Below are 230,686 nucleotides of genomic sequence, written 5' to 3'. Positions count from 1 at the left end.
TTGACGGCAGGGTCGACGCCCTTCTTCTCGAGGACGTCCTTGCGGTAGAAGGTCGTGTCCGTGATGATCTCGCCCGGGAACGGCAGGGCGTAGAGCTTGTCGTTGAAGACGCCGAACCGCCAGGCCGCCGTGGGGATGTTGGCGAGGTTGGGGTAGTCCTTGACCTTGTCGCCCGAGAGGTAGGGCGTCAGGTCCTCGAACAGGTTGGGGACGATCTCCGAGCCGAAGCGGGGAGGCATGTTCCAGGTGGGGACGCAGACCCAGTCCGGCAGGTCCTTGGCGGAGGCCAGGACGGTGGCGAGCTTGTCGCCGTAGGTGTTGCCGTCGGAGATCTGGAAGCTGATGTTCGAGCCGAGCATGCCGTTGACGGCGTCGTAGTACTGGTTGCCCTTGGCGGGGGGGATCGTGCCCCACAGCGGCGTCATGGCCGTGAAGGTCTTGCCGGAGCCCGGGGGCGTCTTGACCGACTGCACGAACGAGGCCGGGATCTTCGAGAAGCCGGGCGTCGAGCCGTTCACGCTCGGGAAGTCGGGCTTCACGTACTCGACCGGGTAGTAGTTGGGCAGGTTGCCCGCCGACACCGTGGCCTGGGCGGACGGCGCCGTGCTGCCGCCTCCCTCGGAGGTGCAGGCGGACAGGAGCGACGGGACGCCGACGACGGCGGCACCTGCGGCGATCATGCCGAGGAAGCCGCGGCGGCCGATCTCGAAGTCGCTCACGCGGCGGGGGCGCGTGGTGGAGCTGTTCATTACGTCCTCACTCCTTTATGCGGACGGACCCCTGCGCTGGGTGCGCAGCGGCGGGGCGCGATGCCTGCCGATCGCCGATCTCCATCGAGCGGACGGCCCACGAACCGTGATGCACGTCATCGAAGCGGTTCGATGATGGACCCTAGCGTCGGCGTCCTGCGGGCGCAACCACCGAGCACGGGACGAGACCGGTCCGTGACCGAATTGGCGGGATCACGCACCATCCGGCACCGGAGGCGAACGGACGATGTGGCAGGATCGCGGCGGCCGGGCCGGCCGCGCGAGACGCGGCGATAGCATCGAAACGGTTCGATGTGACCGACCCGCACGACGACCTCGACGAGGAGTGAGCACCCGTGTCCGACCCCCGCACGCCGACGAACGCGACAGCTTCGGCACCCGCCGACGCCCCCTACCGCGACGCCACCCGCCCGGTCGCCGAACGCGCCGCCGACCTGCTCGCACGACTGACGGACGCCGAGAAGGTCGCGATGCTGCACCAGCACGCGCCGGCAGTCGAACGGCTGGGGCTGGCGCCGTTCCACACCGGCGCCGAGGTGCTGCACGGCGTCTCCTGGCTCGGCGAGGCGACCTCGTTCCCGCAGCCCGTCGGCCTGGGCGCGACGTGGGACCCGGACCTGCTCGCACGCGTCGGCGAGGTGGTGGGGGTCGAGCTGCGGGCCAAGCACACGGCCGACCCGTCGGTGTCGCTCAACGTCTGGGCCCCCGTCGTCAACCCGCTGCGACACCCCGCCTGGGGCCGCACCGAGGAGGGGTACAGCGAGGACCCGTGGGTCACCGCCGAGCTGGCGACCGCCTACGCACGAGGCCTGCGCGGCGACCACCCCCGCTACTGGCGCACCGTCCCCACCCTCAAGCACGCGTTCGGGTACTCCAACGAGACGGACCGTGCGGTGACGAGCTCCCAGCTGCGGCCGCGCGTGCTGCACGAGTACGAGCTCCCCGCCTTCCTGGGCCCGATCGAGGCGGGCGTGGCAGGCGCAGTCATGGCGTCGTACAACCTCGTCAACGGCCGGCCCGCACACCTGAGCGGCGATCTGCTCGACCTGCTGCGGGCCGCGACCGACGGCTCGCTCATGATCGTCTCCGACGCCGCAGCCCCCGGCTTCGTCGTCGACCTGCAGCGCTTCTACGGCGAGCATGTCGAGTCCCACGCCGCGATGCTGCGCGCCGGCATCGACTCGTTCACGGACAACGACGCGAACGCCGCGCCGACGATCGCGCGGGTCGCCGCGGCCCTCGATCGCGGCCTGCTCGACCAGGCCGTCGTCGACCGAGCGGTGCTGCGCCAGCTCGAGCTGCGGATCGCGACCGGCGAGCTGGACCCCGAGCTGGACCCGTTCGTCGTCGGCGCCGACGCGATCGACCTGCCCGAGCACCGCGCCCTGGCCCGCGAGGCGGTCGCCGCCTCCGTCGTCGTGCTGGAGAACGGCGGTGCGCTGCCCGTCGCGCCGAGCGCCCGTGTCGCCGTCGTCGGACCGCTCGCCGACCGCGTCCTGCACGACTGGTACTCGGGCACTCCCCCGTACCTCGTCGGGCTCGGCACCGCGCTGGCCGGCCGCGTCGCGGACGTCACCGTCGCCGACGGCGGCGACCGGGTCACGCTGCGCGCGGCGAGCACGGGTGCCCTGGTCCGCGTCAGCGGGCCCACGCACGCGCTGACGGCTGACGGCCGCCACGACGCCGACCCCGCGGCGCAGCACGATCTGACCGACTGGGGCGACCTGTCTTGGACCCTGCGCCCCGCCTCGACGGGACTGCTGTGGACCGGCGGTGCGTGGGTGGTCCGCGCCGACTCCACGCGTGTGGGCGGCTGGGTGGCGCAGGAGACGTTCCGCCGACACACGCACGACGACGGCACGGTGTCCTGGCAGCACGCCGGGTCCGGGAAGTGGCTGCGGGTGCAGCACGACGAGGCCGGCACGCTCGTCGCCGACGGTGCGGTGCTCGCCGACGCCGAGCGGTTCACGCTCGAGGTCGTGCGTGACGGCCGGGCCGAGGTCCGCGCGGCGGCCGAGGCGGCCGACGTCGTCCTCGTCGCCGTCGGCAACGACCCGCACGTCGGCGGCCGCGAGACGCAGGACCGGCCTTCGCTCGAGCTGCCCGACGGCATGCTCGCGACGTGGGAGGCGACGGCCGGCGCCGTCGCGCGGGTGCTCGTCGTCGTCTCGTCCTACCCGTACGCGCTGCCGGCCGACCTGGGCGCCGACGCGGTCGTGTGGACCTCGCACGGCGGGCAGGAGCTGGGCAACGGGCTGGCCGACGTGCTGCTCGGCGACGCCGAGCCGCGCGGACACCTCACCCAGGCCTGGCCGGCGTCGCCCGACGAGGTCGGCGACCTGTTCGACTACGACGTCATCGCCGGCGGCCTGACCAGCCGGTACGCGCACCACGCCCCCCGGTACGCGCTCGGGCACGGGCTCACGTACTCCGCGGTCGCGTACGGGGACGTCGCGTCGGTGCCCTCGATCACGGCCGACGACGCCGAGGTCGAGGTGCGCGTCGAGGTCCGCAACGACGGGGATCGCCCCGCCCACGAGCTCGTGCAGGTGTACGCCCAGGCGCCCGCGCACCGGTTGCCGTTCGGCCGCCCCCTCGTCGGCCACGCGCGCGCCGTGCTCGCACCGGGCACGACGACGACGGTCACGGTCCCGGTCGCTGTGAAACGCCTGGCCACGTGGGACGTCACGCGCGACCGGCTCGTCGTCGAGCCCGGGACCTACGAGCTGGTCGTCGGGCCGTCGTCCGCGGTCGCGGCCGGGACCGTCCCGCTCGAGGTGGTCGGTGAGCCCGTGCCGCCGCGCGACTGGGCCGGTCCCGTCCGCGCGGTCGACGCCGACGAGCTCGACGACGTCGAGATCTCCGCGGCGACCCGCGAGCGCGGCGACGCGTTGCAGGTCGCGCGCCGCCGGTCGCAGGGATCGGCGACGTACCGCGACGGCGACCTGCGGGGCGTCCGACGATTCTCCGCGTCTGTCAGCCGGACGCATGACGGCGCGGCGGGGATCCGCGTCGACGTGCTCGACGCGGGCGCTTGGCACACCCTCGCCGAGCTCGACGTCCCTGCGACGGACGACCGCTACGCGTGGGTCCCTGTCACGGCCGACGTCGTCGACCTCCCCGACCACGGCGACGTGCGCGTCACGCTGACCGGCGCCGCGCGCCTGCGGGAGGTGCGGCTCGAGCGGTGAGGTCGGGCGGGGCTGACAGCCGGTCCCGGCCGGCCGTCAGCCCACCAGGTTCCAGCGGTGGCCGAACGGGTCGACGAGCCACGCGCTCAGTCCCGCGGGACCCGGCGACGGCGGGCGGTCGGACATCGCGCCCGCGGCGAGCGCCGCGGCGTAGACCCGCTCGACGTCGTCGACCTGCAGGACGACTCCGACCGTCGAGCACCCGGCCGTGCGCGGCGAGACGGCACCCAGCTCGGGCACCTCGTCGGAGACGAAGACGGGCGCACCCGCCACGGTCAGCGAGGCGAACCCGATACGTCCGTCGGGCTCGTCGTAGCGCTCGCCGACGGTGGCGCCGAAGGCCGCGGCGTAGAACTCGAGGGCCGCGGCTGCGTCGTGGGCGGTGAGATACGGGATGGCGGTCACGGCTCCTCCTCGAGCACGTTGGGGCGTCCGGCCATCGTGGCACCAGGCCGCCGTGCTGTCGATGCGGTTCGAGGGCGGCCCGTCGTGAACTTGCGGCCGGGGGTTGACGAGCCACGGGATATGAGCCATATTCGCTCGTTGAAGCGCTTCGATGACGTGGCGCCCTGGCAGTGAGGCGAGGACATGTTCGACGTGAACGGGTCGGAGTTCTGGATCCTTCTCGTCGTCGCCGTCGTCGTCATCGGCCCCGCGAGGCTGCCGGGGTACGTGGCCCAGGTCAAGCAGTGGGCCGTGCACGCACGGACCCTCGTGCAGGACCTGCGCGGCCGCGTCGAGAGCGAGCTCGGCGCCGACGCCGGTGTCGACTGGGCCGCCCTCGACCCCCGCACGTACGACCCCCGACGCATCGTCCGCGACGCCCTCGCCGACGACGCACCCGCGAGCACGCGCCCATCTCTCGAACCGCAGTCTCCCGCACCGCGGTTCTCTCCCGCACCGCAGTTCTCTCCCGCACCGCAGTCCCCTCCCGCACCGCAGTCCCCTCCCGCACCATCCCTCACCCCGGTCGCCGACATCCCCGTCGCGGCCACCCCGTCCCCTGAGCAAGGAGCACACCGTGCTGCGTAACCTCTCCGCCTGGCACCTTCTCGTCGTCGCCGGCATCGTCGTCCTGCTGTTCGGGTCCAACAAGCTGCCCGACTTCGCGCGCGGCGTGGGCCAGTCGCTCAAGATCCTGAAGTCCGAGGTCAAGGACCTGGCCGACGACGGCAAGCCCTCGCCCGTCGCCCCGATCGCGCCGGTCGAGCCCGTCGTCGCGGAGGCTGCTGCGGCGCCCGCCCCGTACGTGGCGGCCACCGAGGCACCCGCTCTCACCAAGCCCGCCGCCTGATGCTCCTGTGACCGCGACCGCCGACGGCGCCCGCGTCGACGCGCCCCACAAGCGCGCCGGCGCGGTCCCGCTGAGTGCCCATCTGCGCGAGCTCCGGCGCCGCGGTGGCTGGGCCGCGCTCGGCCTGCTCGTCGGCGCGGTCGCGGGCTGGTTCCTCTACACGCCCGTCTTCCAGGCGCTGCAGGAGCCGCTGCTCGATGTCGCCCGGGCCCGCCACGACGTCGTCGCTCTCAACTTCGCGGGGCTGGCGACCGCGTTCGACATGCGGATCAAGGTCTCGCTCTTCCTGGCCCTCCTGCTGTCGAGCCCGTGGTGGCTGTACCAGCTCTGGGCCTTCGTCACGCCGGGCCTGACCCGCAACGAACGCCGCTACGCGTTCGGCTTCCTGGGTGCGGCGGTGCCGCTGTTCCTGGGTGGCGTCGCGCTGGCCTGGTGGGCGCTGCCCAACGCGGTGCGGCTGCTGACCGAGTTCACGCCCGACGGCGCGTCCAACCTCATCGACGTCCAGACGTATCTGGTGTTCGTGATGCGGCTGGCCCTCGCGTTCGGGATCGCGTTCCTGCTCCCCGTCCTGATGACGGCGCTCAACTTCACGCGCCTGGTGCGCGGGTCGACGTGGTTGCGCGGCTGGCGCTGGGCCGTCCTGCTCACGTTCGTCTTCGCGGCCGTCATGACACCGACGCCGGACGCCATCACGATGCTCGCCGTGGCCGGACCGATGTCGGCGCTGTATTTCCTCGCCGTGGGCGTCTGCCTGCTGCACGACCGCCGGCTCGCCGCGCGCCGCGCGCTGGAGCTCGAGTCGCTCGACGACGACGCGGCGATCGGTCGCTGACCGCTCAGGCGACCCAGGCGCCCGCACGCATCACGCGCTGGGGTGCGAGGTCGCTGCTCACGACGACGACGTCCGCACGCCGGCCCGCGACCAGGGCACCCAGGTCGTGGCGTCCGAGCACCTCGGCCGGCGTCGTCGCGGCGGAGCGCACCGCGTCCACGATCGGCACGCCGGCACCGACCACGTGTCGCACCACGTCGAGCAGGTGCGCGACCCCTCCGGCGATCGCACCCGCGCTGCCGTCGGGCTCGACGATCCGAGCAACCCCGCCCGCGACACGCACCGCCATGGGCCCCAGGCGGTAGTCGCCGTCGTCCATCCCGGCCGCCGCCATCGCGTCCGTGACCAGCGCGATCGAGCCGGCGCTCAGCAGATCGAACACCGCGCGCACGGTTCCGTCGGCGAGGTGCGTGCCGTCCGCGACGAGCTCGACGACGAGCTCGCCGCGCCCGGCCGCCGCCAGGCACGCCGCGATCGGGCCGGGGTCGCGGTGGTGGATGGGGCGCATCCCGTTGAACAGGTGGGTCGCGGTGAGGCGTCCGCTGCGCGCGGCATCGTGCGTCGCGAGCAGGTCGAAGCCGCGGTCGACGGCCGCGTCCACCTGCTCGGCGCTCGCGTCGGTGTGCCCGATCGACGGGACGGCACCCGCGGCGACCAGCGCCGCGAGGACGTCGTCGTCGCCGTCCGCCACCCCCTCGACCTCCGGCGCGATCGTCATGGTGGCCAGGTGGCCGCGCGCCGCGGCCGCGACGTCCCGGACCAGGTGCGCGTCGCCGACCAGCATGTCGTCGGGGTTCTGGGCGCCGCAGCGTGCGCCGGACAGGAACGGCCCCTCGAGGTGGATCGCCGCGATCACACCCGCGTCCGCAGCGTCGGCAAGCAGAGCTGTCCGGGCCAGCAGGATGTCACGCGGGGCGGTGACCAGGGAGGCCACCAGCGACGTCGTGCCGTGCCGCAGGTGCTCGTCCGCGGCCGTCCGCACGGCTGCCTCGTCCGTCGCGTCGGGGAAGCTCGCACCCCCGCCGCCGTGGTCGTGCAGGTCCACGAGGCCAGGGAGCAGAGTGCTGCCCGTCGGCTCCGGGACCTGGGCGCCCCACCCCGCGGGCACGTCGTGCGGCGCACCCACCCACACGATCATCGAGCCCTCGACGACGACGACCGCGTCGTCGAGCACGTCGTGCGGGGTGACCACCCGGCCACGCAGAATCGTCGACACGACCTCGCTCACGTCACTCACGTTGACATTGTTGCCCAGCGCCGCGGGTCTTCGAGCCATCGGACGCGCACCGTCACGCAGATCAGGCGGTCTGGGTCCAGCCCCCCAGACCTCACCCGACGACGATGGTCCACTTCCCGTCGGACTGGATCGTGAACACCGAAGGCCCGGCCTTGACCGGCACCTTGCCCTTGTAGCTCCCGATCTCGTTCACCAACAGTCCCAGATCGAACACGTCGCCGGTGTACTGCTGGACCACGAAGTTGGACTCTCCCTTGTTCGTCACCGCGGCATTTCCGGCGTCTCCGCCGTAGAGCGCGACGACGTCGCCCTCGCCCTTCTTCGGGAGCATCGGGGCTGCCGACAACGGCTTGATCTTCAAGGACCACGCCCCGTCCGCCTTGATCTGCAGCCGCACGCCGTCACCGAGCGCCTGCAGACCATAGGCCGTGGTGCCGGCGTAGCTTCCGACGACGTTGACGAGCAGCTCGCCCGTCGACTGGTTGTCCGAGTCCAGCACCGCGAGAGCGAAGTTCGCCGTGCCCTTGTGCGTCGCCGTCACGAGCCCGGCCGTCGCACCCTTGGGCAGGACGACGACGTCGTCACCGGTCCCCTTCTTCGAGACGGCGCCGAACGTGCCGTACTGGTCATCCGCCCACGCCTGGACGTCCGCGCCCTGAGCCGGTTCGCTCGCTGCGTCCTCCGACGTGGGCTCGGCCGCGGGTGCCGAGCTGGGTTCGGTACCAGGCTCGGCGTCCGGTGCGGCCGACGTGACCCCGTCGTCGGGGTCGTCCACCACCACTTCGGACGACGAGCTGCCCGACGTCGAGCCGCCTGCTGCGACCCCGGTGATCGCACCCGTGACTCCGCCGATCAGCACGAGCACGCCGGTGACGATCCACGCCACCTTCTTGTGCTGGTCGTAACCGGCGAGACGCCTTCCCTCCTTGTCCCGTTGCGCACCCGCGAGCACCAGGATCAGGTCGATGAGCCACCACAGCCCGCACCCACCGAAGGTGACGAGCTTGAGCAACCCTGTGCCGACCTTGCCAAGGTAGAAGCGGTCGACGCCGAAGTAGCCCAGGAACCACGCGAAGAGCCACGTCGCAACGAAGGACTTCTCGCCCACCGGCGCACCGCCGGGCCCCGGCGGATAGCCGGTTGCCCCCGGCGGATATCCGCCTGCGGGCGGGTAGCCGCCGCCTGCGGGCGGGTAGCCACCCGACGGCGGTATGGCTCCTGACGGCGTTGTCGCGTCATTCGGATCAGATGGCAGGCTCGACATTGTTTCCCCCTGGTGTCGCGTCCGACGCCGATGCCACCGGCGCCTGAGAGCGACATTAGCGACACACCGCCACGCCGGACAGGTCGCTACGCACTCGCCGCCCTAGGCGAGGTCGCCCAACCTGGGCGTGGGCACCGACGCACGGCGCCGATGAGCCCAGCCGGTCCACCAGCGGGCACCCCCGGCGCCAACGGCACCCTCGAGCAGCGCCCAGCCCGCGACCGGTCCTAGCCGATCGGGACTCACCCACGCGACGATCACGCCCGCGAGCACCGCGCCGACGAGGGCGAGTGCCAGGACGTGCACCCACTCCCGGTGCACCGACCGCAGGAGGTGCGAGGTGAGCAGGCCGGCGGGGAACCCGACGAGGGCGACCGGCACCGCGGCGACGGCGACCACCACGGCGACGAGGCCAAGCGGGTAGAGGCCTTCCTCGTGCAACGCCTCCGGCAGCGACGCCGCGGCCGCGACCCCGAGGTTGCCGACCGCCAGGACGACGAAGCAGCGCAGGCACAGCGCCGCGATCGCGGCGGGCCCCCGAATCGCTGGGTCGGGGGCTGGGGCCTGCGGATCCACGGCGGATCAGAAGAGGCGCGAGTCGACGTCGTCGACGCCGCGCATCGCCTCGTAGTCGAGAACCAGGCATCCGATGCCGCGGTCCGTCGCCAGAACGCGCGCCTGCGGCTTGATCTCCTGGGCCGCGAAGATGCCGCGCACCGGGGCCAGGAGCGGGTCGCGGTTGAGCAGCTCGAGGTACCGAGTGAGCTGCTCGACGCCGTCGATGTCGCCACGGCGCTTGATCTCGATGGCGATCGTGCCGCCCGCTGCGTCGCGCGCAAGGATGTCGACCGGGCCGATGGCCGTCGGGAACTCGCGCCGCACGAGCGTGTGCCCCGCGCCGACCAGCGTGATCTGCGCAGCCAGCAGCTCCTGCAGGTGCGCCTCGACACCGTCCTTGACCAGACCGGGGTCGACCCCCAGCTCGTGCGCCGAGTCGTGCTGCACGTCGTAGAGGTCGATCACCAGGCGGTCGTCGGACTTCTGGTGCTGGACGGTCCACACCGCGGTGACGCCGGCCGCGCGCTGCTCGTCGTCGGGCTCCGACACCGCGAGCGTGCACGGCGGGCTCATCCAGTTCAGCGGCTTGTAGGACCCGCCGTCGGAGTGCAGCAGGACGCTGCCGTCCGCCTTGACCACCAGCAGCCGGGTGGCGCGGGGCAGATGGGCGTTGAGGCGACCGCTGTAGCGTGCGGCGCAGGACGCGACGACCAGGCGCACGGGCTCAGATCACCGAGTCGATCCGGGACGGTGTGGCCTCGATCCACGAGGTGAGGCCCGCGTACGCCTCGCGCGTCATCATCAGGTAGAACTCCGGGGATCCCACCGCGCGGCACGTCACGGCGACCATGCCCGAGCCCGCGTCGGTGCGCTCGACGACCGTCAGGCCGCGGCGCTTCCAACGACGACCCGGCCGCGGGGCGAGCGACCAGTGCCGCCACCAGTACAGGTGCTCGGCGCCGTACTGGGCGAGCCCGCCGCTCCACGGGCCGGTCGTGGACCGGCCGAGCGCGCAGCGGAACGAGCCGACCCGGTGCGCGAGCGTGCGGGTCCGTGAGTACCAGAGCCCGGCAGCCACGAGCGCGACGACCAGCACACCGATGAGCGCGATCGTGACGAGCGTGGGCACCGCGCGGACGACCTCAGTGCCCGGCGCGGGACGTCGTCGGCTCGACGACCTCGTCCACGACGATGGTGGCCTGGTTGGCGTCGAAGGAGAGGAAGCCGCCGTCCACGGTCCAGCGCAGGACCTCACCGCCCTCGGGCGGGTAGACGCGGATCTCGCCCGGCTTGAGCACCGTCAGCACGGGCTGGTGGCCGGCCAGGATGCCCATCTCACCGTCGCCGGCGGGCGCGATGACCTGACGGGCGGTGCCCGACCAGATCTTGCCGTCGGTAGCGACGAGGTCGACCTCGAGCGTTGCCACGGTTCCTCCTAGGTTGCTGTGCGACGCCCCTGCAGGGCGTCATCGGGTGCCTGACGGGCGCGCTGCGCCGGACGCTCGGTCCGGCGCAGCGCCGCGGATCAGACCCCGTACTCCTTCTGGATGCGGGCCCAGTTGGCCTCGAGGTCCTCGAGCCCGCCGATGTTGAAGAACGCCTGCTCGGCGATGTGGTCGAACTCGCCGGCGGCGATCTTCTTGAACGCCTCGACCGTCTCGGCCACGGGGACCGTGGAGCCCTCGACACCCGTGAACTTCTCGGCCATGTACGTGTTCTGCGAGAGGAACTGCTGGATGCGGCGGGCGCGAGCCACGACCGTCTTGTCCTCCTCCGACAGCTCGTCGACACCGAGGATCGCGATGATGTCCTGGAGCTCCTTGTTGCGCTGCAGGATCGACTTGACCTGCGTCGCCACGTCGTAGTGCTCCTGGCCCACGTAGCGGGGGTCGAGGATGCGGCTGGTCGACGTCAGCGGGTCCACGGCCGGGTACAGACCACGGCTCGCGATCTCACGGCTGAGCTCCGTGGTGGCGTCGAGGTGCGCGAACGTGGTCGCCGGGGCCGGGTCGGTGTAGTCGTCGGCCGGGACGTAGATCGCCTGGAGCGAGGTGATCGAGTGACCACGCGTCGAGGTGATGCGCTCCTGGAGCAGACCCATCTCGTCGGCCAGGTTGGGCTGGTAACCGACGGCCGACGGCATGCGGCCGAGCAGCGTGGAGACCTCGGAACCGGCCTGCGTGAACCGGAAGATGTTGTCGATGAAGAGCAGCACGTCCTGCTTCTGCACGTCGCGGAAGTACTCCGCCATCGTCAGGGCGGACAGGGCGACGCGCAGACGCGTGCCCGGCGGCTCGTCCATCTGGCCGAAGACGAGGGCCGTCTTGTCGAAGACGCCCGCCTCCTCCATCTCGACGATGAGGTCGTTGCCCTCACGGGTACGCTCGCCGACACCGGCGAACACCGACACACCACCGTGGTTCTGGGCGACGCGCTGGATCATCTCCTGGATGAGGACGGTCTTGCCGACACCGGCACCGCCGAACAGGCCGATCTTCCCGCCGGTCACGTACGGGGTCAGCAGGTCGATGACCTTGATGCCCGTCTCGAACATCTGCGTCTTCGACTCGAGCTGGTCGAACGCCGGGGGCTTGCGGTGGATGGGCCAGCGCTCAGTGACCTCGAACTGCTCGCCCTCCTTGAGGTTGAGCACGTCACCGGTCACGTTGAACACGTGGCCCTTGGTGATGTCGCCGACGGGGACCGAGATGGCCGCACCCGTGTCGGTGACCTGGGCCCCGCGGACCAGGCCGTCGGTCGGCTTCAGCGCGATGGCGCGCACGAGCGAGTCACCGAGGTGCTGGGCGACCTCGAGCGTCATCGTGAAGGAGCTCTCGCCCTCGCCCTGGGTGGACAGGTCGATGTCGACCGTCAGGGCGTTGTAGAGCTCGGGGAGCTGGTCCGCCGGGAACTCGATGTCCACGATCGGGCCGATGACGCGGGCGACCCGTCCCACGCCGGGCGTGCCGGCGGTGGCGGCCGTCTCGTCGACGGTGGTGGCGGTCATGTCTGGCCTCGCTTCGTTGGTGGGTCTCGCGAATGGGTAGGGGTCAGGAGGCGGACGCGAGCGCATCGGCGCCCGAGACGATCTCGCTGATCTCCTGGGTGATCTCGCCCTGACGGGCCTGGTTGGCCAGTCGGGTGTACATGCGGATGAGGTCCTCGGCGTTCTCCGTGGCCGTGTGCATGGCCCGCTGGCGCGCGGCCAGCTCGGAGGCCGCAGCCTGGAGCAGGCACGCGTAGATGCGGCTGCGGACGTACCGCGGGAGCAGGGCGTCGAGGACGACGGCCGGCTCCGGCTCGAACTCGTACAGCGGCAGCGTCTCGGCGTCGTCGGGCGGCGTGACGCCCTCGACGACCTCGAGCGGCAGCAGCCGGATCACGCGCGGGTTCTGCGTGACCATGTTGACGAAGTGCGTGTACACGACGTGCACCTCGGCGATGCCGCCCTCGTCGGCCGGCGCCCGGAACGCGTCCAGCAGAGCCTCGGCGATCTCTCCGGCGACCTCGGTGCTCGGCGCGTCCGAGTGTCCCTGCCACTGCCCCGCGAGCTCACGCCCACGGAACGAGTAGAAAGACACCGCACGGCGGCCCGAGACGTACAGCGAGACGGTCTTGCCCTCGCGCTCGAGGCGCTCGATGAGCCGCTCCGTCTCCCGGATCACGCTCGCCGAGTAGGCGCCCGCCATGCCGCGGTCCGAGGCGATCAGCAGCACGGCGACACGCTTCGTGTCCGTGCGCTCCACCAGGAACGGGTGCGTCACGTTGGAGTGCGTCGCGACTGCCGACACCGCCCGCGTGATGGCGCGGGAGTACGGCGCAGCCATGCTCACCCGGTCGCGCGCCTTCCCGATGCGCGAAGCCGCGATGAGCTCCTGCGCCCGGAACATCTTCTTGAGCGACTGGGTGGACTTGATGCGCTGCTTGTAGACGCGCTGCAGACCGGCCATGGATCAGGCCTTCTTCTGACGGACGATCTGCTCCTGCTCGACGTCCACGTCCTCGCCGTCCGCCTCGCCGCCGACCAACGGGTCGCCGTCGAACTTCAGGAAGCCCTCGCGCACCGTCTTGACGGCGTCGCCGAGCGCCTGCTCGGTGTCCTCGCCCAGCTTGCCGGTGTCCGCGATGACGGACAGGACGTCGGTGTTGCGACGCAGGTGGTCGAGCAGCTCCGACTCGAAGCGGCGCACGTCCTGCACCGGGACGTCGTCCAGGTGACCCTTGGTGCCGGCCCAGATCGAGGCGACCTGCTCCTCCACCGCGAACGGGCTGTACTGCCCCTGCTTGAGCAGCTCGGTCAGGCGGGCACCGCGGGCGAGCTGCGCGCGGCTGGTGGCGTCCAGGTCGGACGCGAACATCGCGAACGCCTCGAGCGAGCGGAACTGCGCCAGGTCGAGCTTCAACGTGCCGGAGACCTGCTTCATCGCCTTGACCTGCGCGGCACCACCGACGCGGGACACCGAGATGCCGACGTCGACGGCGGGGCGCTGGTCGGCGTTGAACAGGTCCGACTGCAGGAAGATCTGGCCGTCGGTGATGGAGATGACGTTGGTCGGGATGTACGCCGAGACGTCGTTGGCCTTGGTCTCGATGACCGGCAGACCGGTCATCGAGCCCGCGCCCAGCTCGTCGGACAGCTTGGCGCAACGCTCCAGCAGACGGGAGTGCAGGTAGAAGACGTCACCGGGGTACGCCTCGCGGCCCGGCGGGCGGCGCAGCAGCAGCGACACGGCGCGGTAGGCCTCGGCCTGCTTCGACAGGTCGTCGAAGACGATCAGGACGTGCTTGCCCTGGTACATCCAGTGCTGGCCGATGGCCGAGCCGGTGTAGGGCGCGAGGTACTTGAAGCCGGCCGGGTCGGACGCCGGGGCCGCGACGATCGTCGTGTACTCCAGGGCGCCGGCCTCCTCGAGCGCTCCGCGGACCGCAGCGATCGTGGAGCCCTTCTGGCCGATGGCGACGTAGATGCAGCGGACCTGCTTGCTCGGGTCGCCCGTCTCCCAGTTGGCCTTCTGGTTGATGATCGTGTCGATCGCGATGGCCGTCTTGCCGGTCTGGCGGTCGCCGATGATGAGCTGCCGCTGGCCGCGACCGATCGGGATCATCGAGTCGATGGCCTTGAGGCCGGTCTGCAGCGGCTCGTGGACCGACTTGCGGGCCATGACGCCGGGCGCCTGGAGCTCGAGTGCGCGGCGGCCGTCGGTCTCGATCTCGCCCAGTCCGTCGATCGGCTCGCCCAGCGGGTCGACGACGCGACCGAGGTAGCCGTCACCGACGGCGACCGACAGGACCTCGCCCGTGCGGCGGACCTCCTGGCCCTCCTCGATGCCGGTGAACTCGCCGAGCACGACGACGCCGATCTCGCGCACGTCGAGGTTCAGCGCCAGACCGAGCGTGCCGTCCTCGAAGCGCAGCAGCTCGTTGGCCATCGCGCCGGGAAGACCCTCGACCTGCGCGATGCCGTCGCCGGACAGCGTGACGCGGCCCACCTCTTCCGAGACGACTCCGCTCGGCTCGTAGGACTTCACGAAGCTGTCCAGCGCGGCCCGGATCTCCTCCGGCCGGATCGTCAGCTCAGCCATTGCTCTTCTCCTCGTCAATCGCACGCTCTGCGTGCGGTCTCACATGCTGTGGGTGCGCACCGGGGGCGGCGCGCAGGGTCACGCTGGTCAGCTGGCCACTCGTCGCCGGGCGTCCGCCAGGCGGGCGAGCACCGTCGAGTCGACGACATTCGGGCCCACCTGGATGCGCAGGCCACCGAGCACCTGTGCGTCATGGATCTCGTTGATCTGCACCTCGCGGCCGTAGGCCCGCTCGAGGATCGATCCCAGTCTCTCGCGCTGCGCCTCGGTCAGGGGCGCCGCAGCCGTCACGGTCGCCACCTGGCGGCGACGCCGCTCCGCGATCAGGTCGCCTGCGTGCCCGAGCGTGGCGACGTAGCGCCGCCCGCGCGGGGCTGCCGCAGCACGGCGAGCGATCGCGTCGGTGACCGGGTCGGCACGGCCCGCGAGGATCTTGTCCACCAGCGACGCGCGGGCAGATCCCGGGATCCGGTCGTCGAAGAGCGTCTGGCGGACCTCACGCTCGCCCACCAGACCACGACCGAGCATGAAGAGCTCGTTCTCGACCCGGTCGAGCGCCGCGCGGTTCTCGGCGTCGGCGAGCCACGCGTTGAAGGCCAGGCGCTCGACGGCATCCGCGAGGTCGCTGTCGGCGGACCAGCGCGAGCCGACCAGGCCCTGCACCGTCGTGATGGTCTCGGGCTCGGCGCCCGCGAGGATCTGCGCGACCACCGCGCCCTTGGGCTCCGCCGGGACCGACGGGTCCGCGAGGGTCCGGCGCAACGAGCCGGAGTGGTCCAGCGCGTCGACGACAGCCATCAGCTGCTCGCCGAGCACCGAGGCCTTGGCGCCGGCGGCGCGCAGGACCTGCTCGAAGCGGTCCTCCGCGGCATCCAGCGACGCCCGACTCGTCCCACGCATCAGTTCCCCTTACCTGCGTCCGCAGCGGTGGTGCTCGCCTCGAGGTCGTCCAGGAAGCGCTCGACGACACGCGACCGGCGCGCCTCGTCCTCGAGCGACTCGCCGACGATCTTCGACGCCAGCTCCGTGGCCAGCGTGCCGACCTCGGAGCGGAGCTGCACGCTCGCCTGCTGACGCTCAGCGTCGATCTGACGCTGGGCGTTCTCGACGATGCGCGCGGCCTCAGCCTGAGCACGGGTGCGCGACTCGGCCACGATCGCCGATGCCTCGCCACGAGCCTCCTCGCGGATGCGAGCGGCCTCGGTCCGGGCGTCCTGCAGCTGCTTCTGGTACTCGACCAGCGCGGCCTCGGCCTCCGCCTGCACGGTCTCCGCCTTGGCGAGCCCGCCCTCGACCAGCTCCGTGCGCTCGTCGAGCACGGCCTGGATCTTGGGGAGCGCGTACTTCAGGAAGAAGAAGGCGAGAACGACGACGATGACCAGCGACCAGACGATGTCGTAGGTCTCCGGCAGCAGCGGGTTCGGCGTCTCGGCCTCGTCCGCTGCGGTGATGAGGCCGGTGACCGCGGTCCCGATCACTTGAAGATGAACGGGGTCACGAGACCGAGCAGGCCGAACACCTCGATGAAGGCGAGGCCGATGAACATGGTCGAACGCAGCTGACCCGACATCTCGGGCTGGCGCGCCATGCTCTCGATCGTCTTGCCGAACAGGATGCCCAGACCGATGCCGGGGCCGATGGCGGCGAGGCCGTAGCCGATGACCGCGAGGTTGCCGCTGATGTCCACTGGTGTGGTTCCTTTCATCTGCGCGCCGCTCGGCGCGTCCGGGGTGGGGCGGCTGGTCGCGAGCTCGGACCGGCCGGATTCAGTTGGATGCCTGTCAGTGCTCGGGCTCGAGCGCCATCTGCAGGTAGACGGCCGTCAGGATGGCGAACACGTACGCCTGCAGGGCCGCGACGAACACCTCGAGGAGGTAGAACGCGAACCCTCCGGCGAGCGTCACGACACCGAGCGGCTTGAGGCCACCCGCTGCGTGGAAGAAGAGGAACGACGTCGCCGAGAAGCACAGGGCGAGCAGCAGGTGCCCGGCCATCATGTTGGCGAACAGTCGGATGGTCAGCGTGGCGGGGCGCAGCAGGAAGACCTGCAGGAACTCGACCGGCGTCAGCACGATGTAGACGAACTTCGGGACGCCCGGGGGGAAGAGCTGCCCCTTGAGGAAGCCGCCCACGCCCAGCGACCGCACCGCGTCGATGAGGTAGAGCGCGAAGACCCAGAGCGCGAAGATCAGCGGCAGGCCGATGACCGACGTGCCGGCGATGTTCAGGAACGGCACGACACCGGTGATGTTCAGGAAGAAGATCGAGAACAGGATGGTCGTGATGACCGGCGCGTACTTCTTGCCGAGCTTCTCGCCCAGGATCTCGTCGGCGATGCCCTTGCGGGCGAAGTTCATGACCATCTCGATGACGACCTGCCCGCGGCCCGGCACGAGCTTGGCGCGCTTGGCGACGACGGTCATGACGATGATCAGCGCGGCCGTCGCGATGAACCGGACGATCATGACCCGGTTGATCTCGAAGGGGGTGCCCTCGAAGAGGACGGCCGGCGGGAAGAAGTCCGCGAGAGACGGCGCGTGAAAACTGCTGTCATCCGCGGCGAGCGGCAGGATCGTCGCAAGGCTGGACAGGGCGGTCTCCAAAGTTCGATGCGCGGTGCCGCCTCAGCGCGGGCACACTCAGCGCGGGTCGGCCGTCGTGGTTGGAGGAAGCCTAACCTATGAAACGGCGGGTCCCGACCCGTCGACAGGCTCACCTGTCGGTCCCTGGGTGGGCTTCGGCTCGATGTAGGGGATGCGCCCACGCTGCACGGCACGCAGGTCCAGCACCGCTGAGCCCAGGACCCCGGCGAACAGCACCAGGCCCAGCACCATCCGGTTGTAGAAGTCGAACCGGCTGAGCACGGCGAGCGCGATGAACACCACGACGATCTTGCCCAACCATGCGCCCATGATGACCGCCGTGGTGTGCGCCGGCGTGGTGTTCACGGTCCGCAGCACCGACACGACGGTGGTGCCCGAGAAGATCAGCGCCAGGCCGACGCCGATCAGCGCACCCCAGACACCCGGCCAGCCCGCGGTCAGAGCACCGATCCCGACTCCGAGCACCAGCAGGATGCCGAGCATCACCAGCATGTCGCGCAGGGCGCGCCGGAAGGCGTCCGCGGCGGCGGCCTCGGACAGTGGGGCTGGGCTTGCGGTGCTCATCGGACGTTCTCCGGTGTCTTCGGTGCGGGCACGGGGGGCGGTGTGCGGTCAGGGCGTCGTCGGCCGCGCAACGGTCCGAGCGTCGCGAGCAGGGCCAGGGTCACGCCGACGACGAGGGCCCACGCGACGACGGTCGTCGAGAACGTGACCAGGGCCGCGACCCCGAACGCGATCACCGCGGTCCAGACGTACATGATGACCACGGCGCGACGGTGCGAGTGGCCCAGGCCCAGCAGGCGGTGGTGCAGGTGCATGCGGTCGGGGTGGAACGGCGACTTGCCCGCGCCGACGCGTCGCACCATCGCGAGCGCCATGTCGAGCAGCGGCAGCAGCAGCACCGCGAACGGCAGGAGCATGGGCAGGAACGCCGGGAACGACGCGCGCTCGGAGACGGACTCCGGGTCGATCTGCCCGGTCACCACGACGGCTGCGGCGGAGAACACGAAGCCCAGCAGCATGGCACCCGAGTCGCCCATGAAGATCTTGGCCGGGTAGACGTTGTGCGGCAGGAACCCGACGCACGACCCCACGAGCACCGCCAGCACCAGGGTCGCGAGGCTCGCGTAGCTCGAGCTCGTGTCCTTGGTGAGCAGGTAGGAGTAGAGCAGGAACGCCGACCCGCCGATGGCCAGCACGCCGGCGGCAAGCCCGTCGAGGCCGTCGACGAAGTTCACGGCGTTCATCGCGATGACGACGGTCAGGACCGTGATGAACGTCCACATCCGCGTGGAGCCCACGGTGACGCCGCCGATCGGCAGCTGGTAGAGCTGGACGCCCTGCCAGGCGAGGAACCCCGCGGCCAGCACCTGTCCCATGAGCTTGGTCAGCCAGTCGAGGTCCCAGATGTCGTCGGCCACGCCCAGCGCGCACACCAGCGCGCCCCCACCCACGATGCCCACGAGCGGGCGCGGGTTGTCGTAGACGGCGGACAGGAACGGCAGCTTGCTGGCCATCCCGATCGCCACGGCCATCCCGGCGAAGATCGCCATCCCACCCAGGCGCGGCGTGGGGATGACGTGCACGTCGCGGTCACGCACGGCCGTGATCGCCCCCCACCGCAGCGCGCACCACCGGGCCAGCGGCGTCGCCAGGAAGGAGACCGCGGCCGCGATGAGCAGGACGAGCAGGTAGACCCTCACCGGGAGGCGCCCACGATCGGCGCGACCTCGCGCAGCTCCTCGAGGCTGATGGCACCCGCGCGCACGAGGCGCAGGGTCGACGTCGTCGCGTCGACGATGCTGGAGGCGACCTGGCCAGGCGTCGGGCCCGCGTCCAGGTAGACCGTCACGGACTCGCCGAGCTGGTCGACCGCCTCGCCCGCGGTCAGCGCGGCGGGCGAGCCGGACAGGTTGGCCGACGAGACCGCGAGAGGCCCGGTCCGGCGCAGCAGCGCGCGCGCGGTGTCGTGGTCGGGAACCCGCAGTGCGACGGTGCCGTGGGTCTCGCCCAGGTCCCACGCGAGCGACGGCTGTGCCGCGACGATGATCGTCAGGCCGCCGGGCCAGAAGGCGTCTGCGAGCGCGAGCGCCGCGTCGGAGACGTCGGTGGCCAGACCCGCCATGGTCCCCACCTCGGGGATCAGCACGGGCGGCGGCATCTGCCGGCCGCGGCCCTTCGCGTCGAGCAGCGCCTGCACGGCCTGCGGCGCGAACGCGTCGGCCGCGATGCCGTACACGGTGTCGGTGGGAGTCACGACCAGGCCGCCGCGCGCGATCGCGTTGACGGCCTCGTCGATCGCGGGACCCCAGCTCGTCGGGTCGCCTGCGGGTCGGATGCGCTCGTTCACGGCTGCGAGTCTTCCACGCCCGGGGCCTCGTTCCGACGCGCGACGAGCATCCGCGGGCGACCCGTCAGGTCGGGCCTGCTCTCGACCTGCGTGAACGCACCCGTCAGCTCTGCGGCCGCGCGCGCCTGCGCGTCCTGGACCTCGGCGTGCTCCATGACCAGCAGGCCGCCGGGCCGCAGCAGCCGGACCGCGGCTGCGATCACCGCACGCGGCACGTCGAGCCCGTCACTTCCGCCGCCGTACAGCGCCAGATCGGGGTCGTGGTCGCGCACCTCGGGGTCCACCGGCACCGCGTCGGGCGGGATGTAGGGCGGGTTGGAGACGACGACGTCGACGCGCCCGTCGAGCTCGGAGAGCAGCGCCCGGTCGCGGACGTCGCCCTCCAGCACGACGACGTCCGCGCCCGCTGCCGCCGCGTTCCTGCTGGTCAACGCCACGGCGGCGGGCGACGCGTCGACCGACGTCACGCGCGCTCCGCGCACCTCGGTCGCAACGGCCAGGCCGATTCCGCCGGCACCGCAGCACAGGTCGACGACGACCGGTGCCTCGATCGTGGTCGCCTCGTCGATCGCGGCCTGCGCGACGACCTCGGTCTCCGGCCGGGGCACGAACACACCCGGCTCGACGGCCATCGTCAGGTACCGGAACGTCGTCGCGCCGGTGATGTGCTGCAACGGCTCGCGCAGGCGGCGACGCTCGACGAGCGCGGCGTACGTCGTCGCGAAGCCCTCGGGTGCCGGGGGCGCCATGACCAGCTCGAGACGGTCCAGCCCCAGCGCGAACGCAGCCAGCTCGAGCGCATCGACCCGCGGCGACCCGACCCCGGCCTCGGCCAGCACCCCCGCGGCCCCCTCGACGAGCTCACGCACCCCGATCGCGTCGGTGTCGCTCACCGGTCGCTCACTGGTCCGCCGCGGCAGCGAGGCGCGCGGCCTCGTCGGCGTCGATCGCGGACTGCACGACCGGCTGCAGGTCGCCGGCCAGGACCGCGTCGAGGTTGTACGCCTTGTAGCCCGTGCGGTGGTCGGCGATCCGGTTCTCGGGGAAGTTGTAGGTGCGGATGCGCTCGGACCGGTCGACCGTGCGGACCTGCGAGCGACGCGCCTCGCTGGCGGCGGCGGCAGCCTCCTCCTGGCGCGCGGCCAGGAGCCGGGCGCGCAGCACACGCATCGCCTGCTCGCGGTTCTGCAGCTGCGACTTCTCGTTCTGCATCGAGACGACGATGCCCGTCGGGACGTGCGTGATGCGGACCGCGGAGTCGGTCGTGTTGACCGACTGACCGCCCGGGCCCGACGAGCGGTACACGTCGATGCGCAGGTCGTTCGGGTCGATCTCGACCTCACCCTCGTCGTCCGCCTCCGGGAAGACGAGCACGCCGGCGGCCGAGGTGTGGATGCGGCCCTGCGACTCCGTGACGGGCACCCGCTGCACGCGGTGCACGCCGCCCTCGTACTTCAGGTGCGCCCACACCCCGTCCTCGGGGGCGGTCGCGCCACGCGCCTTGACCGCGAGCTGCACGTCCTTGTAGCCACCCAGGTCGGACTCGGTGGCCTCGAGGAGCTGCGTCGCCCACCCCATCCGCTCGGCGTACCGGGTGTACATGCGCAGCAGGTCGGCGGCGAACAGCGCCGACTCCTCGCCGCCCTCGCCGGCCTTGACCTCGAGGATCACGTCGCGGGCGTCGTCGGGGTCGCGCGGGATGAGCACCTCGCGCAGCCGCGCCGCGGCCTCGTCGGCCGCCGCCTGCAGCTGCGGGAGCTCGGCCGCGAACGCCGGGTCCTCGGCGAGCTCGGCGGCGGCCTCGGCGTCGTCGGACGCGGCCTGCCAGCTCTTGTAGGCCGCGGCGATCCGGCCCAGCTCGGCGTACCGCCGGCCCAGGGTGCGCGCGCGGCCCGCGTCCGCGTGGACCGCCGGGTCGGCCAGCTGCGCCTCGATCTCGGCATGCTCGGCGAGCAACGGCTCCGCTGCGGCGAACGCGTCGCTCACGGTCATCTCCAGGGGATCGAGCGGCCGGGGACGGGGTGCCCCCGGAAAAGACACAGCGCCGGCGCCCGCGCGGACACTGCCATGGAGGGCAGTCGTCCGCGCCGGACACCGGCGCTGTGGTGGTGCTAGGCCTTCTTGCCGTAGCGGGCCTCGAAGCGGGCGACGCGGCCGCCGGTGTCGAGGATCTTCTGCTTGCCCGTGTAGAACGGGTGGCAGGCGCTGCAGACGTCGGCGTGGATCTTGCCGCTCGTCACGGTGGAGCGGGTGACGAAGGTGTTCCCGCAGGTACAGGTGACCTCGGTGGCCACGTACTCGGGGTGGATGTCAGACTTCACAAGGATCTCCTCGTTCGGGTGTCTCCGGGTCCCGCACGTGACTCGCGCAGGTGAACCGCAGACCAGCGGAACATTCTGCCAGAACCGAGCCCAGGCCCGAAATCTTCCCGCGGCACCGGTTCTCGCCCCGTCGGCGGGCTACCCGTCCCCTTACGATGACGCGGGCGAGGCCTTGCCCGCCCCGACCGCCGAGCCGATGGAGGACCCTTGCCGCGCACGCTGGTCGTGACGAACGACTTCCCGACGAGGCAGGGCGGCATCGAGGCGTTCGTCGCGGCGCTGTGCGACCGGTTCCCCGCCGGCGAGGTGGTCGTCTACACGTCGTCGATGCCGGGCGACACGGCCTACGACGCCACGCTCCCCTACCCGGTGATCCGCGACCGGCGGTCGATGCTGCTGCCCACCCGCCGGGTGCGGCGTGCCGTCGTCGCCGCGTTCGGGGAGCACGGGTGCGACCGGGTGCTGTTCGGTGCCTCCGCGCCCCTGGGGCTGCTCGCGCCGGCGCTGCGCGAGGCCGGCGCGGAGCGCATCGTCGCCATCACCCACGGGCACGAGGTGTGGTGGGCACGCGTGCCGGTCATGCGGTCGCTGCTGCGGCGGATCGGTGACTCGGTTGACGTCCTGACCTACATCTCCGGCTGGTGCCGTGACCAGATCGGTCGCGCCCTGTCCGAGACGGGCCGTTCCCGCCAGCAGCGGCTGGCTCCCGGCGTCGACTCGCAGCGCTTCTACCCGGGCTGCGGAGGCGACGCGGTGCGCGCCGAGCTCGGGATCGGCGACGCGCCCCTCGTCGTGTGCGCGGCCCGCCTCGTCGCCCGCAAGGGCCAGGACCAGCTCATCGCGGCGTGGCCCGCCGTGCAGCGCGCGGTGCCCGGTGCGCGTCTGCTGATCGTCGGCGACGGCAAGCACCGCGGCGCGCTCGAGAAGGCGGTGGCCGAGCGCGGGCTCGGTGAAGCCGTGACGTTCACCGGCCCGGTGACCTGGGCGAACATCCCGCCTTACTTCGACGCCGCGGACGTGTTCGCGATGCCATCCCGCACCCGTCTTGCTGGTCTCGAGCCCGAGGGCCTGGGGATCGTCTTCCTCGAGGCGGCCTCGTGCGGCAAGCCCGTGATCGTCGGCCGGTCGGGCGGCGCCCCGGACGCGGTCGACGACGGCGTCACCGGCTTCGTCGTCGACCCGACGTCGCCCGACGAGATCGCGGCGCGCATCGTCGAGCTGCTCACCGACCCGGACAAGGCCCGCGCCATGGGCGAGGCCGGTCGCGCCCGCGCGCAGGCCGACTGGCAGTGGGACGACATCGCCGCCCACTGCCGCGACTACCTGGACGCGTCGCGGCCCTGATCCGGTGGACGCGGTTCAGGCCTGCGGCGGCAAGCTCCTCGCGCAGGCGGTCCCGAGCTCGACCCAGTGCGCCAGCTCGTCGTCGTCGTCGAGCACCGCGGCGTCCACGCGCAGCCAGCCGCGCATCTCGCGGCCGCGCATCTCCATCGGAGCGGCGCCGGGTTCAGCCAGGTGCTCCGCCGTACGCTCCGGCAGGACACGGACCATCAGGCCGCCCTGACCGCTGACCGCCACGCCCATGTGTCCTGCGACGAGGAACGCGAGCCCGCCGAACATCCGTTTCTCCGTGACCTCGGGCTGGTCTGCGAGCAGAGGTCGCACGCGTTCCGCCAACGCCTCGTCGTACATCTGGCCACCCCCGTCGTCGTCCGTGTCTCGAGCATCCCACCGACCCCCGACACGCGCGGACGACCGCCGGACGCAGAGGTGCACGCGCGTCTCATCGGGCAGCCGCGGGGCGCGGCTATCCGGCGCCGCCGGCCTCCAGGAACGGCTGGTACATCAACCGGCCTTCGTTGATCGCGAGCAGCTCGTCGCCCACCTCGTTTCCCGCGAGGTCGAGCACCCGGCGCCGCAGCACGTTGCGCCGAGTGAAGACCCCGGGCAGGTCGTTGGTCATCAGGTGTGCGGCCTCGTACACCTGGTAGGTGTTCGACGGCGGTCGATCACTGGTCCACGCCCCGACCAGGTCCGTCCCGTCGACGGCCAGCGACAACCGGAAGGTCGCGGCCGTCCGGTTCTCGATCTGCAGGTCCAGCACGGGCCAGGAGCACGTCGCGCCGCTGCCGAACGGCTGCGTGCGGCCGTTGTCCGGGAAGACGTCGTAGGTGTGCCGCCAGCGCTCGACCACGCTCAGCGGAGAGTGCACGGTCATCCAGTACAGCAGGTTGGTCATCTGGCACATCCCGCCGCCGACGGCCCCGTCGACCTGCCCCTGGCGCAGGACGAGACCGTCCTTGAAACCGCGCCGGTAGCTCGGCCTGCCGACGAGCCGCCAGAACGACATCCGCTGCCCGGGCCGCAGCACGCCGCCGTCCAGCCGCTCGGCGGCGATCGCGAGGTTCACCGCCTTGTTCTCCTGCAACCGACGGTCCACCCCCGCCAGCTCGCGGAAGATCGGCGAGCGGTGGGCAGCGACGTGATGCTCGAAGTCGTCGGCCGCACGGTCCAGCCGCGGCTCGACGCCGGCCCGCCGCCACTGCCACTCCCGACGCAACCGTCGGACGGCCGGTCCGAACGACTCTCGGGCGCGCTCGCGCACACCGTCGGGAATTCTCGACGTGCCGTCCGCCGTCGTGCCCACCCCGGCCCCGATTCCCCTGCCGGGTTACCCCGGAGCCTGCGTGGTCACCGATCGATGACCACGCCGCCAACATAGCGCGACGGCGAGGGCGATGTGGGGCATCGCATCGACGAACCGACCGAACGACGACGGCCCCACGCTCCCGACGAGGGAGGCGGGGCCGTCGCGAGTCGCGAGCCGGTCAGATCGTCTTGCCGGCGTTCTCCTCGCCCCAGCTGCCGGGCGTGGTCTTCTGCACCTGGAGCAGGAACTCGACGTTCGACTTGGTGTCGCGCAGCTTGCCGAGCAGCAGCTCGATGGCCTGCTGCTGGTCGAGGGCGCCCATCACGCGACGGAGCTTGTAGATGATCTTCAGCTCGTCGTTGGCGAGCAGCACCTCCTCGCGGCGGGTGCTGGAGGCGTTGATGTCGACCGCCGGGAAGATGCGCTTGTCCGCGAGCTGGCGGGACAGGCGCAGCTCCATGTTCCCGGTCCCCTTGAACTCCTCGAAGATGACCTCGTCCATCTTGGAGCCGGTCTCGACCAGCGCCGAGGCCAGGATGGTCAGCGAGCCGCCGTTCTCGATGTTGCGGGCCGCACCGAAGAACCGCTTGGGCGGGTAGAGCGCCGAGGCGTCGACACCACCCGACAGGATGCGACCGGACGCCGGGGCGGCCAGGTTGTAGGCGCGCGACAGGCGGGTCAGCGAGTCGAGCAGCACGACGACGTCCTGGCCCAGCTCGACCAGGCGCTTGGCCCGCTCGATGGCCAGCTCGGCGACGATCGTGTGGTCCGAGGCGGGGCGGTCGAAGGTCGAGGCGATGACCTCGCCCTTGACCGTCCGCTCCATGTCCGTGACCTCCTCGGGGCGCTCGTCGACGAGCACGACCATGAGGTGGACCTCGGGGTTGTTGGTGGTGATGGCGTTGGCGATCTGCTGCATGATGATCGTCTTGCCGGCCTTGGGCGGGGCGACGATGAGGCCGCGCTGACCCTTGCCGATGGGCGCCACGATGTCGATCACGCGCGGCGTCAGTCGGGTCGCCTCGGGGTTCTCGAGGCGCAGCCGCTCCTGCGGGTACAGGGGCGTGAGCTTGGTGAACTCCGGGCGGTTGCGCGCCTCGTCGGGGCTCAGCCCGTTGACCGTGTCGAGCCGCACCAGCGCGTTGACCTTGCTGGGGCGGTTGCCCTGCGGCAGCGGCTCACCCTCGCGGGGCTGACGGACGGCACCGGTGATCGCGTCGCCGCGGCGCAGGCCCGACTTCTTGACCTGGTTGAGCGAGACGTAGACGTCGCCCGGGCCGGGCAGGTAGCCCGACGTGCGCACGAACGCGTAGCTCTCGAGGATGTCGAGGATGCCGGCGACGGGCAGCAGCACGTCGTCGTCACTGATCTCGATCTCGTCGAGCCCGGCCAGGTCCGGGGCACCCGTGCGGCCGCGGCCGCGCTTGCGGTCCCGGTCGCGGTAGCGGTCGCGCGAGCGACGACGACGGCCGCCACCCTCGTCGTCCAGGTCACCCTGCGGCTGGTTGCCCTGCGCGCCCTGGTTCGCCTGGGTGTTCTGCTGGGGCTGGGCCTGGCGGTTGCCCGCCTGACCACCCTGCCGCTCGCCCGGGCCGTTCTGGGCCTGGCGGTTCTGCTGACGGTTGCCGTCCTGGGCCGCGCGCTGGCCGTCGGTCTGCTCGTCGCCCTGCGGGGCGCCCGTGCTGCGGCCGGCGCGGCGCGAGCGCCGCTCACCCGTCACTGCGCCGACGGCGTCCGCCGCGCGGGCGGCCCGGTCGTCGACCTCGGAGCGCGGCTCGGTGTGGCCGAGCTTGGCGTCGAGCGCGGCCTCGAGGCCGGCGAGGGCGTCGGGCTGGCGCTGCGTGTCCTGCTGGCGCTGCGCGGCGGGCGCGTCCGCCTGCTGCGCGTCGGCGGCAGGCTCGGCGGCGACGGGCGCGGCGGAGCGCGTCGCACGGCGGCGGGTCGGCGCGGCCTCGGGCGCGCCGGCGACCGCGACGGTGCGCTCGCGGCGCGTGTCGAGCGCCTGGGCGCGGCCTGCGCCGCGGGCGGCCGAGATGGCCTCGACCAGATCGCTCTTGCGCATCTTGGAGGTGCCCTTGACGCCGAGGCCGGCGGCCATGGCCTGGAGCTCGGGCAGTCGCAGCGCCGAGATGGATCCGCCGGTCGCATTCACGGCGGGATCGATGGTGTCTGTCACGAAGGACCTTTCCCCTCGTCCTGGGCCGGCATCCGCTTCCCGGATGGACGGCCTGTGCCCCGTCAGATGATCGGAGCAGAGATGGAAGCCGCACGTGCGGCGGACGACGACGTCCGTGACGTCTTGCGCACGAGGGCTGGATTGTTCCCGACTGGTCGGCTCTCGCAGGAGTCCGGCCGACAGGCGGCGCGGCGACCGGAGCAAACTGTCCGGGGAACGCGCCGATATTACCACTGTCGGCCCAGGCACCCGTTCGCCTGAAGGGGTGCGCGGGAGTTCACCCGCCCGGGGTGACCCGCACGCCCTCGGTGTCGACGGGCAGCGGCAGCACGCGCCAGCCGCCGAGGGTCGGCCCGAAGGCGGTCGCGATCGCCGCGTCCGCATCCGTACCGTCGGCGGTGCGTCGGGCCAGGGCGAGCACCGTGGGGCCCGCACCCGAGACGACCGCGGCGACGCCTGCGGCGCGCAGCGCGTCGACGAGCGCGAGCGAGTGCGGCATCACCCGCCGGCGGTACTCCTGGTGCAGGCGGTCGGCGGTCGCGTCGAGCAGCAGGTCGGGCCGACGACCGAGCGCCTCGACCAGCAGCGCCGCGCGACCCGCCTGGAAGGCGGCGTCGGCGTGCGGGACGGTCGAGGGCAGGACCCCCCGGGCCGACGACGTGGACAGGCGGTTGGCGGGCACGATCGCCACCGGTGCGACGTCCGGGTGGACGGCGAGCGGTGCGACCCCGACCCCGGCAGCCGTGCTCCACGCGACCGTGGCGCCCCCGTGGATCGCGGGGGCCGCGTTGTCGGGGTGCCCTTCCATCTGCGTGGCCAGCGCGAGCGCGACGTCGTCGGACAGCGCCTCGGGCTCGGAGACGAGCCCGCGCGCGGCGGCGATGCCCGCGACGACCGCGGCGGCCGACGAGCCGAGCCCGCGACCGTGCGGGATGCGGTTGTGGCAGACGAGGTGGACGCCCGACTGCGGCGCGCCGACATGGTCGAGTGCGGTCCGCAACGCCTGGACCACCAGGTGCCGCTCGTCGTCGGGCACCTCCCCGCCGCCCTCGCCCGTGACCTCGACGACCACCTCCGGCGATCCGAGGGCACGCACCTCGACGTCGTCGTGCAGACCGAGCGCGAGCCCGAGCGCGTCGAAGCCCGGCCCCAGGTTCGCGCTGGTCGCCGGGACGCGCACGCGGACCCGGTCCGCACGCAGGCGCACGGCGTCAGTCCAGACCGAGCGCGGCGGCGATGGAGACGACGTCCGCGCTGATCCGCACGGGCTTCACCTCGTCGCCGTCCGCGTTGCGCAGCGCCCACTGCGGGTCCTTGAGCCCGTGACCCGTGACCGTGATGACGATGCGCGCACCGGCGGGGACGCGGCCCGCCTCGGACATCTTGATCAGGCCCGCGACGCCGGCCGCGGAGGCGGGCTCGACGAACACGCCGACCTCGGCCGACAGGATGCGGTGCGCGGCCAGGATCTGCTCGTCCGTGACGGCGTCGATGACGCCCCCCGACGCGTCGCGGGCCTCCTCGGCCTGCTTCCACGACGCCGGGTTGCCGATGCGGATGGCGGTGGCGATCGTCTCCGGCTCGTCGACCGGGAATCCCCGCACGATGGGCGCGGCACCCGCGGCCTGGAAGCCCCACACCGTGGGCGTCCTGGTGGCGAGACCGACCTCCGCGTACTCGCGGAAACCCTTCCAGTACGCCGTGATGTTGCCCGCGTTGCCGACGGGGAGCATGAAGATGTCCGGAGCGTCGCCGAGCGCGTCGACGATCTCGAACGCACCCGTCTTCTGGCCCTCGATGCGGTCGGGGTTCACCGAATTCACGAGCTCGACGGGGTACGCCTCCGCGAGCTTGCGGGCCGCGACCAGGCAGTCGTCGAAGTTGCCGTCGACCTGGAGCAACGTGGCGCCGTGGGCGATGGCCTGGCTCAGCTTGCCCATCGCGATCTTGCCGTCCGGCACCAGAACCGCGCAGACCATGCCGGCGCGCGTGGCGTAGGCGGCGGCCGACGCGGACGTGTTGCCCGTCGACGCGCAGACGACGGCCTTGGCGCCGTGCGCGGCGGCGGCCGACATCGCGGCCGTCATCCCGCGGTCCTTGAACGACCCGGTCGGGTTCATGCCCTCGACCTTGACGTACACGTCGGCCCCGACCCGGTCGGACAACGCGGGCGCGGGGACCAGCGGCGTGCCGCCCTCCCCCAACGTCACCGTGTGGGTCTTGAGGTGCTCCGGCAGGTGATCGGCGTACTCGGCGATGACGCCGCGCCACTGGTGGGCCATCAGGCTCCCTCGACTCGCAGGACGGACACGACGGCACGCACGACGTCCAGGCCGGAGATGGCCTCGACCGTTCCGGAGAGCGCGCGCTCGCTCGCGGTGTGCGTGGTGATGAGCAGGAGCGCGACGTGGTCGTCGGGCACCGCGCTCTGGCGGACGGACTCGATGGACACCCCGTGCTCGGCCAGGACGGCGGCGACCTGCGCCAGCACGCCGGGCTGGTCGCGCACCTCGAGGCGCACCTGGTAGCGGGTGCGGGCGCTGTCCGCCGGCAGCACGGGCAGGTCGGCGTACGACGACTCGACCGGGCCCCGGCCGCCGAGCACACGGTGCCGCGCCACGGACACGACGTCGCCCAGCACGGCCGACGCCGTGGGCGCGCCGCCCGCGCCGCGGCCGTAGAACATGAGCTCGCCGGCGGCCTCGGCCTCGACGAACACCGCGTTGAACGCGCCGCGCACGCCCGCGAGCGGGTGGTCGCTCGGCACGAGCGCGGGGTGCACGCGCACCTGGATGCCCTCGGTGCCGTCGTCGGCCGTGTTGCGCTCGGCGATGGCCAGGAGCTTGAGCGTGCGACCCGTGCTGGCGGCCCACGCGACGTCGTCGGCCGTCAGACCGGTGATGCCCTCGCGGTGCACGTCGTCGATCGACACGCGCGTGTGGAACGCGAGCGACGCGAGGATCGCGGCCTTCGCCGCGGCGTCGTAGCCCTCGACGTCGGCCGTCGGGTCCGCCTCGGCGTACCCGAGCGCCTGCGCCTCCTTGACGGCCTGGTCCAGGTCCAGCCCGTCCGTGGCCATCTTGTCGAGCACGTAGTTGGTGGTGCCGTTGACGATGCCCAGCACGCGCTGGACCCGGTCCCCGGCGAGCGACTCGCGCACGGGCCGCACGATCGGGATGGCGCCCGCGACGGCGGCCTCGAAGTAGAGGTCCACGCCCGCGGCGTCCGCGGCCGCGTAGAGAGTGGGACCATCCGCAGCGAGCAGTGCCTTGTTGGCGGTGACCACGGACGCGCCGTGCTCGATGGCCCGCAGGATCAGGGTGCGCGCCGGCTCGATGCCGCCCATCACCTCGACCACGACGTCGGCCCGCGTCACGAGCTCGTCGGCGTCCTGCGTCAGGAGCGCCGGGTCCACGCCCTCGCGCTCGGCCGTCGTGTCCCGCACGGCGATCCCGACCAGCTCCAGGCGCGCGCCGACCCGCGCCGCGAGGTCGTCGGCCTGCTCCGTCAGCAGACGTGCCACCTGCGTCCCGACAACACCGCACCCGAGCAGGGCGACGCGCAGACTGCCGGACTGATGGGGCACGACGAGACCTCCGCGAAGGAATGGGGAACGACTGAGCACAGGATAGGGGCGGCCGACGACACGCAGCCGCCGTGTCCGCCCCTGGGGACGGGACGACGAAGCGGGGCGGCCCGGATGACCCGGACCGCCCCGCCTCGATCAGACGACGCTCAGGAGAGCGTGATGGTGCGCGTGACCGACTTCGAGGACTTCACGTCCTTCGTGCCGGCGTACTTCACGGTCACCTTGTACGTCCCGTAGGACAGACGCGGCAGCGTGATGGTCGCCTTGCCCGCCTTGATCGTCGCCGACTTCACCAGGGTCTTGGCACCCTTGGCGGTGGGGTCGAGGACGAGCTGGACCTTGCCGGTCTCCTTGACGCCGGGAGCGTAGACGCTCACGGCGACGCGACGCTTGGAGATCAGCTTGTACGACGTCTTGGACGTCGCCTTGGCGACCTTGAAGGTGCCGCTGGTCTTCGACGAGGCGATCTGCGACGTGCCGAGGTAGACCACCGACAGCTTGTGCGTGCCGACCTTGAGCGTCTTCGGCAGGGCGATGACCGCCGCGCCGTAGTGCAGGTTGACGCGCTTCAGCACGGTCTTGCCCTCACGGACCTCGACCTTGCCGGTCGCGTTCAGCCCGTTCGACGCCGCGACGACGACCTGCATCGTCGTGGACTTGCCGAACGTGCCCGTCGTCGGCGCGTCGACGAGAACCTCGGAGACCGCCTTCGCGACGACGACCTTGGCCGTCGTCACCGAGCTCTTCACGGTCTTCGACGAGGACGTGAACGCCACCGTGACCGTGTGCGTGCCCGCAGACAGCGCGGGGAGCTTGACGCTCGCCTTGCCCGACTTCAGCGTGGCCGTGCCGAGCGTCTTGCCACCCGCCGTGACCTTGATCGTGCCGGTCGCAGAGGCTCCCGGCGCGATGACCTGGACGGGGAGCGAGCTCGACGTGTTGACCGAGGTCGCCACGTCAGGAGCGAACACGTACGACGAGTACACCGTCACCGGCGGGACCGGCTTGGCGGAGACGACGACCGTCGCATCGGCACTCGCCGAGTTGACCGAGGCGGTGCCGGCGTAGAAGACCGCCAGGTGGTGCGTGCCGACAGCGAGCACGTCGAGCGTGAGCGTCACAACTCCGTCCACCAGCGAACCGCTACCGACGACCTTGGTGCCGTCCTGGACGGTGACCGGACCGGTCACATTGGCCACGCCCGGGGCGATGACGACGACAGGAAGCGCATAGTGGCTGCCCTCCTGGACCGCACCGCCCACGGCGGAGACGTACGCCTCGTACTTCTTCACCGTGACGTTCACCGTCGCGCTCGAGGAGTACACGGCATCGGAGCCCGAGTAGTTGACGGTGACCGACTGAGTTCCGAGCGGCACCGACGCCGGCACAGTCAGCGTCGCGACGCCGTCGACCACCGGCACCGGCGCACCCCAACCGGCGACCGAGACAGTCCCGCCCGTGGCGTCGTCGCCGCTCACGTGGACCGTCAGCGAAGCAGACTGCCCGACGAACGTGGTGACGTCGGCGGCCGAGACCGACGACGCCGTGGGCTCAGCGAAGGTGACAGTGTTGCAGCCGTAGCTGAGCGACGAGATGACCCCGTCACCCTTGACGCCGGAACCCAGCGAATAACCAATCGCCACGATGCGGGCGTGGACGCCTGCCTTCTCGAGGTTCTCCGACCACTGCGCGAGCGTGCCGTGGTTGTCCGAACCGAAGCCACCCGAGTGGGACGGTGCGGCGTTCTTGAGCGCATCGGCGTACCAGGAGCTGCTCGGCAGCCACCAGTCGTTGCCGTACGACGCGGGCTCGCCGACGAGGTAGCCGTCAGTCTTCCCGTCGCCGTTCACGTCGAGCGCGAGCTGGTAGCCCGGCTGCGCCTTCGAACCGGTCCACTCGAGGCTCGGCTCGCCGACCTCGCGAAGAGAGGCGTCGACAGGCATGTAGAGCGCCGCCTTGTCCGTCGAGGAGTCGCCCTCGGTCCAGACGTGCAGACCGTCGCCCTCGATGACGTTGTGGCCGGTGGCACGCGTGTCGCTCGCCCAGTCCGTCAGCCGGTGCACGACCTGCGTGTCCGTCGCGGAGCAGCTGAAGTTGCCGAAGCTGAAGGTGGTGTCACCCACGGTCATCGAGTGGATCGTGGCGTCGCCGACCGCCCCCGAGCCGAGCGAGTAGCCGATCTCGGTGGTGACGGCGTCCGGGAAGGCTCGCTTCCAGTCAGCCAGGCTGCCCTGGAGCTGGCGGTACGCCGGCTCGTTGGCGTTCCTCGGCGTCGAGGACGAGTTCTTCGCGAAGTCGCTCGCGTTGCCCAACCACCAGAAGTCGAAGTTGTCCTCCTTGACGAGGTAGCCGTCGAAGGCACCGTCGTCGTCGAGGTCGACCCCGATCTGCTTGCCCGGCTGAGAGCCCGAGTTCGGCGTCACGTCCCAGCTCGGGTCGCCGATCAGGTCCAGGTCACGGACGTACGGCAGGTAGCCGGCCGACTTGTCGGTGCTGGGGCTTACGCCGGCGAGCGGAGCTGTCGTCCAGACCCGCAGACCGTCGTTCTGAAGTGCGTAGTGGCCGGTCGCACGGGTGTCCGTGGTCTTCCAGCTCTCGATCGTCCGCTCGGTCGTGTGGACGTCGGTGGTCTCGTCCGTAGCGTTGTCGACCTTGTAGCCGAGGTTCGAGATGAGGAAGCCGTGACCCTCGGTGTCGGGAGCAGCGTCGACCGAGCTCCAGCCGATGCCGTTCGCGCTAGGGACGCTCCGCGACGCGCGGAAGAGCAGCGAGTTGATCGTGCCGGGCGTCGCGTCAGGAGACGCCTCGAGCCGGTACTGCTCGTAGGTGCCGACGACGCCGACCAGGGCACCGTCCACGTAGACGGAGAGGCGGTCCTGGCCGTTGACCACGAAGTGGTGGCGGAGGCGGATGTCGTGAGACACGGTCGGGTCGACCGAAGCCAGAGTCTTGCTGTACCAGCCGGACTCCTCCTCGGTGCTCGTGCCGAGCTCCGACCAGATCGCGCCGATCTCAAGCTTCTGCGTCGCCGGGTTGTGGTACAGCACGAACGAACCGCCCTGGCGCGAGCCGTTGCCGTCGTCGGGCGCGATCTCGAGGCGAAGCCCGGGCTGGAAGCCACCCGTCTCGGATGCGACCGTGAAGTGCGCGTCGAACTCGTCGTACGCAGCACCCGAACCGGGCTCGCCGGCTGCCTCGTCGACGCGAGGGCTCACGAGCTGGGTGATGTTGCCGGACGTGGTCGCGTTGGACAGACGCAGGGCATCGCCCTCGACACCGAAGTCCGACGTGCCGTTCTTGATCCACCCGTGGGCGGCGTCGAGCGCGTAGTCGCCGTCGACATCGACGTTGACGCTGGTGTTGCCGGCACCAGTCACGGCGCTGGCGGGGATCGCGGTGAGCGCCGTCGCACCGAGTGCGGCGACGACGGTTCCGGCGACAGCTGTCGCGCGGCGGCGACCGGTGGCCGCTCGGGGGTTCTGCATGTGGGGAGGCCTCTCCAGGTGGGACCAAGGTCTTCGATGTATTGCGCCGAGCAACCTAGGTGCACCGACCTGGAGTACGTCGGGCGATTTGAACGACCTGTGAGGATAAGCCGCGTGTGATCTTCGTCACATATCCGCAGATGGATTGTGGAATTCGGAGGAGGGGGTCACTAACGGACACCAGGCCAGGCCGTCAGCGACGACGACGAGGGTGATCTTGAGCTGGAGAACGTTTTAGGTCTCACGATGCGGATGGCCTCTTTGCCGGCATCTCCTCACCGCCGCACGGGTGAAACCACAAAGCGGGGCGGCCCGGAGCGCTCCGGACCGCCCCGCTCGGGCAACCGACCGTCAGTGAGACGGTCAGCGCTGCCGTGACCCGATCAGTTGTCGAGGTCGACGACCTGGACGGGGATCGTCGCGGCAGGGACGCAGAGCGCCCACACCTTCAGCGTGCTGGTGTACTCGCCGTTGCCCAGGACGATCCAGCCATCGAGCCGGTCCGCCTTCGGCTTGCCCGTGTCCCAGTCCATCCGGCCGGGGAACGACGACGTGATCGCGAAGCCGTCATCCTGGGTCTCCACGTCACCCGCCTGCACGCCGCCCGCGATGGCGACGTACTTCTTCGACGTGGCGTCGTCGTCAGCGCACGCCACGGTGGCCGAACCGCCGCCGCCGTTCTTGAAGTTCTCGACACGGTAGATGGCACCGGTCAGACCACTGTCACCCTTGTCGCCCTTGGCGCCCGGGGCCCCAGGGGTGCCCTTGTCGCCCTTGGCGCCGGTCTTGCCGGTCGCCCCCGGCTTGCCGTCCTTGCCGTCCTCGCCGGCCTTCGAGGCGATGTAGGCCTTGGTCGACTTCGACAGGTCGGACGTGCCGACCGAGCCGTTGATGAGCTCCGACGCGCCGACCGAGCTAGCGCCGAGGTCGGCCTTGGTGATCGACCCGTCCTTGATGTCCGCGCCCGTGAAGAACGTCTTGGCGTTGGCGACGCCGCCACCGGCGACGACGAGGCCGGCAACGAGTCCGGTACCGATGACCGCAGACGCGATCTTGCTCTTGACCTGCATGGTGATGCTCCTTGTCCTGTGGCGGCCCGACCGGCTCCTCCGTCGGAGCAAGGCCATCGACCACGTCGTCTCAACGTTGCGTGGAGCAACCTAGAGGCGGTCCACAGATTCCTCCCAGGCCGATTTGGGCGACCTGCGAGGAAAGGTGCAGTGTGACCTGCATCACATCGACCTCGCCGCCGTGGGCATTCCGGTGAGCGCGGGCGCTAACGGACAGCGAGCGCGCCTTCCGGGTCGGATGAGGCGGGTGAAGTTCCGGCGGCGGACGAGCGCCGGTCTCGCCATGCGGGCAGTGCGAAAGCCCCGATGACGACGATCACGACAAGTGCCGCGAGCACCCACGGCACAGCCCAGCCGGTCGCGGCGGCGGAGACGGCGGGGACGGGACGGCCACCGATGCCGACCCCCTCGGCGAGCACCTGGACGTCGGCGGACACGCGCACCGTGGGCCAGACGCCCGGCACCTCGACCTGCCGGACCAGGGCGCTGCCGGGCAGCAGCTCGGGCAGCGCACCTCCGGCCGGTGCCGTCCGGAGCATCCCGCCCGGGCCCGAGACGCGCACCTGGTCGGTCCCGGTGACGCGGGTGTTGCCGGTGTTGGTCACCGTGTACGTGACGGTCGCGGAACCGCCCGCGAAGGGGTTGGCGGTGCCGTGGTAGGTCACGGAGGCCGCGCTCACGGTCACCGCGGGGTCCAGCTCGCCCGCGACGCGGATGTGCATGCGGGAGCCGAGGCGGCTGTCGAGCGCGACCGGTGCACCGCCCGCGTCGGAGACGTAGGAGGTCACGACGCCGCCGGAGTGGTCGCCCGGTGTCGCGTCGTCGGGCACGGAGACCGTGAACGGGACCGTCGTCGACCCACCGCCGGGTACCTCGACGGTGTCGTCCTCGAGGGCCACCCACGTCCCCACGTCGACCGACGGCTGACCAGCCGGGAGCAGGTCGAGCTGGCCCGACGACGTCGTCAGGGCGTCCGCCGCGTAGATCCTCAGGGTCAGCGGGTCGCTGCCCAGGTTCGTCACGACGATCCCGTCGCGGATGACGTCACCGGGCTCCGCGTCGTAGACGAAGTTGGGCCGGTCGTCGCCCTGCTTGCCGCCCGCGGGCGCGACACCCCAGGTCAGCTGCCCGTCGTCGGCGGCCGACGCGGGTACGGCGACGACCCAGGCGCCGACGAGCAGGCTGAGCACGGTCAGCGTGATGGCCCTCGGACGGGTCACGTCGGTTTCCTCTCGTTCGCACCGGTGACCCGGACCCCAGGCGAGGTCCGGGCCACCGGCAGTGGTGCGTCGTGTCAGCTGAGCGCGGTGAGCGTCAGCGTGGCGGTGTAGCTGCCGGGAGCGGCGTCGGCCGGGGCGACCAGGTTGAGGTCGGCCCCCACGGTGACGTCACCGAGGGCGTGGCCCGTGGCGCCGGAGACGAGCGTGCTCGTCGTCCGCAGACCCGCCGTGGCGGACGTCCCGGGCGCGACGACCGTGCCGGCCACCGCACCCACGGTGTTGGCCGTGAGCTTGGGCGTCCAACCGAGCGCCTGGCCACCGAACGAGTGCGACCCGTCCGCGGTGGTGAAGTTGCCGATCTGGCCGGCGATCGAGAACGCCGGCGCGTTCTCCCGGGTGTCCTTGACCTGGATGGTCGGCAGCGCGCCCGTGGCCGTGAAGCCGTTGGTGGTGGCCGCCGCGGTACCGAGGCTGACCGCACCCGAGCCGCTGATGGTCCAGGAGAAGACTCCGGGCTCCGGCTCGGGGTCGGTGGACCCCTCCGGCACGTCGACGCCCACGCTGATGTCACCGGCGAAGGAGATCGGCACGAAGATCTCCTGGCCTGCGTTGGCGGCAGCGCCCCCTGCGGCGTAGACGTAGATGCCGTAGCGGCCCGAGGTCGCGGTCGACGCCTTGACGTCGAGCGTGGCCGTGAAGGAGCCGTCGTCGGACATCGTGACGAGGGCCGGGGCCTGGCTCGGGTAGTCCGTGCCGACCTGCGTGAACGACGGCTCGGGCAGTGCCCACTTCTGGCTCGTGACCGCACGCGCACCCGACGCGGCGCCGGCGGACGGACGCCAGACGTCGGCGAACCGGCCGAACGTGACGTAGACGCCGGTGGGCTTGCCGTTGGCGACCGGCGGGCGACCCGTGGCGAGGTTGGCCTGCGGGTCGAAACCGGTGCCCGTGACGGTGACCGACTCGGTGCCGGCCGGGTCGAAGCCGCTGACCTTGGAGACCGTGATCTTCGGGTCCCAGGCGACGGGGGCCGCGTCGAGGTCGGCGCTGACGGAGAAGTCGTCGAGCGCGTCGCCCGCGTTGAGGAAGCCCTGCAGCGCGGCCGATCCGGCGGCGCTGAGCTTGACGCCCGTGCCGGAGACGGTGACCGAGTCGCCGTCCACGTCGACGTCGGCCGTCGTGACCGTGCCGATCTTGACGTCGTCGCCGCCGTACGTCCCGGGTGTGTAGCCGAGGGCCGCGCCGTTCTCCGGGATGACGACCGACAGGTCGCCCTCGAGCGACGCGACACCGTCCGCGACGACGACCGCGACATCCTTGACCGTCACCGTGAAGGCGTGGGAGGGGAAGGCGTAGACGACCGAGCCGGCGGTCTGGATACGCAGGTCGTCAGCCGACTCGACCGAGCCACCGGACGCGGGGAACAGGTAGGGCAGCGTCTCGTTGGGCGTCGACGTGCTGGCCGCCCAGGCGGGGGTGCCGGACGTGTCGAACGTGGCGGGTGCGCCGACCGTGATGCGCTGGCCCACGGCCACGGCGCCGACCGGCGGCAGGGCCGCGATCTGCTGGCCCACGTAGTTGCGGAAGCTGGAGCGGAAGCCCCAGTGCAGGTCACCGCTGCTCGCGGTCACCTCCCGCCCGTCGGCTGCGGTGGCCGGGGCGGCGGCCGTCAGGGCGACGGCTGCGACGAGCGCGGCTACGCCCGTACCGGCGACCGCACGCGCGGCCCATCCGGTTCGTGTCTTCACGAGGTTCGTCCTTTCGTCGTGGACGCACGGCGAGTGCAGGGTGAGAGCCCCGAGGTCCGTACTGAGGTTAGCCTTGCCTAATCAAGAATCGCAATCGCCCGTCCGGGTCACAACCACGGCACGACGAGCCAGCCCCTGGCGAAGCCGGCCGCGGCGACCGTCCCGACCACCGCCACGAACCCCAGCGAGCCGAGCAGCAACGGGTCCCGGTCCCCCAGCCAGCCGCCCACGTGCTGCGCCACCGGGATGAGCGGGGTCGCGGCCAGCACCGTCGACGCGGCGGTCGCGGCGAACGACCCGCCCGGCGACGTGGGCAGCGGTGTGCCCGTCCCCGGCAGCGGCGCACCCGTGCCCGGACCGCCCGAGGCCGGGCCTCCCCCGCCCGGCGTGGGCGGGGCCCCGGAGGATGTCGGGTCGTTGCCCGGATCGTCGGCCGGGGGCGTCGTGACCGCGTTCGTCGGCTGCGGGCTCGGCGCGGCCGTCGCGCCCGGTCCGGGAGCCGGCGGCGCGACGGGGTCGTCGGCGTCGAAGCTCACCGTCACCGGCAGCGCGACCTTGAACCGATCACGCTCACCGCCGCTCGTGTACCAGTACGACGACTGCCCGGTCTCGACCTGGAACGCGACGAAGTCCGCCGGGAACGACCCCCAGTACGCCGCGTTCGCGGACGTCCTGGCCGCCTGGGCCGACGAGCCGCGCACACCCACGTATTCCGGCGTCACGACGAAGCCCGTCGCGCCCAGCTCGACGTGGGCGAAGCGCGCGAGCGTGATGGTCCGCGCCTCGAGTGGCAACCAGCGCGACGCATCCTCGCGGTCGGCGGCGTACCCCGACCCCGTGGCGGTCAGGGTGCCGACGCCGTCGACGACCGTCAGGACCGGGTCGGTCGCCGACCAGTACGTCAGGCCGCCGTACATGACGACCGTGAACGAGCCCTTCCACGCGATCCGCGCGCTCCGCTCGCCCTGGTCGACGTAGCCGCCGCCCGCGTCGATCACCACCTCGCTCTCGGTGGTCGTGGACGTGGCCGACGACGTCACGGTCGCCCCGGTGCGGTCCTGGCACCTCGTGTCCCAGGTGGCGACTCGCATGCGTCCGTCCGCGCCCGGCTTCTCGACGCGCACGTCGGCCGCCGTCGCCCGGTACAGCCCGTCGGCCTTCGTCCACGCCCGTGAGCTGCCCGCGTCGCCCGCGGCGCCCGCGGACAGGAAGTTGCAGCCGAACGCGTGCGCGCCGCTGCTCGACTCGGCGTTCAGACCCCAGCGCAGCTGCGCGTCGGACACGGCCAGACGGCCCGCCGCCGGGATCTCGACCTGGACCGAGACCGAGTCGTCGGCCAGCGCGGCGGGCACGGCCGCAGCCGCCCCGACGAGCGCGATGCCGACCGCCGCGAACGCCCGCAGACCACGCACCCGGCCGAGCCGTCGGTCGCGCCTCATGCCGTCGCCCCGGGCCTCGGCGTCGTCGGCCGACGTCGCCGCCGCCGTCGTCGGGCGGACGTGAAGGAGGCGACGACGAAGGCGAGGAGCAGCAGCGCGACGACGCCGACCACGACCGCCCAGGGCGACGAGCTCGACACCGGCTGCGTGCTCGCGTTCGCGGCGGCCGCCGCGGAGACGGGGTCGGCGATCGCCGTGAACTCCACGGCGGCGCTGCGACCCGAGGCGGCCCCGTCGAGCGTGAACGCCTGCGTGCCGGGGCGCAGGTCCGCGGGGAGCTGGACCACGCCGGCCACCTCGCCCTGCGCGCCGGCGGTCAGGGGCCCGACGGCCGCCAGGCCTGCACCCAGCGTGCCGACCACCTGCTCGCCCGGTTGGAACCCCTGGCCCGTGAACGACAGGACGCGGCCGACCACCACCTGGTCCTGCGAGACGCCCAGCGTGGCGGGTACGTCGGGTGCTGCGGCGGCCGACGACGACGGGCTGGGCTGCGCGCCCGGCGACGCTGCACCGGTCGGCGCGTCGCCCGACCCGCCGCCCGCGCCCGCGCCCGTTCCCGCGCTCGTGCCCGCAGCGCTCGGCGCGCCTTTCGTCGGCGCCGCCTGCGCACCGCTCGTCGCGTCTTTCGTCGTCGTGAACCGCACGCGCGTGAACGTCTCGTTGTTCTTGTTCGTCACGCCGTGTGCGCCGATCGTCAGGACGCCGCAGGTCAGCTCGCGGCAGTCGACGGTGCGGACCTTGCCGGAACGGTCCGCCGCCTGGAACGTGGGGCCGGGGATGACGAGCGTGGTCTTCCATGAACCGGACGCGGAGATCTCGCCGCCGTTCGCGGAGCTCTCCGTGGACGAGCCGGGGAACGCGACGAACCTCTGGAAGCCCTGGTTGTCCTTGGACTCGGAGTCCGGCACGTAGAGGTAGTCGTCACCGGTCACGCCGCCCCGGCTGGGACGCCACGAGCCGCTCGACGGGTCGTCGACCCACCCGAAGAACACGTAGATGCCGCCGAACCCGCCCTTGACCGACTGGAAGCCGCTGCCACGGACCGTCACGGTGGTCGAGTAGGTGCTGTCCGCGATCGCGGAGCCGGCCTTGCTGGTCACGGTCACGCGGGCTGCAGCGGACGCGGGCGCGGCGGGCAGGACGACGGCCGCGACGAGCGCGAGGCCGAGCAGCGCGGCGAGGCGCCTCATCGGGACTCCTTCCCGGCCGCGACGGGCCGGCGTGCGGGGGTACGCACCGGCAGGACGACGAGCTCGTCGCTGCCGGGGCGGGTGAAGACGTCGACGGGGTGCTGGTAGACGTCGCTGACCAGCGCGGACGTCAAGACGTCCACGGGCGGGCCGTCGCCGCGCACCCGGCCGTCCGCGAGCACGACGACGCGGTCGGCGTAGGCGGCGGCCAGGGTCAGGTCGTGCAGCACGACGACGACCGCCGCGCCCGCCCGCGCGCGGTCGCGCGACTCGACCAGGAGCGCCTCCTGGTGACGGATGTCGAGGGCGGCCGTCGGCTCGTCGAGCAGCAGGACGCCGGGCTCCTGCGCGAGCGCGCGGGCGAACGACGTGCGCGCCTTCTCACCGCCGGACAACGTCGGGTACGTGCGCGCCGCGAGGTGCGTGACGTCGGCCGTCGCGAGGGCGGCGCCGACGACGCGGTCGTCGTCGTCCTCCGCGTCCGTCCCACGCCACGGCGCTCGCCCCATGGCCACCACGTCACGCACCGGGAACGGGAACGAGAGCCGGTTCTCCTGCAGCAGCACCGCGCGACGGCGGGCGAGCTCGTCGAGCCGGATGGCACGCACGTCGAGCGCGTCGAGGCGCACGTCGCCCGTGTCGGGCACCGTGTCCCCCGCCAGGACCGAGAGCAGCGTGGACTTGCCGGCGCCGTTGGGCCCGACGAGCGCGAGCACCTGCCCGGCGTGCACGTCGACGTCGACACCGTCGAGGATCGTCGTCGGCCCGTACGCCACGCGCACGCCGCGGGCCTGCAGGACGGCGCTCATGCCCAGCCCCCCGCGCTGCGTCGCGTGCGGCGGATGAGCCAGAAGAAGAAGGGACCGCCCACCAGCGCGGTCAGCATGCCGATCGGCAGGTCGGCGTAGGGCACGGCGGTGCGGGCGACCAGGTCGGCGGCCAGCAGCAGGACCGCTCCGCCCAGCGCGCTGGCCGGGATCAGGACGCTGTGGCCCGGGCCCACGGCCATCCGGACCAGGTGCGGCACGACGAGCCCGACGAAGGCGATGATGCCGCAGAACGCCACGGCGCCCGCGGTGAGCAGCGCGACCAGCACGATGCAGACCACCCGCAGCCGCTCGACGTCGACGCCGAGGTGGCGGGCCGACCGTTCGCCGAGCGCCAGCAGGTCCAGGCGCCGGGCGACCAGCACGGCGCCGGCGATGCCGACGGCGACGATCGGCGCGACCACCGCGACGTACGGCCAGCGCGTGCCGTTGAGGCTCCCGAGCTGCCAGAACACGATCTGCTCGCGCTCCTGGGTGTCGCCCAGGAAGGTCAGCAGGGCGAGCGCCGCGCCGGCCACCGCGTTGACCGCGACGCCGGTCAGCACGAGGGTCACCACCTCGGTGCGGCCGTTCTCGCGCGCCGTCGCGTAGACGAGGATCGTCGTGAGCAGCCCACCGACGAACGCCGTCGCGGCCACCGTCCACGGCCCCAGGAACGTCAGCCCGAACACGATCACCGAGCACGCACCGACGGCCGCACCGGAGCTGACGCCCACCACGCCGGGGTCGGCGAGCGGGTTGCCGAACACGCCCTGCATGAGCGCGCCGCCCGTCGCCAGAGCCGCGCCGACCAGCAACGCCATCGCGACGCGCGGGAACCGGATGGTCCACAGCGCCGCGTCGCCGTTGGGGTGCGCGGGCACGGGGCCGACCTCGAGACCCAGGTGGTGCAGCAGCGAGCCGACCACCTCGGCCGGTGGCACGGACAGCTGGCCCATCCCGGCCGAGATCACGGCGAGGACCAGCAGCGCAGCCGACAGCCCGACGAAGAGCGCGGGGACGCGGCGGCTTCGGGTGGGCGCTGCCGCGGACGGGCTCGTCGTCGGCGTCGGTGCTGCGGTCGTCGTCGGCGTCACGAGGCGGCCGACTCGTCCGGCGCGTAGAGCGCCACCGCGAGCGCGTCGAGGACGTCGGCCGTCGTCGGGCCGAAGCTCATCACCTGCGTGTCGTCCATGTCGACGATGCGGCGGTTCTCCCCCGCGGGCGTGTTCGCCACGGCGGGCAGCCGCTCGAGCAGGCCGTCGACGCCGCCCACCGACTCGAGTCCCTTGGTCATCATGAGGATGACGTCCGGCGCGGCCTTGACCAGGCCCTCGTCGTTGATCGGCTTCATGCCGTCCCAGCCGATCTCGGAGGCGACGTCGATCCCGCCGACGGCGTCGATGAGGGCGTCGGCGCCCGATCCCTTGCCGAACATGTAGTAGACGCCCGCCTGGCCACGTGCGTAGAGGAAGACGATCCGCAGCTTGTCGGCCGTCTCCGTGGGCGCGACGGCTGCGATCTGGGCGATCTTCTCGTCGACCTGCTTCTCCGTGCGCTGGGCCAGCTTCTCGCCCTCGTCGGGCACCCCCAGCGCGTCCGAGACCTGCCGGATCAGCGCGCCGACGTTGTCGGTGCCGCGGTGGGAGTCGACGACGACCACCGGGATGCCGGCGTCGCGCATCTGCAGGATCACGTCCCACGGGCCCAGGCTCGTGTCGGTGATGATCACGGTGGGCGCGAGCTCCAGGATCGACTCGCCGGACAGCTCGTGACCGCTGGGGGTGACCAGCGGCTTGTCGGCGATCTCCGGGTAAGCCGACGACGTGTCGCGGCCGACGACATGGTCGCCGAGGCCCAGCTCGTAGACGATCCGGGACGTCGAGCCGTAGATGTCGAGGGCCAGGATGCGGCTGGTGTCCGTGACGGTGACGGTCGTGCCCTGCGCGTCGGTGACGGTCGCGGGCAGCGTCGGCGTCGGGTCGTCGGCCACGGGCCTCAGCGCGCTGTCGGCGACGACCGCGCTCGACGGACCGGAGACCGCACGCGGGTCCGCGACCGGCTGCGTGTCAGCCAGTCGGACGCCCCCCTCGGCGCTCGCCGCCCCCGTCGCGGCCGCACCGCCGCCGCACGCCGTGAGCGTGAGTGCCAGCGCAGCCGCAGAGGCCAGCGCGGTCGCACGACGGACGAACCGCCCCTGGATGGTCCCCTGGCGCGCGCGCATCCCTCGGCCACTCCTCGTCGTCCGGGCCCGGAAGATGACCGGGCGACAAAGGAGACCCTAACTTACGTAAGCCTTACCTCAGAACTGCCCGTCCGTGGGGCGCCGATCACACCCCCGGAAAGCGACAACGCTCTGCGAATGTCGCGCTGCGGCGAACATTCGCAGAGCGTTGACGAGGACCGGGGCGTCAGCCCTCGTCGAGGGCCAGCAGGTCCGCGATCGTCTCGCGGCGGATCAGCACGCGGGACCCGCCGTCGCGGACCGCGACCACCGGCGGGCGCGGGACCTGGTTGTAGTTGGACGCCATCGAGCGCCCGTACGCACCCGTGGCCGCCACCGCCAGCAGGTCGCCCGCGCGCACGTCGCCGGGGAGCTGGACCTCGTGGACGACGATGTCGCCGCTCTCGCAGTGCTTGCCGACGACGCGGGCCAGCACGGGCTCGGCGTCGGACAGCCGCCCGACGATCTCCGCGTGGTAGGCCGCTCCGTAGAGCGCGGGCCGGATGTTGTCGCTCATCCCGCCGTCCACGGAGACGTAGGTGCGCGTGCGCCCGTCGTCGATCCGCACCGGCTTGACCGTGCCGACGGTGTACAGCGTCAGGCCGGCGGGGCCGACGATCGCGCGGCCGGGCTCGATGGAGAAGCGCGGCAGCGGCGTGCCGACGTCGGCCGCGCTGGCCGCGACCGAGGCCGCGACGTCCTTGGCGATCCGGTCCGGGTCGAGGGCGACCTCCCCCGGCAGGTACGCGATGCCGTAGCCGCCGCCCAGGTCCACCTCGTCGACGAGAACGCCGGTGCGCTCCGCGAGCGCGGCCCGCAGCTCGAGCACCGCGCGCGCCGCGACCTCGAACCCGCTGGGGTCCAGGATCTGCGACCCGATGTGCGAGTGGATGCCCAGCAGGTGCAGCTCGGGCCGCGCCAGCACGGCGAGCAGCCCGCGCATCGCAGGACTGTCACCTCCTGCGTCCGAGGAAGTGGCTGCTGCAGCGACCACTTGCTCGGACGCTGCGGGAGTGGGGGCGATGGAGAGGCCGAACTTCTGGTCCTCGTGGGCCGTGGAGATGTACTCGTGCCCGCCCGCGTGCACGCCCGTCGTCACGCGGACCATGACCGGCGCGACGACGCCGCGCGCCCCCGCCAGGTCCGCCACGCGCTCGATCTCGACGAGCGAGTCGACGATGATCCGGCCGACACCGGCGTCGAGCGCGGTGACGATCTCGTCGTCGGACTTGTTGTTGCCGTGCAGGCCGATGTGCGCGCCCGGCACGCCCGCGCGCAGCGCGATCGCGAGCTCGCCGCCCGACGCCGTGTCGACGCGCAGGCCCTCGTCGTGCACCCAGCGCGCGACGGCCAGCGACAGGAACGCCTTGCCGGCGTAGTACACGTCGACGCCCGCGCCGATCTCGGCGAACGCCGTCTCGAACGCGCGCCGGTACGCCGACGCCCGCCCGCGCAGGTCGCCCTCGTCGAGCACGTACGCCGGCGTGCCGTGCTGAGCCGCGAGGTCCGCGACCGGGACACCGGCCACGGACGCGACGCCCGCACCGTCCCGGGCGACCCCCGTGGACCAGGGCTCGCCGGGGATCGTCGTCGTCACATCCGCTCCGGCGCGGACACACCCAGCAGCGCGAGGCCGTTGGCGAGCACCTGGCGCGTGGCGTCGTTGAGCCACAGGCGCGTGCGGTGCACGTCGCTGACCTCCTCGTCTCCGAACGGCGTGACCCGGCGCTGGTCGTACCACTTGTGGTACGCGCCGGCCAGCTCCTCGAGGTAGCGCGCGACGCGGTGCGGCTCGCGCAGGTCCGCCGCCTGGGCGACGATCCGCGGCAGCTCGGCGATCTGGCCCAGCAGCACGGCCTCGGACGGGTGGTCGAGCAGGGCGGCGTCGAAGCCGTCCTCGCGGCGCACGCCCGCGTCGGCCGCGTTGCGCGCCACGTTGACCGTGCGCGCATGGGCGTACTGCACGTAGAAGACGGGGTTCTCGTTGGTGGCCTTGGCCAGCAGGTCGAGGTCCAGGTCGATCTGGGAGTCGGTCGACGAGCGCGACAGCGCGTAGCGGGCCGCGTCCACGCCCACGGCGTCGACCAGGTCGTCCATGCTGACGACGGTCCCCGCGCGCTTCGACATCCGCACGGGCTGGCCGTCCTTGACCAGGTTGACCAGCTGACCGATCAGCAGCTCGAGGTTGACGTGCGGGGTGTCCCCGAACGCCGCGCAGACCGCCATCATGCGGCCCACGTACCCGTGGTGGTCGGCGCCCAGCATGATGAAGACGCGGTCGAAGCCGCGCTCGCGCTTGTCCAGGTAGTAGGCGATGTCGCCCGCGATGTAGGCGGCCTCGCCGTCCGACTTGATGATGACGCGGTCCTTGTCGTCGCCGAAGTCGGTGGTGCGCAGCCACGTCGCACCTTCGGCCTCGAAGATGTGGCCGAGCTCCCGCAGCCGGTCGATGGCCCGGTCCACCGCGCCCGACTCGTGCAGCGAGTCCTCGTGGAAGTAGACGTCGAAGTCGACGCCGAACTCGTGCAGCGAGGACTTGACCTCGGCGAACATGAGCTCGACGCCGCGGGCCCGGAACGCCTCGGTGGCCTCGTCGTCGGGCAGCGTGCGCGGGTCCGGCTCGCCGGCCGCGACGGCGTCACCGATCACCTGCTCGGCGATCTCGGTGATGTACTCGCCGCCGTAGCCGTCCTCGGGCGCGGGACGGCCCTGGGCGCGGGCGACGAGCGAGCGCGCGAACCGGTCGATCTGCGCGCCGTGGTCGTTGAAGTAGTACTCGCGCGTGACGTCGGCGCCGGACGCGGTCAGGACGCGCGCCAGGCTGTCGCCGACGGCCGCCCAGCGCACGCCGCCGATGTGCAGCGGGCCCGTGGGGTTGGCGGAGACGAACTCGAGGTTGACCTTGACGCCGGCCAGCGAGTCGCCGCGGCCGTAGGCCTCGCCGGCCTCGACGACGGAGCGCGCGAGCTCGCCGGCCGCGGCTGCGTCGAGGCGGATGTTGAGGAAGCCAGGGCCCGCGACGTCGACGGACGCGACGCCCGACGTCGCCGTGAGGCGCGTGGCGAGCGTCTCGGCGAACGCGCGCGGGTTGGTGCCCGCCTTCTTCGCGAGCTGCAGCGCGACGTTGGTGGCCCAGTCGCCGTGCTCGCGCTGGCGCGGTCGCTCCAGGTGGACCGTCGCGGGGACGTCCGCGGGGTCGAGGGCGAAGGTGCCGTCGTCGACGGCCTGCGTCAGGGCGGCCGTGATGGCCTGGGCGAGCTGCTCGGGGGTCACCCGGGGAGTTTACCGGGGACGTCGGCCGCGTCAGCGCGTTCATCCACGGCCGGCTCCGGCCCGATCATCGTCGGCCGGCAGGCGAACCAGGCCGCGACCAGCAGCACCCCGAGGCACGCCAGCAGCACGCCGATCGGCGCGTGCCAGCCGCCCGTCGCCTCGTAGAGCACGCCGATCCCGATGGGACCGAGCCCCGCCACGACGTACCCCGTCCCCTGCACCATCCCGGACAGCGCCACCGCCGTGGCCGGCGTGGTGCTGCGCAGACCCAGCAGCGCCAACAGCATCGGGAACGACGACGGGCCGATGCCCAGCAGCACCATCCACACCGCCGTGCCGTGCGCGGGTGCCGCCCACAGGCCCGCGTAGCCGACGGCCCAGCAGGCGACGAACGCGACGACGACCGGGTACGGGTTGCGCATCCGCTGCGCGAGCACCGGGGCGAACAAGGACATGGGGGCGCCGAGCACCGCGAAGACGGCGAGCCATCGCCCGCCCTCGTCGGCCGGGAGCCCGGCGTCCGCCAGGAGCGTGGGCAGCCACGCGAACCCGACGTACGTGCCCAGCGCGTTCATCGCGAACATGACGACCATCGCCCAGGCCTGCCGCGAGCGCCAGACGACCCGGACCTCGCCGCCGCTCGTCTCGCCGAGCGCCGCGGGGCCGTGCGGGGCGGGCGCCCGGCGCAGGATGGTCGCCAACCGTGCTCGCGCGGCAGCGGACCGGACGATGACGACGACCCACGGCACCGCCGCGACGAGCCCGACGACCGCCCAGACGCCCACCGCGACACGCCAGCTGGTGGCCCGCGCGAGCGGCAGCGCGAACAGCGGGGGCACGGCCGTGCTGATGGACAACGCGACCGAGTACGCGCCCGTCACCGCCCCGATGCGGTCCGGGAAGTACCGCTTGACCAGCGGCGGAAGCAGCACGTTGCCCATGCCCATCCCGGCCAGCGCGATCATCGACCAGGCGAGGAAAGCCTGCGGCCCGTGGGTCGTGGCGCGCACCACCTCGCCGACCGCGGAGATCAGCAGCGCCGCCACCATCGCCGGCTCGAGGCCGATCTTCCGCGCGAGCGGCGTGGCCAGGGAGCCGAACACCGCGAACGACAGCACCGGGACGGTGCCCAGCAGGCCCACCTGCGTGGGCGAGAAGTCGATGTCCTGGCGGACGACGTCGATGATCGGCGAGACCGCCGCGACCGCGATGCGCAGGTTGAGGCCGACGAGCACCACACCGACCAGCACCACGATCCGACCCCGCCAGGGTGCGGGCGCGGCTGACTGCACGGGTGACTCCTGGACGTGATCGTGGACTGGGTCTGGCGGACCCGTGACCTGCCGGTGTTGACTGCACGGCATGCCTGGACAGCGAGCCTAACCCGCATGCCCCGACGCACCGGTCTGATCGATTCGACCGTCGAGCGCCTGCGCGCCAACATCACCAGCGGCCACTGGCCCGTCGGCACGCGCATCCCGCCCGAGCCCGCGCTCGTCGAGCAGCTCGGCGCCGGCCGCAACACGGTGCGCGAGGCCGTGCAGTCACTCGTGCACGCCGGCCTGCTGGAACGCCGCCAGGGATCGGGCACCTACGTGCTGTCGACGTCCGAGGCCGCGGTCTCGATGAGCCGCCAGATCGCCGACGCCGGCCAGCGCGAGGTCGTCGAGGTGCGTCGTGCGCTCGAGATCGAGGCCGCCCGCCTCGCGGCTCGTCGGCGGACGCCCGCCGACGTCGCCACGCTGCGCGAGCGCCGCGACGAGCGCTCCGCGGCGTACCTCGCCGGCGAGATCGACGCGATGGTTGCCACCGACCTGGCCCTGCACCGCGCGATCGTCCGCTCCGCCGGCAACCCCGTGCTGATGTCGCTGTACGAGAACCTCATCGACGCGATCGGCGCGAACATCCGGTTCAACTTCGTCACCGACGTGCACGGCCACGACTCCCACGACGGTCTCGTCGACGCCATCGTCGCCGGCAACGCCGACAGCGCCGCCCGCGAGACGTCCCTGTACCTGTCCGCGCTGCTGGGCGAGACGAAGACTGCTGGTAGTCTCGACGCCGCACCGCTCGCCGGTGCCCCGCGCCTGTAGCTCAGTGGATAGAGCGTCTGCCTCCGGAGCAGAAGGTCGAAGGTTCGAATCCTTTCAGGCGCACCGTGTGATGTCTCAGCACATCCGCAGGACGTGACAGAGGGCGGCGAGCGGGCCACACTCTCCGCTCGTGGCCATCATCACCGGCGGCATCATCGAAGAGTGGGGTCCAGCCAAGTCCGCGCTCCTGGCCGTCATGCGCGAGGTGCGGCAGTTCGCGCCTCGGACCGACGACAACGACTACGCCGTCGACATCGCCTTCAGGTCCTGGCACAACTTCCGCGAACCCGAGTTCACCGGCGTGCAGCCAGGCATGATCGGACGCAAGCAGCGCCGTTTCGTCGTCTGGCACTCGGTTCCGCAGGGACTCGACACGAAGGAGTCCGTCCGGAGCTGGCTGGCCACAGCCCTGACGGACACCGCACGCCTGACTCGAGACCTCCTGCCGTCGAAGGCAGGTGCCTACCCGGCAGAGGACCTCGCGAGCGAGCTCGACGCGCTGCGAGTCTCGCTGGCCGCGGTGGCCTAGCTGCTCCTCGGGGCACGATGGAGCCGACGTCGCCGCGTTGCTCTCCCGAGGTCACGAGGCTTCGACGAAGAAGCCGCCCTCGCCGAAGGTCGCCATGAGGAGCCCGGCCTCCGGCATGTCGAGTGCGGCGCATCCTCGCGTGATCATGTGCTCTCCCGTGCCTGCCGGTCGCAGCTGGCAGATCAGCGTGGGGCCCGGCGGTGCGGCGAGCCGAAAGCGCCCGCGCTCGTCGACCGGCGCCACGACAGCCTCGACGCCGGACAGCGTGGAATCGTCGATCGGGATCTCGACGTGGCCCAGATCACCAGGTTCACCCGCTAGCCCTCCGCCGCGCCAGAGACCGTCGGCGTCGGCCAGGGGCAGGGCGGCGATCCAGCCGCCGTCGATCGCGACGTCCCGCAGCCCGGTGTCGTCGACCGCGACCAGGCGGCCCGCGATCCCGTCCCCGGCCGGTGCTGCGGAGCAGGCACCGAGAACGAGCACGACCGCGGTCCCGAGTGCCTGGCGGAGGCTCAACACCGCTGTCGCCCTCCCTTCGCCAGAGCCACCGTAGCCGCGCTCGCGTCGAGATCGACGTCGAGGTGGCTCGATTCACCCGAGCACCGTGTCCCGCGATACGGACAGGGCTTGTCCCACCGATCCAGTCGGGTATTAAATTCCGACCGTTCTGATCGGATACCTCGGAATACCCCGAGCCCCGACCTTCACGAGGAGTCACCTGACCATGAAGTCCACCCTCCGCCGGGCGCTGTCCGGCACGCCGTCCCGAGTCGCCGCCGTTGCCGTCGCCGCGTCCCTGGCGATGGCCGGGTGCTCCTCGGACACCAAGGACGACGCGTCCAGCACCGCCGGCGCCGGGTCCGGCAAGGCCATCGACCTCGTCGGCTTCGCCGTCATCCAGTCCGCCTACGAGGACCTGGGCAAGGGCTTCGCCCAGACCGACGCCGGCAAGGGCACATCGATCAAGGGCTCCTACGGCGCCAGCGGCGCGCAGAGCCGCGCCGTGATCGCCGGGCAGAAGGCCGACGTCGTCGCGCTGTCGCTCACGCCCGACGTGAACAACATCGTCGACGCCGGGCTCGTCGCCAAGGACTGGGCCGGGGACGCGAACAAGGGCATCGTCTCCGATTCCGTCGTCGTGCTGGCCGTCCGCAAGGGCAACCCCAAGGGCATCAAGAGCTGGGACGACATCATCAAGCCCGGCGTCGGCATCGTGACCGCGGACCCGGGGACCTCCGGCTCGGCCAAGTGGAACCTGCTGGCCGCCTACTCGCAGGCGCTGGGCGCGAACAACGACAAGGCGGCGGCCGAGGACTACCTCGGCAAGTTCGTCAAGAACGTCGTGAGCTGGAACGACTCGGGCCGCACCGCTACCGACGCGTTCGTCAAGGGCACCGGCGACGTGCTGATCTCGTACGAGAACGAGGCCATCGCGGCCCGCGCGTCGGGCGTCGACCTGGACTACGTCGTCCCGGACACGACGTTCCTCATCGAGAACCCGGCGGCCGTCACGACAACCGCCTCGCAGCAGGCCAAGGACTTCCTCGACTACGTCCGCAGCGACGCCGGCCAGCAGGTCCTGATCTCGCACGGCTTCCGCTCCGTCAGCGGCGTGAAGCCCAACGGTGACGTCCAGGGCGCCAACGACCCGGCGAACCCGTTCCCGACGCCCACCAAGGTGTACACGGTCGACGAGCTGGGCGGCTGGAGCACCGTGAACGACGAGCTGTTCGACAAGGAGAACGGCCTCGTCACGAAGCTGCGCGGCTGATGACTCTGCTCTCCGAGCTCGACCGGGTGACGCCCCCTCCCGCACGGAGGGGGCGTCGCCCCGGCGCGGTCACCGGCGGTGCCGGGCTGGGCCTGGGCGTGGGCGTGCTGTGGCTGACGCTGCTGGTGCTGCTGCCCATCGCGGCCATCGTCTCGACGGCGTTCGACGACGGGATCGCCGGCTTCTGGGACGCCATCACCGACCCCGAGGCACGCTCGGCCATCACGTTCACGATCGGCGCCGCGGCGCTGGTGACCGTGGTCAACGCCGTGATGGGCACGCTCATCGCGTGGGTGCTGGTGCGCGACTCGTTCCCCGGCAAGCGCGTGGTCGAGGTCATCATCGACATCCCGTTCGCGCTCCCGACGATCGTCGCGGGGCTCGTCCTCATCACCCTGTACGGGCCCAGCGGGCCGTTCGGGATCAACCTGGTCGGCACGCGCGCCGGAGTCGTGCTCGCGCTGCTGTTCGTCACGCTGCCGTTCGTCGTGCGGTCCGTGCAGCCCGTGCTGATCGATGCCGACCGCGAGGTCGAGCAGGCAGCCGCGTCCCTGGGCGCGTCCGGTTTCACCACCTTCCGCCGCGTCATCCTGCCGACGGTCCTGCCGGCCGTCGTCTCCGGCGCCGGGCTCAGCTTCGCCCGCGCGCTCGGCGAGTTCGGGTCCGTCATCCTCATCTCCGCCAACCTGATCGGGAAGACCCAGGTGTCCTCGTCCTACATCCTCAAGATGATCGAGTCGGCCGAGCCCGTGGCCGCCGCGTCCGTGGCGACTCTGCTGCTGGGGCTCGCGGTCGTCGTCCTGGTCCTGCTCGACGTGGTCCAGCGCCGGACGGCCCGTCGTGACTGACACGCTCACGCGCCAGACGACGACAGCGCCCGCCGCCCCGCCACGACGGCGGCGCCGCACCACGCGCACGGCCTGGGTCCTGCGCCTGATCGCGCTCGCCTACATCCTGGCCCTGGTCGCGCTGCCGGTGGCATCCGTCGTCCAGCACACGTTCGCCGACGGCCTGGGCCCCGTGCTCGACGTCCTGCGCTCGCCCGACTTCCTCGCGGCGCTGCGCCTGACGCTCGAGGTCGCCGGCATCGCCGTCCTCCTCAACACGATCTTCGGGGTGGGCATGGCGCTGCTGCTCACGCGCTACCGGTTCCCCGGTCGGCGGCTCATGAGCGCCGTCATCGACCTGCCGGTGTCCATCTCACCCGTCGTCGTCGGCGTGGCCCTGATCCTCGTCTACGGGACGTACGGCTGGTTCGGTCCCGCGCTCGAGCGCGCCGGCTTCCAGATCATCTTCGCCGTGCCCGGCATGGTGCTGGCCACGGTGCTCGTCTCGCTGCCGCTGGTCCTGCGTGAGGTCGTGCCGACGCTCGAGGAGGCCGGCCTGGAGCAGGAGCAGGCCGCTCAGTCGCTGGGCGCGAACGCCTGGCAGCGGTTCCGCCGCATCACGCTGCCGACGATCCGGTGGGCCCTCGCCTACGGCGTCGCGCTCAGCCTGGCCCGCTCGCTCGGCGAGTTCGGCGCCGTCCGCGTCGTCTCCGGCTCGGTGGCCGGGACGTCGCAGACCCTCACCCTCTACGTCAACGACTCCTACCAGGAGTTCGGCCCCGACGCGCAGCGGCAGGCCTTCGCCGCCGCGTTCGTCCTGATGGCCATCGCCGTGTCGTTGATCGTCGTCATCGCCGCCCTGCGGCCCGACCAGGAGAAGTCATGAGCATCGTCGTGCGTGGAGTGAACCGGTCGTTCGGCGATTTCGCCGCGCTGCGGGACATCGACCTGGCCGTGAAGCCGGGCGGCCTGACCGCGCTGCTGGGCCCGTCCGGCGGGGGCAAGTCGACGCTGCTGCGAATCATCGCCGGCCTCGACCAGCCGGACAGCGGCCGCATCGAGATCGCGGGCCGTGACGCCACCGACCTGCCGCCGCAGAAGCGGAGCGTGGGCTTCGTCTTCCAGCACTACGCGGCCTTCAAGCACCTGACGACGGCCCGCAACGTCGCGTTCGGCCTCGAGATCCGTCGGCGGCCCAAGGCGGAGGTCCGCGAGCGCGTCGACGAGCTGCTGCGCCTGGTCCACCTGGAGCAGTTCGCCGACCGCCTGCCGTCGCAGCTGTCCGGCGGGCAGCGTCAGCGCATGGCGCTGGCCCGCGCGCTCGCCGTCCAGCCCGAGGTCCTGCTGCTCGACGAGCCCTTCGGTGCGCTGGACGCGCAGGTGCGCAAGGAGCTGCGGGAGTGGCTGCGGCGCCTGCACGACGAGGTCCACGTGACCACCCTGTTCGTCACGCACGACCAGGAGGAGGCCCTCGAGGTGGCCGACGAGATCGTCGTCATCAACGGTGGCCGCATCGAGCAGGTCGGGCCGCCGAGCGAGCTGTACGACCGGCCCGCCAACGAGTTCGTCATGTCGTTCCTGGGCCCGGTGACGCGCCTGGGCGGCGTGCTCGTGCGACCGCACGACATCGAGGTGCTGCCCGACGACCGCGCCGGGTCGCACCAGGTCGAGCTCACCCGGCTGCACCGCGTCGGGCACGAGGTTCGGGCCGAGGCGCGCGCCGCCGACGGGTCGACGCCGTGGGTCCAGCTCACGCGGGCACAGGTCGACGACCTGGGGATCCGTGAGGGGCAGACCGTGTGGCTGCGGGCGCTCGGGACGACCGTGCCGGTGGCGGCGTCGTCGGGCGGCCCAGCGAGCGAGGCGATCGAGACCGGCGACGCGACCGCATCCGAGCCCGACGCGGCGCCCGCTCCCGCCGGCCGAACCGCCTGAGGCCCGACGATGCGCATCTCGGCACGCGTGGACTACGCGGTCCAGGCCCTGCTGCTGCTGGCTGAACGCGATCCGGACGTCCTCAGCGCCGACGCCATGAGCACGGCGCAGGGCCTGCCGCACGGTTACGCCGAGGCGATCCTCAACGACCTGCGCAAGCACGGGTACGTGGCGAGCCGCCGCGGCGCGCACGGCGGCTACCACCTGGCCCGGCCGGCGTCGCAGGTGCACCTGGGCGGGGTCGTCTCGCTGTTCGACGGCCCGTTCGTCACCGTCCGCGCGACGCCCGCGGCCGACCTGTCCTACCGCGGGCCGGCTCGGCACCTGCCGTCGCTGTGGACGCTGCTCGACGAGAGGCTGCACGGGATGCTCGACACCGTGACGCTCGACGACCTGCTGCACGGACGCATGCCCGCCTGACCACCCACCTTCGCAGGATTCCGGCGCGGCACGGCCCGGGCACACGTCCCTGCCAGGACGGACACGGTCTCGGCTGCGACGATGGACCATCGTTCGCGGACACCGGAGGCAGGTCGTTGGAGCACGTCGAGGTCTTCCTGCTGGTGGCGGGGGCCGTGCTCGTCGGCGCCTGGTGCCGGCGGCGCGGCTGGCCCGCGCCGCTCGTCGTCGTCGGCGTCGCCCTGGCGGTCTCGCTGCTGCCCGCCGTGCCGCGCTACGAGGTCGACCCCGAGATCATCCTGCAGTTCGTCCTGCCCCCGCTGCTCTACTCGGCCGCCCTCGCCTCGTCGTACCGTGACTTTCGCGCCTCGCTGAACTCGATCACGCGGCTCGGGGTCGGGCTCGTGTTCGTCACGGCGGCCGCCGTGGCGCTCGTCTTCTGGTGGCTCGAGCCGGCGGCGCCGTTCGCCGTCGCGCTCGTTCTGGGAGCCGTCGTCGCACCGCCCGACGCCGTCGCCGCGTCCGCGGTGGGCCGACGGCTCGGCCTGCCGCGACGGGTGATGACGTTGCTCACCGGCGAGAGCCTGATCAACGACGCCACGTCGCTGACCCTGTACAAGGTGGCGTTGACCGGCGCCGCGACGGGCGCCTGGGCGCTGCGCGAGGGCGTCGCGACGTTCGCGCTGGCGGTCGTCGCCGGTGTCGCGATCGGGCTCGTGCTCGGCTGGATGGTGCACCTCGTGCGGATGCACCTGGACGACCCCGTCGTCGCCTCCGCCATCGGCCTGCTGACGCCGTTCGCCGCCTACTGGGCCGCCGAGGGCCTGCACGGGTCGGGCGTGCTGGCGGTCGTGACGGCGGGCCTCTACCTGGGCCACACGTCTCCCCGTGCCGGGTACGCGACGCGCCTCTACGAGGGACCGCTCTGGTCGACCCTCGACCTGCTGCTGGAGTCGTTCACCTTCGCGCTCATCGGCATGCAGCTCCCGTGGGTGGTGCGCGACGTGATGGCGTCGGACCAGGGCCTCGCGCACGGGCTCGTGCTGTCCGCCGCCGTGCTCGCCGTCGCGATCCTGGTGCGGCCCCTCTACGTCTTCCTGACCGCCCCCTTCGACAACCTGCGACTACCTGGCTCGCACCGACCGGTGCACGACGCGCTGTCCGCGCGCGAGTCGGCTGTCGTGTCCTGGGCCGGCATGCGCGGCGTCGTCACGCTGGCCGCGGCGGCCGCCATCCCCGCGACCGTCGACGGGGAGCCGTTCACCGACCGCGCGACCCTCCAGCTGGCGGCGTACACCGTGGCGATCGGGACGCTGCTGCTGCAGGGTTTGTCGCTGCCCTGGGTCATCCGGCGGCTGCGCGTGGGCTCGAGCGCCGAGGTCGCCGACGACGACGCGCAGGAGGCGGCCACCCGGGTGGCGACCTCCGCCGCCGTGCAGGACCTGCTCGAGGAGCAGCGACCCGAATGGACCGAGCTGATGGGCGAGGCCAAGGCGGACAAGGCGATCGACCGGCTCTCCGGGATCTGGCGAGGGCGGGCCGCCGCGGCCGCCGTCATGCTCGACCCCGACAACGCCGACGAGCTGCTCCCCGACGGCGTCGACGCCACCGACAGCGCGCACGGCCTGGGACCGGCCGGCCGGCCGGCGACCGGCCAGCTGCCCGGTGCCGAGGAGGCCAGCCGGACGCAGAAGCTGCGCCGCGCCATCGTCTCCGCGCAACGCGACGTGCTGATGGAACGCCGCGACGCGGGCGAGCTCGACGAGACCGTCATGCGCCGGATGCTGCGCGAGCTCGACCTGGAGGACGAGGCGCTGTCGTCGTCCTGGGTGGAGCGCATCGGGGACTGAGGTCCCGGTCGTGGCCCCGACGAAGGCCACGACGTCGCCGTCGCTGCCCTGATCGGGACCTTCGCCCCAGGATCATGGGACGAATGCTCCCTAGCGTCGGAGATGTCAGCCGAGAGCTCCAGCAACCGGCCGACGACACCACTCGACCGACACCCAGGAGCCCCACGGTGAGCGCCACTGTGAGCAAGGCAGTCTCGAAGAAGTCCACTGCGCCGAACGAGGCGCCCACCGCGGACGCGATCGACCAGCTCGTCGCGAACGCCACGAAGGCCCTCGCCGAGTACGCCCGCTTCACGCAGGAGGACGTCGACCAGCTGGTGAAGAAGGGGTCCGTCGCGGCCCTCGACCAGCACGGCGTCCTGGCGCAGGCGGCGGTCCGCGAGACCGGGCGCGGGGTGTTCGAGGACAAGGCCGTGAAGAACATCTTCGCGTGCGAGCACGTCACGAACTCGATGGCCGACCTCAAGACCGTGGGCGTCATCCACCGCGACGAGCTCAACGGCATCACGGAGATCGCCGAGCCCGTCGGCGTCATCTGCGGCGTCACGCCGGTCACCAACCCGACGTCGACCGCGATCTTCAAGTCGCTGATCGCACTGAAGACCCGCAACCCGATCATCTTCGCGTTCCACCCGGCCGCGCAGGCCTCGTCGGTGGCCGCCGCGCGCGTGGTCCGCGACGCGGCCGTCGCGGCGGGCGCCCCCGAGCACTGCATCCAGTGGGTCGAGACGCCGTCGATCGAGGCCACGAACACCCTCATGAACCACCCCGGGGTCTCGATGATCCTGGCCACGGGAGGCAACGCGATGGTCCGGGCCGCGTACTCGTGCGGCAAGCCCGCGCTGGGCGTCGGCGCCGGCAACGTGCCCGCGTACATCGAGAGGTCCGCCAAGCTCAAGCGCGCCGTCAACGACGTGGTGCTGTCCAAGGCGTTCGACAACGGCATGATCTGCGCGAGCGAGCAGGCCGTCATCCTGGACGACGAGATCTACGACGCCGCCATGGCCGAGTTCGCCGTGCTGCACGCCTACCGGGCGACGCCGGCCGAGAAGGCCCAGCTCGAGAAGTTCATCTTCGGTGTCGAGGCCGGCGAGAACTGCGCCGGGGCCAAGCTCAACCCGGCCGTCGTCGGGCAGTCGCCGCAGTGGATCGCGCAGAACGCGGGCTTCAGCGTGCCCGACGACACGTCGATCATCCTGGCCGAGGTCTCCGAGGTGGGCCCCGCCGAGCCGCTGACCCGCGAGAAGCTCGCGCCGGTCCTGGCCGTGCTGCGCGCGTCGACCACCGAGCAGGGCATCAGCCTGGCCGAGCAGATGGTCGAGTTCGACGGCTTGGGTCACTCCGCCGCGATCCACACCCGCGACCACGCGCTGACCGAGGAGTTCGGCCGCCGCGTCAAGGCGATCCGCGTCATCGAGAACGCCCCGTCCTCGCTGGGCGGCATCGGCGACATCTACAACGCCTTCATCCCGTCCCTGACGCTGGGCTGCGGCTCCTACGGCCACAACTCGGTGTCCAACAACGTCTCGGCGGTGAACCTCATCAACATCAAGCGCGTCGGACGCCGCAACAACAACCTGCAGTGGTTCAAGGTGCCGGCCAAGACGTACTTCGAGCCGAACGCCATCCGCTACCTGGCGGACATGCCCGACGTCGAGCGCGTCACGATCGTCACCGACGCGACCATGACGACCCTCGGCTTCGTCGACAAGATCATCGACGTCCTGAACCGCCGCCAGACGAAGGTCGCGCTGCAGATCATCGACGAGGTCGAGCCCGAGCCGAGCGTGCGCACCGTGCAGAAGGGGGCCGCGAGCATGCGGCACTTCCGCCCTGACACGATCATCGCGCTGGGCGGCGGCTCGCCGATGGACGCTGCGAAGGTCATGTGGCTGCTGTACGAGCACCCGGAGATCGACTTCTCCGACCTCAAGCAGAAGTTCTTCGACGTGCGCAAGCGCGCCTTCAAGTTCCCGGTGCTGGGCGACCTCGCGCAGCTCGTCTGCATCCCGACCACGTCGGGCACGGGCGCCGAGGTCACGCCGTTCGCGGTCATCTCCGACCCTGACGCGGGCAAGAAGTACCCGCTCGCGGACTACGCGCTGACCCCGTCGGTCGCGATCATCGACCCCGTCCTGACGGCCAAGATGCCCGCGTCGCTCGCGGCGGACTCCGGGTTCGACGCCCTGACGCACGCCACCGAGGCCTACGTCAGCGTCTACGCCAACGACTTCACCGACGGCATGGCCCTGCAGGCGATCCGGCTGATCTTCGACAACCTCGCCCAGTCCGTGAACGGGTCGCCCGACGACCCCGCAACCAAGGACGCCCGCGAGAAGATGCACAACGCCGGGACCATCGCGGGCATGAGCTTCGGCAACGCGTTCCTCGGCATCGTGCACGCCATGGCCCACGTCACCGGGTCCACGTTCCACCTGGTGCACGGCCGGACCAACGCGACGCTGCTCCCGCACGTCATCCGCTACAACGGCACGGTCCCGACGAAGCTGACGAGCTGGCCGAAGTACGAGCACTACGTCGCCCCCGAGCGGTTCCAGCAGATCGCCGCGATGCTCGGCCTGCCTGCGGCCACGCCGGCGCAGGGTGTCGAGTCGTACGCGCTCGCCGTCGAGGCGCTGCGCAGCAAGGTCGGCATCCCGTCGTCCTTCCAGGCGCAGGGTGTCGACGAGGCGTCGTTCATCGGCCGGCTCGACGAGGTGGCCATGGGCGCCTACGAGGACCAGTGCGCACCCGCCAACCCGCGGATGCCGATGATCGACGACATGGTGGACCTGTTGACCGCGGCCTACTACGGCACGTCGCTGGAGGACGTCCGGGGCCGCCGGAGCGAGCAGAAGCCGGCCTGAGGGTCGGGGCCGGCTCCCTCCCCCTCGTGCCGGCCCCTTCCCGCCCCCTGCTCGCCGGCGCCCCGCCCGACCCTGTCACCGGGCGGGGCGCCCCCACCCGCAACGTCCGAGGAACTGGTCGCTATCGCGACCCGTTGCTCGGACGTTGCGGTTTTCTCGGGTTGCTCCGGACCGCGTGATCTTGCACCGTTGTGTCCCTCGAACCCCGGAGGTCCTCGTGTCCCTGCCCCGCACCACGCGCGTCGGCGCCCTGCTCGTCGCCGCACCCCTGCTCGCCGCCCTCACGCTGGCGGGCTGCTCCGACGACGACATCGACGCGGCCTCGCAGCGCGCGAAGGACGTGGCGGCGAGCGCCCGCTCGGCCGTGGACAGCATCCAGGCCAAGGTCGACGAGGCCAAGGCGTCCGCCGACGAGGCGCGCGCGAAGGTCGACGAGCTCAAGGCCCAGCTCTCCGACGCCGACGCACAGGCCAAGGCCGCCGTCGACTCCGCGCAGAGCGCGGTGCAGGACGCGCAGTCGTCGCTGGACGAGGCCGCCAAGGACGCCAACGCGAACAGCGACCAGGCTCTCGACGACGCCAAGGCGAAGGTCGACGAGGCGCAGAAGAACCTCGAGGCGGCGAAGGACGACGCGTCCGGCTCGGCTGCGGACGGCATCCAGTCGCTGTCCGACCAGCTGCAGCAGCTCGCCGGCAAGCTGGACTCGGCGCACTCCTGACGAGCGGGCTCGCGGGGCAGCGGCGATCCGTTGCGTCGCGTGTCAGCGGACGACCGGATCTTGCACCCGTCCGGGTGATTTCCGCGCTCAGCGCCGTGGCGGGTTGTACGTGGCGCCGCACCTGCCGATCTTGGAGGTATGGCCGCTCGTCGGGAAGTACGTCGTCACCACCACGTGGAGTGGTGGGTCGTGACCGCGTTCGCGTCCGTGGGCCTCGTCATCCTCGTCGGTGTGGCTGCGGCAAGCGGGATGTACTGAGCCGCGGCAAGCGGGACGTACTGACCTCTCCCCTACCCTTGCGGGCATGACCTCCCGCTGGCGCGACGTCGCCCACGCGACCGGCCTCCTGGCCGACGACGGCACCCCGCGCGCGACGATCTTCGCGGAGATGAGCGCACTGGCCGTGCGCACGGGTGCGATCAACCTGGGTCAGGGCTTCCCCGACGTGGACGGCCCTGCGTCCGTCGCGGACGCGGCCCGGGCCGCCATCGCCGACGGCGCCAACCAGTACCCGCCCGGCCCGGGCATCCCGGCGCTGCGGCACGCGATCGCCGACCACCAGCGGCGGCACTACGGCCTGGTCGTCGACCCGGACCGCGAGGTGCTCGTGACGACGGGCGCCACCGAGGCGCTGGCGGCGGCCGTCCTGGCGCTCGTCGGCCCGGCCGACGAGGTCCTCACGCTCGAACCCTTCTACGACTCCTACGCCGCCGTGATCGCGATGGCCGGCGCCACGCACACCACCGCCCCGCTGGCCGCGACGCCCGACGGCTTCCGGCTCGACGAGGCGGCGCTGACGGCCGCGTTCACCGACCGCACGCGCCTGGTGCTCCTCAACACGCCGCACAACCCGACAGGCACGGTGCTGACGCCCGACGAGCTGGCCGTCGTCGCCCGGCTCGCGCGGCAGCACGACGCGATCGTCGTGACCGACGAGGTCTACGAGCACCTGACGTTCGGGGTTCCCCACGTGCCGATCGCGACCCTGGCGGACATGGCGGAGCGGACGCTGACGATCTCGTCGGCCGGCAAGACCCTGTCCTTCACGGGCTGGAAGGTGGGCTGGGTGCACGGCCCCGCGCACCTGGTCGACGCCGTGCGGACCGTCAAGCAGTTCCTCACCTACGTCTCCGGAGCGCCGTTCCAGCCGGCCGTCGCGTTCGCGCTCGGCGACCCCGGCGTGCAGGCGTGGGTCGACGAGCTGGCCGCGTCGCTCGCTCGTCGGCGGGACCTGCTGTGCGACGGGCTGACGGCGGCCGGGTTCGACGTGGTGCGGCCCGACGGTACCTACTTCGTGCTCGCCGACGCCTCGCGGCTGGGGCACGGCGACGGCGCCGCCCTGTGCCGCGACCTGCCGTCGCTCGCCGGTGTCGTCGGTGTGCCGGTCTCCGCGTTCACGCGGGCCGGCTCGTCGGCCGACTCGGCGTTGGCCTCCTGGGTCCGCTTCACCTTCGTCAAACGCGACGAGGTGCTGCACGAGGCGGTCGCCCGCCTGCAGCGCCTGGCCTGAGTCAGACGCTCCAGGCGCCGTCGCGGCGGTAGGCCGGGGTCGCCAGCGCGAGGACGAGCAGCGCAGCCGTCGCGGCGCCGACCATGACGGCCGCCATCGCCACCGCGTCGCCGCCCAGCAGGCTGGTCAGCGGGCTGATGAGGCCGCCGATCGCAGCGCCTGTCGCCCCGATGAAGGCCGCCGCCGTGCCGGCGATCTCGCCGTGTCGCGACAGGGCGATGGCCGACGCGTTGGGCGGCGCGAAGTTCACCATGGCGAGAATCAGCCAGAGCACGACGAGCAGCAGCGGCAGCCCGCCGACGCCTGCCACCGCGATCGCCAGGAAGACGAGCGTGAAGAACAGCGACACGGGCAGCACCACGCGCACGATCCGGATGGGCGCGACGCGGCGCACGAGCCACGCGTTGACCTGCGCACCGCCCACCAGGCCGATCCCGTTGACCGCGAACAGCAGCGCGTACTGGTTCGCCGTCAGGCCGTAGCCCTCCATCAGGACGAACGGCGAGCCGATCACGTAGCTCATGAGGATCGCGGTGCCCAGGCCGGGCATGATCGCGAGGGCGACGAAGTGCCGGTCCTTGAGGAGCGTCAGGTAGCCGCGTCCCGCCGTGCGCAGACCGCCGTCGCGTCGTCGGGCCGCCGGCAGCGTCTCCGGCAGGCGCCGCCAGACGACGACCCACAGGGCGACCCCGAACATGGCGAGCGCGATGAACACGCCCCGCCACCCCCACTGCCCGGCGATCATGCCGCCGACGGACGGCGCGAACAGCGGCGCGATGCCGATGACGAGCATGAGCCGGGAGATGAGCCCGGACGCATCCGAGCCGACGAACCGGTCGCGGATCACGGCCATCGCGACCACGCTGGCCGCGGCGTTGAAGAAGCCCTGGAGGACGCGCAGGCCGACGAGCGTGCCGATGCTCGGTGCGATCGCGCACAGCAGCGAGGTCAGCACGTGCAGCGCCACGCCGATCAGCACGGGCATCCGCCGGCCGAACCGGTCCGACACCGGCCCGATGACGAGCTGGCCGACCGCGCCGCCCAGCATCATCGCCGTCATCGTGAGCTGCGCCGCGGTCGCGGTGGAGTGCAGGTCGCGCGCCACGTCAGGCAGCGAGGACACGTAGATGTCGTTCGAGATGGCCGGCAGCGCGCACATCATGCCCAGCAGCAGCACGTACTTGGCGTTGGGGCGGTACCCGGACACTGCCGACGGCACCGCGCCGGACGACGGCCGCGCACCCGGCACGTGTGCAGACGATGCTCGTGCTGAGGTCGCACGGGCCTCGGGGTTCGGGGTCGGAGCGGGAGCCTCGACCCCGCCCAGGGCCGAGACCGCCGGTGCCTGCTCCACCGCTCGGGTGCCTCGAGTGTCCACGCTCATCGCCGTCCATGGTCGCATCGATTCGACCGCGATAACGAATCGATTCGATATTGCCTTCACCACACCCCATCACCCGCCCCGGACCTACGCAACCCCGTTCGCCGCCTGGGCCCGACCCCACGCAGCCCGACGAGCACGAGCGGTGAATGGTGGCAGCGGGCGGGCGGGGAGTCGGGGCGGTGTGGGTGGGGCGTGCGAGGGTGGGCGCATGTGCGGTCGCTATGCATCGTTCCGGGAGGACCAGGCGCTGGCCGACGAGTTCGCCATCGCGACGCTCGCCGACGACCTGCGGCTGCTCGGCCCGTCGTGGAACGTCGCACCCACCGACGGGGTGCGGATGGTCGTCGAGCGCGCCGACAAGGAGACGGGCGAGATCACGCGCCAGCTCCGCGTGGCCCGCTGGGGCCTGGTCCCGTCGTGGGCCAAGGACCCGTCCATCGGCAACCGGATGATCAACGCGCGCTCGGAGTCGGTCCCGGACAAGTCCGCGTTCGCTCGCCCGTTCGCCTCGCGTCGTGCGCTGCTGCCGGCCGACGGCTACTTCGAGTGGAAGAAGCCCGACGAGGGCTCGACGAGCAAGCGCAAGCAGCCGTACTACCTGCACACCGGCGACGGGTCCGTCGTCGCGCTCGCCGGGTTGTACGAGTTCTGGAAGGACCCGAGCAAGGCCGACGACGACCCCGCGCGCTGGCTCGTGAGCGCAACCGTCATCACGCGACCCGCGCTGCCGGACCTCGCGCACATCCACGACCGTCAGCCGCTCATGCTGCGCCCGCAGGACTGGGACCGGTGGCTGGACCCGGCGGTCGGCGCAGACGGCGCCCGCGACCTGCTCGAGGCCGAGCCCCCGACGATCGTCGCGACGCCCGTGTCCACGCAGGTCAACGCGGTCCGCAACAACGGCCCGGAGCTCATCGAACCGGACCCGGACGCCGACGCGACGTCCTGAGCCGCTGCTGGCACGCACCACCCGGCGCCCGGCTGCGAGCCCGGGCCGCGAGGTCAGCTGGCGCGCAGGCGGACCGGCTGGACGGTGCCGAGGCCGTGCAGCTCGACGGGATCAAGGTTCTCCAGCATCACGCTGTCGTCGGCCGCCAGCGCGGCGGCGGTCACCGGGTCCGTGAGAACGGTCGACGGCTCGGCGATGTCGGTCAGTCGCGCGGCCAGGTTCACGGTGGGACCGAAGACGTCCCCGAACCGCGAGAGCACGCGCCCCCACACGAACCCGACACGCACGGGCGTGACGCCGCGCGCGCCGTCCGCGAGGCCGGCCAGGCGCAGGGGTTCGCTGTCGATCTCGCGGCCCAGCACCTCGGCGAGCCCCAGCGCGACGCGGGCACCGGTGCGCGCGTCGTCGGCGACGAAGAGCACCGCGTCGCCGATCGTCTTGACGACACGGCCGCCGGCCGCCGTCACGACGTCGCGCGCCGCTGCTTCGAAGCGCTGCACGAACTCCGACAGGTCGGTGGACCCGAGCCCGGCCGTGCGGCGGGTGAACGAGACCATGTCCGCGAAGCCGACCGCGCGGGGCAGCGGCAGCGCGGTGCGGTCGGGGCCGGGGTCGCCCACCTCCGCGAACTCGGCGGCGTAGCGCCCGGCGATCGCGGCGAGCTGGCGGCGGTAGGAGTGCAGCATCTGCGCCTCGAGGACCGGGGCCAGCTCGGTGAGGCGGTCGAGGACGAGCAGGCGGGCGGTCGGGTCGTCGAGCTCGTACCGCGTCGCCATGTCCTCGACGAGCGCCTCGACCTGCCACAGCGCGAGCCGGTCGGACGTGTGGCCCAGGGAGCGGGTCAGGGTGATGACGGTCCGCAGGTCCAGCCCGTGCTCGCGCACGAGCGCGGCCGCGCGCTCCACGGCCTCGGCGTCGCTCTCGGTGTAGATGCGGTCGTCGGCGTCGGCGTGGGGCAGGCCGAGCGTGCTCCAGAACCCGCGGACGAACTCGAGGCCGATGCCGGCGCGGTCGGCGAGCTCCTGCGCGCTGTACACGCGGGGGCCGTCGAGCAGCGCGGCGTCGATCTCCTCGACCGTCGACTCGACGGCGGACCGCTCGGACGCCTCGATCGGGGTGGACTGATCGTCGTCTGGCACGGGAAGAGGGTAGTTCACCCGGCGTCTCGGACGTGGTGCACGTCACCTGCGAGCACCCTGTGCGTCCTGCCCGCGTCGTCGACCACACGCAGCGACCCGTCGTCCTCGATGCCCGCGGCGAGCCCGACGAGCTCCGCGTCGCCCGGCAGCTCGACGCGTACGCGGGTGCCGATCGTGCGGCAGACGGCGGCGACCTCGTCGGCCAGCCCGGCGGCGACGGCATCACCGTCCGCCTCGCGGAATCGCTCGGCGATGTCCGCGAGGGCGCCGACGAGGGCGACGAAGACGCTCTCGCGGTCGACGTGCTGCGCGCCGGCCAGGACGAGCGACGATGCGCTCTCGACGGGCAGCTCGTCGGCCCGCTGCGAGACGTTGATGCCGATCCCGACCACGAGCGCGACGCCGTCGGGCGTGGGCACGAGCTGCGCGAGGATCCCGCCGACCTTGCGGACCGCGCCCCACCCGGGGACCTCGGAGTCCGCGGGGACCAGCAGGTCGTTGGGCCACTTGAGCATCGCCGGTACCCCCGCGGTGGCCCGGATCGCGGTGACGGCCCCCAGGCCCGCCAGCAGCGGGAACCAGCCCAGCCGCTCCGGCGGCACCTGCGGGCGCACAACGAACGTGCAGGTCAGCGAGGTCCCGCGGGCGGTCTCCCACGTCCGGCCGGCGCGGCCGTGGCCCGCGGTCTGGTGGTCGGCGACGAGTACGCCCACACCGGGCCACGCGGCGACGTCGGCGCGCAGCGCGGCCACGACGTCGTCGTTCGTCGACCCGGTCTCCTCGACCACCTCGAAGTGGTCGAGCGGCCCGTCGGGCGCCAGCAGCAGCGAGCGCAGCTCGTCGGAGTGCAGGGAGTCGCGTCGGGTGTCGTCGTCGGCCATGCCCCCAGCGTCGCAGAGCGAGCCCTTGGAGGAAACCTACGACGCGGACGCGCCGAACACGTCCGCGCCCTGCACCCCTGTGGACGGTTCCGACAACTAGCCTCGGTCGGGTGACGCAGACGACCCCCGCGACCGCACGCACCACGCAGGCCAAGCTCGCCGACCTCGCCGAGCGGCACGACGCCGCCGCGGCAGCCGAGCAGAACGCCGCGGACAAGCAGCACGCACGCAGCAAGAAGACGGCCCGCGAGCGCATCGACGCCCTGCTCGACGAGGGCTCATTCACCGAGATCGACGCGATGGTGCGCCACCGGTCGGTGAACTTCGGCCTAGACAAGAAGCGCATCCCGGGCGACGGCGTCGTCGTCGGGCACGGCACCGTCGACGGCCGGCCCGTCGCCGTGTACTCGCAGGACTTCACGGTCTTCGGCGGGTCGCTGGGCGAGGTGCACGGGCAGAAGATCACCAAGGTCATGGACCTGGCGCTGCGCACGGGTGTCCCTCTGATCGGCATCAGCGACGGCGGCGGCGCGCGCATCCAGGAGGGCGTCGCGGGCCTGACGCAGTTCGCGGAGATCTTCCGCCGCAACGTGGCGGCGAGCGGCGTGATCCCGCAGATCAGCCTCATCCTGGGCCCGAGCGCGGGCGGCGCGGTGTACTCCCCCGCGCTGACAGACTTCATCGTCATGGCCGACGGCACGTCCAACATGTTCATCACCGGCCCGGACGTCATCCGCGCGGTGACGGGCGAGGAGGTCGGCTTCGAGGAGCTGGGCGGCGCGACGACGCACAACACGAAGTCCGGCGTCGCGCACTACCTGGCGCACGACGAGGACGACGCGATCGACTACGTCCGCTCGCTGCTGTCCTACCTGCCGCAGAACAACCTCACGGACCCGCCGCTGTTCGCGCACGAGGCGTCGCTCGAGGTGTCCGACGAGGACGCCGCGCTCGACACCCTCGTGCCGGACTCCGACAGCCAGCCGTACGACATGCGCACGGTCGTGGAGACGGTGCTCGACGACGGCGTCCTGCTGGAGGTCCAGCCGCTGTACGCCGGGAACGTGATGATCGGCTTCGGGCACGTCGAGGGCCACCCCGTGGGCATCGTCGCCAACCAGCCGCAGCAGATGGCCGGCACACTGGACATCAACGCCGCCGAGAAGGCCGCCCGCTTCGTGCGTACGTGCGACGCGTTCAACATCCCCGTGCTGACGTTCGTCGACGTCCCGGGCTTCCTGCCGGGCACCGACCAGGAGTGGAACGGCATCATCCGCCGCGGTGCCAAGCTCATCTACGCCTACGCCGAGGCCACGGTGCCCCTGGTCACCGTCATCACGCGCAAGGCCTACGGCGGCGCGTACATCGTCATGGGCTCCAAGCAGCTGGGCGCGGACGTCAACCTGGCCTGGCCCACGGCGCAGATCGCGGTCATGGGCGCGGGCGGCGCGGTCAACATCCTGCAGCGCGGCGCGCTGAAGACGGTGGCCGACGAGGGCGGCGACGTCGAGGCCGAGCGCCGGCGCCTGACGTCGGAGTACGAGGAGGCCATCGTCAACCCGTGGGACGCCGCCGACCGCGGCTTCGTCGACGCCGTCATCGAGCCGTCGGCCACCCGGGCAGAGATCACCAAGGCGCTGCGCCTGCTGCGCACCAAGCGCGCGAGCCTGCCGCCCAAGAAGCACGGGAACATCCCGCTGTGACGCACCATCCGTCCGACGCTGCAAGGATCGAACCATGAGCGACCACGACCACGACCACGACGACGAGCACGACGAGGCCACGCACGGCAGCGAGCCGCTGACCGGTGTCGACGCCTCCGACCTGCACGTCGCCGTCGACACCCTCGCCGCGTCCCTGCACTCCTACGTCGACACGGCGGTGGGCGTGCGCGCCGAGTTCGGTGCGCAGGAGGCCGACGAGGACCCGCGCATCCTGTCGCTCGAGGCGGCGATCGGTGCCCTCAATGCCGAGCTCTACGACCTGCTGCACGCCCGCCTGGGCCTGCACGCCGACCTCACGGGCATGTCGTGGGGCGACGAGGACGAGGGCGACGCCGACGCGGCGCCCGTCGAGCCCGACGTCGAGACGTTCCACGTCGGCTTCGTCGTCAGCCGCGGCGCGTCCGCCGGCGAGCGCACGCTCGACTCGATCCTCGACGTCGTCGAGGCGGGCGGCGCCGAGATCGCCCAGTCCGTCGTCGACAACGGCTTCGACGTGCACGAGTGGGGCGTCTCCCGGGGCGCGCCCGTGCTGTTCGAGGAGGACATCGACGAAGAGGACGACCAGTGACGCAGGACGCCGCGCACGTCCACGTCGTCCGGGGCACGCCCGACGACGTGGAGCTCGCCGCCCTCGTCGCCGGGCTGATGGCGGCCTCGTCGGCCCAGGTGCACGACGACACCCCCACCCACCCCTCGGCCTGGAGCGACCGGCGCCGGACCCTGCGGGGCTCCGACCGATGGGCCTCCGGGTCCGACGCCTGGCGTTGGAGCCTGCGCGGCTGACGTCAGGACGCCCCGACGACGACGGGCGCCCCCTCGGCGACGAGGTGCTCGATGCCTGGCGCGCCACCCGCCCGGTCCAGCTCGAGCACGACGAAGCTGCGGTACGTTCCGGGCGCCAGCTTCTTGCCGTCGTCGCAGCGGTTCGACAGCTGCGGCGTCGTGACCAGGTTGCTCCCGCCGGCTGCGCCGATCGGGTAGAGGCCCACGACCTGTCCCAACGTGGGGTCCGTCCCGTCGGCCACGATGCGACCGCTCGCGTCCGCCAGGTAGACCGTTCCTGAGTAGCTCCCGGCGACCGATTGCTCCTGGTCGGGCGCGACGCTCACCGACGCAGCCAGCCACGACCGGTCGTTCGTCACGTCGGGGAAGAGATCGGCGGGCAGGTCGCCGTAGTAGACGTGGACGGTGACGTCGACGCCCGGAGCGCTCCCGGGCAGGTCGCCGACAGGGGTGCCGCACGTCGTGGCGGCGCTTCCCGCGGCGACGTGGACGTCTCCGCCGCCACCGAGCAGGAGCGTGCGTTCGCCGTCGCCCATCTCGACGCCCTGGACGGCCCACAGCTGGTAGGTGCCGTCGGGCAGCGGCGACGACGTGGCGCCGCAGGTCACCGGCGCCAGCGGAAAACCGTACGAGATCGCACCCCCGTGATCCGTCGCCGGGCTCGTCTCCCCGAGCGCACCGGCGTCCATCTGCGCTCGGGCGACGACGACGCCGTCGCGCGTGAGCATCGCCGTCGGGTACGTCGAGCCCAGCCCGCGCGGCAGCGTCGCGGCGGTGCCGAACAGCTGCGTCTCCACACGGACCGCGGTGTCGGGTGGGTCGCTCGGCCGCGCCGACTGCACCCCGAGCTGGTAGGTCGCGTCGGATCCGTCGACCGCGAGGCCGTCGGCACCCGCTGCACCGACCTCCCAGCCGCACGTGCCCGGCTCCGCCCCCGCGACGGCGGTCGGCAGCGTGACCGCACTCGGCTGCACGGCCGGTTCGTCGCGATGCTGCACCCCGCCGAGCTCGGCGGCGGTGATCGCCAGGGCGCCGGCGAGCGCGAGGACGCCGGCCGTCGTGGCGCCGGCACGGACCGCGCGTCGACGACGGATCCGCCCGGACATCGCCGAGACGTCCGGTGCCTCGGGGTCGAGCCCGTCGGCGGCGGAGCGGAGCAGGTCGTGCAGGTCGGTGCTCATCGCGTCGTCCTCTCCAGGACCGTGTGGGTCTCGTCGTCGCGGACCGGGCCGAGGGCTGCCCCCAGCGCACGCACGCCGTCGCTCAGGTAGCGCTTGACCGCGCCTTCCGACAGGCCGAGCTCGGCCGCGATGTCGGCGACGGTGAGGTCGTCGTAGAAGCGCAGGACGACGCACGCGCGCACCCGCGGTGCGAGCGTCCCGAGCGCCGCGACCACGTCCGTGCGGTCGTCGACGGGGCCGTCGTGCCCGTGGGCCTCGTCAGGTCGGGCGAACAGGTGCGCGACGTCCCGCCACCGACGTCGCCGCCGGTACCCGTCGATGTACGTCGTGAGGATCGCGCGGCGGACGTACCCCTCGACAGCTTCCGCTGAGCGGACGCGGGACCGCCGGGTGAAGGTCGCGACGATCGCGTCCTGCACCAGGTCCTCCGCAGCCGCCACGTCACCCGTGAGCAGGTACGCGTGCCGCACGAGTGCCTGGCCGCGGACGCGGACCAGCTCGTCGAGGACGTGCGCCCAGTCCGTCAACCGACTCCCCTGTCTCGATGCCCGCCGCGCCCCCTGCGCGCCGCGGATCAGTGTGCATGCATCAAGACGTCCAGCGAGGCAGAAACGTTGGGGTGGTCAGCGGATGACGACGTCCTTCGACGTCGCGACGAGGTGGAGCACTCCCGGCTTCCCGTCGGCGCGGTCCACGGCGAGGTCGACGACGGCTCGGTAGGTCCCCTTCGCGAGGGCCCTGCCGTCATGGCACGACGTCGACGGCTGGTCGTACGCCCGTCCGTCGCCACCACCGCCCGAGGAGACGGCGATCGGCTCGATCACCCCGGCCGTGCGGTGGCCGGGTTCGGTGCCGTCGGCCACGATGCGACCGTCGTCGTCCACGAGGTAGATGGTGCTCTCGTACGCACCCGTGACGTCGATCGCGCTGTGCTTGACGGCCAGGGACGCCGACAGCTGCTTCTTCGGGTGCGTCGCGGGGTCCACGTCCGGGACGTCGTAGGTGGCCTCGGCGGTCAGCGTCACGTCGTCGGTCCCGTCGGGAAGGGCACCGACGTCGGCGCCGCACAGCGGTACCGGCGCGCCCGATGCGATCTCGACGTCCTGGCCCCCGCCGAGCAGGGTGGACTTCTTGCCCTTCGACGTCTGGACGGTCTCGAGCGCCCACACCTGGTAGGTCCCGTCCGTAAGCGCCGCGTCCGACTCGCAGTCGATGGGCTTGATCCCACTCGTCGTGACCTTCGCGACGAGCTCGCCCCCGTCCACCGGTCGGTCTGGGTCCGCCGATGCGCCGTCGCCGGCGTCCGTCCGTGCCACCACGGCACCGTCGCGGACGAGGAGAAGCGTCGGCTCCGTGGTGGTCAGTCCCTTCGGCAGCTCTTGGTCCTGCACGGCGGCGACCGAGGTGTCGACCGTGACGCTCGACGCACCGGTCCCCTGCCTGGTTGCCAGCACGACCAGCTGGAATGCCTTGTCGGAGGCGTCGATCTTCGTACCGTCCGCACCCGGGTCGTCGACCCGCCAGCCGCAGGCGCCCGGGGCCGCTCCGGCACTCACCTGGTCGGTGGAGGTGGCCGACGGCTCGGGCGTCGTGATGCGCGTGCCCGCGGACGGCTCGGTGGACGGCGTGCTCGCGAGGATCGTGCCCGTGCTGCCCGGCGTGGTGGTCGCGGGCGCCGAGGCCGCCGAGGCGTCGGAGCTGTCGCACCCGGCCGCGAGAACGCCGACGAGAACGACGACGCCGACCGACGCTCCCGTCCTCGCGACGGCTGAGACGCTCCGACCACCCCGTCGTCGCGCACCTGCGTTCGATGCCATCGTCGCCCCCTGCTTCCTCCGCCCCACCGGGCGGGCCGCTGACGTCCTCGTCGCACTGCTCGCAGCCCTCTGCGCTGCGATGACTGTGACAGGTGCGGAGACGATCGGCGCGACGAAATGGTGGAAGCGGTGTCGGCGCCCGCGCGTACTGTCGGCAGGATGACGACCTCACGAGAACCGTCCGCGATCGACCAGGTCGCCGAGGACTACACCGCCACCTGTGCCGACCTCGACCCGATCGAGGCGACGTTCATGGGGCTGGCGGGGCACGACCACGAGATGACGGACCTGTCACCCGCAGGCATCGAGGCGCGCACGGACGCCGCCCGTGCCGCACTGTCCCGGCTCGACGACCTGGAGCCCGGCGACCAGGTGGACCACGTGACGCTGGCGGCGATGCGCGAGCGGCTGGGCCTGATCGTCGAGCTCGACGAGGCCGGCGAGCCGTTGAGGGAGCTCAACAATCTGGCCTCGCCCGTGCAGCTGCTACGTGATGTCTTCGACGTGATGCCCACCGCGACGCCGCAGGATTGGGAGAACGTCGCGGCGCGACTGAACGCGCTGCCCGACGCGCTGGCCGGCTACGCCGAGTCGCTGCGGCTCGGGGCGTCGCGTGGACTGACTCCGGCCGTGCGGCAGGTGGAGATCGGCATCGCGGACGCCAATGACCTGGCCGGTGCCGAGTCGTTCTTCACGTCGTTCGTCGCCGGGGCGCAGCTCGACGACTCGTCGTCGTGCTCGCTGGTGCGGGCCGAGCTGGAGCGCGGGGCGACGGCCGCGCGCGCCGCGTACGGGGAGCTCGCCGCTTTCCTGCGCGAGCTCGCCCCGCACGCTCCGACCGCCGACGCCGCCGGGCGCGAGCGTTACGGGCTGCTGTCGCGCACATTCCTGGGCGCGACCGTCGACCTCGACGAGACGTACCAGTGGGGTCTGGAGGAGCTCGCGCGCGTGGTCGCCGAGCAGGAGGCCGTCGCGGCGCAGATCGCCGGGCCCGGCGCGTCGGTCGCCGACGCTGTTGCTCTCCTGGACGCCGACCCCGCCACCACGCTGCACGGCACCGACGAGCTGCGCGCCTGGATGCAGGAGACGTCCGACGCCGCCATCGAGGCGCTCGACGGCACGCACTTCGACATCCCGCTGCCGGTGCACACCCTCGAGTGCCGCATCGCCCCCACCCAGAGCGGCGGCATCTACTACACCGGCCCGTCGGACGACTTCAGCCGGCCCGGCCGCATGTGGTGGTCCGTGCCGCCGTCGGTGACCACCTTCAACACCTGGCGCGAGAAGACGACCGTCTATCACGAGGGCGTCCCCGGCCATCACCTGCAGATCGGGCAGGCCGTCTACCAGCGCGCGACGCTCAACACGTGGCGGCGGCTCGCCTGCTGGACGTCCGGCTACGGCGAGGGCTGGGCGCTGTACGCCGAGCGGCTCATGGCCGACCTCGGCTACCTCAGCACGCCCGCGGACCGGCTCGGCATGCTCGACGGGCAGCGCATGCGCGCCGCGCGTGTCGTCTTCGACATCGGTGTCCACCTGGGGCTCCGCGCGCCCGACGAGTGGGGCGGCGGCACCTGGGACGCCGACAAGGGGTGGGAGTTCCTGTTCGCGAACGTGAACATGCCCGAGGCGTTCATCCGGTTCGAGTGGAACCGCTACCTGGGCTGGCCGGGGCAGGCGCCGTCGTACAAGATCGGCCAGCGCCTGTGGGAGCAGACCCGCGACCGCGCCCTGGGATCCGGCTCGACGCTGCGCGAGTTCCACGACCGCGCCCTGTCGATGGGCTCGCTCCCCCTGGACGTCCTGACCAGGTTCGCGGCCTGAACGCGAACGAACCCGCGACCCTGGCCACCGATTCGGCGTTCGGCGGTCGGGATCGCGGGTCCGTCGGGCGTGCGAGCCAGACGGGGATCAGGAGAACAGCGAGCCGCCGTAGTTGATGAGCAGGATCAGCACGAGGACGAAGATCAGGCCGATCGTGATGAACCAGTCGTACCCGGAGGCGACGAACCGCCGGGCCCACGGTCCGGCGGCGCCCGGCAGCACGATGTGGCCTTCGCGGATGTTGAGGCGCGTCAGTCCGGCCCAGACCAACGTCGTCGTCGCCGTGATCAGCAGGCACCAGGGGCACACGGCGTGGATCTTGGTGATGGACTCGTAGAACAGCCAGTACGCAAAGAGGAAGCCGACGGTGTAGACGGCCTGCGCGGCGAGCATGTACCACCGCGGGAACAGCACGCCGCCGATGATCGCGACGGCGACGGTGATCACGACGGCCTCCGCGGCGATCCCGAAGAACGCGTTCGGGATGTCACCGATGACGGTCGCCTGCCACTGCTTCGCGACCGTCGCGCAGTTGATCGTCGCGTTGATGCTGCACGACAGGTTCGCCTTGGGGTTGGCCGCGAGCTTGAGCGCGTCGTGCGAGAGCACGAATGACGCGATCAGGCCGATGAAGCCCGAGATCACCATCTCGATGCCAGTGCGGCGGCGCCAGGCCTGCGTCGGCGGCGCCTGCAGGGCCGCCTCGGCGGCGAGGATCTCGTCGACGGCGGCGTCGTCCAGCTCGTCGAGGTCGTCGTTCTCGCGCGATCTCACGTCACTCACGGTCTCTCCTGACGGGTGCGGGACCACGCCGGCCCCGCGGACATTGTGCCCTGCCCCGCTGTGGTTGCGGGCACCCCGAAGGTCCTAGCGTCGGCCCCGACCGGGGGCATCGGCGGCGGTCGCTCGGATCGCGACCGACACCCACGTCCGCCAGGGCGTCCACGCCGCGGCGAGATCGCGGTACTCGGCGGGGTCCAGCGGCTCGTCGCGCCCCACCAGCCGGGCCGCCGCGGCCAGGAGCCGAGGCTCGTCGGCCGGCACGGCGTCGGTGCTCCCCAGGGCACGGACCGTCGTGAGCATCGCGTAGAAGGGACCGATCCCTTCGAGCTGCTGCAGCTCGGCGGAGACCTCCTGCTCGTCGCGCACCCGCAGGGCGGGGGTGTCCAGCCGCCCGTCGAGCGCCGCCTGTGCGACGCCGTGCATGCGCCGCACCTTGACGTCGGGCAGCCCGTCGATCTGGTCGAGCTCCAGGATCCGCTCGGGCAGCGGAACCGCGGCGAGCTGGTCGCCTGCCACGTCGAAGACCGCACCGTCCCTCCGCGCGAGGGCGTCGCGGACGCGCGCCATCTGCCGCTCCGGTCGTCGGGCGGACAGCACCGCCCACAGCAGCGCCTCGTACGCGGAGTAGAAGAGCACCGGCCGCAGACCGGGTGCGGCCGCCTGCACGCGGCCGACGAGCTCGTCGCGGGTGCCGAGCTCGTCGTACCCGCGACCGTCGACGTCGACCGAGAGGACGCGCGCCGCGTGGGCCGCGACCGCGTCGGGATCGTCGCCCGCCACGACGTCGCAGAGCAGGACGTCGGCCGCCGGCTGCGTGACCGCCGCTGCGGCGTGCTGACGGTAGCCGTCGAGGCAGAATGCCAGTCGCATGACGTCGCCCGAGCCCGCGTCGCGCTGCCCGAACCCGAAGCCGATCGCCCGCCGCAGGTCGAACGAGCCCTGCACAGGGATCTCCACCGTCGTCATCCCGCCACCGTACGGACGGCCACCCACACCGGCGCGCCGTAGGCTCGGGCGACGTGACCCGACTGCTGCTCGCCTCCGCCTCCCCCGCCCGCCGCGCCACGCTGATCGCCGCCGGCATCGATCCCGTCGTCGCGGTGTCGTCGGTCGACGAGGAGGCGACGCTCGCCGCCGCCCGCGAGCGCTTCGGCACGCTCGAGCCCGCGGACGCCGTGCTGGTGCTCGCGCAGGCCAAGGCGCAGGACGTCGCGGAGAACATGCCGGACGAGCTGGCCGCCGCCGACGACCTCGTGGTGGTCGGCTGCGACTCGATGCTCGAGATCGACGGGCAGATCCTGGGCAAGCCGCGCGACGCCGACGACGCGGTGGCCCGCTGGCAGGCGATGCGCGGCAACACCGGCGTCCTGCACACCGGCCACTGGCTGATGGACGAGCGCACGACCGCCGGCGAGCCGACGCCCGGCCGCCTGGGCGCGGGCAACGGAGCCGTCCTGGGCGCGACCTCGTCCACCACCGTCCACTTCGCCGACCTGTCCGACGCGGAGATCGCCGCGTACGTCGCGACGCGCGAGCCGCTGGCCGTCGCGGGGGCGTTCACGATCGACGGGCTCGGCGGTCCGTTCGTCGAGCGGATCGAGGGCGACCACCACGGCGTGGTCGGCATCAGCCTGCCGCTGCTGCGCTCGCTGCTGGCAGAGATCGACGTGACGATCCCGGATCTCTGGCGCGCCTGACCGGACCACGGTTGATTGCTGCGGCGGTTGTCGCGATTCGACACCGGGACGGGTCGCTGGGACCGGATCGGCCGGATGTCGTCGTCGGAAACCTACAAAAGCGGTTCCGACGCGCTTGGCCGGTTCCCCAATCTTGCGCGGCGGTGCCTGCAGCGCACAGGTGAGCCGGGGTGATCGCGTTACGGTGAGCCGTGCCCGCCATCTCCAAGGTCCTCATCGCCAACCGTGGTGAGATCGCCGTCCGCATCGCCCGCGCCTGTCGAGACGCCCGGATCGGTTCCGTCGCCGTCTACGCCGACCAGGACCGCGAGGCCCTGCACGTCCGGCTCGCCGACGAGGCGTTCGCGCTCGACGGCGCCCGCGCGGCCGACACCTACCTGGACGTCGCCAAGCTGCTGGACGTCGCCAAGCGCGCGGGCGCCGACGCCGTCCACCCCGGCTACGGCTTCCTGTCGGAGAACGCCGGCTTCGCGCAGGCCGTCATCGACGCGGGGCTCACCTGGATCGGTCCGCCCCCCGCCGCGATCGACGCGCTCGGCGACAAGGTCAGCGCGCGACACATCGCCCAGCGCGCCGGAGCGCCCCTGGTCGCGGGCACGCCCGACCCGGTCGCCGGGGTCGAGGAGATCCACGCGTTCGTCGCCGAGCACGGCCTGCCCGTCGCGATCAAGGCGGCGTTCGGCGGTGGCGGCCGCGGCCTGAAGGTGGTGCACGAGGCCGCCGACATCGACGAGGCGTACGCGTCGGCGGTCCGCGAGGCCGTCGGCGCCTTCGGGCGCGGCGAGTGCTTCGTGGAGCGGTACATCGAGCGCCCGCGCCACGTGGAGACGCAGTGCCTCGCCGACGAGCACGGCACGGTCGTCGTCGTGAGCACGCGCGACTGCTCGCTGCAGCGCCGTCACCAGAAGCTCGTCGAGGAGGCACCCGCGCCGTTCCTGACCGACGCGCAGCGCGAGCAGCTGGTCAGCTCCAGCATCGCGATCCTGCACGAGGCGAAGTACGTCGGCGCCGGGACGTGCGAGTTCCTGGTGGGCAAGGACGGCACCATCTCGTTCCTCGAGGTGAACACCCGCCTCCAGGTCGAGCACCCCGTCACCGAGGAGATCAGCGGCATCGACCTGGTCCGCGAGCAGCTGCGCATCGCCGCCGGCGAGCCGCTCGGGTACGACCGCGTCGAGACGCGCGGCCACTCGTTCGAGTTCCGCCTCAACGGCGAGGACCCCGCGGCCAACTTCCTGCCCGCCCCGGGCCGCATCAGCACGCTGCGCTACCCGTCGGGCCCCGGCGTGCGCGTCGACTCGGGCGTCGTCGAGGGCGACAGCGTCTCGGGCGCGTTCGACTCGATGGTCGCCAAGCTCATCGTCACGGGCGCCACCCGCACGCAGGCCGCCGAGCGCGCCCGCCGCGCGCTCGCCGAGCTCGAGATCGTCGGCATCCCGACCGTGGTCCCGTTCCACCGCGCGGTCATGGACAGCGAGGCGTTCGTCCCGGCCGACGCCGAGCAGCCGTTCGCGGTGCACACCCGCTGGATCGAGACCGAGTTCACGGACACGCTCGCGACACTGGGCAAGGCACCGCAGGTGCCCGACGACGAGCAGGAGGCGCCCAGCCTCGAGCGCGTCGTCGTCGAGGTGGGCGGCAAGCGGCTCGAGGTCGTCCTGCCGGCGGCGCTGGCACTCTCGCGCGGCGTCGGCCGCTCTGCGCCCGCTCGTCGGCCCGCGGCCCGTCGCGCCGGCCCCGCCCGTGCGTCGGCCAACGGCACGACGCTCGCGTCCCCGATGCAGGGCACGATCGTGAAGGTGGCCGTCGCCGAGGGCGCCCAGGTGGCCGAGGGCGACCTGGTCGTGGTGCTCGAGGCGATGAAGATGGAGCAGCCGCTGGTCGCGCACCGAGCGGGCACGGTCACAGGCCTGTCCGCCGGCGTCGGAGCCAGCGTCAGCGCCGGGACCGCCATCTGCGACATCGTCGGCTGATCCCACCCGTGGGAGCCGAGCGCGTGCCGGACCACCCGCGCCAGCCCGGCGACGGGTGGGTCGACTGCGCGTGCGGGCACCGGCACTGGGGGCTGCACGGCGCCGCGGGCCTGCTTCTGGTCCGACGGTCCCCCGACGGCACACCGACGGACGTCGTCCTGCAGCACCGCGCCGCATGGAGCCACCACGGCGGGACCTGGGGCCTGCCGGGCGGTGCGCGGCAGCCCGACGAGAGCGCCGAGCAGGCCGCGCTGCGCGAGGCCCACGAGGAGGCGGGCATCGACGCCGCCGCCGTCGGCGTACGCGACTCGTGGGTCCTGCAGCACCCCGACTGGTCCTACACGACGGTCATCGCCGACGAGCTCGCGCCGATCGTCCCCGCCGTCACGGACGCCGAGTCCGACGAGGTCCGCTGGGTCCCGCTCGACGAGATCGACTCGCTCCCGCTCCTCCCCGCGTTCGCCGACTCCTGGCCGATTCTGCGCGCCCGACTGGCGCCCGCACCGGGCTAAGGCACGACCCGGGGCCGACGAACGCGTCGGCTCGGCCGCGCGCGCCGCACCGGGGGTGGCGCGCGTCACATGTCCGAGTTTCGGCCCGTGGTCGTCAGGGGAGCCTTACCCGGAGTAGTGTCCCCCGTCGGTGAGGCAAGCCTTTCCTCATCCGTCGCCCCACCGGGCGCCGCGACCCGTCCGCGGGTCGGCCCCGAACGTCGGAGAACCCATGGTCGCCAACTACCTCATCGGTCTGCGCGAAGGACTGGAAGCCGCGCTGGTCGTCAGCATCCTCGTGGCCTACCTGGTCAAGACCGGTCGCCGCGACCTGCTCCCCGCGCTGTGGGTGGGCGTGACCGTCGCCGCCGCCGCGTCGCTGGCGTTCGGCGCACTGCTGACGTTCGGCCCGAACGGGCTGTCGTTCGAGGCGCAGGAGGCCATCGGCGGGACGCTCTCGATCGTCGCCGTCGGGCTCATCACCTGGATGATCTTCTGGATGGCCAAGACGGCCCGCCATCTCAAGTCGGACCTGCAGCACAAGCTCGATGACGCGATCGCGGCGGGCCGCAAGGCGGTCGTCGTCATGGCCCTGCTGGCCGTGGGCCGCGAGGGCCTGGAGACCGCGCTGTTCCTGTGGGCCGGCGCCAAGGCTACGAGCTCGACGACGAAGCCGCTGCTCGGTGCCGCGCTCGGCATCGCCACCGCCGTCCTGCTGGCCTGGCTCATGTACCGGGGCGCGGTCAAGCTCAACCTGCGGGTGTTCTTCGCCTGGACGGGACTCTTCCTCGTCTTCGTCGCCGCCGGGGTCCTCTCCTACGGCGTCCACGACCTGCAGGAGGCCGGCATCCTGCCGGGCCTGAACAACCTGGCGTTCGACGTCTCGAGCACCGTCCCGCCCAGCAGCTGGTACGGCACGTTGCTCAAGGGCATCTTCAACTTCACGCCGGCCACCACCTGGCTGCAGCTGGTCGCGTACGTCGCGTACCTGGTGCCGGTCCTTGCCATCTTCGTCCGCACCACGTGGGGTCACCACACCCCCGCTCCCGCCGCGCCTGCCCAGGCACCGGCCACCGTCTGAGAAGGAGTCCGATGTCCCGCCCCACCGTCGGCGCGCTCGCGCTCGCCGCCCTCGTCCTGCCCCTGGCCGCCGGCTGCGTCTCCAACGACACCGCGTCCGCCGCGGGTGGCTCGACCCCACCCGGCACGCTGACCGTCAGCTCGACCGCGGACGCCTGCAAGGTCTCGTCGAGCGAGGCCCCCAGCGGCAACATCACGTTCAGCGTGAAGAACGACGGCTCCGACGTGACCGAGTTCTACCTGCTGGCCGAGGACGGCCTGCGCGTCATCTCCGAGGTGGAGAACGTCGGCCCCGGCATCAGCCGAGACCTCGTCGTGCAGGCCAAGCCCGGCACGTACTGGACGGCCTGCAAGCCGGGCATGGTGGGCGACGGCATCCGCGCCAAGTTCACGGTGACGGACTCGGGCACGGCGGTGGGCCCGACGGGCGACACGGCCGACCAGCTCAAGACGGCCGAGACGCAGTACGTGGCGTACGTGAAGGACCAGGTCGGTGCGCTCATCGCGGGCACCAAGGAGTTCGCGGCGGCCTACACGTCGGGCGACGACGAGAAGGCGAAGGCCCTCTACGCCCCGACGCGCGCCCACTGGGAGCGCATCGAGCCGGTCGCCGAGTCGTTCGGCGACCTGGACCCGCTGACGGACGCCCGCGAGGCCGACGTCGAGCAGGGCCAGACCTGGAGCGGCTGGCACCTCATCGAGAAGGACCTCTGGCAGCCGACCGCCGAGGCGAACGGCGGCAAGGAGTACACGCCGCTGACCGACGCGCAGCGGCAGGCGGCCGCCGACGACCTGGTCAAGCACGTCCAGCAGCTCGTCGACGAGGTCAACAAGCCCGACTTCACGTTCCAGGCCTTCCAGATCGCCAACGGCGCCAAGGGGCTGCTCGACGAGGTCGCCAGCAGCAAGGTCACGGGCGAGGAGGAGATCTGGTCGCACACGGACCTCTACGACTTCCAGGCCAACGTCGACGGCGCGCGCGTCGGCTACGAGGGCCTGGCCGACGTGGTCAAGGAGAAGAACCCCGACCTGGCCGCGCAGCTCGACCAGCGGTTCGCCGAGGTCGACGCGCTGCTGGCGCAGCAGGGCTCGATCGAGAAGGGCTTCACGTCCTACGACAAGCTGACCCAGGACCAGGTCAAGGCCCTGGCATCGGCCGTGGACGCCCTGTCCGAGCCGCTGTCCCAGCTGACCACCACCGTCACCGGTTCCTGAGTCGTCCGTGTCCTCCCCCCAGGACCACCGCGACGACCAGCCGCTCGACCCGTCCGACGCCTCGCCCGCGTCGGACGGGGCGGGCGAGCAGGCCCCCGTCACGCTGACCCGTCGCGCCGTGCTCGGCCTCGGCGGCGGCCTCGCCGTCGCCGGCTTCGCGGGCGGCTACGTCGCCGGTCGCCACACGCAGCCGACGACCTCCGCCGCCACCGGCACCGCGGCGACCTACGCCTTCACCGGCGAGCACCAAGCCGGCATCGACACGCCCGCGCAGGACCGCCTGTACCTCGCGGCGTTCGACGTCTCGCCGAGCACCACGCGCGACGACCTCGTCGCGCTGCTGCGGCGGTGGACGACGATGGCCGCACGCATGACCCAGGGCATGGGCGCGGGTCCGTACGGTCCGTCGTCGGGCCCCTACGACGCACCGCCCGACGACACGGGCGAGGCCGCCGACCTCCCGCCGGCCGGGCTGACCGTGACGTTCGGCTTCGGCCGGACGCTCTTCGTCGATGCGTCGGGCACGGACCGGTTCGCTCTGGCCGATCGGCTCCCCGACGCGCTCGTCGAGCTCCCGCACTTCGCGTCCGACGACCTGGACCCGGCTCGCACGGGCGGCGACCTGGTGGTGCAGGCGTGCGCCGACGACCCGCAGGTCGCGGTCCACGCCATCCGCAACCTGTCCCGCGCTGCGTTCGGTGCGGCGACGATCCGCTGGACCCAGCTCGGCTACGGCCGGACCGCGTCGACGTCGACCACCCAGAAGACGCCGCGCAACCTGTTCGGCTTCAAGGACGGCACCGCGAACGTCAAGGCCGAGGAGACCAACGCGCTCGACGAGCACGTGTGGGTGCCGTCGTCCGCCGCCGACGCGGACTCGCGCGACTCCGCGTGGATGACGGGCGGCTCCTACCTCGTCGCCCGGCGCATCAACATGCGCATCGAGCAGTGGGACCGCACGTCGCTGCGGGAGCAGGAAGGGCTCGTCGGGCGGACCAAGGGCGAGGGTGCGCCCCTGTCGGGCGGGACCGAGTTCACCGAGCCGGACTTCGACGAGCAGGGCGGCGACGGCAAGCCGCTCATCGCCACCGACGCGCACGTGCGGCTCGCCCACCCGGACTTCAACGACGGCGTCCGTCTGCTGCGCCGCGGGTACAACTTCACCGACGGCAACGACTCGCTGGGCCGGCTGGACGCGGGGCTGTTCTTCCTTGCGTTCGTCACCGACCCGCGCACGCACTTCATCCCGATGCAGTCACAGCTCTCGCGGAACGACGGCCTCATGGAGTACCTGGTGCACACGGGTTCAGGCCTCTTCGCCGTCCCGCCCGGCGTCCCCGACGGGTCGCTGGTGATGGGCGCCGACGGCACGCCGCTGACCACCGCGCAGTCGCCGTTCGTGGGCGAGGCCCTCTTCACCTGACCCGTCACCACCCCAGCGTCCGAGCAAGTGGTCGCCATAGCGACCACTTGCTCGGACGTCGGGCGTGGAGCGCGTCGGAGGGAGCGGTAGCCTCGCAGGAGTGAGCCAGCAGCCCGCCGACGAACGTCCCGCGGCCACGCCGCCCGACGCCGGGATCCCGACGCGCGTGTGGTTGGTGGCGACGCTGACGGTCGCGGGCCTCGAGATGATCCGGGCCAGCGGCCCCCTGCTGGACCGGGCGTTCGCGACGAGCGCGCTCGCAGCCGGCAGCACCGCCATCGGTACGTACGCGGCGGCAGGCCTGGTCGCGGCGGCCGCCTTGCTGGCCTCCCGACGAGAGACCGGCGTACCCTCGCCGCGCACGGTGTTGCTCGCCGCCGTCGCGCTCGCCGTGGGTCGCCTCGCGGCGCAGGCCGCCGCGGGCGACGCGCTGTTCTGGATCGGGCTGGTCACGGTGGCCCTGGCGATCGGGACGCTCACGCTGGCGGTCGCGTTCGTCGCCGGACGACCGGGCGGGGGGCGGCAGGCCGCGATCGGTCTGCTGCTCGGGAGCGGCCTGTCCGTGGGGCTGCAGATGGTCCTCGGCACGTGGGACGCGGTGTGGCGTCCGGGATGGTCGGGGTGGGTCGTGGCCGTCGTGATCGCCGTGGCTCCCCTGCTCACCGCCCGCTCCCTGTCAGGCACGCGCGCCGCCGCGGCCTCCGCGACGGGCCGGCCGCGTCGCCTCTGGACGCTCGGCCCGTTCCTGGCCCTGACCGCGATGATCCTGGCCAACCCCGCGTTCGTCGCGTCGCAGACGGGCATCTCGCTGGGTATCGCGGGACTGCTGCTGGTGGTGGCGGGGTCCGTCGCCATCTGGCTGCTGCTGCGGCCCGAGGCGTGGCCGGGCGCGGTCCGGCCGGCGGCCGTCGCGCTCGTCGTCCTCGGGACCGCGGGCACCATGTGGTGGACCGGCGCACTGTCGCTCGTCGCGATCGTGGTGCTGCAGCTCGCCGTCGGCATCGTCGCGACCGTCGCGCTCACGCAGCACAAGGTGACACCCCGCGGCGTCTGGCGTACCGCGGGAGTGGTCGCGCTGACGGGCGTCGGCGCCGTGGTGCCCCTCGTGCTGTACATGCTCGACTACGACGTCCCGCTGCCGGTCGACAACGCCTGGGTCGTCGTCGCCGCGGCAGCGGTCCTGGCGGGCACCGGCCTGCGGCGACGGATCCCCGACGGCCGCGGCGTCGCTGACGCCGCGGCGGCCGACGGGCGCGCCACCGAACGCGTCCCGCCCCGCATCAACGCCATGCGCTGGCTCATGGCGCCCGCGCTCGTGCTCGCGCTCGCCGCGCTCGTCCCCGTCGGCGTCAGCACCACCGGACCCGACGTCCCCGCCCGCGCGCCGTCGGACACCCCGACGATCCTCACGTGGAACCTGCACTACGGCGTCAGCCCGGGCACGGCCGTCGACCTCGAGGGCATCGCCCGCACCATCGCCGCCCAGCACCCCGACGTCGTGACGCTCCAGGAGGTGGAGCGCGGCTGGATCTTCGGCGGGGGCACCGACATGGCGACGTGGCTGGCCAACCGGCTGGGCATGACGATGCGCTTCGCGCCCGCCGCCGACCGGCAGTTCGGCAACGTGATCCTGTCCCGCTCGGCGCTCGCGCACGTCGTCGTCCACCCGCTGCCGTACGGCGCCGGGCCGCAGAACAGATCCGCGCTGTCCGCGACGATGGTCACGCGCGACGGCAGCGCGCTGCGCGTGACGTCGGTCCACCTGCAGCACCGCCAGGAGAACACCCCCACGCGGCTGGACCAGCTGGACACGCTCCTCGCCGACGAGCCGGTCGACGGACCGTCCCTGGTGGCCGGCGACCTCAACGCCGAGCCCGGCTGGCCCGAGATCGACCTGCTCGAGGGCGCCGGCTGGGTCAGCGCCGTCGACTCGGCCGGCGATCCTGACGCGCTGACCTCCCCCAGCGACGACCCGAACGCCCGCATCGACTGGATCTTCGGCCAGCAGGTCACCTTCGACCAGATGGAGGTGCTGACGACCCCGCGCCAGTCCGACCACCTCCCGGTCGTCGCCCGCGCGACCCCGGCGGGCTGACCCGGCCGATCGCCTCGACTCGCGGGTTCCTCGTCGACTCGCGGGTTGCAACGCGCGCGTCGACACGAATTCCGCGAGTCGAGAGGTCAGGTCGCTTCTGAGCCTGCGCTGTGAGTCAGTCCCTGTGCTTGACCCTCCGCTCCGCGATCGGCGGGTGCTTCGCACTAGCCGGGTGCTGCGGCTTGCGCGTCAGTCCCTGTGCTTGTGGTCGGACTGACCCTCCGCTCCGCGATCGGCGGGTGCTTCGCCCCCACCGATCGCTGCGCTCCGGGTCAGTCCTCCACCTTGTGGTGGAGCATGCGGGCCACCTCCGCGATCGTCCCGCTCATCGACGGGTAGACCGTGATGGCCTCGGCGACCTGGTCCGTCGTCATGCGGTGCGTGACCGCCAGGGTGAGGGGGAAGACGGACTCGCTGGCGCGCGGGCCGACGAGGACCGCCCCCAGGACCGTCCCGGACGCGGGGTGGGCGAAGATCTTGATGAAGCCCTCGCGCACGCCCAGCATCTTGGCGCGCGGGTTGCGTGCGATCGGCAGCATGCTGACCGTGTAAGGCATGTCCATCGCCTGCATCCGCGACTCCGACAGGCCGACCGTCGCGATCTCGGGCGCCGTGAAGATGTTGGCGGACACACCGCGCAGCGACAGCGGCTTCACGGCGTCGCCGAGCGCGTGCGACATGGCGATGCGTCCCTGCGTCGCGGCCACCGACGCGAGCGGCAGGACGCCCGTGACGTCACCGGCCGCGTAGATGCCGCGTGCCGACGTGCGCGACACCTTGTCCACCTGGATGTGGCCCGACGGCGACAGGCGCACGCCCGCCTCCTCCAGCCCGATCCCGGCCGTCGTCGGGATGGAACCCACGGCGAACAGCACGTGCGAACCCTCCACCTCCCGACCGTCCGCCAGGGTCACGACGACGCCGTCGGCGGTCCGCCGCGCACCCTCGGCCCGCGACTTCGACAGCACGGTCATGCCGCGCCCCTTGAACACGCCCTCCAGCAGCTCGGCGGCGTCGGCGTCCTCACCGGGCAGCACGCGGTTGCGCGACGAGACGAGCGTGACGTCGGCACCGAGCGAGGTGTACGCCCCGGCGAACTCGGCGCCCGTGACACCCGAGCCGACGACGATGAGCTTCTCCGGCAGGCTGGTCAGGTCGTAGAGCTGCGTCCAGGTGAGGATGCGCTCGCCGTCCGGTCGGGCCGTGGGGAGCTCGCGGGGGGTCGCGCCGGTCGCGACGAGCACGACGTCGGCCTCGAGGACCTCGTCGGGCACGCCCTCCTGCGTGCTGACGAGCACGCGCGTGGGGCCGTCGAGCCGGCCCGTGCCGAGCAGGATGCGGACGCCCTCGCGCTCGAGCCGCCCGCGGATGTCGGCGCTCTGCGCCGCCGCGAGCGCCTTGACGCGGGTGTTCACCGCGGCCAGGTCGATGTGGTGCCGCGCAACCGCACCCGACGCGGCCATCCCGTCCGTGCGGATGCCCAGCTCAGGGGCACGGTCCGCGATGGTCAGCCACTCCGCGGTCGCGATGAGCGTCTTGGACGGCATGACGTCCGTCAGCACGGCCGCGCCACCCAGCCCGGCACGCTCGACGACGGTCACGTCCGCACCCAGGCGGCGGGCGACGAGCGCCGCCTCGTACCCGCCCGGACCACCTCCGACGACGACGACACGGCTGGCGGGGGTCACGGGCGCATCCGCGGGTGTGCTCACAGGGAACATTGTGCCGTCACCCAGGTGCTCCGGCAGGGGTTTAGCCTCGTGCCATGAGCGACGTCACAGACCTGGACGACCCCACCACCGACCCGTTCGACGCCGCCCGCGAGGCGGCCGCCTACCTGGCTCGGGCCACCGGCGTGGAGCGGCACGACGTCGCCCTCGTGCTCGGTTCCGGGTGGGGCGGTGCGGCGGACCTGCTGGGCGAGACGGTGGCCGAGATCCCGAGCACCGACGTGCCCGGTTTCTCCGCCGCGGCCGTCGTCGGGCACACCGGCGTCATCCGGTCGGTGCGCATCGAGGCGACGGGCAAGCACGCGCTCGTGCTGGGCTCGCGCACGCACCTGTACGAGGGCCGCGGCGTGCGGCGCGTCGTGCACGGTGTGCGCACGGCTGCGGCCGCCGGCGCGACGACGGTCGTGCTCACCAACGGGTGCGGCGGGCTCAACCTCGAGTGGACCCCCGGCACGCCCGTCCTGATCCGCGACCACATCAACCTGACCGCGACCTCGCCGCTGGAGGGCGCGACCTTCGTCGACCTCACCGACCTGTACTCGCAGCGCCTGCGGGACCTGGCGCACGAGGTCGACGCGAGCCTGGGCGAGGGCGTGTACGTGCAGTTCCCCGGGCCCCACTACGAGACGCCGGCCGAGGTGCGGATGGCCGGGGTCCTGGGCGGGGACCTGGTCGGCATGTCGACGACGCTCGAGGCGATCGCCGCGCGCCACGCCGGCCTGGAGGTGCTGGGCGTCTCGCTGGTGACCAACTTCGGTGCCGGCATCAGCCCCACGCCGCTCGCCCACGCCGAGGTGCTGGAGGCAGGCGCCGCCGCCGGGCCGCGGATCAGCGCGCTGCTGGCGGAGGTCATCAAGCGCCTCTGACGCGCTCGGACCGTCGGCCGCTACTACGGTGGCTCCATGGACGGCAACGGCGCGACGCCAGAGCAGGACTGGGCTGACCTGGAGCAGCAGGTCAGGGCATGGATCGACGACGACCCGGACCGTGACACGGCCGACGAGCTGCGGGCCCTGCTCGAGCTCGCCGACCGCGATCCGCAAGGCCTGACCGACGACGCTGACCCGACCCCGCAGCAGCAGCTCACGCTCCAGACGCGGCGGGCGGCGCGCGACGAGCTCGCCGACCGGTTCAGCGGTCTGCTGCAGTTCGGCACCGCGGGCCTGCGCGGGCGGCTGGGCGGCGGCCCGCACCGGATGAACCGCGCCGTCGTCATCCGCGCCGCGTCCGGGATCGCCGACTACCTGCTCGGCGAGCTCGACGGCGTGAGCCCCGCCCCGGTCGTCGTCGTCGGCTACGACGCCCGCCACAAGTCGCACGACTTCGCGCTCGACACCGCCGCGGTCCTGACCGCCGTGGGCATCGATGTCCGGCTGATGCCGGGACCGCTGCCCACGCCCGTGCTCGCGTTCGCGGTCCGGCACCTCGACGCCGACGCCGGGATCATGGTCACGGCGTCGCACAACCCGCCGCAGGACAACGGCTACAAGGTGTACCTGGGCGGCCGGGTGGTCACCGATGCCGGGCAGGGCGCGCAGATCGTGGCGCCCGTCGACGAGGCCATCGCGCACGAGATCGCGCGCGTGCCGTCGGTCGCCTCCGTGCCGCGCGCGGCGAACGGCTGGACGGTGCTGGACCAGGGCATCGTCGACGCGTACGTCCGGGCGGTCGTCGCGCTCGCCGACCCGGCCGATCGGGCCGCGGCCGCCGGCCTGCGCATCGTCCTGACCCCGCTGCACGGCGTGGGTGGCGCGGTCGCCGCGCGGGTGCTCGCCGAGGCGGGGTTCACCGACGTCCTCGTCGTGCCCGAGCAGGCCGAGCCCGACGGCGACTTCCCGAGCGTCGCGTTCCCCAACCCCGAGGAGCCGGGGGCGATCGACCTGGCCCTGGGGCTCGCGTCCGACGAGCGGGCCGACCTGGTGCTCGCGCTCGACCCCGACGCGGACCGCTGCGCCGCCGCCGTGCAGGACCTGCGCGCCCGCTTCCACCGCGGCCCCGACACGGCCGCCGCGGAGGGTTGGCGCATGCTGCACGGCGACGAGACGGGCGCCCTGCTGGGCTCGGAGGTCGCCGACCGGCTCGCGGCGTCCGAGGGGCCGCTCGACCCGGGCGCGCGGTTCGCGTCGTCCATCGTCTCCTCCCGCCTGCTGGCCCGCATCGCGGGCTCGGCCGGGATCGAGCACTCGCAGACGCTCACCGGCTTCAAGTGGATCTCCCGCGTCGACGGGCTCGTGTTCGGCTACGAGGAGGCGCTCGGGTACTGCGTCGACCCGGCGCACGTGCGCGACAAGGACGGGATCAGCGCGGCCCTGCTCGTCGCGGGAGCGGCGGCACGTCTCAAGGCCCAGGGCCACACCGTATTCTGGGTGCTCGACAACCTGGCCCGGACCCACGGCCTGCACCTGAGCGACCAGGTGTCCGCGCGCTTCGCCGACCTGGACCAGATCGGCGCGACCGTGGACCGCATCCGCTCCGGCCCGCCGGCGACGATCGGCGGGTCGCCCGTCACGGAGGTCGTCGACCTGGCGGCCGGCACGGACGACGACCGCGGTGGCCTGCCTGCGACCGACGGCCTGCGGCTGCTGACGCAGGACGGCACGCGCGTGGTGGTGCGGCCCAGCGGGACCGAGCCCAAGGTCAAGTGCTACCTCGAGGTGATCGAGCCCGTCGATCCCGATGCCGACCACGACGCCGTCACGCAGGCCCGGCGCAACGCCCGCCACCGCCTGGACGCGGTGGCGAGCGACATGCGCGCGGCGCTGGGGATCTGAGCCGAGGTCAGTAGCCCGCGTCGGCCTCGAGGCCCGCGAGCACGGCCGCGGTGCCGGACAGGCCCAGGCGGGTCGCACCGGCGTCGACCATCGCCAGCGCCGCCTCCGCGGTCCGGATCCCGCCGGACGCCTTGACGCCCAGGGCGTCACCGACGGTCTCGCGCATCAGCCGCACGGCGTGCACGGTCGCGCCCCCGGCCGGGTGGAAGCCCGTGGACGTCTTCACGAAGTCCGCGCCCGCGGCCTGCGCGGCGCGGCAGACGGCGACGATGGCGTCGTCGGACAGTGCGGCGGACTCGATGATGACCTTGAGCACGACCCCCTCGGTGGCGGCCCGGACGGCGGCGATGTCCGCCTGCACGTCGTCGTACCGCCCCTCGATCGCGGCACCGACGTCGATGACCATGTCGACCTCGTCGGCCCCGTCCGCCACCGACTGCGCGGCCTCCGCCGCCTTCACCGGCGTGCGGTGCTTGCCCGACGGGAAGCCGCAGACCGTGGCCACCTTGAGGCCGCCCGCGTCGACGGGAAGGAACGACGGGGAGATGCAGACGGAGTACACCCCCAGGCGTACGCCCTCGGCGATCAGGCCGGCGACGTCGTCGCGCGTCGCCTCGGGCTTGAGCAGCGTGTGGTCGACGAGCTGGGCCAGCGTGGCGGGATCGGTGCTCATGCGCGGTGCCTTCCTCCCCGGGCCGCGGCGTACGCGGGCCGGATCACGGTCTCGACGAGTGCGACGCGCTCGTCGTGGTGGGCGAAGGACGCCATCGCGGCGGTGACCGCGACGTCCTCCAGGTCGGCCAGCGTCCAGCCCGCCTCCTGCACCAGGAGCGTGAGCTCGCGGGACAGCGACGTGCCGGACTGCAGGCGGTTGTCGGTGTTGACGGTCACGGCGAACCCGAGCGCACGCAGGCGCGTGACAGGGTGCGCGGCGACGGTGACCGCGCCGCCGGTCTGGAGGTTCGACGACGGGCACAGCTCGAGCGCGACACGGCGGTCACGCACCCAGTGGGCCAGCGTCCCGAGCTCGTCGCCCACGTCCTCGACGAGCGCGACGCCGTGCCCGATCCGGACCGCACCCGCGGCCCGGATCGCGTCGCCGATCGAGTCGGCCCCCGCCGCCTCGCCCGCGTGCACGGTGGCGGGCAGGAGCGCGTCACGGACGACGTCGAACGCGGAGGACAGGCGCGACGCCGGGAAGCCCGCTTCCGGGCCGGCGATGTCGAAGCCCACGACGCCTCGGCCGCGGTTCGCGACCGCGAGCGCCGCGATCTCGTCGGCCCTGTCCAGGTGCCGCATGGCGGACAGGATGGTCCCGACGCGGATGCCCGTCACCTCGGCACCCTCGTCGAACCCGGCCTGCACCGCGTCGACGACCTCCTGCAGCGACAGCCCACGCCGCAGATGCTGCTCGGGCGCGTAGCGGATCTCCGCCAGCACCACGCCGTCCGCGGCCAGGTCCAGGACCGCCTCGCGCGCCACCCGCCGCAGGTGCTCGGGGGTCTGCATGACGGCGATCGTGTGCTCGAACGTCTCCAGGTACCGCTCGAGCGTGCCCGCGCTCGCCGCGTCGACGAACCAACGGGCCAGCTCGTCGGGGTCGTCCGAGGGCAGCTCGTGGCCGATCTGCGCAGCCAGCTCGACGATGGTCGCCGGGCGCAGGCCGCCGTCCAGGTGGTCGTGCAGCAGCACCTTGGGCAGGGACGGGACCAGGTCTGCGAGATCCTCTGCCGTCACGCGAGCCCGTTGTCGTCGTCGAGCGCCACCTCGGTGTCCTGGTCGACGACGTCGGCCTCGTCGGCCGCGCCCTCCAGGTCGGGGCGCGCGAACGCGGGTTCGTACTCGTCGGGGTCCTCGGGCGGGTCCAGGTCGTCGACGAGCCGCACGGGCTCGTCGGACGCGCTCGGCTCCAGGCCCGCGTCGCGCCAGGCGTCGGATCCGGGAACGGTGCTCATGGTTCCTCCTTCGGTCGGGAGACCTCCATCGTGCTCCGCCGCGCCCGTGGGCGCACCGGGACAGGCGAAGTCAGGCACCGATGCGGTCGATCACCAGCGGGCGGTCGGTCACGTCGGCCGCGGTCCCGACGACGACGCCGCCGGCCAGCGCCTGGCGGGCACGCTCGAACCGCTCGGGGGTGTCGGTGTGCAGGGTGAGCAGCGGCTGGCCCTTGCGGACCGCGTCACCCGGCCGCGCGTGGATCTCCACGCCGGCGCCCGCCTGCACGGGGTCCTCCTTGCGTGCTCGACCGGCACCCAGGCGCCAGGCCGCCACGCCCACGGCGTACGCGTCGAGCGTGGTCAGCACGCCGTCCGCCTCCGCCAGCACCTGCTCGGTCTCACGGGCGACGGGAAGGTCCGCGTCCGCGTCGCCGCCCTGCGCCTCGATCATGGCGCGCCACCTGTCCATCGCGCGACCGTCCGCGAGCGCCGCGGCCGGGTCGGCGTCCGGGCGTCCGGCGGCGTCGAGCATCTCGCGCGCCAACGCGATCGTCAGCTCGACGACGTCCGCGGGGCCACCGCCGGCCAGCACCTCGACCGACTCCCGCACCTCGAGCGCGTTGCCAGCCGTCAGGCCCAGCGGCACCTCCATGTCCGTCAGCAGCGCGACGGTGTGCACGCCCGCGTCGGTGCCCAGCTCGACCATGGTCCGGGCGAGCTCCGTGGCCCGGTCGATGTCCTTCATGAAGGCGCCCGAGCCGACCTTGACGTCGAGCACCAGCGAGCCCGTGCCCTCGGCGATCTTCTTGCTCATGATCGAGCTCGCGATCAGGGGGATCGCCTCGACCGTGCCGGTGACGTCGCGCAGCGCGTACAGCTTGCGGTCGGCGGGCGCGAGCCCGGACCCGGCCTGGCAGATCACCGCGCCGACGTCCTCGAGCTGGCGCATCATCTCGTCGTTGCTCAGCGCCGCACGCCAGCCCGGGATGGACTCGAGCTTGTCCAGCGTGCCGCCGGTGTGGCCAAGCCCGCGGCCCGACAGCTGCGGGACGGCCACGTCGAACACCGCCACCAGCGGGGCCAGCGGCAGCGTGATCTTGTCGCCCACGCCGCCGGTCGAGTGCTTGTCCGACGTGGGCCGGCTCAGGTGCGAGAACGACATCCGCTCCCCCGACGCGATCATCGCCGCGGTCCAGCGCGCGATCTCCGCCCGGTCCATGCCGTTGAGCAGGATCGCCATGGTCAGGGCGGACATCTGCTCCTCGGCCACCGCACCGCGCGTGTACGCGTCGATGACCCAGTCGATCTGCTCGTCGCTCAGCCGGTGCCCGTCGCGCTTGGCGACGATCACCTCCACGGCGTCGAAGTCGTTTCTGCTCGAGTTCACACCCCCATCGTCGCATCCGCGGCGACCGACACGGGCCGCCACGGATGCGACGTCGAGCTCAGTCGTCGAACTCGGCCCCGAGGCGGGAGGGCACGGTCACGGAGTAGGTCTGCGACGAATGCTTCGACCCGTTCCACGTCGACCGCGTGACCTTGGCACTGACCCACTGGTACGTCCGGTAGCAGACGACGCGCTCACCCGGGTTCAGGTCGAACTCGCCAGCGACGTCCGAGCTGCGCGACCCTGACTGCTTCAGCGACGCGTGGACCTCGATCGTCGTCGACGCGTCCACGCTCGCGATCGCAAGGTCCTTGGAGAACCCCGCGCTCACAGAGACCGAACCGCCGACCTCGAACTCGCGTGTGATCGTGGTCGAGAACCCGCAGCTGGCGTGGATCTTCTTCTTCTTGGTGTTGTTCTTGACAACCACCGCTTCGACCTTCTTGGTGTGCTTCACCACCGAGCTCGTCGCGTAGCAGACCCCGGCGTACGTCGACCCCTTGCACGTCGTCGCCGCCTGAGCCGGCACAGCGACCGCGCCGAGGCTCCCGGCCGTCAGCGCAACCACGGCCGCCCCCCACATCACCTTGCGCACGATGAATCCCCTGTCCTGGTATCTACCGTTCGTCACTCTTGTGACGAACGGGCAGAACCTACCAGGCAGGACGACGTGCCCTTGACGGTCATCTGTCCAGGTCAGCCGGCCCGAACGCGTCGGGCAGCACCTCGGTCATGGGGCGGACGCCGCTGACGGTCTCGACCTGCAGCCGTGCGCCGCCGTGCTCCCACAGGAGCTGACGGCAGCGACCGCACGGCATCAGCACGTTGCCGTGCCCGTCGACGCACGTGAAGGCGACGAGCCGGCCACCGCCTCCCACCACCAGCGCGGAGACCAAGGAGCACTCCGCGCACAGCGTCACGCCGTAGCTCGCGTTCTCCACGTTGCAGCCGACGACGACCCGGCCGTCGTCGACCAGCGCCGCCGCCCCCACCGGGAAGTGCGAGTAGGGCACGTAGGCCTTGCCCATCACGTCCGTCGCGGCCGCGCGCAGCGCGTCCCAGTCGATCTCCACGTCAGCCCTTCACGTACGGCTCGCCGGAGGCAGCCGGCGGACGCGACCGCCCGACGAGGCCCGCGACGGCAAGGATCGTCACGACGTAGGGCAGCATCAGCATGAACTGGCTGGGGACCGGCGCGCCCACGATGCTCAGCGTCCCCTCCAGGTTGGAGGCGAACCCGAACAGCAGGGCCGCCAGCGCGGCACGCACGGGGTCCCACTTGCCGAAGATGACGGCGGCGAGCGCGATGAACCCGGCGCCCGCGGTCATCTCCTTGCCGAAGCTCGACACCGAGACGACGGTGTAGAACCCGCCGCCGATGCCGGTGATCGCACCGGCGACGACCAGCGCCCGGTACCGCGTCCGCTCCACCTTGATGCCGACGGTGTCGGCCGCGGTCGGGTGCTCGCCGACCGCACGGACGCGCAGGCCCCAGCGTGTGCGCATGAGCGCGAACCAGACGGCGGGGACCGCCACGTACATCATGTAGACGACGACGGGCTGGTTGAACAGGGCCTGGCCGAGGATGGGGATCTTCGAGAGCAGCGGGATCGCCAGCGAACCGAAGCGCTCGGTCTGGTTGAAGGTCTCCGCGTCCGGGACCATCACCGTCGAGTACAGGAAGCTCGTCAGCCCGATGACGAGCACGTTGAGCACCACGCCGACGATGACCTGGTTGACCCGGTACTTGATGGCGAAGACGCCGAGCACGAGGGCGACGAGGACGCCGGACAGCACGGCCGCGATCAGGCCCGCCCACGGGCTGCCCGTCAGCGTGCCGACGAAGGCCGCGGTGAAGGCGCCCGCCAGGAGCTGGCCCTCGATCGCGATGTTGACGACACCGGCGCGCTCCCCGATGACCCCGCCGAGCGCCCCGAAGACGATCGGCACCGACAGCAGGACCGACCCGGCGATCAAGCGCGAGACCGGGATGTCGCTGTCGCTGCCCGCGCCCGCCCAGGACAGGAACGCGACGAGGAAGGCGAACGCGAACAGGATGGGGACCCACAGCCCCGTCCGGCGGTTGGTCCACGTCCGGACCGCGGCGTAGACGGTCAGCACGGCCATCACAGCGACGCAGACCCATGCCGTGGCCATGCCCGGCACCTTCAGGTCACCGATCTCGACCGCGTCCGTCCCCGTGGCGAGCCGGAAGCTCGTGTCCCCCTCGCGCGGCGCGAGCAGGTAGAGCAGGGCCGAGAGGGCGGTGACGACGCCGAGCGTGATCGCGAGCTTGCGGCTGACGGTCACGACGTGACGGTGCACCCCCGGCTCGGGCGTGACCGGGACGGTCGGGGCGAGCGCGGTCATGCGTCCGCTCCCTTCTTCTCGGACGGCGCGGGCTTGCTGTCCTTCGCGGACTTCGCGGCCTTCGTCGGGCGCGTACCGGGCTGCGGGAGCCGGAAGATGGCCCGCACCAGCGGCGGAGCGGCGATGAACAGCACGATGAGCGACTGGACGACGAGCACGATCTCGATGGGGATGCCCTGCGACGCCTGCATCGTCGACCCGCCGGCCTTGAAGCCTCCGAACAGGATGCCCGCACCGAGCACGCCGACGGGCTGGGACCCACCCAGCAGCGCGACCGTGATGGCGTCGAACCCGATGCCGGCGTCGATGTCGGAGCCGAAGCCGGTGGTGATCAGACCCAGCACCTGCGTGCCGCCGGCCAGGCCGATGAGCGCACCCGAGGCCAGCATCGCCTCGACCGTCTTGCGCCGGACGTCGACCCCCGCGACGCGCGCCGCGTACGGGTTCTCGCCGACCATCCGGAACGTGAAGCCCATCCGCGAGCGGGACAGCAACCACCAGATGACGACGACCGCACCGAGCGCGACGAGGAACCCGGCGTGCAGCGCGTACTTGTCGCCGAACAGCTTGGGGTAGAGCGCCGTGTCCTTCATGGGCGGCGTCTTCGGGTTCGCCGATCCCGGTGCCTGGAGCAGGCCGGGCGTCGCCAGCAGGTACGAGAGCAGGTAGAAGGCGACGTAGTTGAGCATGATCGTGACGATCACCTCGTGCGCGCCCGTGTAGGCCTTGAGGGCACCGGCGATGCCGGCCCACAGCGCACCGGCCACCGCGCCCGCCACGACCGCCACCAGCAGGTGGATGCCGGCCGGCAGGTCGAAGGCGAACCCGACCCATCCCGCCGCCGCGGCCGATGCCAGCATCTGGCCCTGACCACCGATGTTGAACAGGCCGGCGCGGAAGCCGAGCGCGACACCGAGGCCCGCAAGGATCAGCGGCGTGGCGTACGTCAGCGACTGCATGAACGGTCGGATGCCCGTCGCGAAGTCGTCGGCCCGGTAGTCGTAGACCGCACCACGGAACAGGGCGGCGTACGCACCGCCGACGGCCTGCCCGATCGCCGAGATCATGTCGCTGGGGCGGGAGAAGAAGTAGCCGGCGGCCTTCTGGACCTCGGGATCCGTCACCGCGATCATGACCGAGCCCGCGAGCACCGCGAGGATCACGGCACCGATGGACACGGCCCAGCTGCTGGACGTGGCGCGGCGGAAGGCGTCGCGCCAGCGCGCCTCGTCGTCGGACGGCGCCGCCGTGCCCTGCTCCTCCGGGGGGACCGGGACCAGCGCGGTGGCGGGGACGACGGAGTGCTCGTCAGCCGTGCTCACGCCGCATCACCTGCCTCCTGCGGCGGGACGCCGGCCATCATGAGGCCGATGACGTCGCGGGGCGTGTCGGACGGGACGATCCCGACGACCCGACCCCGGTACATGACGATGATCCGGTCGCCGAGCGCCGCGGCCTCGTCGAGCTCGGTGGACAGCACGACGACGGGCACGCCCGCGTCGCGCGTCTCGACCACCCGCTTGTGGATGAACTCGATGGAGCCGACGTCGACGCCCCGGGTCGGCTGAGCCGCGACGAGCAGGCGCAGCTCGCGGGACAGCTCCCGCGCCAGGACGACCTTCTGCTGGTTGCCGCCGGACAGGCGCCCGGCCGGCGAGTCGATGCTCTGCGTGCGGATGTCGAACTCCTCGACCTTCTCGCGGGCGAACTCGTCGCGGTAGCCGAGGCGCAGCGCGCCGCGCGAGACGAACGGCGGCCCCTCGATCCGGTTGAGCATGAGGTTCTCGGCGACGCTGAAGGTCCCGACGAGACCGTCGACCCCACGGTCCTCGGGGACGAAGCCGACCCCGGCGTCGATGACGTCGCGCACCGAGCGGCCGACGAGCTCCTTGCCGTCGAGCCGGATGCTGCCGCGGACGTCGGGCTGCAGGCCGGCGAGCGCCTCGGCGAGCTCGGTCTGCCCGTTGCCCTGCACGCCCGCGATGACGACGACCTCGCCGCCCTGGACCGTGAAGCTCACGTCGTCCACGAGCACGGTGCCGTTCGCGTCCGCGACCATGAGGTTCTCCACCTCGAGGGCGTTGTCCGTGAGCTGCGGCGCGTCCTTGCGGACCGTCAGCTCGACGGCGCGACCGACCATGAGCGCGGCCAGCTCGGAGTCGCTGGCGCCGGGGTCGGCCTCGCCGACGATCGCCCCACGGCGCACGACGGTGATGCGGTCCGCCACCTCGCGGACCTCGCGCAGCTTGTGGGTGATGAAGATGATGGCGGTTCCCGACTCCTTGAGCTGGCGCATGATCGCCATCAGCTCGTCGGTCTCCTGCGGCGTGAGCACGGCCGTCGGCTCGTCGAAGACCAGGACCTTGGCCTCCCGGGAGAGGGCCTTGATGATCTCGACCCGCTGCTGCACGCCGACGGGCAGCTCCTCGACCAGGGCGTCCGGGTCGACGTGGAAGCCGAACCGCTCGGCGCTCTCGCGCACCTGGCGGCGGGCCGCCTCGAGGTCGAGCCTGCCGCCCGAGCGCGTCTGCTCGTGGCCGAGCATCACGTTCTCGGCGACCGTGAAGACGGGCACGAGCATGAAGTGCTGGTGGACCATGCCGATGCCGGCGGCCATGGCGTCGCCCGGGCCGGCGAAGTGCTGCACCTCGTCGTCGAGGAGGATCTCGCCCTCGTCGGCCGTGTAGAGGCCGTAGAGCACGTTCATCAGCGTCGACTTGCCGGCACCGTTCTCACCGAGCAGGCAGTGGATCTCGCCGGGCTCGACCGTGAGGTCGATGTGGTCGTTGGCGACCAGTGCGCCGAAGCGCTTGGTGATTCCTCGAAGCTCAAGCTTCATGTGGTCGATCCTCGAGATGTTCGGTCGATCGTGCACGCCGACACGCTGCGGGGAGGCCCGGTCGGGCCTCCCCGCAGCATGTCAGGTCACTTGGCCAGGTAGGACTTGACCGTCACCTTGCCGTCGATGATCTGCTGCTGGAGGTCGGTGACCTCCTTGACGAGGGCCGGGTCGACCTTCGACTCGAAGTTGTGCAGCGGGGCGATGCCGACGCCACCGTTCTCGAGGGTGCCGACGTACGCGGTCGGGTCGAAGCTGCCCTTGCCCGCGGCGGTGACGGCGTCGTAGCTCGAGACGTCCATCTTCTTGAGGATCGACGTGAGCACCAGCGGCTGGCTGGAGGGGTCGGTCTGGAACAGGTCGGCGTCGGTGCCGATCAGCGCGACGTCGCGGCCGGAGTCCTTGATCGCGTCCATGGCCGACTGGTAGATCGGGCCACCGACGGGGAGGATCACGTCGACGCCCTGGTCCAGGACCTGCGTCGCCGTCTGCTTGGCCTTGTCGTTCGCGTCGAACCCGCCGGTGAACGACGAGCCCTTCTCCTCGCCGGTCCAGCCGACGACCTTGACCGACTTGTTCTTCGTCTTGTTGTAGTACTCGACGCCCTGCTTGAAGCCGTCCATGAAGATCGTGACGGTCGGGTAGGGCTGGCCGCCGAAGGTGCCGACCTTGCCGGCCTTCGAGTAGCCCGCGGCCAGGTAGCCCGCGAGGAACGCGGCCTGCGACGTGTCGTAGAGGAGCGGCTTGATGTTCGGGGCGTCCGTCTTGCCGTCGAAGTCGGCGTCGGCCGCGTCGTCGATCAGCACGTACTCGAGGTCGGGGTTCTCGTTGGCGGACTTGACCGTGTCGGCCGACAGGGCGAAGCCGACCGAGACGATGAGCTTGCAGTTCTCGCTCACGAGGCTCTGCAGGTTCTGCGGGAAGTCGGACGACGAGTCGGACTCGACCTTGGCGAACTGGGCGCCGAGGTCGGTCGCGGCCTTCTGCGTACCCTCGAACGAGAGCTGGTTGAAGCTCTTGTCGTCGAAGCCGCCGGCGTCGGAGACGATGCAGGCCTTGAAGTCGCTCGCCGCGGCAGCACCGGAGCTGCTCGCGCTCGGCGTACCGCTGGCGCCCGCCGTCGCCTCGTCGTCGGGGGCGCTGCCGCAAGCGGCCAGGGCCAGGGCGACGGTCGCGCTGAGGGCGACCGCGCTGATCATCTTCTTCACTCGACACTCCTGAGTCTCGTCAGCAGGCCGGGTCCAGTCAGATCGCGCGATCGCACGACGAAGCTGTCCGGCATTGATGGTCGGACTCTAGTCAGCGTCAGATGACGCGCATGTTACCGACGGGTATCGCCGCAGGATCCGTTACTCACCTGAGACATCAGCCCAGGTGGCGGACGCCAGATCTCGTCCAGTGAGACGCTCTCAGCCAGCCAGGACCGCTGCGCGGGCCAGCAGCAGAGCGCCGGCCTCGATGGCTCGCTCGTCGACCCGCAGATCCCCCTGGTGGATGTCGTACGTGACACCGCCGGGCGTCCGCGTCCCCAGCCGGGCCATCGCACCGGGCACCTTGGTCAGGTACCAGGCGAAGTCCTCGCCGCCGAGCGACTGCTCGGTCAGCAGCACCGAGTCGGCACCGAGCACGTCGCGCGCGGCGGCCTCCAGCAGCGTCGTCGACCGCTCGTCGTTCTCCACGGGCGGCACCCCGCGGTGGTGCACGATCTCGACCTCGACGTCCAGCGGTGCCAGCACCTGCTCGACCGCGGCGTGGAACACCTCGGAGGCCTTCTCCCACGCGCGCACGTCCAGGCAGCGCAGCGTGCCCTTGACGACGCCCGACGACGGGATCGCGTTGTGCGCGGCACCCGCGTGCACGGCGCCCCAGGTGAGGTTGACGCCCGAGCGCGGGTCGAGCCGGCGGCCCAGCACGGCCGGGACCTGCGTGATCACCTGGCCGAGCGCGAACACGACGTCGCCGGTGAGGTGCGGGCGCGACGTGTGGCCGCCGTGGCCGGTGACGGTCACCTGGACCTCGTCGCTCGCGGACGTGATGGGCCCGATGCGGGTCCCGACCTGGCCGACGTCGACCTTCGGGTCGCAGTGCACCGCGAAGATCCGCTTGACGCCGTCCAGCCCGCCGGCGGCCATGACGTCGAGGGAGCCGCCGGGCTGCACCTCCTCCGCCGGCTGGAAGATGAGGCGCACGCCGCTGGTCAGCTGACCGGCCTCGGCCAGCCGCGCGAGCGCAAGGCCCGCGCCCAGCACCACGGTCGTGTGTGCGTCGTGGCCGCACGCGTGCGCGACGTTCTTGGTGGTCGACGACCACGGCAGCCCGCAGGTGTCGGCCACCGGGAGGGCGTCGATGTCCGCGCGCAGCGCGACGCGCGGGCCGGTGGTCGGGCCCAGGTCGCAGACGACCCCCGAACCGGGCAGCAGGCGCGGCTCGAGGCCGGCCGCGCGCAGCCGGTCCGCGATCAGGTGCGACGTCCGCGTCTCGGTGCGCGCCACCTCCGGGTGGGCGTGGATGTCGCGGCGGATCGCGACGAGCTCGTCGCGCAGCTCCGCGAGCGCCTCCACCAGCAGCTCCGTGCCGGAGGCCGACTGCCCACCACGAAGGTCCGCGAGCGCTCCGACCTCGGTGCTGGGGGCGGCGGCGTTCACGGTGGGCTGCGGTGCGGGCTCGGCTGACACGCTTTCGAGGCTATCGCCCGCCGCGCGTGGCTTCACGCGCGTTCACGATCCGGCTTCGGCCGCCTGCGCTCAGAGGAGGTCGTCGCGGCCGGCGGCGCGCCAGGCGTCGACCGCGGCCTTCACGTCCTGCGCGTGGGCGCGGGTCGTGACGAGCACGGCGTCAGGGGTGTCGACGACGATCGCGTCGGGCACCCCGATCACCGAGACGACCCGGTCCGAGCCGCGCACGACGAAGGACCCGTCGGCGTCGAGACGCAGCACGGACCCGTCGTCGCCGAGCGTCGTCCCGTGCGGCCCGGCCGACAGCAGGGGGGCGAGCGAGGCGAAGTCACCGACGTCGTCCCAGTCGAAGTCGCCGGGGACGACCGCGACGCCGCCGGCGGCCGCGACGGGCTCGGCGATGGCGTGGTCGATCGCGATCTTGGTCAGCCCGGGCCAGAGGCGGTCGAGCACCTCGTCGCGGGCGGGCGTGTCCCACGCCGCGGCGATCTCCCGCAGCCCGGCGGCGAGGGCGGGGAGCTGCGTGGCAAGGTGGCCGAGCAGCACGTCTGCGCGCACGATGAACATGCCCGCGTTCCAGCGGTACTCCCCCGTGGCCAGGTAGGCGGCGGCTGTCTCGGCGTCCGGCTTCTCCGTGAAACCCGCGACGTGACGTGCGCGGGGTGCCCCGTCGACGCCCAGCGGTCCGGCGGAGCGGACATAGCCGAACGCCGTCGACGGGCCGGTCGCGTGGATGCCGATCGTGACGACGAACCCGGCGCGCGCGGCGGCGACGCCCTCGCGGACGGCGGCCTCGAAGGCCTCGGTCCCGCTGATGACGTGGTCCGCCGCGAAGGAGCCGAGCACCACGTCGTCGCCGTGCCGCTCCAGCAGCACGGCTGCTGCGAGCCCGATGGCGGCCATCGAGTCGCGCGGGGACGGCTCCGCGAGGAGGCGCGCACCGGCGCCGGCCGCGTCCAGCCCGGGTACCTGCGCGGCCACCGCCTCCACGTGCCGCACCCCGGTCACGACGAGCACGCCGTCGGGCCCTGTCAGCGGCGCGAGCCGATCGACCGTCGCCTGCAGGAGGGTCCGCCCCGAACCGGTGAGGTCGAGGAGGAACTTGGGGTACCCCGCGCGGGACAGCGGCCACAGGCGGGTGCCGGCGCCACCGGCGGGGATGACGGCATGAAACCCGGGGATCGGCGTCGACATGGCGCTCAGGCTAGCGACGGACGGCCCGCGGCGGGGCGGTCCGACCGCCCGCTCGGCCCGACCGCCTGATGAATGCATCCGTGGTCGCAGCGAGCGCGACCTCCACGGGCACCTCCGCTGCATCCATCCATGCGACGACACGGCCACCAGCGCCCGGCGGTTCCCGTCTCACCGTGTGGACTTCCTCACAGCGAGGGACCAAAGGCCTACCGGGGGCGTGCGGGCCAACATCCGGTCGATACAGTGAGGAACGACAGACGCCGACGTCGACGCAGCCGTCGACCCGGTGGTTCTACCTCTCACTCGCCAGGAGGCCCCCCAAGTGCCCGCAGCGCCCTCCGCACCGCCGCGCAAAGCGCCGGTCGGAACCCTGTACCGCGGCCGTGAAGGCATGTGGTCGTGGGTCGCCCACCGTGTGACCGGTGTCGCCATCTTCTTCTTCCTGCTCGTGCACGTGCTCGACACGTCGCTGGTCCGCCTCTCCCCCCAGGACTACAACGACGTCATCGGCACGTACAAGAACCCGATCATGGGTCTCGGTGAGGCCGGCCTCGTGGCCGCCATCGTCTTCCACGCGTTCAACGGCATCCGGATCATCCTGGTCGACTTCTGGGCCAAGGGCCCCAAGTACCAGCGCGTGATGCTGTGGATCGTGCTCGGCCTGTTCGTCGTGACGATGGCCGGCTTCCTGCCCCGTCACCTCATGCACGTGTTCGGAGGCGAGTGATGACCACCATCGCCGACCCGAAGGCGCCGCGTCCCCCGCGCGCCCGTCCGTCGCGCCTCACCACGCGCGGCAACACCGAGCTCTACGGCTGGGTGTTCATGCGCGCGTCCGGCGTGCTGCTGCTGGTGCTGATCTTCGGGCACCTGTTCGTCAACCTCGTGACCGGCGAGGGCGTCAAGGAGATCGACTTCGCGTTCGTCGCGGGCAAGTGGTCGTCGCCGTTCTGGCAGGTCTGGGACCTGCTGATGCTGTGGCTCGCCATGATCCACGGCACCAACGGCGTGCGCACCATCGTCAACGACTACGCCGAGCGCGACGGTGTGCGGCTGGTCCTCAAGGGCCTGCTCTACCTCGCGTTCGTGATCACGGTGGTGCTCGGCACGCTGGTGATCTTCACGTTCGACCCGTGCCCGACGGACTCGCCGGCCAACCTGCTGCCCGCCTTCTGCACGGCTTCCTAAGGACTGAGAATGCAGACCCATCAGTACGACGTCGTCATCGTCGGCGCCGGCGGCGCCGGGATGCGCGCGGCCCTCGAGTCGAGCACCCGCGTGCGCACGGCCGTCATCTCCAAGCTCTACCCCACGCGTTCCCACACGGGTGCGGCGCAGGGCGGCATGTGCGCCGCGCTGGCCAACGTCGAGGAGGACAACTGGGAGTGGCACACGTTCGACACCGTCAAGGGCGGTGACTACCTGGTGGACCAGGACGCCGCCGAGGTGATGGCCAAGGAGGCCATCGACGCGGTGCTCGACCTGGAGAAGATGGGCCTGCCGTTCAACCGGACGCCCGAGGGCCGCATCGACCAGCGACGGTTCGGCGGCCACACCCGCAACCACGGCGAGGCCGCGGTGCGCCGCTCCTGCTACGCCGCGGACCGCACGGGTCACATGATCCTGCAGACGCTGTACCAGCAGTGCGTGAAGAACGAGGTCGAGTTCTACAACGAGTTCTACGTCCTCGACCTGCTGGTGGACCACGATCTCGCCGCGGGCCACGTGCCCGAGGGCGAGGAGGTCACGGTCAGCGGCGTCGTAGCGTACGAGCTGGCGACGGGCGAGATCCACATCTTCCGGGCCAAGTCCGTGGTCCTGGCCACCGGCGGCGCCGGCAAGATCTTCAAGACGACGTCCAACGCGCACACGCTCACGGGCGACGGCATGGCGCTGGCGTACCGCCGCGGCATCCCGCTGGAGGACATGGAGTTCTTCCAGTTCCACCCGACCGGCCTGGCGGGCCTCGGCATCCTGCTGTCGGAGGCCGCCCGCGGCGAGGGCGCGATCCTGCGCAACTCCGAGGGCGAGCGCTTCATGGAGCGCTACGCGCCGACGATCAAGGACCTGGCCCCGCGCGACATCGTCGCCCGGTCCATGGCCAACGAGGTGCGCGAGGGCCGCGGCGCCGGCCCCAACAAGGACTACGTCCTGCTGGACCTGACGCACCTGGAGCCGGCGCACATCGACGCCAAGCTCCCGGACATCACCGAGTTCGCGCGCACGTACCTGGGCGTCGAGCCGTACACGGAGCCGGTGCCGGTCTACCCGACCGCGCACTACGCGATGGGCGGCGTCCCGACGAACATCGAGGGTGAGGTCCTGCGCAACCAGACCGACGTCATCCGCGGGCTGTACGCCGCCGGTGAGGTGGCCTGCGTCAGCGTGCACGGCTCCAACCGCCTGGGCACCAACTCGCTGCTGGACATCAACGTGTTCGGCAAGCGCGCGGGCATCTCCGCCGCCGGGTACGCCGCGGGCGCCGACTTCATCGAGCTGCCGGAGAACCCGGCCGCGGACGTCGAGGCCGGCCTGGAGACCATCCGCACCCGTCCCGACGGCGAGCGCGTGGCCGACATCCGCAAGGCGCTGCAGGAGACGATGGACGCGAACGCGCAGGTGTTCCGCACCAAGGACTCCCTGACGCAGGCGCTGGACGACATCAAGGACCTGGCCAAGCGCTACCGCGCCGTGTCCGTGCAGGACAAGAGCCGCACGTTCAACACGGACCTCCTCGAGGCCGTCGAGCTGGGCTTCCTGCTGGACATCGCGGAGACCGTGGTCGTCGGCGCCCTCAACCGTGAGGAGTCCCGCGGCGGCCACTTCCGCGAGGACTTCCCCGACCGCGACGACGCCAACTTCATGCACCACACCATGGCGTACCGCCGGCCGCTGCAGGCCGAGGGCCACCGCCAGTGGGGCGACGGCGACGGCGACAAGGAAGGCCGCTTCGCCTTCACCGAGGTGTTCGACGGCTACCAGCTGGTGCTGGGCAGCAAGCACGTGAACGTCACCCGCTACCAGCCGATGGAGCGTAAGTACTGATGACCGCCGTTCTCGAGGACGCCCCCGCCGAGGTCGGCGCCATCCCGTCGTTCACCGTCACGCTGCGGGTGCTGCGTCACCTGCCCAGCGATGACGGCGACGCCGTCGTCGACCACTGGGACGAGTTCCAGGTCCTGTGCCACGGCACCGACCGCGTGCTCGACGCCCTGCACAAGGTCAAGTGGGAGCAGGACGGCTCGCTGACGTTCCGCCGCTCGTGCGCGCACGGCGTGTGCGGCTCCGACGCGATGCGCATCAACGGCCGCAACCGCCTGGCCTGCAAGACGCTGCTGAAGGACCTGGACCCGTCCAAGCCCATCACGGTCGAGCCCATCAAGGGCCTGCCCGTGGTCAAGGACCTCGTGGTCGACATGGAGCCGTTCTTCGCCAGCTACCGCGAGATCATGCCGTTCCTCATCACCACCGGGAACGAGCCCTCCAAGGAGCGCCTGCAGTCCGCCAAGCAGCGCGAGCGGTTCGACGACACCACCAAGTGCATCCTGTGCGCCGCGTGCACGTCGTCGTGCCCCGTCTTCTGGACCGACGGTCAGTACTTCGGCCCCGCCGCGATCGTCAACGCGCACCGGTTCATCTTCGACAGCCGCGACGAGGGTGGCGCCCAGCGCCTCGAGATCCTCAACGACAAGGAAGGCGTGTGGCGCTGCCGCACCACCTTCAACTGCACCGAGGCCTGCCCCCGCGGCATCGAGGTCACCAAGGCGATCCAGGAGGTCAAGCGCGCGATGATCACCCGCGCGTTCTGACGTCCCCCGACGAAGGCCCCGCCACGTGCGGGGCCTTCGTCGTCCCCGCCTAGGGTGGGCGCATGGACGCGCCCGACGAGATCCCGCTGCCCGGTGGGAACGTGGGTGGGGCCGTTCTGGTCGGGGACACGGTCCGGCGGCCGACCGGGCCGTGGACACCGGCGGTGCACGAGCTGTTGGCCTTCCTCGCCGACTCGGGCCTGCCGCACGTGCCGCGGGTGCTGGGCATCGACGATCGCGGGCGCGAGATCCTCACCTACCTCCCCGGTGAGGTGGTGCCGATCGGCGAGCGGGACCTCACGGACGGGCAGCTCGCGTCTGCCGCGCACTGGCTCAGGGAGTACCACCGCGTCGTGCGGGGGTTCCCCCGCTCGTCGAGGCGCTGGCGATTCGTCGAGCGGGCGCTGGAGCCCGGGGAGATCGTCTGCCACCACGACTGTGCGATGTACAACCTGGCGTTCGACGGCGACGAGCTGGCGGGCGTCTTCGACTGGGACGTCGCCGGGCCGGGCGTGCCGATCGACGACCTGGCGATGCTGGCGTGGAGCTCGCCGCTGCTGCGGCTGGGGGCGGATCCCGACGAGGCCGCGCACGGGCTCGTCGTCATCGCCCGGGCCTACGGCGACGTGGAGCCCGGCGCGATCCTCGACCACGTCACCGCTCGCATGACCGCGGCGACGGACCGCATCGAGGCCGGCCAGCGCGCTGGCGACCCCGGCATGCTCCGCCTGGGCGAGATCGGCGAACCGGCGGCGACCCGCGCCCGCCTGCTCACGCTGGCGAGAAACCTCCCCGCGATCCGACGCGCCCTCGCGCCGACCGCCTGACCGGTCAGACGTCCTTCGGGGGTTGGGGCGGGTTGGCGACCCAGGCCGCCGCCAGCAGGACGATGCGGGAGATGAGGTTGACCCACAGCAGCAGCGTGACGATGACGACCGCCCCGGCGAACAGCGGGTTCTTGCTGACGCTGCCCGCGACGACGGACGTCCCGAGGAAGCGGACGATCCCGATCCCCACGCCCGCGATGACGGCGCCCCACAGCAGGTCGCTCCGCGGCGGGTGCTCACCGGCCAGGACGCGGATGATCAGCAGGAACGTCGCGGCGTCGACGACGAACGCGACCAGGACACCCACGGCCTGCAGGACGAACCCAGAGCCGTCGTTCCAGCCGACCGCCTGCAGCACCCACCGCGCGACCGAGCCGGCCGCGGTGGAGACGAGGGCCGACAGGAGGACCGCGAAGGCCAATCCTGCCAGCCCACCGAGCTGCGCGAGCTTCTGACCCACCGCACTGCCGCCGCTCTCCTCGCCGAACATCGCGCGCACGCCCGTACGGAGCGCGGCCGTAGCCGACAGCGCGGACAGGAGCAGGACGACGATGGCGATGATGCCGGCGAACGTCAGGGAACCCGAGAGCTGCAGCGAGTCGGGGTCGATGCCCCCCGCGTCCGCGTCACCGCTGGTGTTGATCAGTCCCGGCAGGGAGTCGTTGACCGCGTCCAGGACCTTGTCCCGCAGCTCCTCGTTGTTGCCCAGCACGGCCATGAGGATCGTGTAGCCGATCGTCAGGCCCGCGAACACGGCGAACAACGCGGCGTACGCGATGCCTCCGGTCAGCACCCCGCCTCCGCGCGACCCGAAGCGCGCGTTGGCCCGCGCGGGCCTCGTCGCCTGCCACCAGGCGAGCACCGCCTTGACCCGGCCCATGAACGACGTCGGCGATGCGGCGGACGCGTCGTCCGCGGGCGCCTGCTGGTGCGCGCGGCCTGCACCGACGGGTTCGCTCATGCCCCGACCCTAGGACGAGGCGCTGACCTCGGCATCCGCGGGCGAGCCCGTCAACCGGTGGCTGCCGACCGTCCGCCAGACGCCGTCGTCGCCGTGCTGGTAGCAGTCGAAGCGCTCGACGAGGAACGACGCGTCGAACGTCGCGAGCTCGTCGATGGCCGCGTCGAGCTGGGCGTCCGCGAGGTCGTGCGCGACGGTGACGTGCGGGTGGTACGGGAAACGTAGCTCCTGGGCCAGCGGGCCTCGGCGGATCTGCGCCTCGAGGAGCTCGCAGGCGGACAGACCGTCGGCCACCTGCACGAACGCGACCTGGGACACGGGCCGGAACGTGGCCGTCCCGCGCAGCCGCACCTGGAACGGTGCCGAGCGCGCGGCGACGGCGTCGAGGTGGGCACGCACGTCCGCACCGTCAGAGGGCGCGAGCGCCGTCGGACCGATCAGGGTGATGTGCGGCGGGATGAACGCAGCCATCGGGTCCCCGAACCGGCCGCGCGCCTCCTGCAACGCCGACCCGTGCGGCTCGGGGATCGTGACCGCGATCCCGATGACGAGCTGGTCGCCGGATCGCTCCGGCAGCCTCATGCCCCTACCCGCGTGCGCCGGCGGGCCGCCAGCAGGCCCGAGCGCTCGTAGATGCGGTCGAGCGTGACGGCCGCGATGTCGCGGGCCTTCTCCGCGCCGACCGCGAGCACCTCGTCGAGCGACGCCGGATCGGCCAGGTACCCGTTGACGCGGGCCTGGTACGGCTCGAGCCACGCCACGACGACGTCGGCCAGCTCGACCTTCAGCTCTCCGTACCCGCGGCCGGCGAACGACGCCTCGACGTCCTCGACGGTCCGGCCGGTCAGCGCCGAGTAGATCGTCAGCAGGTTGGAGATGCCGGGCTTGGCCGCGGTGTCGAACCGGATCTCGCGCTCGTCGTCGGTCACGGCCGAGCGGATCCGCTTGGCGACGACCTTCGGGTCGTCCATGAGCTCGATGAGGCCGTTCGGCGACGCCGCCGACTTGCTCATCTTGGCCGTCGGCTCCTGCAGGTCGTAGATCTTCGCCGTCGACTTCACGATGTGCGGCTCGGGGACGACGACCGTCCCGGCGCCGAAGCGGGTGTTCAGGCGCTGCGCGAGGTCACGTGTGAGCTCTAGGTGCTGGCGCTGGTCCTCGCCCACGGGCACCAGGTGCGTGTCGTAGAGCAGGATGTCGGCGGCCATGAGCACCGGGTACGTGAACAGCCCGACCGTCGTGCCCTCGACCCCGTGCCGGCCCGACTTGTCCTTGAACTGCGTCATCCGGCTGGCCTCGCCGAACCCGGTGTGGCAGGACAGGATCCACGCGAGCTCCGCGTGCTCGGGCACGTGCGACTGCACGAACAGCAGGCTCCGCTCGGGGTCGACGCCCGCCGCGAGGTATTGGGCGGCCGTGCGCCGAGTCCGGTCGCGCAGCACCGCAGGGTCGGGCGCGACGGTGAGCGCGTGCAGGTCCACCACGCAGTAGATCGCCTCGTTGCCCTCCTGCAGCGCCACCCACTGCGTCAGGGCCCCCAGGTAGTTGCCGAGGTGGAGGGAGTCCGACGTGGGCTGCATCCCGGAGAAGATGCGCGACGAGGAGGGCGGCACAGCCATGCGTCCATTCTGTCAGGTGAAACGGGTGGATCGGACCGAATTCATCCGGTTTGCTGCTGGAGGCTCAGGTCGCCTCGGTGTCGAACGGCGCACGCCCCGTGGGGGACGCCTTGGCGAGCGCCACGGCCGGCGCGACACCGGCGGCGGCCTGACGGGGGTCAGGCACGAGACCCGGCTCGGGGTCCATCAGCGCGTCGCGCACGATGCGGCGCGGGTCGTACTGCCGCGGGTCCAACGATCGCCAGTCGACGTCGAGGGCGTCGTCGCCCATCTCGGCGTCGATGCGCCCCTTGGCGTCCTTCATCCACACGCGCGCCTTGCGCACGAGCGCACCCAGCTGCTCCGCGTAGCCGGGGAGCCGTTGGGGCCCGATGACGATCGCGGCGACCAGCAGGATGACGATGAACTCGCTCCCGTTGATGTCGAACACCGGCCCAGGTTACCCCCGCCGCATGAGCGTGCCGATCAGTTTCCGGCCTCGTCGAGCGTGACCCGGACCGTGCGGGAGTCCTTGCCCGTGCGGACCTTCAGCTCGACGACGTCGCCCGGCTCGTGCGCGCGGATCGCGACGATGAGCTCGTCCGGATCGGTGACCGGCCGGCCGTCGATCGCCAGGATGACGTCGCCGGCGCGGATGCCCGCCTTGTCGGCCGGGCCGTCCGCCGTGACGGGGTCGCCGCCCTGCTGCGCGTTGGCGGACACCTTGACGCCCTCGCCCGTGTACGACTGGTCCAGCAGCACCCCGATCACCGGGTAGGTCGCGTGCCCCGTCTCGATGAGCTGCTCGGCCGTGCGGCGGGCCTGGTTGGACGGGATCGCGAAGCCCAGCCCGATGCTCCCGCCGGTCCCGTTGAGGCCGCCCGGCGGCTGCGCGATCGCGGAGTTGATGCCGATGACCTCGCCCGCGCCGTCGACGAGCGGTCCCCCGGAGTTGCCCGGGTTGATCGCCGCGTCCGTCTGGATCGCGTTGATGAACGCCGTGTCGGTCGCATCGCCCGCGGACACCGGCCGGTTCTTCGCGCTGACGATGCCCGTCGTGACCGTCCCAGCAAGCCCGAGCGGCGCGCCGACGGCCACGACCGGGTCGCCGACGACCACGTCGTCGGAGTTCCCCAGCACCAGCGGGTCCAGGCCGTCCTCGTCGACCTTCACCACGGCCAGGTCGTAGTCGGAGGTGCGGCCGACGATGCGCGCATCGGCCTGGTGCCCGTCCGCGAAGGTGACCGTGAGCGTGCCCGCGCCGTCGGCGGTGCTCGCGACGACGTGGTTGTTGGTCAGCAGGTAGCCGTCCTCGCGCAGCACGAACCCGGTGCCGGTGGCCGTTCCGTCCGAGCTCGTCGCCTCGATCGAGACGACGCTCGGCAGGATGCCCGACGCGATGCCCGCGACCGACCCGGGGTCGCGCAACGTCGAGCCGCTCGCCGCGGACGTCGGCAGGTCGGCGGACGTCAGGTGGTCGTCGTGGGACAGGTTCCCGCCGACGAGGCCACCGACGACCCCGGCGGCGAGCGCGAGCAGCAGCATGGGCACGACCCACACCACGGACATGCTGCGCCGCGCCTTGGACCGGCGCACACGGACCACGCGCTGCGGCTGGTCCGGTGCCGGCGAGCCAGGCGGCCACGTCTGGTGCGCACCCGCGTGCGGGGCATGAGGCGCCTGGACCCCCGGCGCGTGGGATCCCGCCGGCTGGGCCGGCGCATGCATGGCTGGCGGACCGAACATGGGCGGCGTCGCGGCCGCCGGCGCCGTGCTCAGGCTCGGGCTCGGCGCCTCGGCGGCCTGCGCCGTCGGGCTGGCCGGGGGCTGACGCGTGACGGGCGGCGCGAACAGCGGAGCCTCGGCCGGTGCTGGCTCAGCCTCAGGAGCAGGCGTGGCAGCGGGTGCGGGTCGGGGCACGGCCGGGCCGGCCTCCGGCTGTGCGGGCTGTGCGCCGGAGTGCTCGTCGGGCGTCGTCATGGCTGGTCGAACACTCCTGTCACGGTGGACCACCCGCGCGAGATGCGGGCCGGGACGCCGTCGTCGTAGGCGCCGCCCGGGAACTGTCCCACGAACGCGTGGGCGTCGCCCGACTCCTGCCCCGCCACCACCTGCACCACCGTGCCGCCAGACTGCCAGGCGACGTGCCACGGCTGCTCGGAGAGCACCACGACCTCGCGGTCGCCGAGGGTCTCGATCTGCGCGCCCGCCAGGTGGGCGGTGTCGAGGCGGCCGGCGTTCTCGGTCACGACGACGGGTCCGGCCGCACCGGTGACGTCGATCTCGATGCCGCCGTCGGCGGTGTAGCGCACGGCGCTCACCGACCACCCAGCGGCGAGGCGGTCGGGGAACGGCCAGCCGTTGTCCCCGAGCCAGGCGACGGCGTCGCTCCCCGCGGCGTCCACGAGGTCGTCATCCGCCTGCAGCGAGACCGAGCGGACCTTGCCGTCGTCCGGCTGCACGGACGCGTGACCGAGCAGCTCCAGGTCGGCGCTCAGGTGGCCCTCGGGCGTCATCGCGGGCCGCGCGCCCAGCACGAACAGCATGGCGGCGACGGCCCCCATCCCGGCCACCGAGCCGACCACCATGCGCGGTGCGACGCGGCGCAGCGGCACCTCGCCGCACAGCGCGGCACCGGTGCGGGTCCCCCACGCGCGGCGGGCGGGGCCGCGGTGCAGCCCGTAGGAGCCGACGTCGTACGCGGTGCGGCGCGGGGTCGTCGCGAACGGGTCCGCCGCCTGGGGTGCGAACGCCGGCGGCTCGCTCGGCGCCAGGGACAGCAGCCGGTCGGCGAGGTCGGCGTCCGGCAGCACGTCGGCGGCGGCCGACGACAGCGCGGCACGCGCCGCGCGGGCGGCCCTCAGCTCGGCCGCGCACTCCGGGCACCCGGCCACGTGGGCGAGCGCGCGCTCGGCGGCCGCCGGCGGGAGCTGCCCGTCGGCCAGGGCGCTGATCCGCGACCCGAGGTGGCTCACGCGCGCACCTCGTCGGGCGCATCCAGGAACGACTCCGCAGCGCGGGTGACGTCTGGCGCCCTGTGCTCGAGCGAGACCCGCAGCCGCGCCCGCGCGCGGTGGATGCGCGAACGCACGGTGCCGAGCTTGATGCCGAGCGTGACGGCGATCTCCTCGTACGACAGGCCCTCGATGTCGCACAGGACGACCGCGGCGCGGTACTCCGGGGGCAGGTCGTCGAGCGCCTGCTGGATGTCGCGGTCCAGGTTGCCGTGCTCGAACGCGCGCTCGGGCGCGGCCAGCTGGTCGCCCGACGCGTAGCGGTCGGCCTCCTCGCCCATGGCGTCCATGCGGATGCGCTGCTTGCGGCGCGCCTGGTCGAGGAACAGGTTGGTGGTGATGCGGTGCAGCCAGCCCTCGAACGTGCCGGGCTGGTAGGTGTGCAGCGAGCGGAACACGCGGACGAACGTCTCCTGCGTGAGGTCCTCGGCGTCGGCCTTGTTGCCCGTGAGGCGGTACGCGAGCCGGTAGACGCGCGCCGAGTGCTCGCGCACGATCTGCTCCCACGACGGCGGCTGCCAGCCGGGGTGCGGGGCGGACTGCGGGGTGGACGGCACGGGGCTCCTCGGATCGGTACGTCGACGTCCAGTGTCCCAGGTGCGGCCCTGATGCGTCGCATCGGGTGCAACGCCGCACGCGCCCGGATAGTTCCGCGTCCGTCGTCGGGCCCGCGCGCGGGACTACGCTGGCGCCTGACCCGGAGGCATCCCGCGCCGGGCACGCGCACCCGACCGGGAGGTCGTCATCTCCAGCGACAAGGCCAGCAGCTGGGTCTACAGCGAGGAGTTCGTCCAGCAGGACGACGTCCTGGCCCGTGCGCGCGAGCGTGCCGGCCAGCTCGGGTGCACCCCCGTCCCCGCCGGCGCCGGCGCGGCCCTGACGGTCCTGGCCGCCGCGGTGGGCGCGAAGGCGGCCGTCGAGATCGGCACGGGTGCCGGCGTCTCGTCGCTGCACCTGCTGCGCGGCATGCCCGCCGACGGTGTCCTGACGACCATCGACATCGAGGTCGAGCACCAGCGCGCGGCCAAGGAGGCGTTCGCCGACGAGGGTCTGCGGGCGACGCGCACGCGCACCATCTCCGGGCGCGCGCTCGACGTGCTCCCCCGCCTGACCGACGGCGCGTACGACCTGGTGCTGGTGGACGCCGACAAGGAGAACGCCGCCGCGTACGTCGAGCAGGCCGTCCGCCTGCTGCGGTCCGGCGGAGTGCTGGCGGTCGCCGGCGCGCTGTGGCACGACCGCGTCGCCGACCCCGCGCGCCGCGACGAGACGACGACGGCCGTCCGCGAGCTGGGCCGCACGGTCCGCGACGACGACCGGCTGCTGTCCGCGCTGCTCCCCAGCGGCGACGGCTTGCTGGTCGCCGTCAAGCGCTGACCTCCGCGGGTCAGCGCAGGTCGGACAGGTAGCGCAGCAGGAGGCGGACGCCGAAGCCCGTGGGGCCCTCCGTCACCTCGTGACGGTCGGCGGACGCGCGGGCCGGTCCCGCGATGTCCAGGTGCGCCCACGCCCGCTTCCCGACGAAGTGGCGCAGGAGCAGCGCGGCGGCGATGGACCGCGCGCCGACGCGGGTGTCCGACGGCACCTGGCGCAGGTCCGCGATCGAGGACTGCACCGACTCCTCGTACTCGTCGACGAGCGGCAGGTGCCACAGCAGCTCGCCCGACGACGCACCGGCGGACTCCAGCGCCGCGACGAGCGCGTCGTCGGTGCCGTACAGCGCACCGTGGGTGCGCCCCAGCCCGACGGCGGCTGCGCCGGTCAGCGTCGCGACGTCGACGAGCACGTCGGGATCGAGCGTCTCGTCGGCCCAGGCCAGCGCGTCGGCGAGGACGAGGCGACCCTCGGCGTCGGTGTTCGCGATCTCGACCGTCGTGCCGCCGTACATCCGCAGCACGTCGCCCGGACGGTACGACGAGGCACCGAAGTGGTTCTCCGCCAGCGGCATGACGGCGGTGACACGGTGCCGGACGCCGGCCTCGGCCGCCCCCAGCACGGTCGCCAGCGCGACCGCAGCCCCCGTCATGTCCGACTTCTGCGTCACCATCGACTCGCGCGGTTTGATGCTCAGCCCGCCCGTGTCGAACGTGATCCCCTTGCCGACGATCACCACGTGCTTGCCGTTCGCCGCACCCTCGGGCACGTAGCTCACCGTGACGAGCCTCGGCGGCGACGCCGACGCGGCACCGACCGCGAGGATGCCGCCGAAGCCCTCGGCCGTGAGCTCACGGGTCGAGCGCACCGTCGTCGTCAGGCCGGCTCGCGTGGCCAGGCGCTTGGCCTGGTCGGCGAACCACGCCGGGTTCTTGATGTTGGAGGGCGTGGACGCGAGGTCGCGCACGAGCCAGGTCGCGGACGCGGAGCTCGTCGCGGCGTCCACGGCGGCGGCGACGCGAGTCCCGTCGCGGCCCAGCAGCACCAGCGTGCCGACGTCCTTCGGCTGCACGCTGCCTGCCGTCGGCTGGGCGTACGCGGCGAGCAGGTAGCCCTCGGTCAACGCGCGCGCGGCCTCGGCGACCTGGGACGCCGTCTGCCGCGCCTGCGCACCGACCGTCGTCACGACGCGGTCGAGGCCGCGCGTCGCGCGGGCCAGTGCGGCCCCGGCGCGACGAAGGTCGGTCGCGTCCTGCGTCCCGGCACCCACCAGCACGATGCGTGGCGGGAGCTCGGTCCACGGGAGGGTGACGGCCGTCCCGACCGGCCGCGGGAGCTGGAGGACGTAGGTCTCGCCGGCCGCGCCGGTCTGCCCGGTGCGGTCCGCGATCTCCGCGAGGTCGATCCCGTACAGCGCGGCGACCTGCGCAGCGCCCTCGCCGGGCTGGGCACCGGTGTCGCCCTCGACCGCGGGCAGCAGCGGCACGGCGACGGCGTCCGCGCCGCTCCCGGCGAGCACGTCGGCGACGGTCGTCGTCGGGCGACCGCCCCTGCCGCCCCGCGCGTCACCGTCGGCGAGCGCATCACCCGCCAGCACGACCTCGGGCAGCGGACCCCCGATGGTCGTGCGAGCACGGGCAGACGGACGGGTCCCGTCCGTCTGCCCGGTGGTCCTGCGGTCGCTCGTGCGCGCCATCCCGCTCGTCAGGAGACGACGGCGGTCAGGGCCTCGCCGAGCTCGGCCGCCTCGGTCGCGTTGAGCTCGACCACCAGACGTCCACCGCCCTCGAGCGGGACGCGCATGACGATGCCGCGGCCCTCCTTGGTCACCTCGAGCGGTCCGTCGCCGGTCCTCGGCTTCATCGCGGCCATGCGGGGCCTCTCCTTCGCCTCGTTCGTCCCGGCAGGCCGCATCGGGCGCGTTCGCACGCACTCCACCTGCGGCCCAGCTGCCGGTTGTCCGTCGACCATCTTAGTTCACGGAACCCACACATCACCGCGCGAGCGGCGTCGGGTCACCCGGGCGCGCAGGTCACGGCGGCCATCCGGTGGGCCCCTGGATGCGCCACATGTCCCAGATCCAGACGCACTGCAGGTACAGCATCGCGACGACGACGAGGGTGAACCACGCGCGTCGGGCGACCGCCGGCCGGGTCACCACGCCCGCCGTGATGGTCGCCATCGGGAACGCGAGCAGCATGAACCTCGCCAGGCTGCTGCTCGGCTCCACGGCACCGGCGATGTAGAGCAGGTAGGCGGCGGGCCACACGTGCAGCTCGGGGCCCAGGCGCCAGGCGGCGGGCACGACGAGGACGGCGACGACCAGCGCGAACGAGCCCCACATCACCCACGGGGCCAGGTCGCCGAACCAGAACTGCGTGACGTAGCCCCACGAGCTGAACGGCTTGACCGACCGGACGCCGCGCCACGCCTCCTGGGTCTGGAGGTAGCCGTCCTTCTCACCGGTGACCCACCCGCAGATCAGCGGCCACGCGACCCCGGAGATGCCCGCGGCGACGGCCAGTCCGCCGAGCGCACCCACGTCGCGGCCCGTGAGCGTGTCGCGCCCGGCGCGGGAGTCCCGCCAGCGCACCAGCGCATGCACCACGATGACGACGGCCATGGGCAGCGCGACGGCGCGCGTGAAGCCGAGCGCGATCACGACGAGCGCCGCCTCGAAGTACAGGCGCTTGAGCAGCAGCAGCAGCGACGCCGCGATCAGCAGCAGTGCGAGGGACTCGGTGTAGCCGATCTGGAGCACGACGGCCGTCGGGAAGACGCTGACCAGCGCGACCGACGCCAGCGGCAGTCCGGGCCGCGCCGCCACAGCGCGCGGCGCGCCGATGCGGACCAGCGGGTGGATCACGAGCATGGCGCCGGCGCCCAGGACCAGCGCCAGCAGGGGCGCCACCTGGTAGTACTCACCGCCGGTCACGGTCATCAGGCCGCGCACCATCATGGGGAACAGCGGGAAGAACGCCCACGGGTTCTGCTGCACCAGGCCGTCGTCGCCGCGCGGCAGCTGAGAGGGGTAGCCGTTCTCGGCCACCTGCCGGTACCAGTCCGCGTCCCACCACTTGCCGGTGAACTCGAGGTACGACGGGTGCGCATCCCCCCAGTAGCTCGCCTCCTGGCGGCTCGCGGTGAGCATGAGGACGATCGCGCTGAACAACCGGGCCGCCGCGTACACCGCGAGCACCTGCACCCACCACGGCCAGCCGCGGGGGTCGTGGACCCGACGAGCGACGGGGGACGGCTCCGCGACGGCGTCGCCAGGCACGTCGTCGTCGAGCACGTCATCGTCGAGCACGACCTGGTCCTCGGGAGGTCTCCCGCTCGTCGGGCGCGTGGGGTCCGCGACGCCGGGCTGCTCGCTCACACCAGCCCCCGGACGGCTCGCTGCGGCGCACGGTCGCCGCGGATCGCCGCGACCATGTCGAGCGTGCGGCGGGTGGCGCGCACGTCGTGCGCGCGGAACACCCGGGCACCGAGCCAGGCGGCGACCGACGTCGCGGCCAGGGTCCCCTCGAGCCGGTCGTCGGCCGGCAGGTCGAGGGTCTCGCCCACGAAGTCCTTGCGTGACAGCGCCATGAGCACAGGATGGCCCAGATCGACCAGCGTCTGCGTCCGGCGGACCAGGTGCAGCGAGTGCCAGGTGTTCTTGCCGAAGTCGTGGGTGGGGTCGACGAGCACGCTCGCGGGGTCGATGCCGAGCGCCACGGCCCGCCGCGCCCCGGCGGAGACGGTCGCGACGACGTCGTCGACCACGCCGTCCAGGTCGTCGCCGTACGCGACGCGGAAGGGGTCGGTGCGCGGGACCGCGCCGCCGGTGTGCGAGCAGACGATGCCGAGACCCCGCTCGGCGGCGACCTCGACGAGCTCCGGGTCGTGGCCGGCCCAGGTGTCGTTGACCAGGTCCACGCCCTCGTCGGCCGCCGCGCGCGCGACGGGCGCGCGCCACGTGTCCACGCTGACCAGCAGGTCCGGGTGGCGGGCGCGGACGCGCGCGACGAGCGGCACGACGCGCGCGATCTCGTCGTCGACGGACACCTCCGGCCCGCGGCCCGCACGCACGCCGCCCAGGTCGACGATGTCCGCGCCCTCGTCGGCGGCGCGCGTGACGGCCTCGTCGGCCGCGTCGTCGTCGCCGTACCGGGCGGCTGCGTAGAACGAGTCGGGCGTGCGGTTCACCACCGCCATGACCACCGGGTGGTCGGGACCGAACGTGCGGTCACGCAGGCGCAGGTCGGCCCCGCGGGCGGGGACTCCCGCGATCACGACGAGGCGTCCTGCGCCGCCTGCTGGTCACGCGCGGTGGCGTCGACCGCTGCCTGCTCGGCCGACCGCAGCTCCGCGTCCCGCGCGACGACGATCTCGATCGCCTCCTGTGCCGTGTCGACGACGCGAAGGAGCTCGTGGTCCGTCGGCCCGATCAGCCCGCGCTCGACGACGGCTCCGGTGACCCAGTCGAGCAGCCCCTGCCAGTAGTCGCGCCCGACGAGCACGATCGGGAACTCCATGACCTTGTGCGTCTGCACCAGCGTCAGCGCCTCGAAGAGCTCGTCGAACGTGCCGAACCCACCGGGCAGGACCACGAACCCCTGGGAGTACTTGACGAACATCGTCTTGCGGGCGAAGAAGTAGCGGAAGTTCACGCCGAGGTCGACGTAGTCGTTCATGCCCTGCTCGAAGGGCAGCTCGATCCCGAGCCCGACCGACAGCCCGCCTGCCTCCTTGGCCCCCTTGTTCGCGGCCTCCATGATGCCCGGGCCGCCACCGGTGATCACGGCGTAGCCGGCGCGCGCCAGACCACCGCCGACCTGCTCGGCGAGCGCGTAGTCGCCGTGGTCCGGCTTGGTCCGGGCGGAGCCGAACACGCTCACGGCGGGCCCGACGTCGGCCAGCGCCCCGAAGCCCTCGACGAACTCGCTCTGGATGCGCATGACGCGCCACGGGTCGCCGCTCAGCCACGACGTGTCACCGGCGCCGCTCAGCAGCCGCTGGTCGGACGTGGTGGTGGGGATCTGCTGGCCGCGCAGCAGCACCGGACCCTTGCGATAACCGTGCCCGGGGGCCGGCTGACCGTCGTCGCTCATGGCGTCGACTCTAGGTGCCTTCGCCGACAGAAGCGGTCAGCTCCCGGTGAGCCAGGCCCGCTGCGCGTCGTACGACGTCCGGATCTGGTCCACCGGGCACCGCTCGTCCACCTTGTGCGCCAGCATCGGGTCGCCGGGCCCGAAGTTCACGGCGGGGATACCGAGCGCGGAGAAGCGGGCCACGTCGGTCCAGCCGAACTTGGGCGCGACCTCGCCGCCGGTCACGCCCAGGATCGCCGCGGCGAACTCCTGCGCCGCCGGTGCGTCGAGCCCGGGACGTGCACCGGGCGCAGAGTCGGTGAGCACCACGTCGTAGCCGTCGAAGAGCTCGACGACGTGCGCGAACGCCTGCTCCACGGTCTGCGACGGCGCGAACCGGTAGTTGACCGTGATGACGCAGCTGTCCGGGATGACGTTGGGCGCGACTCCGCCGGTGATGACCGTCGCGTTGAGGCTCTCGCGGTAGGCCAGCCCGTCGACGTCGACCGTGCGCGGCTCGTACGCCTCGAGCCGGCGCAGCACCTCGCCGGCCGCGTGGATCGCGTTGACGCCCGCCCAGGCGCGCGCCGAGTGCGCCGCGACGCCGGTCAGCCGCACCTCCGCGCGGAGCGTCCCGTTGCAGCCCCCCTCGATGCCGCCGTTCGTCGGCTCCCCCAGCACCGCGAAGTCGGCCGCGAGCCAGTCCGGGTGCTTCTCGACGAGCCGGGCCAGGCCGTTGAGGGTCGCCGCGACCTCCTCGTGGTCGTAGAACACCCACGTGACGTCCTTCGTCGGCGCGTCCACCGTGGCCGCGAGCGCGAGCTGCACCGCGACGCCCGCCTTCATGTCCACGGTCCCGCGTCCCCACAGCTCACCGTCGACCAGTCGCGTCGGCAGGTTGTCGGCGATCGGCACGGTGTCCAGGTGGCCGGCGACGACGACGCGGGACGACCGCCCCAGGTCGGTCCGCGCGACGACGGCGTCCCCGTCGCGCAGCACCTCCAGGTGCGGGCAGGCTCGCAGCGCCGCCTCGACGGCGTCGGCGATCGCCTTCTCGTCGCCGCTCTCCGACGGCAGGTCGCACAGCGCCCGCGTCAGCTCCACCACGTCACCGGTCAGGTCGAGAGTCACGCGCCCGACCCTAGCCCGCCCCGGCGACCCGCGGTCGCGGTCGAGCACGGCGCAGGGCCCCCGCCGCGTGCGTGCGGCGGGGGCCCTGTGGTGGGTGGACGCTACTTCACCTTCTTCGGTGCCGAGGTCTTGGCCACGCTCTGGTAGCCCGACTTGCTCTCGGTGACCGTGACGGTGAGCTTCGTGCCCACGTCGGCCTTGACGACCTTGTAGCTCGACGCCTTGGCGCCGGTGATCGCCTTCCCGTCGCGCTTCCACTGGTAGGACAGGGTCGCGCCGCTGGTGTGCGTGTCGACCGTGGCTTTCACGGTGCTGCCCTTGACGGCAGACCCCTTGATCGCCGGAGTCGAGAGCACGAGCTTGCCCAGCACGGTGACGGGGGCGGAGGTCGACGAGACCGCCGTGGAACCCGACTTGGTGGCCGTGACCTTGACGGACACCTGGGTCTTCGCGTCGGCCGCGACGGCCGTGTAGGTCGACTTCGTGGCGCCGGCGATCGCCTTCCCGTTGCGAAGCCACTGGTAGCCCAACGTCGACCCGCTGGTGTGCGAGGCGACAGTGGCCGTCAGCTTGTTGCCCACGACGGGCGTCCCGGTGACGACCGGCTTGGCGAGCGCGAGCTTGGCCGCGACCGTGACCGACTTCGCCGTGCTGACGTTGCCGGCCACGTCGGTGGCCCGGTACTGCACAGCCCGGGGCGCACCGGCGATGGTCGCCGGTCCGCTGTACGTGGACCAGTGCGACCCACCATCGACCGAGTACTCGACGGACGCGACGCCGGACAGCTCGTCCGATGCCGTGAGCACGAGCTTGCCGTCCTTCGCCGACGTGACCGAGGCCGTGGGAGCAGCTCCGTCGATCTTGACGGTCAGCTCCTTGGCGGCGGGCGGGGCGTCGTCACGGGAGACCGCGACGAGCACGTGGTGCTCACCGTCGCCCGAGACCTCGACCGGGGTGCCCGTCCAGAGCACGGACTCGCCCCCGTCGATGCTGACCGACGCGATGTCGCCCTCGGGCGCCGCCACGCTCACCGCGACCGGTCCGGTGTACCAGCCACTGGCCGGCAGCGCCGGGTCGGTGGTGACCGTGAACTGCGGCGCCGGACCCGACGGGACTTTGGTCACCTTGCCCTTGGTCACCGCGACGTAGCTCTTCAGGTCGGAGAACTGGGCCGTGTAGGACGCGGCCTTGATGCCGGACACGCCTTGGATGGAAGCCAGCTGCGCGAACTGCGCGGACTGGCGAACCGTGGTCAGCACCCGGATGGCCGAGCGCTGCAGGTCCCCGAGCCGCATGTTCCAGCCCGCCGCGGGGTAGGTGCCCTTGACGACCACCGTGTACGCGGTCACGGGGCTCGTGGCATCCGCCGGGTCGGCGTGCACCACGTCGGTGAGGGTGATGCCCGCCTTCTGCGCCGCGGTCAGGGTCGAGCCGGCGAGGATGGCCGCGGTCTGCGTGTACGCGTCGTCCACCGACGTGAACTTGGCGTTGGGCGTGAACACCTGGTTGTTGATGACGTCGACGGTCGTCGTGCCGGAGGCCGGGGTCTTCGACAGGTCGGTGCTCCCGTCCACCGTCGTCGAGATGGTCTCCGTCCCCGTCGCCGACGGCGTGAGGCCGTTGAACGACCACGCGTACGTCGTGCGCGTGCTCGTGACGGTCTTGTTGTAGACCGGCAGGCCCGAGACGTCGATCGTCGGCGGCACCTTGACGGTCGTGTTGATGACGTTCTGCGGGGCGTTGCCGGGCTCGATCAGGTCGTTGCCGGCGTACATCGTCGCGACGGTGTCGTGGCTGCCGCCCCAGTCGGACATCACGGTCCCCTTGAAGCCCCACTCACCGCGGAGCACGTCCTCGAGGAGGTCGTAGTTCTGCGCCGCGTAGGTGCCGTTCACCTTGTTGTAGGAGCTCATCACGGCCATCGGCTGCGCCGACTTCACGGCGATCTCGAAGCCCTTGAGCTCGATCTCGCGCAGGCCACGCTCGCCGGCGATCACGTCGCCACCGCTGCGCTGGGTCTCCTGGTTGTTGGCGGCGAAGTGCTTGATGGTGACCCCCTCGCCGGGGACGGACTGGACGCCGAGGGTGGTGGCGGCCGACGTCAGGCCGGAGACCACCGGGTCCTCGGAGTAGTACTCGAAGTTGCGGCCGTTGAGCGGGTCGCGGTGGATGTTCATGCCGGGCGCGAGCCACAGCGAGACGCCGTACTCCTGCATCTCCTTGCCGATCGCCGTGCCGACCTCGGTGACCAGGTCGCGGTTCCAGGTCTGGGCCAGAGCGGTGCCCACGGGCCAGGCGGTGCCGAACTGGTAGGTGGCCGGGGTGGTCGCGATCTTCTGGGTGATGCGCAGGCCGGCCGGACCGTCGGAGAGGGTCATGGCGGGGATGCCCAGGCTCTCGTACTTGGCAGTGGTGTACCCGGCGGCGCCCGTCGCGGACAGCGTGGAGCCGATGGCACTCGCGCCTTCCACGACGTTGGCCAGCTGCGTGACGCTGAGCCCGGCCACCAGCTGCTCGATGCTCGTCCTGCCCTTGGCGACGTCGTACAGCGTGCTGGTCGGGTCGGCAGTGACGGCCTTCACCGTCTCACCGGCCTTCGGGGCGTACGGCGCGCCGGTCCCCTCCCAGCTGGTCTGCGCCGGGTCCAGGTAGACCGGCACGGAGGAGATCGTCGCCCCGTCGAGCGCGAAGTAGGGCGACGTGCTGTCCACGGCCACGTCCTGCTGAACCTTCGAGGCCGCCTGCACCGGGCTGAAGCCCGCCGTGCTGAGCGTGAGGTGGGGTGCGGCGGCGACCTCGTCGGCCTCGCCGTCGTAGGTGTAGAAGTCGGCCGGGTCGCTCGTGAGCTCGGTGGCGGGCTTCTCGTCGTCGACGAGCTGACTCGAGTCCTGCTCCGTGACGGTCCGGTCGGCGAGACCGATCGTCGCGGCCACCTGCGTGTTGCGCGACGAGCTGCCGACGCGCACGACGTAGTCACCGGCGTCCATCACGTACGAGGACGTCGACTCGTCGTACGACGACATCTCGGTCGTGTCGTAGGTGATGGTCAGGATCTGCGAGGCGCCAGGGGCCAGGTCGTCGGTCTTCGCGTAGCCGGCCAGCTCCTGGTAAGGCTTGTCGAGCCCGGTCTGCGGTGCGGAGAAGTAGGTCTCGACCACCTCCTTGCCGCTGTAGGTGTCACCCACGTTGGTGACCTTGGCCTTGACCGTGACGTGGTCCATGTCCGCGGTCACGCTCTGGGGGTCGATGTGGAAGTTCGTGTATGACAGCCCATAGCCGAACGGGTAGTCGACGACGCTCTCCGGGTGGTCCGCGTCGAGGCTCCGGTAGAACGAGTCGAAGTACCGGTAGCCGACGTAGACGCCCTCGCTGTAGGTCTCGGGGGACGAGCTGCCGTCGTTGAGCGCGAACGTGGCCGCTGCCGGGTAGTACGAGTACTTCGAGGCCCAGGTGTCGGTGAGCTTGCCGGACGGGTTCGCGTCGCCGTCGAGCACCTCCGCGAGCGCGTTGCCGGACTCCTGCCCGGCCTGGCTCATCAGCAGCAAAGAGTCGACGGCCTGGCCGCCCCCCGGGTCGCTGGCCGAGCGGTTGATCTCCTGGAAGAACGAGGTGTCGACGACGCCACCGACGTTCAGGACCACGGCCACGTGCTCGTACGCCTGGCCGATCCGCTGGATGTCGTCGTACTCGGTGTCCGTGAGCAGGTAGTCCCCCTGGCCGGCCTTGCGGTCGGCGCCCTCCCCGGAGTTGCGCGCGACGACGAAGATCGCGGTGTCGGTCGGGGCCGTGGGCTGCACGCTCGTCCGGGTCAGCGCCTGCTCCACCGACGAGTAGTCGACGGTCGGGCCGAACACCGAGCCCGACGTGCTCGGCGGGTACTTGGTGTCGTACGCGCTGGTCATCGCCGACCAGTACGTCGAGCTGGTGGTGATGGTGTAGCCGGCGTTCTCCAGGCCGGAGCGCACGTTGATCGTGTACCGGTTGTTGACGTTGCCCGAGCCGGTGCCGCCCTTGACGGTCGCATACGCTCCGACGCCGAAGAGCGCGACGTTGGAGCTCTTCGCGACCGGGAGCGTGCCGTCGTTGTTCTCGAGCAGCACCATCCCTTCGGTCGCTGCCCGCTTGGAGAGCTGGGCGTTGGCCAGCTCGAGGTCGTTGGGACTGGGGTTGGTGGTGGCGGCAGTCGCCGGCCCGGTGCCCGCGAGCACAAGGGCGGCGACGACCGCGGCAGGCAGCGCCGCGCGCGTGGCGGCGCGGGCGCGGTGGGAAAGGTGCATGAGGGAGTCGTCCTCTCTGACAACTTCTCGACGTCGACGGCCGCAACGCGACCCTGGGGGCTGACCAGCAACCCGGGCGGCGATGTCCGGATTGAGTGCAACGCCGGAAACGCTAGGTATCGTTTTTTGGACTGTCAATGATTGAACGAGGTGGGAGCGGTTCCATCTTTTGCGCCATATACGGCCTATTAAATGACCGTAGACCAGCCCAAAAACAGGACGTGGTGCCCTACTCTCGGACCATGGCGAGCATCGACGAACGGACCGCCCCTCGGCTGCGCACGCGTGAGGACCTGCTCCAGCTGATCCGCGCGAACGAGGACGTCACGCGTGCCGAGCTCGTCGAGCTCACCCGGATGTCGCGCAGCACCGTCAACCAGGCGGTCGGTCGGCTGCTCGCCGACGGTCGGATCACCGAGTCCGAGGCACGGGCCCAGGGCCGCGGGTCGGGCAGCGGCCGACCTGCCACGCGCCTGCGCGCGGTCGCCGACGGCGCTCCCGTCGCCGGGATCGACTTCGGCCACAACCACGTCCACGTGGCGGTCGCCGACGCGCTGGGCAAGTCGATCGCGGACGAGCGCGTGTCGCTCGACGTGGACCTTCGCGCCACCGACGCCATGGACGTGGCCGTCGACCTGCTGGAGAAGATCCGCCGCGACCAGGGGATCGACCAGCTGTCCACGCTGGTGGCCGGGATCCCCGGCCCGCTCGACACCCGTACGGGGCTGGTGCGCTCGCCGACCATCCTGTCGAGCTGGGTGGGACTGGCGCCCGCCGACGAGCTGCGCGCGCGCCTGCACGACGTCGAGCACGTGCACGTCGAGAACGACGCCGTGCTGGGCGCGTACGGCGAGCTTCGCGCCGGCGCCGGCCGCTACCGCCGCGCGTTCCTGTACGTGAAGGCCTCCCACGGCATCGGTGCGGGCCTGGTCATCGACGGCGCACCGTTCAAGGGCGCCAACGGTCTGGCCGGAGAGATCGGGCACACCAACCTGCCTGGGCACACGGAGATCTGCCGGTGCGGCAACCGCGGCTGCCTCGAGGCCGTCGTCTCCGTGCAGGCGCTGATGGCGCAGCTCGTCCACACCCACCCCACCACCGACCCGGCCCAGATCACGCTGTCGACGTTCGACGACGGCATCACCCGCCGGCTCCTGGACGAGGCCGGCCGCGAGCTGGGGCGGGTGCTGGCCAGCCTCTGCAACCTGCTCAACCCCGATGCGCTGGTGGTCGGGGGCGAGCTGGCCGCCGCCGGGAGCTCGTTCCTGGAAGGTGTCGAGCAGGCCGTCCTGCGCCACACCCAGCCCGCGACGGCGGCGGCGCTCGAGATCATGCCCGCGCACCTGGGGATCCGCGCCGAGGTGACGGGTGCGCTCCAGATGGCGGCAGCGGCCGCGGTGCGCTGATGGCGGGACTCGACCCTGACCTGCTGCGGGCGTTGGTCGCGCTCGCCGAGACCCTCGACGGGATCAACTCGACCGTCCGGCACGAGGCCGAGCAGCGTGCCGGTCAGCGCGACGTCCCACCGGACGAGGTGACGATCCTGCGCATGCTGCTGCGCGCCTCCGGGGTCACGCTCGCCGAGTGCGCACAGGCCACCGAGAAGTCCCTCGCGACCACCCGCCGAGCGCTGCAGGACCTGGTCGCCCGCGGGCTCGTCGTGACGTCGTCGTCCGACGAGCGAGCCGCGACGTTCGCAGCCACCCCTGCCGCGGTCGCGCTGCGTGCTGCGGCGCGTGAGCGCAGTGCACGGCACCTGCGCTACGCCCTGACCGCCCTCCCGGCGGTCGAGCTCGAGGACCTCGTCCGCGCGGCCCCGGCCCTGAGCGCCCTGGCCGCATCCCTCGGGTTCCGCGACCTGCATCCGTCGCTGCGCCCCGCCGCGTCGCCCGGGTCCGGCGAACGGCCGGCGGGCCTCGTCCGATACCCGATACCCCCCGAGACCGCGAGGCCCGCGGTCGACTAGCGTTGCGCCCATGACGTCACGCACCGCCTGGGGGTTTGGTCTCGCAACCGTGACCGCCACCGGCGACACCCTCGACACCTGGTACCCCTCCCCCGCGCTCGGCGCCCCGGACGACGACGCCGTCGCTCCCGCCGAGCTCACGGACGCCGAGCTCACGGACGACGCCCGCGGGGTGCGGGTCGTCGTCGTGCGCACGGTCATCGACCTGGACGAGGCACCGGCCGACGTCCCCGACGCCTACCTGCGCCTCCACCTCCTGTCCCACCGCCTGGTCGCGCCGCACGGGCAGAACCTCGACGGCCTGTTCGGCGTGCTGCCCAACGTGGTGTGGACCGACCGCGGCCCGTGCGCGGTCGCGGGCTTCGAGGCCACACGCCTGCGGCTGCGCACGGCGCACGGCGTCGCGCCCACGGTGCTGGGCGTCGACAAGTTCCCGCGCATGGTCGACTACGTGCTCCCGACCGGCGTGCGCGTGGCGGACGCCGACCGCGTCCGGCTCGGTGCGCACCTGGCGTCCGGCACCACGGTGATGCACGAGGGCTTCGTCAACTACAACGCCGGCACGCTCGGCACGTCGATGGTCGAGGGCCGCATCTCGGCCGGGGTCGTGGTCGGTGACGGGTCCGACGTCGGCGGCGGTGCCTCCATCATGGGCACGCTGTCGGGTGGCGGGCGCCTGGTGGTCTCGGTGGGCGCACGGTCGCTCCTGGGCGCCAACGCCGGCCTCGGCATCCCGCTCGGCGACGACTGCGTGATCGAGGCGGGGCTCTACGTGACGGCCGGCACCAAGGTCATGCTCGTCGGGTTCGGCGACGACGACGGCCGCGTCATCAAGGCGCGCGAGCTCGCGGGCGCGAACGGCGTGCTGTTCCGCCGCAACTCGCTCACGGGTGGCGTCGAGGCCGTGGCCCGCTCCGGTGCGGGGGTCGAGCTCAACACCGCGCTGCACGCCAACTGACGGTGGCCCGTCGCCCGCCGCGCAGGCGTCGCCGGTGGCGCGGGCTCGCGGTGGTCCTCGTCGTGCTCGCGCTGCTGGTCGTGGCCGTCGGCGGGGTCGTCGCGGTGCTCGACAGCCGGCACCCCGCCCCCCCGAAGGCGCAGGTCTGCTTCGCGGGCCAGGGCGACGACCAGTACGCCCTGGCGCCGGCGCAGGCGGACAACGCGGCCATGATCGCCGCCGTCGCCGTGCGTCGGGACCTGCCCGCGCGCGCCGCGACCATCGCGATCGCCACCGCGCTGCAGGAGTCCCGCCTCATCAACATCGACTACGGCGACCGCGACTCGATCGGCCTGTTCCAGCAGCGCCCGTCGCAGGGGTGGGGAACGGTCGAGCAGATCATGGACCCGATCTACGCCACCAACGCGTTCTACGACGTGCTGATCAAGGTCGCCGGCTACCAGGACCTGCCCGTCACCGAGGCCGCGCAGGCCGTCCAGCGCTCGGCGTTCCCCGAGGCGTACGCCCAGCACGAGCCCCGGGCGCGCGTCTGGGCCTCGGCCCTCACCGGGTACTCGACGGCCGACCTGCGCTGCGACCTGCACGAGGCCGAGCCCGGCTCAGGCTCGGCCAAGGCCGTCCAGGCGAGGCTGCGCCGCGACTACGGCAAGCTCCCGACGAAGGTCACGACGCCCGCCGCCGACGCGAAGACCGGAGCGACGATCACCGTCGACGCGCGGTCGCTGGGCGACGACGCGCGCTCGAGCTGGTCGGTGGGTCAGTGGGCCGTCGCGACCGCATCGGAGCTGGGTACGGTCGCCGTCCAGGTCGCCGACCAGCGCTGGGACCGAGGCGCCGACGGCTGGGGGACGTCGACCACGTCGATTCCCGCGGGGTACGCACGGATCACGCTCGCGCCCGACGAGGACTGATCAGCCCTCGTCGAGCGCTGCGACCGAGTCAGCGGGCGTCGACGTCCACGTAGTCGCGCTCGACGGCGCCCGTGTAGATCTGCCGCGGGCGGCCGATCTTCGTCTGCGGGTCCAGCATCATCTCGCGCCACTGGGCGATCCAGCCGGGCATGCGGCCGAGCGCGAACAGCGGCGTGAACATCGACGGGTCGAAGCCCATGGCCTTGTAGATCAGGCCGGTGTAGAAGTCGACGTTGGGGTAGAGCTTGCGGGACACGAAGTAGTCGTCGTTGAGGGCGATCTCCTCGAGGCCCATGGCCAGGTCGAGCAGCTCGTCGTCCTTGCCCAGGGCCTTGAGCACGGCGTGCGCGCTCTCCTTGACGATCGCGGCGCGCGGGTCGTAGTTCTTGTAGACCCGGTGGCCGAAGCCCATCAGGCGGACGCCCTGCTCCTTGTTCTTGACCCGGGCCATGAAGTCCGACGCGTCGCCGCCGTTGCCCTGGATCTCGCTCAGCATCTTGAGCACGGCCTCGTTGGCGCCGCCGTGCAGCGGCCCGGACAGCGCGTTGATGCCGGCGGCGACGGACGCGTAGAGGTTGGCGTGCGACGAGCCGACGATGCGAACGGTCGACGTGGAGCAGTTCTGCTCGTGGTCGGCGTGCAGGATCAGCAGCTGGTCTAGCGCCTTCACCACCACAGGGTCGGGCTCGTACTGCTGGTAGGGCACCGCGAAGGTCATCCGCAGGAAGTCCTCGACGTAGCCGCGGCTGTAGTCGGGGTAGAGCAGGGGCTCGCCCTTGCTGGTGCGGTGCACGTAGGACGTGATGGTGCGCGTCTTCGCGAGCAGCAGCACGGTGGCCAGCTCGACCGTCTCGGGGTCGAACGGGTCCAGCGACTCGGGGTAGAACGTCGACAACGCGTTGATGGCCGACGACATGATCGCCATCGGGTGCCCGCCGCGCGGGAACGTCCCCATGAAGGTGCGGAAGTCCTCGTGCACCAGGGTGTGCCGGTTGACGCGGTCCTCGAACGCGGCCAGCTCGTCCGTCGTCGGGAGCTCGCCGTTGATGAGCAGGTAGGCGACCTCGAGGAACGACGAGCCCTTGGCGAGCTGGTCGATCGGGTAGCCGCGGTAGCGCAGGATGCCCGCGTCGCCGTCGATGTAGGTGACCTTCGACTCGCACGACGCGGTGTTCATGAACCCGGGGTCCACGGTGACCAGCCCGGTGTCGCGCAGCAGCGTCGAGACGACGACGCCGTCGTTGCCCTCGGTCGCGGGCACGACCGGCAGGTCGAGGGACGCGCCCCCGACCAGCAGCTCGACCTTGGTCCCCGTGGCCGTCTCGCCGGCTGCAGTCATGCCTTACCTCCCAGAAGACCCGGCCGGCTGGGTGCGCCGAACAGGTGTGAAGTCGCTGTGCCACGACCGGTCGGGCCGCACGTGTGGGCCCGCCACGGACGACGTCGGCCGTGGCCTGACGCTACCTTCGCGCGAGCCTGCTTGCCCAATCCGGGGGCGGGCGCATTCGACGTGATCCGCGTCACATGGGTTGCGTCAGGCACCCGAAAGGCGTGCGGCGGCGGTCGCGATCCGCTCGTCGCTCGCGGTCAGCGCGATGCGAACGTGCTGGTCGTCGCCGTAGAAGGCTCCCGGAGCCACCAGGATGCCGAGCTCGGCGAGGTCCGCGACGGTGGCCCACGAGTCCTGCCCGCCCGCCTCGGGCCGCGTCCAGAGGTACAGCCCGGCCGACGACGCGTCGACGGCGTAGCCCGCCCCTTCGAGCGCGGACCGCAGCACCGCCCGACGACGGGCGTACCGCTCACGCTGCTCGGCGACGTGCTCGTCGTCGTCCAGCGCCACGACCATCGCCGCCTGCACGGGCGCGGGCACGATGAGACCCGCGTGCTTGCGCACCTCCAGCAGCGCGCCGACCAGCGCGGGATCACCGGCGACGAAAGCCGCGCGGTAGCCCGCGAGGTTCGACTGCTTGGACAGCGAGTAGACGGCGAGCAGGCCGGTCAGGTCACCGCCGGTCACGCGCGGGTCGAGGATGCTCGGGATGCAGTCCGACACCCACGGCTCGTCCCAGGCCAGCTCCGCGTAGCACTCGTCGGACGCCACGACGACGGGCTTCCCGTCCCGCTCCGACGCCGCCCGCGCCGCCGCGACCACGTCGCGCAGCTGCTCCACCGACAGGACGGAGCCGTCGGGGTTGCCGGGCGAGTTCAGCCAGACCAGGCGCACCCCTTCGTCGGCCAGCCGGGCCGCGGGGTCGTCGCACGGCTCCGGCGTCGCACCGGCCAGCCGCGCACCCACGTCGTACGTCGGGTACGCCGCCGCCGGGTGCAGCACGACATCGCCGTCGCCCAGACCCAGCAGCGCCGGCAGGAACGCGACGAGCTCCTTGGAGCCCACCGTCGGCAGCACGGCCGCCGGGTCCAGGCCGGGCACGCCGCGTCGTCGGGCGAACCAGCGCACCACGGCCTCGCGCAGCTCGAGCGTGCCGTGCGTCGTCGGGTACCCGTGCGCGTCCGACGCCGCCGTGAGCGCGTCCCGCAGCAGCGGCGGCGTCGGGTCGACGGGCGTCCCCACGGACAGGTCGACGATGCCATCCGGGTGCGCGCGAGCGCGCTCCGCGAACGGGACGAGGGTGTCCCAGGGGAAGTCCGGCAACGAACCGGTCAGCAGGCCCATCGGGCGCGCGTCAGTCTTCGTGCACGCGCAGCGGCAGCGTCGCGATGATGGGGTGGTCCTTGTCGATCTCACCCATCTTGGCGGCGCCGCCCGGGGATCCCAGGTCGTCGAAGAACTCGACGTTCGCCTTGTAGTACTCGCTCCACTGCTCCGGGACGTCGTCCTCGTAGTAGATGGCCTCCACCGGGCACACCGGCTCGCAGGCGCCGCAGTCGACGCACTCGTCGGGGTGGATGTACAGCGAACGCTTGCCCTCGTAGATGCAGTCCACGGGACATTCCTCGATGCACGCCTTGTCCTTGACGTCCACACAGGGTTCAGCGATCACGTACGTCACGGTGGGTCCTCCACTAGCAGGGTGTCTCTAGTATTCCGCACATGTCCGCACGCGCAGCCCACTGTCCACGGACGAGGCGCACGTGACGCCCGCCACATGGCGGTCGCTGCCCGTCGGGGTGCGCGTGGTGGTGCGGCGGATCCGCGACGACGACCCCGCGCCCGACGAGCCGCCGTACACCGACGTGCTCGGCGAGCTGCTCACGGTCGGCGACGACGGCGTGCTCGTCCGCACCCGCCACGGCGACGTGCACGTCCCGGCGGCCGACATCGTCCTGTCGAAGCAGGTTCCCCCAGCGCCGACCCGCCGCCCCCGCTGACTCCGGGCTCAACCTCGTGTGCTGCCTTTCGCCCGAATAGCGGACGAAAGGCAGCACACGAACGGCGTCGGCCTCGGAGGGCGCGTGTCAGTCGTCCGTGCCGCCGCTGTCGCCGTCCTTGTCGTCCGACGACGGGGGCGCACCGCAGATCACGCGGTTCTGCGGCTTGTAGCGCCAGGAGTTGGACTCCGTCTTCTTCAGCTCGTCCTTGAGGTAGATCTTGCGCGTCACGGTCACCGAGAACCCGGGGTTGCCGGGCAGCGCCGGCTCGCAGGTCTTCGACTCGGAGTAGACGGTCGTCGGCGCGACGACACCGCTGCGGGCGCTCGTCGTCGTCTTGACCGTCCAGTACTTGGTGCCCCAGATCCGCACGTACGCCCGCCCGTCGGCGACCCAGCCCTGCACGAGAGCCCCGTACGGCGTGGTGTTCTTCCAGGCCATGTCGATGACACCCGTGAAGATCGTGGACTCGCGCCCCTCCGGGTACCGGGAGAACCACTCGCTGTGCGGTTGGTGCGTGATGTCCTCCATGCCGGCGAAGAACGCGGCGTTGTAGGTCGTCGTCGACACCTGCGACAGCCCGCCGCCGACGGCCTGGACGTGCTCGCCGCTGACGATGGCCCCGGCGTCGATGAACCCGTGCTTCGCATCGACCGGGCCGAGCGCCTCGGTCAGGCTGAACGTCTCCCCCGGGCGGATCAGCGTGCCCGTGATGTGGCTGAGACCCACCCGGATGTTCTCCGTGCGCTTGGGCTCGGGCGTGAGCGGCGTCGAGAACTCCGAGACGATCTCGTCCACCCTCAGCTTCTTGAGCTCGGCCGTGGACTCGACGGGATCCGACTTCGTCAGCTCGACCGTCGCGTCGCGTTCGTCGGCCACCGCGGCCTTCGAGACGGCGGCGGCGACGTCGTCGGGGTCGAGCGTCTTGCCCGGCTTGCCGGCCTTGATCTTCGGCTTGTCGTCGACGAAAACGAACGACGCGTCCGAGGCCTTGGTCTCGAGGTCCGGCTGCTGGTCCAGGATCTCCTTCGTCAGCTTCTCGCCGTCCAGCTGGAGCACCAGGTTGCCGTCCTTCGGCACCATCGACGCGGCGGCGGACAGGTCGTCCGCGGTCAGCACCGTGAGCTTGCCATCCACCGTCACCGACACGGGCGCGGACACGACCTTCTCGGCCGTCGCGAGCGACGCGTCCGTCTCGTCCTGCGTGATGTCGGGGGCGACGGCCGACGTCGGCAGCTCGAGCGGACGCGCTCCGACCAACCAGTCGTCCGCGACGACCTTGGACGCCTTCACCGTGTCGAGCTTCCAGCCGTCCGCGGCCTTCGTCGCCTGCGCGGACCCGTCGACGAACACCACCGTGCCGTCGACCGGCGTCTTGGACAGTGCCGGCGACAGCGCGTCGACGCTGCGTCCCAGCTCCTTCGCGTCGACCGACGTCACCGGGTCCACCTCGCCCGTCCCGACGACGTGGTCCCACAGCCTCGCCGGCTCCAGCAGGTCGACGCCCGTGAGCTGGTCGACCGTCGCCTGGGCGTCGAACGTCAGACCCGCGTCCTGCGGGTCCAGCGACGCCGTCACCTCCTTCGCGACGACCGGGATCTTCTTGGAGGTCGCATCGCCCAGCTCGTCGTCCAGACGGGTTACGGCGTCCGACGACGACAGACCGCCGATGTCCACCCCCGCGACCGTGGCTCCGCGCGGGACCTTGTCCCCCAGCGCGTACGACGCGGCGACGTACCCGCCGATGAGGACCACGACGATCCCGCCGACGACCGCAAGCCGTCGCGGCCAGCGGCGCTTGCCGTCGTCGGCGTCGAACACGTCCAGCGGAGACTCCTTGCGGGGGGTGGTCGGGACCGGGCCTGCGCTCACCGTGGCCGGGGTGGGTGCGGGAGCCGTCGTGTCGCCCGGGATGACGCGGTGGCGCGCCGGGACCGGCGGCTGCTGCGATGCGTCGCCGGCGGCGGCCGCCGCGCCTGCCGCAGCGGCACCCGTCGCCGCGCCAGCCGCAGCCGCCGGTTCCGCGGCGTGGGCGTGGCGGTGCACCGGTTCTGCCGGCGTGGCCGCGGTTGGGGTGGCTGTAGGCGTGGCGGTCGTGACCGGCGCGATCAGCTCGGTCGCGTCCGTCGTCGCCGTCGGCTCGTCTTCCTCCTGCTGCACCGGGCTCGCCGCCCGGGCCGCGCTCTCACCGTCGTCGGGCACGTCCTCGTCCGTCACGACCTCCGCGGCCGCGGCGCCGTCCGCCTCGGCACCCGGAGGCGCCGGCTCTCCGGGCGCTGCGTCACCTTCGGGCGCGTCGTCAGCTTCGGGCACGTCGGGCGCATCGGCAGCGTCTGGCGCGTCGTCAGCAGCGGGCTCGCCCGCGGGGCCGTCAGCGGCCCCCTCGTCCGGAGCGGACTCGTCCTGCGCAGGCTCGTCAGCGGACTCGTCGCCGGGCTCATCAGCGGACTCGTCGCCGGGCTCATCAGCGGGCTGCTCGGCCGGCTCGTCACTCGTCGACGACGTGTCGTCGACCGCAGGCGCGTCATCCTGCGTCGCGGTGCGAGGGCTCGTGCCCCCCCACACCGGCCAGACGGCGTCGGCCGCGTCGCCGTCGGAGCTGGGCTCGTCGGAGCCGGGCTCGTCGGAGCCGTCCGGCGACGGCACGGTGGGCTCGTCCGCCGGGACCTCGTCCGCGGGCGTGCCGCTGTCCCGATCGTTGCCGTCACTCATGTTTCCCCCACGGTTGCCTGCGCCACCTGCGCCCGCGCGATTCTACGTGCCCCACCTGAGCGTCCTCGCAGGCCGCGCGGGACGGCGCGGCGCGCGACGGCACCCGACCGCGCTCACCCGCGCACCGCGTGCAACCGGCCGCGCAGGTGGACCAGACCGCCCGCGGCAGCGCTGCCCTGCTGGGTCGCCACGACGGTGCCGACCACCAGGTCGTGGTCGCCGGCGGCGTGGACGGCCGACGTCCGGCAGTCGAACCAGGCGGCGGCGCCGTCGAGCCAGGCGGCGCCGGAGACGGGCGCGAGGCGGTGCGGGACGCGGTCGAGCTGGCCGATGGTCGGGCGCCCGGGAGAGGCGAGCCAGTCGGCGGTAGGGGCCTGGGCGTCGGACAGGACGCTGACGGCCCACGCGTCGACGTCGTCGAGCGCCTCACGGACACGCGAGTCCGCGTGCACGGCGAACATCAGCAGGGGCGGGTCGAGCGACACCGACGCGACCGCGCTGGCCGTCATGGCGTGCTGTGCGCCGCGCCATCGCAGCACCACCACCGCGACGCCGGCCGGCAGACGCGCGACCGTGGAGCGGAACAGGTCGGGGTCGACGGGCGTGGCAGCCGGGTCGGGCGCGTCGGTCATGGCCGCGGCTCGTCGACGGCCGGCCAGCCCGGGGCGCCCGCGGTGGGCTCGGCCGACGAAGGCTCCTCGACCGGCACGTCCGCGAACCAACGCCGCGGCGCGAGCGCTGCGACGACGACCATCGCGGGCGAGCCGACCACCCACACCCAGCTGATGGTCTGGTGCGCCGGGACCAGCACGTCACCACCGGGCCCCGTCTGCGCCAGCACCTGGACGGCCGCGAGCACGCCCAGCCCGTAGCCGGCCAGCGGTCCGTACCCTCCCCATGCGCGCACCAGCACCCCGACGGTCAGCACCAGCACGAGCGCGAGGACCACGCCCCACGGCCGGATGCTGCGGTGCACGACCGTCCCGAACCCGCCGATGACCAGCCCGAGGACGAGCGCACCGAGGACCTTGCCGATCGACCTGCCGGAGAGCTGCACGCGCGCCAGGCTACCCGCCGTTCCCGTGCGAGCGTGGCGTGGGCACAGGCGTCGACGCACGACGTCGGCCGACGCGAGAAGTCAGGCGGGCGACACACCTGCGGGCCACGCGGTGAACGCGCCCGGTCGTGCGATGCGGTAGCCCTCCGTGGCCGGGATCGGCGCGAGGACGTCGTTGCTCAGTGCGTACCGCGCGACGGCGGCGGACCCGTCGACGAGCCGTCCGCTGAGGGCGGCGACCGCCTGGACCTGCGTCGCGTGCGCGCGCAGCGCGGCCAGGAGGCGGTCGAGGACGGGGGCGACGTCGACGACGAGGTCGACGTCCTCGTCGGGCACCGCCACCGACGGAAGAGCGGCAGACGGGTCCGGCATGGTGAGCTCGTCGACCGGGACCAGCTCCGCCATGGCGGACCGTAGGACCGAGGAGGCCTGCGCCGCCCACAGCACGACGGGCGCGACCTCGACCAGCTCGACGGCCCGCATCGTGACCTCGTGGGCGCGGACGTGGTCGGGGTGGCCGTAGCCGCCGCCCGGCTCGTAGGTGACGACGACGGCCGGCCGGCGCTCGTCGATCAGGTCGGCGAGCCGCCGCGCGGCGACGTCGATGTCCACGCCGACGAACGCGCGGTCCGGCACATCGGCCGCCGTCCCCGCCTGCCCGGGGGCGAGCCACGCCATCCCGGAGTCCTCGTACCGCTCGTCGGGCGAAGCCCCACCGTCCAGGTACGCGTGGTCGCGGACGCCCAGCGCCGCCAGCGCGGCGGCGAGCTCACCCTCGCGGTGCGCCGCCAGCGCGGGCCCGTCGCCCTCCAGGTGCGTGGGGTCGGGACCGATCACCTCGCCGCGCTCCCCACGCGTGCAGGTGACGACCGTGACGGGCAGCCCGGCCTCGGCCCAGGTCGCCAGCAGCGCCCCGGTCGCGAGCGTCTCGTCGTCGGGGTGCGCATGCACCGCCAGCAGACCGCCACCACGCAGAACGTCCGAGTCTTCGGTCGCTATGGCGACCGAAGACTCGGACGTTGCGTCAGGCATCGCGCCGGATCAGGACTTCTTGTTGCGGGCCGTGATGCGGGCACGCTCGGTCTGGTCGAGCACCACCTTGCGGATCCGGACGATCTCCGGGGTCACCTCGACGCACTCGTCCTCGCGGGCGAACTCCAGCGACTCCTCGAGCGTCAGCTTGCGCGGCGGCACCAGGTTCTCGAAGTTGTCGGCCGTGGCCGAGCGCATGTTGGTGAGCTTCTTCTCCTTGGTGATGTTCACGTCCATGTCCTCGTTGCGCGAGTTCTCACCGACGATCTGGCCCTCGTAGACCTCCTGCGTCGGGTCGACGAAGAACGAGCCGCGCTCCTGCAGGTTGATCATGGCGAACGGCGTCACGGCACCCGCACGGTCGGCGACCAGCGAGCCGTTGACGCGCGTCTCGATCGCGCCGGCCCACGGCTCGTAGCCCTCGGCGATGGACGAGGCGATGCCGGTGCCGCGCGTGTCCGTGAGGAAGCGCGTGCGGAAGCCGATGAGGCCACGGGCGGGGACGACGAACTCCATGCGGACCCAGCCGGTGCCGTGGTTCGACATGGTCTCCATGCGACCCTTGCGCTGCGCGAGCAGTTGCGTGACGGCGCCCAGGTACTCCTCGGGGACGTCGATCGTCATGCGCTCGGTGGGCTCGTGGACCTTGCCGTCGATCTTCTTGGTGACGACCTGCGGCTTGCCGACGGTCAGCTCGAAGCCCTCGCGGCGCATCTGCTCGACGAGGATGGCCAGCGCCAGCTCACCACGGCCCTGCACCTCCCACGCGTCGGGTCGCTCGGTGGGCACGACGCGGAGCGAGACGTTGCCGATGAGCTCCTTGTCGAGGCGGTCCTTGACCTGGCGGGCGGTGACCTTGTGGCCCTTGCCGCCACGACCGGCCAGCGGCGAGGTGTTGATGCCGATGGTCATCGAGATCGCGGGGTCGTCGACCGTGATGAGCGGCAGCGGGCGCGGGTCGTCGGCGTCCGTCAGCGTCTCACCGATGGTGATGTTCTCGATGCCGGCGACGGCGACGATGTCACCGGGGCCCGCCTGCTCGGTGGGGACGCGCTCGAGCGCCTTCGTCTCCAGCAGCTCCGTGATCTTGACGTTCTGCATCGTGCCGTCCGCGCGCGCCCAGGCGACGGTCTGGCCCTTGCGCAGGTTGCCGTTGAAGATGCGCAGCAGCGCCAGGCGACCCAGGAACGGGGAGGCGTCGAGGTTGGTGACGTGCGCCTGCAGCGGGTGGCCCTCGGTGTACGTCGGGGCGGGGATCTTCTCGAGGATCGTCTGGAACAGCGGCTCGAGCGTCTCGGAGTCCGGCAGGCCACCGTCGGCGGGCTGGTTCAGCGACGCGCGACCGGCCTTGGCGGCGGCGTAGACGACCGGCACGTCGAGGATCGCGTCGAGGTCCAGGTCCGGGACGTCCTCGTGCAGGTCGGAGGCCAGACCGAGCAGCAGGTCCGTGGCCTCGTGGACGACCTCGGTGATACGCGCGTCGGGGCGGTCCACCTTGTTGACGACCAGGATCACGGGGAGCTTGGCGATGAGCGCCTTGCGGAGCACGAACCGCGTCTGAGGCAGCGGGCCCTCGGACGCGTCGACGAGCAGGACGACGCCGTCGACCATCGACAGGCCGCGCTCGACCTCGCCGCCGAAGTCGGCGTGGCCCGGGGTGTCAATGACGTTGATGGTGATGCCGTCGGGGTGACCCGCCTGCGCCGCCGCGGGGCCCGAGTACCGGACCGCGGTGTTCTTGGCGAGGATCGTGATGCCCTTCTCACGCTCCAGGTCGCCCGAGTCCATCGCGCGCTCGTCCACGTGCGCGTGCGCACCGAAGGCGCCGGACTGCCAGAGCATCGCGTCGACGAGCGTGGTCTTGCCGTGGTCGACGTGCGCGACGATGGCGACGTTGCGCAGGTCGGAGCGCACGCTCGTGCCGGTCGTGGTCGGCGTGTCCGTGGACATACGGGTACTCATCTCCGAAGTTGGGGGGTGCGCGCCGAGTCGTCGGGCGCCGGTCAATCCTACCGGCTGCGCACGCATCGGCGGGTGTGAGTCCCCCCACCTACGCCGAAGGCCCGCCCGGTGAGCACCGGGCGGGCCTTCGAGGAACGGCGTCAGGCCGCGTCGCCGCCGAACACCTCGAGCTTGGAGCCCGGGATGGCGTCGAGCAGCTCGCGCGTGTACTGCTGCTTCGGGTTGTCGAACACCTCGTCGGTAGTCGCCCTCTCGACGAGCCGGCCCGACTCCATGACGCAGACCTCGTCGGCGATCTGGCGGACGACCGCCAGGTCGTGCGTGATGAACAGGTAGCTGAGGCCCAGCTCGGCCTGCAGGTCGTTGAGCAGCTCCAGGATCTGGGCCTGCACCAGCACGTCGAGCGCCGAGACGGCCTCGTCGCACACGATCAGCTCGGGCTTGAGCGCCAGGGCTCGCGCGATGGCGATGCGCTGACGCTGGCCACCGGACAGCTCGTTGGGGAACCGGCGCATCGTCGACTGCGGCAGCGCCACCATGTCCAGCAGCTCGCGTACCCGGGTCTCCCGCGCCTTCTTGTCGCCGACCTTGTGGACGCGCAGCGGCTCCTCGATCGTCCGGAAGATCGAGTACATCGGGTCGAGCGAGCCGTACGGGTTCTGGAAGATGGGCTGCACCCGACGACGGAACTTGAAGAGCTCGTCCTTGCTGAGCGTGCTCAGGTCCGTGCCGTCGAAGAAGATCTTGCCCTGCGTCGGCTCCAGCAGGTTGAGCACCATGTTGGCGACCGTGGACTTGCCCGAGCCGGACTCCCCCACCACCGCCATCGTCGTGCCGCGCTTCACGGAGAACGACACGTCGTCGACGGCCGTGAAGTCCGTGTGCTTGCCGGGACGAGAACCGCGGATCTGGAAGACCTTGGTGAGGTTCTCGATGCGAACGACGTCGTCGGCCTTGGGCTTGGCCGCCCCGCCGGTCGTCGCAAGCAGCTCGTCGGACTCGACGCCCCGCTCCTTGGCGCTCTGGATGCGGCGCGACGCGAGCGACGGCGCGGAGGCCACGAGGCGCTGCGTGTACGGGTGCTGGGGCGCGGACAGGATCTTGCGGGCCGGGCCCGACTCGACGACCTGTCCCTTGTACATGACGACGAGGTGCTCGGCGCGCTCGGCGGCCAGGCCCAGGTCGTGCGTGATGAACAGGACCGCGGTGCCGAGCTCCTCGGTCAGGCTCTGGAGGTGGTCGAGGATGACGCGCTGGACCGTGACGTCGAGCGCCGACGTGGGCTCATCCGCGATGAGCAGATCGGGACGCGCCGCGAGCCCGATGGCGATGAGCGCGCGCTGACGCATACCGCCCGAGAACTCGTGCGGGTACTGGTTCGCGCGACGCTCGGCATCGGGCAGGCCGGCCTCGGCCAGCAGCTCGTGCACGCGCTTGTCGGCCTCCGAGCCCGTGGCGATGCCGTTGGCCTTGAGGGCCTCCTTGACCTGGTAGCCGATCTTCCAGACCGGGTTCAGGTTGGACATCGGGTCCTGCGGGACCAGGCCGATCTGCGCGCCGCGGATCTCGACCATCTGCTTCTCCGGCAGGTGCGTGATGTCGCGCCCGCCGAACTCGATGGTGCCGCCCGTGACCTTGCCGGTGCCGGGGAGCAGGTCGATGATCGCATGCGCGGTCGTCGACTTGCCGGATCCCGACTCGCCGACGATCGCGACGGTCTGACCCGGGTAGATGGTCAGGTCCGCGCCGCGCACGGCCTTGACCTCGCCCGTCGAGGTGCTGAACGAGACCTGCAGGTCCCGCACCTTGAGCAGCGGCTCGGTGCCGTGCTGGGGGATGGGGGCGCCCGTGGCGTCGAGGTTGGTGGTCATCGCTTCCGTGCCTTCGGGTCGAGGGCGTCCCGCACGACGTCGCCCATCATGATGAAGCTCAGCACTGTGATCGCCAGTGCTGCGGCTGGCCAGAACAGCACCATCGGATCCGTGCGGATGTTCCGCTGAGCCTGGGAGATGTCGGCACCCCAGGAGATGACGCTCGGCGGAAGCCCGATACCCAGGAACGACAGCGTGGCCTCCGCCACGATGAACGTGCCCAGTGCCACCGTGGCATAGACGATGATCGGCGCAGCGGCGTTGGGCAGGATGTGCCGACGAAGCGTCGTCATGCGTGTGGTGCCGAGCGCGGTGCTCGCGGTCACGAAGTCAGAGTTCTTCAGTCCCAGGACCGCACCCCGTGTGATGCGAGCAACCTGCGGCCAGCCGAAGACGCCGAGCACGATGATCACGGTGATCACGCCGCGGTGCGCCTTGAGCGACGACATCACGACGATGGCCGCCAGGACGAACGGAATCGCGAAGAAGATGTCCGTCACCCGCGACAGGAGCGAGTCGAACCAGCCCCCGTAGAAGCCTGCGAGCGCACCCACGGCGACGCCGATCAAGACCACGATGATCGTCGTCAGGACGCCCACGGTGATCGACGGGCGCGCGCCGTAGACGACGCGTGCATAGACGTCGCAGCCCTGGAAGGTGTAGCCCATCAGATGACCGGCCGACGGACCCTCAAGGCTGTGCGACAGGTCGCACGCATCGTTCGCGTTCGGGTCGATCGAGGTGAACAACGACGGCACGATCGCCACGGCAAGCACCAGGACGATCAGCACCGCGGAGATCCAGAACAGCACGCGACGACGCAGGTTGCGCCAGGCGTCCTGCCACATGCTCGCCGGCGCGGCGTGCTCGTCAACCGCATCGACGCCCAGCAGCGGGGTCTCGTCGAGGTCCGCGAAGAAGTGGTGCTGGTCGGGGCGGGTGGTGGGCTCACGCATAGCGGATCCTCGGGTCCAGGACCGCGTACAGCAGGTCCACAGCAAGGTTGGCGAAGATGTAGACGATCACCAGGATCGTCGTGATCGAGACGACGGTCGGACCCTGACTGGTCAGGATCGCGTGGTAGAGCGTGCCGCCGACGCCGTTGATGTTGAAGATGCCCTCGGTGACGATCGCACCGGCCATCAAGGCACCCAGGTCCGCTCCGAGGAACGTGATCACGGGGATCAGCGAGTTCCGCAGCACGTGGACGCGTACGACGCGACCCCGCGCGAGCCCCTTGGCGGTCGCCGTCCGGACGTAGTCGGCGGAGAGGTTCTCGGCGACGGACGTCCTCGTCAGTCGCAGCACGTACGCGAACGACACCGACCCGAGCACGATCGCCGGCATCAGCAGGGTCTTGACGGAGACGTCGCTGCCTACCGTAGGAGGCAGGAGACCCCACTTGACGCCGACCACGTACTGGAGCACGAAGCCGAGCACGAAGGTCGGGATGGCGATGACGACGAGGCTCGCCACCAGCATCGTGCTGTCGAAGATCTTGCCCTTGCGAAGGCCCGCGATCAGGCCGAAGCCGATGCCGAACACGCCTTCGAAGATCAGCGCCATGACGGCGAGCTGGAACGTGACCGGGAAGACGTCCCTCATCACGTCGCCGACGTCGCGCCCGGAGTACGTCGTTCCGAAGTCCAGCGTCAGGATCCCCTGCAGGTAGTGCAGGTACTGCACGAGGAACGGGTCGTCGAGGTGGTACTGGGCCACCAGCTGGTCGTGCAGTGCATCGCTCATGCCCTTGTCGCCGGCGAGCGCCAAGATCGGGTCGCCGGGAACCAGGAACACCATCGCGTAGATGAGCAGGGTCGCCCCGATGAACACGGGGATCATCTGCAAGAGCCTGCGCCCGATGTACCAGGCCATCAGGTCTCTCCTTCAAAGTCGAGGGTCCGCCCGCCCTGTGGGGCGGGTAGACCGATGATCGGGGGCGCGGGCGCCCAACTGCAAACGACACGCGAGCGGGGGTGGGGCCGCTGCGGGCCCCACCCCCGGTCAGACGTGCGTCAGATCACTTCTTGGTGATCTCGTAGTACAGCGGGACGCTGTCCCAGCCGAACTCCACGTCGCCGACGAGCTTGGAGTAGCCGCCCGTGACGTTCGAGTACCACAGCGGGATGGCCGGCAGGTCCTTGAACAGCTGCTCCTGGGCCTTCTGGAAGTCGGCGTTCGCGGCGTCCACCGTCTTCTCCGCGGAACCCTTGGCGAACAGGTCGTCGACCGTCTTGTTGCTGTAGTTGCCGTCGTTCGAGCCCTTGCCCTGGCCGGCGGCCGTGGCGTAGAGCGGGCCGAGGAAGTTGAACAGCGACGGGTAGTCCGCCTGCCAGCCGGAGCGGAACGCTCCCGTCAGGCCGCTCTTCTTGTCGAGCTGCGCCTGCCCGATGTCCTTGCGCAGGTCGGCGAAGACCGCGTAGGACTGCCCCTCCGCGTCGATGCCCAGGTTCGCCTTGAGGTTGTTCGACACGGCGTCGACCCAGCCCTGGTGGCCACCGTCGGCGTTGTACGCGATGGTGAACTTGCCGGACCACTTGCTGATCGCGTCCGCCTGCGCCCAGAGCTTCTTGGCGTCCTCGGGGTTGTACTTCAGGACGTCGTTGCCCGGGATCTTGTCGGACCAACCGGCGATGACCGGCGACGTGAAGTCGGAGGCCGGCGTGCGGGTGCCCTGGAAGATCGTCTTCGTGATCGAGTCACGGTCGATGGCCTCGGAGATGGCCTTGCGACGGAGCATGCCCTCCTCGTCGGACTTGAAGTGGTCCTGCCACTGGCCGATCGTGAACGACTGGAAGATGGCGGCCGGCTTGTTGACCGCGCGGTCGCCCAGGTCCGACTCGAACGTCGAGTAGGCGCTGTCCGGCACGGCGTCGAGCACGTCGAGCTGGTCGGACTGCAGGTCGGCGTAAGCCGCGTCCTGGCTGGTGTAGAACTTCAGCGTGACGCCGCCGTTCTGGGGCTTGCGGTCGCCGCTGTAGTCGGCGTTCGGGACCAGCTTGATCTGGACGTTGTGCTCCCAGCCACCGTCGGCGACCTTGTAGGGGCCGTTGCCGATCGGGTTCTCGCCGAAGGCCTTCATGTCCGTGAAGGCAGCCGCGGGCAGCGGGTAGTACGCCGAGTAGCCGAGGCGCAGCGGGAAGTCGGCCTGGGGCGACGTCAGCTTCACCGTGAACGTGGTGTCGTCGACGACCTTGAGGCCGGTCAGCTCGCTGTCCTTGTCGTACGAGAAGCCCTCGATGGGCTCGAAGAAGTACGAGGAGAGCTGGGCGTTGCTCAGCTTGGCGCCGTAGTTCCAGGCGTCCACGAAGCTCTTCGCCGTGACGGGCTCACCGTTGGTGAACTTCCAGCCGGACTTGATCTTGATCGTCCAGTTCTGCTGGTCGTCCGAGGTGATCGAGTCGGCGACCTCGTTGTGCGTCTCGCCCTTGGCGTCGTAGTACACGAGGCCCGCGAAGATCATGTTGAGGATCTTGCCGCCGCCGGTCTCGTTCGTGTTCGTCGGGATCAGCGGGTTCTGGGGCTCGCTGCTGTTCGCCGTGACGATGCCGGTCGAGGGGCCGGACGCCGTGGTCGTGTCATCGCTGCTGTCGCCGCTGCTGCATGCGGTGAGCGCGAGCGCGCCCACGGCCACCGAGGCGGCGAAGCCGGCGAAACGCCTGATCTTCAATGTTCCTCCAGATGAGTGTCGACATCTGGGCTCCGCATGCCGTTCACGCCCGGTGCCCACACCGGACCGACACACTGAACCCGTCTCATGATGCCGAGAGGGTTGCGGGAAGACTACGAAACTCTCATCGGTACAAACCGGACACACGTCACTGTGCGGCCCGATCGTTACCGTATCGATACTGGGTAGTAGCGTCCAGCATGCGAGACGCCGCTCGGGTGAACCTGCCGGAAACACGCCCGTAATCTCAAGGCACCGGTTCGATCGCCCGCGATTCGGACATTGCGTGACGACATCGCTCACGCCATCTGCTAGGCGCGTCCATGCGTCCCCCTGGAAGCCGACGGTCTTCGACCTGCTCAGGCTATGACGTCGCTGGTCGTCGCGCGCGGCGGGCGCTCGACGACGTCCAGCCGGTCCCGTCCGAACGGGTCGGTCGCAACGACTCGTCCATCACCCGATCGACTGAGCCATCGCGGCGGTCTCGCCTCGGTCCGCATGTGAGGATCGGCCCGTGCACTTCACCGACGCCGTCCGCCGCCTGGGCCGCACCCGCTGGTTCGCGCGCCTCGGCCGGGCCCTCACGGGCCTCGACCGCCGGCTGCAGAAGGCGACCTCCGGCCGCTGGAGCGTGCTCGGTCGCTCGCAGCTGCCCCAGCTCATCCTCACGACGACGGGCGCGCGTTCCGGTCAGCCCCGCGAGGCCGTCCTGCTCTACGCGCGTGACGGCGAGCGCTGGCTAATCATGGGCAGCAACTGGGGTCAGGCCCACCACCCGGCGTGGTCGACCAACCTGCTCGCCGACCCGCGCGCGTCGGTCACGGTGAGCGGTCGCACGACGACCGTCGTCGCGCACCTCACGCTCGACGACGAACGCACCCGCCTGCTGCCCGCGCTCCTGGCCGTCTGGCCGGGCTACGAGGAGTACGCCGCCCGCTCGGGCCGCGACCTACGCGTCTTCACGCTCACGCCGGCCTGATCCTCGGCACGTCAGCGGGACCGGGCGCGCTCCCGGTAGGCGCGGGCCTTCATGACGTCGCCGCACTCCCCCATCGAGCACCAGCGCCCGGAGCGGTTGCGGGACGTGTCGTAGTAGATCCATTGGCAGTCCGGGTTGGCGCAAGCCTTCAGCCGCGCCCACTCGCCCGTCCGGGTCGCCTCGAGCACGGCGACGAGCACAGGCCCGACGACGTCGTCGGGCACCGTCGAGATCAGCGCCGGGTCGTCGCCCACGAACGTGACGCGCACCGGGTGCGCCGAAGCGAGCTCGTCGATCCGCGCGCGTTCTCGGCTGACCGCGTACGCGCGCACCGCGTCCCGCAGCTCCCGCACGAGCGCGGGCGCATCCGCGAGGCGGTCGACGCCGTGGAACCGGTCGTCGGTGTTGAGCAGCGCCCGCACGCCCTCGAGGCGCACGGGAGCGACACCCGGCTCCTCGCCCAGCGTGATCCACGGGTCCAGCGGGTTCTTGACGGCCGGCATGCTCTCCAGGATAGTCGTCACCACTGTTATTTGTTTACTGGTGACGAAGGAGTGATCGATGACGACCCTCGACGCACGGCCCGGCTGTGACACGTCGGACATGCTGACCATCCACGCGCTGTTCCGTCGGGCGTTCGCGGACGCGCCCGGCCTCGTGCGAGGCGTCGCCGACGGGGACGCCGAGCGCGCCCGGATCGTCGGCAGCCACGTCCGGGAGGTCGCCGGCGCGCTGCACACCCACCACTCCGGCGAGGACGAGCTGCTGTGGGACACGCTCGAGCAGCGGGCACCCGCGTGCGCCCTGCACGTCGGGCTCATGCGCGCGCAGCACCAGCAGACCGCGGTGCTGCTCGACGCGCTCCTCGCAGACCTTCCCGCGTGGGAGTCCTCCGGTGCGGCCACCGACGCTGCGCCCGTGGCCGACACGCTCGACGCGCTGGGCGACCTGCTCCAGGCGCACCTCGGTCAGGAGGAGGCCGACATCCTGCCCACCGCCGCCACCGTCATGACCCAGCGCGAGTGGGGCGCCCTGCACGAGCACGGCATGGCGTCCATCCCCCGCGACCGCATGCTGCTGCAGCTCGGCTGGATCCTCGAGGTGGTCGCGCCCGACGAGCGCGCCGGCTGGATGCGCACCAACCTGCCCGCACCCGCGCGCGTGATGTGGCGCATCGTCGGCCGACGGCAGTTCGCCGCCCACCGCGCCCGCGTCTACGGAGCGTGACGCGCGGCGTCAGCGCGCGCGGACCACCAGCTTCACCTTCGTCGTCGACGACGTCACGGCGCTGCTGCCCGTGTACTTCACCGTCAGCGAGTAGGTCTTGTGCTTCCACGACTTCGGCGTGCGCAGCGTCGCCCTGCCGTGCGAGACCTTGGCCTTCGTGACGTACGTCGACCCGCGGTACAGCTTCACGTATCCGGTGGCCGCGACGTCCGAGTGCACGCGGACGGAGACGGTGCCGGCGGTCCCCTGCCGGACCTTCTTGGCCGAGGCGCTGACGCTCGAGCGGTCCTTGACGATCACGGTCGTCGACGCCGACGACGCCTTGGACGCCGGGTCGCCCGCGTAGCGGACCGTGAACGTGCGCTTGCCCGCCTTCAGCCCGTGCGGCGTGCTGAACAAGGTGCGCCCGCCGACGAGCGTGCGCGTCGCGATCTTCGTGCCGTCCTGGTAGACGCTCACGGAGCCCGTCGCGCCCGCCGACACCGAGACCGAGACCTTGCCCTTGCTGCCCTCGACGACCGACGGGACCGAGATCCTCGAGGTCGTCGCGACGGCCGGTCGCGCCGCGTAGGTCACCGTGACCTGAGCGCCCGCCGCCGTCTGGCTGCCGATCCGGAGCGTCACGCGGCCGCCCCACAGGGTCAGCACGTCGCCGGCGGCTGCGGCGCCTCGGTACCGCCCGGCAGAGGTTGGGACAGCGATGGTGTAGAGGTCGCCGTCGGCGTCGTCGGGCAGGGTCAGGTGCACGCCACGACCGAACGTCACGTCCCCCTCGTCGAAGCCCGTGGCCGTGCGGTTCCCGGTGCTGGCGTAAAGAGTGCGGGCGTCCGTACCCGCGCCCGAGCGATAGTCGAGGTACAGCTCGGAGTCACCGTCCGGACCAGGGATCACCAGTGACGTGGTCCCGCTCGTCGCTGTCAGCGGCGCGATCGAGTACGTCGCGGCACGCGAGTTCCAGGCGATACGGCGCTCACGAGCCGCCTCGCCGGGGATGCCGAGGCGAGCCCGGTAGGCGCCGTCGAGCACGCCGGGCTCGAAGTCGTCCACCTGCAGCGCCTGCGGGCCGTACAGCCCCCAGTACTCGTACTCGCCGACGCCGTAGTCGTCCGCGAGCGCCAGGAACGTGTGGCCGAGGCCGAAGTGGTGGCCGAGCTCGTGCGCGAGGATCCCCCACTGGCTGCCGATCACCTGGATGTAGCCGCCGGTCGCGAAGCCGGTGCCGACGTTCGCGACGCCCGCGTAGCCGTAGTCCTCGGCGCAGCCCTCCGGGCTGAACACTGCAAGGTGGTTGCCCGGTGCGGCGAAGTCCACGTCCGGGTAGACGGCCGCGGCCTGCTCCCAGAGGTCGGTGTAGTCGTACCCGCAGCTGTCGTCGAGGCTCAGCGCGGCGCTGCTCACGATGGAGAACGAGGTGATGGCTCCACGAGCCTGGCCCTTCCAGTACGCCGCCGCCGTCGTGGCCACCGTCGTCGCCGAGGCGGGGGTGAACGACCCGTCGGTGTCGGCGTCCTGGATCGCGACCACGTACATCCGCTCCGCGAGGGGCGTCGAGGGCCGCGCGACGGTTGCCGCGACCTTTGTCGCGACGACGCTCGCCGATGCCTCCCGGGACGCAGAGATCACGGCCCGCACCTGGTCGCCCGCCGCGGCAGAGGTGGATCGGGGGTCCGACGCGAGCGGCACGACCCGGCCGTCGTCGGCCAGGAGCACGCGGTCGTCGCGCTGCGGCGTCGCCGACGGCGCGCCGAAGTCGTCGACGCTCACGGACGCGACCGTGCCGCCGACCGACGGCGTCGGGGCGGGCGCCGCGACCGCCGGTGCGGCAGACAGAGCAGCGACCACGAGGCCGGACGCGAGCGAGAGAGCGGAGGTCTTCCAGGAGCGCATGCGCACAGTGAAGCGGAGCGCACCGCCACCGCCCAGCCCCACCCACGGTGGCCGATCCGCGCACTTCGCCCGAGGCGGGCGCAATCGGTCGGGCCACCGGTCATACCGGGCAGCGAGCACGCAGTTTTTCACCCGCTCGCGCGATGCCGCCGCCGTCCACCCGTCCCGCTCTCGACCTTCGAGGCGCAGATCACAGCCGCGCAGGGCCCTGGTCACGGGCTCACCGCCGTGCCAAGGTGAGTCGTCCGGTTCGTCCGTCGATGCAGGGGATCCCTCGTGCCCGTCGATGACCTCCGCACCCCCCGTCCCCTCGACGGGCTCGTCCTCCTGGACGCCCAGTCGCGCTCCGCGCGTGCCGCGATCTCCCAGGCGAAGCTGCGTCCCGCCCTCAACCCCGCCTACCTCCTGCCGCGGCCCCGGCTGCACGCGCTCATGGACGCGTCCGTCGCGGCACCGCTCACTCTCGTCGTCGCGCACGCCGGCTCCGGAAAGACCTCGCTGCTGCGCAGCTGGGTGGCGGAGTCCAGCGCGCCGATCGCCTGGTTGTCGCTCGACGAGCACGACCGGGACCCCGCCCAGCTCTGGCGCGGGGTCCTGGCAGCGCTCGAGTCGATCGCCCCGGGGTGCTCGACGGCTGCCGCGACCCAGCTCCAGCGGCCCGGCGAGCTCCTCGATGCCGTCGGGGCGCTGCTCGACGACCTGGAGTCACGGCAGGACGACCCACGCGTGCTCATCGTCGACGACCTCCACCTGGTCGACGACGTCGAGGCCGTCGCGGCGTCCGTGGCCCTCTTCGTCCAGCACCTGCCGCCGTGGCTCCACGTCGTGATCGCGAGCCGGCGCTCGCCGCGGCTCCCGCTGCACCGGCTGCGAGCGCGCGGGCAGCTGGGCGAGGTCCACTTCCCTGAGCTGCGGTTCTCGTTCGACGAGGCCACCGCGATGCTGGCCAGGATCGCGCCCGACCTGCCACCCGAGGACGTCGCCGAGGTGGCGGCACGTGCCGGTGGGTGGGCCGCGAGCATCCAGCTGGCCGCGATCGCAGCCCGGTCGGCACAGGCACAGGGCCGCCGATACGTCCCGAGCCGCGACCACGAGCAGAACTACCTCGAGGGGTACGTCTGGCACGAGGTGCTCGACCACGAGCGCGACGACGTCGTCGACGTGCTCCTCGCGACGTCCGTGGTCGAGCACATCGACGCGGGGCTCGCCCAGGTCCTGGCGGAGCGGGACGACGCCGCGGGGCTGCTGGCTCTCGCCGAGGACCGTGGGCTGTTCGTGTCCCGGACCGAGCACGCCGGCTTCGAGATGCACGCGCTCGTGCGCGAGGTGCTGCTCGCGGTGCTCGAGGAGCGGGCGCCCGAGCGCCTGACCCAGCTGCACGGCTGGGCCGCCGGCTGGTACGAGGCGCACCAGCAGACGCCCACGGCCCTCGAGCACCTCCTGCGGGCGGACCGCCCGCGCGAGGCCCTGCACCTGCTGGCCACGCAGGTGGCGGCGCTGTACGACGGCGGGCACGCGAGCACGATCCTGCAGGTCATCCGCTCCTTGCCGGCGTCCGTCGCCTCCGACGGCATCGAGGCGATGGTCGAGTTCGCCTGGTGCCACCTGCTCGTCGACCGCCGCCGGTTCGTCGAGCTCGTCCACGGGCTGCAGCGGGTCACCGCGGGAAGCACCGACGTCGACCCGGTCTGGGCGGCCCGCCTGGACCTGCTCGGGTCGATCGCCGCGACGCTGCAGGGCGACTGGGCGGACGGCGCGACTCTCGCCCACACCTGCCTGCGCACGCTGGGCGACGCGTGGTGGCTCGACCCGCTCGGTCAGTTCTCGTGGAACATGGTCGCGCGCGACATCGCACTCTCCGAGCGCTGGGACGACGACGGCACGGAGGCCCACCAGGTGGTCCGCGCGCTCGGCCTGGTGCCGGAACGCAGCAGCGCGCTGACCGGCAGCGTCGCCATGGCCGAGGCGCTGGCCGGTCGCCCGGTCGATGCGCTGCGACTCGTCGCGGCGGCGCGCCAGGCCTCCGAGCACTCGAACATGACGATCTCCCGGACCGAGGCCCTGACCGCCGCTGCCCTGGCGCACCGCGAGCTCGGCGACACCGCGGTCGCACTCCCGCTCCTCGTCGACCTCGCCGCGAGCCGGGTCGAACCGGCACCGCACTGCGAGCTGCTGGCGATGATCGAGCTCACGTACGCGCACCTGGGCGCGGGACGCCAGGGCGCGGCCGAGGCCGAGTTCGGGCACGCTGCCGAGCTCGTCGACACCGAGATGCCGGGACAGGGCGCACGCTCGTGGCTCGGGCGGGCCGGTGTCACGCTCAGCCTGGCGGTCGGGGACGTCGACGGCGCGCGCGGCTGGTCGAGCCAGGTGGACGACCCGTTCTGGACGGGGGCTGTCCAGGCCCGCATCCACCTCGCCACGCACGACGTCGGGTCGGCCGTCGACGCCCTCAAGTCCGCGGAACCGCGCTGCCCACGGCACGAGGTCGTCGCGGGCCTCCTGCACTTCCGCGCGCGCGACGAACTCCAGCCCGCCGACGAACACCTCGAGCGTGCGGTGGAGGCCGCGGTGCGCCACGGTCTGGTGCAGACCGTGGCGGACGAGGGCCGCGACGTGGTCGACGCGGTCGAACGCCTCGCCTGGACGGTGCCCCCGGTGTGGCTCGACCGGCTGCGCCGGGCGGTGCCGACCACCGAGTCCGTCGGGGCGCCGGCGCAGATGGTCGAGGAGCTGACCGAGCGCGAGCTCGAGGTCCTCCGGATCCTGCCGAGCCGGCTGCCCCTGCGCGAGATAGCGGACGAGCTCTTCATCTCGATCAACACCCTGAAGTTCCACCTCAAGGTCGTCTACCGCAAGCTGGGGTGCTCGTCACGTGCCGAGGCGGCCGCCGTCGCGCGGTCGATGACCAGCCTGCACCGCGCCGCTCAGCCGCCGAGCACCCTGCGCCGCTGAACGTCGTACCGCTCGAGCGGCAGCAGCCCGCGGTCGACGAGGTGGGCGAGCTCGCGCACCTGCGCGACCTGGTCGATCTGCGGGGTCCCGCGGACGATGAGATCGGTCGAATGCCCGTCGACCGCGTCGGAGACCCGGTCCCGGGCGATCCGCTGACCGGCGACGAGGCGAGCGCCGCCCTTGCGCGCGGCGTCGGAGAGCCTGCCGGCCCACCTGTCCTCGACCAGCAGCAGCAGCGCCGTCTCGTCGGCCTCCAACGACACCGACGCGAGAGCGACGTCGTGCGCGCTCAGCAGCACCCGGCCGTCGAGTGCCGCCGTGAGCACCGCGAGCGGTGCATGGTCGGCGGGATCGCTCGGGACGACGCGCGTCGACGTCGCCTCTCGCTCCAGCGCGACGGCGTCCAGGAGCCGGATCGAGCCGGCGTCGACGAGCCCCACCAGCGCGTCCGCGACCGGGCCGAGCGCGCCGACGTGGGGCGCGCTGACCACGACGTACTCGAGCAGGTCGAGGTCCGGCGCCGCGCCGCCGTCACCGTCGTCCGCCATCGCCCCCTCCTACCTTCAGTGCAGCCCCACCTTGAGCAGGACCACGAGCAGCCCGACGCACGCACCGGCGACCGCACACATCACGCGCGCACCCCCGCGCAGCCCGCCGCGGGCCCCGGCCACATAGCTGTAGATCGTCAGCAGGGCGATCGTGGCGCCCAGGGCGATCCAGGCGGCCGTACGCAGCTCCGCCCCGAAGACGGTCGACACGAGCAGCACCGCGAGCGGCACGACCGACGCGCCGGCGATCGGGAGCGTCTCGCGGAACGCGTGCCGCAGGGCGACCATCGCGTGGTGCCCGTGCGCGAGCGCGCTCCCGATCGTGACGGCGTGCAGGTGCGCCACCCAGTACACGGCGACCGTGCCGAGGATGACGACGCTGAGCTCGCCGACGGTCTCGCTGTGGCTCGTCCCGACGGCAATCGCCGCGGCGCAGACCACGGTGCCCGTGATCGCGCCTTCGCCCCCTCGGACGAGGCCGAGGGGGTCGCGGCGGGGTTGCCCACCAGGTCCGCGCGGTGCGCCGTCGGTCGGTGCGCCATCTGTCGGTGCCCCCTCACGCACCGCCGAACGTCTCCAGCAACGTCTCGCGCTCGGCCGGCGTCAGGTTGGTGGTGATGAGCCTCGCGTCGCGGGCCCGGAACCTCTCCCCCAGGCGGTCCAGGTCCGCGTTCTCCGTCACCATGAAGAGCGCGGACGTCCCGGGGGTGACCTCGGTGCGGATCCGCTCCAGGTCGCCCTTGGTGATCCCCGTGCCCTCCGTCGACTTCGCGAGCGCGCCGAGGCCGGCGCCGAGCACCGCACCGACGACCGGGACCGCGAACAGGGCACCACCGAGGACGCCCCACAGCGCACCCCACCCCGCACCGCGCTTGTTCCCGTCGTGCTTGTGGTGCAGCGTCGGGCTCTCCGCGTCCGCCGGCCACGTGATCACGGCGTGGTCGACGATGGTCACCAGGCCGTCGCGGACCGCGTCCTTCAGCACGGACTCGGCGTGGACCGCGCCCTCGGGGTCGTCGAACTTCCAGACGGTGAACGTCGTCATGCCCTTCTCCTTCTCGTGGGACGCCGCGGGCGGCGCGCGTGGTGCCGTGCTTTCCGGGTCATGCGGGTACTGCGTCGGACGGAACGCGGTCCGACCTGCGGACGAACAGCTTGATCAGCTCCTCGACGACCACCAGCGAGGCGGCGATGCCCACGCAGATGCTCCACTGCGTGAACGTCATCCCGGTGGTCCCGAAGATCCGCTCGAGGAAGTCGAGCGCGGTGATCGCGACGATCGCGAGCAGTGCGATGCCGTAGCGCCGCAGCTGGAGCCGGCCCGGGATCGCGTCGCGGTCGAAGATCGACCCGCGCTGGTCGCGCGACAGCAGCGCGCCCGCCAGGTGGAAGACGGACAGAGTCGTGAGCAGCATGGTCGATGCCAGGATCGCCTCGCCCTGGTGGTCGCCGATCTGGTAGGCGACCAGCGAGCCCACCGTCATCACGAACCCCTGCACGCACAGGCGCACCCAGTTGCTGCGCGACAGCACGGGGTCGGACACCGGCCGCGGCGGCCGGGCCATCAGGCCCTTCGCCGGTTGGTCGAAGCCCAGCGCGACCGCCAGCGGGATGTCGATGACCATGTTGACCCACAGGATCTGCAGCGGGTTGAGCGGTGCACCCGCTGCGATCCCGAAGATGCCCGCGCCGATGAAGATCGCGATGTACGCCACGAGCGTGGACATCTGGAAGCGCAGGTACTTGAGCAGGTTGTCGTAGAGCGTGCGGCCGTAGGAGACGGCGCCGACGATGGTCGCGAAGTTGTCGTCGGTGAGGATCATGACGGCCGCCTCCTTGGAGACCTCCGTCCCGGTGATGCCCATCGCGACACCGATGTCGGCGGTCTTGAGCGCCGGCGCGTCGTTCACGCCGTCGCCCGTCATGGCGACGATGTTCGACTTCTCCTTGAGGATGCGGACCAGGCGGACCTTGTCCTCGGGTGCGACGCGCGCGATCACCCCGATGTCGTCGATCTCCCGCGTCAGCTCCTCGTCGTCCATCGCCGCGAACTGGGCACCCGTGACCGCGCGTCCCTCGATGCCGAGCTCGGTGGCGATCGCGGCCGCCGTCGTGGCGTGGTCACCCGTGATCATCCGCACGCGGATGCCGGCCTCGCGGCACTGGGCGATGGCGTCCCGGGCCTCGGGGCGCGGCGGGTCGACGATGCCCACCATCGCCAGCAGCGTGAGGTCCTGCACCACGCCGATCAGGTCGGCGTCGGCGTGCACCGTCCCGGGCTCGAGGTCACGCTGCGCGACGACCATGACCCGCTCGCCCGCGTTGGCGATCGCGTCGTTCGCGTCGAGCGCCAGCCGGCGGTTGTCGTCGGTGATCGGCGTCAGCGTGCCGTCGGGGTTGCGCAGCGTCGTCGCCCGCGCGACGAGGACGTCGGGTGCGCCCTTGACGTAGCAGCGGACCACGGGGCGGCCGTCGTCGGCCGTCATCTCGTGGAACGTGGCCATGAACTTGTACTCCGAGTCGAACGGGACCTCCGCCACGCGCGGCAGCGCGGCCCGCGTCTGCGCGATGTCGAGGCCGCCCTTGGCGCCGAGGACGATGAGCGCGCCCTCCGTCGGGTCGCCGATCAGGCTCTCGCCGTCCAGGACCGCGTCCGCGCACAGCACCATCGGCAGCAGGTAGGGGTCCAGGTCGACGTTCAGGCCGCCGACGTGGCTGATCGCCCCGACCGTGCTGTACCCCTCGCCCGAGACCGTGAACCGGTGCTGGCCGGGGATCACGAGCTCGCGCGCGGTCATCTTGTTGAGGGTCAGCGTGCCGGTCTTGTCCGAGCAGATCGCGGACGTCGAGCCGAGCGTCTCCACCGCCGGCAGGCGCTTGACGATGGCGTGCCGCCGCGCGATCTCGCGGGTGCCCATCGACAGCAGCGCGGTGACGACGGCCGGCAGGCCCGTCGGGATGGCCGCGACCGCGAGCGCGACGCCCGTGACGAACAGGGTGTCGAACGACTGCCCCTGCGCGAGGCCCAGCAGCACGACGACCACGAGCGCGACCGCCGCGATGCTCGCGATGATCTTGGACAGGGAGTCGAGCTGCCGCTGCAGGGGCGTCTTGCTGGCCTCGGTGTGGGCGAGCATGTCGGCGATGTGCCCGATCTCGGTGCCCATGCCGGTCGCCGTGACGACCATCTCGCCGCGGCCGCGCGTCACGGAGGTGTTCATGTACGCCATGCAGATGCGGTCCCCGAGCGGCACGTCCGTGCCGGTGACGGGCTCGGACGTCTTCGCGACCGGCAGGCTCTCGCCCGTCAGGGCCGCCTCCTCGATCTCGAGCGTCGCCGCGAGCGTGATGCGGGCGTCCGCGGGGACCCGGTTCCCTGCCTCGACGAGCACGACGTCGCCGGGCACCAGCTGCGACGCGTCGATCTCGACGGCCTGACCGTCCCTGCGCACCCGCGCGACGGTGCGCATCATCTGCGAGAGCGCCTTGACGCTCTCCTCGGCCTTCGCCTCCTGCCGCAGGCCGATCACCGCGTTGAACACGGTCAGGCCCGCCAGCACGACCGTCGTTCCCGTGTCACCCGTGACGAGCTGGTTGACCAGCGCGGCGCCCAGCAGCACCAGCTGCATGAAGTCCTGGTACTGGCGCAACCAGGCGTGCCAGCCCGGCTCCGCCTTGCCGCCCGCGAGCTCGTTGGCGCCGTGCGTCGCGAGGCGTGCCTGAGCCTCCGCCGACGTGAGGCCCTGGGCGAGATCCACGTCCAGGTCGGCGGCGACGTCGGCGGCGCTCGCCGCGACCGGGTCGAACCCGCGCGCACGCGTCGCGACCTGGGTGTGGCTGTCGTCGTCGGCCATCCGGCACTCCCGCGAGGTAGGCATCAGGGCTTCCTCGCCGATCGTCGCCGCCCGGAGGGTGGTCGCACCTCACCCCTGCCGGGGTGGGGCGCGACCACCCGCCCGGATGTGACCGTGTCCTGGCCAGACCTCATCGCGGACCAACCCTGGAGGAGGACCGATGCCTCAGCAAGACGTAGGACCCATCGACTATCTCGCAGTCGAGCTGCCGGGAGCGAAGCTCGACGGGAACGGCCTGCGCGCCCTGATCGACCTCGTCGACCGCGGGATCATCAAGATCCTGGACCTCGTGGTCGTCGTGACCGACGGCGGCGGGGCCTCGGTGCTCGAGCTGGCCGACCTCGACGGCGACGGCGAGCTCGACCTCACCTACTTCGAGGGCGTGCGGTCCGGGCTTCTCGACGACGACGACATCGAGCAGGCCGCGGCGCTCACCGAACCGGGTGACGCCGTCGCCCTGCTCGTCTACGAGAACACCTGGGCCGGCCCGTTCGTCACCGCGATGCGGAACGCCGGCGCCGAGGTCGTCGCCAGCGGACGCATCCCGGCGGAGGACGTCATCGCCGCGCTGGACGCGCTCGAAGCAGCGGAAGCCTGAGAGGAAGGACGACCATGGGACTCATCGGAGGAATGGCCAGGACGGCCGTCGTCGCCGGGACCGCGACAGCGGTATCGAACCGCGTCTCCCGACGCCAGGCCGGACGCTGGGCCGCGGAGGGCCAGCAGCAGGTCGAGCACGACTACTACCAGCAGCAACAGCAGCCGACGTACGCACAGCCGACCTACGCCCCGCCCCCGCCCGCACCCGCTGCGGTCTCGTCCGACGCGCTGATCGAGCAGCTGCAGAAGCTGGGGACGTTGCGCGACCAGGGCATCTTGACGCAGGCGGAGTTCGACGCGCAGAAGGCCAAGCTGCTGGCCGGTTGACGCCACCGCTGCGAGACGCAGCGAGCGGCCCCCTCGTCGTGGCGACGAGGGGGCCGCTTCGTCCGTCCGACCGCTCAGGCTGCCAGCAGCTTGGCCTTCGCCTGCGCGAACTCCTCCTCGCTCAGCACACCGCTGTCGCGCAGCTCGGCGAGCCCCTTGATCTCGGCTGCTGTGCTGGTCCCACCCGACGAGCCGGCGACGCTCTGCACGTAGGAGCGCATCTGCTCGTCGCGGCGCCGGGCCTCGCGGGCTGCGTGCTCCCCCATCTTCCGCCCGCGCGCGATCAGGTAGATGAGCACCCCGAGGTACGGCAGCACGATCACGAAGATCGTCCACAGCGCCTTGGCCCAGCCACCCATGTCGTCGCTGCGGAAGATGTCCGCGAAGACCGTGATGAGCAGCCAGATCCAGATGAAGAAGAGGAAGAACCACATCATCGCGAGGATGACGTCTCCGAGGTTGTTCACGATGTACCTCCAGTGGCAAAGGGCGCGGTCAGCGGGGGTCGGTGCGCAGGAGCTGGATCAGAGCCCAGATGACGAAGACGTTGAAGCCGATGACGACCAGCGACCACAACGGGTAATAGGGCAGGAACGCGAAGTTGGTCAGCACTGCCAGGCCGGCGATGAACAGGCCCACGGCGTAGGCCCATGACTGCTGCATGAGGATGCCGATCGCCACCAGCACCCCGATCACGCCCAGGATCAGGTGGATCCATCCCCAGGTGGTCAGGTCGAACGCGTAGACGTAGCCGTTCGCGACCGCGTACAGCTCGTCCTTCGCGAGCGCGGAGATGCCCTGCAGCACGTCCATCGCCGAGGACATCAGCAGGAACACGCCGGCGATGATGGCCGCGGACTCCGCGGCGGTGCGGCGGGCGGAGCGGTCGGGGCGGTAGGACGGTTCTGCGCTCATGGCTTGCCTCCTGGTTCGACGGGTGTGCTGATCGTCGAACGGCGGCGGGTGGCGCCGCGCCACCCCACCCGGGGTGGTTGCCCGGTACGCCTGACGACGGCTACGACAGCTCGAGGCTCACGCCGGCGTCGCACAGGACGCCGTCGAGACGCGTGGCGGTCGCGCCACGGCGGACGCCCACGGAGCCGAACCACACGTCGGTCAGATCCGTGTCGCGCAGGTCCGCCCCCGTCAGGTCGCACCCGGCGAACGACGCCCCGCGCAGGGACGCCCCCCTGAGGTTCGCGCCGGTCAGGTCGCACAGCTTGAAGCGCCAACCGTCGAGGGTGGCGTGACGAAGGTCCGCCCCCGCGAACGTGCAGCGGTCGAGCCGCAGCAGCCTCGGCCCGGCCACGGACGCCAACGCCGCCCGAGAGAAGTCGACCCGGCGGAGGGTTGCGCCGTTGTAGGCGCTCGTCAAGGCACTGCGTGCGCCCTCCTCGACGAGGCCGTTCGTGCTCACGCCACCTGCAGCGGGACGATCGCGGCGATCTGTCCGGCTGCACGGTCCTCGGCGCGATCGAGGTCGTAGTGCGTCTGGAGGTTGAGCCAGAACTGCGCCGACGTGCCGAAGTATCGTGCGAGCCGCAGCGCCGTGTCGGCCGTGATCGCGCGCTTGCCGTGCACGATCTCGTTGATCCGACGCGGCGGCACGCCGATCGACACCGCCACCTTGTGCTGCGTGATCCCGAGGCCCTCGATGAAGTCCTCCATAAGCACCTCACCGGGGTGGATGGGCGCGAGCCTCTCAGTGGTAGTCAACGATCTCCACCTCCTCCGGACCGGCGTCGGTCCACACGAAGCAGATCCGCCACTGGTCGTTGATCCTGATGCTGTGCTGCCCGGCCCGGTCACCCTTGAGCGCCTCGAGCCGGTTCCCCGGTGGCACTCGGAGGTCGTCGAGCACCTCCGCGGAGCCGACCTGGCGAAGCTTGCGCAGCGCGACTCGATGGATTCGCGGATCGATCGAGTGCACACGTTCTCTACGCCACAGCCGTTCGGTGTCCTTGCTCCCGAACGACCTGATCACTACCGGAGGATAGAACGCGCTGCGTCAATAACGCTAGGCGTTACCTACCTGACGACGCGCTGCGTCGTCGACGCCCACAACAGTCGGACGCCAGTCACGCCATTCGCCCGTTCGGGCTTCGATATCGTCTATCCGTGATCGACGAGGCGCCATGGTCGGACTACAGCCGGGCGCGGCTCCCTCTTGGGCTGACCTACGCCGTCGGGCGCGACGTCATCCAGGATGAGCTCCGACGGGCAGGCGCGACGATCGGCTCCCTGTCTTTCGGACCCCCACCGCCGCGTCCGTTCGACGACGACGGCGGCGCGCTGATCTTCGACGTGTACTGGGTCGGCGATGCGCGACCGTCACGTCTCGACGTCTACCGGGGAGCACCACCGACCGACCGGCTCCTCATGCGGTGGAGTGGGGTTCCGTCGTCGGTACGTGCCGCCATCGCCGACGAGCTGGCCCAGCACTGGCTGCCGCTTGCGTGCGCCTGGGCCGCAGAAGCTCCTCACCGCGGGAACACCTGGGCGGCCACCGATCATCGCTGGATGGTCGTCCGCATGGGTACGAGCCTCAGACTGGCGGAGGACTGAGGGGAGTGCTGACGTTCGCGGGCGCCCTCGAAGCTCAGCCGTCCTCGCGCCCCGGAAGCGGCGCGCTTTCGAGGAACGCCTCGTAGGCGCCCTTCGCATCGTCGTCGACGACCGGGGCGCCCGGCCCGTACCGGAGGTCCTTCCGATCACGCTTCGGGCCCGACAACCAGAACGTCTCATCGGTCGCGATGTCGTAGAAGTTGGCGTCGAAGCGCTGGAACCGTCGAAGTTCGCGTCCGTGGAACCGCGCTGTCTTCCACGACTTGTTGAAGTCCACCCAGCCGATCCACGACGGTCCTCGATCGATGTCGAAGCCCGTCTTCAGCTGGACGAACATCAGGCGCCGCGCCATGGTGACCGCACGCGTCAGACGTTGAAGCGGAACTCCACCACGTCGCCGTCGGCCATGACGTAGTCCTTGCCCTCGATGCGGGCCTTGCCGGCGGCGCGGGCGGCGGCGACGGAGCCGGCCTCGACGAGGTCGTCGAACGAGATGACCTCCGCCTTGATGAAGCCCTTCTGGAAGTCCGTGTGGATGACACCCGCCGCCTGCGGGGCCGTCCAGCCCTGGTGGATGGTCCAGGCGCGGGACTCCTTGGGGCCGGCCGTGAGGTAGGACTGCAGGCCGAGCGTGTGGTAGCCGGCGCGGGCCAGCTGGTCGAGGCCGGCCTCGTCCTGGCCGTTCTCGGCGAGCATCTCGCGGGCCTCGTCGGGCTCGAGCTCGACGAGCTCGGACTCGAACTTGGCGTCCAGGAAGATGGCGTCCGCCGGGGCGACGAGCGCGCGCAGCTCGTCCTGCATCGCGGTGTCGGCCAGGCCGGCGTCGTCGGTGTTGAAGACGTAGATGAACGGCTTGGCCGTCATGAGCTGGAGCTGGGCCAGCTGCTCGGCGTCGATCTTGCCGCCGCCGGCGAACAGCGTCTGGCCGGACTCGAGCACGGCCTGCGCCTCCTGCGCCGCAGCCAGGAGCGCCGCGTCGGCCTTCTTGCCGCGCACCTCCTTCTCCAGGCGCGGGACCGCCTTCTCGAGGGTCTGCAGGTCGGCGAGGATCAGCTCGGTGGCGATGATCTCGATGTCGTCCTTGGGGTTGACCGCGCCGCTGACGTGCACCACGTCGGGGTCGGCGAACACGCGCGTCACCTGGCAGATCGCGTCGGCCTCGCGGATGTTGGCGAGGAACTTGTTGCCCAGGCCCTCACCCTCCGACGCGCCCTTCACGATGCCCGCGATGTCCACGAAGGACACCGTCGCGGGCAGGATGCGCTCGGAGCCGAACAGGTCGGCGAGCACCTGCAGGCGCGGGTCGGGCAGCGGGACGACGCCGACGTTGGGCTCGATCGTGGCGAACGGGTAGTTCGCCGCGAGCACCTGCGCGCGGGTCAGGGCGTTGAAGAGGGTGGACTTGCCGACGTTGGGCAGGCCGACGATGCCGATGGTGAGTGCCACGGGAGACGAGTCTACGGGCGGATCCAGGCCCCACTCACGTGAACGCCATGATCCGCTGGAGCAGCACCGGCGCGTTCTTCTCCAGGACGCGCCCGCCGTAGCGCACGCCCAGCAGCAGCGCCGTCACGCCCAGGGCCAGCCCGACGACGAGCGTCACGAGTCCGACGAGCGCCGAGCCGCCGCGCACCGCGACGACGGCGAGCACGGTCTCCGGCAGCGTCGCGACCGCGAGCACCGCCCATCCGCCCAGCTGGGAGACCAACGCGGCCGACGAAGCGCCCTGCCGGGTCTGGAACGGGCTGTCGCCCGGCTGCTGCACGGGGTAGACGACGTACGCCGACACGACGCTCGCCAGCCCGAACCCCGTCAGGAGCAGGCCCAGGGCCGCGCCGAGCAGCGGGACGATCGTCGTCGGGCGATCCGTCAGCAGCGCCGAGCCCACGACGAAGACCACGACCACCGGGACCGCGAGACAGCCCGCCGCCAGGACCCGCCCCCACCGGTCCACGCGGCCGTCGAGTGGTGCCGCGACGTGTGTCCAGAACGCCGTGCCGTCGTACGCGACGTCTGCCGAGACCGACCAGCCCAGCAGGAACGCCGCGATGGGTCCCGCCAGGATCAACGCGCCGCCGTCGCGGTCCATGACCCACAGGACGATCGGGACGACTGGCACCACGGCGACGGCCATCGCGTAGCGCGGGTCGCGTATCCAGTAGGTCAGGCAGCGGGCGCTCACCGCGCCCACGGGCGTCGCGGGCAGACGGTCGAACCAGCCCAGGCCGCGCTGCTTGCTGGGCGCCTCCTGGTGCGGCGGGTTGACCAGGGCCCGGCCCAGGGCCGCGGCCCACACCCACGCCGCGAGCGCGAGCGTGCCGAGCGCGATGCCGAGGTGCGCGCCGGCGAGGAGCCAGTCGCGCGCGGCGACGTCGGCGCCGACCGCCCACGGCGCACCGAACGGCGTCCAGGCCAGCACGTCGCCGACCCGGCGCAACGCGTCGGTGTCCGCCGTGAAGCCAGACGAGAAGCCACCGAGCAACGGGCCCACCAGCACCAGCGGGACGAACGCGAGGACCGCCATCGCCTCGCGCACGCGCCTGCGCCCGATGAGCGGCAGCGCGACGGTCGTCGTCGCGCGCGACCCGACCACCGCGAGCGCGAGCCCCACCACGGACGCACCCAGCCCGACGACCAGCGCGAGCGGGTCGTGCCACCAGACCGCACCGATGGACAGCGCGGACAGCGCACTCATGGCGCCCGGGATCCCGATCACGCCCGCGAGCGCCAGGCCGACGAGCAGGGTGCGCCGCGGCACCGCGAACGTCACGAAGCGCGCCGGTTCCAGCGTCGAGTCCACCCCGAACGCGACCAGCGGGACGAACCACCAGGCCGCCACGAGCACGGTGCCGACGATGACCGTGACCGGCCGGCGCAGCTCCTCGTCGCTCACGCTCAGCGCGATCATCCCGGCCACGACCAGCAGCGCCACCATGAGCCCGTAGAGCGCGCCGACGACGAGCCCGACCACCTGCCACACCGAGCGCTTGAGCCCGTTCGCGACGAGCTGGAGCTTCAGTCGGAGGAGGTGCGCAACCATGCGAGCCCTCCCCCGCTGACCCGACCGCCGACGAGCTCCACGAACCGGTCCTCGAGGCTGGCGTCGCCGCGCACCTCGTCGACCGTGCCCGCCGCCAGCACGTGCCCGCCCGCGATGACGGCGACGTGGTCGCACATGCGCTGCACCAGGTCCATGACGTGCGAGGACACGACGACCGTGCCGCCGCTGGCCACGTACGACGCGAGGATGTCGCGGATGTTGGCGGCGGAGACCGGGTCGACGGCCTCGAACGGCTCGTCGAGCACCAGGACGCGCGGTGCGTGGACGAGCGCGCAGGCCAGCGCGATCTTCTTGGTCATGCCCGCGGAGTAGTCGACGACGAGCGAGCGAGCGTCGGCTTCGAGGGCCATGGCCGCGATCAGGTCGGCGGTGCGGGCGTTCACCGTGTCGCGGTCGAGGCCGTGCAGCAGGCCCGCGTACGTGACGAGCTGCGCACCCGTGAGCCGGTCGAAGAGCTTGACGCCGTCGGGCAGCACGCCGAGCAGCCGCTTGACGTCGGCCGGCCGCTGCCACAGGTCCTGACCGTGCACCAGGACCGTGCCCGCGTCGGGCTGGAGCAGCCCCGTGGCCATGGACAGCGTGGTCGTCTTGCCCGCTCCGTTGGGGCCCACGAGACCGTAGAACGAGCCCGTCGGGACCACCAGGTCGATGCCCGCCACGGCGATCTTGGGCCCGAACCGGCGCCACAGGCCCTGCAGGCGCAGGGCTGGCGGACTGGCGGCAGCGCTCTCGTCGGGCATCGCGTCAGCATAGGTGTGATCGCCGACACGCTTCCCCTGACCGAAGGTCGTGTCGGTGGTGCGTGGTTCGCTGCGGGCATGGACGGATTCGTGCCGGGTGTGGTGGTCGGGCTGCTGGTCGGAGCGCTGGTGGCGGGCGCGCTCGCGTGGTCGGCGGCGGCGCGGCGGTCGGACGCGCGCGTGCGCCGGGCGCAGGTGGAGGCAGCGCGGGCCGACGCGCTGCTGACCGCCGCCCGGGAGCGGGAGGCGACGGCGCCTTCCGACGAGGACAAGCTGGCCCACCAGTTCCGGTCGCTCGCGGCCGAGGCGCTGGCGACCAGCACCGACCAGTTCCTGGCGCTCGCCTCACAGCGCTTCGCGGCCGACCACCAGACGCAGGTCGGCGAGCTGGCGCAGCGGGAGCAGGCGGTGCGGCGGCTCGTCGAGCCGCTCGCCCAGACGCTCGAGCAGGTCCGTGCCGAGCTGGGGACTGCGGAGCGCGCCCGGCTCGAGGGCAATGCTGCGCTGGGCGAGCAGGTCCGCGCGATGCGCGCCGCGTCGGAGCAGCTGCGCGGCGAGACCGCCCAGCTGGCGACCGCCCTGCGCTCGTCGCAGGTGCGCGGACGCTGGGGAGAGCTGCAGCTGCGCCGCGTGGTCGAGGCGGCGGGGATGCTCGCACACGTCGACTTCGTCGAGCAGAACCACGTCCGCACCGACGACGGTGCGCTGCGCCCGGACATGGTGGTGCGGCTCGCCGGCGGCAAGCAGGTGGTGGTCGACGCCAAGGTCGCGTTCCTGGGCTTCCTCGAGGCCAGCACGACGACGGACGACGACGTCCGCGCCGACCGGTTGGCCGCCCACGCGCGGCACATGCGCAAGCACATCGACGACCTGGCCGCCAAGAAGTACTGGAACCAGTTCGAGCCCGCCCCCGAGTTCGTCGTGATGTTCGTGCCGGCGGAGTCGTTCCTGCACGCCGCGGTCGAGCAGGATCCCGCGATCATCGAGTACGCGTTCGAGAAGGACGTGGTCCTGGCGACCCCCGTCACACTGCTCGCGCTGCTCCGGACCATCGCCTACGCGTGGCGGCAGGACGCCCTGGCCGCGAACGCGCAGGCCGTGCTGACGCTCGGCAAGGAGCTGCACGGGCGGCTGGCGACGCTCGGGTCTCACGTGGCCCGCCTCGGCCGGTCGATCGACGCCGCCGCCGACGCCTACAACAAGACCGTCGCGTCGCTCGAGACGCGCGTGCTGGTCAGCGCGCGCCGCTTCGCCGACCTCGGCGTCGTCGACGGCGACCTCGATGCCCCCGTCCCGGCCAACCCGCGCCTGTCCACGGTCAGCGCCCCGGAGCTGGTCGCATCGGCCGACGAGCTCCTCGTCGACCTGGACGGCCGCACCCTCCGCGACGAACGCGCCTGGGCCGCCGAGCAGTCCCTGGCCGACGCGGACACCGATCCGACGGCGGAGCGCCCCGCCCAGTGAGGGATGTCAGGCGGGGGTGATGTTCAGCGAGCGGCGGTTCTGGCGAGTCGGGCGGGCCACCGGGTTGCCGGCCGCCTTGAGGTCGGCACGCAGCTCGCGTGGCAGCGAGAACATGAGGTCCTCGGTCGCGGTGCGGACCTCGTCGACCTGACCGAAGCCGAGCGCTGCGAGCGAGTCGAGGACGTCGCGGACCAGGATCTCGGGCACGGACGCGCCGGACGTGACACCGACGGTCGCCGCACCCGCGAACCACGCCGGGTCGATCTCCGCGGCGGTGTCGATCCGGTAGGACGAGCGCGCACCGGCCTCCAGCGCGACCTCGACCAGGCGCACCGAGTTCGACGAGTTGGCCGAACCGACCGTGATCACGACGTCGCACTGCGGGGCGATCTTCTTGACCGCCACCTGCCGGTTCTGGGTGGCGTAGCAGATGTCGTCGGACGGCGGGTCCTGCAGGTTCGGGAACCGCTCGCGCAGGCGGCGCACGGTCTCCATCGTCTCGTCGACCGAGAGCGTGGTCTGCGAGATCCACACCAGCTTGTCGGGGTCGCGCACCACGACGTCGTCGACGGCCTCGGGCGAGTTCACCACCTGGATGCGGTCCGGCGCCTCGCCGTATGTGCCCTCGACCTCCTCGTGGCCCTCGTGCCCGATGAGCAGGATGTCGAAGTCCTCGTCCGCGAACCGCACGGCCTCCTTGTGCACCTTGGTGACCAGGGGGCAGGTCGCGTCGATCGTCTGAAGCGAGCGAGCCGCGGCGGCCTCGTGGACCGCGGGAGAGACACCGTGGGCGGAGAACACGACACGAGCGCCTTCGGGGACCTCGTCGGTCTCGTTGACGAAAACGGCTCCGCGCGCGGCCAGCGTCTCCACGACGTACTTGTTGTGCACGATCTCCTTGCGCACGTACACCGGGGCGCCGTAGTGCTCGAGCGCCTTCTCGACGGCCACGACCGCGCGGTCGACGCCGGCGCAGTACCCGCGCGGCGCAGCGAGCAGCACGCGCTTGGTCGGTGCGACCGAGGCGGCGACTAGGTCGGCTGCCTGGTCGGTTGCCGTCTCGTCGGCGGCGTCGGGGGCGAACGTCGGGGCGGATGTCACGGCTCGAGTCTAGTTCGGGACCGGCTCGCTGCCGGGTGTCGTCGGCCACTGCCCGGCGACGTCCACCCCGCCCGACCCGGACCTGCGCGGAACGCACACAGCCCGATCCCGATGAGGTAGTCGGTTCACCGTTCCGATCGTCGACCTCCCTCGAGGAAGTCGGTTGCAACCGACTACCTCGAGGGCAACCCGACTACCGACCAGAAGACACACCTGGGCGAGAGGGATGCGGGGCGGGCGGTGTCGGTGGGATGGTGCAGGCTGGGCGGGTGAGCATGCAGGAGGCGGCGACGAGCGAGGGCACGGGTCCGACGACGGGCGCGCGTCTGCCGCTGCCCCTCAAGGCCGGCGAGACGACCCCGGACCGGCCGTGGCCCGTCCGACACCTGGCCCCGAAGATCGCCGACTACATCGCGCGCATGCCGCCCGTGTGGGTCGAGGGGCAGATCCTCAACTTCAAGCGGTGGAACAACCTGTGGTTCCTGACGCTGCGGGACACGGACCTCGACATGTCGCTGTCGGTGACGGCCTCGGTGGGCGCGATCGGCAAGCTGGCCGAGCAGCTGCAGGACGGCTCGCACATCGTCATCCACGCCCGGCCGCAGTTCCACGCCAAGAAGGGCACGCTGAGCTTCAGCGCCGACGACGTGCGCCTGGTCGGGCTGGGCGAGCTGCTGGCCCGCATCGAGCACCTCAAGGGCGTGCTCGGGCAGGAGGGGCTGTTCGACGACCGCCGCAAGAAGCCGCTTCCGTTCCTGCCCGGCGTGATCGGTCTCGTAGTGGCGCAGCAGGGCGACGCCGAGCACGACGTGGTCTCCAACGCCCGCGCTCGCTGGGCCGCAGCCCAGTTCGAGATCCGCCGCGTCACCGTCCAAGGGCCTCGCGCGGTGCCCGAGGTGGGTGCCGCGATCGCCGAGCTGGACGCCGACCCGCGGGTGGACGTCATCGTCGTCGCCCGCGGCGGCGGCTCGTTCGAGGACCTGCTGCCCTTCAGCAACGAGACGCTCGTCCGGGCCGCGGCGGCGTGCCGGACGCCGCTGGTCAGCGCCATCGGCCACCACCTCGACAGCCCGCTGCTGGACCTGGTCGCGGACTTCCGCGCATCGACCCCGACCGACGCCGCCAAGCGGATCGTGCCCGACGTCGCCGAGGAGCGCGCGCGCCTGGTCCAGGCCCGGAGCCGCTCCCGGGCCGCCATCCGCGCCCGCCTCGACCGTGAGCAGGCGGGGCTCGACGCCATCCGCAGCCGCCCCGCGCTGGCCGCACCCACCACGCTCGTCGACCAGCTCGAGCACCGCCTGCACGTGCTGCGCGACAACGCCCGCCGATCGCTGGACGCCGCCCTGCGCCACGGCCGCGCGGAGATCGTCGGGCTCGCCGCCCAGGTCCGCGCCCTGTCCCCCGCCGCGACCCTCGACCGCGGCTACGCCGTGGTGCAGCGTCCCGACGGACACGTGCTCCGCGACCCCGCCGAGGCGACCACGGGCGACCGGCTGCGGATCCGCGTGGCCGCCGGCGAGCTCGCCGCCGACGTCGCAGGCTGACGCGCGGAACCGCAAGCGCCACGCCCCGGCCCGGCTCGCCTCCGCCCCCGGGCCGGGAAGACGCCGGTGTCGGCAGCGGCTGGTTGGATGGGCGCATGCCGAAGTCTCCCGCCACCCCTGACGACGCGAACGCGGACGTCGCCGCCCTCAGCTACGAGCAAGCGCGCGACGAGCTCGTCCAGGTGGTCGCCCGCCTGGAGGCGGGCTCCGCGCCGCTCGAGGACTCCCTCGCGCTGTGGGAGCGCGGCGAGGCCCTGGCGGCACGCTGCCAGCAGTGGCTCGACGGCGCCCGCGAGCGCCTGGCCGCCGTTCGTGAGCCGACCGGCGAGTAGCGCTCAGCTCGCCTTCGCGGCCTCCCGCTCCTGGGCACGCTGGATCGACGCCTTGCGGTCCTGCTCGTTCTGCTGGTCGACCTCGCGCACCTTCCCGGCGTCGTAGGTCAGGTTCTCGCCGCCCTCGGGGTCGAACACCATCATCTTGGCCGGGTCGAACCACAGTGACGCCTGGTCACCGTCACGCACGCGCGACTCGGAGTCGAGCGCGACGACCATCTGCGTGCGCATGCCCTCCCCGTCGAGGTCGCGGTCCAGCTCCTCGAGCTTGGAGGCCACGTCGGCGTGCGTCTCGAACGGGATGTAGGCGTACAGGTCGGAGCCGAGCCACTCGGTGACGTCGACGTTGACGTCGAAGGCGACGACGCCCTCCCGCGAGTCCTTGGTCAGCGACGCGTCCTCGAAGTGCTCCGGGCGTAGCCCGACGATGACGAGCTTGCGGTCCCCCAGCTTTTCCTTCAGCTCCGGCGAGATCGGCACGTCCGCCACCGGGAGGTGCAGGGTGTCGCCGTCGACCTCGCCGGGCAGGAAGTTCATGGGCGGCGAGCCGATGAACCCCGCGACGAACAGGTTGACCGGCTGCTCGTAGAGGCCACGCGGGGATGCCACCTGCTGGAGCTCCCCCTTGCGGAGCACCGCCACCCGGTCGCCGAGCGTCATGGCCTCGGTCTGGTCGTGGGTCACGTAGACCGTCGTCGTGCCCAGCCGCCGCTGCATGCGCGCGATCTCGGTGCGCATCTGGCCGCGCAGCTTCGCGTCCAGGTTGGACAGCGGCTCGTCGAACAGGAACGCGTTGGCCTCACGCACGATCGCCCGACCCATCGCGACCCGCTGACGCTGGCCACCCGACAGGTTGGCGGGCTTGCGCTGCAGGTGGTCCTGCAGCTCGAGGGTGTTGGCCGCGAACTCGACCTTCTCGCGCACCTGCTCCTCGGTGAACTTGCCCTTCTGCAGCCGCAACGGGAACGCGATGTTCTCGAAGACCGTCAGGTGGGGGTAGAGGGCGTAGTTCTGGAACACCATGGCCAGGTGACGGTCACGGGGTGCCTTGTCGTTGACGACCTTGTCGCCGATCCTCAGCTCGCCCGACGTGATGTCCTCGAGCCCGACGATCATGCGCAGCAGCGTCGACTTCCCGCAGCCGGACGGCCCGACGAGGATCACGAACTCCCCGTCCGCGATGTCCAGGCTGACGCCCTTCACGGCCAGGAAGCCGTCGCCGTAGGTCTTGCGGATGTCCTTGAGGGTGATGGCAGCCATCGATTTCTCTCCTTGGAAGAGGGGGTCAGCCCTTGACGGCGCCCTGGGTCAGGCCGGACACGATCTGGCGTTGGAAGAGCAGGACGAGGATCACGACGGGGACCGTCACGATGACCGCGGCGGCGGAGATGGCACCCGTCGGCTCCTCGAACTGCGAGGCCCCGGTGAAGAACGCCAGCGCGGCGGGCACGGGCCGGGCGGCCGACGTGGACGTCAGCGAGATGCCGTACACGAAGTCGTTCCACGCGATGAAGAACGCGATGAGCGCGGTGGTGAACACGCCAGGCGCCGCGAGCGGCACGATCGCCTTGCGGAACGCCTGCCACGCCGTCGCGCCGTCCACCTGAGCCGCCTGCTCGAGCTCCCACGGGATCTGGCGGAAGAACGCGGCCAGCGTCCAGATGGAGATCGGCAGCGTGAGCGACAGGTACGGGATGATCAGGCCGAGCCACGTGTCGTACAGGCCGATGTTGCGCCACAGGTTGAACAGCGGCGTCACGATCGAGACGACCGGGAAGATCGACACCCCGAGCGCGGTGGTGAGGATCAGTCGCTTGCCCGGGAAGTCCAGGCGGGCGATGGCGTAGGCAGCAAGGGTCGCCAGCACGACGGCGATGGCGGTGGCGATCAGCGAGATCCCGATCGAGTTGCGCAGTGCCGGCAGGAACAGGTCCTTCGCGGAGCCGGTCAGGATCTGCTCGTAGTTGCTCCACGTCCAGGTCTTGGGCAGGAACTGGCCCAGGTTCAGCTGGCTGGGCAGCTTGAACGACGTCGCGATGATCGAGAACACGGGGAACAGCGCGTAGACGAGCACCAGGACCGTGATCACGCCCCACCAGATGCGGAGCTTGGGCGTCATCGTGCGCATCAGCCCTCCCCCCTCGCGCTGGCCAGATCGACCTTGAAGAGCTTGATCGCGATGAAGCAGATGAGGATGACGCAGAGGAACAGGATCACGGAGATCGCCGAGCCGAGGCCGATCTCCAGGCGGTTGATCGACGTGTTGTACGCGAGCAGCGAGAGCACGTTCGTGTTGTTGGCGCCGTTGGTCATGATGTAGACGTTGTCGAAGATCCGGAACGCGTCGAGCGCTCGGAACAGGACGGCGACCATGATCGCCGCCTTCATGTTGGGCAGGACCACGCGCCGCAGCCGCTGCCCCCAGGTGGCGCCGTCCACCTCGGCGGCCTCCTCGAGCTCCGTCGGCACCTGGGACAGGCCGGCCAGCAGCAGCAGCGAGATGAAGGGCGTCGTCTTCCAGATCTCGGAGGCGATGATGACGGACAGCGACGTGCCCTGGTGCGCGAACCAGTTGAGGTTCGGATCGATGCCCGGCACCCAGTCGAACCAGTGGTTGATGAAGCCCGAGTTGATGTCGAACGCGTAGAACCACGCGAACGCGCTGACCACCGTGATGATCCCGTACGGAACGAGGATGGCGGTCCGGAGCAGACCCCGCAGGGACGTGATGGCCCGGTGCATGACCAGCGCGAGCGCGAAGCCGAGCAACAGCTCGACGACCACCGAGACGATCATGATCAGCGTGGTGACCCACAGGGACTGCCAGAAGAGCGAGTCCGTGAGCACCACCTTGTAGTTGTTCAACCCGATGAACGCCTTGTCGTCCGGCGCCGTCAGGCGGTAGTTGAACAACGAGTCGTACAGGGCCTGCAGGATCGGGTAGATGGTGACGGCGAGCATGACGACGAACGCTGGTCCCGCCAGCCACCACCCGAGCCGGGCCTCGGACCGCGCCCGGTCGCTGCGCGCCTTCTTGGGCGCGCGCGCCGGCGCCTGCGTCGCCACGTCCGCGCTCATAGCAGCTTCTCCCCTCGCAGGACGGCGGTGATGAAGTCGGTCGACTTCTGTGGCGTCGTGTCCGGATCGACCGATGCCGGCGGGTGCCACGTCTGCTGCAGCCCGACGGAGACCTCGTTGTAGTACGGCGTCTGGGGCCGCGGCGCCGCCTTCTCCAGCGACTCCCGGATGACGTCCGCCATCGGGAACGCCTTCTTGACCTCGGGGTCGTCGTACGCGGCGGTGCTGGCCGGCGGGTTGCCGTTGGTGGCGAAGTAGTACGCCTGGTTCTCCGGCTTCACGATGCACTCGGTGGCCTGGTAGGCCATCGCGACGTGGTTGCTGAAGGCGCCGACCCCGAGGTTGATCCCGCCGTACGGCGGCTTCGACTCGGTGCCCTCGGTCACCTCCGGGTACAGGGCCCAGCCGATGTCGTCGAGGAACGACTGGTCGAGCGTGCCGTCCTTGACCGCGCCCTGGCTGGCCGACCAGACGAACGGCCAGTTGACCATGAACGAGCCCTTGTCCCCCTGGAACACCGTCAGCGTCGCGTTCTCGTCGGCGGTCGGCAGGCCCGGACCCCCTAGGCCCTTCTTGCCGATGGTCCCGATGATGTCCGCCGCGTCCTTGCCCGCGTCGGACTCGAGTCCGAGCTTTAGGTCGTCGGCGGACGCCTCGGGGTTCTCCAGGATGTGTCCGCCGGCCGACTCGACCAGCGCGTTGATCCACACCGTGAGCGACTCCGCCTTGGTGCCCTGGACACCCAGGTACTTGTCCTGGTCGGCGGCCGCATCCATCAGCTGCTTCCAGGTGACCGGGTTCTTGGACGGGTCCAGGCCCGCCTTCTGGGCCACGGACTTGCGGTACCAGAGGAGCTGGGTGTTGGCCCAGAACGGGACGGTGACGAGCTTGCCCTTCCAGGTCGCCCCGTCGATCGCGCCCTGCACGATGTCCTTGGAGACCGTGTCCGCGACGTCCGACGGCATGGGCGCCAGGAAGCCGGGCTCGGCGAGCTCCGGAATGAACGGCGGGTCCAGGCTCATGATGTCGATCGACGAGTCCTTGGCCGCCAGCCGGCGCGCGAGCTGCTCGCGCTGGGCGCCGGCATCGCGCGGGAGGGTCTCCGTCGTGATCGTGTAGGCACCGTTCGCCGCCTCGGTGCACCGCTTGGCGATCTCGACCTGCCCCCCGTTGTCGGGGTTGATGTACCAGGTGAGCGTCGGTGGTCCGCTGCTGCTGCTGCACGCGGCCAGCGGCACCACCAGACCCACCGCCACGGCCAGGGCCGCAGATCGGGTGCGTCGTCGCACGTGGTCCTCCCGGAGTTCGAGGCGTCCTTGCTTCGTTTCCATAGGTACACCGGCCCACAGCCCCCTGCCACTCAGAACGGGCAATCCGGGCAGGTGGTGGACACGTCCTGCTCCACGCGCGGACACCTGCGACGATGTGCTCGTGCCTCATCAGCTGACACCCGCCCAGGCCTGGACCGCGCTGCGCGAGGGCAACGAACGATTCGTGCGCGGCGAGATGGACCACCCGTCGCAGAGCATCGAGAAGCGTGCCGAGCTGTCGTCGGCGCAGCACCCGTTCGCGGTGCTGTTCGGCTGCTCGGACTCGCGCGTCGCCGCCGAGATCATCTTCGACCAGGGTCTCGGCGACCTGTTCGTCGTCCGCACCGCGGGTCACGTCCTCGACACCACCGTGATCGGGTCGATCGAGTACGGCGTGGAGGTGCTCGGCGCGCCGCTCGTCGTCGTCCTGGGCCACGACTCCTGCGGCGCGGTCGCCGCCGCGACGTCGGCCCTCAGCACCGGCGACATGCCGCCGGGGTTCGTGCGCGCGGTCGTCGACCGGGTCATCCCGAGCATCGTCGGCATGGTCGGCCACGGTCAGGACCTCGCGACCGTCGACGCCGCCGCGCTCGGCCACGAGCACGTCAAGAACACGGTGCAGATGCTGCAGGGCTACTCCGTGACTCTGGCCAACGCCATCGCGGAGGGACGCTGCGCGATCATCGGGCTCGAGTACGCCCTGGTTGACGGCAAGGTCCGCGTCGCGGAGACCGTCGGCGACCTCTGACGGGACCCCGGGGACGACCTCGCCCCGTCGCGGTCGGGCAGGGGGGACCGACCGCGGCGGGGCGAGGGGTTCGTGGCCGAGCGCGGGTGGCGGGCTCCGACGGACCCGCCACCCTTGATGCTCAGCGGACGCGCAGGGTGACCGTCGAGGACGACCGCGGCGCGACGTTCGACGACGAGGGGGTGAAGACCGCCTTGACCTTGATGGACCTCGCGTACCTCTTCGGGAGCCTCACCTTCACCGCCGTCGTGGAGGAGGTGACCTTCGCGGTGGTGACCTTCTTCCCGCCCACGTAGATCGCGACCTTGCCGGACGCCCGGCTGCCGTTGTCGAGCGTGCCGACCCGGACGGTGACGACCGGACGGGTGTGCCGGGCGAAGCGCGGCCCGGAGACGGTCACGGACGTGACCTTGGCGCGGCCGACGACCACCTTCACGCTGCTGCTCGTGGAGCCGACGTAGCTCGTCGAGCCGCTGTACACCGCGGTGAGACGGTGCGTGCCGGCGCCCAGGGTGCTGATCGCCCGCGACGCGACGCCGGCCTTGACGGTCAGCGGGCCGCCGAGCTTGGCCTTGCCGTCGTAGAGCTGGACCGTGCCGGTGGCGTTCGTCGGCGCCACCGTCACGCTCAGCGTCACCTTCTTGCCATAGCTCGTCCGCGTAGCCGACGCACGCAGGGTCGTCGTGCTGGCCTTGCGGACCACCGGCGGCGCCTTGACCTGCACCGACGCGGTCGCTGCGACCGCCGAGACGGCACCGGTCGCGGAGACGCGGTACGTACCCGCGGTCGCCGGGGCGGTGAGCGTCGCGGACAGCGCGCCCGACCAGGACGCCTGCGCCGTCGTCGTCGCCGAGCCCAGGGTGACCGTGACCTTCTCACCGACCGCGAACCCGCTGCCGGCGACCGTGAGCTTCTTGCCCGTCTCGACGGCCGCGGCCGTGATCGACGGGTGGTAGGCGGCGGTCAGGTGCGCGAGCACGTCCTTGAGCAGGGCGATCGCGTGGGCGAGCACGGTCGCGTCGGCGGGCGTGGCGCCGAGGACCACGTTTGCCTTCAGCAGCGCGTCGTCGAGCCGGGCCTTCGCCGCGTCGCTCAGGGTCGAGCGGTCGACGTCCTGCGCCTGGGCGACCAGGGTGGCCAGCGCGCTCGTGTCGACGGGCGTCGTCGGGTCGGTCAGGCGGAAGTCGTCGATGACACCCCACGCACCCGCGCTCAGTGCTGCGTCGAAGCCCACCGTCACCCTGCCGTCGGCGGGAACCGTGACCTGCAGCGACGGCGTGTCGTAGATCTTCCAGCCTGTGAGGCTGAAGGGTGCGGTCGTGGTCCCGGCCGACGTGGTCGCCACGAGGTCGAGCCGGTCGCCCGATCCGATCGAGCCGCCCTCGCCCGTCGCCAGCAGGGTGTACGTCCCCGGCGTCAGGCCGGTGATCGTCTGCGTCACGCCCGTGGAGTACGCGCTGCCCTGCCAGAACGAGAAGCCCCGCCCGCCGTCGGACGCGTCGGCCGTCGCGCCGATCGCGCCGCCCGTCCCCGTGACCGTCCACGGATCCGTCGAGGCGGACTCGAAGCTCGCGTTCGCGCTGATGTAGTTGTGCGCCTTGACCGCCACCTTCGCGGTCACCGAGAGCCCGGTGCTCGTCACGCCGGGGATCGTGTAGGTGCCGGGGCCGGTGATCCACTCGACCGAGTCGTCCCACGTGGTGGGCTGCTGCTCGGCCGAGCCGTCGTTGAAGCTCACGGCGACGGTGGCCGGCATGGTGACGGGCGTCCCCGCCTGGAACGTGAGGTCCGGGGACTCGACGGACGTGACTGCGCGCGGCGCGACCGAGCCGGTGCGGGCGTAGCGGAACACGTTGAGCGAGTCGAGCGGCTTGCCGTCGAAGTCGAACATCGCCTGGTTGTCCCAGGCCGAGCCGCCGTAGGAGATGCCCTCGGCGCCCTCGTCGTAGCCGCTCGCCCAGCTCGTCGCCCAGCCCGAGCCGTACGTCTGCCACTTGGCGATGTTCCCCGCCTGGTCGGTGGCCGGACCCACGGGGATCCACGCGGGCTCCCAGTAGAAGACGCCGATGCCCGCGGAGCCGACGTCGGCGACCGCCTGGATCACGTCCCGCACCTCGCTGGCCTGCCCCTGGACGGACACCGGGTACTGCGTGGCGGTGCTCACCGAGTTGGAGAAGCCGTCACCGTCGTCGGACGTGTACATCCACGACGTCTCGGCGACCATGACCTTCTTGCCATACGTCGTCGCGACGTTGCTCAGCTGCTGCGTCAGGTTGGCGAGCGTGCCGTGCCAGTACGGGTAGTACGACGACGCGAACACGTCGTAGTCGACACCGTCCGCCTGCATCGCCGCCGCGACCTGGCCGTACTTGCCCTGGTCCGGGTTCGTGAAGTGGATCGCGACGAGCGCGTCCGGGAACACGTCCCGCACGGCCTCGCTGCCGGCCTCGAAGACCTGCGCCATGTTGTCGAGCCCGGTCACGCCGGCCACGCCGTTGTTCGTCTCGTTGCCCACCTGGACCATGCCGACGTCGACGCCCGCGTCCTTGAAGCTGTCGAGCGTCTGCTCCGTGTAGTCGTTCACGGCGTCCGCGGTCTGCGCGACCGTGTAGCCCTTCCACGCCTTGGGGGCGGTCTGCTTGCCGGGGTCGGCCCAGAAGTCGGAGTAGTGGAAGTCGACGAGAACCTTCATGCCCGCGTCCGTCGCGCGCTCGCCGATCTCCAGGGCGCGCGCCGCATCCACGGTCCCGCCGCCATAGCCGTGGCCGTCGGCGTCGTAGGGGTCGTTCCACACGCGGATGCGGACGTAGTTGACGCCGCCCGACTTCAGGACGTCGAACAGATCGGCGGGCTTGCCGTCGGCGTCGCGGTAGACGACCCCGCTCTCCTCCTCGGACAGGACCGTCGACACGTCGACGCCCATCGCGAAGTCGTCGGGCAGGTTGCTCACCTTGGGCACCGTGATGGTGGCCTCGACGGGTCCGTCGTCGGCGGCCCGCGCCGCGGGTGCGACGGTGCACACCAACGCGCCGGCCACCACGACGGCCGCCGCGCGGCGTGCCGCGTGCGGGGACTTCAGGGACATGGGTCTTCCTCCGCGCTCGATCGTCATCGTTCGAAACGGGTGCGGGAACCAGCTCGTCAGTGAGCTTCCCTGCACCTGGTCGTCGCCCGGACTGTATGCGGTCACAGTGGCGCTTGTCCATGGTGGGCTGCGGATTCGCTATCAGACTGTGCACATCCTGTGCATCTGGCTGTGCGCGGTCACAGGCCTCGGCCTTTAACGACGGCAACGTCGCAGGTCACGGCGGCGGCGACGAGGACGCCGATGCCGCGCCCCGCACAGGGACGAACGCCACATCGCCCGCCGTGGGCCGTGCCGACGTGGTGGGGCAGGATGGATCCATGACTTCTGCACCCACCGACGAGGGCGTCGAGTACCGGATCGAGCACGACACCATGGGCGAGGTCCGCGTCCCGGCCGCCGCCCTCTACCGCGCCCAGACCCAGCGCGCGGTCGAGAACTTCCCCATCTCCGGCACCGGCCTCGAGCGCGGCCACATCGAGGCGCTCGCGCGGATCAAGAAGGCCGCGGCTCGCGCCAACGCCGAGCTCGGCGTGCTGGACGCCGACATCGCCGACGCGATCGTCGCCGCCGCCGACGAGGTCGCCACCGGCGCCCACGACGCCCACTTCCCCGTCGACGTCTATCAGACCGGCTCGGGCACGTCGTCGAACATGAACACCAACGAGGTCATCGCGACCCTCGCCAGCCGCTCGCTGGGCCGCGACGTGCACCCCAACGACCACGTCAACGCGTCGCAGTCGTCGAACGACGTGTTCCCCACCTCGGTCCACGTCGCCGCGACCGCCGGCGTGGTCCGCGACCTGGTCCCCGCCCTGACCCACCTCGCCGAGGCCCTCGAGGCGAAGCGCGACGCGTGGGCCACCGTCGTGAAGTCCGGCCGCACGCACCTCATGGACGCGACCCCCGTGACCCTCGGCCAGGAGTTCGGCGGCTACGCGGCGGCGATCCGGTACGGCATCGAGCGGCTCGAGTCCGCGCTCCCCCGCGCCGCCGAGGTGCCGCTGGGCGGTACCGCCGTCGGCACGGGCATCAACACGCCCGCGGGCTTCCCGCAGCGGGTCATCGCGCTGCTGCGCGAGGACACCGACCTGCCGCTGACCGAGGCGCGCGACCACTTCGAGGCGCAGTCGTCGCGCGACGGCCTCGTCGAGCTGTCCGGCGCGCTGCGGACCATCGCCGTGAGCCTCACCAAGATCTGCAACGACCTGCGCTGGATGGGGTCCGGCCCCAACACGGGTCTCGGCGAGATCTCGATCCCCGACCTGCAGCCCGGCTCGTCGATCATGCCCGGCAAGGTCAACCCCGTGATCCCCGAGGCCGTCCTCATGGTGGCAGCCCGCGTGATCGGCAACGACGCGACGGTCGCCTGGGCCGGGGCGTCGGGCTCGTTCGAGCTCAACGTGCAGATCCCCGTGATCGCCGCCGGGGTGCTCGAGTCGATCCGCCTGCTCGGCAACGCGTCGCGCCTGCTGGCCGACAGGACCGTCGACGGCCTGGTCGCCAACGAGGAGCGGGCTCGCGCGCTGGCCGAGTCCTCACCGTCGATCGTCACGCCGCTCAACCGCGTGATCGGCTACGAGGCCGCGGCCAAGATCGCGAAGCACTCCGTGAAGCAGGGCATCACCGTGCGCCAGGCCGTGATCGACCTCGGCTACGTGGAGCGCGGCGAGGTCACCGAGGAGCAGCTCGACGCGGCGCTCGACGTGCTGAGCATGACGCGCCCGCCCCAGGCCTGACAGGCGCTCGAATCAGGTCTGGCGCACCGCACGACGAAGGTCCGGCCCCTCGGGGACCGGACCTTCGTCGTGTGCGCGATCTGTCGGTGCGGTGCGTCAGTGCGCTGCGGCCGCCGCGCCGGCGGCCGCATCCTTCTGCTCCTGGCCCTCGCCGTGGTGGTGCGGGCGGATGCCCTTCATCGCGAGGGCGGAGACGAGCCCGATCGCGAGCACGACGACCGTGAGCAGCATCGTCTGGCTGACCGCCGTGGCCAGGCCGGAGTGCACGGCCTGCGCCGCCGCGTCCTGGAACTGCGCGACGGTCTCCTGCGGGACCCCCTTCGGCGGCGTGAACGCACCGGAGGAGCCGCCCGCGAGCGCGTCCTGGTCGACGTGCGCGAACGCCTGGACGAACGGCTGGCGCAACGCCTCGGGCAGCGACTGCGCCGCGCTCTGCGCAGCATTCGGGATCTCGATGCCGAGCCGCGAGGTGAACAGCGCGATGATCGCGGCCGACCCGACGACGCCACCGATCTGGCGGTTGGTGTTGAAGGCGCCCGCGCCCGCACCGGCGTTGCGGTGGTCGAGTCCGGAGGTGGCGAGGTTGGCGAGCGGCGAGAACAGGAAGCCCGTGCCGATGCCGAAGAAGCACATGACGACGACGAGCTTCCACACGTCCGCGTCGGGCTCGATCAGCTCGTGGAGCGCGAAGACGACGACCGTCAGGATCGCGAACCCGGTGGCGACGATCCACTTGCCCGGGATCTTGTCCGAGAGGCGGCCCGCGAACGGCGCGACGATGCCGGACAGCACGGATCCGCCCGCGCCGACGAGGGCCGAGCGCAGCGGCGAGAGGCCCAGGCCCGTCTGCAGGAAGATCGTGAACGGGAAGAAGATCCCGGTCATCGCGAAGGTCACGGCGAACCCGGCGATGTTGGCCATCGAGAAGTTGCGGCTGTGGAACAGCGTGAGCGGCATGAGCGCGTCCGCGCCGAGGTGCCGCTGCCACAGGACGAAGCCGACGAGGACGACGACGCCGGCGCCGATGACGCTCCAGACCGTGATCGGGCCCGCGATGGTGCCCCAGTCGTAGGTCGAGCCCTCCTGCAGGCCGAAGACGAACAGGAACATGCCGATGACGGAGAGCGCGACGCCGATTCCGTCGATGCGACGCTCGGCCGTGGGCAGCTTGGGCAGGTTGCGCAGCGCGTAGAACAGCGCGACCACACCGATCGGGATGTTGACGAAGAAGATCCACTCCCAGCCGATCGGCACCAGCAGGCCGCCGAGGACGGGGCCGGTGATCGTCGCGACACCCGCGACGGCTCCCCAGACGCCCATCGCTGCGCCGCGCTTCATGGGCGGGAAGACGCGCGTGATCATCGACATGGTCTGCGGCGTCATGAGCGCGCCGCCGACCCCCTGGACGGCACGGGCCGCGATGAGCCAGCCGACCGACGGCGCGAGGCCGCAGGCGAGCGAGGCGAGCGTGAAGAGCACGAGTCCGACGACGAACACGGGCCGCGGGCCGTACTTGTCGCCTAGCCGCCCGGTGACCAGGAGCAGGACGGCGAACGTGAGGAGGTAGGCGCTGTTCACCCACCCGACGGACGTGACGTCGGCGTGCAGCTCCGTCATGAGGGTCGGCACGGCGACGTTCACGATGGTCGTGTCGAGCATGATCATGAAGAAGCCGAGGCACAGGGGCGGCAGGATGCTCCACGGACTGCGTCCGGAGAGGTCGACGAGCGCGGGTCGCTGCTCGGTGGTCATGAGTGGTCCTTCGTTCGAGGGCGTTCTGCAGGTCGGGTGCGTTCAGCTGTTCGGGAGGGCGAGGTCTCCGCGGCCGCCGCCCGGGCGACGGCGATGCGGGCCTTGTAGTCGGTGGGGAACGGGCTGTCCCAGTCCAGGTCGCCGCGCTCGATCTCGGCGATCGTCGCGTCGATCCAGGCGATCTCGGTGGCCATGAGGGCCAGGTCGTGCTCGACGTCGAGCGCGTAGCGGCGGGGTAGTCCGCTGTCGACCGCCAGCCGGTGGCGCGCCTCGAGGTCGGCGCGCCGCGCCTCCTCCCGGTCACGCCGACGACGGAGCTGGGTGATCACCTCGGCAGCGGGCAGCTCGGTCGCCTCGGCGACGCCCACCGAGAAGAGCGGGTAGCTGGGGTGGTCGTCACCGAGGAAGCTGGTCAGCCGCTGCGAGAAGGCGGTACGCCCCGCGTCGGTGAGCCGGTAGGTCGTGCGCTCGGGGCGTCGACCGTCGCGGTCCGTGCCGACGACCTCGACGAGGCCGTCCCGCTCGAGCCGCTCGACGCCGTGGTAGACCGCGCCGGGGCTCACGCGCACGAGCCGCGTGTCCCCCCGCTCCACGAGCGCCTGGTGGAGCTGGTACGGATGCATGGGCTGCTCGTGGAGCAGCGCGAGCGTCAGCACCGCCACCGCCGAGAGCTCACCCGTCGCCATGCGCCCATCCTCCGTCCGACCACCGACACCCATCATGGGCCATATATTCCACTCGGAATATTGCGCCAGGATTATTCGGCCAGTCAAGCCAGGGTGGCGTGACGCCGACCACCCCCCTCGTTCGGGGGCCAACATGTGGAATCGCTCCCACGGACCGGGGTGGAACGTTTAGCATCACCTCGACCCGGTGGACCGGGCTCTGGACGACGACGTCAGGGAGGTGCACGTGGGCGCGACCGCTCGCCTGCTGCTGCACCGCGCCCGCGCGCAGCACACCGTGCTGACGGCCGTCGTCGCGGTCGCCGTCGTCGGCGCGACCCTGCTCGGCACGTTCGCCCTGCTGCTCTCGGCCAGCCAGCACCACCTGCTGGCCACCGCCCTGGACCGGACACCGGCCTCGGGACGTGAGATCGACGCGACCATCACGCGCTCCCTGACCCCGACGCAGGGCGCCGTCCCCCACGCGACCGCCTTCGTCGACGACCTCCTCGGAGACGTCCCGGCGGCGCGCGAGACCTGGCTGGCCTCGACCATGTTCGCGGTGCCCGGCACCGGCGACCCCGTCGACCCGTACGTCTACCTCGCCAGCAACCCCGAGGTCGCGCGCTCCAGCACGCTCGTCAGCGGGGCGATGCCGGCGGGCGGCGCCGACGCGGACGGCCGCGTGCCCGTGGCGGTCCCGCAGCAGGTCGCGGATGCGTACGGCTGGACGGTCGGCACCGAGGTCCCGGTCTCCGCGACGGCCTCGCGCAACGACCTGCGCCTGGTCGTGACCGGCACGTTCAGGCTGACGGGCGCACCCGCGGTGTGGACGCGCGACGAGCTCGGCGGCACGGTCCACGATCCGGCCTACCCCGTCCTCGGGTCGGCCGGGATGCTGAGCACACAGGCCTGGGGCCCGCTGATCGTCGGCGAGCCCACCCTTCTCACCGACGGCACGGTGGACCTCGGCACGGCCCACCTCGTCGCGCACCCCGCCCTCGGTGAGGTCCCTGCCGCCACGCTCGACCACCTGCGCGACCAGTTGGGCGACGTCCAGCAACGGCTGGCCGCCGCGGTCGCGAGCGACGGTGTGAGCTCGCTCGTGTACACCGAGCTGCCCCGGACGATCGACACGGCCGTGGCCAGCCTGCAGGTCACCAGCGTGACGCTCGTCGTCGTCGCGCTCCTGCTCGTGACCCTCGCCGTCACCGTGCTCATGCTGGCCGCCCGCATGCTCGCCGACCGTCGCGCTGCGGAGCAGGAGCTCATGGCCTCGCGCGGTGCGTCCCGGGCGCAGATCCTGCGCCTGGCTGCCCTCGAGGCGCTCGCCGTGGCCGTCGTCGCCGCGCTCCTGTCCCCCGTGCTCGCCGTCCTGACCTATCGCGCCATCGCCTTGGTCCCCGCGCTGAGCCGCGGTGGCCTCGACGCCGACCCCGGTCGCCCCGCCGTCCTGTGGGTCACGTGCGCGCTGGCATCGCTCCTGCTCGCCGCCGTCCTCGTCGCGCCGCTCCTGCGCCGCGCGGACGCCACGCAGACCCGGACCCGAGCCGACCGGCGGGGCGGCGCCGCCCGCTCGGGCGCGGACATCGCGCTCGTCGCCCTGGCGCTCGTCGGCCTGTGGCAGCTGCGCTCCTACCGCTCGCCCGTCGGCTCGGGTGGCGGCCTGCTCGGCCGGACCGATCCCGTGCTGGCCCTCGCCCCCGCGCTGATCCTGCTGGCCGGCGCCGTGCTCGCGCTGCGGCTCATGCCGCTGGTCGCGCACGTCGGGGAGCGCCTGGCGGCGCGCAGCCGCTCGTGGGTGGGCCCGCTGGCCGTCTGGGAGCTGGGCCGACGGCCCGCCCGGGCGACCGCCGCGGTGCTGCTCCTCACGCTCGCCGTGGGGGTCGGCGCGTTCTCGTCGTCGTTCCTCACCACCTGGCGCACGTCCCAGCAGGCCCAGGCCGACCTCGCCGTGGGCGCCGACGTGCGCGTCACGCCGGCGACGCCGACGCCGCTGGTCGCCGCCGCGCAGGTGGCCGCGACCGACGGCATCGACGCGGCCGCACCCGTGACGAGCCGCGGCGCCACCCTCGCCGTCCCGTCCACGGTCGAGGGCGCATCCGCGCGGGGTGGGGTGCCGACCACGCTGCTCGGCGTCCCGACTGACCGCGCCGACCAGATCCTGCGCGGCGAGGTCGAGGGCGGCTGGAGCGCGCAGACCGCGCCGCTGCGACCGCAGCAGGCCGCGACCGGCGTCGCCCTGCCGGGCAGCCCGCGGTACCTCGTCGCAGGTCTGCGCGCCAGCGTCACACCCGCCGTCTCCGGCACGCTGCTCGGCTCTCTCGTGCTGCAGGACACGACCGGTGCGCGCACGTCCGTCGCGCTGCCGGCGGTCACGCTGGGCGGCACGCGTCAGGAGGTCGTCGTGCCGCTGCCGGCGGCCACCAGCGGGCTGCAGCTCGTCGGCGTCGTCGCGCACGCGACCACCGAGGACGACGACGCCGTGCAGGACGGGTCGGTCGTGATCGGCCTGCGCGTCACCGATCTGCGCGTCGCCGACGGTCCGGTGCCGAGCACCGACGACGACGCGACGCCGGCGGTCGACGACCTGACCGGCGTGCGGGACGTGGACCTGTCGACGGCGACCTGGAACGGGACCGCGTCGGGTGCCGACGTCGACGCCGAGGCCGACGAGCTGCACGTGTCGAACCAACCGCCCGGCGGATTCCGCACGTCCGGCCGCGCGACCGACCTCACCGTCGTCACCTTCCCGACCGGCAAGGGTGCGAGCACGCTGCCGGCGCTCGTGACGCCCGACGTCCTGTCCACCCTCGACACCGAGGTGGGACGCTCGCTCGTCCTCGCCGTCGACGACACCGAGGTGCGCACGACGATCGTCGACACCGTGCCCTACCTGCCCGGGAGCCCGCACGCGCGCGGGATCATGCTCGACGAGGACCTGCTGAGTCGTAGCCTGGTCGCGGCGGGTTCCTCCGGCTCCACCGTCGACGAGTGGTGGCTGTCGGTGCCGGACGCGCGGGCCGCCTCCGTCGCGGCCGAGCTGGACCGCGACGGCCGGGCGACGTCCCAGGTGCGGATCACCGAGCGCCAGGTCGCGACGGACGGACCGCTGCACGTGGGCGTCCAGGCGGCGCTGTGGATCGTCGTCGTCGCCGCGCTGACGCTCGCGGTCAGCGGCCTGGGGATGAGCGCGGCCGTGACGGTCCGCGCGCGCCGGCTCGAGTTCGCCCGCCTCCAGGCGCTCGGTGCCCCGCGGCGCGGGCTCGTGCGCTCCGTGCTGGTCGAGCACGTGGTCCTCGGCACGGTCGGCGTGGCCGTCGGGCTCGGCCTCGGCGCGCTGCTCGCGCACCTCGTCGCCCCGCTGATCACCACGTCCGCGTCCGGGACCGCGCCGGTCCCCGGCGTGGTCGTCAGCTGGTCGTGGGCCGGGCAGCTCGCGCTGCTCGCCGCGCTCGTCGCCCTCGTCGGCCTCGTCGTCGCGCTCACCACGGACACCCTGCTCAAGCGGGCCTCCGGCCAGCTCCTGCGACTGGGGGACGAACGATGACCGCCGTCACGCCCGGGATGCTGCGATCCACGGTCGCCGGGTCGTGGCTCGTCGTCCGCCGCCGCAGCCGCGCGGACGCGGGGCTGCTCGTGATGTCGGCCGTCGTGCTGGCGGTCACCGTCGCGCTCGCGCTGATCGTGCCGCGCGTCGTCGCCGCCGCGGCAGACGACGCCGTGCGGGGCGCCGTCGCGCAGGCAGGGACCTCCGCCGACCTCGTCGTGCGGCTCGGGTCGAGCCGACCGGCGGGCTTCGGCGCGACCGTCCGCGACCCGAACGTGGCCGCCGAGCTGCGCACGTCGGAGAGCGACCTGCACGACGCGCTGCCGGAGCCGTTGCGCACGATGATGGGGCCGGGGACCATCAGCGTGAGCAGCCCGGTGGTCCGCGGCCGGATCGGCGACGACACGCTCACCGCGCGCCTCGCCTACGTCGGCACCGCCGACCCGGCGGACCAGGACGCGCTCGTCACGTGGGTGGACGGCAAGGCACCGGCGGAGGCTCGGGGCGACACTGACGACGCTGGCGACGACACGGCCCAGGACCGGTACGAGGTCCAGGTGGGTCTCGAGGCCGACGCCGCGGAGCAGGTCGGTCTCCGGGTTGGCGACCACGGCAAGCTGGCCATCGCCACGTCGGGCCCGACGGACTTCGTCGTGACCGGCCTCTACACCGTCCCGGACCCTAGGGCGGCCGTCTGGACCGGCCAGGACGACCTGCTCGCGGCCTCGACGACGACGACGGACGGCACGCGAACCCGGCACGTCGGCCTGCTCCTGACGCCGCAGTCGCTGCCCGACGCACAGCTCGCGGTGCAGCCCAAGGCGTTCGCGCCGCAGCTGCGGTACGTCCCCGACCCCGCGCTCGTCGACTCGTCCACCGCCGGCGCCGTGGCCGCAGCGATCGACCAGCTCCAGGCCGACCCGACCGGACTCGCCCGCGCCGCCGGAGCCAGCGCCACGCCGACCACCGCCCTGGGCTCGACGCTCGACGCCGAGGGCGGACGGCTCACCGCCGCGCGCGCCCTCCAGTCCGTGCTCGTCGTCGGGCTGTGCGGCGTCGGCGCCCTCGTCCTCGTCCTCGCAGCCCGGCTGCTCGTCGCGCGGCGCGAGCCGTTCCTGCTGCTCGAGCGGGCCCGCGGCGCGTCCCTCGCCTCGATCGTCACGCGGGCCCTGCTCGAGGCGGCGCCGCTGGCGCTCGTCGCCGGCGCGGTCGGTGCGGGTGCGGCCGCGCTGGTCGTCCGACCGCGCGACGGCGCGGGTGGCGGGGCCGTCGCCGGCGCGCTCGTCCTCGTCGCGGCCCTGACCCCCGCCGTCGTCGCCGCGCTGCAGACGCGCACGGCGTTCGCCGGCCGTCGCTCACCCGCCAACCGCGCCGATCGGGTCCGCCTCGCCAAGCGGCGTCGCGCACGCCGCACGGTCGCCGAGCTCGCGCTCGTCGCGCTCGCCGTGGCCGCGCTCGTCTCGGTGCGCCGCCGCGGCCTGACGCAGACGACGACGGGCGGGGTCGACCTCCTGCTCGCGGCGACGCCCCTGCTCGTCGCGGCGGCCGCCACGCTCGTCGTGGCCCGCCTCCTGCCGCCCGCGCTGCGTGCCGCGAGCCGCGCGGCCCGCCGCCGTCGTGGCCTCGTCCCGGTCGTCGCGACCGCACGCGCGAGTGCCGCGACCGGCACCGCCGTCCCTCTCCTCACGCTCACGGTCGCCGTCGGGCTCGTCGTCTTCTGCGGGACGACCGTCCTGACCGTCGGTGCCGGCCAGCTGGCCGCGGCCGACGAGCGCGTCGCGGCGGACGTGCGCCTCGAGGGCGCCCTCACCGAGCAGGACGTCACGGACCTGCGCGCGCAGGACGGCGTGACGACGGTCGCGGGCATCGCGGTGCTGGGCGGACGGGCGATCGGGACCGGGACGAACGCCGACGTGCTGCTCGTGGACGCCGCCGACCTCGCGACCATCGAGGAGGCCCACGGGCTCGACGCGACCGGCCTGCGCTCCCTGCCCGCCGAGGCCGCGGGCGCTCCGCCGGCGCTCGCCAGCTCGTCGTTGTCGTCGGCCGTCGGGCTCGTCCAGCCGTCGGTCCTCACGAACAGCGGCCGGGTCGATCTTCGCGTGGTCGGCACCGCCGCCGACGACCCACACGTCACGGTCACGAGCACGGTGCCGGTCGCGGGCCGGCTCCTCGTCGACCGCGCCACCTTCGACGCCGCCCAGGGCGGGCAGACGGACCCGACCACGATCCTCGTCGACGGCCCTCGAGCCGCGGCGGGCGCGCAGGCGCTCGGGCTGGACACGCGGACGGGCGTCACCGTGACCGCGCGCGACACGTGGCTCACCACCTGGCAGGACTCGCCGCTGAACCGCAACCTGACCGTCCTGCTGCTCGCCACCGCGGGTGCCTTGGCGGCGTACGCCGCCCTCGCGCTCGTGCTGCTGGTCGCCGCGACCGCGCGTGAGCGGGGCCGGTCCCTGTCCGCGCTGCGCACGCTGGGGCTCGACGGTCGCACCGGCTCGGCACTGACGTTCGCGGAGCTGGCCCCGGTGGCGGTCGCGGCGATGGTGGGCGGCACGGTGATCGGCATCCTGGTCACGTGGCTGACCACGGGGGCGCTCGGTCTGCAGCTCGCCGCCGGCGGTTACGGGCCGCCCGCGCTGCAGGTGGGGTGGTGGCCCGTGGCGGCGGCCGCGGCGGTGCTCGTCGTCGCGCTCGTGGTAAGCGTGGCGGTGGAGCGCGTGGTGCGGCGGCGCGACCGGCTCGGTGAGGTGCTGCGGGTGGGCGAACGATGAGGGAGGACACGCGATGACGGCGACGCTCGGCGCTCTGGAGGAGCGCGCACGGCGGCGGCACGACGACTTCGGCCAGGACGCGCTGATCGTGTGCGACTCGCTGGTCCGGATCTACCAGTCCGACGGCATCGAGGTGCAGGCCCTGCAGGGGCTGGACCTGCTGATCGAGCCCGGTGAGCTCGTCGCGATCGTCGGCGCGTCCGGATCCGGCAAGTCGACGCTGCTCTCGGTCCTGTCCGGCCTCGACGTCCCGACCGCCGGGCGCGTGCGGGTGGGCGCGTGGGACCTCATGACCATGACGACGCGGCAACGGGTCGAGTACCGACGCTCGATGGTCGGGTTCGTCTGGCAGCAGACGGCCCGCAACCTGGTCCCCTACCTGACGGCGGCCGAGAACGTCGCGTTCCCGCTGCAGCTCGCGGGCGTCAAGGCGAAGGAGCGGGCTCGCCGGGCGGCCGACCTGCTGGAGATGTTCGAGATCGGGTACTGCGCCGACCGCCGTCCCGGCGAGATGTCCGGCGGTGAGCAGCAGCGCGTCGCCATCGCGGTGGGACTCGTCAACGACCCGCAGGTGCTGTTCGCCGACGAGCCGACGGGCGAGCTCGACACCGCCACGTCGCACGTCGTGCTCGAGAGCCTGCGCACCGCCAACCGCGAGCTGGGGACCACCATCGTCGTCGTCACGCACGACGCGGGTGTCTCCGAGCACGTGCAGCGCACCGTCGCCATCCGCGACGGTCGCACGTCGTCGGAGGTCGTCCGCCGCACGCACACCCGCGAGGACGGCACGGAGCACGTGGTGGCCGAGGAGCTCGCGGTGCTGGACCGCGCCGGGCGCGTGCAGCTGCCCAAGGAGTTCCGCGAGGCGCTGAACCTCGTGGGCCGCGTGCGCCTGGCGCTCGAGGAGTCGCAGGTGTCCGTCCGCTCGGCCTCGGGTGCTGCGCGCGACCGGGAGGAGCAGTCATGACCGAGCAGGCACCGGCCGCCGCGGCGACCGCGACGCGGCCCGCGGTCGTCGTCGACCGCGTCTCGCGCGTCTATGGCCACGGCAGCGCGGCGGTCCACGCGCTGCAGGACGTCTCGTTCGAGATCGCGCCGGGTGAGCTGGTCGCGCTCGTGGGGCGGTCCGGGTCGGGCAAGACGACGCTGCTCAACTGCATCGGCGGCCTGGACCGGCCCGACGAGGGACGCGTGGTGATCGACGGCCGCGAGGTGTCCTCGCTCGACGAGGCCGGCCTGGTCGAGCTGCGGCGCGACGTCGTGTCGTTCGTCTTCCAGACGTTCGGCCTGGTGCCGGTGCTGTCCGCCGCGGAGAACGTCGGCGTCCCCCTGCGTCTTCGTCGCACGCCCACACCCCAGCGCGAGGCGCGCGTGGCCCTGCTGCTGGAGCTGGTCGGGCTGTCCGGGCACGCGCAGCAGCGGCCCGGCGAGATGTCCGGCGGCCAGCAGCAGCGTGTGGCCATCGCCCGCGCGCTCGCGACGTCGCCGCGGCTGCTCATCGCCGACGAGCCGACCGGCCAGCTCGACACCGAGACCGGCACCGCCGTGATGGCGCTGCTGCGCGCGGTCGTCGAAGCCGAGGGCATGACCGCGCTCGTGTCGACCCACGACCCGCTCATGATGGCGCTGGCGGACCGCGTCGTGCGGCTCGCCGACGGGCGGCTCGTCGACGCCTGACGGGTCCTGATGCGACGAAGGGGTGACCGCCGCGGCGGTCACCCCTTCGTCAGCGCGGGATCAGGTCCACTGCTTGAGGACCCGACCCTCCTTGTCCTTGAACGCACCGACGAGCAGCACGATGAAGTCGATCAGCGTCCAGATGCCCAGACCGCCGAGCGTCAGGATCATCAGCACACCGGTGCCGACCTTGCCGACGTAGAACCGGTGGATGCCCAGGCCGCCCAGGAAGAAGCAGAGCAGCACGGCGGGCAGGAGCAGCTTGGGGCTGACCTCGCCCGCCGCTCCGTAGGGGCCGTCGCTGACGGGCGGGTAGGTGCCGGACGGGATCGGGTCGGGCGATGTCATGAGGCCTCCTGCGGGATGGGGCGGCTGGCCGCCCGGACGTCGGTGCGCGCCGAGAGTAGCGCCACGCGCCGGGCCGCGTCACCAGCCGTCCGGGCGATGACCAGGGCACTCATGCGTCCAGGCCTTCCAGCAGCTCCGTGACGAGCGCCGCGACGGGCGAGCGCTCCGACCGCGTGAGGGTCACGTGCCCGAACAGCGGGTGGCCCTTGAGCGCCTCGATCACCGCGGCGATGCCGTCGTGCCGGCCCACGCGCAGGTTGTCGCGCTGCGCGACGTCGTGCGTGAGGACCACGCGCGAGCTCTGACCGATGCGGGACAGCACGGTCAGCAAGACGTTGCGCTCGAGCGACTGCGCCTCGTCGACGATCACGTACGCGTCGTGCAGCGAGCGGCCGCGGATGTGGGTGAGCGGGAGAACCTCGAGGATGTCCCGGTCCATGATCTCCTCGACGACCTCCTTGCTGACCAGCGCGCCGAGCGTGTCGAAGACCGCCTGGGCCCAGGGGTTCATCTTCTCGGCCTCGCTGCCGGGCAGGTAGCCGAGGTCCTGACCGCCCACCGCGTACAGCGGCCGGAACACCATGACCTTGCGGTGCTGACGCCGCTCGAGCACGGCCTCGAGTCCCGCACACAGCGCGAGCGCCGACTTGCCGGTGCCGGCACGGCCTCCGAGCGAGACGATCCCGATCTCCTCGTCGAGCAGCATGTCGATGGCGATGCGCTGCTCCGCGCTGCGTCCGTGCAGGCCGAAGACGTCCTGGTCGCCGCGCACCAGCTGCACGTGCTTGTCGGCCGTCACGCGCCCCAGCGCGCTGCCGCGGGGGCTGTGCAGGACGAGGCCCGTGTGGCAGGGCAGGTCCTGCGGCGTCGTCGTCCCGAAGCCGGCGCCGGTGGCGACGTCCGCGAGCGCGACCGACTCGTTCTCCCACAGGTCCGCCATCTGCTGCTCGGACAGGTCGAGCGCGTCCATCCCGGTCCAGCCGGAGTCGACCGCCAGCTCGGCGCGGTACTCCTCGGCCCGCAGGCCCACCGCGGACGCCTTGACGCGCATCGGCAGGTCCTTGGAGACCACCGTGACGTCGTGCCCCTCCGCGGCCAGGTTCGCGGCGACCGCGAGGATGCGCGTGTCGTTGTCGCCCAGCCGGAACCCGGCCGGCAGGACGGACGGGTCGGTGTGGTTGAGCTCGACGCGCAGGGAACCGCCCTCGTCCGTGATCGGGATGGGGGTGTCCAGGCCGCCGTGCTGGATCCGCAGGTCGTCGAGCATGCGCAGCGCGGACCGGGCGAAGTAGCCCAGCTCCGCGTGGTGCCGCTTGGCCTCGAGCTCCGTGATGACGACGACGGGCAGGACCACGTCGTGCTCGGCGAACCTGGCGATCGCCTTCGGGTCGGACAGCAGGACCGAGGTATCGAGCACGTGCGTCCGGCGACCCTCTACGACCTCGACGTGCTGCGTTGCGCTGCTGACCACGGCGTGCTCCCTCCGGCGCTACGTGCGCCGCAGAAGGCGCCTGTCACCGGCGACCTGCCGCAGCAGGTCCATGTGCCGGTGATCGGCGACGGGGTGGGGGCGACCGGGCCCGGTGGAGCAGGGCCGGGGTCGACCCTCCTCCCGGAGCGGATGCTCCATGGGCTGGCCTCCCGGGGACGGCGGGGTGTCGTCCTCTGTTCCGGAAACTAACCCCGCCGGAGTCGCCATGAGGTGTAAATCACACGCGTGTCGTCAGATGTCACGCAGTGTTCACACGAGCGCGCGCTCAACGGCCCAAGCGGCGCTCGCGCGCGGCGTAGGCACGCACGGCGCGCAGGAAGTCGACGCGCCGGAAGTCGGGCCAGTACGCCTCGCAGAAGTAGAACTCCGAGTGCGCGCTCTGCCACAGCAGGAACCCGCCCAGGCGCTGCTCGCCCGAGGTGCGGATGACGAGGTCCGGGTCGGGCTGACCCTTCGTGTACAGGTGCTCGGCGACGTGCTCGACGTCGAACGCCTCGGCCAGCTCCTCGAGCGACGCGCCGGCCTGGGCGCCCGCCCGCAGGTAGGAGCGCACCGCGTCGGCGATCTCGCGCCGGCCCCCGTAGCCGACGGCGACGTTGACGTGCAGGCCCTGGACGCCGACGGTTGCCGCCTGGGCGGCCAGGAGCGCCTCGCGCGTGTGGTCCGGGAGCAGCTCGAGCGAGCCGACGGGCTGCACGCGCCATCGGCCCGACGCGGCGAGGTCGCTGACGGCGTCCTCGATGATCGTCAGCAGTGGTTCCAGCTCGTCGGGCGACCGCTCGAGGTTGTCGGTCGAGAGCATCCAGAGCGTCACGACCTCGACGCCGACGTCCTCGCTCCAGTCCAGCAGGTCCGCGATCTTGTCCGCGCCCCGCCGGTGCCCGTGGGCGGTGGACTCGCCGATGCTGCGGGCCCAGCGGCGGTTGCCGTCGAGGATGACGCCGATGTGGCGGGGGGCCTTGTCCCGCGGGACCGACGCCGCGAGCCGTCGTTCATACAGCCCGTAGAGCGGGTGGGGCAGGCGCACGCTCGCTCCTTCGATCGGGTGGGGTGCCGCGCGGGGGTGCGACGCGATCACGTTACTAGCGTGCGGGGGTCGCGTGGTTCGACACCACTACCTACGGTGCCGTAACCTACGGGGTCGTAGGTTGACGCCGACGTGAGAGGCTGCCGCATGAGCACGACCGCTGTGCCCCACGGGACGCCGGACGGAACACCCGAGGGCACCCCCGACGGCACAGACGCCTCCGGGACCCCCCTCGAGAAGGTCGCCGAGACGATCAAGCCGCACCTGCGCGGGTGGATCCACGCCGGGGTCGCGCCGCTGGTCCTGGTCGCGTCGATCGTGCTCGTCGTGCTGTCCCCGACGGCGGCCGCGAAGTGGTCCACCGCCGTGTTCGGGCTGTCCGCGGTCATGCTCTTCGGGACCTCCGCGATCTACCACCGCGGCCGCTGGTCCCCGCGCACGGCGGCCGTCCTGCGCCGACTGGACCACACCAACATCTTCCTCATCATCGCGGGCACGTACACGCCGCTCGCGGTGCTGCTGCTGCCGAAGCGGACCGCGGAGATCCTGCTGGTCATCGTGTGGGGCGGCGCTCTTGTCGGGCTGCTGGCGCGGGTGTTCTGGCTCGGTGCGCCGCGCTGGGTGTACGTCCCCGTGTACGTCGCGCTGGGCTGGGTCGCGGTCGCGTTCCTGCCGCAGTTCTACCGCTCCGGCGGCCCCGCGATCATGTGGCTCGTCATCGCCGGCGGGCTCGCCTACACGCTCGGCGCCGTCGTCTACGGCCTCAAGCGCCCCAACCCGAGCCCGCGCTGGTTCGGCTTCCACGAGGTCTTCCACGCGCTGACGGTCGTCGGCTTCACGTGCCACTACGTGGCGGTCTCGATCGCGTCCTACTCGGCGGCGTAGCCCGTCGGGCGCGCTCGAGGTCTCAGCGCGGGATCACGCGGTAGCGGCGGTTCGCCAGGGACGGGTTCTGCTCGCGGACCTCGCCCAGCTGGGCGCCGTCGATGTCGACCGTGCGGACCGCTGGCTCGTCGTCGAGCTCCAGGCCGACGAGGCCGTCAGGCCCGACCACGAGCGAGCGACCGGTGACCCTCTTGCCCGCCATCCCGACGGCCACGACGGCGGACGTGTTCTCGATGGCCCGGGCGACGGCGAGCGTGCGCCAGTGCATCGCCTTGAGCTCGCCGTCGGCCCACGCGGCCGGCACGACGAGCACCTGCGCACCCGCGTCCACGAGCCGCCGTGCCGACTCCGGGAAGCGCAGGTCGTAGCAGGTCAGCACGCCGAACCGCAGGCCGCCGACGTCGAGCACGAGCGGCGGAGCGTCGACCGGGCCGGGCTCGAGCCGGACGGACTCGCTCGCCCCGAACGCGTCGTACAGGTGCACCTTGCGATAGACGCCGGCGAGCTCGCCGGAGCCGTCGACCGCGACGACGGCGTTCGACGCGCGCCCGTCGGACCCCGGGATCACCAGGCCCGCGATCGCCGCCACCCCCGACGCGGCGGCCAGCTCCCGCAGCCGCCCGACGAAGGGGCCCTGCAGCGACTCGGCGTGCTCGATGCCCACGCCGTCGGGCGCGAAGGCCGCCGTGTACTCCGGGAAGACGACCAGGTCCGCGCGCACGCGCTGGGCCGTCGCGAACGCGTCCGCGACCATCTCCCGGTTGGCGCCCGGGTCCGACGAACCCTGGATCTGCGCGACCGTGACCCGGACGGCCGGCCGTTGCGGCGGCTCCGGACGCGTCATGACGAGGCGGGACGCTCGTCGTCGGGGGTGTGGTCGGCCGTGCCCTCGTCGTCCAGCCCCAGCTGCTTGGCGCGCCGGTCCACCCGGCGCAGCTGCTTGGTCAGCGACAGGAACAGCAGCACCGCGGCCACGGCCAGCAGGAACGTGAAAACGAAGCCCAGGAAGCCGGGCGACCCGCCGGTCGACTGCGTGACCGTGATGTCGCTCGGGTACGGCGACGGGGTGACGGCGAAGAACATCAGACGGTCTCCCGGATGCCCGCGAACAGATCGTCCTCGGGCAGGTTGGTCGGCACCCGCGACTCCGCGAGCTCGTACTCCTCGGTGGACCAGCGGGCCACCTCGACCTCCCGCGGGACGGCGAAGAAGAAGCCGTCCGGGTCGATCTGCGTGGCGTGCGCGCGCAGGGCCGCGTCGCGCTGGTCGAAGTACTCCGCGCACTCGATGCGCGTCGTGACGTCACGCTGCGGGATCTCGCGGGCCTCGCGCGACTCGATCCACTCGCCGAACGGCGACTCGCGACCGGCCTCGAGCAGCGCCTCGTGGACCGCCCGCATGCGCGGGAGCGAGAAGCCGGCGTTGTAGTACAGCTTGAGCGGCGTCCACGGTTCGCCTCGGTCCGGGTAGCGCTCCGGGTCGCCGGCCGCGGCCCACGCCTCGACGGACACGCGGTGGCACATGATGTGGTCCGGGTGCGGGTAGCCGCCCGACGGGTCGTACGTGGTGACGACGTGGGGGCGGAACCGCCGGATCAGCTCGACCAGGGGCGCCGCGGCCTCCTCCAGCGGGACCAGCGCGAAGCAGCCCTCCGGCAGCGGCGGCAGCGGATCGCCTTCCGGCAGCCCGGAGTCGACGAACCCCAGCCACTCCTGCTGGATGCCCAGCACCTGCGCCGCGGCCGCCATCTCGACGCGACGCAACGCGTGCATCTCGTCCAGGCCGCCCTCGAACTCGCCGTACGCCGGGTTCAGCACGGAGCCGCGCTCACCGCCCGTGCAGCTCACGACGAGCACGTCGACGCCTTCGGCCGCGTACCTCGCCGTCGTGGCGGCACCCTTGCTCGACTCGTCGTCCGGATGTGCGTGCACCGCCATGAGGCGCAGGCGCTCACCGCTCACAACTGGCTCCCGTCGGTCCGCTGCCGCGCACGGCGCGCAGGTTGGTGGTGGGGACGAGAGACAATGATCGCGCACGCGGACCATGCCCGTGCACCACACCACGGAGGACCCACGTGTCGCAGACCCCCGTCCGGCCGCCCGCCGGGCGCTACGGGCCCGAGCGTTCGCACGCCCGGACCTGGACGTTCGTCGGCATCGGCGCGCTGGTCGCGCTCGTCGTCGCCGCCGTCTGGTGGGTCGGAGGCGGTGCGCTCGAGGACCCCGTGCAGTGGAAGGACGTCGGCTTCCACGTGAGCGACGCCTCGTCGACCGATGTGACGTTCGACGTGACGAAGGCGAAGGACGCGACGGCGTCCTGCCGCGTGCGGGCCCTGTCGCAGTCCTACGCCGAGGTCGGGGTCAAGACCGTGGAGGTCGGCCCGTCGGACGCCGACACGCAGCGTGTCACCGTGACGATCCCCACCGCCGAGCTGGCCGTGAGCGGCACCGTCCAGGACTGCAAGATCGTCGACTGACCTCGCTCGACCAGGGCGATCTCCGCCCCCGTTGCTATCCTGGTTGTTTCGCACGCCGCCGCCAGGTGACCAGCACGTCGCAGCCGCACGTCGCAGGCACGCCCGGCATCCACGGTCGAAGCGACCGGCAGGCACGGCGTGACCCAGCACATGGCGGGACCGCGCACGGCCCGAAGGGCGCCCAGAGCGTGCGCGTGAGACCACCCGACCGGCTCCCCCAGCCGGTCCACCGCATGGAAGGAGCGATCGTGACCGACACGACTGCAGCCACCTGGCTGACGCAAGAGGCCTACGACCGACTCGTCGCCGAGCTCGACCACGCCAAGGGCGAGGGCCGCACAGAGATCACCGACCGCATCGCCGCCGCCCGCGAGGAGGGCGACCTCAAGGAGAACGGCGGCTACCACGCCGCCCGCGAGGAGCAGGCCAAGCACGAGGCGCGCATCCGCGAGCTCGAGGCCAAGCTGCGCAACGTCCAGATCGGGACCCCCGCCGACGACGGCGTCGTGGAGCCCGGCATGGAGGTGACGGCCGTCGTCGCCGGTGACGAGATGGTGTTCCTGCTCGGCTCCCGCGAGATCGCCGGCACCTCCGACATCGACGTCTTCTCCCCCACCTCACCGCTGGGCGCGGCCATCAACGGCAAGTCCGTGGGTGACACGACCTCCTACGAGGCCCCCAACGGCAACCAGATCCCCGTGGAGATCGTCGCCGCGAAGCCCTTCGCCGGCTGACCGCTCCCGCGCCCGACGGCGCCCGGCCCCACGCGGGCCGGGCGCCGTCGTCGTCGGTCAGTCCGTGAGGCGGTAGCCCGCGGTGCGCAGGTGGTGCAGGACGGCGGCGCAGTGGTCGGGGCCCTTCGTCTCCACCTGGACCTCGATCGCCACCTCGTCGACCGCCAGCTCCACCTGCGTGCGCACGTGGGAGACGTGCATGACGTTGCAACCGGTGCTCGCCAGGTCGCGCAGCAGGTCCGCGAGAGCGAACGGGCGGTCGTCGATGCGCAGGTGCAGCCACAGGAACCGCCCGGCCGACGCGAGCCCGTGGCGGACCACGCGCAGCAGCACCTGCGGGTCGATGTTCCCGCCGGACAGGATCGCGACGACGGGTCCCTCGAGCTCGCCGGGCGCGGCCATGAGCGCCGCGACGGCAGCGGCACCCGACGGCTCGACGAGCAGCTTGGCCCGCTCCGCGACGAGCAGCACGGCCCGTGAGAGGTCCTCCTCGGCGACGGTCCGGACCTCGACGCCGGCGTCGTGCAGGATCTGGAACGGCGCCACGCCTGGTGTGCCGACGGCGATCCCGTCCGCCATGGTCCGCATCTCCGCCGCGGGCACGGGCTCCCCGGCGGCCAGGGAGACCGGGTAGGCCGCCGCCCCCGAGGCCTGCACACCCACCACGCGCACGTCCGGGCGCAGCTCGCGGACGGCCGCGACGACGCCCGCGGCGAGGCCACCGCCGCCGATGGGCACCACGATCGTGGCCACGTCGGGCACCTGCTCGAGGATCTCGAGCGCGATGGTGCCCTGACCGGCGATCACGTCGTCGTGGTCGAACGGGTGGATCAGGACGGCGCCGGTCTGCTCGGCGTAGGCGCGGGCGTGCACGAGCGCCTCGTCGACGCTGTGCCCGACGAGCTCTACGCGCGCGCCGTACTCGCGTGTCGCGGCGAGCTTGGGCAGCGCGACCTCGACAGGCATGAACACCATGGCCTCGATGCCCAGGAGCCGTGCGGCGAGCGCGACCCCCTGCGCGTGGTTGCCCGCGCTGGCGGCGACCACGCCCCGCGCCTTCTCCTCGTCGGACAGCCGGGACATGCGCACGTACGCGCCGCGGATCTTGAACGAGCCCGCGCGCTGCAGGTTCTCGCACTTGAGCAGCACCGGGGTGCCCGCGATCTCCGTGAGCGCCCGGCTCGTCTCCACCGGGGTGCGCTCGACGATCCCGTCGAGCAGCTCGGCAGCGGCACGGACGTCGGCGAGAGTGGTCGTCACGCCTTGCCGCTCCCTTGCTCGTCGGTGCCTGCATCGCCCTGGACCGGCGAGACCTGGGCGGCGTCCGTGCCGACCGCCGGGTCGGCGCCGAGCTCGCGGTCGGACGCCTCGCGCTCGGACGACCGCTCCGCGACCTGGGCGATCGCACGGTCGAGCACCGGGTGTCCTCGACCGCGCACCGCGACGTGGTCGTCCATGCCGAGCTGTGGGAACTTGTCGTGGCCGTGCAGGTACAGCACCACGGTGTTGATGACGGCGACGATCGGGACGGCGAACAGCGCGCCCAGGATGCCGGCGACGAGCGAGCCGGCGGCCACCGACAGCAGCACGGCGACGGGGTGCAGCGAGACAGCGTGGCCCATGAGGAACGGCTGCAGGACGTGACCCTCGATCTGCTGCACCGCCAGCACGACCAGCAGCATGATCAGCGCGGTACCGGGGCCGTGCGCCACGAGCGCGACCAGGACGGCGACGGTGCCGGTCAGGACCGCGCCGACAACAGGGATGAACGAGCCGAGGAAGACCAGGATGGAGAGCGGCAGCGCCAGCGGCACCCGAAGGATGGCGGCCCCTACCCCGATGCCGATGGCGTCGACGGCTGCGACGAGGATCTGCGTGCGCGTGTACGCACCCAGCGTCACGAGCCCGCGCCGGCCGGCCTGGTGCACGAGCTCACGCGAGCCGCGCGGGAGAAGGCCCACGACCCACGACCAGATGGTGCGACCGTCGAGCAGGAAGAAGAACGTGCAGAAGACCGCGATGAGCGCGCCGGCGGCGACGTGCCCGATCGTCACGGTCGCGGCGAGCGCACCCGAGACGACCCCCGAGCCCCCCGCCGAGCTCGCCAGGTCCTGGATCTTGCTCGTCCATTCCTTGATGTCGGCGTCTGACAGGTGCAACGGGCCGTCGCCCAGCCACTGACTGATCTTGTCGATGCCCTCACGCGCTTGATCCCACAGGTCGCTGATGCCCTGGACGACGGAGGCGCCCGCAAGGCTCAGCAGACCGATGACGAGCACGATGAGGCCGATCACGGAGATGGCGCACGCGAGCGTCCGGGACAGGTGCACGCGATGCTGCAAGAAGTTCACGACCGGCGTGAGCAGCACCGTGACCAGGAGCGCCACGGCGACGGGGACCACGACGACCTTGAGGACGGCGATCAGCCAGAGCCCGACCGCCAGCGCTGCGCCGATGACGAGGAATCGCCACGACCAGGCCGCAGCACGCTGCACCGAGGGCGCCACCGAGCGGGACGCGTCGAAGCCCGCAGCGGCGCCCGTCGGGGCCGTCGGGCTCGTGCCGTCGGCGTCGGGAACACCCTCCCGGGCGACGGTCGAGGTCGGGTCGGTCACGGGACGGTCCGGCACCTGAGCGCTCACCTGCTCAGGGTAGGTGCTGGACGCCCGGAGCACCGGGGAACATCGGCGCCGCGCGCGCCGTTGTGCTCGCCGGGCCCAACCGCCCGAGAAAGGACACGAGAGGCATGAGCTGGCTGTTCGGATCCGCACTGCGCTCCACGATGGTGGCCCCCGACCGGGCCCTGCCGGGACGCGACGACTACCCCTACACGGTGCCCACGACGCACACCGTGCTGGGGACCCCCCTGGCGGGCCCGTGGCCCGACGGCACGGCCGTGATGTATCTGGCGCTCGGCTGCTTCTGGGGTGCCGAGAAGGAGATGTGGCAGACCCCGGGCGTCGTGGCGACGGCCGCCGGGTACCAAGGCGGCTACACGCCGTTCCCGACGTACGAGGAGGTGTGCACCGGGCAGACCGGGCACACCGAGACCGTGCTGGTGGCCTACGACCCGACCGTCCTGTCCCACGAGGCCCTGCTGACGAAGTTCTTCGAGCTGCACGACCCGACGCAGGGTTTCCGGCAGGGCAACGACGTCGGCACGCAGTACCGCTCGGCGGTCTTCACGACGACCGACGAGCAGGCCGAGGTGGCCCGCCGGCTGCGCGACGCGTACCAGCCGCGCCTGACGGAGGCGGGGTTCGGTGAGATCACCACCGAGCTGCGCCCGGCCGACGAGGCGGGCCGCTTCTACTACGCCGAGGGCTACCACCAGCAGTACCTGGAGAAGAACCCGAACGGCTACTGCCCCGTCCACTCGACGGGCGTCGCCTGCCGCGTCGGCTGACGCGGTGGTTCGTCGGCGGCGCCCCGCGCCGGACGACGAACGAGCGGGCGAGCGGCGGACGTACCCCCACGTCCAACCGCTCGCCCGCCCACGCCGCCCGACCGGCACCCCCGAGCAGGTCGGACGGCCTCCGGGATGCGTCCCAGGCGCCGTCCGGCGCATGAACCGCTTCGACGCGCCGTGACGCGCGTGCTGACCGGTTCGTCCACAAAGTACCGACCCTCACCCGTTCGGGCGATCGTGTGTCCACGGCGCGTCGGACCGCAGTCCAGTTCAGCTGCCGGCCGGCTCCTGCGCGTGGCGCCCGTTCCCGTTGCGCGCCTCGCTCGCGACGAGCGTCGCGGCCCCGTCGTCGGACGTGTGCGCGATGTCGCTGTGCCCCAACGGCTTGTCCGGCGCGACCAGGTCCCGCACGGCCCGCTTGAGCACCGTGATCTCCGGGAACCCGCCGTCGACGCCACGGTCCCAGATCACCCGGTCCCCCACCTCCACCGTGAAGACCCCACCCGTCGCGGGGCGCAGCGCGACCTCGCGCAGCTCACGGTGGAACGTCGTCAACAGCTCCTGCGCGTACCAGGCGGCTCTCAGCAGCCATCGGCACTGCGTGCAGTACGTGATCGTCACGCGGTCGTCCCCCATGGGACCACCTTGGCGCACGTGGGCGATCCGTCAAGCCCTTGCGGGCGGGCGCGTCTCCAGCCTCGTCCCGTCCCCGGACGCGGACAGGACGTCCGCGAGCAGGCGCGCGACGATCTCCTCGCCGCCCATCACGCCCGAGCGCGTCGTGACGGCGACGTGCGGCGCACGCCAGTCGGTCTCGTGGAGCTCGCCGTGCGCAGGCCGTACGCCGCGGACGGCCGACGACAGCAGCTCGGCGTCCAGCAGCGAGTCGCCCGCCGCGAGCACGTCGCCCGCGTCCGTGCGCCGCGCCACCTCCCGGACCGCCGCCGACTTGGTGAGCGTCGCCGGCACGCAGTACACCTTGCGCCCCTGCACGGACACCGTCCAGCCGCGGTGGGCGCACCACGCCGTCAGGTCCGGGACGTACCCGACCGGGACCTGGCCGCGCTCGATCACCAGGTACGTGAACATCTCGTCCGCCACGCGCAGCTTGCGCACCCAGGGCTCGTCGCGCACGCGGGTCAGGTGCGCCACGACCTCGGCCAGCGGCGCCGCCTGGGCGAGCTCGTCGGCCACGTGCCGCGCCCAGTCCGGGCACGTCACCCCGTCGACCAGCAGGTGGCCGCCGTTGGTGGTGACCGCGTACGGGTGCGGGCGGCCCGGGATCCGGATCCGCGCGTACTGGGTGCGCGTCCGCGTGGTGGTGGGGACCAGGGTCGCGACGTCCGCGAGCACCGCGAGCATGTCCTGCGCCGCGCGGGTCTGGAAGGACAGCGGCTCGCCGTGCAGGACCTCCGCGACGACGAGCGGCGGCGCCTGGTCGTCGGGCACCGTCAGGCCCAACGCGGCCGACGAGTACACGAGCGTGCGGTCCAGGTCGCACGCGACGAGCGGCCGGCCGCCGGTGACACCCTCCGCCCGCGCGAAGGCTGCGACCTGGTCCGCGACGCGCGGCGACAGGCCTGCGGCCAGGGCTGCGGCGAGCACCCGCGCACCGGCGGGGCCGTCGGCCGGACGGTCGTTCGGCGTCGTCGGCGCGCTCGTCGCCCCCTCGGAGCCGAGGGCGACGTGCACGGGCTGGGCGGTCATCTGGTCCTCCGGGTTCGTCTGGCCACCGGTCACTGGTCCCGCGCGAGGGGCGCCGGGCTCCTCACACGAGATCGCGCCGGCGCAGATCACGCTCCAGCATGTCCGTCGGCGGCGTCGGTGCGTCGGCGGTGTCCGCCCGTCGGGCGGCGGACGTGCCCGACGCGCCCGTCGCCCCCGCCGTGTACGCGGGGTGGATCAGGCCGATGCAGCTGTACGGCAGGTCCGGCACGGCCTCGACCGGCACGCCGCGCTCCGCGGCCAGGTGCCGGATGTGCACCAGGTCGCGCGGGTCGGCCTGCGCCCGCACCAGGATCTTCCAGGGCACCCGGCGCAGCAGCACGCGCGTGGTCTCCCCGACGCCGGGCTTGACCAGGTTGACGTCGCCGATGCCCTGCTCGGCCGAGACCCGCTCGACCGCGCGCCACCCGCGCCAGTCCGGCGTCTCGTCGGGCGCCGCGGGTGTCGCCGCCACGGCCGCTCGCACGTCGTCGAACCGGGCCGCGACGGCGTCGAGGAACCGGCCCGACACGTCGGCGGACGCCAGGTCGGCGTAGAACTTGGCGCCGTGGAACTGCTGCGGGGTCAGCAGGTCGCGGTTGAGGACCGTGCGCGAGACGAGGCCCGAGACCGTCGAGTTGAGGCAGGCGGACGGGATGAGGAAGTCGTCGCGCGTGCCGTACAGCCGCACGCAGTGCCCGGGGTCGGCGAGGACCGCGAGGTCCGCGGGGATCTCGACGCCCGTCTGCGCGCGGAACTCCTCCAGCGCCGCCGACAGCTCCCGCGCGATCGCTCCCTTGCCCGTCCACCCGTCGACGAACAGCACTGAGCCGGGGTGGTGGTGCGCGGTCACGTACCGCAGCGCGACCGGGTCGATGCCGCGCCCGCGCACGATCGACACCGCGTAGTGCGGCAGGTCCACGCCGTGCACGTGCTGCGCCCACCGGCGCATGAGGATGCCGATCGGCGTGCCCGCCCGGGCCAGCGAGACGAGCGTGAGCCCGTCGGGCCGAGCCGCGAGCGCACGTTCCGTGACGACACCGACCGCGAGCGCGACCCGCTGCGCGGCGTCCGCCAGCGCCTCCTCGAACAGCGCCGCGTACGCCGCCGAGGGCTGGTACTCGACCGGCAACGACTCCGCGTAGTGCGCGCCGCCCGCCTGGATCGCCTCCTCCCGCTCCTCCACGGGCGCTTCGAGCTGCACGTCCGACAGGTCCGTGAGCAGCCACGACACCTCGTCGGCCGCGTACGAGCCGAAGGCTGGCCCGTGCAGGGCCGGCGGCGTGGAGCGGCCGCGTGCGACGCGGGCGGCCGCGTCGGGCAGCGTGGCGATGACGACCTTTGGCGCGACGCGCGCCAGCGCCTGGATCAGGCCGTCGGCGGCGGGTCCCGCCGCCGGTTCGTCCAGGACCACGACGACGGCGTCGAAGCCGCCGCCCGCCACGTTGTAGGCGAACCGCTGTCCGTCGGACCCCTCCGGCGCCGGGAAGCGCAGGGCGGAGCGGATGGCGTAGCCGTCCTCGTCGACCGCCAGGACCGGGGACCGCGTGGTCGACGAGAACCGCACGACGGCGGTCTCCAGCAGGCCGCAGAGGGCCGACGCGATGCGCTGCGGGACGTCGAGGAGCTCCTCGGTCCCGAGCACCAGGACCCGCTCCGCCCGCTCACGCCCGAGCGCGTCGGCAACCGCGTCCGCCGCGAGCGCCACGGCGTCCGCGAGCCGCCGTCCGTCGGCCTGGCTGCGTCCGTGCCGCGCTGACTCCGGGACGTCAGCGGGCCAGGGCACGGGCACCCGGACGACCTCACCGCTCGCCGCGTCTCGCGTGCCGGGCTGGGCGTCCTCGAGCTGCGCCACCAGCGCGGAAGCCCGCTCGGTGAGAGCGTCCGGCAGGACCACGTCACCTGCCGCGAGCGCGACGACGTCGATCGACGCGCCCAGCCGTGCGGCGACGTCAGCCATGACGCGGCGGTCGGCGGCGGAGCGCAGGTCCACGAGCGCGGCGATCACGTAGACCGCGCGCGGCGACGTGGCGTGCAGGACCTCGATGGTGTTGAGCGCGGTGCGGCCGGTGCTGAGCTCGTCGTCGACCAGCACCAGGGCCTCGGACCCGGTGAGCATCACCGGGTCGGCGGGCAGCAGCAGGTGGCTGGTCGCGTGCGAGTGCTCCTCCTCGAACCCGCCCACGGGCTCGATCCCGCGCACGCTGCGGCGCGTCGAGTGCAGGTACGGCGCCCCCAGGGCGTCCGCGACCTGCTCCCCCAGCGCCGTCGCCGTCTCGGCGTACCCGAGCACCGTCGCAGCGAGGGCCTCCCCGCTCGGACGGGCGTCGGGCGCACCCCCGACGAGCGTCGCCGCCGCGTCCTCGTCGCCGGCGAGCGCGGCCCGCAGCGCGAGGCCCCGCGCGGGACCGTGGACCAAGGCCTGCCCGGTCAGCCGTGCGCGCACGAGGTCGCCGAGCAGACGCCCGGACGCCCGCACCACCCGCGGATCGGTCGGAACGTGCTTGGCGAGCACACGGGACACCAGCAGGTGCGCCCGGCGGGGGTTGCGGCGAACCGCGAGGCCGACGAGGTCCGTCAGCTCGAGCCCCACCGGGGAGCTCGTCGTGCGCAGGGCGACCCCGAGCGCAGCCTCCACCCACGTCGCGTGGTCCTGCGCGGACGCCGTCACCAGCCGTCCCCCGCGGCGAGCAGGTCGACGAAGCCGACGTCGGCCTCCGCGACCCCGAACACCTTGGCCCGCGTCAGGATGCGCTCGGCCCAGGCGCGGTGCGGGCGCGACTCGTTCATCTTGTTCCGGTAGGACGACGCGGCCGCCCCGCCGGCATCCGTGCCGAGCACGTCGCTCGCGTCGACGAACTCCTCGTGCGTCACCACCGACAGCGCGTGCACGACGCCCACGTGGCTGGGGTGGATGACGGTCTTGCCGGTCAGACCGTTGGCCGTGTCCAGCACGACCTCGCGGATCAGCCCGTCGAGGTCCTTGGTGATGAGCGTGTGGCGCAGGTCCTCCGCGTCGTGCGCCTCGAACGGCGCCTCCCGAAGGCGCGGCTTGAACAGGCGCTCGTTGCCGCCGTAGTACTCCCAGACGGGCCCGGTCACCACGAAGCCCGTCCCGTCGGCTCGGCCCAGGATGTTCACGACATGGTTGATCACGTCCGCGACCAGGCGCACGTCGTAGATGCTCAGGTCGCGGCCACGCCGGATGCCGTAGAACCCGCACAGGTCCGTGGCGCCCGTGCGCACCGCGAGGACCGACGAGCGGTGCTTGTCGAGGAGCTGACGGACCGCGACCAGCTCGTCGTCCCGCGTCTCGCGGTGGATGATCTCCGGCGCCTCCATGACGGGCATGGCCCACAGGTGGTGACCGGAGGACGCGGCCGTGTCGTCGAGCGCGTCCAGGAACGCGGCGCCCGACGTCTGCGTGAACTTGGGCAGCACGAACCCGCTCAGCACGCCGGCGTGCTCACCCAGGCCCTCGATGATCTGCCCGATCTGCTCCGGTTGGCGGACGCGGACGAACACGAGCGGCCCGCCCCCGGACTCCGCCAGGTCGCGCAGCTGCGCGATCGTGTTCGCCTGCGCCGCCGGCACGTCCTCGTCGGCGATCGAGTCCTCGAGGCACACCACCGAGCTCATGGCACCCTTCGCGGCGCGGCGCGTCAGGTCGTGCGCGAGCCGTGGGCGGGTGCCCGGCATGTAGAGCGTGGCACCGAGCGCGACCGCCAGGACGTCGCGACCCGACTCCCGCGTGAAGGGCTCCGGCTCGCGCCAGAACAGCCGACGACGCACGTCGTCGGGCAGGTGGTCGAAATGGCGCATGGCGTCCTCACTCTCGCGGGCCCCGAGCAGAGCACCCGGAGCGTAACCCGCCTCGGTGACAGTGGCGTGTCGAGCGAGGGCGACCTGTGGACGGCGCGCTACTTGCAACCCCTCGCCCACTGCATCCCCCAGCCGTACGCGGCATCGACCGCCGACTGGCCACCGCGCACGTACCGCACCTCGCGCCGCACGGACAGCTCCCCGCCCACGTTCTCCAGCAGGGCGATCGCGCACGACGGCGACTGCGGGTCGGACTCGTCGAGCCGCACCTCGATCTGCGGTCCGGAGCGGGGGAACAGCGTCACCACGGCGTCGGCCGCGGCCCAGTTCGGCACGCCCTCGTAGATGAACGCGAACACGAGGATGCGCCGCACCGCCTGGATGTGGCGCAGGTCGACGAACAGGTTCTCCCCGCCCGTCCGGGTCCCCGTGCGGTCGTCGCCGTCCAGCCAGCAGATCGGCTCCGGACCGAACGTGTGCTCGTCGCGGAACGCGTTGCCGAGCGCCTGCACCACGCCCTTCGAGCCGTCCGTGTACTCGTACAGGCACGCGAGGTCGAGGTCGATGGCAGGCGCACCGGCCAAGGACTTCCAGAAGCCGCCCGACGCCGGCGGCCGCGCCGTCCAGTTGAGGTTGACGCGCAACACCCCGGACGCCGCGTCGGCCTTGGAGAGCGACACGGTCGGCGCGGCCTTCGTCAGGGTGACCTTGCCGAGCGTGACGCGCGGCTCCGGCGGCTGCGGTGCGGCCTGCGGTGACGGCTGCGGCACGGGCTGGGTGGCCGACGACGCGTTCAGTGGCGCGTCGGGGGCACTCTTCGGTCGCTTCGTGTAGTCGATGCCCATCTCGGCTCCTTCGTCGAGGCCCGCGCGATGTCGCGGGCGATCAGCTGGTCGGTGCTCGGCCCCGGTCAGGTCAGGGGCGTCCACTTGTCGACCCAGGTCAGGGTGTCGAACCCGTAGGCGGCTCCGGCCTCGCGCAGCGCGCCCGGCACCAGATCGCGCTCGGCCCGCAGCACCAGCTCCCCCGCGACGTCGACCACGCTCAGCGCGACCAGCGACCCCGCACCCTGCTCGTGCTCGAGCGGCACGTCGACCCGCGCACCCCCGATCGTCTCCACGCGCAGGGCACCGCTCCACGCCAGCGCGGACGCGGTCGGTGAGAACGCCAGCACGACCAGCCGCCGCACCCTCGTCACCTGGCGCAGGTCCACCAGGAATCCCTGGTCGAGCGCCTGCACCACGGGCCGCCGGGAGCCTGTGGGCGCAACCGTCATGCCGCGGTTGTGGTCCAGCAGCGTCACGTCGACGGCCGTCGGGTCGGCCGACGTGTCCGGTGTCGTCAGCGCGCAGAACGCCGCGAGCCGCAGGTCGCCGATCGTCCGCGACACGCGTGCCGTGATGCGCAGGACACCGACCCCGGACTGCACGCGCGTGAGCGCGACCGTGGGGTTCTCGCGCGACAGCAGCGTCGGGCGCCCGACGACGACACGCTCCGGCTCGTACCCGAGCACCGCGTCCCCGTCCGCCGCCGCGCGTCGGCGCCGCGCGGCCCGCGGCTGCGGGGTCCCGGGAGCCGCGCCCGACGAGCCACCGGCGGACCCGCCGCCGGGCGACAGGTCCAGGGACGTCGAACCCGACGACAGGTCCAGCGACGTCGACCCCGAAGACGACAGGTCGAGCGACGTCGAGTCCGAACCGCCACCCGTTGTCGTCGATCCAGACAGGTCCAGCGATGTGGACGAGGACGACGAGAGGTCGAGCGACGTCGCCGCGGGCGGGCGCTGCGCCGGCCCCGGCGGCGGCGGCTCGGCTGACGGTCGGGCCGCGACGGGCTGGACCCCGGCGGGTCGGGCGCTGGAACCGGGCGCTGGGCGGCCGGGATGCCGCAGGTCGATCGAGTGCGCCCGCGCAGGGCCCCCGGTCGTCGCGCCCGCAGCAGCGCTCGTCGTGCTCGTCGTGCTCGTCGGGCTCGTCGGGGTCGTCGGCCGCGGCAACGGCCGCCGACGCAACCACGGCAGGTCGGAGCGTCGCGGCGCGCGGGCGGGGTCGAGGACCATCACAACCCGATGCCGTGGTCGGCCGCGATGCCGGTGATCCCGTCGGGGTACCCCTGCCCGACGACCTTGAACTTCCAGCCGCCCTCGTGCCGGTACAGCTCGCCGAGGATCAGGCCGGTCTCCTGGCTGAGCGCCGGGGCGAGGTTCTCCGAGGACACCAGCTCGGCGCCCCCGTCGAGGTTCAGCACGCGGATGCGCGCGGTGCGCAGCTGCCCGAACGTGCGGCGGTGGCCCATCCCCTCGTTCAGGTAGGCGACGACGACGATGCGATGCACGGCGGCGGGCACGTCGTCGAGGTCGACCTCGATCTGCTCCAGGTCGCCCCCGGCTGCCTGGGCCACCTGCGCGACCGACATCGTGGGTTCGCTGAGCTGGTTGAAGAAGACCATGTGCTCGTCGGACAGCACCCGGTGGTCGTCGTCGCACAGCAGCGTGGCGACCACGAGGTTGTCGTTGAGCACCGGCTCGGACGAGACGAGCGCGACCCCGAGGACGACCCCGTGCAGGTTCGGGATCTCGCGGGTGAGGGCGGCGTTGGAACCGCGCTTCATGGGTGCTGCGGGCATTCAGGCTTCCGTCACAGGTCGAGGTCGGATCACAGGTCGAGGTCGGATCGGTCGAACTTGGTCGCCAGGAAGCGGCCCTGCGTGAGCAGCGCGTCCGCGTCCTGCTCACGTGTGGCCACCAGGGTGGCGGAGACCGACGTCTGCAGCGAGTCGATCTGCGCCATGAGCGACTGCGTGGGCGTCTGGCCGCCGCCCCGCGGGACGTCGCGCACGTCGGGCTCGAGCGCCAGGTAGGTGCCCAGCGTCGTCGGCAGGTAGTCACCGACCACGCTGCGCACGTTGATGACCGCGTAGACGTCGAGCGGGCGGACCTGCGAGCTGTCGACCACCTCTGTCAGCGTGTCCGTCAGCCGCCGCGCGTTGACCAGCGCGGCCGGGGGAAGGCGGCCGGCTCGCGCGTTGACGAACCGGACCAGCTCGTCGATCGCGGCCTGCAGGGCCTCCGGGGCGTCGTCGTCCGGCTCGGGTGCGGTCGGGACGGGGTCCTCGTCGCCGCGCAGGCGCGCCAACCAGCTCACGTCAGTGCCCTTCCCCGTACCCGATCAGTGCCCGCCCGTCACATGCCCTCGCTCGTGACGAGCGACGCGTCACTCGCTGCCCTCGCGCGCACGCGTCCGCTCCAGGTACGGCTGCGCGCGCTGGATCTGCCCCTCGAGCGCGGTGACCGTGGCCCCCATGCTCTCGGTGGCCTGCGCGCGGAACGTGTCGAGCGCGTCCATCGTCGCGAACACGTTGTCGAACGCGGCCTGCAGCTTCTCGACGTCGATCGTCGACTCCGACGCCTGCTGGTTGATGGCCGCACCCTGCTGCCGCAGCTGCACGGACGTCGATTCGATGAGGTTGGACGTGACGGTGTTCAGGGCCGTGATCTGGTCGAGCACCAGCTTCTGCCGCGAGAGCGCCTGGCTGACGATGACGGCGGTGCGCAGCGCGGAGATGGTCGTCGTCTGCGCGCGGTCGACGCCCTTGATGAGCTCGAGGTTGTTGCGTCGCACCAGGTCGAGCGCCATGTAGCCCTGCACGCTCACGGCCATCTGCGTCATGAAGTCCTGGCGGCGCTGCCGCACGGGGAACAGCGCGTCCGAGCGCAGCGCGTCCGCGTCGTCCTGACGTCCTGCGGCCTCGAGCTCGGCCACCTTCCCGACGAGCGCCTCGTCGAGCGCACCGGCCAGCGAGTTGTACTCGGCCAGCTTGCCCATCGACGTCCAGAGGTTGGTCTTCTCCGTCTCGATCGCGGCGTTGTCCTTGCGCAGCTCGTCCTGGCCGGAGGCGAGCGCCTTGATGATGGCGTCGATGTGCGACTGCGCGGACTGGTAGCGCGCGAAGTAGGCGTCGATCTTGTTGCCGCCCGGGATCCACTTGAGGACCTTCTTGACGCCCGTCAGGTCCGCCCGGTTCGGGTCGAGGTCCGTGACGGTGGTGCGCAGGTCGACGAGCGTGTTCGCGACGCGCGTCTGCGCGTCGCCCTCCTTGCCCTTGCCCCCCTTGGCCAGGCTGGCGGGCCGGTCGAGCATGCGGCTGGAGACCGACGCGGACGCGCGGATGTCCTGGTCGCCCATCGACGTGATCGACGCGATCTTCTGGCTGAACGCGGGCGACTTGCTGTCCAGCGAGGCGAGCTCGGTGACGAACGCCGCGGCCTTCGCCTTGAGCTCCGCGTCCTTGCCGGCGTCCACCGGGACGGCGTCGACGGCCTGCTGGTCCTCCACGACCACCACGGGCGCGGGCGGGGTCAGCACGAGCGCCCCCGAGGTCGCGGGGGCCGCCGGGGTCGACGGGGCGGTCGGGGTGGCACCGAGGTCGAGCTCGGACATCTGTGGCCTCCAGCAGCACGAAGGGACGCGCCCAGCTCCGGGCGCCGACGGGCACGCGGCCGGGACCGCGCGTCCTGCTTCGATGCTAGAGCCAGCCACCGACCCTCCGTGCGCCGGGCGGCCACGAGGTTGCACGCTGAGAGCGAAGTCCACCCGCGAACGCCCCCGCGACGGCCCGGACTTGCATACGGTGGGAAGGCACGCCCGCACGCCTCGCGCGGCGCCCCACGACGACGAGGGAACGCCCCTCGCCGCTGAGTACCAGGAGGACCCATGGCCGTCAGCCTCAGCAAGGGTGGAAACGTCAGCCTCACCAAGGAGGCGCCCGGTCTGACCGGTGTCGTCGTCGGCCTGGGCTGGGACGTCCGCACGACGACGGGCGCGGACTTCGACCTCGACGCGTCCGCGATCCTGCTCGACGCGGCCGGCAAGGTGCCCTCGGACGCGCACTTCGTGTTCTTCAACAACCTCAAGAGCCCCGAGGGCTCCGTCGAGCACCTGGGCGACAACCTGACCGGCGAGGGTGAGGGCGACGACGAGCAGGTCAAGGTGGACCTCTCCGCTGTGCCGGCCGAGGTGCAGAAGATCGTCTTCCCGGTCTCCATCTACGACGCCGACTCTCGCGGGCAGAACTTCGGCCAGGTGCGCAACGCCTTCATCCGCGTCGTCAACGCGGCCGGTGGCGCTGAGATCGCGCGCTACGACCTGTCCGAGGACGCGTCGACCGAGACCGCGATGGTGTTCGGCGAGCTGTACCGCAACGGCGCCGAGTGGAAGTTCCGGGCCGTCGGTCAGGGCTACGCGTCGGGCCTCGCGGGCATCGCCCGCGACTTCGGCGTGAACCTCTGATCGCGCACGGGACCGGAAGGACACGCACGTGAGCATCACGCTGGCCAAGGGCGGCAACGTCTCGCTGAGCAAGGAGGCCCCTAACCTCACCAAGGCTCTGGTGGGCCTGGGCTGGGACGCCCGCACGACGAGCGGTCTGGACTTCGACCTGGACGCGAGCGCGCTGCTGCTCGGCCCCAGCGGCAAGGTCCTGTCCGACGCGCACTTCGTCTTCTACAACAACCTCAAGAGCCCCGACGGGACCGTCGAGCACACCGGCGACAACCGGACCGGTGAGGGCGAGGGCGACGACGAGTCGCTGCTGCTGGACCTGGCGCAGATGTCCCCCGACGTGGACAAGATCGTCTTCCCGGTCTCGATCCACGACGCCGAGGCGCGCCACCAGTCGTTCGGGCAGGTCCGCAACGCGTTCATCCGCATCGTCAACTCCGACGACGGCCAGGAGATCGCCCGCTACGACCTCACCGAGGACGCCTCCACGGAGACGGCCATGATCTTCGGCGAGGTCTACCGGTACAACGGCGAGTGGAAGTTCCGCGCCGTCGGCCAGGGCTACGTCTCCGGGCTGCTCGGCATCGTCCGCGACTTCGGGGTCAATGTCGGCTGACCCGGCCGGCGGCCCACAGCTGTGGACCGCGCCCCCGGCGCTGGCGGCGCTCCCTCTAGACTCCCGTCCGGAGTCGCCGCCCGGCGTCCCGCTCCCTGAACCCGCGGAACGAGACTGCGTTGCTTCTTCGAATCTTCGGCTGGTCCATCGGCGTCACGTTCGCCTCGCTCGTGGTCGCCTACTTCTATGGCGGCTGGAACGCGCTCGCGCTGTGCCTGATCCTCGGCGTGCTCGAGGTCTCGCTCTCGTTCGACAACGCGGTCATCAACGCGACCGTGCTGCAGCGCATGAGCGACTTCTGGCAGCGCATGTTCCTGACGGTCGGCGTCATCATCGCCGTCTTCGGCATGCGGCTGATCTTCCCGCTGCTCATCGTCGGGATCACCGCTGACCTGGGCCCGATCGAAGCCCTCCGGCTCGCGATGGAGAAGGGCGACCCGGAGACCCCCGGCACCTACGGCTACCTGCTCAACCAGGCGCACCCGCAGATCGCGGCGTTCGGTGGCATGTTCCTGCTGATGCTGTTCCTCGACTTCGTCTTCGAGGACCGCGAGATCACGTGGCTCACGTGGTTGGAGAAGCCGCTGGCCAAGATCGGCAAGCTCGACCAGCTCGCGGTCGTCATCTCCGGCATCGCGCTGGTGCTGACGGCCGAGCTGCTGGCCGACGACGCCGCGACCGTGATGGTCGCGGGCGTGCTCGGCATGGTCACGTACATCGCGGTCAACGGGCTCGGGTCGCTGTTCGAGAACGCGGCCGGTGGCGAGGACGAGGAGTCGGAGGAGGGGGTGTCGGGCGCGGCCCGCAGCGGCCCCACCGAGGTGGCGAAGGCGACCGGCAAGGCGGCGTTCTTCCTGTTCCTCTACCTCGAGGTCCTCGACGCGTCGTTCTCGTTCGACGGCGTCGTGGGCGCGTTCGCGATCACCGCCGACCCCATCATCATCGCGCTGGGCCTCGGCTTCATCGGCGCCATGTTCGTCCGCTCGATCACCGTGTTCCTGGTCCGCAAGGGCACGCTGTCCGAGTACATCTACCTGGAGCACGGCGCGCACTGGGCGATCGGCGCGCTGGCCGTGATCCTGCTGGTCAGCATCGGTGTGCACGTCAACGAGGTCGTCACCGGCCTGGTCGGCGTCGCGTTCATCGGCGCCGCGTTCATCACGTCCATCATGCGCAACAAGCGGCACGCCGACGAGGAGCACGTGGTCCACGTCGGCGCCTGATGCCGGCGCTCGTCCGAGCGCCGCCACGCCGCACAGCAGCACCCGCACAGCACCACCTCCGACGACGAAGGAGCAGCACCCATGTCGATCAGCCTGCAGAAGGGCCAGACCGTCTCACTGGCCAAGTCCGACGGGGGCGGCCTCACGCGGGTCCGCATGGGCCTGGGCTGGGACGCGATGAAGGTCAAGGGCCTCTTCGGTCGGAGCAAGGAGAAGGCCGTCGACCTCGACGCCTCGTGCCTGCTGTTCGACGCGTCGGGCAAGCTCGTGGACCAGGTGTGGTTCAGCCAGCTGCGCAGCAAAGACGGCGCGCTGCAGCACCTGGGCGACAACCTGACGGGCCGCGGGGACGGCGACGACGAGTCGATCGTCGTGGACCTCGGCGCCGTGAACCCGGCGGTGACGCAGCTCGTGTTCGTCGTGAACAGCTACTCGGGCGAGTCGTTCAGCCAGATCGAGAACGCGTTCTGCCGCCTGATCGACTCGAGCAACGAGCAGGAGATCGCGCGCTACGACCTGTCGGGCTCCGGGCCCCACACCGCGCAGATCATGGCGAAGGTGTCCCGGTCCGGCAGCGGCTGGGCCATGACTGCCCTGGGCGTCAAGACCAACGGACGCACGATCAAGGACATGGTCCCGGCGGTCGCGCAGGTCCTCTGACCGACCCCACGCACCGGCGAGGCGCGGCTCCCGGACGGGAACCGCGCCTCGTGTGCGTGCTGGTGGAGCTGCTCGATCAGTTGCTGGTGCCGACGATGTCAACGACGAAGACGAGCGTGTCGCCGCCCTTGATGCCGGCCTGCGGGACGCCGCGGTCGCCGTAGCCCAGGTGTGACGGGATCGAGAGCAGGACGCGCGAGCCGACCTGCTGGCCGACGAGGCCCTCGTCCCAGCCGGCGATGACCGCGCCGACGCCGATGGGGAAGCTGATGGACGAACCACGGTCGTACGAGTTGTCGAAGACGCCGCCGTTCCACGACTGGCCCAGGTAGTGGACCTCGATGTCGTCGCCGGCCTCGACGAGCGCGCCGTCGCCGCGGGACAGGACCAGCACCTCGAGCTCGTCGGACGCGGAACCGTCGGGGAACGCGAGCGTGGGCTTGCTGCCGTAGGAACCCGAGACCTCGGGCAGTGCTGCGGACATGCGGATGACTCCTCGGATCGACTCTCGCACCGGGTGCGGTGCACGTCCCATCGTGCCGCACCGGTCCGACACGCGCGCACTCTTGCCACGACTGGCTAATGACATTAGCTTTGCCCTATGACCTCCCAGACGATCGAACGGCCCGAGGGCCGCGTGGCCTACTCCGTCGACGGACGCGCTGACGCGCCGCTCGTCGTCCTCGTCCCCGGCATGGGTGACCTCCGCGGCACGTGGCGGGACCTCGCCGCCGCCCTCACCGCCGCGGGGTACCGGGTGGCGGCCACCGACCTGCGCGGCCACGGCGACTCCGACACGACGTTCAGCGAGCACGGCGACGTGGCCACGGCCGGCGACGTCCTGGCGCTCGTCGAGCACCTGGGCGGCCCGGCCGTGCTCGTCGGGAACTCCATGGGTGCCGGCGCGGCAGCCTGGGCGGCGGCGGAACGCCCCGACCTCGTCGCGGGCCTTGTCCTGACGGGCCCCTTCCTGCGCGACCCGACGCTCAGCCGGGCCGGCCGCGCCATCATCCGCGCGTCGTACACGGCGCTGTTCGCCCGCCCCTGGGGGGCCCGCGTCTGGGCGCGATACTACGGCGGCGCGCTGAGCAAGGGCCGCCACGCGACGTGGCACGACGAGCACGTCGCAGCGATCCGTGCGGCGATGTCCAACCCAGCGCACCTGCGCCAGTTCCGGCTGCTGTGCCGCCAGCTCACGCACGCGCCGGTCGAGGCGCGGGTGGGCGAGGTGCAGGCTCCGGCCCTCGCCTTCGTCGGTCGCCTCGATCCCGACTTCAGCGACCCGGTCGCCGAGGGGGTGTGGATCGGCGAGGCCATCGGGGCACAGGTCGTCATGGTCGACGACGTCGCGCACTACCCGCAGCACCAGGCGCCCGACGTCGTCGCGCCGGCGACTCTGGCATTCCTGGAAGGCCTGCCGCGCGGCGAGTCCGGCGCGTGGGTGGCGGGCGCACGTGCCTAGGGCGGGGCTGTCGAGCGCGTCGGTCGTCGCGCTCGCGCTCGACGTCGTCGACGACGAAGGCTGGGAGGCCCTCACGCTCGCGGCAGTGGCCAGCAGGGCTGGCGTCGCCGTGCCCAGCCTCTACAAGCACGTCGCCGGGCTGCCCGCCCTGCGTCGCGAGGTCGCGGGCGTCTGCGTCGACGAGCTCACGGGGCGGCTCACCGCGGCACGCGGGACGCTCGTCGGCGCCCCGGCCGTGCTGGCCATGGCCCAGGCGACGCGCGACCTGGCCCGGGAGCACCCCGGTCGCTACCAGGCCGCGCAGGGCGACTGGCCCCTGGACCCCGCGGCCGACGACCTGCGCGCTCGCGCCGCCCGGGCCGTCGAGCAGATGTCCGCCGCCGTCGGGGAGCTCGACGTCCCCGCGGACCGACGCATCGACGCCGTCCGCGCCGTCCGCGCCGCCGTGCACGGCTTCGTGACCCTGGAGCTGGCGGGCGGCTTCGGCCTGCCGCAGGACGTCGACACGAGCTTCGACTACCTCATCACCCACCTCACGACCGGCCTGACCGCGCACCCTGCCGCCTGACTCGCCCACCTCCGCCCACGGGTACGCCAAAGGCCCCCGGGTCAGGACACCGAGGGCCTTCGGCGAGCACCGGACCGGCGTGGGGGCGCCGGACCGCTCTGGAGGAGCTAGTTGCGCGTGAACATCGCGAAGATCCGCAGGAACTCCAGGTACAGCCAGACGAGCGTCACGATGAGGCCGAACGCGGCGGACCAGGCGAACTTGGCCGGCGCACCGGCCTCAACACCGCGCTTGATCGAGTCGAAGTCCATGATCAGGCAGGCCGCGGCCAGGCCGACGGCGAACAGCCCGACGACGATGCCCCAGCCGCCGTTGCGCAGCGGGCCGAAGCCGTCGCTCGGCATGAAGAACCACAGCACAACGTTGACCAGCGAGAACGCCAGGTAGCCGACCATCGCGATCAGCAGCCACTTGGTGAACTTCGGCGTGACGCGGACCTTGCCGGACTTGAACAGCGCCAGCGCCGCGGCGAACGTCACCATCGTCGCGATGACGGCCTGCAGGACGATCGGCTGCGCCGTGCCGTCCGTGGTGCCCTCGACCGCGAAGTTCTGGAAGAGGTAGCTGATGCCGCCGACGAACACGCCCTCGGCGATCGTGTAGGCGATGATCAGCGCCGGGCTCGGCTCGCGGCGGAACGAGTTGACCAGGCCCAGCACCAGGCCGACGAGCGCGCCGACCAGGTAGAGCCACGGCACCTGCGGCGTCACGGCCCAGGTGGCCGCCGCCACCACGACGAGCAGCGCCAGCAGGCTGCCGGTCTTCACGATGACGTCGTCGTACGTCAGACGGCCCATCTGCCGCGGCGTCGCCGGCGCACCGGCGTACATCTTCTCGAGCGTGACCGCGTCGATCGTCGACTCCGGCGCGGCGGTGCGGGCGTTGCTGCCGCCCTTGCGCGCGTTGGGGTCCTGGAAGATCGGACTGTTGCTGAAGACGGGGTTGGCCACGGGACGCTCCTGGTGTCTCGGCCGGAAATCTGGCTGCTCTCACCGTACCCAACGCCACCGACACCCGGATGGTTCCCTCCTCCTTTCGGCCGATCCCCCGGGGAAAGATCAGGGGAAAACCTGAGGGACAGGCGTCATGGCTGGCGCATAGGGTCGAACCCGTGACAACACCGACGCGAGGACGAGAGCGATGATCGAGGCCCAGGGCCTGACGAAGAGATACGGCGAGAAGACGGCCGTGAACGGCATCACGTTCACGGTGCAGCCCGGCAAGGTCACCGGCTTCCTGGGCCCGAACGGCGCCGGCAAGTCGACGACGATGCGCATGATCATGGGCCTGGATCGGCCCACGGCCGGGTCGGTGACCGTCAACGGCGCCCCCTACGCGAGCTTCCGCTCGCCGCTGACGGAGGTCGGCGCGCTCCTGGAGGCCAAGGCCGTCCACACCGGCCGCAGCGCGCGCAACCACCTGCGCGCGCTCGCCGCCACGCACGGCATCGGCGACAAGCGGGTCGACGAGGTCATCGACATGACCGGCCTCACCGCGGTGGCCAAGCGCCGCGTCGGGGGCTTCTCTCTCGGCATGGGTCAGCGCCTGGGCATCGCGGTCGCCCTGCTGGGCGACCCCAGGACGCTCATCCTCGACGAGCCCGTCAACGGCCTCGACCCCGAGGGTGTCCTGTGGGTCCGTAACCTGGTCAAGTACCTGGCGAGCGAGGGGCGGACCGTCTTCCTGTCCTCGCACCTCATGAGCGAGATGGCGCTGACGGCCGACCACCTCATCGTCATCGGCCGCGGGCACATCATCGCGGACGGCCCGGTGCAGGAGATCATCGACCAGGGCACCAAGGCCACGGTGCGGGTTCGCAGCCCCCACGCCGACCAGCTCGCGACGGCCATCGCCGGACCCGACGTGACCGTCGGGACTCCCGAGCCCGGTGTCCTGCAGGTCTCCGGCGCGACCGCCGAGCAGATCGGTGACGCCGCCGCGGCGGCGCACCTGACCTTGCACGAGCTCACGCCGCTGAGCGGGTCGCTCGAGGAGGCATACATGAGCCTGACGGCCGACGAGGTCGAGTACCGCTCCGACGCACCGGGGCACCCCGACGGCACGCCACCCGACGCCGCGGCATTCGGCACCGCGACCGCCCCGAGCACCACCGAGGAGGCCGCCCGATGAGCGCCGTCGCCGCCCCAGCCCGCCCGTCCGCTCCCGCCACCGGCAGCCCGCACCTCTCGTTCGGGCACCTCCTGCGCTCGGAGTGGATCAAGTTCTGGTCCGTCCGCTCGTCCATCTGGACGCTCGGCGTGATGTTCGTCGTGATGATCGGCCTCGTGGCGCTCATCGCCGGGCTCACGGCCAACGACCTGTCCGGGACCGAGGACTCCGGACCTGTCGCGCTGCTCCCGTTCCTGCCCGCCACCCAGCTGGCTCAGCTGGCCGTCGTCGTGCTCGGCGTGCTGACCATCACCGGCGAGTACACGACCGGCATGATCCGCTCCAGCCTGACGGCCGCCCCTCGGCGCACGCCGGTCTACTGGTCGAAGATGGTCGTCCTGGGCGGCTCGATCCTCGTCATCTCCGCGGTCGCCGTCGCGATCTCAGCGTTCATCTCCAACGCGTTCCTCGACCCCAAGGGCTTCGGGCTCGACCTCGGTGACACCGAGACCGTCCGGGTCCTGGTGGGCAACGTCCTGTACATCACGACGATCGCGCTGTTCGCGTTCGCCCTGGGGGCTCTGCTGAAGCACTCGGCCGCGGCCATGGCGACGGTCCTCGGCCTGCTGCTCATCATCGAGAACGTGCTCAACGCGATCCCGTGGGAGCCGCTGCACTACGTCGCGCCGCTGCTGCCGGGATCGGCCGGTTCGCGCATCACGCAGTCGGACGCGGTCGTCCAGACGATCAACGACCAGTGGGACGTGGGCCCGAACCTGTCGGCATGGCAGGGCTACGGCGTGCTCGTCGCATGGGTCGTCGTCATCATCGCGATCGCCGCCTTCCGGCTCAAGCGGAAGGACGCCTGACCCGAACGACGACAGCGGCCGCATCGCCCCAGGCACGGGGCGGTGCGGCCGCTGTCGGTCTGCGGGGGTCCGCTCAGATGAGCTCGAGCGCCTCTTCGGGGCTGCACTCGGCGGCCTGCGCGCGCTTGTTCCAGCGCGACCACAGCACGCGCTCGCCCACGCTGCGCGCCATCATGTGGCCGAAGACGAGGAACGTCAGGACGCCGACCGCCAGGACGCCCAGTCCCACCCAGAAGGGCGAGGCGAGGCTGACGTGCTCGGCGAGCAGGCCGGCGACCACGGGGGCGGGGGCGGCGAAGCCCCAGCGGACCAGGTTGAACGCGCCGGTGGTGACGCGGCGGTCGGGCGAGCCGGTGGCGAGCGCCAGGTCGGTGAGGTTGGCGTTGCAGACGCCCATGCACACGCCGGAGATCACCAGGAAGACGATCGACTGGAAGGTCGAGTGCGAGGTCGCGAGCCCGACGAGCGTCAGGCACAGCACGACGATGGCGAAGCCGACCGTCTGCACGGCGCCGAACCGGTGGGCCAGGCGGTGGCCGATGTACAGGATGCCGAACGCCAGGCCGACACCCCAGCCGGTGAACACCAGGCCGAGCGGCACGACGTCGAGGCCGAGGAAGACCGGCGTGTAGCCGAGCACGATGAAGAAGACGAAGTTGTAGGTCGCCGTGATGACGCACAGGGCGATGAACGCGGGCTTCTTGAACGTCGAGAAGACCTGCCCCAGGCGCAGCGGCGCCGGCATGACCTCGGGGTCCTTGAGGCGCGTCACGGACACGACGAGCGCGACGATCATGAACACGCCGCACAGCAGGAAGGGCACGCGCCAGCTGATCTGACCGAGCAGGCCGCCGATCAGCGGGCCGATGGCGAAGCCGAGGCCCACGCAGGTCTCGAACAGCTCGACGGCCCAGGCCCGGTCGTTGGCCAGCGAGACGAGCAGCACCATCGCGGTCGCGAAGAACATCGCGTTGCCCAGGCCCCACAGGCCGCGCAGGGCGGCCAGGGACCCGATCGTCGTCGTGAAGGAGGCCGCGATGGCCGCGACGGCGACGACGGAGACGCCGGCCGCGAGGATCTTCTTGTAACCGAACTTCCCGGTCAGCATCACGGCCGGGATCATGCCGATCGCCATCACGGCGATGTACGCGGTGAAGAGGAGTTCGATCTGCCAGGTCGTCGCGCCCAGGTCGGCGCCGATCGCTGGCAGGATCGGGTCCACGATCGCGATGCCCGCGATCGCGAAGAAGGCGGTGACCGTCGTCGCGAAGATGGCAGTCTTGTTGGGTTCGTTGCGGGTCGCCACGAGTGTCCTGTCTGTCGAAGCCGTCCGAAGAGCAACTGTCTGTATGTGGCAGTTAACTACCTGTAGGATACACCTATGACTTCCAATGTCGACCCCGTCGCCTCCGTCGAGGAGCAGATCGCCCTGCTCCTGCGCCTCGCCGACCGCAACCGCCGCCGCAGCCGGCGCCTCGAGCACACCCTCGAGCGCTCCGCCCACCTGGCCCTGCGGCAGCTCGAGGCCGTCGGCCCGCTCGGCATCAACGAGATCGCCGACCACCTGCGCCTCGACGCCTCGACCGTCACCCGCCAGGTCCTGGCCATGGAGGCCGCGGGGTTCGTCGAGCGCAGCCGCGACGAGAACGACGGCCGCCGCGCCGTCATCACCATGACCGACGCCGGCCGCGAGGCCCTCGCCGCCACGCGCGCCGCGCGGCACAGCGTCTACTCCGACGTGCTGGGCACCTGGTCGACCGACGACCAGCAGCACCTCGCCGACCTGCTCGCGCGCCTCAACGACTCGCTCGACACGCACACGCGAGCCACCGACGCCGCCCTCGCCTGAGCGCTGCTCGCACCGGGAGCTCGTTCGGTGCCCCGCGCGCCGAAGGTCCGCCGGATGCGCTCGTCGGGCGGCGTCTCACACGGCGCTCCCCCGACACCTCCCGCACGGTCCAGCGGGCTAGGGTCCTTCTCGTGACCGAACCCGCACCCCGTCGCCGTCCGAGCCCTGTCGTCGCCCAGGTCCTGGGCACCGAGCGCCTGACGCCCGGGCTCGTCCGCATGGTCGTCGGCGGCCCGGGGATGGCCGCATTCGTCGCCCGCGACGACGCGGACTCCTACGTCAAGCTCATGTTCCTGCCCGCGGGCGACCGTCCGCTGCTGCCCGACGGCCGGCTCGACCTCGAGGCGGTCAGGGCGACCCTGCCCGAGGGCGAGGCGCCGCGCCTGCGCGCGTATACCGTGCGGGAGTACGGCGAGGGCACGATCACGCTGGACCTGGTCGTGCACGGCGACGAAGGACTGGCCGGCCCGTGGGCCGCGACGGCACGGCCCGGCGACGAGGTGCTGATCATGGGCCCCGGCGGTGCGTGGTCGCCGTCCGACGACGTCGAGCACCACCTGCTGCTCGGCGACGCGAGCGCCCTGCCCGCGATCGCGGTGGCGCTCGAGCGGCTGCGCGACGACGCGCGCGGCACGGCCGTGATCGAGGTGCACGACGCGCACGACCAGCTCGACCTGGCCGCACCCGCCGGCGTCGACGTCCGCTGGGTCCACACCGGCGAGGGCGTCCCCGGCGCCGCGCTCGTCGAGACCGCGCTCGCTCTCGAGCTCCCCGACGGCCGCATCGGCGCGTTCGTCCACGGCGAGGCCGGAGCCGTGCGCACGCTGCGCCGGTGGCTGCGCCTGGAGCGGGGCCTCACCCGCGAGGACCTGTCCGCGTCCGGCTACTGGCGCCTGGGCGTCGACGACGAGGGCTGGCGCGAGGGCAAGCGCGCGTGGAACGAGGCCGTGGAGGCCGACGAGCAGGCCGCTGTCGTCTGACCGTTCGCGTGGCCGGACCCGTGCGCCCCTGATGAGATGGCAGTCTCACGAGGACAGGAGCAGCGCATGAGGATCGGGATCGTCGTCGGATCGATCCGCGACGGGCGCCGCGGCGGCCAGGTGGGCCGCTGGGTGCTGGCGGCGGGGCAGGAGCGCGGGGACGCGGAGTACGTGCTCGTCGACCTGCGGACGTTCGACGTCCCGCTGCTGACCGAGCACACGCTCCCCGCGGCGGCCGGGAAGCAGTACGCGTCGGCCGCCGTCACCGCCTGGAGCGAGGCGATCGACGCGTGCGACGCCTACGTCTTCGTGACGCCGGAGTACAACCACGGCCTGCCCGGCGCGTTCAAGAACGCCGTCGACTCGCTGGGGCCGGAGTGGAACGGCAAGGCTGTCGCGTTCGTCTCGTACGGCTCGACGAGCGGGATCCGGGCGGTGGAGCAGTGGCGCCAGGTGATCGCCAACTTCTGGATGCACGACATCCGGGCGCAGGTCCCGCTCTCGAACTTCACCGAGTTCGACGCGGGCGGCGACTTCGCCCCCGACGCGCGCCGGCTCATCGACCTGGGTCTGATGCTCGACGAGCTCGTCGCGCACGCGTCACCCCGGCAGTGAGCTCCTGCGGTGTGCCCCCGGTGGGACTCGAACCCACACTGGGTCGGGTTTAAGCCGACTGCCTCTGCCGATTGGGCTACGGGGGCTGGTGCAGGCTCATCCTGCCAGGGCGTCAGCGCCCGGCGGCGATGTCCGCGGCGGCGCGCAGGTAGCGGTCCGTGACGACCGACTGCACCCAGCGCGCGACCGGCGGCGCGAGCCGCGCCGGAACCGTGGCCTGGGTGCTCACCGCGTGGAGCTCGAAGCGCACGCGGTCGCCGACGCGCGTGAGCATGAACTCCTCGACCCCGAGCTCCGGGTGGCCGGGCAGCGTGGCGTAGGTGAACCCGGCGGCCTCGTCGTCGTCAACCACCGCGATCACGCGGCTGGGCGCGAGCGCCCAGACCGGCCCGAGGTGCAGCCCGACGACAACCGTGCCGCCGACCCGCACCGGACCGTCGGCCAGGACCTTGAGCCCCGCGCCGCGCTGCACGTCCCAGCGGAACAGCCCGTCGCGCGCGCGCGCGAACGACCCCTCGAACTCGGCAGCCCGCCACAGCTCGTGCGCACCCGCGGGCGGGGACGCGAACGAGCCCGCCTGCTCGACCTCGGTCGAGAGACGGGCTCGTCGCAGCACGGCATCCGGCGTGGGCCGGAGCGTGAAGTGGCTCACTGGGCGGTGGCGGGCTTCTTCGCGTCGGACTCCGCCTTGGCGGGCGAGCCCGCCTCCTCCTTGGCCGGGGGCAGCGCCGGGTCGGCCTGCTTGGGCTTGGGCGGCACGGACGCGTCGCGGAACTCGGCGCGCGGGTCGTGCAGCGAACCCAGCGGGACCACCTCGCGACGCAGCAGGATCGAGCCCGTCCAGCCGGCCATGATGCGCAGCTTGCGGTTCACGGTCGGCATCGCGAACACGTGGTACGAGCGGTGCAGGACCCAGGCCGGGAAGCCGCGGACCTTGATCTTGCCGAACATCTGCGCGACGCCCTTGTACATGCCGAGCGAGGCGACGGCGCCGATGTTCTTGTGCTTGTACTCGGTGACCTCGGCCGAGCGCAGGACGCGCGCCAGGTTGTCGCCCAGGTGGTTGCCCTCACGCAGCGCGTGCTGGGCGTTCGGCGGGCAGAACTTGCCGGGGTTGTACAGGTCCGGGACGGCGGCGCAGTCACCGGCGGCGTAGGCGTCCGGGACGACGGTGCCCTCGGCGTCGATCACCTGGAGCGCGGCGTTGACCGTGACGCGGCCCAGCTGGTCCAGCGGCAGGTCCGAGTGCTGCAGCACCGGGTTGGCCTTGACGCCCGCGGTCCAGACGATGGTCTCGGCGTCGAACTCCGTCTTGTTCGACAGGACGACGTGGCCGTCGACGCAGCTCGACAGGAACGTGGACAGGTAGATCTCGATGTTGCGCTTGCGCAGCTGCTCGAGCGTGTAGCCGCCCAGCTCCTCGCTGACCTCGGGGAGGATGCGGGGGCTGCCCTCGACCAGCACGAACCGGAGCTCGTTCTGCTCGATCTGCTTGTAGTGGCGCACGGTGTAGCGCGCGATGTCCTCGAGCTCGGCGAGCGCCTCGATGCCGGCGAACCCGCCGCCCACGAAGACGAACGTCAGCATGCGCTTGCGCAGCTCCGGGTCCCACGTGGACGACGCGATGTCGATCCGGTTGAGGATGTGGTTGCGGACCGCGATGGCCTCTTCGACGTTCTTGAAGCCGATCGCCTGCTCCGCCAGGCCCGGGATGGGCAGCGTGCGCGCCACGGAACCGAGGCCGACGACGAGGTGGTCGTACGTGATCCAGTACGGCTCGCCCTCCTCGGGCGTGATCTCGACCGTGCGCTCGGCGTGCTTGATGTTGCTGACCTTGCCCTGCAGCACGTCGACGCCCTTGAGCGCGCGGCGGTGCGGGGCGACCACGTTGCGGGCGTCGATCGAGCCGGCCGCGGCCTCGGGCAGGAAGGGCGCGTACGTCATGTACGGGCGCGGGTCGACGACGACGATGGCCGCCTCGCGCTTGCCGAGACGCTTGCGCAGACGTCGGGCCGTGTACAGCCCGACCGTGCCGCCGCCGAGGACGACGACGCGCGGAACCTTGCGGGACTTGGCGGCCGGCGTGGAGGCGGCGTCAACCTGGGTCGAGGCAGTCGTAGGCATACCTCAACGGTAGTCCGCAGGCTCCGTTCACACCTCCCCGCACAACGGTGATACTGCGCACATCCCCCTATATCGGGATGTGAGTTCCGCGACTCCGGCCGTCCCGCAGGGGTCGGCGGCGCACCTCGCGCCCGCTCCCTCGCGCGCTCTCCACGTCACGACCTCGGTGCATCGCGGTGAACGCCACGCCGAGCGATCGGGCCCGCGCACACGGCGTGGCGTTCGCCGGACCGTCAGTCTGCAGGCGACTCTGCAGGTGAGGGTTCCGGCGATGCGGGCGCCGACACCGCCGGCGAGGAGGCTGCGGGCGACGCAGACGGCGCGGGGTCGCGAGCAGTCAGGTCGGAGGGCAGCAGGACCGCACCGGCCTGGGCGAACGGCCACGCCGGCTCGGCCACGGAGGCCGGGTCGTCGGCCGGCGCGTCGGGGTCGCCGGCCGCAGCGCCTCGCAACGGATAGGCGTTCCAGTGCGGCCGTCCGTCCGCCGAGACTGCGGGCGCCGCGTCGACCCAGTTCCCGTTCTCGTCGCTCCAGCCCGCGCCGTACCCGCCCTCGTCGACGAGGACCGGCTGCCCCCGGTCGTCGAAGACCTGCGCGCCCGGGACGGGCTGCCCGGAGGAGTCGTAGACGAACAGGTTCTCAGCGGCCCGCTCGTCGACCCAGACGCCGGTCGCCGGGTACACGGTGTACGAGGAGCCGCTCACCTGCGGGCCTCCGTACGTCGCGAGCAGGGGGATCGCGACGACGATCGCCACGATGCTCGCCGTCCACCTCGCCGCGCGGAGCATCGGGTGCGAGAGCCACATTCCGCGCCCCCACTGCGCGCTCACCACGACGAACGCCAGCAGCACGACCCATGCGAACAGCCCTCGCGGCGGGATCCCGAGGCCGAGCACCGCGCCGCAGATCGCGTAGCAGACCCACCCACGCGCGACCCACCACAGCGGCGCGAGGGACCGCGCGAACGCGGCGAGACCGGGCCACCACGGCTGCGCGCGCAGCGGCGCGAGGCTGTCGAGCAGCGACGTCCGGAACCGGGCGGCGACATCACCCACCGAGCCGCCGCGCTTGCGGAACGTGCCGGTCGCGAGACCCGCAGCCGTGCGCAGCTCGGCGGCATAGGCCTCGGGGGTGCCGAACAGCCCGACGAGGCCGGCGCCCGTCGTCGCGCGGTGGTCGTCGGCCAGGGCGTCGGCGAGGGCGACCTCGAGGTCGTCGGTCAGGTCGTCGACCTGCTCCGGGGTCAGGTCCGCGAGGGCCCGGCGGACGGCGGCCGCGTAGGCCTCGACGTCCGCGGCGGGGGCTTCGAGCATGCTCATCGTGCGTCCTCCGTCTCGAGCAGGCCCGTCATGGTGCCCGCGAAGCTCTGCCAGTCCTTGCGCTGCGCGTCGAGCATCGCCCGCCCCTGCGCGTTGATCCCGTAGTACTTGCGGTGCGGGCCCTCGTCGCTCGGCACGACGTACGACGTCAGCGCGCCCGACGAGTACAGGCGGCGCAGCGTGCCGTACACCGATGCGTCGCCCACCTCCTCGAGGCCCGCGGCGCGCAGTCGTCGCACGACGTCGTAGCCGTACCCGTCCTCCTGCGAGACGACCGCGAGGACCGCGACGTCGAGCACCCCTTTGAGCAGCTGCGTCGTGTCCAAGGCCGCCCCCTTCCGTGGCTGGTGGCGGGAGCCCCTCCGACTCCCGCGAGGCACACGGTACCGCGCACCGCGCAGTACCGTCCAGACCGACACACCGACACGCACCGGGGTTCCGACGGGCGAGAAACGCGATCGCTCTGCGATTGTTCGGCTCACGCGAACAATCGCAGAGCGATCGCGATGTCGAGGAGCCCGGTCAGCGCTCGGCGGCACTCCAGGCGATGCCGTCGAGGATGTCGTGCTCGCTCGTGACGACGCTGTCCAGCGTGCCGCCCGCGGCGACGACCTCGTCGCGCACGCGCGTCACCACCTCGCGCCAGACGAGCGCACCCGCGCCGATCACGTCGACGCGGCCGGGGTGCATGAAGCCCAGCTCGGCGCGCTGCTCACGCGTGCGGCCCAGCAGGTCGTCGCACGCGGCGAGCGTGTCGGCGACGGTCAGCACGGCGCCGTCGATGGCGTGCGGGTCGTAGGCGGGCAGTCCCAGGGCGTGCGCGGTGACGGTGGTGACGGAGCCCGCCAGCCCGACGAGCGTCACGGCCCGGCCGAACGGGACCACGGACCCGGCCTCGTCGAGCGCGGCGCGCACGTCCGCGACGGCGGCGGCGACCTGCTCGCGCGTCGGCGGGTCCCCCAGCAGGTGCCGCTCGGTCATCCGCACGCAGCCGACGTCCATCGAGAAGGCGGCGGTCGGTGACTCCGAACCCAGCACCACCTCGGTGGAGCCGCCGCCCAGGTCGACCACCAGGAACGGTCCCGGGTGAGCGCCGGCGAGCACGCCGGTGGCGCCGCGGAACGACAGTGCGGCCTCCTCGGTCCCCTCGACGACCTCGGGCTCCACACCCAGCGCGTCCTGCACGCCGCGGACGAAGTCGTCGCGGTTCTCAGCGTCGCGCGACGCCGACGTCGCGACGAACCGCACCACCTCGACGCCCAGGTCGTCGCAGATCGCGGCGTAGCGGCGCGACGCGTCCAGCGTGCGCTCGAGCGCCTCGGGCGCGATCCGACCCGTGCGGTCGACCCCCTGGCCGAGCCGCACCACCTCCATGCGGCGGTCCAGGTCGACGAGCGTGCCCGCCGCCAGGTCCACGTCGGCGACGAGGAGTCGGATGGAGTTGGTCCCGCAGTCGATGGCAGCCACACGAGTCACGCGCACATCCTCGCACCGGTCACCGACACAGTCCGCCCGGTCTCGGCGGCGGCCGCGGGGGCAGGGGTCAGCAGGTGCAGCGGTCCGGACGCCACTCGTCGCGGATCAGGCCCAGGACCTCGTCGCCGATCGGGTTCACGCCGGGGCCGGCGGCCAGCGCGTGCCCGACGACGACGTGCAGGCACTTGACCCGCGTCGGCATCCCGCCCGCCGAGATGCCCGCGATCTCCTCGACGTGCCCCAGCTCCTCGCGGTCCGCGAGGTAGGCCTCGTGCGCGCGCTGGTAGGCGGCCGCGAGCTCGTCGTCGTCGGCCAACCGAGCCGTGAGCTCCTTCATCAGACCCGAGGCCTCGAGCGTGCTCACCGCCGCGACCGCCGGCGGGCACGTCAGGTAGTAGGTGGTGGGGAACGGCGACCCGTCGTCCAGGCGCGGGGCGGTCCGCACGACGAGCGGGCGCCCGCACACGCACCGCGCCGCGATCCCGACGACCCCGCGCGGCACCCGACCGAGCTGCTCGGCCAGCACCTCGAGGTCGCGATCCGTCACGGCCGTGCCGGGCGTGGTGCTCACTGTGCTTCCGTTCGACGAGGGGCTCCGCGGTGATCGTCGTCCGACCCGCGCGGTCCCATTCTCGCCCACGCCGGCCCGCACGCTGTCTCGAGCTCGAGGGATACGCGCGAGATCGAGGGTTTCAGGGCTCGATCTCGGCGCCAGGACTCGAACTCGGTGACCGGGAGCTACTCCTTCGCCGGGTCAGACTCGGCGGGCTGCTTCGAGGTGTCCGTGGAGCCCTTCGTCGACTTGTCGGCGGACTTCGTCGCGTCCGACGGGGTCGTCGTGGTGCCGGAGCCGGCGTCGACCGGGAGGTTGCCGGCGATCTCGACGGAGTCCAGGACGGATGCGTACCAGGGCTTGGTGGCGCTGTCGTCGAGCACGGACTTGGGTCCGTCCTCGGCGACGGGCGCGTCCGGCGCGGTCTGCGGGTCGACGACGCGGTACGGGGTCTCCCCGGGCAGGACGAACGAGAGTCGCTCGCGGGCCTGCGCGACGACGTACGCGGGGTCGTCCCACCGCTTCACGTCGGCCGAGAGGTCGTCGTTGCGGGCCTTCGCGGCCTCGACCTGCGCACGGAGGTCGGCGAGCGCGGCCTGCTCACGGATGTAGGAGTTCAGCGTCGGGTAGACGAGCACGAAGGCCATGACGATGACGAGGCCGAACACGATGGCGCGCACCGAGAACATGCGCGGGACGCCGGGGCGCACGTGCTCGACCGCGGCGGTGCCGCGCGCGGGCGTCGCGGGGCCGCGTCCGCGCGGGCGCGTTCCGGGGCGCGACGACGAGGGACGCACCGCCGACGACGGCGGTGCACCCAACCGGCCCGAGGTCCCGCCCGATGCCGGGGCGCCCGCCGAGGGTGTCGCCGCAGGTCCGGGGCGTGCGGGCGACGGGCGCCGCACCGATCCGGTGCCCGCGGCGCGCGGGTCGGCGGGGCGGCGCGGGGTTGGCATGGGTCGATTGTGCCCCGCATCGCCCGCGTTCCTCCGGACCCGGGCAGACCTCGGGGTGTCACCCCATCACGCGCCACCCACACGGCGCCGGCTCGGCGCGGGCACGCCGAAGGCCGGCCACCCCGTGGGGCGACCGGCCTTCGGAGGGGACTCAGCCCTGGAAGCGCGGGAACGCGGACCGACCGGCGTAGCGGCCGGCGTCCTCCAGCTCCTCCTCGATGCGGAGCAGCTGGTTGTACTTGTTGATGCGCTCGCCACGGGCGGGGGCACCGGTCTTGATCTGGCCGGCGTTCGTCGCGACGGACAGGTCGGCGATGGTGGTGTCCTCGGTCTCGCCGGAGCGGTGCGAGGTCATCGTCGTGAAGCCGTTGCGCTGGGCCAGCTCGACGGCGTCGAGCGTCTCCGTCAGCGTGCCGATCTGGTTGAGCTTGACCAGCAGCGAGTTGGCGGCCTTGGTCTTGATGCCCTTGGCCAGGCGCTCCGGGTTGGTGACGAACAGGTCGTCGCCGACGATCTGCACGCGGTCGCCCACGTCGCGGACCAGGTGCGACCAGGAGTCCCACTCGTCCTCGGACAGCGGGTCCTCGATGGAGACCAGCGGGTAGTCGCGGACCAGCTGCTCGTAGTAGGCGACCATGAACTCGGGCGTCTGCGCGTTGCCCTCGAAGTGGTAGGCGCCGTCCTTGAAGAACTCCGTCGACGCGACGTCGAGGGCCAGGCCCACGTCCTCGCCCGGCTTGAAGCCAGCCTTCTCGATGGCCTCGAGGATGAGGTCGAGCGCGGCACGGTTGCTCTCGAGGTTGGGGGCGAAGCCACCCTCGTCACCGAGGCCCGTGGACAGGCCGCGGCTCTTCAGCACGGACTTGAGCGAGTGGTAGACCTCGGCGCCGGTGCGCAGGGCCTCGCGGAAGGTCGTGGCGCCGATGGGGGCGACCATGAACTCCTGGATGTCGACGTTGGAGTCGGCGTGCGACCCACCGTTGAGGATGTTCATCATCGGCACGGGCAGGACGTGCGCGTTGGGGCCGCCGATGTAGCGGAAGAGCGGCAGGTCGGCCGAGTCGGCCGCGGCCTTCGCGACGGCGAGCGAGACGCCGAGGATCGCGTTGGCGCCGAGCTTGCCCTTGTTGGGGGTGCCGTCCAGGTCGATGAGGGCCTGGTCGATGAGGCGCTGCTCCGTGGCCTCGAAGCCGAGCAGCTCGGGGCCGATCTCGTCGATGACCGCGTTCACGGCCTGCTCGACGCCCTTGCCCAGGTAACGGCCCTTGTCGCCGTCGCGACGCTCGACGGCCTCGAAGGCGCCGGTCGAGGCGCCCGAGGGGACACCCGCGCGGGCGATCGTGCCGTCGTCGAGTGCGACCTCGACCTCGACAGTGGGGTTGCCGCGCGAGTCAAGAATCTCGCGGGCGCCGACGGCCTCGATGCTGGCCATGGTGCTCCTTCGACGAGCGGGTGGGTTTACGACCTCACCCTAGTGCCGTCCGGCGGATGGCGGGCAGGGACCTCCGTCCGTGGACACCCGGCGACCACGGTTCAGCCGCCGACCGGGTCCAGGAGCGCCGCGACGATGCGTTCCGTCTGCTCCTTGGCGTCCCCGAAGAGCATCGCGGTGTTCTCCCGGAGGAACAGCGGGTTCTGGACGCCGGCGTACCCCGTCGCCATGGACCGCTTGAACACGACCACCTGGCGCGCCTTCCACACCTCGAGCACCGGCATCCCCGCTATGGGCGAGGTCGGGTCCTCGAGGGCGGCGGGGTTGACCGTGTCGTTGGCGCCGATGACGAGCACGACGTCCGTGTCCGGCAGGTCGTCGTTGATCTCGTCCATCTCGAGCACGATGTCGTACGGCACCTTGGCCTCGGCGAGCAGCACGTTCATGTGGCCGGGCAGCCGGCCGGCCACGGGGTGCACGCCGAAGCGGACCTGGACGCCGCGCGCCCGCAACCGCGAGACCAGCTCGGCGACCGGGTACTGCGCCTTGGCGACCGCCATGCCGTACCCGGGGGTGATGACGACCGAGCGCGCGTCGAGCAGCAGCTCCGCGACGTCGTCGGGGTCCAGCTCGCGGTGCTCGCCCTGCTCACCGACGACGGGCGCGACGGTCCCCTCCGCGGTGCCGTACCCGCCCAGGATCACGCTGACGAACGAGCGGTTCATGGCGCGGCACATGAGGTAGGACAGGATCGCGCCGGACGCGCCGACGAGCGCACCCGTGACGACCAGCAGGTCGTTGCCGAGCATGAAGCCGGCCGCGGCCGCCGCCCAGCCGGAGTACGAGTTCAGCATCGACACGACGACGGGCATGTCGCCCCCGCCGATCGACGCGACCAGGTGCCATCCCAGTCCCAGCGCGACGATCGTCATGAGGATCAGCGGGATCACCGACGCGGACGCCAGGAACCACCACATGAGCAGCGCGGAAGCGACCAGCGCGCCCAGGTTGATCAGATTGCGCCCGGGCAGCGCGAGCGGCGCCGACGACATCCGCGCCGACAGCTTGAGGTACGCGACCACCGACCCGGTGAGCGTCACGGCCCCGATCAGGACGCCCAGGAACACCTCGATCAGGTGGACGGCGTCGTTCGACTCGGTCAGGTAGGAGTTGTAGCCGACGAGCACGGCGGCGCCGCCGACGAACGAGTGCAGCATCGCGATGAGCTCGGGCATCTGCGTCATCTCGACGGTCCGCGCGCGGCGCACCCCCACCACGGCGCCGACGACGAGCACCGCGAGGACCAGCACCGCCGTGACGATGCGCGAGCGCTCCGAGCGGTCGATCGCGAGGACGACGGTGGCCGCGAGCGCGAGCCCCATCCCGATCATGCCCAGCGCGTTGCCCTGCCGGGCGGTCTCCTGCTTGGACAGCCCCGCCAGCGACAGCACGAACAGCACCGCCGCCAGGATGTAGACGGCCTGGGCCAGGCTCTCGAGAGTCATCAGGCGTCCTTCCGGAACATGCGGATCATCCGGTTGGCCACCAGGAACCCGCCGAAGACGTTGATGCTGGCCAGCGCCGCGGCGATGCACGCGAGGATCGTGACCAGCCAGTCGTCGGAGCCGATCTGCAGCAGGGCGCCGACCACGATGATCCCGGAGATGGCGTTGGTCTGGGCCATGAGCGGGGTGTGCAGCGAGTGCGTGACGTGGGAGATCACGTAGTAGCCGACGAACACCGCGAGCACGAACACCGTGAAGTGGCCCAGGAACGCAGCCGGCGCGAACGCGATGGCCAGCGTGACCAGCACCGCGCCGAGCGCGTACAGCATGGTCCTGCGCTGCGCAGCCCGGGCAGGGTCGAGCGGCGGTCGCGGCGGCTTCGGCGGTCTCGCGGCCTTCGCACCAGGCGACGGCGCCGCGGGGATCACCTCGGTGACGGCGTCGGCGAGGTCGCCGGGCGCGCCCGACGAGGCAGCGCCCGCCACAGCACCGCCCGAGGAGGCGCCCGCTCCGGCGGGAGCTGACGTCGCGGCCGCCGACACCGCGACGGGCGGCGGCGGCCACAGCGTCCTGCGGCCGTGGGTGACGGTCATCCCGCGCTGCACCTGGTCGTCGAGGTCCAGGACCAGGACGCCGTCCTTGCCGGGCGTGAGCAGCTGCATCAGGTGCACCACGTTGGTGCCGAACAGCTGCGAGGTGTGGCGCGGCAGGCGTCCGGGCAGATCGGTCCAGCCGACGACGGTCACGCCGTTGTCAGTCACGACCGTCTGCCCGGGCACGGTGGCCTCGCAGTTGCCGCCGCCCGACGCGGCCAGGTCGACGACCACCGAGCCGGGTCGCATCGCGGCGACCATCTCCCCCGTGATCGTGGTCGGCGCGCTCCCACGCACCAGCGCGGTCGTGATGACGACATCCGCGGACGCCGACTCGCGCGCGTAGACCGCGGCGGAGGCACGCTCCTGCGCCTCGCTCAGCGCGCTCGCGTACCCGTCGGAGCTGACCTGCTGCTGCGCGTCGTCGGCCTGCACGAACGTCGCGCCCATGGACTCGATCTGCTCGCCGACCTCGGGCCGCACGTCGAACGCGCGCACCTGCGCCCCCAACGACCCGGCCGCGCCGATCGCCGCGAGCCCCGCGACCCCGGCGCCGATGACGAACACCGTGGCCGGCGCCGTCTTGCCCGCCGCCGTCACCTGCCCGCCGAACATCCCGCCGTACGCGGCCGCGGCCTCGATGACGGCCCGGTAGCCGGCCACGTTGGACAGCGTCGAGAGCACGTCCAGGCTCTGCGCGCGGCTGATGCGCGGCACGGCGTCGAGGGCCATCGCGGTCCCGCCGCGCTCGCGCAGCGACTCGACCACCTCGGGGTGCGCGGCGGGTGCGAGCATCGCGACCAGCGTCGCGCCCTCGGCCAGCACGGAGACGTCGTCGGGCGCGTGCACGGCCGTCACGACGTCCGCGCCCCATGCCGCGGCGGCGTCGACGATCACGGCACCGGCCGCCGCGTACTCGTCGTCGGCGTACGTCGCGCCCTGCCCGGCACCCGCCTCGACGACCACGTCGTAGCCGAGCTTCACCAGCCGGGCGACCGTGGCCGGGGTGCCCGCGACCAGACGCTCACCCGGCTGCGTCTCGCGCGGGATGCCGATCGTCGTCATGCATTCCTCCTGGTGGGTGGATTGCCGGAACAGTACCGATCACCCCCGACACCGACCAGGACCATGGACTCATCGTGAGACGGTCTGCCGGTGCGGTCAGGCCTCGGTAGCCCGCAGGGACGCCTCCCACGCGGCGACGGTGGTGCGCAGCTCGGTCTCCGCGTCCAGGCCGGCGGCGCGCGCCTCCTGCACGAGCGCGAGCAGCCGCGCACCGAGGTCGTCGCCGGCGCCGGGCACACCCACCGTCAGCCCGGCGCGCTCCGCACGCCCCGCCACCTTCTGTGCCCGCGCCAACGCGCCGAGCGCCAGCGGGACGCCGTCGAACACGGACGCGCGCTGCTTCTCGTCCTCCTTGATGCGGTCCCACAACGCGTGCAGGTCCTCGGCGGACTCGTCGGCGAACACGTGCGGGTGCCGGCGCACCAGCTTGGCTACGAGGTCGCGCGCCACGTCGTCGACGTCGAACGGCGCGTCGGCGTCCTCCTGCGCGAGCCGCGCGTGGAACACCACCTGCAGCAGCACGTCCCCCAGCTCCTCGCGCAGGCCCGCGCGGTCGTCGGCCTCGATCGCCTCCGCGAGCTCGTAGGCCTCCTCGATCGCGTACGGCGCAAGCGTGCGGTGCGTCTGCTCGGCGTCCCACGGGCACCCGCCCGGCGAGCGCAGGCGGTCCATGACCGCGACGAGCTCGCGCAGCGGGTCGGGCGACGTCACGGGGTCGCGGACGGGGTGGGCTCGGGGGTGGGCGCCGGGGTCGCGTCCGACGACGCCGCGTGCAGCCACGGCCACGGCACGGGGTCGCTGACCTGCACGTCGGAGTCGTCGAGGTGGCCGAACCGCGGGTTGACGGTGACCTTCTGCTCCTCGAGCCGCTTCTGCACCTCGGCCAGGGCCGCGTCGCCCTTCGTCTGGAGGTTCTGGTAGGCCACCGAGTAGCGCGCGACGTCGAGCGACGCGTCGGAGAAGTGCGTGCCTGCCTTGCCGCCCGACGACTCGACGGACTGGTCGAGCAGCGCCTGCGCGTCCTCGTCGGACACCCCGACGCCCTGGTCGGCGGCGACCTGCACGACCACGGGCTCCTGGATGAGCACCGACAGCACGTTCGGGGTGGTCGCGCCCTGGAAGTAGGGCGTCAGCTCGGTCAGGACGTCACGGACCTCGGACGACGAGATCGTGCGGCCGTCCACGATCGCGGCGGCGCCCGGCTGCTGCGACGAGCACCCCGCGAGCGCGGCCAGGCCGCCTACGGCGAGCAGCACCGTGAGCCGTCGTGCCTTCGTCGTCATCGTCACCGGTGGACCTCCCGCGTCGTCGCTCGTCGATCGGCGCCATCGTAGGGCCTGCACCTGGGCTTTCGGCCGGGTTCGGGCCGAGCTCTCAGCGCGCGGACGTCCCAACGCCGGCCGCGGCGCTCACGTCGCCGCGGATCACGGCGTCGACGAGCGTGCGGCACCAGGCCAGCAGCGCGTTGCCGTGCAGCGGCTTGCCGCCGATCCGGGCCGTCGTCGGGAACGGCACCAGGACGGTGCGCACCGCCGGCTTGAGGATCGTGCCCGGATACAGCCGCTTGAGCCTCAGCTGCGCCGACTCGGGCAGGTCCACGGGCGCGAACCGCACGAACTTGCCCTGCGCGGTGATGTCGGACAGGCCGGAGCTGCGGACGTGCTGGCGGAACTGGGCGACATCGAACAGGTTGTCGACGGCGTCCGGGACGGCCCCGTAC

General features: G+C 72.0%; 214 protein-coding genes and 2 tRNA genes (2 of these 216 running past the window's edge). 72 read left to right on the top strand and 144 right to left on the bottom strand.

Annotated features, from left to right (window positions below):
• A protein-coding gene (locus IC607_RS12735) for an extracellular solute-binding protein (RefSeq protein WP_191787716.1) crosses the window boundary here: on the bottom strand, window positions 1-749 show its 5' portion. It extends 916 nt beyond the left edge of the window; the window shows 749 of its 1,665 coding nt (coding positions 1-749); it begins with the start codon at window positions 747-749; its stop codon lies beyond the left edge, outside the window.
• Window positions 750-1,105: 356 nt separating this feature from the next.
• On the opposite strand from IC607_RS12735, the gene IC607_RS12730 reads away from it, so the two are divergent.
• Window positions 1,106-3,961 carry a glycoside hydrolase family 3 C-terminal domain-containing protein gene (locus tag IC607_RS12730; protein WP_370526197.1) on the top strand — a complete coding sequence of 952 codons (2,856 nt, stop codon included), beginning with the start codon at window positions 1,106-1,108 and terminating at the stop codon, window positions 3,959-3,961.
• Between the two features lie 36 nt (window positions 3,962-3,997).
• Here the strand turns inward: IC607_RS12730 and IC607_RS12725 are convergent, their stop codons facing one another.
• Window positions 3,998-4,366, bottom strand: a complete 369-nt coding sequence (locus IC607_RS12725; protein WP_191787715.1) for a VOC family protein — start codon at window positions 4,364-4,366, stop codon at window positions 3,998-4,000.
• Between the two features lie 183 nt (window positions 4,367-4,549).
• On the opposite strand from IC607_RS12725, the gene IC607_RS12720 reads away from it, so the two are divergent.
• From IC607_RS12720 to tatC, 3 genes are read left to right on the top strand one after another with little or no spacing between them, the layout of a single operon-like run.
• Window positions 4,550-4,993, top strand: coding sequence for a Sec-independent protein translocase TatB (locus IC607_RS12720; RefSeq protein WP_191787714.1), 444 nt, complete (start codon window positions 4,550-4,552; stop codon window positions 4,991-4,993).
• On the top strand, window positions 4,983-5,255 hold the full coding sequence (gene tatA, locus IC607_RS12715; RefSeq protein ID WP_191787713.1) for a Sec-independent protein translocase subunit TatA: 273 nt from the start codon (window positions 4,983-4,985) through the stop codon (window positions 5,253-5,255). The genes IC607_RS12720 and tatA overlap by 11 nt, the downstream gene beginning before the upstream one ends.
• Before the next feature lie 7 nt (window positions 5,256-5,262).
• On the top strand, window positions 5,263-6,090 hold the full coding sequence (gene tatC, locus IC607_RS12710; RefSeq protein ID WP_191787712.1) for a twin-arginine translocase subunit TatC: 828 nt from the start codon (window positions 5,263-5,265) through the stop codon (window positions 6,088-6,090).
• Between the two features lie 4 nt (window positions 6,091-6,094).
• Here the strand turns inward: tatC and IC607_RS12705 are convergent, their stop codons facing one another.
• The 19 genes from IC607_RS12705 to rpmE form a co-directional block, all read right to left on the bottom strand.
• Window positions 6,095-7,327, bottom strand: a complete 1,233-nt coding sequence (locus IC607_RS12705) for an N-acetylglucosamine-6-phosphate deacetylase (RefSeq protein ID WP_370526196.1) — start codon at window positions 7,325-7,327, stop codon at window positions 6,095-6,097.
• A 91-nt stretch (window positions 7,328-7,418) separates the two neighbouring features.
• Complete coding sequence (locus IC607_RS12700; protein ID WP_370526194.1) at window positions 7,419-8,435, bottom strand: TM2 domain-containing protein; 1,017 nt, start codon at window positions 8,433-8,435, stop codon at window positions 7,419-7,421.
• A 258-nt stretch (window positions 8,436-8,693) separates the two neighbouring features.
• Window positions 8,694-9,167 (bottom strand): hypothetical protein, encoded by a 474-nt coding sequence (locus tag IC607_RS12695; RefSeq protein ID WP_191787709.1) that lies wholly within the window; start codon window positions 9,165-9,167, stop codon window positions 8,694-8,696.
• A gap of 6 nt (window positions 9,168-9,173) precedes the next feature.
• Window positions 9,174-9,869 carry an endonuclease NucS gene (gene nucS, locus IC607_RS12690; RefSeq protein ID WP_191787708.1) on the bottom strand — a complete coding sequence of 232 codons (696 nt, stop codon included), beginning with the start codon at window positions 9,867-9,869 and terminating at the stop codon, window positions 9,174-9,176.
• 4 nt (window positions 9,870-9,873) lie between these two features.
• Window positions 9,874-10,278 carry a DUF2550 domain-containing protein gene (locus tag IC607_RS12685; protein WP_191787707.1) on the bottom strand — a complete coding sequence of 135 codons (405 nt, stop codon included), beginning with the start codon at window positions 10,276-10,278 and terminating at the stop codon, window positions 9,874-9,876.
• 13 nt (window positions 10,279-10,291) lie between these two features.
• Window positions 10,292-10,576, bottom strand: a complete 285-nt coding sequence (locus tag IC607_RS12680) for a F0F1 ATP synthase subunit epsilon (RefSeq protein ID WP_191787706.1) — start codon at window positions 10,574-10,576, stop codon at window positions 10,292-10,294.
• A 98-nt stretch (window positions 10,577-10,674) separates the two neighbouring features.
• Entirely contained in the window at window positions 10,675-12,156 is a 1,482-nt protein-coding gene (atpD, locus tag IC607_RS12675; RefSeq protein WP_191787705.1) for a F0F1 ATP synthase subunit beta, read from the bottom strand.
• Window positions 12,157-12,199: 43 nt separating this feature from the next.
• Window positions 12,200-13,099, bottom strand: coding sequence for a F0F1 ATP synthase subunit gamma (locus tag IC607_RS12670; RefSeq protein ID WP_191787704.1), 900 nt, complete (start codon window positions 13,097-13,099; stop codon window positions 12,200-12,202).
• A 3-nt stretch (window positions 13,100-13,102) separates the two neighbouring features.
• Window positions 13,103-14,731 carry a F0F1 ATP synthase subunit alpha gene (atpA, locus tag IC607_RS12665; protein ID WP_191787703.1) on the bottom strand — a complete coding sequence of 543 codons (1,629 nt, stop codon included), beginning with the start codon at window positions 14,729-14,731 and terminating at the stop codon, window positions 13,103-13,105.
• An 87-nt stretch (window positions 14,732-14,818) separates the two neighbouring features.
• Window positions 14,819-15,631 carry a F0F1 ATP synthase subunit delta gene (locus IC607_RS12660; RefSeq protein ID WP_191787702.1) on the bottom strand — a complete coding sequence of 271 codons (813 nt, stop codon included), beginning with the start codon at window positions 15,629-15,631 and terminating at the stop codon, window positions 14,819-14,821.
• The gene (locus tag IC607_RS12655) at window positions 15,631-16,206 is read right to left on the bottom strand and encodes a F0F1 ATP synthase subunit B (RefSeq protein WP_191787802.1); all 576 of its coding nucleotides are present in this window, start codon (window positions 16,204-16,206) and stop codon (window positions 15,631-15,633) included. The genes IC607_RS12660 and IC607_RS12655 overlap by 1 nt, the downstream gene beginning before the upstream one ends.
• A complete protein-coding gene (gene atpE / locus IC607_RS12650; RefSeq protein ID WP_191787701.1) occupies window positions 16,206-16,436 on the bottom strand; it encodes an ATP synthase F0 subunit C in 231 nt (76 codons plus the stop codon). The genes IC607_RS12655 and atpE overlap by 1 nt, the downstream gene beginning before the upstream one ends.
• A gap of 76 nt (window positions 16,437-16,512) precedes the next feature.
• A complete protein-coding gene (gene atpB / locus IC607_RS12645; protein ID WP_225224837.1) occupies window positions 16,513-17,334 on the bottom strand; it encodes a F0F1 ATP synthase subunit A in 822 nt (273 codons plus the stop codon).
• A gap of 75 nt (window positions 17,335-17,409) precedes the next feature.
• A complete protein-coding gene (locus IC607_RS12640) occupies window positions 17,410-17,898 on the bottom strand; it encodes a hypothetical protein (RefSeq protein ID WP_191787700.1) in 489 nt (162 codons plus the stop codon).
• Entirely contained in the window at window positions 17,895-19,037 is a 1,143-nt protein-coding gene (locus IC607_RS12635; protein WP_191787699.1) for an MraY family glycosyltransferase, read from the bottom strand. Before IC607_RS12635 ends, IC607_RS12640 begins: the two co-directional genes overlap by 4 nt.
• Entirely contained in the window at window positions 19,034-19,684 is a 651-nt protein-coding gene (locus IC607_RS12630) for an L-threonylcarbamoyladenylate synthase (protein WP_191787698.1), read from the bottom strand. Before IC607_RS12630 ends, IC607_RS12635 begins: the two co-directional genes overlap by 4 nt.
• On the bottom strand, window positions 19,681-20,577 hold the full coding sequence (prmC, locus tag IC607_RS12625; RefSeq protein WP_191787697.1) for a peptide chain release factor N(5)-glutamine methyltransferase: 897 nt from the start codon (window positions 20,575-20,577) through the stop codon (window positions 19,681-19,683). Before prmC ends, IC607_RS12630 begins: the two co-directional genes overlap by 4 nt.
• A 7-nt stretch (window positions 20,578-20,584) precedes the next feature.
• Window positions 20,585-21,670: a peptide chain release factor 1 gene (gene prfA / locus IC607_RS12620; protein WP_191787696.1), complete on the bottom strand. Its 1,086-nt coding sequence runs from the start codon at window positions 21,668-21,670 to the stop codon at window positions 20,585-20,587.
• Window positions 21,671-21,795: 125 nt separating this feature from the next.
• Window positions 21,796-22,005: a 50S ribosomal protein L31 gene (gene rpmE, locus IC607_RS12615; RefSeq protein ID WP_191787695.1), complete on the bottom strand. Its 210-nt coding sequence runs from the start codon at window positions 22,003-22,005 to the stop codon at window positions 21,796-21,798.
• Between the two features lie 207 nt (window positions 22,006-22,212).
• On the opposite strand from rpmE, the gene IC607_RS12610 reads away from it, so the two are divergent.
• Window positions 22,213-23,349, top strand: a complete 1,137-nt coding sequence (locus IC607_RS12610; protein WP_191787694.1) for a glycosyltransferase family 4 protein — start codon at window positions 22,213-22,215, stop codon at window positions 23,347-23,349.
• A gap of 15 nt (window positions 23,350-23,364) precedes the next feature.
• On the opposite strand, the gene IC607_RS12605 is transcribed toward IC607_RS12610, so the two are convergent.
• From IC607_RS12605 to IC607_RS12520, 18 genes are all read right to left on the bottom strand, one after another.
• Window positions 23,365-23,697 carry a TfoX/Sxy family protein gene (locus IC607_RS12605; protein ID WP_191787693.1) on the bottom strand — a complete coding sequence of 111 codons (333 nt, stop codon included), beginning with the start codon at window positions 23,695-23,697 and terminating at the stop codon, window positions 23,365-23,367.
• A gap of 115 nt (window positions 23,698-23,812) precedes the next feature.
• Window positions 23,813-24,652 (bottom strand): VanW family protein, encoded by an 840-nt coding sequence (locus IC607_RS12600; protein WP_191787692.1) that lies wholly within the window; start codon window positions 24,650-24,652, stop codon window positions 23,813-23,815.
• A 181-nt stretch (window positions 24,653-24,833) separates the two neighbouring features.
• The gene (rho, locus tag IC607_RS12595; protein WP_191787691.1) at window positions 24,834-26,831 is read right to left on the bottom strand and encodes a transcription termination factor Rho; all 1,998 of its coding nucleotides are present in this window, start codon (window positions 26,829-26,831) and stop codon (window positions 24,834-24,836) included.
• A gap of 277 nt (window positions 26,832-27,108) precedes the next feature.
• Complete coding sequence (thrB, locus tag IC607_RS12590) at window positions 27,109-28,038, bottom strand: homoserine kinase (RefSeq protein WP_191787690.1); 930 nt, start codon at window positions 28,036-28,038, stop codon at window positions 27,109-27,111.
• Window positions 28,039-28,042: 4 nt separating this feature from the next.
• A complete protein-coding gene (gene thrC, locus IC607_RS12585; RefSeq protein ID WP_191787689.1) occupies window positions 28,043-29,113 on the bottom strand; it encodes a threonine synthase in 1,071 nt (356 codons plus the stop codon).
• Complete coding sequence (locus IC607_RS12580; RefSeq protein ID WP_191787688.1) at window positions 29,113-30,417, bottom strand: homoserine dehydrogenase; 1,305 nt, start codon at window positions 30,415-30,417, stop codon at window positions 29,113-29,115. Before IC607_RS12580 ends, thrC begins: the two co-directional genes overlap by 1 nt.
• A 149-nt stretch (window positions 30,418-30,566) precedes the next feature.
• Window positions 30,567-33,905: an Ig-like domain-containing protein gene (locus IC607_RS12575; protein ID WP_191787687.1), complete on the bottom strand. Its 3,339-nt coding sequence runs from the start codon at window positions 33,903-33,905 to the stop codon at window positions 30,567-30,569.
• 383 nt (window positions 33,906-34,288) lie between these two features.
• Complete coding sequence (locus IC607_RS12570) at window positions 34,289-34,975, bottom strand: collagen-like protein (RefSeq protein ID WP_225224835.1); 687 nt, start codon at window positions 34,973-34,975, stop codon at window positions 34,289-34,291.
• Between the two features lie 206 nt (window positions 34,976-35,181).
• On the bottom strand, window positions 35,182-36,195 hold the full coding sequence (locus IC607_RS12565; RefSeq protein WP_191787685.1) for a WxL protein peptidoglycan domain-containing protein: 1,014 nt from the start codon (window positions 36,193-36,195) through the stop codon (window positions 35,182-35,184).
• Window positions 36,196-36,269: 74 nt separating this feature from the next.
• Window positions 36,270-37,943: an HtaA domain-containing protein gene (locus IC607_RS12560; RefSeq protein WP_191787684.1), complete on the bottom strand. Its 1,674-nt coding sequence runs from the start codon at window positions 37,941-37,943 to the stop codon at window positions 36,270-36,272.
• 107 nt (window positions 37,944-38,050) lie between these two features.
• Window positions 38,051-39,382, bottom strand: coding sequence for a hypothetical protein (locus tag IC607_RS12555; protein WP_191787683.1), 1,332 nt, complete (start codon window positions 39,380-39,382; stop codon window positions 38,051-38,053).
• A complete protein-coding gene (locus IC607_RS12550) occupies window positions 39,379-40,572 on the bottom strand; it encodes a hypothetical protein (RefSeq protein WP_191787682.1) in 1,194 nt (397 codons plus the stop codon). The genes IC607_RS12555 and IC607_RS12550 overlap by 4 nt, the downstream gene beginning before the upstream one ends.
• The gene (locus tag IC607_RS12545; RefSeq protein ID WP_191787681.1) at window positions 40,569-41,381 is read right to left on the bottom strand and encodes a heme ABC transporter ATP-binding protein; all 813 of its coding nucleotides are present in this window, start codon (window positions 41,379-41,381) and stop codon (window positions 40,569-40,571) included. The genes IC607_RS12550 and IC607_RS12545 overlap by 4 nt, the downstream gene beginning before the upstream one ends.
• Entirely contained in the window at window positions 41,378-42,475 is a 1,098-nt protein-coding gene (locus IC607_RS12540; RefSeq protein WP_191787680.1) for an iron ABC transporter permease, read from the bottom strand. The genes IC607_RS12545 and IC607_RS12540 overlap by 4 nt, the downstream gene beginning before the upstream one ends.
• The gene (locus tag IC607_RS12535; RefSeq protein ID WP_191787679.1) at window positions 42,472-43,602 is read right to left on the bottom strand and encodes a hemin ABC transporter substrate-binding protein; all 1,131 of its coding nucleotides are present in this window, start codon (window positions 43,600-43,602) and stop codon (window positions 42,472-42,474) included. The genes IC607_RS12540 and IC607_RS12535 overlap by 4 nt, the downstream gene beginning before the upstream one ends.
• 187 nt (window positions 43,603-43,789) lie before the next feature.
• Complete coding sequence (gene lysA, locus IC607_RS12530; RefSeq protein WP_191787678.1) at window positions 43,790-45,199, bottom strand: diaminopimelate decarboxylase; 1,410 nt, start codon at window positions 45,197-45,199, stop codon at window positions 43,790-43,792.
• Window positions 45,196-46,875, bottom strand: coding sequence for an arginine--tRNA ligase (argS, locus tag IC607_RS12525; RefSeq protein WP_191787677.1), 1,680 nt, complete (start codon window positions 46,873-46,875; stop codon window positions 45,196-45,198). The genes lysA and argS overlap by 4 nt, the downstream gene beginning before the upstream one ends.
• Window positions 46,872-48,167, bottom strand: a complete 1,296-nt coding sequence (locus IC607_RS12520) for a CynX/NimT family MFS transporter (RefSeq protein ID WP_370526189.1) — start codon at window positions 48,165-48,167, stop codon at window positions 46,872-46,874. The genes argS and IC607_RS12520 overlap by 4 nt, the downstream gene beginning before the upstream one ends.
• Before the next feature lie 96 nt (window positions 48,168-48,263).
• Between IC607_RS12520 and IC607_RS12515 the strand changes: the two genes are divergently transcribed.
• From IC607_RS12515 to IC607_RS12505, 3 genes are all read left to right on the top strand, one after another.
• On the top strand, window positions 48,264-48,968 hold the full coding sequence (locus IC607_RS12515; protein WP_191787675.1) for a FadR/GntR family transcriptional regulator: 705 nt from the start codon (window positions 48,264-48,266) through the stop codon (window positions 48,966-48,968).
• Window positions 48,959-49,031, top strand: a tRNA-Arg gene (locus tag IC607_RS12510). The genes IC607_RS12515 and IC607_RS12510 overlap by 10 nt, the downstream gene beginning before the upstream one ends.
• A gap of 67 nt (window positions 49,032-49,098) precedes the next feature.
• On the top strand, window positions 49,099-49,497 hold the full coding sequence (locus IC607_RS12505; protein WP_191787674.1) for a hypothetical protein: 399 nt from the start codon (window positions 49,099-49,101) through the stop codon (window positions 49,495-49,497).
• Between the two features lie 51 nt (window positions 49,498-49,548).
• On the opposite strand, the gene IC607_RS12500 is transcribed toward IC607_RS12505, so the two are convergent.
• Window positions 49,549-50,016, bottom strand: coding sequence for a hypothetical protein (locus IC607_RS12500; RefSeq protein ID WP_191787673.1), 468 nt, complete (start codon window positions 50,014-50,016; stop codon window positions 49,549-49,551).
• Window positions 50,017-50,221: 205 nt separating this feature from the next.
• On the opposite strand from IC607_RS12500, the gene IC607_RS12495 reads away from it, so the two are divergent.
• From IC607_RS12495 to IC607_RS12455, 9 genes are all read left to right on the top strand, one after another.
• Window positions 50,222-51,268, top strand: a complete 1,047-nt coding sequence (locus IC607_RS12495; RefSeq protein ID WP_191787672.1) for a sulfate ABC transporter substrate-binding protein — start codon at window positions 50,222-50,224, stop codon at window positions 51,266-51,268.
• On the top strand, window positions 51,268-52,116 hold the full coding sequence (gene cysT, locus IC607_RS12490; RefSeq protein WP_191787671.1) for a sulfate ABC transporter permease subunit CysT: 849 nt from the start codon (window positions 51,268-51,270) through the stop codon (window positions 52,114-52,116). The genes IC607_RS12495 and cysT overlap by 1 nt, the downstream gene beginning before the upstream one ends.
• A complete protein-coding gene (locus IC607_RS12485) occupies window positions 52,109-52,981 on the top strand; it encodes a sulfate ABC transporter permease subunit (RefSeq protein WP_191787670.1) in 873 nt (290 codons plus the stop codon). The genes cysT and IC607_RS12485 overlap by 8 nt, the downstream gene beginning before the upstream one ends.
• Window positions 52,978-54,030 carry a sulfate/molybdate ABC transporter ATP-binding protein gene (locus IC607_RS12480; RefSeq protein WP_191787669.1) on the top strand — a complete coding sequence of 351 codons (1,053 nt, stop codon included), beginning with the start codon at window positions 52,978-52,980 and terminating at the stop codon, window positions 54,028-54,030. The genes IC607_RS12485 and IC607_RS12480 overlap by 4 nt, the downstream gene beginning before the upstream one ends.
• Window positions 54,031-54,039: 9 nt before the next feature.
• Window positions 54,040-54,450 (top strand): Rrf2 family transcriptional regulator, encoded by a 411-nt coding sequence (locus IC607_RS12475; protein WP_191787668.1) that lies wholly within the window; start codon window positions 54,040-54,042, stop codon window positions 54,448-54,450.
• 116 nt (window positions 54,451-54,566) lie between these two features.
• The gene (locus IC607_RS12470; RefSeq protein ID WP_191787667.1) at window positions 54,567-56,279 is read left to right on the top strand and encodes a sodium:proton antiporter; all 1,713 of its coding nucleotides are present in this window, start codon (window positions 54,567-54,569) and stop codon (window positions 56,277-56,279) included.
• 167 nt (window positions 56,280-56,446) lie between these two features.
• Window positions 56,447-59,146, top strand: coding sequence for a bifunctional acetaldehyde-CoA/alcohol dehydrogenase (gene adhE / locus IC607_RS12465; RefSeq protein WP_370526186.1), 2,700 nt, complete (start codon window positions 56,447-56,449; stop codon window positions 59,144-59,146).
• 217 nt (window positions 59,147-59,363) lie between these two features.
• Window positions 59,364-59,864: a hypothetical protein gene (locus tag IC607_RS12460; protein WP_370526185.1), complete on the top strand. Its 501-nt coding sequence runs from the start codon at window positions 59,364-59,366 to the stop codon at window positions 59,862-59,864.
• Window positions 59,865-60,168: 304 nt separating this feature from the next.
• Window positions 60,169-61,374, top strand: a complete 1,206-nt coding sequence (locus IC607_RS12455; RefSeq protein ID WP_191787666.1) for a pyridoxal phosphate-dependent aminotransferase — start codon at window positions 60,169-60,171, stop codon at window positions 61,372-61,374.
• 1 nt (window position 61,375) lies between these two features.
• Here IC607_RS12455 and IC607_RS12450 read toward each other — a convergent pair whose 3' ends face one another.
• Window positions 61,376-62,758, bottom strand: a complete 1,383-nt coding sequence (locus IC607_RS12450) for a multidrug effflux MFS transporter (protein ID WP_225224834.1) — start codon at window positions 62,756-62,758, stop codon at window positions 61,376-61,378.
• A 208-nt stretch (window positions 62,759-62,966) separates the two neighbouring features.
• Between IC607_RS12450 and IC607_RS12445 the strand changes: the two genes are divergently transcribed.
• Complete coding sequence (locus tag IC607_RS12445) at window positions 62,967-63,707, top strand: SOS response-associated peptidase (RefSeq protein ID WP_191787664.1); 741 nt, start codon at window positions 62,967-62,969, stop codon at window positions 63,705-63,707.
• Window positions 63,708-63,760: 53 nt separating this feature from the next.
• Here the strand turns inward: IC607_RS12445 and IC607_RS12440 are convergent, their stop codons facing one another.
• Both IC607_RS12440 and IC607_RS12435 read right to left on the bottom strand, forming a co-directional pair.
• Entirely contained in the window at window positions 63,761-64,846 is a 1,086-nt protein-coding gene (locus tag IC607_RS12440; protein ID WP_370526184.1) for an adenylate cyclase regulatory domain-containing protein, read from the bottom strand.
• 14 nt (window positions 64,847-64,860) lie between these two features.
• Window positions 64,861-65,727, bottom strand: a complete 867-nt coding sequence (locus tag IC607_RS12435; RefSeq protein ID WP_191787662.1) for a biotin--[acetyl-CoA-carboxylase] ligase — start codon at window positions 65,725-65,727, stop codon at window positions 64,861-64,863.
• 110 nt (window positions 65,728-65,837) lie between these two features.
• Here IC607_RS12435 and IC607_RS12430 point away from each other — a divergent pair, with 110 nt between their 5' ends.
• Genes IC607_RS12430 through IC607_RS12420 form a run of 3 tightly spaced genes read left to right on the top strand, consistent with a single transcriptional unit; the run spans window position 65,838 to window position 68,234 of the window.
• Entirely contained in the window at window positions 65,838-67,430 is a 1,593-nt protein-coding gene (locus tag IC607_RS12430; RefSeq protein WP_191787661.1) for an acyl-CoA carboxylase subunit beta, read from the top strand.
• A gap of 34 nt (window positions 67,431-67,464) precedes the next feature.
• On the top strand, window positions 67,465-68,019 hold the full coding sequence (locus IC607_RS12425) for a hypothetical protein (protein ID WP_191787660.1): 555 nt from the start codon (window positions 67,465-67,467) through the stop codon (window positions 68,017-68,019).
• The gene (locus tag IC607_RS12420) at window positions 68,016-68,234 is read left to right on the top strand and encodes an acyl-CoA carboxylase subunit epsilon (protein ID WP_191787659.1); all 219 of its coding nucleotides are present in this window, start codon (window positions 68,016-68,018) and stop codon (window positions 68,232-68,234) included. The genes IC607_RS12425 and IC607_RS12420 overlap by 4 nt, the downstream gene beginning before the upstream one ends.
• Before the next feature lie 2 nt (window positions 68,235-68,236).
• On the opposite strand, the gene IC607_RS12415 is transcribed toward IC607_RS12420, so the two are convergent.
• The 3 genes from IC607_RS12415 to IC607_RS12405 form a co-directional block, all read right to left on the bottom strand.
• Complete coding sequence (locus IC607_RS12415; protein WP_191787658.1) at window positions 68,237-69,415, bottom strand: hypothetical protein; 1,179 nt, start codon at window positions 69,413-69,415, stop codon at window positions 68,237-68,239.
• Entirely contained in the window at window positions 69,412-69,942 is a 531-nt protein-coding gene (locus IC607_RS12410) for a sigma-70 family RNA polymerase sigma factor (protein ID WP_191787657.1), read from the bottom strand. The genes IC607_RS12415 and IC607_RS12410 overlap by 4 nt, the downstream gene beginning before the upstream one ends.
• A gap of 96 nt (window positions 69,943-70,038) precedes the next feature.
• Window positions 70,039-71,232 (bottom strand): hypothetical protein, encoded by a 1,194-nt coding sequence (locus IC607_RS12405; protein ID WP_191787656.1) that lies wholly within the window; start codon window positions 71,230-71,232, stop codon window positions 70,039-70,041.
• A gap of 159 nt (window positions 71,233-71,391) precedes the next feature.
• Here IC607_RS12405 and IC607_RS12400 point away from each other — a divergent pair, with 159 nt between their 5' ends.
• Window positions 71,392-73,056, top strand: coding sequence for a DUF885 domain-containing protein (locus IC607_RS12400; protein WP_191787655.1), 1,665 nt, complete (start codon window positions 71,392-71,394; stop codon window positions 73,054-73,056).
• Window positions 73,057-73,143: 87 nt separating this feature from the next.
• Here the strand turns inward: IC607_RS12400 and IC607_RS12395 are convergent, their stop codons facing one another.
• Together IC607_RS12395 and IC607_RS12390 are read right to left on the bottom strand one after the other, a co-directional pair.
• The gene (locus IC607_RS12395) at window positions 73,144-73,839 is read right to left on the bottom strand and encodes a vitamin K epoxide reductase family protein (protein ID WP_370526183.1); all 696 of its coding nucleotides are present in this window, start codon (window positions 73,837-73,839) and stop codon (window positions 73,144-73,146) included.
• An 84-nt stretch (window positions 73,840-73,923) separates the two neighbouring features.
• Window positions 73,924-74,805 (bottom strand): DNA-3-methyladenine glycosylase, encoded by an 882-nt coding sequence (locus IC607_RS12390; RefSeq protein ID WP_191787654.1) that lies wholly within the window; start codon window positions 74,803-74,805, stop codon window positions 73,924-73,926.
• 53 nt (window positions 74,806-74,858) lie between these two features.
• Here IC607_RS12390 and IC607_RS12385 point away from each other — a divergent pair, with 53 nt between their 5' ends.
• The 7 genes from IC607_RS12385 to IC607_RS17900 all read left to right on the top strand — a co-directional run bounded on the left by IC607_RS12385 (window position 74,859) and on the right by IC607_RS17900 (window position 83,813).
• Window positions 74,859-75,536, top strand: coding sequence for a Maf-like protein (locus tag IC607_RS12385; RefSeq protein ID WP_191787653.1), 678 nt, complete (start codon window positions 74,859-74,861; stop codon window positions 75,534-75,536).
• Window positions 75,537-75,727: 191 nt separating this feature from the next.
• The gene (locus tag IC607_RS12380; protein WP_191787652.1) at window positions 75,728-77,509 is read left to right on the top strand and encodes a biotin carboxylase N-terminal domain-containing protein; all 1,782 of its coding nucleotides are present in this window, start codon (window positions 75,728-75,730) and stop codon (window positions 77,507-77,509) included.
• Window positions 77,510-77,517: 8 nt separating this feature from the next.
• Entirely contained in the window at window positions 77,518-78,021 is a 504-nt protein-coding gene (locus IC607_RS12375) for an NUDIX domain-containing protein (RefSeq protein ID WP_370526182.1), read from the top strand.
• Window positions 78,022-78,232: 211 nt separating this feature from the next.
• Window positions 78,233-79,081, top strand: coding sequence for an iron uptake transporter permease EfeU (gene efeU, locus IC607_RS12370; protein WP_191787651.1), 849 nt, complete (start codon window positions 78,233-78,235; stop codon window positions 79,079-79,081).
• A gap of 11 nt (window positions 79,082-79,092) precedes the next feature.
• The gene (gene efeO, locus IC607_RS12365; RefSeq protein WP_191787650.1) at window positions 79,093-80,295 is read left to right on the top strand and encodes an iron uptake system protein EfeO; all 1,203 of its coding nucleotides are present in this window, start codon (window positions 79,093-79,095) and stop codon (window positions 80,293-80,295) included.
• 7 nt (window positions 80,296-80,302) lie between these two features.
• Complete coding sequence (efeB, locus tag IC607_RS12360; protein WP_370526181.1) at window positions 80,303-81,718, top strand: iron uptake transporter deferrochelatase/peroxidase subunit; 1,416 nt, start codon at window positions 80,303-80,305, stop codon at window positions 81,716-81,718.
• A 100-nt stretch (window positions 81,719-81,818) separates the two neighbouring features.
• Window positions 81,819-83,813, top strand: coding sequence for an endonuclease/exonuclease/phosphatase family protein (locus IC607_RS17900; RefSeq protein ID WP_191787649.1), 1,995 nt, complete (start codon window positions 81,819-81,821; stop codon window positions 83,811-83,813).
• Window positions 83,814-84,085: 272 nt separating this feature from the next.
• On the opposite strand, the gene IC607_RS12350 is transcribed toward IC607_RS17900, so the two are convergent.
• A complete protein-coding gene (locus IC607_RS12350) occupies window positions 84,086-85,525 on the bottom strand; it encodes an NAD(P)H-quinone dehydrogenase (protein WP_370526180.1) in 1,440 nt (479 codons plus the stop codon).
• A gap of 53 nt (window positions 85,526-85,578) precedes the next feature.
• On the opposite strand from IC607_RS12350, the gene IC607_RS12345 reads away from it, so the two are divergent.
• Together IC607_RS12345 and IC607_RS12340 are read left to right on the top strand one after the other, a co-directional pair.
• The gene (locus tag IC607_RS12345) at window positions 85,579-86,409 is read left to right on the top strand and encodes a purine-nucleoside phosphorylase (RefSeq protein ID WP_191787647.1); all 831 of its coding nucleotides are present in this window, start codon (window positions 85,579-85,581) and stop codon (window positions 86,407-86,409) included.
• Window positions 86,410-86,445: 36 nt separating this feature from the next.
• A complete protein-coding gene (locus IC607_RS12340) occupies window positions 86,446-88,314 on the top strand; it encodes a phospho-sugar mutase (protein ID WP_191787646.1) in 1,869 nt (622 codons plus the stop codon).
• 7 nt (window positions 88,315-88,321) lie between these two features.
• On the opposite strand, the gene deoC is transcribed toward IC607_RS12340, so the two are convergent.
• From deoC to IC607_RS12280, 12 genes are all read right to left on the bottom strand, one after another.
• A complete protein-coding gene (deoC, locus tag IC607_RS12335; protein WP_191787645.1) occupies window positions 88,322-88,987 on the bottom strand; it encodes a deoxyribose-phosphate aldolase in 666 nt (221 codons plus the stop codon).
• A complete protein-coding gene (locus IC607_RS12330; protein WP_191787644.1) occupies window positions 88,984-90,051 on the bottom strand; it encodes an adenosine deaminase in 1,068 nt (355 codons plus the stop codon). The genes deoC and IC607_RS12330 overlap by 4 nt, the downstream gene beginning before the upstream one ends.
• The gene (locus tag IC607_RS12325) at window positions 90,048-90,269 is read right to left on the bottom strand and encodes a hypothetical protein (RefSeq protein WP_191787643.1); all 222 of its coding nucleotides are present in this window, start codon (window positions 90,267-90,269) and stop codon (window positions 90,048-90,050) included. Before IC607_RS12325 ends, IC607_RS12330 begins: the two co-directional genes overlap by 4 nt.
• Window positions 90,270-90,339: 70 nt before the next feature.
• Complete coding sequence (locus IC607_RS12320) at window positions 90,340-91,638, bottom strand: thymidine phosphorylase (protein WP_370526178.1); 1,299 nt, start codon at window positions 91,636-91,638, stop codon at window positions 90,340-90,342.
• Between the two features lie 58 nt (window positions 91,639-91,696).
• On the bottom strand, window positions 91,697-92,233 hold the full coding sequence (locus tag IC607_RS12315; protein WP_191787642.1) for a hypothetical protein: 537 nt from the start codon (window positions 92,231-92,233) through the stop codon (window positions 91,697-91,699).
• Window positions 92,234-92,321: 88 nt separating this feature from the next.
• A complete protein-coding gene (locus IC607_RS12310) occupies window positions 92,322-92,711 on the bottom strand; it encodes a cytidine deaminase (RefSeq protein ID WP_191787641.1) in 390 nt (129 codons plus the stop codon).
• 1 nt (window position 92,712) lies between these two features.
• Window positions 92,713-94,008 carry an ABC transporter permease gene (locus IC607_RS12305; protein WP_191787640.1) on the bottom strand — a complete coding sequence of 432 codons (1,296 nt, stop codon included), beginning with the start codon at window positions 94,006-94,008 and terminating at the stop codon, window positions 92,713-92,715.
• A complete protein-coding gene (locus IC607_RS12300; RefSeq protein WP_191787794.1) occupies window positions 94,005-95,288 on the bottom strand; it encodes an ABC transporter permease in 1,284 nt (427 codons plus the stop codon). Before IC607_RS12300 ends, IC607_RS12305 begins: the two co-directional genes overlap by 4 nt.
• Window positions 95,289-95,326: 38 nt before the next feature.
• The gene (locus IC607_RS12295; RefSeq protein ID WP_191787639.1) at window positions 95,327-96,847 is read right to left on the bottom strand and encodes an ABC transporter ATP-binding protein; all 1,521 of its coding nucleotides are present in this window, start codon (window positions 96,845-96,847) and stop codon (window positions 95,327-95,329) included.
• A gap of 86 nt (window positions 96,848-96,933) precedes the next feature.
• Complete coding sequence (locus IC607_RS12290; protein WP_191787638.1) at window positions 96,934-98,055, bottom strand: BMP family ABC transporter substrate-binding protein; 1,122 nt, start codon at window positions 98,053-98,055, stop codon at window positions 96,934-96,936.
• Between the two features lie 201 nt (window positions 98,056-98,256).
• Window positions 98,257-99,522: an amidohydrolase gene (locus IC607_RS12285; protein ID WP_370526177.1), complete on the bottom strand. Its 1,266-nt coding sequence runs from the start codon at window positions 99,520-99,522 to the stop codon at window positions 98,257-98,259.
• Between the two features lie 69 nt (window positions 99,523-99,591).
• Entirely contained in the window at window positions 99,592-100,716 is a 1,125-nt protein-coding gene (locus IC607_RS12280) for a mannose-1-phosphate guanylyltransferase (protein ID WP_225224833.1), read from the bottom strand.
• A gap of 370 nt (window positions 100,717-101,086) precedes the next feature.
• On the opposite strand from IC607_RS12280, the gene sdhC reads away from it, so the two are divergent.
• From sdhC to IC607_RS12255, 5 genes are all read left to right on the top strand, one after another.
• Window positions 101,087-101,443 carry a succinate dehydrogenase, cytochrome b556 subunit gene (sdhC, locus tag IC607_RS12275; protein WP_225224985.1) on the top strand — a complete coding sequence of 119 codons (357 nt, stop codon included), beginning with the start codon at window positions 101,087-101,089 and terminating at the stop codon, window positions 101,441-101,443.
• On the top strand, window positions 101,443-101,904 hold the full coding sequence (sdhD, locus tag IC607_RS12270; RefSeq protein WP_191787635.1) for a succinate dehydrogenase, hydrophobic membrane anchor protein: 462 nt from the start codon (window positions 101,443-101,445) through the stop codon (window positions 101,902-101,904). The genes sdhC and sdhD overlap by 1 nt, the downstream gene beginning before the upstream one ends.
• A 9-nt stretch (window positions 101,905-101,913) precedes the next feature.
• On the top strand, window positions 101,914-103,761 hold the full coding sequence (gene sdhA / locus IC607_RS12265; protein ID WP_191787634.1) for a succinate dehydrogenase flavoprotein subunit: 1,848 nt from the start codon (window positions 101,914-101,916) through the stop codon (window positions 103,759-103,761).
• Window positions 103,761-104,525, top strand: a complete 765-nt coding sequence (locus tag IC607_RS12260; RefSeq protein WP_191787633.1) for a succinate dehydrogenase iron-sulfur subunit — start codon at window positions 103,761-103,763, stop codon at window positions 104,523-104,525. The genes sdhA and IC607_RS12260 overlap by 1 nt, the downstream gene beginning before the upstream one ends.
• A 62-nt stretch (window positions 104,526-104,587) precedes the next feature.
• On the top strand, window positions 104,588-105,352 hold the full coding sequence (locus IC607_RS12255; RefSeq protein WP_191787632.1) for an aminoglycoside phosphotransferase family protein: 765 nt from the start codon (window positions 104,588-104,590) through the stop codon (window positions 105,350-105,352).
• 4 nt (window positions 105,353-105,356) lie between these two features.
• Here IC607_RS12255 and IC607_RS12250 read toward each other — a convergent pair whose 3' ends face one another.
• The 7 genes from IC607_RS12250 to sigE form a co-directional block, all read right to left on the bottom strand.
• Window positions 105,357-106,313 carry a YihY/virulence factor BrkB family protein gene (locus tag IC607_RS12250; RefSeq protein ID WP_191787631.1) on the bottom strand — a complete coding sequence of 319 codons (957 nt, stop codon included), beginning with the start codon at window positions 106,311-106,313 and terminating at the stop codon, window positions 105,357-105,359.
• Between the two features lie 9 nt (window positions 106,314-106,322).
• Window positions 106,323-106,895 carry a 2'-5' RNA ligase family protein gene (locus IC607_RS12245; protein WP_191787630.1) on the bottom strand — a complete coding sequence of 191 codons (573 nt, stop codon included), beginning with the start codon at window positions 106,893-106,895 and terminating at the stop codon, window positions 106,323-106,325.
• Entirely contained in the window at window positions 106,892-107,932 is a 1,041-nt protein-coding gene (gene trpS / locus IC607_RS12240) for a tryptophan--tRNA ligase (RefSeq protein WP_191787629.1), read from the bottom strand. Before trpS ends, IC607_RS12245 begins: the two co-directional genes overlap by 4 nt.
• A 64-nt stretch (window positions 107,933-107,996) precedes the next feature.
• Complete coding sequence (locus IC607_RS12235) at window positions 107,997-108,362, bottom strand: twin-arginine translocase TatA/TatE family subunit (protein WP_191787628.1); 366 nt, start codon at window positions 108,360-108,362, stop codon at window positions 107,997-107,999.
• Between the two features lie 35 nt (window positions 108,363-108,397).
• Window positions 108,398-109,891, bottom strand: a complete 1,494-nt coding sequence (locus tag IC607_RS12230) for a S1C family serine protease (RefSeq protein WP_191787627.1) — start codon at window positions 109,889-109,891, stop codon at window positions 108,398-108,400.
• Window positions 109,888-110,886, bottom strand: a complete 999-nt coding sequence (locus IC607_RS12225; protein ID WP_191787626.1) for a zf-HC2 domain-containing protein — start codon at window positions 110,884-110,886, stop codon at window positions 109,888-109,890. Before IC607_RS12225 ends, IC607_RS12230 begins: the two co-directional genes overlap by 4 nt.
• A complete protein-coding gene (sigE, locus tag IC607_RS12220; protein WP_191787625.1) occupies window positions 110,883-111,482 on the bottom strand; it encodes an RNA polymerase sigma factor SigE in 600 nt (199 codons plus the stop codon). The genes IC607_RS12225 and sigE overlap by 4 nt, the downstream gene beginning before the upstream one ends.
• A 187-nt stretch (window positions 111,483-111,669) precedes the next feature.
• Here sigE and IC607_RS12215 point away from each other — a divergent pair, with 187 nt between their 5' ends.
• On the top strand, window positions 111,670-112,302 hold the full coding sequence (locus IC607_RS12215) for an O-methyltransferase (RefSeq protein WP_191787792.1): 633 nt from the start codon (window positions 111,670-111,672) through the stop codon (window positions 112,300-112,302).
• A gap of 10 nt (window positions 112,303-112,312) precedes the next feature.
• Here IC607_RS12215 and IC607_RS12210 read toward each other — a convergent pair whose 3' ends face one another.
• The 7 genes from IC607_RS12210 to IC607_RS12180 all read right to left on the bottom strand — a co-directional run bounded on the left by IC607_RS12210 (window position 112,313) and on the right by IC607_RS12180 (window position 122,782).
• Window positions 112,313-113,995 carry a M17 family metallopeptidase gene (locus IC607_RS12210; protein ID WP_191787624.1) on the bottom strand — a complete coding sequence of 561 codons (1,683 nt, stop codon included), beginning with the start codon at window positions 113,993-113,995 and terminating at the stop codon, window positions 112,313-112,315.
• 8 nt (window positions 113,996-114,003) lie between these two features.
• Window positions 114,004-114,171, bottom strand: coding sequence for a DUF3117 domain-containing protein (locus IC607_RS12205; RefSeq protein WP_191787623.1), 168 nt, complete (start codon window positions 114,169-114,171; stop codon window positions 114,004-114,006).
• A gap of 160 nt (window positions 114,172-114,331) precedes the next feature.
• Window positions 114,332-115,678: a hypothetical protein gene (locus tag IC607_RS12200; protein ID WP_225224832.1), complete on the bottom strand. Its 1,347-nt coding sequence runs from the start codon at window positions 115,676-115,678 to the stop codon at window positions 114,332-114,334.
• On the bottom strand, window positions 115,675-116,577 hold the full coding sequence (gene folP, locus IC607_RS12195) for a dihydropteroate synthase (protein WP_191787622.1): 903 nt from the start codon (window positions 116,575-116,577) through the stop codon (window positions 115,675-115,677). The genes IC607_RS12200 and folP overlap by 4 nt, the downstream gene beginning before the upstream one ends.
• A complete protein-coding gene (locus tag IC607_RS12190) occupies window positions 116,574-117,395 on the bottom strand; it encodes a TIGR00730 family Rossman fold protein (RefSeq protein WP_191787621.1) in 822 nt (273 codons plus the stop codon). Before IC607_RS12190 ends, folP begins: the two co-directional genes overlap by 4 nt.
• A 36-nt stretch (window positions 117,396-117,431) precedes the next feature.
• Window positions 117,432-118,505 carry a succinyl-diaminopimelate desuccinylase gene (dapE, locus tag IC607_RS12185; protein ID WP_191787620.1) on the bottom strand — a complete coding sequence of 358 codons (1,074 nt, stop codon included), beginning with the start codon at window positions 118,503-118,505 and terminating at the stop codon, window positions 117,432-117,434.
• Window positions 118,506-118,606: 101 nt separating this feature from the next.
• Window positions 118,607-122,782 (bottom strand): glycoside hydrolase family 3 C-terminal domain-containing protein, encoded by a 4,176-nt coding sequence (locus IC607_RS12180; protein ID WP_191787619.1) that lies wholly within the window; start codon window positions 122,780-122,782, stop codon window positions 118,607-118,609.
• A gap of 242 nt (window positions 122,783-123,024) precedes the next feature.
• Here IC607_RS12180 and IC607_RS12175 point away from each other — a divergent pair, with 242 nt between their 5' ends.
• The 4 genes from IC607_RS12175 to IC607_RS12160 are packed head-to-tail and all read left to right on the top strand — an operon-like array spanning window position 123,025 to window position 126,617.
• Window positions 123,025-124,188: an ROK family transcriptional regulator gene (locus IC607_RS12175; protein ID WP_191787618.1), complete on the top strand. Its 1,164-nt coding sequence runs from the start codon at window positions 123,025-123,027 to the stop codon at window positions 124,186-124,188.
• Window positions 124,188-124,748 (top strand): helix-turn-helix domain-containing protein, encoded by a 561-nt coding sequence (locus IC607_RS12170; protein ID WP_191787617.1) that lies wholly within the window; start codon window positions 124,188-124,190, stop codon window positions 124,746-124,748. Before IC607_RS12175 ends, IC607_RS12170 begins: the two co-directional genes overlap by 1 nt.
• A gap of 10 nt (window positions 124,749-124,758) precedes the next feature.
• Window positions 124,759-125,706 (top strand): 2,3,4,5-tetrahydropyridine-2,6-dicarboxylate N-succinyltransferase, encoded by a 948-nt coding sequence (gene dapD / locus IC607_RS12165; protein WP_191787616.1) that lies wholly within the window; start codon window positions 124,759-124,761, stop codon window positions 125,704-125,706.
• Window positions 125,707-125,708: 2 nt separating this feature from the next.
• Window positions 125,709-126,617, top strand: coding sequence for a hypothetical protein (locus IC607_RS12160; RefSeq protein ID WP_191787615.1), 909 nt, complete (start codon window positions 125,709-125,711; stop codon window positions 126,615-126,617).
• 28 nt (window positions 126,618-126,645) lie between these two features.
• Here IC607_RS12160 and IC607_RS12155 read toward each other — a convergent pair whose 3' ends face one another.
• The 3 genes from IC607_RS12155 to fdxA all read right to left on the bottom strand — a co-directional run bounded on the left by IC607_RS12155 (window position 126,646) and on the right by fdxA (window position 129,628).
• Window positions 126,646-127,956 (bottom strand): citrate synthase, encoded by a 1,311-nt coding sequence (locus tag IC607_RS12155; protein WP_191787614.1) that lies wholly within the window; start codon window positions 127,954-127,956, stop codon window positions 126,646-126,648.
• Between the two features lie 195 nt (window positions 127,957-128,151).
• Window positions 128,152-129,291 (bottom strand): succinyldiaminopimelate transaminase, encoded by a 1,140-nt coding sequence (gene dapC / locus IC607_RS12150; RefSeq protein ID WP_191787613.1) that lies wholly within the window; start codon window positions 129,289-129,291, stop codon window positions 128,152-128,154.
• A 10-nt stretch (window positions 129,292-129,301) separates the two neighbouring features.
• The gene (fdxA, locus tag IC607_RS12145) at window positions 129,302-129,628 is read right to left on the bottom strand and encodes a ferredoxin (RefSeq protein WP_191787612.1); all 327 of its coding nucleotides are present in this window, start codon (window positions 129,626-129,628) and stop codon (window positions 129,302-129,304) included.
• Window positions 129,629-129,710: 82 nt separating this feature from the next.
• On the opposite strand from fdxA, the gene IC607_RS12140 reads away from it, so the two are divergent.
• The gene (locus tag IC607_RS12140; protein ID WP_191787611.1) at window positions 129,711-129,947 is read left to right on the top strand and encodes a hypothetical protein; all 237 of its coding nucleotides are present in this window, start codon (window positions 129,711-129,713) and stop codon (window positions 129,945-129,947) included.
• Between the two features lie 87 nt (window positions 129,948-130,034).
• Here the strand turns inward: IC607_RS12140 and IC607_RS12135 are convergent, their stop codons facing one another.
• The 9 genes from IC607_RS12135 to IC607_RS12095 form a co-directional block, all read right to left on the bottom strand.
• Complete coding sequence (locus IC607_RS12135; protein WP_191787610.1) at window positions 130,035-132,659, bottom strand: VanW family protein; 2,625 nt, start codon at window positions 132,657-132,659, stop codon at window positions 130,035-130,037.
• Window positions 132,660-132,772: 113 nt separating this feature from the next.
• Window positions 132,773-133,291 (bottom strand): flavin reductase family protein, encoded by a 519-nt coding sequence (locus IC607_RS12130; RefSeq protein WP_191787609.1) that lies wholly within the window; start codon window positions 133,289-133,291, stop codon window positions 132,773-132,775.
• Window positions 133,288-133,716 carry a hypothetical protein gene (locus tag IC607_RS12125; RefSeq protein ID WP_191787608.1) on the bottom strand — a complete coding sequence of 143 codons (429 nt, stop codon included), beginning with the start codon at window positions 133,714-133,716 and terminating at the stop codon, window positions 133,288-133,290. Before IC607_RS12125 ends, IC607_RS12130 begins: the two co-directional genes overlap by 4 nt.
• Window positions 133,717-133,797: 81 nt before the next feature.
• Entirely contained in the window at window positions 133,798-134,667 is an 870-nt protein-coding gene (locus tag IC607_RS12120) for a PIG-L family deacetylase (protein ID WP_370526175.1), read from the bottom strand.
• A 90-nt stretch (window positions 134,668-134,757) separates the two neighbouring features.
• The gene (gene typA / locus IC607_RS12115) at window positions 134,758-136,698 is read right to left on the bottom strand and encodes a translational GTPase TypA (RefSeq protein ID WP_191787606.1); all 1,941 of its coding nucleotides are present in this window, start codon (window positions 136,696-136,698) and stop codon (window positions 134,758-134,760) included.
• A gap of 152 nt (window positions 136,699-136,850) precedes the next feature.
• Window positions 136,851-138,581, bottom strand: coding sequence for an ABC transporter ATP-binding protein (locus tag IC607_RS12110; protein ID WP_191787605.1), 1,731 nt, complete (start codon window positions 138,579-138,581; stop codon window positions 136,851-136,853).
• Window positions 138,578-139,537, bottom strand: a complete 960-nt coding sequence (locus IC607_RS12105; protein ID WP_191787604.1) for an ABC transporter permease — start codon at window positions 139,535-139,537, stop codon at window positions 138,578-138,580. The genes IC607_RS12110 and IC607_RS12105 overlap by 4 nt, the downstream gene beginning before the upstream one ends.
• A complete protein-coding gene (locus IC607_RS12100) occupies window positions 139,530-140,456 on the bottom strand; it encodes an ABC transporter permease (protein WP_191787603.1) in 927 nt (308 codons plus the stop codon). Before IC607_RS12100 ends, IC607_RS12105 begins: the two co-directional genes overlap by 8 nt.
• Window positions 140,457-140,601: 145 nt before the next feature.
• Complete coding sequence (locus IC607_RS12095; protein ID WP_191787602.1) at window positions 140,602-142,251, bottom strand: ABC transporter substrate-binding protein; 1,650 nt, start codon at window positions 142,249-142,251, stop codon at window positions 140,602-140,604.
• A gap of 514 nt (window positions 142,252-142,765) precedes the next feature.
• Between IC607_RS12095 and IC607_RS12090 the strand changes: the two genes are divergently transcribed.
• On the top strand, window positions 142,766-143,230 hold the full coding sequence (locus IC607_RS12090) for a nitroreductase/quinone reductase family protein (protein WP_191787601.1): 465 nt from the start codon (window positions 142,766-142,768) through the stop codon (window positions 143,228-143,230).
• A gap of 11 nt (window positions 143,231-143,241) precedes the next feature.
• Here IC607_RS12090 and IC607_RS12085 read toward each other — a convergent pair whose 3' ends face one another.
• The gene (locus tag IC607_RS12085) at window positions 143,242-143,733 is read right to left on the bottom strand and encodes a CGNR zinc finger domain-containing protein (RefSeq protein ID WP_191787600.1); all 492 of its coding nucleotides are present in this window, start codon (window positions 143,731-143,733) and stop codon (window positions 143,242-143,244) included.
• A 58-nt stretch (window positions 143,734-143,791) separates the two neighbouring features.
• Here IC607_RS12085 and IC607_RS12080 point away from each other — a divergent pair, with 58 nt between their 5' ends.
• Complete coding sequence (locus IC607_RS12080) at window positions 143,792-144,457, top strand: hemerythrin domain-containing protein (protein WP_191787599.1); 666 nt, start codon at window positions 143,792-143,794, stop codon at window positions 144,455-144,457.
• A 9-nt stretch (window positions 144,458-144,466) separates the two neighbouring features.
• Here IC607_RS12080 and IC607_RS12075 read toward each other — a convergent pair whose 3' ends face one another.
• Window positions 144,467-146,344, bottom strand: coding sequence for an Ig-like domain repeat protein (locus IC607_RS12075; RefSeq protein WP_191787598.1), 1,878 nt, complete (start codon window positions 146,342-146,344; stop codon window positions 144,467-144,469).
• A gap of 276 nt (window positions 146,345-146,620) precedes the next feature.
• Here IC607_RS12075 and IC607_RS17895 point away from each other — a divergent pair, with 276 nt between their 5' ends.
• Window positions 146,621-149,299: a LuxR C-terminal-related transcriptional regulator gene (locus IC607_RS17895; protein ID WP_191787597.1), complete on the top strand. Its 2,679-nt coding sequence runs from the start codon at window positions 146,621-146,623 to the stop codon at window positions 149,297-149,299.
• Here the strand turns inward: IC607_RS17895 and IC607_RS12065 are convergent.
• The 4 genes from IC607_RS12065 to IC607_RS12050 form a co-directional block, all read right to left on the bottom strand.
• The gene (locus tag IC607_RS12065; RefSeq protein WP_191787596.1) at window positions 149,272-149,847 is read right to left on the bottom strand and encodes a hypothetical protein; all 576 of its coding nucleotides are present in this window, start codon (window positions 149,845-149,847) and stop codon (window positions 149,272-149,274) included. The two genes, IC607_RS17895 and IC607_RS12065, sit on opposite strands and share 28 nt — an antisense overlap.
• 15 nt (window positions 149,848-149,862) lie before the next feature.
• The gene (locus IC607_RS12060; protein WP_191787595.1) at window positions 149,863-150,288 is read right to left on the bottom strand and encodes a hypothetical protein; all 426 of its coding nucleotides are present in this window, start codon (window positions 150,286-150,288) and stop codon (window positions 149,863-149,865) included.
• A 115-nt stretch (window positions 150,289-150,403) separates the two neighbouring features.
• Window positions 150,404-150,892 (bottom strand): DUF1269 domain-containing protein, encoded by a 489-nt coding sequence (locus tag IC607_RS12055; RefSeq protein WP_191787594.1) that lies wholly within the window; start codon window positions 150,890-150,892, stop codon window positions 150,404-150,406.
• A gap of 58 nt (window positions 150,893-150,950) precedes the next feature.
• Window positions 150,951-153,725: an HAD-IC family P-type ATPase gene (locus tag IC607_RS12050; RefSeq protein WP_225224831.1), complete on the bottom strand. Its 2,775-nt coding sequence runs from the start codon at window positions 153,723-153,725 to the stop codon at window positions 150,951-150,953.
• Window positions 153,726-153,861: 136 nt separating this feature from the next.
• On the opposite strand from IC607_RS12050, the gene IC607_RS12045 reads away from it, so the two are divergent.
• Both IC607_RS12045 and IC607_RS12040 read left to right on the top strand, forming a co-directional pair.
• Entirely contained in the window at window positions 153,862-154,299 is a 438-nt protein-coding gene (locus tag IC607_RS12045) for a DUF6325 family protein (RefSeq protein ID WP_191787593.1), read from the top strand.
• 14 nt (window positions 154,300-154,313) lie between these two features.
• Window positions 154,314-154,628 carry an SHOCT domain-containing protein gene (locus tag IC607_RS12040; RefSeq protein ID WP_191787592.1) on the top strand — a complete coding sequence of 105 codons (315 nt, stop codon included), beginning with the start codon at window positions 154,314-154,316 and terminating at the stop codon, window positions 154,626-154,628.
• A gap of 74 nt (window positions 154,629-154,702) precedes the next feature.
• On the opposite strand, the gene IC607_RS12035 is transcribed toward IC607_RS12040, so the two are convergent.
• From IC607_RS12035 to IC607_RS12015, 5 genes are all read right to left on the bottom strand, one after another.
• On the bottom strand, window positions 154,703-155,095 hold the full coding sequence (locus IC607_RS12035; RefSeq protein ID WP_370526174.1) for an SHOCT domain-containing protein: 393 nt from the start codon (window positions 155,093-155,095) through the stop codon (window positions 154,703-154,705).
• Between the two features lie 28 nt (window positions 155,096-155,123).
• Window positions 155,124-155,543 (bottom strand): hypothetical protein, encoded by a 420-nt coding sequence (locus tag IC607_RS12030; protein ID WP_191787591.1) that lies wholly within the window; start codon window positions 155,541-155,543, stop codon window positions 155,124-155,126.
• A gap of 100 nt (window positions 155,544-155,643) precedes the next feature.
• Complete coding sequence (locus IC607_RS12025; RefSeq protein ID WP_370526173.1) at window positions 155,644-156,045, bottom strand: pentapeptide repeat-containing protein; 402 nt, start codon at window positions 156,043-156,045, stop codon at window positions 155,644-155,646.
• Entirely contained in the window at window positions 156,042-156,344 is a 303-nt protein-coding gene (locus IC607_RS12020; protein ID WP_191787590.1) for a HigA family addiction module antitoxin, read from the bottom strand. Before IC607_RS12020 ends, IC607_RS12025 begins: the two co-directional genes overlap by 4 nt.
• Window positions 156,331-156,612 carry a type II toxin-antitoxin system RelE/ParE family toxin gene (locus tag IC607_RS12015; protein ID WP_191787589.1) on the bottom strand — a complete coding sequence of 94 codons (282 nt, stop codon included), beginning with the start codon at window positions 156,610-156,612 and terminating at the stop codon, window positions 156,331-156,333. Before IC607_RS12015 ends, IC607_RS12020 begins: the two co-directional genes overlap by 14 nt.
• A gap of 134 nt (window positions 156,613-156,746) precedes the next feature.
• On the opposite strand from IC607_RS12015, the gene IC607_RS12010 reads away from it, so the two are divergent.
• The gene (locus IC607_RS12010) at window positions 156,747-157,193 is read left to right on the top strand and encodes a hypothetical protein (protein ID WP_191787588.1); all 447 of its coding nucleotides are present in this window, start codon (window positions 156,747-156,749) and stop codon (window positions 157,191-157,193) included.
• 34 nt (window positions 157,194-157,227) lie between these two features.
• Here IC607_RS12010 and IC607_RS12005 read toward each other — a convergent pair whose 3' ends face one another.
• The 4 genes from IC607_RS12005 to IC607_RS11990 are packed head-to-tail and all read right to left on the bottom strand — an operon-like array spanning window position 157,228 to window position 160,994.
• A complete protein-coding gene (locus IC607_RS12005; RefSeq protein ID WP_191787587.1) occupies window positions 157,228-157,545 on the bottom strand; it encodes a hypothetical protein in 318 nt (105 codons plus the stop codon).
• Window positions 157,546-157,559: 14 nt separating this feature from the next.
• Window positions 157,560-158,639 carry a redox-regulated ATPase YchF gene (gene ychF, locus IC607_RS12000; RefSeq protein ID WP_191787586.1) on the bottom strand — a complete coding sequence of 360 codons (1,080 nt, stop codon included), beginning with the start codon at window positions 158,637-158,639 and terminating at the stop codon, window positions 157,560-157,562.
• A 34-nt stretch (window positions 158,640-158,673) separates the two neighbouring features.
• Window positions 158,674-160,233: a hypothetical protein gene (locus IC607_RS11995; RefSeq protein WP_191787585.1), complete on the bottom strand. Its 1,560-nt coding sequence runs from the start codon at window positions 160,231-160,233 to the stop codon at window positions 158,674-158,676.
• Window positions 160,209-160,994, bottom strand: coding sequence for an ABC transporter ATP-binding protein (locus IC607_RS11990; protein ID WP_191787584.1), 786 nt, complete (start codon window positions 160,992-160,994; stop codon window positions 160,209-160,211). Before IC607_RS11990 ends, IC607_RS11995 begins: the two co-directional genes overlap by 25 nt.
• A gap of 78 nt (window positions 160,995-161,072) precedes the next feature.
• Here IC607_RS11990 and IC607_RS11985 point away from each other — a divergent pair, with 78 nt between their 5' ends.
• Window positions 161,073-162,458: a DNA recombination protein RmuC gene (locus IC607_RS11985; RefSeq protein WP_191787583.1), complete on the top strand. Its 1,386-nt coding sequence runs from the start codon at window positions 161,073-161,075 to the stop codon at window positions 162,456-162,458.
• A gap of 6 nt (window positions 162,459-162,464) precedes the next feature.
• On the opposite strand, the gene IC607_RS11980 is transcribed toward IC607_RS11985, so the two are convergent.
• Complete coding sequence (locus IC607_RS11980; protein ID WP_191787582.1) at window positions 162,465-163,559, bottom strand: 4-hydroxy-3-methylbut-2-enyl diphosphate reductase; 1,095 nt, start codon at window positions 163,557-163,559, stop codon at window positions 162,465-162,467.
• Between the two features lie 275 nt (window positions 163,560-163,834).
• On the opposite strand from IC607_RS11980, the gene xseA reads away from it, so the two are divergent.
• Both xseA and IC607_RS11970 read left to right on the top strand, forming a co-directional pair.
• Entirely contained in the window at window positions 163,835-165,103 is a 1,269-nt protein-coding gene (gene xseA, locus IC607_RS11975) for an exodeoxyribonuclease VII large subunit (RefSeq protein WP_191787787.1), read from the top strand.
• Window positions 165,104-165,198: 95 nt separating this feature from the next.
• Window positions 165,199-165,435, top strand: a complete 237-nt coding sequence (locus IC607_RS11970) for an exodeoxyribonuclease VII small subunit (protein ID WP_191787581.1) — start codon at window positions 165,199-165,201, stop codon at window positions 165,433-165,435.
• A gap of 3 nt (window positions 165,436-165,438) precedes the next feature.
• Here IC607_RS11970 and IC607_RS11965 read toward each other — a convergent pair whose 3' ends face one another.
• Genes IC607_RS11965 through IC607_RS11950 form a run of 4 tightly spaced genes read right to left on the bottom strand, consistent with a single transcriptional unit; the run spans window position 165,439 to window position 169,802 of the window.
• On the bottom strand, window positions 165,439-166,695 hold the full coding sequence (locus IC607_RS11965; protein WP_191787580.1) for an ABC transporter ATP-binding protein: 1,257 nt from the start codon (window positions 166,693-166,695) through the stop codon (window positions 165,439-165,441).
• A gap of 25 nt (window positions 166,696-166,720) precedes the next feature.
• A complete protein-coding gene (locus tag IC607_RS11960; protein ID WP_191787579.1) occupies window positions 166,721-167,563 on the bottom strand; it encodes a carbohydrate ABC transporter permease in 843 nt (280 codons plus the stop codon).
• Window positions 167,563-168,513, bottom strand: coding sequence for a carbohydrate ABC transporter permease (locus tag IC607_RS11955; RefSeq protein WP_191787578.1), 951 nt, complete (start codon window positions 168,511-168,513; stop codon window positions 167,563-167,565). The genes IC607_RS11960 and IC607_RS11955 overlap by 1 nt, the downstream gene beginning before the upstream one ends.
• Complete coding sequence (locus tag IC607_RS11950) at window positions 168,510-169,802, bottom strand: extracellular solute-binding protein (RefSeq protein WP_370526170.1); 1,293 nt, start codon at window positions 169,800-169,802, stop codon at window positions 168,510-168,512. Before IC607_RS11950 ends, IC607_RS11955 begins: the two co-directional genes overlap by 4 nt.
• 142 nt (window positions 169,803-169,944) lie before the next feature.
• Here IC607_RS11950 and IC607_RS11945 point away from each other — a divergent pair, with 142 nt between their 5' ends.
• Entirely contained in the window at window positions 169,945-170,571 is a 627-nt protein-coding gene (locus IC607_RS11945; RefSeq protein ID WP_370526169.1) for a carbonic anhydrase, read from the top strand.
• 121 nt (window positions 170,572-170,692) lie between these two features.
• Here IC607_RS11945 and IC607_RS11940 read toward each other — a convergent pair whose 3' ends face one another.
• Window positions 170,693-173,656 (bottom strand): glycosyl hydrolase 53 family protein, encoded by a 2,964-nt coding sequence (locus tag IC607_RS11940; RefSeq protein WP_191787576.1) that lies wholly within the window; start codon window positions 173,654-173,656, stop codon window positions 170,693-170,695.
• Window positions 173,657-173,976: 320 nt separating this feature from the next.
• On the opposite strand from IC607_RS11940, the gene IC607_RS11935 reads away from it, so the two are divergent.
• On the top strand, window positions 173,977-175,395 hold the full coding sequence (locus tag IC607_RS11935; RefSeq protein WP_191787575.1) for a class II fumarate hydratase: 1,419 nt from the start codon (window positions 173,977-173,979) through the stop codon (window positions 175,393-175,395).
• Window positions 175,396-175,491: 96 nt separating this feature from the next.
• On the opposite strand, the gene IC607_RS11930 is transcribed toward IC607_RS11935, so the two are convergent.
• Both IC607_RS11930 and IC607_RS11925 read right to left on the bottom strand, forming a co-directional pair.
• Window positions 175,492-177,147 carry an MFS transporter gene (locus IC607_RS11930; protein WP_191787574.1) on the bottom strand — a complete coding sequence of 552 codons (1,656 nt, stop codon included), beginning with the start codon at window positions 177,145-177,147 and terminating at the stop codon, window positions 175,492-175,494.
• Window positions 177,144-177,833, bottom strand: coding sequence for a PadR family transcriptional regulator (locus IC607_RS11925; protein ID WP_191787573.1), 690 nt, complete (start codon window positions 177,831-177,833; stop codon window positions 177,144-177,146). The genes IC607_RS11930 and IC607_RS11925 overlap by 4 nt, the downstream gene beginning before the upstream one ends.
• Window positions 177,834-178,020: 187 nt before the next feature.
• Here IC607_RS11925 and IC607_RS17890 point away from each other — a divergent pair, with 187 nt between their 5' ends.
• Genes IC607_RS17890 through IC607_RS11905 form a run of 4 tightly spaced genes read left to right on the top strand, consistent with a single transcriptional unit; the run spans window position 178,021 to window position 185,816 of the window.
• Window positions 178,021-181,362: an FtsX-like permease family protein gene (locus tag IC607_RS17890; protein WP_191787572.1), complete on the top strand. Its 3,342-nt coding sequence runs from the start codon at window positions 178,021-178,023 to the stop codon at window positions 181,360-181,362.
• The gene (locus tag IC607_RS11915) at window positions 181,359-184,139 is read left to right on the top strand and encodes an FtsX-like permease family protein (RefSeq protein ID WP_191787571.1); all 2,781 of its coding nucleotides are present in this window, start codon (window positions 181,359-181,361) and stop codon (window positions 184,137-184,139) included. Before IC607_RS17890 ends, IC607_RS11915 begins: the two co-directional genes overlap by 4 nt.
• 13 nt (window positions 184,140-184,152) lie before the next feature.
• Complete coding sequence (locus IC607_RS11910) at window positions 184,153-185,106, top strand: ABC transporter ATP-binding protein (RefSeq protein ID WP_191787570.1); 954 nt, start codon at window positions 184,153-184,155, stop codon at window positions 185,104-185,106.
• Window positions 185,103-185,816 carry an ABC transporter ATP-binding protein gene (locus IC607_RS11905; protein WP_191787569.1) on the top strand — a complete coding sequence of 238 codons (714 nt, stop codon included), beginning with the start codon at window positions 185,103-185,105 and terminating at the stop codon, window positions 185,814-185,816. Before IC607_RS11910 ends, IC607_RS11905 begins: the two co-directional genes overlap by 4 nt.
• Before the next feature lie 60 nt (window positions 185,817-185,876).
• Here IC607_RS11905 and IC607_RS11900 read toward each other — a convergent pair whose 3' ends face one another.
• From IC607_RS11900 to IC607_RS11890, 3 genes are all read right to left on the bottom strand, one after another.
• The gene (locus IC607_RS11900) at window positions 185,877-186,164 is read right to left on the bottom strand and encodes a TM2 domain-containing protein (RefSeq protein ID WP_191787568.1); all 288 of its coding nucleotides are present in this window, start codon (window positions 186,162-186,164) and stop codon (window positions 185,877-185,879) included.
• A 109-nt stretch (window positions 186,165-186,273) separates the two neighbouring features.
• On the bottom strand, window positions 186,274-187,635 hold the full coding sequence (locus IC607_RS11895; protein WP_191787567.1) for a PhoH family protein: 1,362 nt from the start codon (window positions 187,633-187,635) through the stop codon (window positions 186,274-186,276).
• A 286-nt stretch (window positions 187,636-187,921) separates the two neighbouring features.
• On the bottom strand, window positions 187,922-188,683 hold the full coding sequence (locus IC607_RS11890) for an isoprenyl transferase (RefSeq protein WP_191787566.1): 762 nt from the start codon (window positions 188,681-188,683) through the stop codon (window positions 187,922-187,924).
• 147 nt (window positions 188,684-188,830) lie between these two features.
• Between IC607_RS11890 and IC607_RS11885 the strand changes: the two genes are divergently transcribed.
• The gene (locus IC607_RS11885) at window positions 188,831-189,568 is read left to right on the top strand and encodes a hemolysin III family protein (protein WP_191787565.1); all 738 of its coding nucleotides are present in this window, start codon (window positions 188,831-188,833) and stop codon (window positions 189,566-189,568) included.
• Between the two features lie 22 nt (window positions 189,569-189,590).
• Here IC607_RS11885 and IC607_RS11880 read toward each other — a convergent pair whose 3' ends face one another.
• Genes IC607_RS11880 through mca form a run of 3 tightly spaced genes read right to left on the bottom strand, consistent with a single transcriptional unit; the run spans window position 189,591 to window position 191,505 of the window.
• The gene (locus tag IC607_RS11880) at window positions 189,591-190,412 is read right to left on the bottom strand and encodes a carbon-nitrogen hydrolase family protein (protein WP_191787564.1); all 822 of its coding nucleotides are present in this window, start codon (window positions 190,410-190,412) and stop codon (window positions 189,591-189,593) included.
• Window positions 190,409-190,651: a hypothetical protein gene (locus IC607_RS11875; protein WP_191787563.1), complete on the bottom strand. Its 243-nt coding sequence runs from the start codon at window positions 190,649-190,651 to the stop codon at window positions 190,409-190,411. The genes IC607_RS11880 and IC607_RS11875 overlap by 4 nt, the downstream gene beginning before the upstream one ends.
• Window positions 190,651-191,505: a mycothiol conjugate amidase Mca gene (mca, locus tag IC607_RS11870; protein ID WP_191787785.1), complete on the bottom strand. Its 855-nt coding sequence runs from the start codon at window positions 191,503-191,505 to the stop codon at window positions 190,651-190,653. The genes IC607_RS11875 and mca overlap by 1 nt, the downstream gene beginning before the upstream one ends.
• A gap of 137 nt (window positions 191,506-191,642) precedes the next feature.
• Between mca and IC607_RS11865 the strand changes: the two genes are divergently transcribed.
• On the top strand, window positions 191,643-192,044 hold the full coding sequence (locus tag IC607_RS11865) for a DUF4307 domain-containing protein (protein ID WP_191787562.1): 402 nt from the start codon (window positions 191,643-191,645) through the stop codon (window positions 192,042-192,044).
• 248 nt (window positions 192,045-192,292) lie between these two features.
• Window positions 192,293-192,778, top strand: a complete 486-nt coding sequence (gene greA, locus IC607_RS11860) for a transcription elongation factor GreA (protein WP_370526166.1) — start codon at window positions 192,293-192,295, stop codon at window positions 192,776-192,778.
• A 57-nt stretch (window positions 192,779-192,835) separates the two neighbouring features.
• Here the strand turns inward: greA and ilvA are convergent, their stop codons facing one another.
• Both ilvA and IC607_RS11850 read right to left on the bottom strand, forming a co-directional pair.
• On the bottom strand, window positions 192,836-194,038 hold the full coding sequence (gene ilvA / locus IC607_RS11855; protein ID WP_191787561.1) for a threonine ammonia-lyase: 1,203 nt from the start codon (window positions 194,036-194,038) through the stop codon (window positions 192,836-192,838).
• Complete coding sequence (locus tag IC607_RS11850; protein ID WP_370526165.1) at window positions 194,035-195,420, bottom strand: AI-2E family transporter; 1,386 nt, start codon at window positions 195,418-195,420, stop codon at window positions 194,035-194,037. Before IC607_RS11850 ends, ilvA begins: the two co-directional genes overlap by 4 nt.
• 104 nt (window positions 195,421-195,524) lie before the next feature.
• Here IC607_RS11850 and msrA point away from each other — a divergent pair, with 104 nt between their 5' ends.
• Entirely contained in the window at window positions 195,525-196,184 is a 660-nt protein-coding gene (msrA, locus tag IC607_RS11845; protein WP_191787560.1) for a peptide-methionine (S)-S-oxide reductase MsrA, read from the top strand.
• Window positions 196,185-196,457: 273 nt separating this feature from the next.
• On the opposite strand, the gene IC607_RS11840 is transcribed toward msrA, so the two are convergent.
• The 9 genes from IC607_RS11840 to IC607_RS11800 form a co-directional block, all read right to left on the bottom strand.
• Window positions 196,458-196,823: a SelT/SelW/SelH family protein gene (locus IC607_RS11840; protein WP_191787559.1), complete on the bottom strand. Its 366-nt coding sequence runs from the start codon at window positions 196,821-196,823 to the stop codon at window positions 196,458-196,460.
• Between the two features lie 30 nt (window positions 196,824-196,853).
• Window positions 196,854-197,894, bottom strand: a complete 1,041-nt coding sequence (locus IC607_RS11835; protein ID WP_225224829.1) for an HAD family hydrolase — start codon at window positions 197,892-197,894, stop codon at window positions 196,854-196,856.
• A 61-nt stretch (window positions 197,895-197,955) separates the two neighbouring features.
• Entirely contained in the window at window positions 197,956-200,562 is a 2,607-nt protein-coding gene (locus tag IC607_RS11830; protein WP_370526164.1) for a phosphoribosyltransferase, read from the bottom strand.
• Window positions 200,559-201,713, bottom strand: a complete 1,155-nt coding sequence (locus IC607_RS11825; protein ID WP_191787558.1) for an HpcH/HpaI aldolase/citrate lyase family protein — start codon at window positions 201,711-201,713, stop codon at window positions 200,559-200,561. Before IC607_RS11825 ends, IC607_RS11830 begins: the two co-directional genes overlap by 4 nt.
• A gap of 98 nt (window positions 201,714-201,811) precedes the next feature.
• Window positions 201,812-202,558, bottom strand: a complete 747-nt coding sequence (locus tag IC607_RS11820; RefSeq protein WP_191787557.1) for a tellurium resistance protein — start codon at window positions 202,556-202,558, stop codon at window positions 201,812-201,814.
• Window positions 202,559-202,623: 65 nt separating this feature from the next.
• Window positions 202,624-203,772: a hypothetical protein gene (locus IC607_RS11815; protein WP_191787556.1), complete on the bottom strand. Its 1,149-nt coding sequence runs from the start codon at window positions 203,770-203,772 to the stop codon at window positions 202,624-202,626.
• A complete protein-coding gene (locus IC607_RS11810; RefSeq protein WP_191787555.1) occupies window positions 203,772-204,338 on the bottom strand; it encodes a TerD family protein in 567 nt (188 codons plus the stop codon). The genes IC607_RS11815 and IC607_RS11810 overlap by 1 nt, the downstream gene beginning before the upstream one ends.
• A gap of 29 nt (window positions 204,339-204,367) precedes the next feature.
• Complete coding sequence (locus IC607_RS11805; protein ID WP_191787554.1) at window positions 204,368-204,856, bottom strand: hypothetical protein; 489 nt, start codon at window positions 204,854-204,856, stop codon at window positions 204,368-204,370.
• Window positions 204,857-204,925: 69 nt separating this feature from the next.
• Window positions 204,926-206,152, bottom strand: a complete 1,227-nt coding sequence (locus tag IC607_RS11800; RefSeq protein WP_191787553.1) for a toxic anion resistance protein — start codon at window positions 206,150-206,152, stop codon at window positions 204,926-204,928.
• A gap of 273 nt (window positions 206,153-206,425) precedes the next feature.
• Between IC607_RS11800 and IC607_RS11795 the strand changes: the two genes are divergently transcribed.
• The 4 genes from IC607_RS11795 (at window position 206,426) to IC607_RS11780 (ending at window position 209,491) form a co-directional block, all read left to right on the top strand.
• On the top strand, window positions 206,426-207,001 hold the full coding sequence (locus tag IC607_RS11795) for a TerD family protein (protein ID WP_191787552.1): 576 nt from the start codon (window positions 206,426-206,428) through the stop codon (window positions 206,999-207,001).
• Window positions 207,002-207,029: 28 nt separating this feature from the next.
• Window positions 207,030-207,608, top strand: a complete 579-nt coding sequence (locus IC607_RS11790; protein WP_191787551.1) for a TerD family protein — start codon at window positions 207,030-207,032, stop codon at window positions 207,606-207,608.
• 119 nt (window positions 207,609-207,727) lie between these two features.
• Window positions 207,728-208,831 (top strand): DUF475 domain-containing protein, encoded by a 1,104-nt coding sequence (locus tag IC607_RS11785; RefSeq protein ID WP_191787550.1) that lies wholly within the window; start codon window positions 207,728-207,730, stop codon window positions 208,829-208,831.
• 81 nt (window positions 208,832-208,912) lie between these two features.
• Window positions 208,913-209,491 (top strand): TerD family protein, encoded by a 579-nt coding sequence (locus IC607_RS11780; protein WP_191787549.1) that lies wholly within the window; start codon window positions 208,913-208,915, stop codon window positions 209,489-209,491.
• Window positions 209,492-209,567: 76 nt separating this feature from the next.
• Here the strand turns inward: IC607_RS11780 and IC607_RS11775 are convergent, their stop codons facing one another.
• The gene (locus IC607_RS11775) at window positions 209,568-209,975 is read right to left on the bottom strand and encodes an FKBP-type peptidyl-prolyl cis-trans isomerase (protein WP_191787548.1); all 408 of its coding nucleotides are present in this window, start codon (window positions 209,973-209,975) and stop codon (window positions 209,568-209,570) included.
• A 117-nt stretch (window positions 209,976-210,092) separates the two neighbouring features.
• Here IC607_RS11775 and IC607_RS11770 point away from each other — a divergent pair, with 117 nt between their 5' ends.
• Together IC607_RS11770 and IC607_RS11765 are read left to right on the top strand one after the other, a co-directional pair.
• Window positions 210,093-210,953: an alpha/beta fold hydrolase gene (locus tag IC607_RS11770; protein WP_191787547.1), complete on the top strand. Its 861-nt coding sequence runs from the start codon at window positions 210,093-210,095 to the stop codon at window positions 210,951-210,953.
• Window positions 210,946-211,521 (top strand): TetR/AcrR family transcriptional regulator, encoded by a 576-nt coding sequence (locus IC607_RS11765; RefSeq protein ID WP_191787546.1) that lies wholly within the window; start codon window positions 210,946-210,948, stop codon window positions 211,519-211,521. The genes IC607_RS11770 and IC607_RS11765 overlap by 8 nt, the downstream gene beginning before the upstream one ends.
• 107 nt (window positions 211,522-211,628) lie before the next feature.
• Here IC607_RS11765 and IC607_RS11760 read toward each other — a convergent pair whose 3' ends face one another.
• Window positions 211,629-212,471 (bottom strand): Bax inhibitor-1/YccA family protein, encoded by an 843-nt coding sequence (locus tag IC607_RS11760; protein WP_191787545.1) that lies wholly within the window; start codon window positions 212,469-212,471, stop codon window positions 211,629-211,631.
• 190 nt (window positions 212,472-212,661) lie between these two features.
• Between IC607_RS11760 and IC607_RS11755 the strand changes: the two genes are divergently transcribed.
• On the top strand, window positions 212,662-213,651 hold the full coding sequence (locus tag IC607_RS11755; protein ID WP_191787544.1) for an ABC transporter ATP-binding protein: 990 nt from the start codon (window positions 212,662-212,664) through the stop codon (window positions 213,649-213,651).
• Entirely contained in the window at window positions 213,648-214,499 is an 852-nt protein-coding gene (locus IC607_RS11750; RefSeq protein ID WP_191787543.1) for an ABC transporter permease subunit, read from the top strand. The genes IC607_RS11755 and IC607_RS11750 overlap by 4 nt, the downstream gene beginning before the upstream one ends.
• Window positions 214,500-214,572: 73 nt before the next feature.
• On the opposite strand, the gene IC607_RS11745 is transcribed toward IC607_RS11750, so the two are convergent.
• Complete coding sequence (locus IC607_RS11745) at window positions 214,573-215,805, bottom strand: MFS transporter (RefSeq protein WP_191787542.1); 1,233 nt, start codon at window positions 215,803-215,805, stop codon at window positions 214,573-214,575.
• A gap of 75 nt (window positions 215,806-215,880) precedes the next feature.
• Here IC607_RS11745 and IC607_RS11740 point away from each other — a divergent pair, with 75 nt between their 5' ends.
• From IC607_RS11740 to IC607_RS11730, 3 genes are all read left to right on the top strand, one after another.
• A complete protein-coding gene (locus IC607_RS11740; protein WP_191787541.1) occupies window positions 215,881-216,348 on the top strand; it encodes a MarR family winged helix-turn-helix transcriptional regulator in 468 nt (155 codons plus the stop codon).
• A gap of 131 nt (window positions 216,349-216,479) precedes the next feature.
• A complete protein-coding gene (locus tag IC607_RS11735) occupies window positions 216,480-217,328 on the top strand; it encodes a siderophore-interacting protein (RefSeq protein ID WP_191787540.1) in 849 nt (282 codons plus the stop codon).
• 66 nt (window positions 217,329-217,394) lie between these two features.
• Window positions 217,395-217,943, top strand: coding sequence for an NADPH-dependent FMN reductase (locus IC607_RS11730; RefSeq protein ID WP_191787539.1), 549 nt, complete (start codon window positions 217,395-217,397; stop codon window positions 217,941-217,943).
• 12 nt (window positions 217,944-217,955) lie between these two features.
• On the opposite strand, the gene IC607_RS11725 is transcribed toward IC607_RS11730, so the two are convergent.
• The 14 genes from IC607_RS11725 to mfd form a co-directional block, all read right to left on the bottom strand.
• Window positions 217,956-218,029 (bottom strand) — tRNA-Leu (locus IC607_RS11725).
• 26 nt (window positions 218,030-218,055) lie between these two features.
• On the bottom strand, window positions 218,056-218,595 hold the full coding sequence (locus IC607_RS11720; RefSeq protein ID WP_191787538.1) for a DUF1990 domain-containing protein: 540 nt from the start codon (window positions 218,593-218,595) through the stop codon (window positions 218,056-218,058).
• Window positions 218,592-220,067 carry an NAD(P)/FAD-dependent oxidoreductase gene (locus IC607_RS11715; RefSeq protein ID WP_191787537.1) on the bottom strand — a complete coding sequence of 492 codons (1,476 nt, stop codon included), beginning with the start codon at window positions 220,065-220,067 and terminating at the stop codon, window positions 218,592-218,594. The genes IC607_RS11720 and IC607_RS11715 overlap by 4 nt, the downstream gene beginning before the upstream one ends.
• A 233-nt stretch (window positions 220,068-220,300) precedes the next feature.
• Window positions 220,301-221,386 (bottom strand): hypothetical protein, encoded by a 1,086-nt coding sequence (locus IC607_RS11710; RefSeq protein WP_191787536.1) that lies wholly within the window; start codon window positions 221,384-221,386, stop codon window positions 220,301-220,303.
• On the bottom strand, window positions 221,383-221,712 hold the full coding sequence (locus IC607_RS11705; protein ID WP_191787535.1) for a PadR family transcriptional regulator: 330 nt from the start codon (window positions 221,710-221,712) through the stop codon (window positions 221,383-221,385). Before IC607_RS11705 ends, IC607_RS11710 begins: the two co-directional genes overlap by 4 nt.
• A gap of 196 nt (window positions 221,713-221,908) precedes the next feature.
• Window positions 221,909-222,862: an exopolyphosphatase gene (locus tag IC607_RS11700; protein ID WP_370526163.1), complete on the bottom strand. Its 954-nt coding sequence runs from the start codon at window positions 222,860-222,862 to the stop codon at window positions 221,909-221,911.
• 67 nt (window positions 222,863-222,929) lie between these two features.
• A complete protein-coding gene (locus tag IC607_RS11695; protein WP_191787533.1) occupies window positions 222,930-223,433 on the bottom strand; it encodes a DUF501 domain-containing protein in 504 nt (167 codons plus the stop codon).
• 167 nt (window positions 223,434-223,600) lie between these two features.
• A complete protein-coding gene (locus IC607_RS11690) occupies window positions 223,601-224,371 on the bottom strand; it encodes a septum formation initiator family protein (protein WP_225224828.1) in 771 nt (256 codons plus the stop codon).
• Window positions 224,372-224,522: 151 nt separating this feature from the next.
• Entirely contained in the window at window positions 224,523-225,803 is a 1,281-nt protein-coding gene (eno, locus tag IC607_RS11685) for a phosphopyruvate hydratase (protein WP_191787532.1), read from the bottom strand.
• A gap of 101 nt (window positions 225,804-225,904) precedes the next feature.
• The gene (gene pntB, locus IC607_RS11680) at window positions 225,905-227,308 is read right to left on the bottom strand and encodes a Re/Si-specific NAD(P)(+) transhydrogenase subunit beta (RefSeq protein ID WP_191787531.1); all 1,404 of its coding nucleotides are present in this window, start codon (window positions 227,306-227,308) and stop codon (window positions 225,905-225,907) included.
• Window positions 227,308-228,966, bottom strand: a complete 1,659-nt coding sequence (locus tag IC607_RS11675; protein ID WP_191787530.1) for a Re/Si-specific NAD(P)(+) transhydrogenase subunit alpha — start codon at window positions 228,964-228,966, stop codon at window positions 227,308-227,310. Before IC607_RS11675 ends, pntB begins: the two co-directional genes overlap by 1 nt.
• Window positions 228,967-229,062: 96 nt before the next feature.
• Window positions 229,063-229,677 (bottom strand): MazG family protein, encoded by a 615-nt coding sequence (locus IC607_RS11670; protein ID WP_370526162.1) that lies wholly within the window; start codon window positions 229,675-229,677, stop codon window positions 229,063-229,065.
• Complete coding sequence (locus IC607_RS11665) at window positions 229,674-230,255, bottom strand: hypothetical protein (RefSeq protein ID WP_191787529.1); 582 nt, start codon at window positions 230,253-230,255, stop codon at window positions 229,674-229,676. The genes IC607_RS11670 and IC607_RS11665 overlap by 4 nt, the downstream gene beginning before the upstream one ends.
• 85 nt (window positions 230,256-230,340) lie before the next feature.
• Window positions 230,341-230,686, bottom strand: partial view of a transcription-repair coupling factor gene (gene mfd / locus IC607_RS11660; protein ID WP_191787528.1) — the 3' end only. The gene runs 3,233 nt beyond the window's last position; the window shows 346 of its 3,579 coding nt (coding positions 3,234-3,579); its start codon lies beyond the right edge, outside the window — the gene reads right to left on this strand; its stop codon occupies window positions 230,341-230,343.

It is taken from the genome of Cellulomonas sp. JH27-2 (assembly GCF_014837175.1).
GTDB lineage: Bacteria > Actinomycetota > Actinomycetes > Actinomycetales > Cellulomonadaceae > Cellulomonas.
The sequence above is the reverse complement of the archived record's forward strand: the minus strand, read 5'-3'. Positions and strand labels throughout refer to the sequence as shown.

Bases quoted from the DNA above. Each gene is read 5' to 3' on its own strand.
- atpD (WP_191787705.1), bottom strand. From the start codon at position 12,156: ATGACCGCCACCACCGTCGACGAGACGGCCGCCACCGCCGGCACGCCC.
- IC607_RS11835 (WP_225224829.1), bottom strand. From the start codon at position 197,894: ATGACCGCCCAGCCCGTGCACGTCGCCCTCGGCTCCGAGGGGGCGACG.
- IC607_RS11755 (WP_191787544.1), top strand. From the start codon at position 212,662: ATGATCGAGGCCCAGGGCCTGACGAAGAGATACGGCGAGAAGACGGCC.
- IC607_RS12050 (WP_225224831.1), bottom strand. From the start codon at position 153,725: ATGCCTACCTCGCGGGAGTGCCGGATGGCCGACGACGACAGCCACACC.
- IC607_RS11985 (WP_191787583.1), top strand. From the start codon at position 161,073: ATGGACGGATTCGTGCCGGGTGTGGTGGTCGGGCTGCTGGTCGGAGCG.
- IC607_RS12555 (WP_191787683.1), bottom strand. From the start codon at position 39,382: ATGAGGCGCGACCGACGGCTCGGCCGGGTGCGTGGTCTGCGGGCGTTC.
- IC607_RS11940 (WP_191787576.1), bottom strand. From the start codon at position 173,656: ATGTCCCTGAAGTCCCCGCACGCGGCACGCCGCGCGGCGGCCGTCGTG.
- IC607_RS12345 (WP_191787647.1), top strand. From the start codon at position 85,579: ATGAGCGACGTCACAGACCTGGACGACCCCACCACCGACCCGTTCGAC.
- efeU (WP_191787651.1), top strand. From the start codon at position 78,233: ATGGTCGCCAACTACCTCATCGGTCTGCGCGAAGGACTGGAAGCCGCG.
- dapC (WP_191787613.1), bottom strand. From the start codon at position 129,291: ATGGGCCTGCTGACCGGTTCGTTGCCGGACTTCCCCTGGGACACCCTC.
- IC607_RS11820 (WP_191787557.1), bottom strand. From the start codon at position 202,558: ATGGGCATCGACTACACGAAGCGACCGAAGAGTGCCCCCGACGCGCCA.
- IC607_RS12110 (WP_191787605.1), bottom strand. From the start codon at position 138,581: ATGACCACCAACCTCGACGCCACGGGCGCCCCCATCCCCCAGCACGGC.
- IC607_RS12040 (WP_191787592.1), top strand. From the start codon at position 154,314: ATGGGACTCATCGGAGGAATGGCCAGGACGGCCGTCGTCGCCGGGACC.
- IC607_RS12450 (WP_225224834.1), bottom strand. From the start codon at position 62,758: ATGAGCGTGGACACTCGAGGCACCCGAGCGGTGGAGCAGGCACCGGCG.
- IC607_RS11915 (WP_191787571.1), top strand. From the start codon at position 181,359: ATGACCGCCGTCACGCCCGGGATGCTGCGATCCACGGTCGCCGGGTCG.
- IC607_RS12210 (WP_191787624.1), bottom strand. From the start codon at position 113,995: ATGGCGCGCACGAGCGACCGCAGGACCACCGGGCAGACGGACGGGACC.
- sdhD (WP_191787635.1), top strand. From the start codon at position 101,443: ATGACCACCATCGCCGACCCGAAGGCGCCGCGTCCCCCGCGCGCCCGT.
- IC607_RS12575 (WP_191787687.1), bottom strand. From the start codon at position 33,905: ATGCAGAACCCCCGAGCGGCCACCGGTCGCCGCCGCGCGACAGCTGTC.
- IC607_RS12515 (WP_191787675.1), top strand. From the start codon at position 48,264: ATGCCCCGACGCACCGGTCTGATCGATTCGACCGTCGAGCGCCTGCGC.
- IC607_RS11995 (WP_191787585.1), bottom strand. From the start codon at position 160,233: ATGGTTGCGCACCTCCTCCGACTGAAGCTCCAGCTCGTCGCGAACGGG.
- IC607_RS12180 (WP_191787619.1), bottom strand. From the start codon at position 122,782: ATGCACCTTTCCCACCGCGCCCGCGCCGCCACGCGCGCGGCGCTGCCT.
- IC607_RS12045 (WP_191787593.1), top strand. From the start codon at position 153,862: ATGCCTCAGCAAGACGTAGGACCCATCGACTATCTCGCAGTCGAGCTG.
- atpE (WP_191787701.1), bottom strand. From the start codon at position 16,436: ATGAAAGGAACCACACCAGTGGACATCAGCGGCAACCTCGCGGTCATC.
- IC607_RS12250 (WP_191787631.1), bottom strand. From the start codon at position 106,313: ATGAGCGAACCCGTCGGTGCAGGCCGCGCGCACCAGCAGGCGCCCGCG.
- IC607_RS11770 (WP_191787547.1), top strand. From the start codon at position 210,093: ATGACCTCCCAGACGATCGAACGGCCCGAGGGCCGCGTGGCCTACTCC.
- IC607_RS11800 (WP_191787553.1), bottom strand. From the start codon at position 206,152: ATGTCCGAGCTCGACCTCGGTGCCACCCCGACCGCCCCGTCGACCCCG.
- IC607_RS12075 (WP_191787598.1), bottom strand. From the start codon at position 146,344: ATGCGCTCCTGGAAGACCTCCGCTCTCTCGCTCGCGTCCGGCCTCGTG.
- IC607_RS12340 (WP_191787646.1), top strand. From the start codon at position 86,446: ATGGACGGCAACGGCGCGACGCCAGAGCAGGACTGGGCTGACCTGGAG.
- IC607_RS11960 (WP_191787579.1), bottom strand. From the start codon at position 167,563: ATGCGCACGATGACGCCCAAGCTCCGCATCTGGTGGGGCGTGATCACG.
- IC607_RS12660 (WP_191787702.1), bottom strand. From the start codon at position 15,631: ATGCGTGGGACGAGTCGGGCGTCGCTGGATGCCGCGGAGGACCGCTTC.
- deoC (WP_191787645.1), bottom strand. From the start codon at position 88,987: ATGAGCACCGATCCCGCCACGCTGGCCCAGCTCGTCGACCACACGCTG.
- IC607_RS12085 (WP_191787600.1), bottom strand. From the start codon at position 143,733: ATGCCGGCCGTCAAGAACCCGCTGGACCCGTGGATCACGCTGGGCGAG.
- trpS (WP_191787629.1), bottom strand. From the start codon at position 107,932: ATGGCTGTGCCGCCCTCCTCGTCGCGCATCTTCTCCGGGATGCAGCCC.
- IC607_RS11810 (WP_191787555.1), bottom strand. From the start codon at position 204,338: ATGCCCGCAGCACCCATGAAGCGCGGTTCCAACGCCGCCCTCACCCGC.
- xseA (WP_191787787.1), top strand. From the start codon at position 163,835: ATGCAGGAGGCGGCGACGAGCGAGGGCACGGGTCCGACGACGGGCGCG.
- IC607_RS11795 (WP_191787552.1), top strand. From the start codon at position 206,426: ATGGCCGTCAGCCTCAGCAAGGGTGGAAACGTCAGCCTCACCAAGGAG.
- IC607_RS12175 (WP_191787618.1), top strand. From the start codon at position 123,025: ATGGCGAGCATCGACGAACGGACCGCCCCTCGGCTGCGCACGCGTGAG.
- IC607_RS11690 (WP_225224828.1), bottom strand. From the start codon at position 224,371: ATGCCAACCCCGCGCCGCCCCGCCGACCCGCGCGCCGCGGGCACCGGA.
- mca (WP_191787785.1), bottom strand. From the start codon at position 191,505: ATGGCGGTGCACGCACATCCGGACGACGAGTCGAGCAAGGGTGCCGCC.
- dapD (WP_191787616.1), top strand. From the start codon at position 124,759: ATGACGTCACGCACCGCCTGGGGGTTTGGTCTCGCAACCGTGACCGCC.
- IC607_RS12155 (WP_191787614.1), bottom strand. From the start codon at position 127,956: ATGACTGCAGCCGGCGAGACGGCCACGGGGACCAAGGTCGAGCTGCTG.
- IC607_RS12295 (WP_191787639.1), bottom strand. From the start codon at position 96,847: ATGAAGCTTGAGCTTCGAGGAATCACCAAGCGCTTCGGCGCACTGGTC.
- IC607_RS11740 (WP_191787541.1), top strand. From the start codon at position 215,881: ATGACTTCCAATGTCGACCCCGTCGCCTCCGTCGAGGAGCAGATCGCC.
- IC607_RS11990 (WP_191787584.1), bottom strand. From the start codon at position 160,994: ATGCCCGACGAGAGCGCTGCCGCCAGTCCGCCAGCCCTGCGCCTGCAG.
- IC607_RS11730 (WP_191787539.1), top strand. From the start codon at position 217,395: ATGAGGATCGGGATCGTCGTCGGATCGATCCGCGACGGGCGCCGCGGC.
- IC607_RS12305 (WP_191787640.1), bottom strand. From the start codon at position 94,008: ATGACCGCGCTCGCCCCGACCGTCCCGGTCACGCCCGAGCCGGGGGTG.
- IC607_RS11780 (WP_191787549.1), top strand. From the start codon at position 208,913: ATGTCGATCAGCCTGCAGAAGGGCCAGACCGTCTCACTGGCCAAGTCC.
- IC607_RS12605 (WP_191787693.1), bottom strand. From the start codon at position 23,697: ATGTACGACGAGGCGTTGGCGGAACGCGTGCGACCTCTGCTCGCAGAC.
- IC607_RS12055 (WP_191787594.1), bottom strand. From the start codon at position 150,892: ATGACGACGTTCACCGTCTGGAAGTTCGACGACCCCGAGGGCGCGGTC.
- IC607_RS12005 (WP_191787587.1), bottom strand. From the start codon at position 157,545: ATGGCGCGGCGCCTGATGTTCGTCCAGCTGAAGACGGGCTTCGACATC.
- IC607_RS11970 (WP_191787581.1), top strand. From the start codon at position 165,199: ATGCCGAAGTCTCCCGCCACCCCTGACGACGCGAACGCGGACGTCGCC.
- IC607_RS12130 (WP_191787609.1), bottom strand. From the start codon at position 133,291: ATGACCGACGCGCCCGACCCGGCTGCCACGCCCGTCGACCCCGACCTG.
- IC607_RS12080 (WP_191787599.1), top strand. From the start codon at position 143,792: ATGACGACCCTCGACGCACGGCCCGGCTGTGACACGTCGGACATGCTG.
- IC607_RS12065 (WP_191787596.1), bottom strand. From the start codon at position 149,847: ATGGCGGACGACGGTGACGGCGGCGCGGCGCCGGACCTCGACCTGCTC.
- IC607_RS12640 (WP_191787700.1), bottom strand. From the start codon at position 17,898: ATGAGCACCGCAAGCCCAGCCCCACTGTCCGAGGCCGCCGCCGCGGAC.
- IC607_RS12400 (WP_191787655.1), top strand. From the start codon at position 71,392: ATGACGACCTCACGAGAACCGTCCGCGATCGACCAGGTCGCCGAGGAC.
- IC607_RS12670 (WP_191787704.1), bottom strand. From the start codon at position 13,099: ATGGCCGGTCTGCAGCGCGTCTACAAGCAGCGCATCAAGTCCACCCAG.
- IC607_RS11815 (WP_191787556.1), bottom strand. From the start codon at position 203,772: ATGGTCCTCGACCCCGCCCGCGCGCCGCGACGCTCCGACCTGCCGTGG.
- IC607_RS12415 (WP_191787658.1), bottom strand. From the start codon at position 69,415: ATGAGCACCGACCTGCACGACCTGCTCCGCTCCGCCGCCGACGGGCTC.
- IC607_RS11715 (WP_191787537.1), bottom strand. From the start codon at position 220,067: ATGCCTACGACTGCCTCGACCCAGGTTGACGCCGCCTCCACGCCGGCC.
- IC607_RS12545 (WP_191787681.1), bottom strand. From the start codon at position 41,381: ATGAGCGCCGTCCTGCAGGCCCGCGGCGTGCGCGTGGCGTACGGGCCG.
- IC607_RS11675 (WP_191787530.1), bottom strand. From the start codon at position 228,966: ATGACGACGATCGGCATCCCGCGCGAGACGCAGCCGGGTGAGCGTCTG.
- IC607_RS11935 (WP_191787575.1), top strand. From the start codon at position 173,977: ATGACTTCTGCACCCACCGACGAGGGCGTCGAGTACCGGATCGAGCAC.
- IC607_RS11880 (WP_191787564.1), bottom strand. From the start codon at position 190,412: ATGACGCGTCCGGAGCCGCCGCAACGGCCGGCCGTCCGGGTCACGGTC.
- IC607_RS12030 (WP_191787591.1), bottom strand. From the start codon at position 155,543: ATGAGCGCAGAACCGTCCTACCGCCCCGACCGCTCCGCCCGCCGCACC.
- IC607_RS11825 (WP_191787558.1), bottom strand. From the start codon at position 201,713: ATGCGCCATTTCGACCACCTGCCCGACGACGTGCGTCGTCGGCTGTTC.
- IC607_RS12445 (WP_191787664.1), top strand. From the start codon at position 62,967: ATGTGCGGTCGCTATGCATCGTTCCGGGAGGACCAGGCGCTGGCCGAC.
- IC607_RS12535 (WP_191787679.1), bottom strand. From the start codon at position 43,602: ATGCGCGCGCGCCAGGGGACCATCCAGGGGCGGTTCGTCCGTCGTGCG.
- IC607_RS11965 (WP_191787580.1), bottom strand. From the start codon at position 166,695: ATGGCTGCCATCACCCTCAAGGACATCCGCAAGACCTACGGCGACGGC.
- typA (WP_191787606.1), bottom strand. From the start codon at position 136,698: ATGTCCACGGACACGCCGACCACGACCGGCACGAGCGTGCGCTCCGAC.
- IC607_RS12205 (WP_191787623.1), bottom strand. From the start codon at position 114,171: ATGGCCGCGATGAAGCCGAGGACCGGCGACGGACCGCTCGAGGTGACC.
- cysT (WP_191787671.1), top strand. From the start codon at position 51,268: ATGACTCTGCTCTCCGAGCTCGACCGGGTGACGCCCCCTCCCGCACGG.
- IC607_RS12245 (WP_191787630.1), bottom strand. From the start codon at position 106,895: ATGAGGCTGCCGGAGCGATCCGGCGACCAGCTCGTCATCGGGATCGCG.
- IC607_RS11910 (WP_191787570.1), top strand. From the start codon at position 184,153: ATGACGGCGACGCTCGGCGCTCTGGAGGAGCGCGCACGGCGGCGGCAC.
- IC607_RS12100 (WP_191787603.1), bottom strand. From the start codon at position 140,456: ATGGCCTGGTACATCGGGCGCAGGCTCTTGCAGATGATCCCCGTGTTC.
- IC607_RS11925 (WP_191787573.1), bottom strand. From the start codon at position 177,833: ATGGCGACGGGTGAGCTCTCGGCGGTGGCGGTGCTGACGCTCGCGCTG.
- pntB (WP_191787531.1), bottom strand. From the start codon at position 227,308: ATGACTCTCGAGAGCCTGGCCCAGGCCGTCTACATCCTGGCGGCGGTG.
- sdhA (WP_191787634.1), top strand. From the start codon at position 101,914: ATGCAGACCCATCAGTACGACGTCGTCATCGTCGGCGCCGGCGGCGCC.
- IC607_RS12570 (WP_225224835.1), bottom strand. From the start codon at position 34,975: ATGCAGGTCAAGAGCAAGATCGCGTCTGCGGTCATCGGTACCGGACTC.
- IC607_RS12480 (WP_191787669.1), top strand. From the start codon at position 52,978: ATGAGCATCGTCGTGCGTGGAGTGAACCGGTCGTTCGGCGATTTCGCC.
- IC607_RS12435 (WP_191787662.1), bottom strand. From the start codon at position 65,727: ATGGCCGACGACGACACCCGACGCGACTCCCTGCACTCCGACGAGCTG.
- IC607_RS12405 (WP_191787656.1), bottom strand. From the start codon at position 71,232: ATGGCATCGAACGCAGGTGCGCGACGACGGGGTGGTCGGAGCGTCTCA.
- IC607_RS11955 (WP_191787578.1), bottom strand. From the start codon at position 168,513: ATGAGCGCGGACGTGGCGACGCAGGCGCCGGCGCGCGCGCCCAAGAAG.
- IC607_RS12260 (WP_191787633.1), top strand. From the start codon at position 103,761: ATGACCGCCGTTCTCGAGGACGCCCCCGCCGAGGTCGGCGCCATCCCG.
- IC607_RS12325 (WP_191787643.1), bottom strand. From the start codon at position 90,269: ATGAGCACCGTTCCCGGATCCGACGCCTGGCGCGACGCGGGCCTGGAG.
- IC607_RS12280 (WP_225224833.1), bottom strand. From the start codon at position 100,716: ATGTCGACGCCGATCCCCGGGTTTCATGCCGTCATCCCCGCCGGTGGC.
- IC607_RS11905 (WP_191787569.1), top strand. From the start codon at position 185,103: ATGACCGAGCAGGCACCGGCCGCCGCGGCGACCGCGACGCGGCCCGCG.
- atpA (WP_191787703.1), bottom strand. From the start codon at position 14,731: ATGGCTGAGCTGACGATCCGGCCGGAGGAGATCCGGGCCGCGCTGGAC.
- IC607_RS12255 (WP_191787632.1), top strand. From the start codon at position 104,588: ATGGACGCGCCCGACGAGATCCCGCTGCCCGGTGGGAACGTGGGTGGG.
- IC607_RS11710 (WP_191787536.1), bottom strand. From the start codon at position 221,386: ATGAGCATGCTCGAAGCCCCCGCCGCGGACGTCGAGGCCTACGCGGCC.
- IC607_RS11875 (WP_191787563.1), bottom strand. From the start codon at position 190,651: ATGTTCTTCGCCGTCACCCCGTCGCCGTACCCGAGCGACATCACGGTC.
- IC607_RS11775 (WP_191787548.1), bottom strand. From the start codon at position 209,975: ATGTCCGCAGCACTGCCCGAGGTCTCGGGTTCCTACGGCAGCAAGCCC.
- IC607_RS11885 (WP_191787565.1), top strand. From the start codon at position 188,831: ATGAGCACGACCGCTGTGCCCCACGGGACGCCGGACGGAACACCCGAG.
- IC607_RS12390 (WP_191787654.1), bottom strand. From the start codon at position 74,805: ATGACGACGGTGGAGATCCCTGTGCAGGGCTCGTTCGACCTGCGGCGG.
- IC607_RS12455 (WP_191787666.1), top strand. From the start codon at position 60,169: ATGACCTCCCGCTGGCGCGACGTCGCCCACGCGACCGGCCTCCTGGCC.
- IC607_RS11930 (WP_191787574.1), bottom strand. From the start codon at position 177,147: ATGACCACCGAGCAGCGACCCGCGCTCGTCGACCTCTCCGGACGCAGT.
- efeO (WP_191787650.1), top strand. From the start codon at position 79,093: ATGTCCCGCCCCACCGTCGGCGCGCTCGCGCTCGCCGCCCTCGTCCTG.
- IC607_RS11750 (WP_191787543.1), top strand. From the start codon at position 213,648: ATGAGCGCCGTCGCCGCCCCAGCCCGCCCGTCCGCTCCCGCCACCGGC.
- IC607_RS12170 (WP_191787617.1), top strand. From the start codon at position 124,188: ATGGCGGGACTCGACCCTGACCTGCTGCGGGCGTTGGTCGCGCTCGCC.
- IC607_RS12135 (WP_191787610.1), bottom strand. From the start codon at position 132,659: ATGAGTGACGGCAACGATCGGGACAGCGGCACGCCCGCGGACGAGGTC.
- IC607_RS12475 (WP_191787668.1), top strand. From the start codon at position 54,040: ATGCGCATCTCGGCACGCGTGGACTACGCGGTCCAGGCCCTGCTGCTG.
- IC607_RS12425 (WP_191787660.1), top strand. From the start codon at position 67,465: ATGAGCGACCACGACCACGACCACGACGACGAGCACGACGAGGCCACG.
- msrA (WP_191787560.1), top strand. From the start codon at position 195,525: ATGAGCTGGCTGTTCGGATCCGCACTGCGCTCCACGATGGTGGCCCCC.
- IC607_RS12105 (WP_191787604.1), bottom strand. From the start codon at position 139,537: ATGCGTGAGCCCACCACCCGCCCCGACCAGCACCACTTCTTCGCGGAC.
- IC607_RS12495 (WP_191787672.1), top strand. From the start codon at position 50,222: ATGAAGTCCACCCTCCGCCGGGCGCTGTCCGGCACGCCGTCCCGAGTC.
- eno (WP_191787532.1), bottom strand. From the start codon at position 225,803: ATGGCCAGCATCGAGGCCGTCGGCGCCCGCGAGATTCTTGACTCGCGC.
- IC607_RS11900 (WP_191787568.1), bottom strand. From the start codon at position 186,164: ATGACATCGCCCGACCCGATCCCGTCCGGCACCTACCCGCCCGTCAGC.
- IC607_RS12720 (WP_191787714.1), top strand. From the start codon at position 4,550: ATGTTCGACGTGAACGGGTCGGAGTTCTGGATCCTTCTCGTCGTCGCC.
- IC607_RS12190 (WP_191787621.1), bottom strand. From the start codon at position 117,395: ATGAGCGACGACGGTCAGCCGGCCCCCGGGCACGGTTATCGCAAGGGT.
- thrC (WP_191787689.1), bottom strand. From the start codon at position 29,113: ATGGCCCACCAGTGGCGCGGCGTCATCGCCGAGTACGCCGATCACCTG.
- IC607_RS12230 (WP_191787627.1), bottom strand. From the start codon at position 109,891: ATGACGACGCCCGACGAGCACTCCGGCGCACAGCCCGCACAGCCGGAG.
- IC607_RS11840 (WP_191787559.1), bottom strand. From the start codon at position 196,823: ATGGGGGACGACCGCGTGACGATCACGTACTGCACGCAGTGCCGATGG.
- IC607_RS12550 (WP_191787682.1), bottom strand. From the start codon at position 40,572: ATGAGGCGCCTCGCCGCGCTGCTCGGCCTCGCGCTCGTCGCGGCCGTC.